212 protein-coding genes, 2 tRNA genes, 5 pseudogenes and 2 riboswitches (2 of these 221 running past the window's edge) are annotated in these 230686 nt (G+C 62.3%); of the genes and pseudogenes, 94 read left to right on the top strand and 125 right to left on the bottom strand.

Translation table 11 applies throughout. The annotated features are described in order from the left end of the window. The 5 genes in view from HQ843_RS11050 to HQ843_RS11030 are tightly spaced (at most 25 nt apart) and all read left to right on the top strand, a layout consistent with a single transcriptional unit that may run on beyond the window. Positions 1-335, top strand: partial view of a TRAP transporter permease gene (locus tag HQ843_RS11050; RefSeq protein ID WP_180898264.1) — the end only. 1609 nt of this gene lie to the left of the window's left edge; only the last 335 of its 1944 coding nucleotides appear in the window; its start codon lies off the left edge, out of view; it ends in the stop codon at positions 333-335. A gap of 25 nt (positions 336-360) precedes the next feature. Beyond that, the gene (gene fhmpcd1, locus HQ843_RS11045) at positions 361-1281 is read left to right on the top strand and encodes a 5-formyl-3-hydroxy-2-methylpyridine 4-carboxylate 5-dehydrogenase (protein WP_180898265.1); all 921 of its coding nucleotides are present in this window, start codon (positions 361-363) and stop codon (positions 1279-1281) included. Beyond that, complete coding sequence (locus HQ843_RS11040) at positions 1278-1811, top strand: TRAP transporter small permease (protein WP_180898266.1); 534 nt, start codon at positions 1278-1280, stop codon at positions 1809-1811. Before fhmpcd1 ends, HQ843_RS11040 begins: the two co-directional genes overlap by 4 nt. Then, positions 1808-3079, top strand: coding sequence for a TRAP transporter large permease (locus HQ843_RS11035; RefSeq protein ID WP_180898267.1), 1272 nt, complete (start codon positions 1808-1810; stop codon positions 3077-3079). Before HQ843_RS11040 ends, HQ843_RS11035 begins: the two co-directional genes overlap by 4 nt. 14 nt (positions 3080-3093) lie before the next feature. Next, entirely contained in the window at positions 3094-4101 is a 1008-nt protein-coding gene (locus tag HQ843_RS11030; RefSeq protein ID WP_180898268.1) for a TRAP transporter substrate-binding protein, read from the top strand. 253 nt (positions 4102-4354) lie between these two features. On the opposite strand, the gene HQ843_RS11025 is transcribed toward HQ843_RS11030, so the two are convergent. From HQ843_RS11025 to HQ843_RS11010, 4 genes are read right to left on the bottom strand one after another with little or no spacing between them, the layout of a single operon-like run. Continuing rightward, positions 4355-5308 (bottom strand): ABC transporter substrate-binding protein, encoded by a 954-nt coding sequence (locus HQ843_RS11025; protein WP_246710418.1) that lies wholly within the window; start codon positions 5306-5308, stop codon positions 4355-4357. Between the two features lie 60 nt (positions 5309-5368). Next, positions 5369-6142, bottom strand: a complete 774-nt coding sequence (locus HQ843_RS11020) for an ABC transporter ATP-binding protein (protein WP_180898270.1) — start codon at positions 6140-6142, stop codon at positions 5369-5371. Between the two features lie 32 nt (positions 6143-6174). Further along, complete coding sequence (locus HQ843_RS11015; RefSeq protein ID WP_180898271.1) at positions 6175-6951, bottom strand: ABC transporter permease; 777 nt, start codon at positions 6949-6951, stop codon at positions 6175-6177. After that, positions 6944-7741, bottom strand: coding sequence for an ABC transporter permease (locus HQ843_RS11010; protein WP_180898272.1), 798 nt, complete (start codon positions 7739-7741; stop codon positions 6944-6946). The genes HQ843_RS11015 and HQ843_RS11010 overlap by 8 nt, the downstream gene beginning before the upstream one ends. Positions 7742-7965: 224 nt before the next feature. Between HQ843_RS11010 and HQ843_RS11005 the strand changes: the two genes are divergently transcribed. Next, positions 7966-8259, top strand: a complete 294-nt coding sequence (locus tag HQ843_RS11005; RefSeq protein WP_180898273.1) for a hypothetical protein — start codon at positions 7966-7968, stop codon at positions 8257-8259. A 699-nt stretch (positions 8260-8958) separates the two neighbouring features. Continuing rightward, positions 8959-10089 carry an aromatic ring-hydroxylating oxygenase subunit alpha gene (locus HQ843_RS11000; protein ID WP_180898274.1) on the top strand — a complete coding sequence of 377 codons (1131 nt, stop codon included), beginning with the start codon at positions 8959-8961 and terminating at the stop codon, positions 10087-10089. Between the two features lie 279 nt (positions 10090-10368). Here the strand turns inward: HQ843_RS11000 and HQ843_RS10995 are convergent, their stop codons facing one another. From HQ843_RS10995 to HQ843_RS10955, 9 genes are all read right to left on the bottom strand, one after another. Further along, complete coding sequence (locus HQ843_RS10995; protein WP_180898275.1) at positions 10369-10830, bottom strand: sensor histidine kinase; 462 nt, start codon at positions 10828-10830, stop codon at positions 10369-10371. Between the two features lie 138 nt (positions 10831-10968). Further along, positions 10969-11268 (bottom strand): putative quinol monooxygenase, encoded by a 300-nt coding sequence (locus tag HQ843_RS10990; protein WP_180898276.1) that lies wholly within the window; start codon positions 11266-11268, stop codon positions 10969-10971. Next, the gene (locus HQ843_RS10985) at positions 11268-12782 is read right to left on the bottom strand and encodes an amidase (RefSeq protein WP_180898277.1); all 1515 of its coding nucleotides are present in this window, start codon (positions 12780-12782) and stop codon (positions 11268-11270) included. The genes HQ843_RS10990 and HQ843_RS10985 overlap by 1 nt, the downstream gene beginning before the upstream one ends. Before the next feature lie 97 nt (positions 12783-12879). Further along, positions 12880-13578: an ATP-binding cassette domain-containing protein gene (locus tag HQ843_RS10980; protein ID WP_180898278.1), complete on the bottom strand. Its 699-nt coding sequence runs from the start codon at positions 13576-13578 to the stop codon at positions 12880-12882. Further along, positions 13578-14306, bottom strand: a complete 729-nt coding sequence (locus HQ843_RS10975) for an ATP-binding cassette domain-containing protein (protein WP_180898279.1) — start codon at positions 14304-14306, stop codon at positions 13578-13580. The genes HQ843_RS10980 and HQ843_RS10975 overlap by 1 nt, the downstream gene beginning before the upstream one ends. Next, positions 14307-15359 carry an ABC transporter permease subunit gene (locus HQ843_RS10970; RefSeq protein WP_180898280.1) on the bottom strand — a complete coding sequence of 351 codons (1053 nt, stop codon included), beginning with the start codon at positions 15357-15359 and terminating at the stop codon, positions 14307-14309. After that, positions 15359-16225 carry a branched-chain amino acid ABC transporter permease gene (locus tag HQ843_RS10965; RefSeq protein ID WP_180898281.1) on the bottom strand — a complete coding sequence of 289 codons (867 nt, stop codon included), beginning with the start codon at positions 16223-16225 and terminating at the stop codon, positions 15359-15361. The genes HQ843_RS10970 and HQ843_RS10965 overlap by 1 nt, the downstream gene beginning before the upstream one ends. A gap of 66 nt (positions 16226-16291) precedes the next feature. After that, complete coding sequence (locus tag HQ843_RS10960) at positions 16292-17530, bottom strand: urea ABC transporter substrate-binding protein (RefSeq protein ID WP_180898282.1); 1239 nt, start codon at positions 17528-17530, stop codon at positions 16292-16294. A 72-nt stretch (positions 17531-17602) separates the two neighbouring features. Further along, positions 17603-18652 carry a substrate-binding domain-containing protein gene (locus HQ843_RS10955; RefSeq protein ID WP_180898283.1) on the bottom strand — a complete coding sequence of 350 codons (1050 nt, stop codon included), beginning with the start codon at positions 18650-18652 and terminating at the stop codon, positions 17603-17605. 138 nt (positions 18653-18790) lie between these two features. On the opposite strand from HQ843_RS10955, the gene HQ843_RS10950 reads away from it, so the two are divergent. Continuing rightward, positions 18791-19387, top strand: coding sequence for a MarR family winged helix-turn-helix transcriptional regulator (locus HQ843_RS10950; RefSeq protein ID WP_246710342.1), 597 nt, complete (start codon positions 18791-18793; stop codon positions 19385-19387). 332 nt (positions 19388-19719) lie between these two features. On the opposite strand, the gene dmpG is transcribed toward HQ843_RS10950, so the two are convergent. The 7 genes from dmpG to HQ843_RS10915 are packed head-to-tail and all read right to left on the bottom strand — an operon-like array spanning position 19720 to position 26323. Next, the gene (gene dmpG / locus HQ843_RS10945) at positions 19720-20757 is read right to left on the bottom strand and encodes a 4-hydroxy-2-oxovalerate aldolase (protein ID WP_180898284.1); all 1038 of its coding nucleotides are present in this window, start codon (positions 20755-20757) and stop codon (positions 19720-19722) included. Next, positions 20757-21701 (bottom strand): acetaldehyde dehydrogenase (acetylating), encoded by a 945-nt coding sequence (locus HQ843_RS10940; RefSeq protein WP_180898285.1) that lies wholly within the window; start codon positions 21699-21701, stop codon positions 20757-20759. Before HQ843_RS10940 ends, dmpG begins: the two co-directional genes overlap by 1 nt. 36 nt (positions 21702-21737) lie before the next feature. Continuing rightward, positions 21738-22442: an ABC transporter ATP-binding protein gene (locus tag HQ843_RS10935; RefSeq protein ID WP_180898286.1), complete on the bottom strand. Its 705-nt coding sequence runs from the start codon at positions 22440-22442 to the stop codon at positions 21738-21740. Beyond that, positions 22435-23220, bottom strand: a complete 786-nt coding sequence (locus tag HQ843_RS10930) for an ABC transporter ATP-binding protein (RefSeq protein WP_180898287.1) — start codon at positions 23218-23220, stop codon at positions 22435-22437. Before HQ843_RS10930 ends, HQ843_RS10935 begins: the two co-directional genes overlap by 8 nt. Next, a complete protein-coding gene (locus HQ843_RS10925) occupies positions 23217-24230 on the bottom strand; it encodes a branched-chain amino acid ABC transporter permease (protein WP_180898288.1) in 1014 nt (337 codons plus the stop codon). The genes HQ843_RS10930 and HQ843_RS10925 overlap by 4 nt, the downstream gene beginning before the upstream one ends. Continuing rightward, the gene (locus tag HQ843_RS10920; protein WP_180898289.1) at positions 24227-25093 is read right to left on the bottom strand and encodes a branched-chain amino acid ABC transporter permease; all 867 of its coding nucleotides are present in this window, start codon (positions 25091-25093) and stop codon (positions 24227-24229) included. The genes HQ843_RS10925 and HQ843_RS10920 overlap by 4 nt, the downstream gene beginning before the upstream one ends. Positions 25094-25144: 51 nt before the next feature. Further along, complete coding sequence (locus HQ843_RS10915) at positions 25145-26323, bottom strand: ABC transporter substrate-binding protein (RefSeq protein ID WP_180898290.1); 1179 nt, start codon at positions 26321-26323, stop codon at positions 25145-25147. A gap of 98 nt (positions 26324-26421) precedes the next feature. On the opposite strand from HQ843_RS10915, the gene HQ843_RS10910 reads away from it, so the two are divergent. Then, complete coding sequence (locus HQ843_RS10910; RefSeq protein WP_371824621.1) at positions 26422-26958, top strand: alpha/beta fold hydrolase; 537 nt, start codon at positions 26422-26424, stop codon at positions 26956-26958. 84 nt (positions 26959-27042) lie between these two features. Here HQ843_RS10910 and HQ843_RS10905 read toward each other — a convergent pair. After that, positions 27043-27159 (bottom strand): annotated as a pseudogene (locus HQ843_RS10905) (integrase core domain-containing protein); the annotation flags it as partial. A gap of 41 nt (positions 27160-27200) precedes the next feature. After that, a complete protein-coding gene (locus HQ843_RS10900; protein ID WP_180898291.1) occupies positions 27201-27980 on the bottom strand; it encodes a TerC family protein in 780 nt (259 codons plus the stop codon). Positions 27981-28247: 267 nt separating this feature from the next. On the opposite strand from HQ843_RS10900, the gene HQ843_RS10895 reads away from it, so the two are divergent. Both HQ843_RS10895 and HQ843_RS10890 read left to right on the top strand, forming a co-directional pair. Then, positions 28248-29375, top strand: coding sequence for an HlyD family secretion protein (locus HQ843_RS10895; protein ID WP_246710341.1), 1128 nt, complete (start codon positions 28248-28250; stop codon positions 29373-29375). 50 nt (positions 29376-29425) lie between these two features. Continuing rightward, positions 29426-31015: a DHA2 family efflux MFS transporter permease subunit gene (locus tag HQ843_RS10890; protein ID WP_180898292.1), complete on the top strand. Its 1590-nt coding sequence runs from the start codon at positions 29426-29428 to the stop codon at positions 31013-31015. A gap of 114 nt (positions 31016-31129) precedes the next feature. Here HQ843_RS10890 and HQ843_RS10885 read toward each other — a convergent pair whose 3' ends face one another. The 4 genes from HQ843_RS10885 to HQ843_RS10870 all read right to left on the bottom strand — a co-directional run bounded on the left by HQ843_RS10885 (position 31130) and on the right by HQ843_RS10870 (position 35203). Further along, positions 31130-31837, bottom strand: a complete 708-nt coding sequence (locus tag HQ843_RS10885) for a TetR/AcrR family transcriptional regulator (RefSeq protein ID WP_246710340.1) — start codon at positions 31835-31837, stop codon at positions 31130-31132. 168 nt (positions 31838-32005) lie between these two features. Then, positions 32006-32995 carry an Hsp33 family molecular chaperone gene (locus tag HQ843_RS10880; RefSeq protein ID WP_180898293.1) on the bottom strand — a complete coding sequence of 330 codons (990 nt, stop codon included), beginning with the start codon at positions 32993-32995 and terminating at the stop codon, positions 32006-32008. 31 nt (positions 32996-33026) lie between these two features. Next, complete coding sequence (gene argF, locus HQ843_RS10875) at positions 33027-33947, bottom strand: ornithine carbamoyltransferase (protein WP_180898294.1); 921 nt, start codon at positions 33945-33947, stop codon at positions 33027-33029. Positions 33948-34021: 74 nt separating this feature from the next. Then, entirely contained in the window at positions 34022-35203 is a 1182-nt protein-coding gene (locus tag HQ843_RS10870; RefSeq protein WP_180898295.1) for an aspartate aminotransferase family protein, read from the bottom strand. 383 nt (positions 35204-35586) lie between these two features. Here HQ843_RS10870 and HQ843_RS10865 point away from each other — a divergent pair, with 383 nt between their 5' ends. Further along, positions 35587-36150, top strand: a complete 564-nt coding sequence (locus tag HQ843_RS10865; RefSeq protein WP_180898296.1) for a GcrA family cell cycle regulator — start codon at positions 35587-35589, stop codon at positions 36148-36150. Between the two features lie 289 nt (positions 36151-36439). Here the strand turns inward: HQ843_RS10865 and HQ843_RS10860 are convergent, their stop codons facing one another. Genes HQ843_RS10860 through ehuR form a run of 3 tightly spaced genes read right to left on the bottom strand, consistent with a single transcriptional unit; the run spans position 36440 to position 39216 of the window. Continuing rightward, a complete protein-coding gene (locus HQ843_RS10860) occupies positions 36440-37015 on the bottom strand; it encodes a nucleotidyltransferase family protein (RefSeq protein ID WP_180898297.1) in 576 nt (191 codons plus the stop codon). Continuing rightward, complete coding sequence (gene fdhD, locus HQ843_RS10855) at positions 37005-37823, bottom strand: formate dehydrogenase accessory sulfurtransferase FdhD (protein ID WP_180898298.1); 819 nt, start codon at positions 37821-37823, stop codon at positions 37005-37007. The genes HQ843_RS10860 and fdhD overlap by 11 nt, the downstream gene beginning before the upstream one ends. A 4-nt stretch (positions 37824-37827) precedes the next feature. Beyond that, the gene (gene ehuR / locus HQ843_RS10850) at positions 37828-39216 is read right to left on the bottom strand and encodes a MocR-like ectoine utilization transcription factor EhuR (protein WP_180898299.1); all 1389 of its coding nucleotides are present in this window, start codon (positions 39214-39216) and stop codon (positions 37828-37830) included. Between the two features lie 212 nt (positions 39217-39428). Here ehuR and HQ843_RS10845 point away from each other — a divergent pair, with 212 nt between their 5' ends. Further along, positions 39429-40487 carry a lysine-2,3-aminomutase-like protein gene (locus tag HQ843_RS10845; protein WP_180898300.1) on the top strand — a complete coding sequence of 353 codons (1059 nt, stop codon included), beginning with the start codon at positions 39429-39431 and terminating at the stop codon, positions 40485-40487. On the opposite strand, the gene HQ843_RS10840 is transcribed toward HQ843_RS10845, so the two are convergent. Both HQ843_RS10840 and HQ843_RS10835 read right to left on the bottom strand, forming a co-directional pair. Then, complete coding sequence (locus HQ843_RS10840; RefSeq protein ID WP_180898301.1) at positions 40441-41361, bottom strand: BadF/BadG/BcrA/BcrD ATPase family protein; 921 nt, start codon at positions 41359-41361, stop codon at positions 40441-40443. The two genes, HQ843_RS10845 and HQ843_RS10840, sit on opposite strands and share 47 nt — an antisense overlap. A gap of 308 nt (positions 41362-41669) precedes the next feature. Then, entirely contained in the window at positions 41670-42998 is a 1329-nt protein-coding gene (locus HQ843_RS10835) for a sugar porter family MFS transporter (RefSeq protein WP_180898302.1), read from the bottom strand. 226 nt (positions 42999-43224) lie between these two features. Then, positions 43225-43328, top strand: a riboswitch (TPP riboswitch). 66 nt (positions 43329-43394) lie between these two features. On the opposite strand from HQ843_RS10835, the gene HQ843_RS10830 reads away from it, so the two are divergent. The 3 genes from HQ843_RS10830 to HQ843_RS10820 all read left to right on the top strand — a co-directional run bounded on the left by HQ843_RS10830 (position 43395) and on the right by HQ843_RS10820 (position 45492). Beyond that, a complete protein-coding gene (locus tag HQ843_RS10830) occupies positions 43395-44150 on the top strand; it encodes an ABC transporter permease (protein ID WP_180898303.1) in 756 nt (251 codons plus the stop codon). A gap of 33 nt (positions 44151-44183) precedes the next feature. Then, positions 44184-45137: an ABC transporter substrate-binding protein gene (locus HQ843_RS10825; protein WP_180902238.1), complete on the top strand. Its 954-nt coding sequence runs from the start codon at positions 44184-44186 to the stop codon at positions 45135-45137. A 151-nt stretch (positions 45138-45288) separates the two neighbouring features. Beyond that, positions 45289-45492 carry a hypothetical protein gene (locus tag HQ843_RS10820; protein ID WP_180898304.1) on the top strand — a complete coding sequence of 68 codons (204 nt, stop codon included), beginning with the start codon at positions 45289-45291 and terminating at the stop codon, positions 45490-45492. A 270-nt stretch (positions 45493-45762) separates the two neighbouring features. On the opposite strand, the gene HQ843_RS10815 is transcribed toward HQ843_RS10820, so the two are convergent. The 4 genes from HQ843_RS10815 to purE all read right to left on the bottom strand — a co-directional run bounded on the left by HQ843_RS10815 (position 45763) and on the right by purE (position 48263). Continuing rightward, a complete protein-coding gene (locus HQ843_RS10815) occupies positions 45763-46374 on the bottom strand; it encodes a tetratricopeptide repeat protein (protein WP_180898305.1) in 612 nt (203 codons plus the stop codon). Between the two features lie 56 nt (positions 46375-46430). Then, on the bottom strand, positions 46431-46556 hold the full coding sequence (ykgO, locus tag HQ843_RS10810; RefSeq protein ID WP_018064355.1) for a type B 50S ribosomal protein L36: 126 nt from the start codon (positions 46554-46556) through the stop codon (positions 46431-46433). 127 nt (positions 46557-46683) lie between these two features. Then, positions 46684-47748: a 5-(carboxyamino)imidazole ribonucleotide synthase gene (locus tag HQ843_RS10805; protein ID WP_180898306.1), complete on the bottom strand. Its 1065-nt coding sequence runs from the start codon at positions 47746-47748 to the stop codon at positions 46684-46686. 5 nt (positions 47749-47753) lie between these two features. Beyond that, the gene (gene purE, locus HQ843_RS10800) at positions 47754-48263 is read right to left on the bottom strand and encodes a 5-(carboxyamino)imidazole ribonucleotide mutase (RefSeq protein ID WP_180898307.1); all 510 of its coding nucleotides are present in this window, start codon (positions 48261-48263) and stop codon (positions 47754-47756) included. Positions 48264-48446: 183 nt separating this feature from the next. On the opposite strand from purE, the gene HQ843_RS10795 reads away from it, so the two are divergent. After that, positions 48447-48689 carry a YdcH family protein gene (locus HQ843_RS10795; protein ID WP_371822043.1) on the top strand — a complete coding sequence of 81 codons (243 nt, stop codon included), beginning with the start codon at positions 48447-48449 and terminating at the stop codon, positions 48687-48689. Positions 48690-48719: 30 nt separating this feature from the next. Here HQ843_RS10795 and HQ843_RS10790 read toward each other — a convergent pair whose 3' ends face one another. Together HQ843_RS10790 and HQ843_RS10785 are read right to left on the bottom strand one after the other, a co-directional pair. Further along, a complete protein-coding gene (locus HQ843_RS10790; RefSeq protein WP_180898308.1) occupies positions 48720-49634 on the bottom strand; it encodes a serine hydrolase domain-containing protein in 915 nt (304 codons plus the stop codon). Further along, positions 49631-49984 carry a DUF6665 family protein gene (locus tag HQ843_RS10785; RefSeq protein ID WP_180898309.1) on the bottom strand — a complete coding sequence of 118 codons (354 nt, stop codon included), beginning with the start codon at positions 49982-49984 and terminating at the stop codon, positions 49631-49633. The genes HQ843_RS10790 and HQ843_RS10785 overlap by 4 nt, the downstream gene beginning before the upstream one ends. Before the next feature lie 132 nt (positions 49985-50116). Between HQ843_RS10785 and HQ843_RS10780 the strand changes: the two genes are divergently transcribed. Beyond that, positions 50117-50545, top strand: coding sequence for an MbcA/ParS/Xre antitoxin family protein (locus HQ843_RS10780; RefSeq protein ID WP_371822044.1), 429 nt, complete (start codon positions 50117-50119; stop codon positions 50543-50545). Positions 50546-50553: 8 nt separating this feature from the next. Next, the gene (locus tag HQ843_RS10775) at positions 50554-51252 is read left to right on the top strand and encodes an RES family NAD+ phosphorylase (RefSeq protein ID WP_180898310.1); all 699 of its coding nucleotides are present in this window, start codon (positions 50554-50556) and stop codon (positions 51250-51252) included. 303 nt (positions 51253-51555) lie between these two features. On the opposite strand, the gene HQ843_RS10770 is transcribed toward HQ843_RS10775, so the two are convergent. From HQ843_RS10770 to HQ843_RS10760, 3 genes are all read right to left on the bottom strand, one after another. Further along, entirely contained in the window at positions 51556-52605 is a 1050-nt protein-coding gene (locus HQ843_RS10770) for a substrate-binding domain-containing protein (RefSeq protein ID WP_180898311.1), read from the bottom strand. A 122-nt stretch (positions 52606-52727) separates the two neighbouring features. Continuing rightward, the gene (locus tag HQ843_RS10765) at positions 52728-53789 is read right to left on the bottom strand and encodes an ABC transporter permease (RefSeq protein WP_180898312.1); all 1062 of its coding nucleotides are present in this window, start codon (positions 53787-53789) and stop codon (positions 52728-52730) included. After that, positions 53786-55297, bottom strand: coding sequence for a sugar ABC transporter ATP-binding protein (locus tag HQ843_RS10760; RefSeq protein WP_180902241.1), 1512 nt, complete (start codon positions 55295-55297; stop codon positions 53786-53788). Before HQ843_RS10760 ends, HQ843_RS10765 begins: the two co-directional genes overlap by 4 nt. Before the next feature lie 176 nt (positions 55298-55473). Between HQ843_RS10760 and mtnK the strand changes: the two genes are divergently transcribed. The 7 genes from mtnK to HQ843_RS10725 all read left to right on the top strand — a co-directional run bounded on the left by mtnK (position 55474) and on the right by HQ843_RS10725 (position 64064). After that, complete coding sequence (gene mtnK / locus HQ843_RS10755; protein ID WP_180898313.1) at positions 55474-56742, top strand: S-methyl-5-thioribose kinase; 1269 nt, start codon at positions 55474-55476, stop codon at positions 56740-56742. Continuing rightward, positions 56739-57833, top strand: a complete 1095-nt coding sequence (gene mtnA, locus HQ843_RS10750; protein ID WP_180898314.1) for an S-methyl-5-thioribose-1-phosphate isomerase — start codon at positions 56739-56741, stop codon at positions 57831-57833. The genes mtnK and mtnA overlap by 4 nt, the downstream gene beginning before the upstream one ends. Positions 57834-57836: 3 nt before the next feature. Further along, on the top strand, positions 57837-58772 hold the full coding sequence (locus HQ843_RS10745; protein ID WP_180898315.1) for a transketolase: 936 nt from the start codon (positions 57837-57839) through the stop codon (positions 58770-58772). Between the two features lie 2 nt (positions 58773-58774). After that, complete coding sequence (locus HQ843_RS10740; RefSeq protein WP_180898316.1) at positions 58775-59776, top strand: transketolase family protein; 1002 nt, start codon at positions 58775-58777, stop codon at positions 59774-59776. Beyond that, complete coding sequence (locus HQ843_RS10735; protein WP_180898317.1) at positions 59776-60891, top strand: RuBisCO large subunit C-terminal-like domain-containing protein; 1116 nt, start codon at positions 59776-59778, stop codon at positions 60889-60891. Before HQ843_RS10740 ends, HQ843_RS10735 begins: the two co-directional genes overlap by 1 nt. A 108-nt stretch (positions 60892-60999) precedes the next feature. Then, positions 61000-61947, top strand: a complete 948-nt coding sequence (locus tag HQ843_RS10730) for a sugar-binding transcriptional regulator (protein ID WP_180898318.1) — start codon at positions 61000-61002, stop codon at positions 61945-61947. 62 nt (positions 61948-62009) lie between these two features. After that, a complete protein-coding gene (locus HQ843_RS10725; protein ID WP_180898319.1) occupies positions 62010-64064 on the top strand; it encodes a bifunctional aldolase/short-chain dehydrogenase in 2055 nt (684 codons plus the stop codon). Between the two features lie 53 nt (positions 64065-64117). Here the strand turns inward: HQ843_RS10725 and HQ843_RS10720 are convergent, their stop codons facing one another. The 6 genes from HQ843_RS10720 to HQ843_RS10695 form a co-directional block, all read right to left on the bottom strand. Then, a complete protein-coding gene (locus HQ843_RS10720) occupies positions 64118-65521 on the bottom strand; it encodes a TolC family protein (protein WP_180898320.1) in 1404 nt (467 codons plus the stop codon). A gap of 203 nt (positions 65522-65724) precedes the next feature. After that, positions 65725-66135, bottom strand: a complete 411-nt coding sequence (bamE, locus tag HQ843_RS10715; protein WP_180898321.1) for an outer membrane protein assembly factor BamE domain-containing protein — start codon at positions 66133-66135, stop codon at positions 65725-65727. Between the two features lie 81 nt (positions 66136-66216). Next, on the bottom strand, positions 66217-67398 hold the full coding sequence (locus tag HQ843_RS10710; RefSeq protein WP_180898322.1) for an HlyD family type I secretion periplasmic adaptor subunit: 1182 nt from the start codon (positions 67396-67398) through the stop codon (positions 66217-66219). Continuing rightward, the gene (locus HQ843_RS10705) at positions 67398-69593 is read right to left on the bottom strand and encodes a type I secretion system permease/ATPase (RefSeq protein ID WP_180898323.1); all 2196 of its coding nucleotides are present in this window, start codon (positions 69591-69593) and stop codon (positions 67398-67400) included. The genes HQ843_RS10710 and HQ843_RS10705 overlap by 1 nt, the downstream gene beginning before the upstream one ends. Before the next feature lie 78 nt (positions 69594-69671). Beyond that, positions 69672-73751 (bottom strand): Ig-like domain-containing protein, encoded by a 4080-nt coding sequence (locus HQ843_RS10700; RefSeq protein ID WP_180898324.1) that lies wholly within the window; start codon positions 73749-73751, stop codon positions 69672-69674. Positions 73752-74298: 547 nt separating this feature from the next. Further along, a complete protein-coding gene (locus tag HQ843_RS10695) occupies positions 74299-75138 on the bottom strand; it encodes a M48 family metallopeptidase (protein ID WP_180898325.1) in 840 nt (279 codons plus the stop codon). Positions 75139-75505: 367 nt separating this feature from the next. Here HQ843_RS10695 and HQ843_RS10690 point away from each other — a divergent pair. After that, positions 75506-75933 (top strand): annotated as a pseudogene (locus tag HQ843_RS10690) (IS21 family transposase); the annotation flags it as partial. Between the two features lie 57 nt (positions 75934-75990). On the opposite strand, the pseudogene HQ843_RS30015 reads toward HQ843_RS10690, so the two are convergent. Both HQ843_RS30015 and HQ843_RS10680 read right to left on the bottom strand, forming a co-directional pair. Further along, positions 75991-76275, bottom strand: a pseudogene (locus HQ843_RS30015) (type IIL restriction-modification enzyme MmeI); the annotation flags it as partial. An 89-nt stretch (positions 76276-76364) separates the two neighbouring features. Further along, positions 76365-77363, bottom strand: a complete 999-nt coding sequence (locus tag HQ843_RS10680; protein WP_180898326.1) for a restriction endonuclease — start codon at positions 77361-77363, stop codon at positions 76365-76367. 209 nt (positions 77364-77572) lie between these two features. On the opposite strand from HQ843_RS10680, the gene HQ843_RS10675 reads away from it, so the two are divergent. Next, the gene (locus HQ843_RS10675) at positions 77573-78070 is read left to right on the top strand and encodes a hypothetical protein (RefSeq protein WP_180898327.1); all 498 of its coding nucleotides are present in this window, start codon (positions 77573-77575) and stop codon (positions 78068-78070) included. An 8-nt stretch (positions 78071-78078) separates the two neighbouring features. On the opposite strand, the gene HQ843_RS10670 is transcribed toward HQ843_RS10675, so the two are convergent. Next, complete coding sequence (locus HQ843_RS10670; RefSeq protein ID WP_180898328.1) at positions 78079-78513, bottom strand: hypothetical protein; 435 nt, start codon at positions 78511-78513, stop codon at positions 78079-78081. Positions 78514-78667: 154 nt separating this feature from the next. On the opposite strand from HQ843_RS10670, the gene HQ843_RS10665 reads away from it, so the two are divergent. Together HQ843_RS10665 and HQ843_RS10660 are read left to right on the top strand one after the other, a co-directional pair. Beyond that, complete coding sequence (locus HQ843_RS10665) at positions 78668-79276, top strand: recombinase family protein (protein WP_180898329.1); 609 nt, start codon at positions 78668-78670, stop codon at positions 79274-79276. Beyond that, positions 79269-79694 carry a hypothetical protein gene (locus HQ843_RS10660; RefSeq protein ID WP_180898330.1) on the top strand — a complete coding sequence of 142 codons (426 nt, stop codon included), beginning with the start codon at positions 79269-79271 and terminating at the stop codon, positions 79692-79694. The genes HQ843_RS10665 and HQ843_RS10660 overlap by 8 nt, the downstream gene beginning before the upstream one ends. A gap of 176 nt (positions 79695-79870) precedes the next feature. On the opposite strand, the gene HQ843_RS10655 is transcribed toward HQ843_RS10660, so the two are convergent. From HQ843_RS10655 to HQ843_RS10645, 3 genes and pseudogenes are all read right to left on the bottom strand, one after another. Next, entirely contained in the window at positions 79871-80866 is a 996-nt protein-coding gene (locus HQ843_RS10655) for a hypothetical protein (protein WP_180898331.1), read from the bottom strand. Between the two features lie 407 nt (positions 80867-81273). Then, a pseudogene (locus tag HQ843_RS10650) lies at positions 81274-81507 on the bottom strand (site-specific integrase); the annotation flags it as partial. A gap of 417 nt (positions 81508-81924) precedes the next feature. Further along, a tRNA-Ser gene (locus HQ843_RS10645) sits at positions 81925-82014 on the bottom strand. 530 nt (positions 82015-82544) lie between these two features. On the opposite strand from HQ843_RS10645, the gene rplU reads away from it, so the two are divergent. From rplU to HQ843_RS10570, 15 genes are all read left to right on the top strand, one after another. After that, complete coding sequence (gene rplU, locus HQ843_RS10640) at positions 82545-82859, top strand: 50S ribosomal protein L21 (RefSeq protein WP_180902242.1); 315 nt, start codon at positions 82545-82547, stop codon at positions 82857-82859. Between the two features lie 39 nt (positions 82860-82898). Further along, on the top strand, positions 82899-83171 hold the full coding sequence (rpmA, locus tag HQ843_RS10635) for a 50S ribosomal protein L27 (RefSeq protein ID WP_180898332.1): 273 nt from the start codon (positions 82899-82901) through the stop codon (positions 83169-83171). 147 nt (positions 83172-83318) lie between these two features. Beyond that, complete coding sequence (locus HQ843_RS10630) at positions 83319-83957, top strand: GNAT family N-acetyltransferase (RefSeq protein ID WP_180898333.1); 639 nt, start codon at positions 83319-83321, stop codon at positions 83955-83957. Beyond that, positions 83954-84511: a GNAT family N-acetyltransferase gene (locus HQ843_RS10625; protein WP_180898334.1), complete on the top strand. Its 558-nt coding sequence runs from the start codon at positions 83954-83956 to the stop codon at positions 84509-84511. Before HQ843_RS10630 ends, HQ843_RS10625 begins: the two co-directional genes overlap by 4 nt. A gap of 413 nt (positions 84512-84924) precedes the next feature. Beyond that, complete coding sequence (locus tag HQ843_RS10620) at positions 84925-85467, top strand: hypothetical protein (RefSeq protein ID WP_180898335.1); 543 nt, start codon at positions 84925-84927, stop codon at positions 85465-85467. A gap of 130 nt (positions 85468-85597) precedes the next feature. After that, on the top strand, positions 85598-86656 hold the full coding sequence (obgE, locus tag HQ843_RS10615) for a GTPase ObgE (RefSeq protein WP_180898336.1): 1059 nt from the start codon (positions 85598-85600) through the stop codon (positions 86654-86656). A 1-nt stretch (position 86657) separates the two neighbouring features. Then, positions 86658-87803: a glutamate 5-kinase gene (gene proB / locus HQ843_RS10610; RefSeq protein WP_180898337.1), complete on the top strand. Its 1146-nt coding sequence runs from the start codon at positions 86658-86660 to the stop codon at positions 87801-87803. Next, the gene (locus HQ843_RS10605) at positions 87796-89064 is read left to right on the top strand and encodes a glutamate-5-semialdehyde dehydrogenase (RefSeq protein WP_180898338.1); all 1269 of its coding nucleotides are present in this window, start codon (positions 87796-87798) and stop codon (positions 89062-89064) included. Before proB ends, HQ843_RS10605 begins: the two co-directional genes overlap by 8 nt. 34 nt (positions 89065-89098) lie before the next feature. Further along, positions 89099-89686 carry a nicotinate-nucleotide adenylyltransferase gene (locus tag HQ843_RS10600; protein WP_180902243.1) on the top strand — a complete coding sequence of 196 codons (588 nt, stop codon included), beginning with the start codon at positions 89099-89101 and terminating at the stop codon, positions 89684-89686. Next, on the top strand, positions 89683-90540 hold the full coding sequence (locus HQ843_RS10595; RefSeq protein WP_180898339.1) for a hypothetical protein: 858 nt from the start codon (positions 89683-89685) through the stop codon (positions 90538-90540). Before HQ843_RS10600 ends, HQ843_RS10595 begins: the two co-directional genes overlap by 4 nt. 124 nt (positions 90541-90664) lie before the next feature. After that, entirely contained in the window at positions 90665-91087 is a 423-nt protein-coding gene (rsfS, locus tag HQ843_RS10590) for a ribosome silencing factor (RefSeq protein ID WP_180898340.1), read from the top strand. A 76-nt stretch (positions 91088-91163) separates the two neighbouring features. After that, positions 91164-91646 (top strand): 23S rRNA (pseudouridine(1915)-N(3))-methyltransferase RlmH, encoded by a 483-nt coding sequence (rlmH, locus tag HQ843_RS10585; protein WP_180898341.1) that lies wholly within the window; start codon positions 91164-91166, stop codon positions 91644-91646. A gap of 89 nt (positions 91647-91735) precedes the next feature. After that, positions 91736-93112, top strand: a complete 1377-nt coding sequence (locus HQ843_RS10580; protein WP_180898342.1) for a murein hydrolase activator EnvC family protein — start codon at positions 91736-91738, stop codon at positions 93110-93112. After that, positions 93102-94481: a S41 family peptidase gene (locus tag HQ843_RS10575; protein WP_180898343.1), complete on the top strand. Its 1380-nt coding sequence runs from the start codon at positions 93102-93104 to the stop codon at positions 94479-94481. The genes HQ843_RS10580 and HQ843_RS10575 overlap by 11 nt, the downstream gene beginning before the upstream one ends. A 222-nt stretch (positions 94482-94703) precedes the next feature. After that, positions 94704-95455, top strand: a protein-coding gene (locus HQ843_RS10570; protein ID WP_180898344.1) for an IS5 family transposase whose coding sequence is annotated in 2 segments (ribosomal slippage) — positions 94704-95034 and positions 95034-95455 — 753 coding nt in all. Because the reading frame shifts where the segments join, the coding sequence is not laid out codon by codon here. 535 nt (positions 95456-95990) lie between these two features. Here HQ843_RS10570 and HQ843_RS10565 read toward each other — a convergent pair. Further along, the gene (locus tag HQ843_RS10565; protein WP_180898345.1) at positions 95991-96386 is read right to left on the bottom strand and encodes a DUF2794 domain-containing protein; all 396 of its coding nucleotides are present in this window, start codon (positions 96384-96386) and stop codon (positions 95991-95993) included. A 249-nt stretch (positions 96387-96635) separates the two neighbouring features. Between HQ843_RS10565 and HQ843_RS10560 the strand changes: the two genes are divergently transcribed. Beyond that, complete coding sequence (locus tag HQ843_RS10560; RefSeq protein WP_180903481.1) at positions 96636-97784, top strand: GNAT family N-acetyltransferase; 1149 nt, start codon at positions 96636-96638, stop codon at positions 97782-97784. A gap of 124 nt (positions 97785-97908) precedes the next feature. On the opposite strand, the gene HQ843_RS10555 is transcribed toward HQ843_RS10560, so the two are convergent. The 4 genes from HQ843_RS10555 to HQ843_RS10540 all read right to left on the bottom strand — a co-directional run bounded on the left by HQ843_RS10555 (position 97909) and on the right by HQ843_RS10540 (position 101010). Further along, on the bottom strand, positions 97909-98484 hold the full coding sequence (locus HQ843_RS10555) for a hypothetical protein (RefSeq protein WP_180898347.1): 576 nt from the start codon (positions 98482-98484) through the stop codon (positions 97909-97911). Positions 98485-98632: 148 nt separating this feature from the next. Continuing rightward, positions 98633-99538: an oxygen-dependent tRNA uridine(34) hydroxylase TrhO gene (gene trhO / locus HQ843_RS10550; RefSeq protein WP_180898348.1), complete on the bottom strand. Its 906-nt coding sequence runs from the start codon at positions 99536-99538 to the stop codon at positions 98633-98635. 79 nt (positions 99539-99617) lie between these two features. Next, entirely contained in the window at positions 99618-100532 is a 915-nt protein-coding gene (locus HQ843_RS10545; protein WP_180898349.1) for a CHAD domain-containing protein, read from the bottom strand. Position 100533: 1 nt separating this feature from the next. Beyond that, positions 100534-101010: a CYTH domain-containing protein gene (locus HQ843_RS10540; protein ID WP_180898350.1), complete on the bottom strand. Its 477-nt coding sequence runs from the start codon at positions 101008-101010 to the stop codon at positions 100534-100536. A gap of 184 nt (positions 101011-101194) precedes the next feature. On the opposite strand from HQ843_RS10540, the gene HQ843_RS10535 reads away from it, so the two are divergent. The 7 genes from HQ843_RS10535 to recF all read left to right on the top strand — a co-directional run bounded on the left by HQ843_RS10535 (position 101195) and on the right by recF (position 108863). Next, positions 101195-101836 (top strand): 2-dehydro-3-deoxy-phosphogluconate aldolase, encoded by a 642-nt coding sequence (locus tag HQ843_RS10535; RefSeq protein ID WP_180898351.1) that lies wholly within the window; start codon positions 101195-101197, stop codon positions 101834-101836. 71 nt (positions 101837-101907) lie between these two features. Further along, positions 101908-102600 (top strand): GNAT family N-acetyltransferase, encoded by a 693-nt coding sequence (locus tag HQ843_RS10530; protein ID WP_180898352.1) that lies wholly within the window; start codon positions 101908-101910, stop codon positions 102598-102600. Then, a complete protein-coding gene (locus tag HQ843_RS10525) occupies positions 102593-102808 on the top strand; it encodes a hypothetical protein (RefSeq protein ID WP_180898353.1) in 216 nt (71 codons plus the stop codon). The genes HQ843_RS10530 and HQ843_RS10525 overlap by 8 nt, the downstream gene beginning before the upstream one ends. Before the next feature lie 14 nt (positions 102809-102822). Beyond that, positions 102823-103938: an adenosylhomocysteinase gene (locus HQ843_RS10520; RefSeq protein ID WP_246710338.1), complete on the top strand. Its 1116-nt coding sequence runs from the start codon at positions 102823-102825 to the stop codon at positions 103936-103938. Between the two features lie 246 nt (positions 103939-104184). After that, positions 104185-106110, top strand: coding sequence for a molecular chaperone DnaK (gene dnaK, locus HQ843_RS10515; protein ID WP_180898354.1), 1926 nt, complete (start codon positions 104185-104187; stop codon positions 106108-106110). An 81-nt stretch (positions 106111-106191) separates the two neighbouring features. Beyond that, a complete protein-coding gene (gene dnaJ, locus HQ843_RS10510; RefSeq protein ID WP_180898355.1) occupies positions 106192-107337 on the top strand; it encodes a molecular chaperone DnaJ in 1146 nt (381 codons plus the stop codon). Positions 107338-107738: 401 nt separating this feature from the next. Next, the gene (gene recF, locus HQ843_RS10505) at positions 107739-108863 is read left to right on the top strand and encodes a DNA replication/repair protein RecF (RefSeq protein ID WP_180898356.1); all 1125 of its coding nucleotides are present in this window, start codon (positions 107739-107741) and stop codon (positions 108861-108863) included. On the opposite strand, the gene HQ843_RS10500 is transcribed toward recF, so the two are convergent. Then, positions 108857-109060 (bottom strand): SlyX family protein, encoded by a 204-nt coding sequence (locus HQ843_RS10500; protein WP_180898357.1) that lies wholly within the window; start codon positions 109058-109060, stop codon positions 108857-108859. The genes recF and HQ843_RS10500 overlap by 7 nt on opposite strands. A gap of 66 nt (positions 109061-109126) precedes the next feature. Here HQ843_RS10500 and HQ843_RS10495 point away from each other — a divergent pair, with 66 nt between their 5' ends. Further along, a complete protein-coding gene (locus HQ843_RS10495) occupies positions 109127-109894 on the top strand; it encodes a molybdopterin-synthase adenylyltransferase MoeB (protein ID WP_180898358.1) in 768 nt (255 codons plus the stop codon). A 9-nt stretch (positions 109895-109903) separates the two neighbouring features. Here HQ843_RS10495 and HQ843_RS10490 read toward each other — a convergent pair whose 3' ends face one another. Further along, positions 109904-110797: an MBL fold metallo-hydrolase gene (locus HQ843_RS10490; RefSeq protein ID WP_180898359.1), complete on the bottom strand. Its 894-nt coding sequence runs from the start codon at positions 110795-110797 to the stop codon at positions 109904-109906. A gap of 149 nt (positions 110798-110946) precedes the next feature. Continuing rightward, positions 110947-112725 (bottom strand): sugar phosphorylase, encoded by a 1779-nt coding sequence (locus HQ843_RS10485; protein ID WP_210275228.1) that lies wholly within the window; start codon positions 112723-112725, stop codon positions 110947-110949. 176 nt (positions 112726-112901) lie between these two features. Between HQ843_RS10485 and HQ843_RS10480 the strand changes: the two genes are divergently transcribed. From HQ843_RS10480 to HQ843_RS10465, 4 genes are all read left to right on the top strand, one after another. Then, positions 112902-113150 carry a hypothetical protein gene (locus HQ843_RS10480; protein ID WP_180898360.1) on the top strand — a complete coding sequence of 83 codons (249 nt, stop codon included), beginning with the start codon at positions 112902-112904 and terminating at the stop codon, positions 113148-113150. A 33-nt stretch (positions 113151-113183) separates the two neighbouring features. Continuing rightward, the gene (locus HQ843_RS10475) at positions 113184-113516 is read left to right on the top strand and encodes an ArsR/SmtB family transcription factor (RefSeq protein WP_180898361.1); all 333 of its coding nucleotides are present in this window, start codon (positions 113184-113186) and stop codon (positions 113514-113516) included. Between the two features lie 150 nt (positions 113517-113666). Further along, positions 113667-113742, top strand: a tRNA-Phe gene (locus tag HQ843_RS10470). Between the two features lie 830 nt (positions 113743-114572). After that, positions 114573-115256, top strand: coding sequence for a YoaK family protein (locus HQ843_RS10465; protein WP_180898362.1), 684 nt, complete (start codon positions 114573-114575; stop codon positions 115254-115256). A gap of 136 nt (positions 115257-115392) precedes the next feature. Here the strand turns inward: HQ843_RS10465 and rpsA are convergent, their stop codons facing one another. The 16 genes from rpsA to HQ843_RS10385 form a co-directional block, all read right to left on the bottom strand. Continuing rightward, positions 115393-117099: a 30S ribosomal protein S1 gene (gene rpsA, locus HQ843_RS10460; protein WP_180898363.1), complete on the bottom strand. Its 1707-nt coding sequence runs from the start codon at positions 117097-117099 to the stop codon at positions 115393-115395. A 169-nt stretch (positions 117100-117268) separates the two neighbouring features. Next, complete coding sequence (gene cmk, locus HQ843_RS10455; protein ID WP_180898364.1) at positions 117269-117907, bottom strand: (d)CMP kinase; 639 nt, start codon at positions 117905-117907, stop codon at positions 117269-117271. 398 nt (positions 117908-118305) lie between these two features. Next, positions 118306-119082, bottom strand: coding sequence for a DUF4167 domain-containing protein (locus tag HQ843_RS10450; RefSeq protein ID WP_180898365.1), 777 nt, complete (start codon positions 119080-119082; stop codon positions 118306-118308). Between the two features lie 414 nt (positions 119083-119496). Further along, positions 119497-120354 (bottom strand): peptide chain release factor N(5)-glutamine methyltransferase, encoded by an 858-nt coding sequence (gene prmC, locus HQ843_RS10445; RefSeq protein WP_246710337.1) that lies wholly within the window; start codon positions 120352-120354, stop codon positions 119497-119499. Between the two features lies 1 nt (position 120355). Then, positions 120356-121438, bottom strand: coding sequence for a peptide chain release factor 1 (gene prfA, locus HQ843_RS10440; protein ID WP_180898367.1), 1083 nt, complete (start codon positions 121436-121438; stop codon positions 120356-120358). Positions 121439-121514: 76 nt separating this feature from the next. Next, complete coding sequence (gene ptsP, locus HQ843_RS10435; RefSeq protein ID WP_180898368.1) at positions 121515-123782, bottom strand: phosphoenolpyruvate--protein phosphotransferase; 2268 nt, start codon at positions 123780-123782, stop codon at positions 121515-121517. A gap of 77 nt (positions 123783-123859) precedes the next feature. After that, entirely contained in the window at positions 123860-125110 is a 1251-nt protein-coding gene (locus HQ843_RS10430; RefSeq protein WP_180898369.1) for an aspartate kinase, read from the bottom strand. A 193-nt stretch (positions 125111-125303) separates the two neighbouring features. Further along, positions 125304-126080, bottom strand: coding sequence for an ABC transporter ATP-binding protein (locus HQ843_RS10425; protein ID WP_180902247.1), 777 nt, complete (start codon positions 126078-126080; stop codon positions 125304-125306). Further along, positions 126077-127078: a FecCD family ABC transporter permease gene (locus tag HQ843_RS10420; RefSeq protein WP_180898370.1), complete on the bottom strand. Its 1002-nt coding sequence runs from the start codon at positions 127076-127078 to the stop codon at positions 126077-126079. The genes HQ843_RS10425 and HQ843_RS10420 overlap by 4 nt, the downstream gene beginning before the upstream one ends. Beyond that, positions 127071-127826, bottom strand: a complete 756-nt coding sequence (locus tag HQ843_RS10415) for an ABC transporter substrate-binding protein (protein WP_180898371.1) — start codon at positions 127824-127826, stop codon at positions 127071-127073. Before HQ843_RS10415 ends, HQ843_RS10420 begins: the two co-directional genes overlap by 8 nt. 108 nt (positions 127827-127934) lie before the next feature. Continuing rightward, positions 127935-129860: a TonB-dependent receptor domain-containing protein gene (locus tag HQ843_RS10410; RefSeq protein ID WP_180898372.1), complete on the bottom strand. Its 1926-nt coding sequence runs from the start codon at positions 129858-129860 to the stop codon at positions 127935-127937. Between the two features lie 156 nt (positions 129861-130016). After that, a riboswitch (cobalamin riboswitch) is annotated at positions 130017-130205 on the bottom strand. 69 nt (positions 130206-130274) lie between these two features. Beyond that, the gene (locus HQ843_RS10405; RefSeq protein WP_180898373.1) at positions 130275-130883 is read right to left on the bottom strand and encodes a GNAT family N-acetyltransferase; all 609 of its coding nucleotides are present in this window, start codon (positions 130881-130883) and stop codon (positions 130275-130277) included. Next, entirely contained in the window at positions 130884-132188 is a 1305-nt protein-coding gene (gene pncB, locus HQ843_RS10400) for a nicotinate phosphoribosyltransferase (RefSeq protein ID WP_180898374.1), read from the bottom strand. It abuts the gene before it with no gap. A 135-nt stretch (positions 132189-132323) separates the two neighbouring features. Next, entirely contained in the window at positions 132324-132563 is a 240-nt protein-coding gene (locus HQ843_RS10395) for a hypothetical protein (protein WP_180898375.1), read from the bottom strand. 3 nt (positions 132564-132566) lie between these two features. Beyond that, entirely contained in the window at positions 132567-132788 is a 222-nt protein-coding gene (locus HQ843_RS10390; RefSeq protein ID WP_180898376.1) for a hypothetical protein, read from the bottom strand. A 73-nt stretch (positions 132789-132861) separates the two neighbouring features. Next, positions 132862-133821 (bottom strand): 2-hydroxyacid dehydrogenase, encoded by a 960-nt coding sequence (locus tag HQ843_RS10385; RefSeq protein ID WP_180898377.1) that lies wholly within the window; start codon positions 133819-133821, stop codon positions 132862-132864. A gap of 365 nt (positions 133822-134186) precedes the next feature. Between HQ843_RS10385 and HQ843_RS10380 the strand changes: the two genes are divergently transcribed. The 3 genes from HQ843_RS10380 to HQ843_RS10370 all read left to right on the top strand — a co-directional run bounded on the left by HQ843_RS10380 (position 134187) and on the right by HQ843_RS10370 (position 139776). Continuing rightward, positions 134187-135548: an NAD(P)-dependent oxidoreductase gene (locus HQ843_RS10380; protein WP_180898378.1), complete on the top strand. Its 1362-nt coding sequence runs from the start codon at positions 134187-134189 to the stop codon at positions 135546-135548. 12 nt (positions 135549-135560) lie between these two features. Continuing rightward, positions 135561-136868, top strand: coding sequence for an NAD-dependent dihydropyrimidine dehydrogenase subunit PreA (gene preA / locus HQ843_RS10375; RefSeq protein WP_180898379.1), 1308 nt, complete (start codon positions 135561-135563; stop codon positions 136866-136868). Between the two features lie 217 nt (positions 136869-137085). Then, a complete protein-coding gene (locus HQ843_RS10370) occupies positions 137086-139776 on the top strand; it encodes a bifunctional diguanylate cyclase/phosphodiesterase (protein ID WP_180903476.1) in 2691 nt (896 codons plus the stop codon). Between the two features lie 9 nt (positions 139777-139785). Here the strand turns inward: HQ843_RS10370 and HQ843_RS10365 are convergent, their stop codons facing one another. Beyond that, on the bottom strand, positions 139786-140421 hold the full coding sequence (locus tag HQ843_RS10365) for a TetR family transcriptional regulator C-terminal domain-containing protein (RefSeq protein WP_180898381.1): 636 nt from the start codon (positions 140419-140421) through the stop codon (positions 139786-139788). A 211-nt stretch (positions 140422-140632) separates the two neighbouring features. On the opposite strand from HQ843_RS10365, the gene HQ843_RS10360 reads away from it, so the two are divergent. The 13 genes from HQ843_RS10360 (at position 140633) to HQ843_RS10300 (ending at position 155136) form a co-directional block, all read left to right on the top strand. Further along, the gene (locus HQ843_RS10360; protein WP_180898382.1) at positions 140633-141880 is read left to right on the top strand and encodes a Zn-dependent hydrolase; all 1248 of its coding nucleotides are present in this window, start codon (positions 140633-140635) and stop codon (positions 141878-141880) included. 170 nt (positions 141881-142050) lie between these two features. After that, on the top strand, positions 142051-142443 hold the full coding sequence (locus HQ843_RS10355) for an endonuclease domain-containing protein (RefSeq protein ID WP_180898383.1): 393 nt from the start codon (positions 142051-142053) through the stop codon (positions 142441-142443). Next, a complete protein-coding gene (locus HQ843_RS10350) occupies positions 142440-142640 on the top strand; it encodes a hypothetical protein (protein WP_180898384.1) in 201 nt (66 codons plus the stop codon). The genes HQ843_RS10355 and HQ843_RS10350 overlap by 4 nt, the downstream gene beginning before the upstream one ends. A gap of 53 nt (positions 142641-142693) precedes the next feature. Then, positions 142694-144148 (top strand): dihydropyrimidinase, encoded by a 1455-nt coding sequence (gene hydA, locus HQ843_RS10345; RefSeq protein WP_180898385.1) that lies wholly within the window; start codon positions 142694-142696, stop codon positions 144146-144148. Positions 144149-144151: 3 nt separating this feature from the next. Continuing rightward, entirely contained in the window at positions 144152-144805 is a 654-nt protein-coding gene (locus HQ843_RS10340; protein ID WP_180898386.1) for a LysE family translocator, read from the top strand. Further along, a complete protein-coding gene (locus HQ843_RS10335) occupies positions 144802-145224 on the top strand; it encodes an NUDIX hydrolase (RefSeq protein ID WP_180898387.1) in 423 nt (140 codons plus the stop codon). The genes HQ843_RS10340 and HQ843_RS10335 overlap by 4 nt, the downstream gene beginning before the upstream one ends. Further along, positions 145221-146012 (top strand): ABC transporter ATP-binding protein, encoded by a 792-nt coding sequence (locus tag HQ843_RS10330; RefSeq protein WP_180898388.1) that lies wholly within the window; start codon positions 145221-145223, stop codon positions 146010-146012. The genes HQ843_RS10335 and HQ843_RS10330 overlap by 4 nt, the downstream gene beginning before the upstream one ends. 525 nt (positions 146013-146537) lie before the next feature. After that, positions 146538-147464 carry an ABC transporter permease gene (locus tag HQ843_RS10325; protein ID WP_371824616.1) on the top strand — a complete coding sequence of 309 codons (927 nt, stop codon included), beginning with the start codon at positions 146538-146540 and terminating at the stop codon, positions 147462-147464. After that, a complete protein-coding gene (locus tag HQ843_RS10320) occupies positions 147461-148327 on the top strand; it encodes an ABC transporter permease (RefSeq protein WP_180898390.1) in 867 nt (288 codons plus the stop codon). The genes HQ843_RS10325 and HQ843_RS10320 overlap by 4 nt, the downstream gene beginning before the upstream one ends. Before the next feature lie 30 nt (positions 148328-148357). Beyond that, complete coding sequence (locus HQ843_RS10315) at positions 148358-149353, top strand: ABC transporter substrate-binding protein (RefSeq protein WP_180898391.1); 996 nt, start codon at positions 148358-148360, stop codon at positions 149351-149353. Positions 149354-149693: 340 nt separating this feature from the next. Next, positions 149694-150881 (top strand): efflux RND transporter periplasmic adaptor subunit, encoded by a 1188-nt coding sequence (locus tag HQ843_RS10310; RefSeq protein ID WP_180898392.1) that lies wholly within the window; start codon positions 149694-149696, stop codon positions 150879-150881. Positions 150882-150892: 11 nt separating this feature from the next. Next, entirely contained in the window at positions 150893-154177 is a 3285-nt protein-coding gene (locus HQ843_RS10305) for an efflux RND transporter permease subunit (RefSeq protein WP_180902248.1), read from the top strand. Between the two features lie 272 nt (positions 154178-154449). Beyond that, entirely contained in the window at positions 154450-155136 is a 687-nt protein-coding gene (locus HQ843_RS10300) for a Crp/Fnr family transcriptional regulator (RefSeq protein ID WP_180898393.1), read from the top strand. 22 nt (positions 155137-155158) lie between these two features. Here HQ843_RS10300 and ureG read toward each other — a convergent pair whose 3' ends face one another. From ureG to HQ843_RS10205, 19 genes and pseudogenes are all read right to left on the bottom strand, one after another. Next, positions 155159-155770, bottom strand: coding sequence for an urease accessory protein UreG (gene ureG, locus HQ843_RS10295; RefSeq protein ID WP_180898394.1), 612 nt, complete (start codon positions 155768-155770; stop codon positions 155159-155161). 15 nt (positions 155771-155785) lie between these two features. Continuing rightward, the gene (locus tag HQ843_RS10290) at positions 155786-156556 is read right to left on the bottom strand and encodes an urease accessory protein UreF (RefSeq protein ID WP_180898395.1); all 771 of its coding nucleotides are present in this window, start codon (positions 156554-156556) and stop codon (positions 155786-155788) included. After that, entirely contained in the window at positions 156456-156932 is a 477-nt protein-coding gene (gene ureE, locus HQ843_RS10285) for an urease accessory protein UreE (RefSeq protein ID WP_180898396.1), read from the bottom strand. Before ureE ends, HQ843_RS10290 begins: the two co-directional genes overlap by 101 nt. Positions 156933-157086: 154 nt before the next feature. Continuing rightward, a complete protein-coding gene (locus HQ843_RS10280; RefSeq protein ID WP_180898397.1) occupies positions 157087-157626 on the bottom strand; it encodes a peroxiredoxin in 540 nt (179 codons plus the stop codon). Positions 157627-158049: 423 nt separating this feature from the next. After that, positions 158050-159762: an urease subunit alpha gene (gene ureC / locus HQ843_RS10275; RefSeq protein ID WP_180898398.1), complete on the bottom strand. Its 1713-nt coding sequence runs from the start codon at positions 159760-159762 to the stop codon at positions 158050-158052. A 25-nt stretch (positions 159763-159787) separates the two neighbouring features. Then, positions 159788-160144, bottom strand: coding sequence for a GFA family protein (locus HQ843_RS10270; RefSeq protein ID WP_180898399.1), 357 nt, complete (start codon positions 160142-160144; stop codon positions 159788-159790). Positions 160145-160146: 2 nt separating this feature from the next. Then, positions 160147-160452 (bottom strand): urease subunit beta, encoded by a 306-nt coding sequence (locus tag HQ843_RS10265; protein ID WP_180898400.1) that lies wholly within the window; start codon positions 160450-160452, stop codon positions 160147-160149. Between the two features lie 10 nt (positions 160453-160462). After that, the gene (locus tag HQ843_RS10260) at positions 160463-160717 is read right to left on the bottom strand and encodes a DUF1272 domain-containing protein (protein ID WP_180898401.1); all 255 of its coding nucleotides are present in this window, start codon (positions 160715-160717) and stop codon (positions 160463-160465) included. Between the two features lie 9 nt (positions 160718-160726). Beyond that, positions 160727-161029: an urease subunit gamma gene (locus HQ843_RS10255; protein WP_180898402.1), complete on the bottom strand. Its 303-nt coding sequence runs from the start codon at positions 161027-161029 to the stop codon at positions 160727-160729. 120 nt (positions 161030-161149) lie between these two features. Beyond that, positions 161150-161971 (bottom strand): urease accessory protein UreD, encoded by an 822-nt coding sequence (locus tag HQ843_RS10250; protein ID WP_371822184.1) that lies wholly within the window; start codon positions 161969-161971, stop codon positions 161150-161152. A gap of 315 nt (positions 161972-162286) precedes the next feature. After that, on the bottom strand, positions 162287-162982 hold the full coding sequence (urtE, locus tag HQ843_RS10245) for an urea ABC transporter ATP-binding subunit UrtE (protein ID WP_180898403.1): 696 nt from the start codon (positions 162980-162982) through the stop codon (positions 162287-162289). 257 nt (positions 162983-163239) lie between these two features. Continuing rightward, the gene (gene urtD, locus HQ843_RS10240; RefSeq protein WP_180898404.1) at positions 163240-163998 is read right to left on the bottom strand and encodes an urea ABC transporter ATP-binding protein UrtD; all 759 of its coding nucleotides are present in this window, start codon (positions 163996-163998) and stop codon (positions 163240-163242) included. Positions 163999-164081: 83 nt separating this feature from the next. After that, positions 164082-165170: pseudogene (gene urtC, locus HQ843_RS10235) on the bottom strand (urea ABC transporter permease subunit UrtC); the annotation flags it as partial. Next, complete coding sequence (urtB, locus tag HQ843_RS10230; RefSeq protein WP_371822045.1) at positions 165167-166807, bottom strand: urea ABC transporter permease subunit UrtB; 1641 nt, start codon at positions 166805-166807, stop codon at positions 165167-165169. The pseudogene urtC and the gene urtB, both read right to left, overlap by 4 nt. Before the next feature lie 99 nt (positions 166808-166906). Then, positions 166907-168202 (bottom strand): urea ABC transporter substrate-binding protein, encoded by a 1296-nt coding sequence (urtA, locus tag HQ843_RS10225; protein WP_180898406.1) that lies wholly within the window; start codon positions 168200-168202, stop codon positions 166907-166909. A 214-nt stretch (positions 168203-168416) separates the two neighbouring features. Beyond that, positions 168417-170036, bottom strand: coding sequence for an ABC transporter ATP-binding protein (locus tag HQ843_RS10220; protein WP_180898407.1), 1620 nt, complete (start codon positions 170034-170036; stop codon positions 168417-168419). Continuing rightward, positions 170033-171175 (bottom strand): ABC transporter permease, encoded by a 1143-nt coding sequence (locus HQ843_RS10215; protein WP_180898408.1) that lies wholly within the window; start codon positions 171173-171175, stop codon positions 170033-170035. Before HQ843_RS10215 ends, HQ843_RS10220 begins: the two co-directional genes overlap by 4 nt. Position 171176: 1 nt before the next feature. Next, positions 171177-172274 (bottom strand): microcin C ABC transporter permease YejB, encoded by a 1098-nt coding sequence (locus tag HQ843_RS10210; RefSeq protein ID WP_180898409.1) that lies wholly within the window; start codon positions 172272-172274, stop codon positions 171177-171179. Positions 172275-172542: 268 nt separating this feature from the next. Further along, positions 172543-174372, bottom strand: a complete 1830-nt coding sequence (locus tag HQ843_RS10205) for an extracellular solute-binding protein (protein ID WP_180898410.1) — start codon at positions 174370-174372, stop codon at positions 172543-172545. 158 nt (positions 174373-174530) lie between these two features. Between HQ843_RS10205 and mepA the strand changes: the two genes are divergently transcribed. From mepA to HQ843_RS10175, 6 genes are all read left to right on the top strand, one after another. Then, complete coding sequence (mepA, locus tag HQ843_RS10200; protein WP_180898411.1) at positions 174531-175547, top strand: penicillin-insensitive murein endopeptidase; 1017 nt, start codon at positions 174531-174533, stop codon at positions 175545-175547. Positions 175548-175632: 85 nt separating this feature from the next. Beyond that, positions 175633-176655 (top strand): glucokinase, encoded by a 1023-nt coding sequence (locus HQ843_RS10195; RefSeq protein WP_180898412.1) that lies wholly within the window; start codon positions 175633-175635, stop codon positions 176653-176655. Between the two features lie 115 nt (positions 176656-176770). After that, positions 176771-177352, top strand: a complete 582-nt coding sequence (locus tag HQ843_RS10190; protein WP_180898413.1) for a TetR/AcrR family transcriptional regulator — start codon at positions 176771-176773, stop codon at positions 177350-177352. A gap of 140 nt (positions 177353-177492) precedes the next feature. Beyond that, complete coding sequence (locus HQ843_RS10185) at positions 177493-178359, top strand: SDR family NAD(P)-dependent oxidoreductase (protein WP_180898414.1); 867 nt, start codon at positions 177493-177495, stop codon at positions 178357-178359. 151 nt (positions 178360-178510) lie between these two features. After that, positions 178511-179332: a 4-hydroxy-tetrahydrodipicolinate reductase gene (dapB, locus tag HQ843_RS10180; protein WP_180898415.1), complete on the top strand. Its 822-nt coding sequence runs from the start codon at positions 178511-178513 to the stop codon at positions 179330-179332. A 23-nt stretch (positions 179333-179355) separates the two neighbouring features. Then, positions 179356-179991: a 2,3-bisphosphoglycerate-dependent phosphoglycerate mutase gene (locus HQ843_RS10175; RefSeq protein WP_180898416.1), complete on the top strand. Its 636-nt coding sequence runs from the start codon at positions 179356-179358 to the stop codon at positions 179989-179991. Between the two features lie 67 nt (positions 179992-180058). On the opposite strand, the gene hutC is transcribed toward HQ843_RS10175, so the two are convergent. The 8 genes from hutC to hutI form a co-directional block, all read right to left on the bottom strand. Then, positions 180059-180796: a histidine utilization repressor gene (hutC, locus tag HQ843_RS10170; RefSeq protein WP_180898417.1), complete on the bottom strand. Its 738-nt coding sequence runs from the start codon at positions 180794-180796 to the stop codon at positions 180059-180061. A 2-nt stretch (positions 180797-180798) separates the two neighbouring features. Further along, the gene (locus HQ843_RS10165) at positions 180799-181590 is read right to left on the bottom strand and encodes an ABC transporter ATP-binding protein (RefSeq protein WP_180898418.1); all 792 of its coding nucleotides are present in this window, start codon (positions 181588-181590) and stop codon (positions 180799-180801) included. Beyond that, positions 181587-182360 (bottom strand): ABC transporter permease, encoded by a 774-nt coding sequence (locus HQ843_RS10160; protein WP_180898419.1) that lies wholly within the window; start codon positions 182358-182360, stop codon positions 181587-181589. The genes HQ843_RS10165 and HQ843_RS10160 overlap by 4 nt, the downstream gene beginning before the upstream one ends. A 290-nt stretch (positions 182361-182650) precedes the next feature. Continuing rightward, positions 182651-183595 (bottom strand): ABC transporter substrate-binding protein, encoded by a 945-nt coding sequence (locus HQ843_RS10155; RefSeq protein WP_180898420.1) that lies wholly within the window; start codon positions 183593-183595, stop codon positions 182651-182653. Positions 183596-183875: 280 nt separating this feature from the next. Next, positions 183876-185552 carry a urocanate hydratase gene (hutU, locus tag HQ843_RS10150; protein ID WP_180898421.1) on the bottom strand — a complete coding sequence of 559 codons (1677 nt, stop codon included), beginning with the start codon at positions 185550-185552 and terminating at the stop codon, positions 183876-183878. Between the two features lie 9 nt (positions 185553-185561). Beyond that, positions 185562-186365 (bottom strand): N-formylglutamate deformylase, encoded by an 804-nt coding sequence (gene hutG / locus HQ843_RS10145; protein ID WP_180898422.1) that lies wholly within the window; start codon positions 186363-186365, stop codon positions 185562-185564. A gap of 211 nt (positions 186366-186576) precedes the next feature. Then, the gene (gene hutH / locus HQ843_RS10140) at positions 186577-188112 is read right to left on the bottom strand and encodes a histidine ammonia-lyase (protein ID WP_180898423.1); all 1536 of its coding nucleotides are present in this window, start codon (positions 188110-188112) and stop codon (positions 186577-186579) included. Next, the gene (gene hutI / locus HQ843_RS10135) at positions 188109-189311 is read right to left on the bottom strand and encodes an imidazolonepropionase (RefSeq protein WP_180898424.1); all 1203 of its coding nucleotides are present in this window, start codon (positions 189309-189311) and stop codon (positions 188109-188111) included. Before hutI ends, hutH begins: the two co-directional genes overlap by 4 nt. Positions 189312-189393: 82 nt before the next feature. Here hutI and HQ843_RS10130 point away from each other — a divergent pair, with 82 nt between their 5' ends. Beyond that, the gene (locus HQ843_RS10130; protein ID WP_180898425.1) at positions 189394-190746 is read left to right on the top strand and encodes a formimidoylglutamate deiminase; all 1353 of its coding nucleotides are present in this window, start codon (positions 189394-189396) and stop codon (positions 190744-190746) included. A 277-nt stretch (positions 190747-191023) separates the two neighbouring features. Here HQ843_RS10130 and HQ843_RS10125 read toward each other — a convergent pair whose 3' ends face one another. The 5 genes from HQ843_RS10125 to HQ843_RS10105 form a co-directional block, all read right to left on the bottom strand. After that, complete coding sequence (locus HQ843_RS10125) at positions 191024-192445, bottom strand: alanine/glycine:cation symporter family protein (protein ID WP_180898426.1); 1422 nt, start codon at positions 192443-192445, stop codon at positions 191024-191026. A 208-nt stretch (positions 192446-192653) separates the two neighbouring features. Beyond that, on the bottom strand, positions 192654-193676 hold the full coding sequence (locus tag HQ843_RS10120; RefSeq protein ID WP_180898427.1) for an LLM class flavin-dependent oxidoreductase: 1023 nt from the start codon (positions 193674-193676) through the stop codon (positions 192654-192656). Positions 193677-193934: 258 nt separating this feature from the next. Further along, entirely contained in the window at positions 193935-194153 is a 219-nt protein-coding gene (locus HQ843_RS10115; protein WP_180898428.1) for a hypothetical protein, read from the bottom strand. A gap of 135 nt (positions 194154-194288) precedes the next feature. Continuing rightward, positions 194289-194516 (bottom strand): 30S ribosomal protein S21, encoded by a 228-nt coding sequence (rpsU, locus tag HQ843_RS10110; RefSeq protein WP_180898429.1) that lies wholly within the window; start codon positions 194514-194516, stop codon positions 194289-194291. Positions 194517-194759: 243 nt separating this feature from the next. Continuing rightward, the gene (locus HQ843_RS10105) at positions 194760-194969 is read right to left on the bottom strand and encodes a cold-shock protein (RefSeq protein WP_018065178.1); all 210 of its coding nucleotides are present in this window, start codon (positions 194967-194969) and stop codon (positions 194760-194762) included. Between the two features lie 545 nt (positions 194970-195514). Here HQ843_RS10105 and HQ843_RS10100 point away from each other — a divergent pair. Beyond that, positions 195515-197269: an AsmA family protein gene (locus HQ843_RS10100; protein WP_180898430.1), complete on the top strand. Its 1755-nt coding sequence runs from the start codon at positions 195515-195517 to the stop codon at positions 197267-197269. 34 nt (positions 197270-197303) lie between these two features. On the opposite strand, the gene HQ843_RS10095 is transcribed toward HQ843_RS10100, so the two are convergent. Together HQ843_RS10095 and HQ843_RS10090 are read right to left on the bottom strand one after the other, a co-directional pair. After that, positions 197304-198179 carry a LysR family transcriptional regulator gene (locus tag HQ843_RS10095; protein WP_180898431.1) on the bottom strand — a complete coding sequence of 292 codons (876 nt, stop codon included), beginning with the start codon at positions 198177-198179 and terminating at the stop codon, positions 197304-197306. Positions 198180-198415: 236 nt separating this feature from the next. Beyond that, complete coding sequence (locus HQ843_RS10090; protein WP_180898432.1) at positions 198416-199594, bottom strand: BaiN/RdsA family NAD(P)/FAD-dependent oxidoreductase; 1179 nt, start codon at positions 199592-199594, stop codon at positions 198416-198418. 117 nt (positions 199595-199711) lie between these two features. Here HQ843_RS10090 and HQ843_RS10085 point away from each other — a divergent pair, with 117 nt between their 5' ends. The 6 genes from HQ843_RS10085 (at position 199712) to HQ843_RS10060 (ending at position 207676) form a co-directional block, all read left to right on the top strand. Continuing rightward, the gene (locus tag HQ843_RS10085) at positions 199712-201169 is read left to right on the top strand and encodes a glutamine synthetase family protein (RefSeq protein ID WP_180898433.1); all 1458 of its coding nucleotides are present in this window, start codon (positions 199712-199714) and stop codon (positions 201167-201169) included. A gap of 35 nt (positions 201170-201204) precedes the next feature. Further along, a complete protein-coding gene (locus HQ843_RS10080; protein WP_180898434.1) occupies positions 201205-202494 on the top strand; it encodes an NAD(P)/FAD-dependent oxidoreductase in 1290 nt (429 codons plus the stop codon). Between the two features lie 190 nt (positions 202495-202684). Then, positions 202685-204157: a glucose-6-phosphate dehydrogenase gene (gene zwf / locus HQ843_RS10075; RefSeq protein ID WP_180898435.1), complete on the top strand. Its 1473-nt coding sequence runs from the start codon at positions 202685-202687 to the stop codon at positions 204155-204157. 11 nt (positions 204158-204168) lie between these two features. Beyond that, positions 204169-204867, top strand: a complete 699-nt coding sequence (gene pgl, locus HQ843_RS10070) for a 6-phosphogluconolactonase (protein ID WP_180898436.1) — start codon at positions 204169-204171, stop codon at positions 204865-204867. 42 nt (positions 204868-204909) lie between these two features. Next, entirely contained in the window at positions 204910-206733 is a 1824-nt protein-coding gene (edd, locus tag HQ843_RS10065; protein WP_180898437.1) for a phosphogluconate dehydratase, read from the top strand. A 271-nt stretch (positions 206734-207004) separates the two neighbouring features. Next, positions 207005-207676: an outer membrane protein gene (locus HQ843_RS10060; RefSeq protein WP_180898438.1), complete on the top strand. Its 672-nt coding sequence runs from the start codon at positions 207005-207007 to the stop codon at positions 207674-207676. A 129-nt stretch (positions 207677-207805) separates the two neighbouring features. On the opposite strand, the gene HQ843_RS10055 is transcribed toward HQ843_RS10060, so the two are convergent. The 5 genes from HQ843_RS10055 to HQ843_RS10035 all read right to left on the bottom strand — a co-directional run bounded on the left by HQ843_RS10055 (position 207806) and on the right by HQ843_RS10035 (position 214410). Beyond that, positions 207806-208903 carry an ABC transporter ATP-binding protein gene (locus tag HQ843_RS10055; protein WP_180898439.1) on the bottom strand — a complete coding sequence of 366 codons (1098 nt, stop codon included), beginning with the start codon at positions 208901-208903 and terminating at the stop codon, positions 207806-207808. Positions 208904-208917: 14 nt separating this feature from the next. Further along, complete coding sequence (gene bglA / locus HQ843_RS10050; protein ID WP_180903474.1) at positions 208918-210579, bottom strand: beta-galactosidase BglA; 1662 nt, start codon at positions 210577-210579, stop codon at positions 208918-208920. A 53-nt stretch (positions 210580-210632) separates the two neighbouring features. After that, complete coding sequence (locus HQ843_RS10045) at positions 210633-211775, bottom strand: carbohydrate ABC transporter permease (RefSeq protein ID WP_180898440.1); 1143 nt, start codon at positions 211773-211775, stop codon at positions 210633-210635. After that, the gene (locus HQ843_RS10040; protein WP_180898441.1) at positions 211776-212786 is read right to left on the bottom strand and encodes a carbohydrate ABC transporter permease; all 1011 of its coding nucleotides are present in this window, start codon (positions 212784-212786) and stop codon (positions 211776-211778) included. Positions 212787-213051: 265 nt separating this feature from the next. Beyond that, entirely contained in the window at positions 213052-214410 is a 1359-nt protein-coding gene (locus HQ843_RS10035) for an ABC transporter substrate-binding protein (protein WP_180898442.1), read from the bottom strand. Positions 214411-214846: 436 nt separating this feature from the next. On the opposite strand from HQ843_RS10035, the gene HQ843_RS10030 reads away from it, so the two are divergent. Beyond that, on the top strand, positions 214847-215869 hold the full coding sequence (locus HQ843_RS10030) for a LacI family DNA-binding transcriptional regulator (protein WP_180898443.1): 1023 nt from the start codon (positions 214847-214849) through the stop codon (positions 215867-215869). A 27-nt stretch (positions 215870-215896) separates the two neighbouring features. On the opposite strand, the gene HQ843_RS10025 is transcribed toward HQ843_RS10030, so the two are convergent. After that, positions 215897-216151, bottom strand: a complete 255-nt coding sequence (locus tag HQ843_RS10025; protein WP_180898444.1) for an ArsR/SmtB family transcription factor — start codon at positions 216149-216151, stop codon at positions 215897-215899. 61 nt (positions 216152-216212) lie between these two features. Continuing rightward, complete coding sequence (locus tag HQ843_RS10020) at positions 216213-217952, bottom strand: DUF882 domain-containing protein (RefSeq protein ID WP_371822046.1); 1740 nt, start codon at positions 217950-217952, stop codon at positions 216213-216215. Positions 217953-218328: 376 nt separating this feature from the next. Here HQ843_RS10020 and HQ843_RS10015 point away from each other — a divergent pair, with 376 nt between their 5' ends. The 5 genes from HQ843_RS10015 (at position 218329) to HQ843_RS09995 (ending at position 224162) form a co-directional block, all read left to right on the top strand. Next, entirely contained in the window at positions 218329-220170 is a 1842-nt protein-coding gene (locus tag HQ843_RS10015) for a M3 family oligoendopeptidase (protein ID WP_180898445.1), read from the top strand. Position 220171: 1 nt separating this feature from the next. Beyond that, complete coding sequence (locus HQ843_RS10010; protein ID WP_180898446.1) at positions 220172-221317, top strand: aminodeoxychorismate synthase component I; 1146 nt, start codon at positions 220172-220174, stop codon at positions 221315-221317. 10 nt (positions 221318-221327) lie between these two features. Then, on the top strand, positions 221328-221618 hold the full coding sequence (locus HQ843_RS10005; RefSeq protein WP_180898447.1) for a YciI family protein: 291 nt from the start codon (positions 221328-221330) through the stop codon (positions 221616-221618). Beyond that, positions 221608-222516 (top strand): heme-dependent oxidative N-demethylase family protein, encoded by a 909-nt coding sequence (locus HQ843_RS10000; protein ID WP_180898448.1) that lies wholly within the window; start codon positions 221608-221610, stop codon positions 222514-222516. The genes HQ843_RS10005 and HQ843_RS10000 overlap by 11 nt, the downstream gene beginning before the upstream one ends. A gap of 200 nt (positions 222517-222716) precedes the next feature. Then, on the top strand, positions 222717-224162 hold the full coding sequence (locus HQ843_RS09995) for a homospermidine synthase (protein ID WP_180898449.1): 1446 nt from the start codon (positions 222717-222719) through the stop codon (positions 224160-224162). 205 nt (positions 224163-224367) lie between these two features. Here HQ843_RS09995 and ppa read toward each other — a convergent pair whose 3' ends face one another. The 7 genes from ppa to HQ843_RS09960 all read right to left on the bottom strand — a co-directional run. After that, positions 224368-224904: an inorganic diphosphatase gene (ppa, locus tag HQ843_RS09990; protein ID WP_180898450.1), complete on the bottom strand. Its 537-nt coding sequence runs from the start codon at positions 224902-224904 to the stop codon at positions 224368-224370. A 112-nt stretch (positions 224905-225016) separates the two neighbouring features. Further along, positions 225017-225523: a GNAT family N-acetyltransferase gene (locus HQ843_RS09985; protein WP_180898451.1), complete on the bottom strand. Its 507-nt coding sequence runs from the start codon at positions 225521-225523 to the stop codon at positions 225017-225019. A 99-nt stretch (positions 225524-225622) separates the two neighbouring features. Continuing rightward, positions 225623-226663, bottom strand: coding sequence for a tetraacyldisaccharide 4'-kinase (lpxK, locus tag HQ843_RS09980; RefSeq protein ID WP_180898452.1), 1041 nt, complete (start codon positions 226661-226663; stop codon positions 225623-225625). Positions 226664-226846: 183 nt separating this feature from the next. Beyond that, positions 226847-228235: a lipid IV(A) 3-deoxy-D-manno-octulosonic acid transferase gene (waaA, locus tag HQ843_RS09975; protein WP_371822185.1), complete on the bottom strand. Its 1389-nt coding sequence runs from the start codon at positions 228233-228235 to the stop codon at positions 226847-226849. A 325-nt stretch (positions 228236-228560) separates the two neighbouring features. Next, positions 228561-228794, bottom strand: a complete 234-nt coding sequence (locus HQ843_RS09970; RefSeq protein WP_180898454.1) for a DUF4170 domain-containing protein — start codon at positions 228792-228794, stop codon at positions 228561-228563. Between the two features lie 73 nt (positions 228795-228867). Next, positions 228868-229686, bottom strand: coding sequence for a 3'(2'),5'-bisphosphate nucleotidase CysQ (locus HQ843_RS09965; RefSeq protein ID WP_246710334.1), 819 nt, complete (start codon positions 229684-229686; stop codon positions 228868-228870). 8 nt (positions 229687-229694) lie between these two features. After that, a protein-coding gene (locus HQ843_RS09960; protein WP_180898455.1) for a TldD/PmbA family protein crosses the window boundary here: on the bottom strand, positions 229695-230686 show its 3' portion. The gene runs 355 nt beyond the window's last position; only the last 992 of its 1347 coding nucleotides appear in the window; its start codon lies off the right edge, out of view — the gene reads right to left on this strand; it ends in the stop codon at positions 229695-229697.

The following is a 230686-nucleotide window of genomic DNA, read 5'->3' as shown; positions in this document are numbered from 1 at the left end:
TCGCCTATCTCGTGCCGTTCCTGTTCGCCTTTTCCCCGGAGCTTCTGCTCGGCGGCACATGGTATGGCGCGACGCTTGCCGCCATCACCGCCTTCGGCGGCATCGCGGCGGTGTCCATGGGGGTAGCCGGCTATGCCCGCGGCCTGCTGTCGCCGCCGATGCGGGTTGTCTACGTTCTTGCCGGCCTCTGCCTGATGCTGCCGCCTGCGCTCGGCCATATGGTCGCCATTGTCAACGTCGTCGCAGCCGTTGTGCTGATCGCGCTCCTCGCAAAATCCCCCTCTCGCCGGACCGCTTCCGACACCAGACAACAGGACCGGCGCTTCCGGTCCTGACCACTCAACCAGGAAAGAGAAAACCATGAAAAAAATTGCAATCATCGGGTTGGGAACCATGGGGCCGGGCATGGCGGCGCGGCTGGCGCGCGGCGGCGTCGAGGTCACTGCGTACGACATCGCGCCGGCGGCCCTCGAACGCGCCTCCGCCATGATCGCAACCGCCAACGCCGTCCTCGATACGCTCGGCATCACGGCCACGGCGGACAACCCCGTCAAGCTGACGAGTAACCTTGCCGAAGCGGTCGCCGACGCCGATCTGGTGATCGAGAACGTTCCCGAAAAGCCCGAAATCAAGGCCAGCGTCTATCGCCAGATCGACGCCCTTATCGGTCCTGACGTCATCGTTGCCTCCGACACGTCGGGCATTCCGATCACCAGCCTTCAGGAGCACATCTCCAATCCCGCCCGCATGGTCGGCATGCACTGGTCGAACCCGCCGCACATCATTCCGATGATCGAGGTGATCGCGGGCGCCCATACCGCGCCCGAGACGAGCGAGGCGATCAAGGATCTGATCCGCTCGCTGGGCCTCCTGCCCGTGACCGTCAAGAAGGATGTGCCGGGCTTTGTCGAAAACCGCGTCCTCTATGCGCTTTTGCGGGAGGTGATCGACCTTGTCGAACAGGGCGTGGTCGATCCCGAGGATATCGACACCTGCGTTTCCTGGGGGATCGGCTACAAGCTTGCGGTGATCGGCCCCATGGCGCTGCTGGATATGGCCGGGCTCGACATCTACCAGTCCGTTTCGAGCTTCCTCAACGCCGATCTGGCCGACCGCAAGGACGTGCCGGAACTGATCAGCAAGAAGATTGCCGCAGGCACGCTGGGCCTGAAATCGGGCAGCGGCGTCTATGACTACACGCCCGAGAAGATCGCCGAACTCCAGAAACGTCGCGCGGAAAAGCTGGTCGCGATCCGCCGCATCCTGGAGGACCGCGCATGAGCGAGGAAGACAAAACCGCCTCGAAACCGGCAAGCGCGGGCAACATCGTCACGCGCGCGCTCTACACCGGCCTCGGCATTGTGCTGCTTGTGGTGGTCGCCATCAATGTGCTCAACGCCGGCAGCCGCTATCTTTTCGGCATCTCCCCCGTCGGCGCCGACGAGTTGATGATCTACCTGATCATCTGGATCACGATGATTGCCGCGGTCCTGTCATTCTTCACCCGCACCCATATCAGCGTGGACCTGCTGCCGCTCTACTCCTCGAAGCGCGCCCGGCATTTCTGGTATATCCTTCACGATCTCGCGGCCATCTTCGCCTGCGCTTTCGCAACCCATGCATCCTGGCTTTTTATCGCCAAGATCAACCGGATCGGCGTGACCAGCATGGGGCTTGGCATTCCCATGACGATACCGCATGCAGCCCTGCTCTTCGGCTTCGCCGGATTGACCGTTGCCGGCGCCATCAAGCTCGTCTTCGACGTCATCGCCCTGTTGCGAAAGGCCCCGGCTTCGGAGATCCGCCCATGATCTTCGCCTATATCGTCCTGCCCGTTCTGCTTGTCGCCATCGGCACGCCGATCTTCCTCGTCTTCCTGACGGTGGTCGCCGTCGCCATGCTGTTCTTTCTGAAGATACCGCCCGTGGCGCTTCAGCAGGTCATGTTTGGCGGGCTGGACAATTTCGCCCTTCTGGCAATCCCGTTCTTCGTCTTTGCCGGACAGCTCATGAGTTCCAGCGGCATCGCCAACAGGCTGATCGCCTGGGCCATGGCAATGGTGGGACGGGTTCCGGGCAGCCTCGGCGTTTCCACCGTCGCGGCATCCACCGCTCTCGGCGCGATCTCGGGGTCCTCGGTCGCCGCCGTCGCGGCGCTCGGCAAAACGCTTTATCCCAAGCTTATTGCCGCAGGCTACGGCCAGCACCGCGCGGGTGGCCTTCTGGCCTCCTCCGGCGCAATTGACATCGTGATCCCGCCCAGCATCGCCATGATCCTCTACGGCATGGCCGCCGAGCAATCCATTCCCCGGCTCTTCATCGCCGGGATCCTGCCGGCCATCCTGATTGCAGCGCTTCTGTCGCTGTTCGTGATTGTGGATGCCGTCCGTCGCGACATCCCTTCAGAAACCTCGTTCTCCTTCAGGACCGCCGCCAAGGCAACCAAGGATGCGTTCTGGGCGATCCTGATGCCGGTTTTCGTGCTCGGCGGCATTTATCTTGGCGTGTTTTCCCCTTCCGAGGCGGGCGGCTTTGCCTGTTTCTATGCCATCGTGATCGGCCTCTTCGTCTACCGCTCCATGACGCTGCGCGATGTCATCAACGCTGCGGGCAGCGCGGCGATGCTTTCGGGCCAGATCCTGATCCTTGTCGCCGCGGCAAGCGTCATCACCTGGATCTTGACGACACAGGGCGTACCGCAGGCGATCATTGCCTGGATAAACGACATGCAGCTTTCCGCCGTCACCTTCCTGCTGGCCGTGAACCTGCTGCTCCTGGCCATCGGCGCTTTCCTCGATCCGACCTCCGCGATCCTCGTCCTGGCGCCGCTTCTGGCGCCGATTGCGATATCGCTCGGCATCGACCCTATCCATTTCGGGATCATCATGACCGTCAATCTCGCCATCGGCATGTTCACGCCGCCCTTCGGCCTGAACATCTTCGTGGCGCAGCAGGTGACCGGCCTGCCCGCTCACACGCTCTACCGAGGCGTCGCCCCCTTCGTCGTGGTCCTCGTCATCGCCCTCCTCGTGATCACCTATGTTCCCGCTCTATCCCTGTCGCTTGCCCAACCCCACTGAAAAAGGACACTCCGATGATCTCCAACCTTTTCAAGACCGCGGCCTTCGCCACCGCTCTTACGGTGAGTTCATTCCTCACCGCCCAGGCGCAAAGCACGATGAAGCTCGCGACCGCGACCATCAACGATGTGCAGGATGAATGGATCAAGGTCTTTGCCGACGAACTCGCCGAGCGCGCGCCCGGCGCCGTTACGACCGAGATTTATCCGGCCTCCCAACTCGGCGCGATCCCGCGCATGTCCGAAGGCGTGCTTCTGGGCACGATCGAGGCCTTCACCACGCCGACATCATTCATGTCCAACGTCGATCCGCGTTTTCAGGCCTTCGACGTTCCGGGTCTTTTCACCTCGCCCGAGGATGTGCATGCAGCGCTTCACAACCCGGAATACCGCGATCATCTCGAAACCATGTTCCTCGACAAGGGTCTGCGCGTGATCGGCGCGATCTACAATTCCCCGACCGTGCTCTTTACCATGCAGGACGCCAAGACGCTTGAGGACGTCAAGGGCCTCAAGATCCGCACCTTTGCCTCGCCACTCCAGATCAAGCCTATGGAACAGATCGGCGCTATACCCCTGCCGCTGGCCCTTTCCGAAGTGATCCCACAGCTCCAGTCCGGCGGCCTCGACGGCATGCTGGTGGGCGTGCCGATCCTCACCGCGTTCAAGTATTATGACGTCGGCAAATATATCCTCGACCTGCATTTCGCCGAAGTGGTCTCGGTCACCGTCGTGAACGAGGACTGGTTCCAGATGCAGAGCGAAGACACCAAGGCCGCCATCATCGCGGCCGGCCGCGCAGCCGAAGAAGCGGTCTACCCGTGGGGCGTCGAGAACGTCGGCCGGTCCTACGCCACCTGGACCGAAAATGGCGGGGTGATCACGCAGTTGCCCGCCGAAGAACAGGCGCAGATGGAGGAAGGCTTCGCCGAACTGGCATCCGAGCTGCTGGAAAGCCAGCCGGAAGTGAAGGCCGAATATGAAAGGCTCTTCGACCTGGTTCAGGCGTCCAAGGCCGAGTAAAAGTCTGCCTCGATAAACCGATCGTTCCCGCGCCCTGAGCACGCAAGCCGTGCTCAGGGCTTTTTGCCGCGCGTCTGCCCGATCAAGGGTCCTCGACCGCTATAATCTCGCTATTGCCCACCCAACACGTGCCGCCGATGCGCCAAATAAAAATGGCCGGGGGTTTTCACCACCCGGCCATTGCGGCACAGACCATTGTATCTTTTCAGATTTCATGTTCCGGGCGGTACGCCCACCCGGAAGCATCCATCGATCACTTGGAGGGCGTCCAGACCAGATCCTCCAGGTCCGTTTCCGCACCCAGCATGCCTTCGACAGAAGCGGCATCGACCCAGAACTGCATCTCGTTCGGGTCGACATCGGTATCCCAAACGCCAAGCTCCATGGTCTGCACGACCTCCGGCGGGATCTTGGTATTGGCGTCGATGGTATCACGCGCGATCTGCGGGTCGCCGTTGAAATCGGTGATCGCCTTGTCGATCGCCTCCACAAAGGCCACGGTCAGATCCTGGTTTTCCTCAATCCATGGCATCATCGCGACCACGCCCGACAGGACGACGGGCGATTTCACCTCGGTGAAGAAATGCCCGAGAACCGTGGCGCCACCGGCCTTGGCAAGCGTCACGAAGGGTTCCACCGCCCCCACGACCGTCACCGCTCCGGATCGTGCGGAGGCGAGCATTTCGGGGAAGGGAATTTCCTGGAACTGAACGGTATCGAGATCGACGCCCGCATTGCGCATCCACGCCCGCATCATGGTCCAGTCGGTGTTGAAGCTGAGATTGGTCGCCACCGACTTGCCCGCAAGATCGGCAGGCCCCGTAATCTCGGGATCGAAAGTCAGAGCGGCGTGGACCGGGCTTTCTTCGGTCTGCGCAAAGTTGAACGACACATAGGTCGCCGGGATGCCGGCATTGCGGGCATTGAGTACACCGAGCGCATCCGAAATGCCGAATTGCAGGCTGCCGGATTGAAGCGCGGGAATAATCTCGCCGCCGCCGGCCATGGTCACAAGCTCGACCTCAAGGCCGGCATCTTCAAAATAGCCGGCATCGCGGGCACGCCAGAGATAGGAATACACGCCGACGGGAATATAGCCGACGCGGATCTTGGTCAGGTCCTGTGCCGCGGCTGTCTGCGGCACGACCGACATCGCCGTCACCGCCATTGCGGCCGAAATGATCAGTGTTTTCAGGGTTTTGTACATCAATATGTTCTCTCTGTTGGTGAGGTTTTTCTGATCTTCTTTTTTGTTTTTGGGGGCGGCTCAGACAGCCGCCCCGGCTTGCCGACGCACCGATGTGTAGACATGGTGACGAAGTTCGAGGAAACGGGGGCTTTCCTTGGTAGCGAGCTGATCGCGCGGTTTGGGAAGATCGACGATCACCTCTTCCACCACCCGTGCGGGCCGGGTCGACAGAACCACGACGCGATCGCCCATGAAGACGGCTTCGTCGATGTCATGGGTTACCAGAAGCGCCGAGATGCCGCGCTCGGCCACCAGCCTCATCAGCAGGTCCTGAAGATCGATCCGGGTCTGGGCATCCACCGATGCAAAGGGCTCGTCGAGCAACAGGAGCCCCGGAGAGGACACCAGCGAACGCGCCAGCGCACAGCGTTGCTGCATCCCGCCCGAAATCTGCCAGGGGTGAAGGTCGGCGGCATGGGAAAGGGCCACCGCATCGATCGCGTCGTCCACCATCGCCGCTTTCTTCGCCCGGTCGCGTTCGCTGAGGCCGAAACCGACATTTCCGCGCACGGTAAGCCATGGGAACAGGCTGCGATTATAGTCCTGGAACACGATCGACAACCATTCCGGCGGCCGGGTGAAGCTCTCGCCCCGGTGCGAGACGCCGCCCGCATCCGGCCGCATCAAGCCCGACAGGCAGCGCAGCAGCGTCGTCTTTCCGCAGCCGGAGGGCCCGACCACCGAAAGGAATTCGCCCTCGGTCTGGGCAAAATCGATACCGCCCAGTACCGGGGTCGGGCTGCCGGCATAAGCCTTGGTCAGGTTATCGACCTTCAAAAGTTCAGTGCCCATCGTCGTTTCCGCCTCAATCCGTGTCACAGATGTCATTTCGCGCCCTCTCTCCATCCGATGTGCCAGCCCAGCACCCGGCGCTCCACGGCGAGAAGCGCCAATGTGAGAACAATGCTGATCGTGCCGATAGCCAGAACGCCGCCGTAGACTTTCGCGCTCTGGAACAGGCGTTGCGCCCGGAGCATCGCCACCCCGATCCCGTTGGTTGCGGCCATAAGCTCGGAAATGATCATCATGATCAGCGCCATGCCGAGCGCGATGCGCAGGCCCGCGAAGATCGCCGGCAAGGTCGCGGGCAGGATCACGCGGCACGAAACCATCACCGGTTTCAGCCCCTCAACCTTCGCCACATCGAGCAGAAGGGGCTCGATCCGCCTTGTGCCATCGAGCGTGGCGAGCAGGACGGGAAAGAAAGACCCGAAGGCGATGATGAAAATCCGCATGCCGTCGGTTGGCCCGAGTATCACAAGCGCGCCCGGAAGAATCGCGACCGCGGGAATGAAGCGCAGGAATTCAAGCGTCGGCCGCGTCCAGTCGATGAGGCCGCGCGCCTGCCCCAGCGCCAGCCCGAACACCACGCCAAGCCCCGCGCCGATCCCGAAGCCGGCAAGCAGCCGGTAAAGACTGGGCCAGGTCGCCTGACGCAGAAGCGGCGCCTGGAAATAGGAAAGCCATGCTTCAATGATCGGACCGATACGCGGCAGATAGGGCGCCGGATGCGCAATCGCTGCCCACTGCCACACGGCAACGAGGAGCGCAATGAACAGCCCCTGAAGGAACAGGATCGTCAGCTTTTCACGATCAAACAAGGTGCTCTCCACTCCACGGGAACAGGGCCCGTTCGATGCGCAGGAAGACCATGTTGATCCCCTGCCCCATCAGCCCCGCGCAAAACACCACCGCCCACATTTCAGCGGTCTGCCCCGACAGTCGGGCCGCCTGCAGCACCGCGCCCAACCCCGGACGCCCGGTCAGCATCTCCACCGTGATCGACAGCGCCAGCGCCACGGATGCGGCAATCCGGGTGCCGGTCGCAATCGACGGCAATGCGGCGGGAAGCACGATGCGCAGGATCCGCCCCGCCTGCCCGAGGCCCCAGACCCGGCCGACGTCGAAATAGCGCGGATCGATTGCCTCCACGCCCTGGCGCGCGGCAAACAGGATCGGCCAGATGCTGGCAAAGGTGATCAGCGAGACCTGCATCGTGACGCCGATCCCCAGTGCCATCAGGGCAACCGGGATGAGCGCGACCGAAGGGATCGGACGCAGGAACTCCAGTGTCGGCCGGCTGGTCCGTTCCAGCCAGGGAACCAGCGCCAGAAGAATGCCGAGCGCGGTCCCGAACACCAGAGCGACCGCCATGCCCATAACCCAGGACAACAGGGTCTGAAGCGCCGCGAGAACAAGATTACCGTTGGCGAGTTGCAGGGTAAAAGACCGGAGAATGGCAAAGACCGACGGCAGATCGCGCGGATCGACCATTCCGCTCAGCCTGAGCATTTCCCAGAAAGCCACCAGGACAAGCGCGCCGGTCAGCCCCTTGCCCGCTTTCCCGATCTGCCACCCCCGGCGGAAACCGGACACACCGACATCAGCCATGGGATCGCCACCTGTCCCAAGGGGGAGACGTTTTAAAAGCGGCCTGGATCAAAACAAAACTCCTTCAGACTTCGACCATTGATGATGCGCGCGAAGGGGTCGCCGTGTTCGCGACTCTTGATTGTTGCGGAAGGCTTTCCGAAAATCATAAGATATTCATATTATAAACTTGTATTACAATTTTGCTTCTGTCAACGACCAGCCATCGTCAACGACATGAGCACTTGGACCGCGATGGCGCCGTCCCGCTGCTCAAGGCGTCGCGCAAGCCCTTCCCTTTCGTCGAAATCGCCTTCGCCGACAGCGCCTATGGCGCCCAAATGGTTAAGGATGCAACCTGCATCGCTATCGAGGTGGTCAGGAAGATCGCCAATCGTCGTGATGCTCACAAGGCGCTTGGCGCGGTCAACGTGAGTTTCGAGCCGGACTCTGATCTGAGATCAGCGAGATCGTCCGGTCAGGACGAGAGCGCGGTCAAGACCGATCCCGGGAATGCGAACGCCGGCTCATGCAGGTAACCGCGAACACCACATTGGCCGACTGAGCCTATCCAACGCCATGAGGCGGCGGCCCAACGGTCGACCTCGAAAAGAACCATGAGCCTGACCTGCGATGTTCAACTACCCAGCTTGGAAACCGCCAATAGAAAACGCCCGGACACGATCAAAGCGCGTGGCTGAGTGTCTTGCACCATGGATCAACCAGACAGGCTGGCCAATGCCAGTCGTGGCATGCAGCATTGCCACCGCCCTGATTCCGGTTTTTCGAACATTCCTTTCGTACCCCACAAGCTGGCGTTACTGGGCAGGGGCGCTCGCTCTCGCAGATCCGCTCTGTTCCGCCGTCCAAGCCGGTGTCGCGTGACACGGCGTTACGCCGAATATCGCGGGATCATGCCGGAGTTACGCTTGGGATCTGCCACTGGACGACCGAAACGCCGTCGGCCGGACACTCTGCCGAAACTGACATGCCGACTGCCATATACGGGCCCGGGCACAATGAAAGAGGGCCACAAACCAGGCGAGCCGATCGTCTTTACGTCCTGGTCCGCGGCTTGGTCACCCTTTGACGGCTTCGCCTTTCCTTAATTGGTGCTAAGAGATTTCTTACTTTCTCTGTTTCGGTTCCCGCGCCATCTTGCATTCAGCGGCTTTAGACAAAATCACGCCAGGAACCGCCGGGGTCATGGATTCAGCCGCGGCGAAGAGGAGAGAGGAATGATGACCCATGTAGACGCCGCACGGGCGCTTGCCGAAAATGTTGCGGCGGCCTTCGACCACGCACGCGCGATGCCGGTCTCGGCCTATACCAATGAGGACTTTCTCGCGCTCGAACAGTCCCGGATCTTTGCCAGGAGCTGGCTTTGCGCCGGACGGGCGGATGCATTGAAAAATCCCGGCGACTACATGACGATGGAGATCGTTGACGAGCCCATTGTCATTCTGCGCGACAGAAACGGCGTTTTGCGTGCCATGTCGAATGTCTGTCGCCACCGCATGTCGGTGCTTCTGGAAGGCCGCGGCAATGTTCGCGTCATCACCTGTCCCTACCACGCCTGGACATATTCGCTCGACGGCAGCCTGCGCGGCGCGCCGGCGATGGAGAAAAACGGCAGCTTTTGCAAAGCGGATACCAAACTGCCCGCAATTCGCTGCGAGGAATGGCAGGGCTGGATCATGGTCACGCTCGATCCGGATCTGTCTTCCGTCGCCGAAAGCCTTTCCGACGTCGACGATCTGGTCGGTTATCTGAAGATGGACAATTATGTCGAGACATTCCGTGAGGAACACCGCTGGAACACCAACTGGAAAATCCTCGCCGAGAATTTCATGGAGAGCTATCACCTGCCCATGTGTCACGCCGGCACGATCGGCGGCGCATCGAAACTGGAAGACATGGTCTGCCCGGAAGGTTTTCCAGCCTTCAACTACCATCATATCCTGAAAGATGATTCCGTACCGCTTGCGCTGGCGCATTCTTCAAATACTGAGCTTGAGGGCGATCAGCGCCGCCGCACCTGGCTGCTGGCGATCTACCCCACCTTGATGATAACCCTTACGCCCGGTTACTTCTGGTATCTGTCATTGCTGCCCGATGGCCCGGGCGGCGTGAAGATCCTCTATGGCGGAGGCCTGTCGCCCGAATTCATGAACGACCCGAATGCGGAGGAGCATTTCGCGGCGCTGAAGGTCCTGCTCGATCACGTCAATGACGAAGACCGCGGCTGCACCGAACGCGTCTGGAAAGGCCTCCAGAGCAAATTCGCCGAACCGGGTCCCCTGTCTCACCTCGAACGACCCAACTTTGAGTTCGCCACCTGGATTTCGAAAAAGGTTTCGGCGGAGTAGAACGCGCGGGCTTCAGATGATGCGGTCTGACTGCGAAAAGTTCCGGCTCGGTCCCGCATCCGAGGGGTCGACCTTCCGCAAGGAAGGCTGTCATCCGGAACTTTCTCGCACAGAGAAAATCTGCTTCACGACCTTGCGAACCTTGGGCAGATTCCGGTCGGTTGACCGTGGCGCGAAAGGTGAGCGCCGTGATCGGCCCGACGCCGGACGCGCTCATCAGCCGCCGACAGACTTCTTCCTTCAGGGCGACCAGAGGAGCGCCGCGGCCCATTACGGTATCTAGAGAGGAAGAAAAAGGGCGACGGAAAGGCCGCCATCGGCGTTGCGGTCGGCGCGGATGTCGCCGCCGTGGACGTGAAGCGCGCGTTGGGCGATGGACAGGCCGAGGCCGAAGCCGAGCTGGCCTTCGCCTCCTGTGTCGACACGTTCGAAGGGACGGAAAATGCTCTTCAGGTGCTCGCGCGGTAAGCCCGGTCCGCAATCATGAACCCTGATCTCCAGAGCATCGGAACGACAGGTCGCGGCGACCATGACCCGGGTACCCGGCGGGGAATATTTGACCGCGTTGCGGATGACATTCTCGATCGCCCTGTAGATCAGCTCTCCGTTGACGGTGGCGATGACGGAGGACGGCCCCTCATAGCTGATCGACACAGTCTTCGCGAGGCTCTCGAACCGGCAGTCATCGATGATGTCGGCGACCAGATCGATGACATCGATGGTTTGCCGCTCCAGCGGCAACGAAACGCGCCGCGGCTTCCCCGAGCCGGTTGAGCGTAACCGGTTTAGTCATGATCGGATTTCTCTCTCTGGTGCATTTTCCATCCTTCGGCATGGTGGCAATCAATTGCCGCTGACGGAAACCGCCAGCGGCCAATTTCAGGCTTTGAAGGCAACTTCATCGGCCGTGATCAGTGTGACAGGACCGTCAAGGATCGGCTCGGCAACCGCGAAAAAGTCTGCGACGACATCACAACCATTGTGTCGATCCATCGCCGCCTTGTTCGCAAAGCGCTCATAGGTGGTGAACACAGATGGGTCCTCCATGCTCTGCGACACGAAGAAACCGACCGTCTCCGGTTCATTGTCGCGGACATGGTCTGCCACGACGAGCAAGGCATCACGCATTGTCGCTAAAGCATCGCTTTTCACCCGGATAATCGCCGTGATCGTGATCATCAGAAATTTTTCCAGTCGCCCTCGGCTTCAAAAGCGCTTGCGGCCTGATAGATCGTCGTTTCGGCATAGTCCTTGCCGATCAGCATCAGGCCAACAGGAAGACCATCGGAAAGACCACAGGGAATGGACATTGCGGGATGACCGGTTACATCGAACGGGCTGGTCGTTGCCGTCATTTCAAAAGCGCGGGTGACGATCTCTTCCAGCGACGCGTCCTTGCCAGGGATCGGCGTTGCCACGCAGGGAAGCGTCGGCATCAGCAGGAGATCATATTCGCCGAAGACACGGTCATAGGCAGCCTTGGCCGCGATTGCGATATTGCGCGCCTTCGCGTAATAGCGACCACGGTAGTGCGAAAGACCCCACTGACCGACGAGCATGGTCAGCTTCATCGTCTCCGAAAGGTCGTCCGCCTTGTTCCGCCATGCCGAATGTGCGTCCAGAAGCCCGACATCATAAAGCCCCTTCCAGTTGAAGCCCATGCCATTGCCATGCATCATCTGGGCGACAAAGCCTTCCAGCGTGATCGGGTTCCAGGCGGCCAGCGCAATATCATGCTCAGGGATCGAAACTTCGGAGATATCGGCACCAAGAGCGGCAAACCGATCAGCACCGGCGCGCACTTTCTCATTGACGCCGTCCTGAAGGTTCGGCACCGCAAAGCCTTCCTTCAACAAACCGATCTTCATGCCCTTCACGCCCTTGCCCAGCGCTTCAGTGTAAGCGGAAACCTGTGGAGCATACTGGCGCGGATCAAGCCCGTCGGCACCAGCCAGAACCTCCAGCAACAAAGCGTTATCGGCGACATTTCCGGTAATCGGACCGGTGTGATCGATCGTAGCTTCGATCGGCATGACACCGGTATAGGGCACCAGGCCATGGGTCGGCTTCATGCCGTAGGTACCGCAATAAGATGAGGGGATACGGATCGATCCGCCCTGATCTCCGCCGATTGCCATATCGACTTCGCCTGCAGAAACCAGCGCGGCGCTGCCAGATGACGAACCTCCGGCTGAATAGCCGTGACGGTAAGGGTTATGAACAGGGCCCGGATCGGATGTGTGGCTACCGCCCGAAAGGCAGAACTGTTCGCAAACGGCCTTGCCGGCAATGGTCGCACCGGCATCGAGCATGCGTGTCACAATCGTTGCATCGGCCACCGGGATAAATCCCTCAAGCGTCGTCGAGCCGTTCATCATCGGCACACCGGCAAGGGCCACATTATCTTTCAGCACAACCGTTTTTCCGGCAAGCTTTCCCTCTGCCGCGCCCTTCACCTCGCTCTTGATTGCCCAGGCGCCGTACTGGTTTTCTTCCGGTGAGGGCTTGGCTCCCGGCGTGCGGGGATAAAGAACCGGAGGTGTCGGGTTCGGCAGGGCGTCGATGACGTCGTATGCATCGAACATGCCGCCCATCAACGACTGGTATTCCGCGGCCTCCTCAAGTGACATCTTGATGTGAAGCTGCGATGCAAGCTCTACGACATCGGCTGGTGTTGGGCGGGTAATAGACATGAGTCATCCTTTCCTGTGAGAACAAGATTCAAGAAAAACGAAATTTTGGGTTTGATCTGCTTGCCGGAGACTTTCCGACAAGGCGTAAGACCGACGGCTAGATCAACATTTCATAGTCTCCGGCGTGTATCCGGTCCCTGTCGAGTTCACCGGTAATCCGGCCCTTCTGAATGTTAAGGACGCGATCCGACAACGAGGTGATGAATTCCAGATTCTGCTCCACGACGATCAGTGAAAGCCCCCAACGGCTCTTGAGCGCCAGCAGAGTCTCGATGATCTCCTCGATAATCGACGGCTGGATGCCTTCCGTCGGCTCATCCAGTAAAATCAGGCGCGGTTTGGTGCAAAGGCAGCGCGCCAGGGACAGAAGCTGCTGTTCGCCACCGGAAAGCGCGCCTCCACGGCGATCAAGCAATCGCTTCAGCCGGGGGAAGTCTTCAAGAACGGCATCAATAACGGTCTGATCTTCCCTGGGCGCGGCCGCGAGACCCATACGGAGATTTTCCAGCACACTGAGTGTCGGGAAGATTTCCCGTCCCTGAGGAACGAGGCCGAGGCCGTTTCTTGCCCGCTCATGGGGCTTGGCAGCGGTAATATCGCGCTCCAGGAAGGTCACCCGGCCGCCGGTCGTCGGAAGATGTCCCATCAGTGTGCGCATCAACGTCGTCTTGCCCATGCCGTTATGGCCGAGAATACCGAGATATTCGCCTTCCTGCATGCTGAGGCTGACGCCCGCCAGAATCGGAATTCGCCCATAACCGGAGCGCAAATCTGTAACGTCGAGAAAATCGCTCATCAGGCAACCTCCTTCTTGCCAAGATAGACATCGCGAACCCGCTGATCGGCCAGAACGCGATCAATCGTGTCTTCCATGAGCACGCGCCCCTGATGAAACACCGTCACTTTCTTCGCGATCTGTTTGATGAATTCCATATCGTGTTCGACGACGATGATGGCGCGAGACTGGTTGATGTCGCGAATGATCTTTGCCGTCAGCGCGGTTTCTTCATCCGTCATCCCTGCTGCCGGTTCATCCAGCAGGATGAGTTCCGGCTCTCCGGCCAGAACCATACCGATCTCGACCCACTGACGTTGCCCGTGAGACAGCGTATCGACTGTCTTGTCAGCCATGGTTTCGAGCCGGATGAGGCTCAAGACATCGTCAACAGCAAAGGAGAGCTTCGATGGCACGGCCTTGCGCCGGGCCGCTAGCCAGATATTCTCGCGCACGGAGAGCGCGTTGAATACATTGGGAACCTGGGTCTTGATGCCGATCCCCATTCGGGCGATTTCATGCGGCAGCCTGCCGGCAATGGCCTGACCGCGAAAAGCAATCGTCCCGGAGGTCGGTTTTTGCTGGCCGGTCAGTGACTTGAAGAATGTGCTCTTGCCAGCGCCATTCGGCCCGATCAGGCAACGCAGCTCCATTTCATCAAGGGTGAAGTTGATATCGTCATTGGCGACAACGCCGCCGAAACGCATGGTCAGGTGTTCAGTCTTCAGGAGTGGAACGAGTTCTGCCATCTACTCCGCTCCTACCGGCTGGGCTGCTGGCGCTTGCGGCTCAGCTTTTTCTTTCTTCGATCTCGCGCCCAAACCGCTGGCCAGATCCCGGACCGCCGGAACGATGCCCTTCGGCAGCAACAGGACGAAACCAACCAGGATCGCCCCTAGAACGAGGTTGGAATTCAACGCCTGCTGCGAACCGATTTTTGAGACCAGATATTCGATCAGCACACTGCCGATGATAGGGCCGAGCAGGGTTCCCATTCCGCCAACAGTGATCCAGATGATGATTTCCGCCGAAAGCGACAACGAGAATATCGTCGGAGAGACGAAAGCCCCCCAATTGACATAGAACGCGCCGGCAAGACCGGCAACGGCACTACCAATGACGAACGTCACCAGCTTGATCGCACGCGGATCGTAACCGAGCAGGGACGCACGGGTCTCATTTTCCCGAACCGCGACGACGATCCGCCCGAATGTGCTGGCCAGCAGCGCCCGCATCCCGAGATATGTCGCCAGAAGAGCGCCGCCGGTCACCCACCAGGACTGTTCCAGCGTCAGCGGCCGTGCGCCGGCGCCAAACCAGTTGAGCGTCGGAACGGCTGGAATCCCGTTGAAGCCGCCGATCAACGCGTTTCCGATCCTGTACTGCTCCCCCGAAGTGGAGTTGACGATATTAAACAGGATCAGCGTTACGGTAAGTGTGATTACCCCCAGATAGACATCCGAAATGCGGCCGTAAAACACGAAATATCCAAGGATCAGCGCGAAGAATGACGGCACGGCAAGGGCAAAGAACAGGCCAGGCGTCGAATTTTGAAAATTGATTGCAGCAATCGCATAGGCATAGGCGCCAAGGCCGAAAAACGAAGTCTGGCCAAAGCACAATATACCGCCAAAGCCCCAGATAAAGGCGAGGCTGAGGGAAAGGATAGCCATCGCGGCAAACAGAGTGAACTGCATCAGGGTGAAGATTTCAACCAGGATCGGCGCAATGGCAATCGCAGTGATTGCGAGTGCGACGGCAGTCGACTGGACGGCAAAACTCTTGCTGAAGCGTCTGGCCATCAAAGCCTCCCCCTGAAGAAGCGGCCCGAGATACCTTGTGGCAGAAGTCGAATGAGAATGATCGCAGCCGTAAACACGATCACCTCGCCATAAACAGGCGTCGTGAAATAGGCACCGATCTGGTTGATCGAGCCGAACAGGGCGGACGCAGACAGAGTTCCGGAAAGGATTGCCGCTCCGCCGCCGACGACAGTTATGAAGGCTTTTGCGATATAGGCGCCACCCATCACAGGCGTAATCCCGGAAACCGGAGCAAGGAGGCCGCCCGCGAGGCCGGAAATCGCCGAGCCGGCGGCAAATGTTCCCATGTAGACATAGGCCGGATTGACACCGAGCGTGCTGGCCATGGATGGGTTTTGCATGGTCGCACGCGCGATCAGGCCGAACCGGGTGTAGCGCATCACCGCATAGACGATGGCCATCAGCAACAACGCCATAAAAAATAGCAATAATGTGTAATAGCTGGACCGGTATTCACCAATCGTGAAGCCGCCAAGCGGCGTTGCGATACCCTTTTGGGTATTGCCGAAAATCGTCGTTACGACGCCGACGATCAGGAGGCTGAGCCCCCATGTGGCAAGCATTGAGTCGACAAGCCGGCCATAAAGAAACCGGATCAGGCACCGCTCGACGATCAGGCCGAAAATACCGACGAAGACTGGTGCGATCACCAGCATTGCGATCCAGACATTGACGCCGGCATTGGCCGAAATGACTGTTGCATAGGCGCCGAGCATGATGAATTCACCATGCGCCAGGTTGATGATCTTCATCATGCCGAAAATGACCGCCAGGCCGAGGCAAAGCAGAAACAGCGACGACGCACCGTTTACAACGTCAAGCAGCAGAATGACATAAATATCCATGACGAACCTTTTTGGGATGCGGGTACAGGAAGTGGCCGGCAGGTCAGCCCCGCCGGCGGCTGCGCATCAAAGGTTTATGACGTATTGCTTGTTGTCAGTGGGGTTGTCGATGAGATTGCAGACCTGGGCGGTATCGCTCGGAATCACATCGGGGAAAATTTCCAGCACATCCCAATTCCGATCCTCGACCTCGGCGAGATAAGTATTGCGGATCGTATGGTGGGTGGCGCGATCAATGGTCACCTTGCCGGTCGGACCATCGAAGCTGAGGCCGGTTTCAAGCGCTTCGATGACTTTCATCTGGTCGATTGCAGCCGCCTGCTTGACGGCTTCCGCCCAAAGATAGACCCCTTCATAAGTCGTCGCGGCCATCTCGCTGATATAAGGCGAACCCGGGTGCGCTTCGCGGATCTTGGAAACGAAACTCTTGCTGGCCGGCGTATCGAGTTCCTCGAAATAACCATAGCATCCCATGATGCCGTTGCTTTCCGCAGCATCGAGCGTTTCCGGCTCGTTGACGAGACCGAATGTGGTTGATGCAATCGGGATTTCATCCTTCATGCCCGCCGACGTCCATTGGCGATAGAACGCGGTGTGGTTGCCGCCAACGAGCGCCGAAAGGATCAGGTCAGGCTTGGCTGCCTGAATCTTGGAGATCGTCGGGCCGAAATTGGTCACATCGAGGGGGAAGAAGTCGGTCGCGACAATCTCACCGCCATAATCCTGGGCAAATTTTGTCATCCACTTCGCGGTAATCTGGCCGTAGTTGTAGTCGGCTGCCAGAATGTAAGCCTTTTTGCCGGTCTTGTTCATCGCGTAGGGCACCAGCTTTTCAACAGTCTGCGCCGGTGTCGTTCCCGTACAGAAGATATCCCGATCGCAAACCCCACCCTCGTAAAGCACATTATAGAAATAGAGCACCTTGAACCGGTCGAAAATCGGCCGGATGGCTTCGCGCGACGCCGATGTGATGCCGCCATGGACAACGGCAACCTTGTCCTTCAGCGCCAGCTGCTGAGCATATTGCGAATACATCTGAATGTTCGACTGAGTGTCATACTGAACGATTTCGAGCGGACGCCCCAGGAGCCCACCGGCAGCGTTGATCTCGTTCACAGCCAGATCCAGCGCATAGACCATCGGCTCGCCGGACGCAGCCAAGGGGCCTGAAAGGTCATGCAGACTCCCGACCTTGATCGGCTGATCCGCTGCAAATGCGCTTCTGTTGAGGATCGCCGGAGCGGCAAGGAGGGATGCGGATGCGATGGCCGATTGCTGAAGAAGGCGGCGTCGAGAGATTTTCATGCGTGTGTTCCCCTGATTTTGATTTCAGTGGATTTAGTTAAATATACAATATTTGAAAATTCAACTAAAAAATCAGCGCGTGTTCAGAATCCTGAAATCGTAACCGTCGACCTCAGCAAGATGGACAGGATGACGGCTCCCGACAGCAGGCCTGGCCTCCGCTCCGCGTGCAGTACGCGGCTGCGGTATGCGCCCGAAATAGCGTTTCAGTTCACGTATATCGAAACTACCGGCCTCCTGAGCCATCGCCGCCAGGGAATAAATTCCCTCATAACAGGATTGACCAAACGCATTGACCGGCGGCGGGCTTTCACCAAGCGCCATATGATAACGCTCGAGGAAGGCACCGTTGTTTGAAGAGCGGATTGAGGAGAAATAGCCAGATGAGACGAGCATATTCTCCGTCTCATCCTCATCCAGTCCGTATACAATCGTTTCATCAATCGCCGAAGAAAACCGCAGCACCTTGGAGGAGAGGCCCGCAGCGCAGAAGGCCCGGTTGAACGTGATACCGTCGGAACCAAGGAAATAAGGGAGAACCGCATCGGATTTCGTTGCCTTGATCTTTTCGATGATCCGGTCGTAATCGGGAACGCCGACCGGAACGAACATCTCCCCGGTGACGATGCCCCCCATTGACTGAATAAGTTTGCGGGCCACGCGCAGGCTGAAACGCGGCCATACATAGTCATTGCCACAAAGGAAGAACCGCTTTGCGCCGCGCTGAGCATGCAACCACTCCAATGCCGGCCGCATCAGTTCTTCGGCGGTCTCTCCCGTCGTCATAACATCCCGCTCGGCTGCGAAGCCCTCATACTGCGGCGTGTAGACAAATGGAACGCGGTTGTCGGTCAGTTGAGCGATCGGTGGCCTTGCATAGCTCGGAATCATGCCGACGATGCTATCGACCCCATGCTCGAAAATAGCATCTGCTGCGGCCTTGGCACCGGTTTGCGCATCCGGTCCGGCGTTGACCACCACAAGTTCGACGTCACGGTGGAGTATGCCGCTGTCTCGGTTTATCTCGTCAACGGCAAGGCGCGCGCAAGCCACACCCGACGGGGCCCACAAGCCAGCAGAGCCCTCCTGAGCGATGAGCAAACCGATCCTGATATTGCGCATCAACCGACCTCCGCCGCGGAAGAACACCGTCCGACGATATCCACATGCAATTCACATACCAATTTTCGGAATCTGTTCTACCGTTCGGTATTTCACGCCGCCTCTCACGACCGTGCTTATTTTGACGGCAGCTCCGTCATGCCAATGCATTTATATTTTGCACGGGAAGGTCGATATTGCTTGATTCCGGGCGGTATGAAATTATACATCAGAGAAAATATTGAAAAATCAAATTTGCCGGGGAGGCACACAGCTTTGCGCATACCTGATCTGATATGCTGCGTTAATCAGGCCCTCGAACGCAACGCCGAGGTACAGTTAAAGCAGCGCTCCCTGTCCATAGAGCAATTCCGCGTCCTGACGGCCTTAAACGATTCAAACGGCATATCCATGGGGACCCTGGCGACCCGCGTATTTATGGATTCCCCGACACTTACGAAACTGATCGACAGAATGGTCGCATCGGCGGATGTGTATCGCGGACCCGACCCACGCGATCGCCGCAAGGTTCTGGTGTTCATTTCGAACAAGGGGCTGACGACGTATGAAGCGCTCTCGGATATCCATGATCAGCTAAGCGACACGCTATCCGGAGCACTCGGCTCTCAAAAGCTGGAAATGCTGGAATCGCTTCTCACTCAAGCCCTTCAAGCCGCCAGTGGCGCTGATGCTCGGTATGCAACTCCTGTCCAGCCCGGGCCACAGGGTGCTTCGAAAACTCATCGCCTTTCCTGACCCGGTATGCGACATTTACACCAAGGACCTTTGACCGGCTGGCAGGAAACCTGGAACCTGACATCGCCCGGCACCGGTTTTACCGATTGTCGGGCTCGCCGTCATGTCGCCGCCGCACAGGCTCGGGGGCAGTGTCAACCTCGGTAATCTGATGACCTTCCGATACTACCGCAGCATCATTTTTGGCAGCGCTACGATGGTAAGCGTCGCCAAAAATGATAGTGTCATGCTCTCGTCCGAGCGAGACAAAATGGTGAATTTCCTCTCAAGATGCCGCGATCACCCTGAATGTGTGTTTCGGGTTTTCAGTGGGGCTTGTTGACAATAAGCTGTCAGGCCGGGCGTTTCCGGCGCGTTTCGAGCATATCCAGAGCGACATCGACGATCATGTCTTCCTGACCGCCGATCATCCGGCGTTCTCCGAGCTCGATCAGTATGTCGCGCGCATCGACGCCGTAGTTCTTGGAGGCGTTCTCGGCATGCCGCAGGAAGCTGGAATAGACGCCTGCATAGCCAAGCGACAGGCTTTCGCGATCGACGCGCACCGGGCGTTCCTGCAACGGGCGCACCAGATCGTCGGCGGCATCCATCAGCGCGAACAGATCGCAACCCGTGTCGACCTCCATGCGGTTCAAAACGGCGATCAGCACTTCAAGCGGCGCATTGCCGGCTCCTGCGCCCATGCCCGCAAGCGAGGCATCGACACGGACGGCGCCCGCCTCGATACCGGCGACGGCGTTGGCAATGCCCAGCGCCAGATTGTGATGGGTGTGGACGCCAACTTCGGTTTCAGGCTTCAGCGCTTCACGCAACGCCATAACCCGTTCGCGATACTGATCCGGCAGCAGCGCACCGGCGGAATCGGTCACATAGACGCATTCCGCACCATAGCTTTCCATCAGCCTTGCCTGCTCGGCAAGCTTTGCCGGGTCGGCCATATGCGCCATCATCAGGAAACCGACGGTATCCATGCCGAGCGCGCGCGCCGCCTCGATATGCTGGCGCGAGACATCCGCCTCGGTGCAATGGGTCGCGACACGCACCGAGCGCGCGCCGGCCTGATGGGCTTGCTCAAGCTCATGCACGGTTCCGATGCCGGGCAGCAGCAGGACGGTGACAGCGGCATGTTCGCACACTTCGGCGACCGCGGCGATCCATTCAACATCGTCGTGACGGCCAAAGCCGTAATTGAAGGTCGAGCCCGCCAGACCGTCGCCATGGGTGATTTCGATGGCGTCAACCCTGGCCCGGTCCAGAGCGCGGGCGATGTCACGGACATCGTCGAGGCTGTATTGATGGCGCATCGCGTGCATGCCGTCGCGCAGCGTCACGTCCTGAATATAGAGTTTGTCCTTGTTGGCACGGCTCATTACGCAGCCCTTTCGCGAATGTTCTTGGCGGCCCAGTGACTGGCGGTTCTGAGCGCAGCAGATGTCATGATGTCGAGATTTCCGGCATAGGCGGGCAGATAATGGGCGGCCCCTTCCACCTCCAGAAAGATCGTGGTCTTCAGCCCCGTGGCAAGGCCAATGCCTGGTATCCGCACCGGCTGGTTGTCGCCAATCTCCTCGAACTGGACGCGCTGCTTCAGCCGGTATCCCGGCACATAACCACGGACCGTCTCGGCCATGTCGGCAACCGAACGCTCGATATCGTCCCGCGACGCCCCCTGCGACAGTACGAAAACGGTATCGCGCATGATCAGCGGCGGTTCGGCGGGATTGAGAATGATGATCGCCTTGCCGCGTTCGGCCCCGCCCAGAAGCTCGATCGCCTTCGAGGTGGTTTCGGTGAATTCGTCGATATTCGCGCGAGTGCCCGGACCGGCGGATTTCGAGGAAATCGAGGCAACGATCTCGCCATAGACGGTGCGGCGCGAAACCCGCGACACGGCATGAACCATCGGGATCGTCGCCTGACCGCCGCAGGTGACCATGTTGACGTTGGGCTCGTCGATATTCGCGTCGCCATTGATCGCGGGAATGGTGAACGGGCCGATGGCGGCCGGCGTCAGATCGATGACCTTCTTGCCGTCCCTTTGCAGGATCGCGTTGTTGGAGACATGGGCGCGCGCCGACGTCGCGTCGAAAACGACCTGAATATCCCTGTATTCCGGCATTTTCAGAAGACCTTCAATGCCTTCATGGGTGGTCGCCACACCAAGCCGCTTTGCCCGCGCCAGACCGTCGGATTGCGGATCGATGCCGACCATGGCACCCATTTCAATCACATCGGAGGTTCGCATCACCTTGATCATCAGATCCGAGCCAATATTCCCGGACCCGATAATCGCGCATTTGATCTTTTCCGTCATGACCTGTCCTTTTCCGTCAATCCTTTGTCCGCCCGATCAGGCGGCGACCGCCACGAGGCGGCTCAGTTTTTCGTCATCACCAAGAAGCTCCGCGCTTGCCGATTGATGGACGATCCGCCCGCGATCAAGCACGATGGCGCGCGCTGTCATCGACAGCGCCAGACGCGCATGTTGTTCGACAACGATCACCGAAAGCCCTCTGTCGCGGATCAGTTCCCGCACGACATGGGCCAGTTCCTGAATGATGATCGGCGCAAGGCCTTCCATCGGCTCATCGAGCAGCAGCAGGCGCGGATTGGTCATCAGCGCGCGGGCAATCGCCAGCATCTGCTGTTCGCCGCCGGAAAGCTGGTTGCCCATATTGGCGCGCCGTTCCTTGAGCCGCGGAAAGACCTCATAGACCGCGGCGATATCCCAATCCCCCGGTCGCGCCACCGTCGTCAGATGTTCCTCGACGGTCAGTGAGGGAAACATGGCCCGCTCCTGCGGCACCCAGCCGAGGCCGGCACGGGCGCGTTTGTGCGTGGAAAGCGACGTGATATCAGCGCCGTTGAAACGGATCGTTCCCGCCTGATGGCGCGTCAGCCCCATCAGCGTGCGCATCAGCGTCGACTTGCCGACCCCGTTTCGCCCCAGAAGCGCGACACTGTCGCCGCCTGCCATGGAAAACGAGACCTTGTCGAGCACGCTGGCCTCGCCATAACCGGCGGAAACGCCCTCAAGGGTCAGAAGATCAGTCATGGCCGGCCTCCCCGAGATAGACTTCGCGGACGCGGCGATCGCTCATGATCTCGTCCGGGGTCCCTTCGGTCAGCACCTTGCCCGACACCAGAACGGTGATGCGTTCGGCAAAGCGGCGCACCAGCTCCATGTCGTGCTCGATGAAGAGAATACTGACATCGGCGGGCAGCCTGGCAATGACGTTGAAGACCTCGGTGCTTTCGCCTGCCGGAATGCCGGCCGCCGGCTCATCGAGCAGAAGAATGTGCGGCCGCGATGCCAGTGCCAATGCAATCTCGACCAGGCGTTGCTTGCCATAGGCAAGCGTCTCCACCGCACTGCCTGCCTGGTTTTCAAGCCCGAGATCCTGGATCAGATCGAGCGCCTCCTCGATTTCGATCGCATGGCTTTGCAGCGGGCGGAACCAGTGCCGCGCGAGACCCTTGCGCTCAAGTATGGCCAACAGCACGCTTTCGAGAACCGTGAGCCTGGGAAACAGCGTGTTGATCTGGAACGTGCGGGCCATGCCCTTGCGCACGCGCTCCTCCTGCGAGGTATGCGTCACGTCCTCGCCGCCGATGAACACCTTGCCGGAGGTCGGCGACAGCACGCCGGTCAGCATGTTGATGAAGGTGGTCTTTCCCGCGCCATTCGGCCCGATCAGCGCATGTCGCGCGCCTGTGGGCAGGGCAAAGCTGATATCGCTGTTGGCCTGAAAACCGCCCCAGCTTTTCGACAACCCCTCTGTTGCAAGCGCAAAGCCCGCGCTTCTGGAAAGGAAACTGGTATCGTGTTTCATTCCGCAGGCTCCCTCTTGCCCACGACCGTAAGGCCTTTGGACGCGATGAAGCGCACCAGATCGCTCGCACCGCCGGTCAGCCCGCCGCGCAGAAAAAAGACCACGGCCATCAGCAGAACGCCCATCCAGAACTCCCAGTAGACCGGATTGACGTCATTGAGAAAATCATGGGCGACCACGAACACGGCCGTGCCGATGACCGCGCCGTAAAGCCTGCCCGTGCCGCCCAGGACCAGCATCACCAGGAATTCGGCCGAACGGGTAACCGAGAGGGAATCGACGCCGACGAACTGCGTCGTCTGCGCCATCAGGCCACCGGCGATTCCGGCGATCCCGGCTGAAAGGGTGAAGGCGACCCGCAGCCGGTTGTTGACCGAAGCGCCGAGGGCGGGCATTCGGTCAACGCCCTCGCGGATGGCACGCAGGGACAGGCCGAGCGGCGAGGAGGCAAAAAACTTCAGCGCGACAAAAACGATGACGAGCACCGCATAGGCATACCAATAGGCGGTATTGCCGAAGAAATCGAACTCGAAAACCCCGAAAAGCGGCGCCATTTCGATGCCGGACAGCCCATCTACGCCGCCGGTCACACCGCTCATGCGATTGGCAATTTCATAGGTCACGAGGCAGATGCCGAGCGTCACCATCAATCGTGTCAGATCCTTGCCGCGCACCACAAGGAAGCTTGTCAGATACCCGATGGCGAGCGTCAGCGCGCCCGAGATCAGAAGCCCGGTCAGCGGCTCGCGCCAGCCATTGACGGATAGAAGCCCCGCCGTATAGGCGCCGATACCGAAGAAGGCGGCGTGGCCGAGCGAAACGATCCCGGCATAGCCGAGCACAAGGTCAAGGCCCAGAACCGCGATGGCATAGGTCATCAACGACAGAAGGAGCGCCCGGTCGTAGGGCAACAGGAAGTAGATGGCGGCCGGCAACAGCCAGAAGATGATTTCAACAAGACCCGGACGCGGCGACGCAAGCCTTTGGACTGCCTGAAAACGGATCGTCACGCGCGCTTCCCCCCAAGACCGGAGGGAAATGCGATCAGCAGCACGATCATCATGACATAGATGATGAAGGCGCCGACTTCCGGCACGAAATACTTGCCCGCGACATCGAAGACGCCAAGGAGCAATGCGGCGATCAACGGCCCCTTGATCGAACCGGCACCGCCGACAACCACGACCAGCAGGAAATAGACCATATATTTCAATGGAAAGGTCGGATCGAGCCCGAGCACTTCCACGCCCAGCGCGCCGCCGAGACCGGCAAGGCCGGTGCCCAGCGCAAAGCAGAGGGCAAACACCAGGTTGACATTGATGCCAAGGCCTGCCGCCGCATCCTGATTGTCGACGGCCGCGCGGATTTCCGCGCCGAAGCGGGTCTTCGACAGCATCAGGTGGAGCGCCAGCGTGACGGCCGCGACAAAAGCGATCAGAAGCAAACGGTATTTGCCGAAATCAACGCCCATGAAACGGACCTGCCCCTGAAGCAGGTCCGGCATTTCGACGAATTGCTGCGACGCACCGAAGAAATAATGCGCGGCTGCAATCGAGGAAAACACGAAACCGACAGTAAACAGCATCTGGTCGAGATGCGGCGCCTTGTAGAGCCTTTGAAACAGAAGTCGTTCGGCTATGATACCGCAGAGCCCGGCGGCCAGAAAGGCGAGCGGCAGCGTAGCCAGAAACGGAATACCCGCCCTGTTGGCCAGATAGACACTTGCATAGCCGCCGATCATGGCGAACGAGCCATGCGCCAGATTGATGAAATTCATCAGTCCCATGGTGATGGAAAGCCCGACGCCGACCAGAAACAGCAAGCTGCCATAGGCCAGTCCGTCGAAGAGAATGCCGACAATATTACCTGCCATTCAAAGCTCCGAAAAAGGAAGGCGGGGGGCAGAGCCGCCCCGCCATTGGCCTCAGGGCGTCATGTCCCGGCTTTCGGGAAATTCGAAAAACTCGACATTGGCGAGTTGTCCATCGAGCGCCTCGACCTTTCGGACATAGATGGTCTGAACGATGTCACGGTTTTCCGGGTCGATGGTGAGCGGTCCACGCGGGCTTTCAATGGTCGCCCCTTTCAGCGCCTCGGCAATGGCCGGACCCGAGGCATCGCCTCCGGTCTTTTCCAGCGCGTAGTAAAGCCCTGCCATGCCGTCATAGGCGGAAACCGAGAGGAAATTCGGCCACGGATCATCGGGGTAGTCGGCAAGATAGGCTTTCACGAATTCCCGATTGAGGTCGGTGTCATGCGCCATCGAATAATGGCCGGTGGTCACCACGCCAAGCCCTGCGTCGCCGGTCTGGCGAATGGTCAGTTCGTCGGTGAGATCGCCCGTGCCCAGCATGGTGATGCCCGCTTCCTTGAGGCCACGCTGGTCAAATTCCTTGATGAAGTTGATGGTCGCCTCGCCCGGCGGCAGCCAGACGAACACCGCATCCGGCCTGGCGTCCTTGATACGCTGTATGAACGGTGCGAAATCCGGGTTCTGCGCCGGAACGCGCAGGCTTCCCGCAACCGTGCCGCCATTCGTCGTCATGCCGCGATTGAAGGCCGTTTCCGCATCGTGACCGGCCGTGATGTCGGCCACCAGCGTATAGACATTTTTATAGCCGTGTTCGGCGGCGTAGCGGCCGGCAGGCTCGGTGATCTGAGGCAGGGTCTGGCCGACGCGGATCATATAGGGGCTGGCATCGGTGATATGCGACGATGATGCGTTCATGACGATCATTGCCGTTTTGGTTTTCTCGGCCAGCGGCGCGGAGGCCATGGCCGAAGCGGTGAAGGTGAACCCGGCCAGGACATCGACATGATCGCGCACGAGAAGATCCTGCACGGCGCGGCGGGCACGATCGGGGGCAATGCCGCCGTCGTCCTTGATGATCAGTTCGATCTTTTTGCCCGCGACTTCATCGCCATGCTGCTTCATGAACAGGTCGATACCGTTCTGCATCTGGGTGCCGTAAATGCTGAAGGGTCCGGAAAGCGACAGAACCACGCCAACCTTGACGGTGTCGCCCGCGGCAAAGGCAGGAAGTCCTGCCGTCAGTGCGGTTGCAGCCAGTGCCGCACCAAGAAAATATCTGCGTTTAATCATTTTGGTTTTCCTCCTCAAAGTATTCTGGCGGGAACCGGGTCTCCTCCATGAAAACCCGATCCGGTTTCCTGGTCAGTCCTGATTGTCACTGAAAAAAGATCCACATCATCGGCAATTTCATGGGCGGTCACAGCGCGGTTGCCTTTGCACTCGCCCATCCCGAAAAGGTCGGCAAGCTGATCCTGATGGGTGGTGGCACCGGCGGCGTCAGCCTATTCACGCCGCAACCCGCCGAAGGCATCAAGTTGATCGGCGCGCTTTACCGCAATCCCACCATCGAGAACCTGAAGAAGATGATGGATGTTTTCGTCTTCGACTCAAGCGATCTCACCGAAGAGCTGTTCGAGACCCGGTTGAAGAACATTCTGGCGCGCCGCGACCATCTGGAAAATTTCGTCAAGAGCCTGGCCGTCAATCCTCGCCAGTTCCCAAATGTCGATCACCGACTGCATGAAATCACCGCCGAAACGCTGATCGTGTGGGGTCGAAACGACCGTTTTGTGCCGATGGATACCGGCATCAGGCTCGTAGCGGGCATACAAAAGTCCGAACTGCACGTCTTCAATCAATGTGGCCACTGGGTTCAGTGGGAATATGCCGACAAGTTCAATCGGATGGTGCTCGACTTTCTGTGACCTGCTGCCCTTGATGTCCGCGATCATAAGATCGCTCTGTTCAGGTTTTGGTCCTTCTGGAGGGAGCTGGGGACTCGTAAGGGGCAAGCCATCGAGGCTCGTATGCGGGCGGTCGAGGTTGCAGTCGTTTCTCCATCTTTCGACGATTTGGCGGGCGTTTCGATGGTTGCTGAAGAGATGCTCACTAAGGCATTCGTCGCGCTAGGTGGTGGTGTTGCAACCCACCCTTCAGAACGACAGGTTCAGTGACGCGTTGGCGCGCTGGGTGCGGGCTCCCCGCGAGCGGCCCGGTCCCTCATCCGTTTGCGCCGCGCCAGCATGTTGAGCAGTTCGACGAGGCCCGAAAAAGTCATGGCCGCATAGATGTAGCCCTTCGGCACGTGGAAGCCGAGGCCATCGGCAATCAGCGTCATGCCGATCATCAGCAGGAAGGAAAGCGCCAGCATCACGATGGTCGGGTTGGCCTCGATGAAGCGGGCGAGCGGGCCCGAGGCAATCAGCATCAGCGTCACCGCGACGACAACGGCAATGACCATGATCGGCAGATGGTCGGTCATGCCGACGGCGGTGATGATGCTGTCGACGGAAAACACCAGATCGAGCAGCAGGATCTGGAAGATCGCGGCGGCAAAGCCGGTCTTCACCGCGCCGCCGACGATCCCGCCCGCATCTTCCTCCGGATCGACATTGTGGTGAATTTCCTTGGTTGCCTTCCAGACCAGGAACAGCCCGCCGGCGATCAGGATGATATCCTTCCAGGAAAACCCATGGTCAAAGGCCGTGAAAACCGGCTCTGTCAGCTGCACGATCCAGGCGACCGCGCCGAGCAGGACCAGACGCAGCACCAGCGCCAGGCCGAGGCCGATCCGCCGCGCGCGCTGACGATTGGCTTCCGGCAGCTTGTTGGTCAGGATCGAAATGAAGACGAGGTTGTCGATGCCGAGCACGACTTCCATCACGATCAGCGTCACGAGAGCGGCCCATGCCTCGGGCTGGGTGGCCAATACAAGAATGTCGTTCAAGTCAGTCTCCTCAAAAACCCGGCATGCAGCTGTGGCGAGGGTTTTCCCCGCTTTCGGAATCACGACGGAACAGCAGGCGTTCTATAACGCAAAATCCATCCCTTCACTATCAACGTAATTGACATTGACCAGTTCCCGCCGGTCTGCCGCTTGACAGTCCGCGCCGCGAGGAGCATTACCACACCAACCAATCGAACCCACGAGTTCGAATTCGCTATCTCCGCGCTGCCCCCTCCTCCCGTCAGCGCCAGAAAGGCTCTTTTCAACATGACGACTGAGACAGATGTGCACCCCGAACCGCGCCCGGCCGAGAAGAAGCGCGGCGGCGGGGTGCGTAAGATCATTTTTTCGCTGATCGGGATCGCGCTCATCGCCGGCGCCGGTTGGCTCGGCTATCACTGGTGGACCGACGGCCGCTTCATGGTTTCCACCGACGACGCCTATATCGAGGGCGACATCGCCATGATCTCCCCCAAGGTTTCCGGTTACGTCGAAAGCGTCGCGATTGAAAACAACCAGCGCGTCAGGAAGGGCGATCTTCTGGTCAAGATCGACGATGGCGATTACCAGAACGCGCTCGCCCAGGCTGAAGCGCAGCTCAACGCCCAGAATGTGGCGCTGAAGGCGACCGAGGCCCAGATCGCCGGCGCCAAGGCCTCGCTGGCGCAGGCCAAGGCCAACCGCGATGCGCTCGATCCGCAGATCGACAACGCCAAATCCGTGCTTCAGCGCGCCGATACCCTGCGCGAAAAGGGCGCGGCCACCGTCGCCGCCTTCGATGATGCAAGGTCGGCGCTCGATCAGTTGAAGGCCCAGGTCCAGGCCGCCGATGCAGCGGTTGAAGTCGCGAAATCCAATATCACGACGGCTGAGGCCGAACTTGCCCAGCAGCAGGCTGCCCTGCAGGAACGCAAGCTTGCGATCGACATGGCGAAGCGCAATCTCGGCTTTACCGAAATCCGCGCGCCCTTCGACGGCGTGTTCGGAAACAAGAATGTCCAGGTCGGCGATCTCGTTGCCTCCGGGACGCGGCTCGGCGCGCTGGTGCCGACCGACGACCTCTACGTCGTCGCCAATTTCAAGGAGACCGATCTCGACCGCCTCGGCGTCGGGGCGAAGGTCAAGGTCTCCGTTGACGCCTTCGAGAAAGACGACTTCACCGGTACGGTCGAGTCCTTCTCGCCGGCCTCCGGCGCCGTCTTCGCGCTGCTGCCGCCGCAAAACGCGACAGGCAATTTCACCAAGATCGTCCAGCGCCTGCCGGTGCGGATCTCGATCCCGAAGGACGTGCTGGACGGGCAGTATCTGAAGGCCGGGCTTTCGGTCACCGCCGAGGTCGACAGCCGCACCGCGCCCGATGGGACGATCGGCGAAACGATCGCCGCCAACCGCTGACATTCATCGCGGGCGCCTGACGCCCGCATATCCATCCCACGGATGCTTCAATGACAGATATAGCCGAAAACGCGCCGGCCACGGCGCAGGCGGGGGCAGTGCCCTCGGACCATGTTCCTATGCGCACATGGATCGCCTTCATCGTCATGGCGTTCGGCATGTTCATGGCGATCCTGGATATTCAGATCGTCGCCTCGGCGCTGTCGGATATCCAGGCCGGGATTTCGGCGAGCGCGGACGAAATCGCCTGGGTACAGACCTCCTACCTGATCGCCGAAGTGATCATGATCCCGCTGTCGGGCATTCTGGCGCGGATTTTTTCGACGCGGGTCGTGTTCAGCTTTTCAGCGGCGGCCTTTACCGCCTGCAGCGCGCTTTGCGCCACGGCCACCAGCATCGACCAGATGATCGTCTTCCGCGCGCTCCAGGGCTTCATGTCGGGCGGCATGGTGCCGGCGGTGTTTGCGGTTTCGTTCACCGCCTTTCCGCCGTCCAAGCGCTCGACCGTCATCCCCGTCGTCGGGCTTGTGGCGACGCTCGCGCCGACGATCGGCCCGACGGTCGGCGGCTATCTTGTCGCCGCCTTTTCGTGGCACTGGCTGTTCCTGATCAACGTCATCCCGGGCATTCTGGTGGCCGTCAGCGCTTGGCTGCTGATCGACTTCGACAAGCCCGACCTTTCACTGCTGAAGCGGTTCGACTGGCTGGGCCTTGCCGCCATGGCGACCTTCCTCGGCGCGCTCGAATATTTTCTGGAAGAGGGCAATATCAAGGGCTGGTTTACCGACGACGTCATCCGCTACGTGTTCGTCGCCATGCTCGTCGGCGGGGTCGTGTTCTTCTACCGCGCCTTCACAAGCCCCTCGCCGGTGGTCGATCTCAGGGCCTTCGGCAATTTCAACTTCGCGGTCGGCTCGGTCTTCTCGTTCTCGCTCGGCATCGGGCTTTACGGCCTCGTCTATCTGTTCCCGCTCTATATGGCGCGGATCCGCGGCTATGACGCGCTGATGATCGGGGAGACGATGTTCGTCACCGGCGCGTTCATGATGGCCACCGCCCCGGTTGCAGGCTTCCTGCAGAATAAGCTCGACCCGCGGCTGATGATGGGGGCGGGACTGGCGCTGTTTGCGCTGTGCACCTGGCAGATGACCCATATCACCGCCGACTGGGACTACTGGAACCTGTTCTGGCCGCAGGCGGGCCGCGGGGTGGCGCTGATGATCTCGATGATCCCGGTCTCCAACATCGCGCTCGGCACGCTGCCGCCGCAGGATATCAAGAACGCATCCGGCCTCTTCAACCTGACCCGCAATCTCGGCGGCGCCGTCGGGCTGGCCGTCATCAACACGCTGCTCAGCCGCCGCTCCGATTTTCATTTCGACCGGCTGGCGGAAACGGTAAACGCGGCGAGCGCCACGACACAGGAATGGGTCGACGCGCTGGCCGGGCTCTACAACAGCCACGGCATTGACGGCGAAAAGGCAGCGGTGCTGCAGCTCGACCAGATCGTCAGCCAGCAGGCGTGGCTGATGGCGTTCATCGATATCTTCACGATCCTGACGGTGCTGTTCGTCTGCCTGAGCTTCTGCATCATTCTCGTGCGCAAACCCAAGGCGGGGGCTGGCGGCGGCGGCCATTAGAGCGTCGGGCGAAAAAGGGAAATCCGGGTTTTCGTTAACCCGACGCGTCAGAATAAGGAATCTAGAGTCCCTCGGGTTGAAACGGGGAATGGTGCGCTTTCAACCTGAAGGCTTTTACGCCGGTCCCACCGCCTGCGGGCCGTAGCTTTTCATGAAGGTGCGGACGCCGCGCTCGGCCATCCGCTCGATATCAGCCCGCGGCGGCGGCCCGTCCATCAGCCCGAACAGCCGCATTTTCCAGAGATGACCGGTACACAGATCCAGCAATTGCTGGGCGGCGACGCGCGGCTCGGCGGCCGCCAGTTCTCCCGCCTCCGAGCGCGCGACTACGAACTCGGTCAGGGTATCGATCAGGTTGTCGGGATGGTCGCCGAAGAATGTGCGCACCAGTTCCGGGAAGCGCTCGGCAACGCCGATGGCGATCCGCATCGCCCTGATCGTTTCCTCGCAGGTCATGCCTGTCGCAAGCCGCTCGCCAAAGCGCGTCAGAACGTTTTCAACCGCATCATCCTCGGCCAGGGTCTGTCGCAGGTCCTCGAAGATACGCTGCTTGGCCTCCAGGATGATGGTCTGGAACAGTTCGCCCTTGTTTTCGAAATAGACGTAGATCGTGCCCTTGGAAACGCCGGCGGCCCGGGTTATGTCGTTCATGCTGGCGGCATCGAAACCGACATTCATGAACACCTGTCGCGCGCCCTCGAGTATCTGCGCACGCTTGGCCGGATCCTCGCCGGCCGCATGCCGGCCGATACGCCCGAAAACACAGCGGCCCGCTTCCTCATTCGGTCGACAGAAGCCGCCCTTGGCTTTTCCAAATCCCAAAATCGCCTCACTCGCCGGTGCGACCGAAAATCCCACCGTCAGCCTTGAATGTTCCCGCGGTCCGGCGAAACGCCGGACACATTTGTTGACTTATGCGGAACATATCTACGCATACGATGCGGGGCCGCTCAATTCAATGAATAATTGAACTGAGCGGTTCGACGGAATTCAGACCTTCCGCAACTCCTCGGGCGTATATTCATACGCCGTCGAGCAGAATTCGCAGGTCACCGTAATCTTGCCGTTTTCGGTGCTGTCCTCGATCTCCTCGGCCGTGAAGGCGCCGAGCACGTCGCGGATCTTCTCTCTCGAGCACGAACAGCGGTCGTAAACCCCGTGGGCGGGATAAACCGCCACGCCGCGTTCGTGAAACAGCCGGTAGAGCAGCCGTTCGGCGCCGATCTCGGGATCGGTGATCTCGTCGAGGTCGATGGTTTCGACCATGGCGCGGGCTTCCGACCAGGCATCGTCCGGATCGTGCGAAAGGAAGCCTTCGTCGCCATCGCCGCCCGGAAGGTCCGGCTGACGCATGCGCTCGGGCTCCTGCGGCAGGAACTGGGCCACCAGCCCGCCGGCCCGCCAGCTTTCGCGCGGCTGGCCGTCCTCGTCACGCGAAAACAGTTTCGCGACGCCAAGGCGCACCGCCGTCGGGATTTGCTCCGACTGGCGGAAATAGGCCATCGCGATTTCCTCAAGCGAGCGCCCGTCGAGTTCGACGATCCCCTGATAGGGTTGCATGAAGCCGCCCTGATCGATGGTGAAGGCAAGCACGCCCTTGCCGAGCAGCGCTTCCGGTTCGCTGCGCCCAGCGGCGATCGCGGCGTCGAGTGCGTCCTGATCGAACCGGGCGTAGCCGCGCAGCGCATCCGGGGTCGAGAAATCGGCGACCAGCAGATCGACCGGACCGTCGCCCTTGGTCTGCACGGTGAACTTGCCCTCGAATTTCAGCGACGTGCCGATCAGCGCCGTCAGCACCACGGCTTCGGCAAGCAGGCGGGCGACGGGCTCGGGATAAGCATGGCGCGCCAGCATTTTGTCGAGCAGCGGGCCGAGCTGGACCGTGCGGCCGCGCACATCGAGCGCATCCACCTGGAAGGGCACAACCATGTCATCACCGGCGAAACCGAGTTCGCCGAGTTGCGTTTCAAGATTTTCCATTGTTCAACTCCTTGCCCGGCAAGGCGGCGCTTCAATCGAACGCGCCGAGACACCAGGCCAGAACGGATTTCTGGGCATGAAGCCGGTTCTCGGCCTCGTCAAAGACGACCGATTGCGGGCCGTCCATCACCTCGTCAGTCACCTCCTCGCCGCGATGGGCGGGCAGGCAGTGCATGAATATGGCGTTGCCGTTCGCCTTTTTCATCAGGTCCGCATTCACCTGATAGGGCTGGAACACGTTGTGGCCGCGCGCCTTGTGCTCCTGGTTCATCGAAACCCAGGTGTCGGTGACGACGCAGTCTGCGCCGGCGACGGCTTCGGCCGCGGTATCGAAGAAATTGACCTCCGCCCCTTCCGCGCGCGCCCAGTCCACAAACCGCATTTCCGGCTCGGAGCCCTGCGGCACGGCAATGTTCATGCGATAGGAAAACCGCCCTGCCCCTTCAAGAAAGGAATGCAGTACATTGTTGCCGTCGCCGGTCCAGGCGATGGTCTTGCCTGCCACTGGGCCGTTATGCTCCTCGAAGGTCTGCAGGTCGGCCATGATCTGGCAGGGATGGGTCGCATCCGTCAGCCCGTTGATCACCGGCACGGTGGCGGTTTCGGCAAGTTCCAGCAGCCGGTCGTGATCGGTGGTGCGGATCATGATCGCATCGACATAGCGCGACAGCACCTTCGCGGTGTCGCCGATCGTCTCCGCCCGGCCGAGCTGCATGTCCTTGCCCGAAAGCACCAGCGTCTCGCCGCCGAGCTGACGCATGCCGACGTCGAAGGAGACCCGGGTGCGCGTCGAAGGCTTCTCGAAGATCATCGCCAGCACCTTGCCGGCAAGAGGCTTGTCCGCGGTGCCAGCCTTCTGGGCGGTCTTTCGGCTCGCCGCATCGTCGAGAATGCCGCGCAGCGCGGATTTCGAAACGGCGGAGAGATCGAGAAAATGCCTCGGATTGGACATGGAACTACTCTTTCACAGATAGAACTTCGTTTTGCGCGCGTCGCGACGGAAAGCCGGAAGCCACCGGTCGCGCACTAGGCGGCCGAGAGCTTTTCGGCGGCACGGCCCAGCCGGGCGATGCCTTCGCGCGCTTCCTCGGCCGAGACCGTCAGCGGCGGCAACAGCCGGATGACATTGTCGCCGGCAGGCACGGACAGCAGCTTTTCCTCGCGCATGGCGGCAGCGAGATCGCCGGCAGGCACATTGGCCTTGATGCCGAGCATCAGGCCTTCGCCGCGGATTTCGCCGATCACGCCCGGATAGCGGTCCTTCAACGCGGCAAGCCCCTGCTTGAAGACCAGACCCACGTCGCGGACATGCTCCAGGAAACCGTCTTCCAGCACCACGTCGAGCACCGCGTTGCCGACGGCCATCGCCAGCGGATTGCCGCCAAAAGTGGTGCCGTGCACGCCCGGTACCATGCCGGATGCGGCCTCCTCCGTCGCGAGGCAGGCGGCCACGGGAAACCCGCCGCCGATGCCCTTGGCAATCGCCATGATGTCCGGCGCCACCCCGGTCTGTTCATAGGCGAACAGCGTTCCGGTTCGCCCGACGCCGGTCTGGACCTCGTCGAAGATCAACAGCAGGCCGTGCTCGTCGCAAAGCACGCGCATGGCCTGGAGGAAAGCCTTGTCGACGATGCGTACGCCGCCCTCGCCCTGGATCGGCTCGATCATCAACGCCGCCGTTTCCGGCGTGATCGTGGCCTTCAGCAGATCGAGATCGCCGGCCGGGATCTGGATGAAGCCGGGCGCCTTGGGGCCGAAGCCCTCCATGTATTTCGCCTGCCCGCCGGCCGCGATCGTTCCCAGCGTACGGCCATGGAAGGCGCCCTCGAAGGTGATGATGTCGATCTTCTCCGGATGGCCCTTGGCATAATGATAGCGGCGCGCGGTCTTGATCGCCGTCTCAAGCGCCTCGGCGCCGGAGTTGGAGAAGAACACCTTGTCGGCAAACGTTGCCGCCGTCAGACGTTCGGCGAGCTTTTCCTGCCCCGCGACCTGATAGAGGTTGGAGACGTGCCAGAGCTTTTCGGCCTGGCCCTTCAGTGCCTCGACCAGATGCGGATGGGCATGGCCGAGCGAATTGACGGCAACGCCGGCGGCGAAGTCGAGATATCGCTCGCCCTTGTCCGTGATCAGCCATACGCCTTCGCCGCGCTCGAAATTGAGCGGTATTCTGGCGAACGTATTATAAAGAGGCGATGCTCCGGACATGGCGGTGAAACTCCGACAAGATGACAGGGGCGCTTTTTGACCGCCCGCAGAAATTAAAAATGCCGCCTCAAGGCGGCGGCAGGCCCTATATTGTCATGTCCGCCTCCAATGTCAACAAACGCGGTGGCGTCCGGGTGTTTCGGCGGTGCGGCCTCAGGTTTCAGGCGCGCCAGAACAAAAGTCACCAAGTTGGGGAAAACCATGGAAAACGATTCGCGCGATTCCCCTTCACCTTGCCACGCCCCGACCATAGGCCTACCTTACGAGCCAACAGAATACTGCAAGCGGCGGATCTGATTACCCGGATTGGCGACATTTTCCTGTTTCGGACGTGTTTCGGAGCATGACGCCGGATTCCGCCCGCAATAGCCGGAGACGATATTATGAGCTGGACAGATGATCGCGTCGAAAAACTCAAACAACTCTGGTCGGAGGGCCTGAGCGCGAGCCAGATCGCCAACCAGCTTGGGGGCGTCACCCGCAACGCCGTGATCGGCAAGGTGCACCGCCTGTCGCTGCCCGGTCGCGCCAAGAGCGGCGGCGCGCCGTCACAGTCGCCAACGCGGGTGACGGCGCGCAACACCACGCCGCCGAGGGCGCCGAATTTCGCCTCGCGCGCCGCTGGCCACCGCCCGACCGCCGCGCCGCAGCAGACCGCATCGGCGGCCCCGCGCACCGTGGGCGCCACGGCACTCAAGCACGATATCGAGGCCGATGCCGTTCCGGCCAGACGTCAGCAACCGACGCCCAACAATGTCGTCGTACCGATCATGAAGAAGGTCGCGCTCACCGAACTCACCGAGATGACCTGCAAATGGCCGGTCGGCGATCCGACCCAGGATGATTTCTATTTCTGCGGCTGCGAAGCGCCCGAGAATACGCCCTATTGCAGCTACCACGCCAAGCTCGCCTATCAACCGGTCAGCGAGCGCCGCCGCGCGGGCTGAAGCCGCTGCAGACCGTATCTGTGGAAAGCGCCTTCGGGCGCTCGGACCGCTGACAAACCATATTGCAGACACCTTGAGTTTCCCTACCCCTCCGCCCGTCACCCCGGACTTGATCCGGGGTCCAGGGCTATGGAACGCCATACGTGCAAGGGGGTTGTCGTTATAGCCCTCGAAATTTGGCCCTGGATGCCGGGTCAAGCCCGGCACGACGGAAATATCTGTCAGGGCCTTTGTCAACAAACCGGGCGCCTTCGGGCGCTTTTTGGACGGCCGTGAAGACAATCGCCTCTCATCCATCCCAGCCGATGACCGTCAGCCCCGGCCATAGCGTCTTCCAGCGTTCGGCCTTGTTCTCGTAGACCTCGCGCGACGCCTGGGTCTTGTTCGGCCGCGCCACGGCGTTGACGAGATCGGCGAGGCCGAACGGCGCATCGCATTCGAAACCGCCGGCTTTCGGCCTGATCCCGAGCGCAGTGGCCGTGGTCGGAAAGGTAGCGATCGCTTCGCCGACGCCTTCATAAGGGGCGATGTCAAAGCCGAAACGATCGCCGTACCAAAGATGAACCCTGGCCTCGTTCTTGACGTCGATCCAGGCGGGAACAGTGGAAAACGCCGCGCGAATGCGGGCGGCATGGCGGGCTTCCGCCCGTTCCGACAGGTCATTCGGATCGAAATAGACGATGTCGATGTCGGCAATTCCATGCGCCGGGTCCATGCCGAACCGGCGGTTCCAGACCGTCTGCGCGAGAGCGCCGGCAACCAGCCAGCAGTCCGGAAGATCGATCAGGCTCCAGTTTTCCAGAAACGGCCTCAGAAGCGGGCTTTGCGATGCCGCCTCAATCAGCTCTGCAAAATCATCCCTCATTCCGCCCCGCCATGACGATCCGGTCGCTATGGGTGTAGACGCTGAAGCCATCACCGCGCGCCGTGGCGATCAGCGTCAGGCCGGCGGCCTCGGCGGTCGTAACGGCAAGGGCTGTCGGCGCAGAGATCGCGATCAGCACCGGGCTACCGGCGATCGCCGCTTTCTGCACCATTTCCACCGAAAGCCGGCTGCTGACCACAATCGCGCCCTCGCCCGCATCGACGCCCTCGCGCGACAGCGCGCCGATCAGCTTGTCGAGCGCATTGTGGCGGCCGACATCCTCCCGGACAGCCATCATGCCATGGCCCGGACGATAGAAGCCCGCGCCATGCACCGCGCGGGTGGCGGCAAACAGCGGCTGGGCGCGCGAAAGCCCATCGACGGCGGCGTTCACCTCGTCGTCGCGCAGGCGGAAGTCCGGGGCTGCGACCTTCGGCACGTCCCGCACCGCAGCCTCGATGCTCTCGAGCCCGCAAAGCCCGCAACCGACGGGACCGGCCATCGAGCGGCGGCGGGCGGCAAGCGCCTCGGAGCGATCCGCCCGCAGCGTGATCTGCACATCGATCCCCTTGTCCAAAGGAACGACATCGACGTCCTCGATCTCCCCGCAATCCCTGATGATGCCTTCGGTCAGGCTGAAGCCACAGGCGAAATCGACGAGGTCGGCGGGCGTCGCCATCATCACGGCATGGGTCGAGCCGCCATAGCTCATCGCCACCGCCGTTTCGCCCGCAAGGGGGCGGTCAGTCGCATCTTCCCTGCTTCCATGCGTGAACAGTGGCGTCAGGGGCTTTACCTCTCCCGCCATCGCATCACACCATGATCGGTTTGGGAAGCTGACGCTCGCCCTTCAGAAGGGCCGCGATCAGCGTCAATGAGGAGGCGAGTTCCAGTTCGCTCGAGGCGGCCAGCGCCACCCGGATCGCGGGCGCTGCGGCATCGCGCCCGACATGGAAGCTCGAACCGGCCGCAACCGCGACGCCCCGGCTTTTCGCCCGCTCGATCGTCGTCGCCTCGGTGATGCCGTCGGGCAGCGGTATCCAGACATGGAGCGCGCCCGGCGTCATCCGGCAGGCGATACCGGTAAGCGATTTTTCGGCGATCGCGCGGCGGCGCGTCAGGGCCTGGCGCTGCCAGTTGACGAGTTCGATCGCGGTGCCATCGATAATCCAGCGGCTGGCGATCTCCGCCATGACCGGGGTCGCCACCCAGTTGGTTGCCAGATAGCGGTTGGAAACGGCGGCCGCAAAGCGATCGGGTGCTGCCAGAAACCCGCAGCGCAGCCCCGGGATCGTGTTCTTGGACAGGTCTGTCATGTAAAGCGTACGCTCCGGCGCAAACGCCGCGACCGGCGGCGGACGATTTTCGACGAGCGGTCCGAGCACATCGTTTTCGATGATGGCGAGGTCGAGCCTGCGGGCGATCGCCGCGATCGCGCGGCGGCGCGGCGCGCTCATGACAATCGCCTGCGGGCCGGCGGCGGACGGCTGAAGGAAGATCGCCCTGAGGCGCTTCCTGCCCGCAACCGCCTCGAGCGCGGCCGGCACGATGCCCTCCTCGTCCACCTCCACACCCTCGAGATCGATGCCGAGATAGCCGGCGAGCGGGCGCACCATCGGATGGGTAAGCGCCTCCACGGCGAGCGCCGAACCCGATGGAACGACGCTCATGAACGCCGCCGTCATCGCATCGCTGGAGCCGTTGGTCACCGTGATGCCGTGGGCATGGGCCTTCAGCCCGCAGGCGGCAAGCCAGTTGGTCCCGGCCATGCGATAGCGCCGGAACAGCGCGTTGGGCATCATCGAAAAGGCCAGTTCCGGCGGCATGGTGGCGCCGAGATCGGCGAAGGCCGCGCGGAATTTGGCGAGGCTGCGGCTTTCGCAGACCGGCTTCAGAACCGAAAGGTCGATGACGCCGCTACCGCCCTCGGTCAGGTAGGGCCGCTCGGGCGCCACCGGTTCGGCCTTGATATAGGAGCCGCGTCCGACCTCGCCGACCACCATGCCGCGGCGCGAAAGTTCCTCATAGGCCCGGCTGACGGTCTGCACCGAAACCTTGAGATCGGCCGCCATCTCGCGTTGCGGCGGCAGGCGCATGCCATCGATCAGCAGTCCGTTGCGCACGGCGGCGGCGATCTGCTCGGCGATGGAAAGATAGGCCGGCCGTTTGATCAGTCTGGGATTCGGGCGCCATTTTGTCATGACCGGATGGTGGGACAAATCCGGCGCAATGACAAGCGCCGGGGAGCGGGCAGGTGACTGAAAGGCAATGCCAAAGCCATGGAATGATTAACACTTCCAAAACCGAGGACGGGCTTGAGAAAAACGCTCGCAGCGCGTCCGTCCCCGGATGGCTTTGCTTGGCGGCATAAACCATCTAGAAGACCCGCATTGAAACCGGCGACAGGGCGGCCATGTCCGAAAGCAAAGTGAAAACCGCGATAACCGAGACCGAGGCGCTGGTGGCGCGCGGTCTCGTGCCCACTGATGCCGCCGAAGATATCGCAACCGTCGCCGAAAATTTCCGGATCCGCATCCCCGCCCATATTCTGTCGGCGATCGACACGGTGGCCGCCGATGATCCGCTGGCGCGCCAGTTCGTGCCGGATGTGCGCGAACTTGAGACCTATGACGGGGAGATGGACGACCCGATCGGCGATGGCGCGTTCGAGCGCGCAAAGGGCGTGACCCACCGCTATCCGGACCGGGTGCTGCTGAAGCCGACCCATGCCTGCCAGGTCTATTGCCGTTTCTGCTTCCGCCGCGAAACCGTGGGCGAGCCGGAGGCAGCTCTCGACCGGGAAGAGCTAGCCGCAGCGCTCGATTATATCCGGGCCCATGGCGAAATCTGGGAGGTGATCCTGTCGGGCGGCGATCCGCTGGTGCTGTCCGATCGCAGGCTTGCCGCGCTGATGCTGGCGCTGGGACAGATCGATCATGTCGCCGTGATCCGCATCCACACCCGCGCGCCGCTGGTCACGCCCGAGCGCATCATCGATGATCTCGTCGCCGCGCTGAAGCAGGCGGGCAAGACGGTCAACATCGTCATCCATGTCAACCATCCGCGCGAACTGACGGAGGCGGTGCGCGCGGGGCTGGCGCGTCTTGCCGATGGCGGCATTCCGCTGTTCGCCCAGACCGTGCTGCTGAAGGGCATCAATGACGAGGCCGAAACGCTGGCGACCCTGTTCAAAACGCTCGTCGTCAACCGGGTCAAGCCGTATTACCTGCACCATCTCGACAAGGCGAAGGGCGTTGCCCATTTCGCCGTGCCGATTTCGCGCGGCCAGGCCCTGATGCGGGCATTGCAGGGCACGATCTCGGGGCTCTGCCTGCCGACCTATGTGCTCGACATTCCGGGCGGCCAGGGCAAGGCCCCGATAGGCCCCTGCTATCTGGAGGCAACTGGCGACGGCGAATACCGGGTCACGGATTACCAGGGCGGAAAACATTCCTATTCCGACTGGCGGTAAGCGCCAGTTTAGCCGCGCCCGCCGCCGGATCGAGCGCCGGAAAACGCGCGCAGTCGCCGAGACTTCCGGCGATTGTCGCGCCGATCACCGGCGAAAGCCGCAATGCGCCGCCGGTAAAGGCAACCGGACGATCCCCGCCGCGCTTGCGCAGCAGATGGCCGAGACGCGCCAGCTCACGCCCCGCCTTGCGCAGCAAAGTAGCCGAAAAATCGTCGCCGGCTTCGGCCGCCTCCGCCACCGCCCGGGCCATCTCGCCGATGCGCCCTCTGTCGCCGGCATAGACCAGCGCCCTGATATCCGGCCAGCCGGAGCCGCCGGCGTGGCGATAGAGGGCTTCCGCAAGCCGCGCCATGTCGCCCGGCGCGCCGTCCTCGTCAAGCCTGCGGTAAAGCGCGCGGATCGCGGAAAGCGCGATCCATCCGGCCGATCCCCCGTCATCGATCAGCATGCCGCGCCCGCCGACCCGAAGCCTGCCGCCATCCACATCGATATGAAGACCGATCACGCCGGTGCCCGCGGCGACGATATGCCCTTCGCCGGGCGCAAACAGGCAGCGATAGGCCAGTTCGATATCGTCAAGGATGAACAGTTTGTCCGGCGGGAGGGCGCATGCGCGGCAGACAAGGTCCGCGACCTCGCTTCGTGTCTGCGGATCATAGCCGGTGAGGCCGAATACGGCGCTCGCCGCCGGCCCCGGCATCGCCCCGGCGATCCCGGCAAGCGCCGCCTCAAGGACTTTCCGGGCGGCGGGATCATGCACCAGTCCGCCCGCGCCGGGCACAGCGCCCCGGGCGACGATCGCGCCCGTCGCGTCGGCCACCGCATAGCGTGAGGCCGTGCCGCCGATATCGCAACCAAGATAACAAGCGCTCATGTTCAACCGCTCCCGGCTCCGTCTTACGCGGGATGAGCAGTCGTGTCATCTTCGCCCGGCTTGAAACCCCGGCTCACGGGTCGGTGTTGATAAAATTCACACCTCACATCCCCGCATCCCCGCATCCCCGCATCCGTCACCCCGGCCTTGAGCCGGGGTCCAGGGCCACTTGTGCGTCCTCATGAAAAAGAGTCTTTTGCGCGCAAAGACTTGCGCGCGCTGGATCCCGGCTCAAGGCCGGGATGACGGCAGAGTTTGTCAGCCGCCTCACCACGGCCGGGGGCCGGAAAAACCTTCCGGTGCGGCCCTCAGGCGGCGACGGTGCGCGCCTCGATCTCCTCGAGCGTGATGCCCTTGGTCTCCGGTGCTGCGGCGATCGCGTAGATGATGCCGACGACGCAGAAGAAGGTGAAGATCGCGAAGGTTCCGACAATCCCGATACCGGCAAGCAGTTCCGGAAACGTCAGCGCCACCAGAAAGTTGAAGAACCAGTTGGCAACCGAGGCAAGCGCCATCCCGCGCGGGCGCAACCGCAGCGGAAACAGTTCCGCCATGTAGAGCCAGGGCAACGGGCCGAGGCTGACGGCGAAGAAGGCGATGAAGGCGAAGATGCCGATCAGCGCGAGATAGGGGGTTGCCGCGACATCCGCCATCGTCGCCCCGGTGACAAGCGCCATCGACAGCGCGGTTCCGATGAAGCCGAGGATCAGCAGCTTGCGCCGCCCCATGCTTTCCACCAGAAACATCGCCACAATGGTGAGCGCGACGTTGACGACGCCGATGCCGACGGTTGCCAGAAGATCGGTGGTGGTGCCGGAAAAGCCGGCATTCTTGAAGATTTCCGGGGCGTAATAGATGATCGCGTTGATGCCGGAAAGCTGTTGCAGCACGAACACGATCATGGCGAAACTCGTCACCGGCAGGATGCCGCGCTTCAGGAAACTGCTCCAGGCGGGCGCGGCCTCCTGGTCTTTCGCGCTTTCCTGTATTTCGGTAATGATCTGGTCGACCTCGGCGGGCGATGATTCCGGCTGCAGCTTTGCAATAATCTCACGCGCCTTGTCGGCGTTGGAATTCAGCGTCAGCCAGCGCGGCGTTTCCGGCGACAGCAGGATGCCGACCAGCGCCACGATCGACGGGAACACGCCGACGCCGATCATCCAGCGCCAGTCGCCCGCCCCGCCGAAGGCCGCGTCCGACATGTAGGACACCATGATGCCGATGGTGATCATCAGTTGGAAGGCCGAGACGATGGTGCCGCGAATGCGCGCCGGCGCGACCTCGGCCAGAAACATCGGCGCGGTCATCGCCGAGGCGCCGATGCCGACGCCTATCACGAGGCGGGCAAGGGTCAGGACATACTGGTTGAAGGCAAGCGCGGAGATCAGCGAGCCGACCAGAAAGATGATCGCTCCCAGGATCAGCATCGGCTTGCGTCCGTACCGATCGGTGGTGATCATGGCAAGGATGGTGCCTGCGACCGCGCCGAGCGGTACGGCAGAGGTGATCACGCCTTCCATGAAGGCCGACACCGTGAAATCCTGCTTGATGAACGGCAACGCGCCGGAAATCACGCCCTGGTCGAAACCGAAGAGCATGCCGAACAGCGCTGCCACAATGACGATGGCGATTAACATCGAGTTTCCTCCGCTCTGACGGCAGATCCTGACTGTCGCCGCCCCTTACGCATATGGCCCTGTTTGTTAACCGCGGCTGAAAAACCGCGGCCGGCCTTGAACCACAAGTTGAAAATGGAAACCGCCCCCCTTGTCAAATCCTTTCGGGCTTTGGTCGGTATATTAGCGGGCACTTCCGTCTATGCCGCCGTGGCTCTTGACCTCCGCCCCCCGCGCGGCATAGATAGCCTCATCCGAGGGGTGTGTTTTTAAAACACTGAGATGGCCGATGGCCGAACCCTTGAACCTGATCCGGGTTATGCCGGCGTAGGAACGGAGTTTGGTCTTGAGCGACACGCCCAGAAAATCAGCCTCTATTGACGCCTCCGCTGCCCGGCCATGCCGGGGAGAGCGGGATTGAAGCGTACCCTTTCGGCTGTTCTCACCTTTTTGACGATCGTGATCGGGCTCCTTGCGCTTTGGCAGGCGATCATCGTTCTCGGCGACCTGCCGCGCTATATCCTGCCGCCGCCGCTCGCCGTGCTCGCAAAGATCGGCACCGCCCATGCCATGCTGCTTGAAGAGGCGCTGGTGACGCTCAGGGAAATCCTGGCGGGTTTTGCGATCGGCGCTGTCTTCGGCGCGGCGGCGGCCATTTTGATATCGGCCTTTCCCCGGATCGGCCGTTTCATCTGGCCCGTGCTGGTGGTGCTGCAATCCTTTCCCGTGTTCGTGATCGCGCCGATGCTGGTGCTCTGGTTCGGCTTCGGCATCGCTTCCAAGGTGGTGATGACGACGATCATCGTGTTCTTCCCCGTCGCCTCCAGTTTCGCCGACGGACTGCGGCGCACCGATCCGGAAGTGGTGGCAGCGGCAAGGCTCGATGGCGCCGGGCATTTCGAGATGCTGCGCTTCATCCGCCTGCCGCTGGCGCTGCCCCAGCTGTTTTCCGGCCTCAGGATCGCGGCCCCGCTGGCCCCGCTTGGCGCCGTCGTCGGCGAATGGGTGGGCTCTGCCGGCGGGCTCGGCTTTCTCATGGTCCAGGCCAATGCCCGCATGCAGACCGAAACCGTGTTCGCCGCCATGCTGATCCTGGCGCTCGAAGCCGTGCTGTTTCGAAAGGCGGTGGATCTCGCCGCTCCCTTCTTCACCCGCTGGTCGCATGAGGATTGAGCGGCCGGCTCGAACATATAGGAGAATGACATGCTGAAGAAATTCGCGCTCGCCGCAGCCCTTGCCGTTGCGCAGGGTCTTGCGCCGGGACTGGCAAGTGCCGCCGACAAACTCGACGTGATCCTGGAATGGTATGTGAACCCTGACCACGCGCCGCTGGTGATTGCCGCAGAGAACGGCTATTTCGCCGATCAGGGGCTCGACGTTGAACTGCTCCCGCCGTCCGACCCTTCCATGGTGCCGCGCATGGTGGCGGCCGGCAAGGTCGATATCGGCATTCACTACCAGCCCAACCTCTATCTCGATCATGAGGCCGGCATCGATATCGTCCGCTTCGGCACACTCGTCTCGACCCCGCTCAACACGCTGACGGTGCTTTCGGACGGGCCGATCAAGTCCGTTGCCGACCTGAAGGGCGGGAAGATCGGCTTTTCGGTCGCGGGCATCGAGGACGCGGTCGTGGCCACGATGCTTGAAAACGCCGGCCTTGCCAAAGACGACATCACCCTCATCAACGTCAATTTCGCGCTCACCCAGTCGCTGCTTTCCGGGCAGGTCGACGCGACCATCGGCTCATTCCGCAACATCGAACTGCCGCAAATGCGGATCGCGGGCCACGAAGGCAAAGCCTTTTTCCCGGAAGAGCATGGCGTACCGATCTATGACGAACTGATCTACGTGACCCGCAGCGAGCTTCTCGACGATGACCGGCTGCCGCGCTTCCTTGAAGCGGTGGAAAAGGCGACGGTCTTCATCGTCAACCACCCGGACGAGGCGTGGAAAAGCTTTGCCAGCGCCTATCCCGATCTCGACGACGAACTGAACCGGCAGGCCTTCGCCGCGTCCGTCGTCCGCTTCGCCAAGCGCCCCGCCGCCTTCGATACCAAGCGATACGAACGTTTCGGCGCATTCATGGCCGAAAACGGACTGATTTCCGAAGCTCCGGCGGTAGCTTCAATTTCGGTTTCGCTATCGCAGGAAAAGTGAACCGGCCTCAAATCGCCACAAAAGCACATTATAAAGAAATGAAAGAGGCGGCTTGCGGGCCGCCTCGCCATTTCGGTCTTTTGTTACAAAAATTGCGGCGATACCGCCCTGCAAAGACCGATCTCTACCCCTCGCGACAGGAGATCGGATCATGAAACTTGCCGGCCTCGTGCTGGTGGTGGTCGGGCTCGCGGGCCTTACCATTCGCATCATACTCTATAACTACCGCGACGTTGCCGGCACGATCGAGGGCAGCCTGCTGACCCCGCTTGCCCATCTGGCAATCGCCGCCGGCGCTGCCCTGCTCGCGCTTCACTTCGTCTACCGGGTGCTGCGCCACGTGTTGCATCACTGAACGGCTGGAAAAGACTGGAGCATTGGTCGATTGGAGCGTCTTTTGTGCCTCGTTCGGACGCACAAAGGATCAGGTTCATCCGTCATGCCGGCCTTGAGCCGGCATCCAGGGCCGCTTGTGGCGGCCGGTGAGAAAAGTCCTTGCGCGCAAAGGCTCGGCACTTTCTGGACCCCGGCTCAAGGCCGGGGTGACGGCGGAGAGAGAGGCATCGCCGCGATCGCAAACAGGGTTTGTCAAAAAGCGGCGGATTCCACTTTTTCGCCCGCCCCCCTATATCCGTTTGCCCGCACGGGCATTTTCGGTGCGCTCGACGAAGGACGCGACATCGCGATCGGCGGGATAGAGTTCGAGATAGCGCCGCCACACCTCAACCGCCGCCTGTTCCCGCCCGGTCCTGTCGAGGATTGTCGCCATCAGCCCGAGCGCGCCGAAATCGCGCGGCTCGAATGACAGCGAGGTGCGGATATCATCCATGGCCCGCTCGAGATCGCCATGGGTATAGTGCAGGACGGCGCGCTTGCGGTAGGGCGCGGCCTCATCGGGCCTCAGCGCAATCGCCTCCGACAGGAAATCGAGCGCTGACGCGGTGCGGCCGTTATTCTCCGAATCATCCGACCATTCGATCAGAAGGGAAACCGTGGGGCTCGGCGAGCGGTCGAGATATTCGTCGATCTGGCGGGCTAGATCGGCCGCCCTTCCGGCATCGCGGGTGCGTTTCAGCCGCTGGTAGAGCCTGTCCAGCGGATCGGCATCGGTCGCAACGGTCGTATCAGGGATCGTGGAAACCTGATCATCTGCGGCAGGCCCCTCGGCAAGCGCCGGCAACGGACCGGCAGCAGTCAGGGCAGCGACAATCAGAAAGGCAGGCGTAAAAAAGCGCATGACGGGAATGGTATCCCGTCATGGCAAAAGGTCAAACAGTTATTGCGCTGATGGTCTCAGCCCTGACGGGCCTTGAAGCGCGGATTCTGCTTGTTGATGATGTATACTCGGCCCTTGCGGCGCACCAGACGGTTTTCCCGGTGACGGGACTTGAGCGCCTTGAGCGAATTCTTGATCTTCATGTTTTCGATCCGCTGTTTGTGCCGCTCTCGACTGATCAGTAAAGGCGGTCAGTATTGATATTCAAAGGCGCGCCTTGAAAAAGCGCGCCCGACATTGGCCGCTACCTAGCGAATGATCGTCGCCAAGTCAACCGTCGCAACGCTTTTCGATGACGGTAACATGGCCCATTTTGCGCCCCGCCCGCGTTTCGGCCTTGCCGTAGAGATGGACCAGCGCGCCGGGGGTCGCCATCCACGCCGGAATCCGCTCCATATCGTCGCCGATGATATTGTGCATCACGCAATCGCTGTGGCGTACGGGATCGATCAGCGGCAGGCCACAGATGGCGCGGATGTGCTGCTCGAACTGCGAAATCACGCAGGCCGCTTCGCTCCAGTGGCCGGAATTGTGGACGCGCGGGGCGAATTCATTGGCAATCAGCCTGCCGTCGCGGGCAACGAACAGCTCCAGCCCCAGCACCCCGACATAATCGAGCCCGATCAGAAGCCGCTCCGCCGCCTCGCGGGCAGCCTCGCTGATGCCTGCGGAGACATTGGCGGGAACGCTGGATGTCCGCAAAATGCCGTCGCTGTGGACATTCTCGGCCGGATCGAAGCACACGATCGTTCCGTCGATGCCGCGCGCGGCGATGACCGAGATTTCCCGGTCGAAATCGATCCACTCCTCGAAGATCGCGGGCGCGCCCGCAAGGGCCGCAAAAGCGGCCTCCGGGTCATTGCCCGTCCCGGCAAACACCCACTGCCCCTTGCCGTCATAGCCCAAGCGACGGGTCTTCATCACGCCGCGTCCGCCGAATGTCTCAAGCGCGCCCGCAAGGTCATCGGCGGTATCGACGGCGCGGAAGCCGGCGGTCGCGATGCCGCTGTCGTTGAGGAACGTCTTTTCGGTCAGGCGATCCTGCGACACGGAAAGCGCGCGGGCCGGGGGATAGACGGGCCGTTCGGCGGACAGAAGCGCGGCGCTTTTTTCCGGCACGTTTTCGAATTCATAGGTGATCGTGTCGCAAGCGCGCGCAAGCTCGGCAAGCGCCGCCTCGTCATCATAGGCGGCCACGATATGGCGGCCCGCGACCTGGGCGGCCGGGCAATCCGCCTGCGGCTCCAGAATCACGGTGCGGATCGAGAGCCGGGCGGCGGCCATGGCCAGCATGCGGCCAAGCTGGCCGCCGCCGATGATACCGATGGTTTTCATGGAGCTCAGTCGTCCTTGTCGATGGGATATTCGGCAACGCTTGCCGCCTGACGAACACGATACTCGTCAAGCCTGCCCGCAAGTTCGGGATCGGCAAGCGCCAGAACCGCGGCGGCCAGCAGCGCGGCATTGACCGCGCCGGCCTTTCCGATGGCGAGCGTTCCGACGGGAATGCCCGCCGGCATCTGCACGATCGACAGCAGGCTGTCCTGGCCGGAGAGCGCGCGCGACTGCACCGGCACGCCGAACACCGGCAGCGGCGTCAGCGCCGCCATCATGCCCGGCAGATGGGCCGCCCCGCCAGCACCGGCGATGATGATCTGAAAGCCCTCGGCGCGGGCGCTGCGGGCGAATTCATACATCCGGTCCGGCGTGCGGTGGGCCGACACGATCCGGGCATCGTAATCGATGTCGAGAATATCGAGAATGTCGGCGGCGTTCTTCATCGTTTCCCAGTCGGACTGGGACCCCATGACGATGGCGACAGGCGGATTCTTGATCGGGCTCATCGGCATTCCATTGTTTCAACATATTCGACGAATGTGGCAGCGGCCGACCATGCGTCGTTTCGGGTGAAACCCGCTCTAGCATCAAACGTTTTCGGTGAAAAGCAAGGCGCCGGAGACATTGGATGAGGCGTGGCAAAATGCCCCCACAAAATCACATTTCCGCCTTCGACAAACGTCTTCGATCATGGCATGCTGATATTGCACTTTGATGACGAGACGCCGCATCCGGCGGCGCCAAACAAAGGAAGGACGTGTGCAATGACAGTTCAGACTCATCTTGCCGCTCTTGAGGAAAAGCATTCCGAACTCGAGAAGAAGCTTAACGACGTAATGGCTTCGCCGTCCAGCCGCGACCAGGAGATCGCATCGATCAAACGTAAAAAACTCCACCTGAAAGACGAGATGGAGCGCTTCCATCACCCCACCAGTTGAGACACCCCCCTGTCCTCAAGCGCCCCGGCATTAACCGGGGCGTTTTTGTTTGGGGCGACGCCCGGCCAGGGCTTTCGCTCTTGCGGCCACCTCGTTCTCGCAGGCGTCGGGATCTGGAACCGGCGCGAAGGCGGCAATCGTCACCGGCTCGGCGGCATCGGCAAGGTGGTAGACGGCGCAAGCGCTGAACGGCCCGCCGCCGGTGTGGCCGACAACTCTACCGACGCCCCGCATGGCTCCGGCCATCACCCCGAGCCCGTAGCCGGTCTTTGACCAAGGCCGCCCGGCAAGCAGACCACCCAGCGGAAAGGCCGCGACCATCGTCTCCACAAGCGCCGGCGAAAACAGACGCCCCGCGACAATGCCCGCAAGAAGCCGCACCGCTGCCTCCGCAGGGCCAACCAGACAGCCGTGATAGACCCAGTTCGGATCGTAGACTTCGCCATCGACACCTTCGGACCGGGCGAAATCTGCCCGGGTTTCGGCGAGAAAAACCCCATCGATCGCGAGCGGATGGAACAGCTTGCGATCGAGCAGGGCGCCAAGCGCCATGCCGGTGCGCTGCTCGAGAAAGGCGCGTATCACAAGATAACCGATATTGCTGTAGGACCAGCCCCGGTCCGGCGCAAACAGAACGCGGTCGGCGTCGGCTTCACGCAACAGCCAGTCGCGCGACCAGGCATCGCCGCCTTCGGCAACCGCATTTCTGTAGCTTTCAAGCCCTGTATAGTCGCCGAAGCCGCCGCGATGCTGAAGCAACTGCCGGACCGTTGCGGGACTTCCGGGCGGGACATCGTCAAGCGAAAGGGCTCCCTCCTCGACAAGGCAAAGGCAGGCGGCGGCGATCGCGGTTTTGGAAAAGCTCCACCAGGCATAAAGCCTGTCCGATGCGCCCGTCAGTTCCAGCGACCCGGAACCAGAGAGCAGCACGGCGGCGGCGCTCAAGCCTCGCCGTCCTTGGTTCGCCTTTTCATCACGCCGATCCTGAGCATCACCTCGCGCGGAATATCGTAAGTCGACTTCAGATGATGGTCGGTGCGAAGCCCCAGATAGTCGCGCTGGATGAACAGCGCGAAGGCGCAGTCAGCCGCCGCCTGCACCAGTTCGTCGCGGTCCTGATTGGAACCCGGCGTCTCGTCGTGACGCCTGAGCGCCGCCAGCGCCTCCTCCAGCCGCCGCCCGATCCGCCCCAGCGCCTGCGCCGTCTCCTGCATGATCTCGTATTGCAGGGCGTCCAGATCGGGATCCAGCGGCCTGCTGCTGGTGCCCGGCAATATCGGTTTCGTGTGGGCCATGACCTTTCCTCACATTGTTCCCGAAGATTGGAGGCTAAGCCTGCGAGATCAAGAGTTTTGACAATAAAAGCCGGAGAGTTCCCGGCAGGATTGCCATATGACATAGTAAGAACTATATTATGCCAAAAGGCAATGACGGGATTGACGATGCCGCACCTGCAGATGATCGAAAAAACCGCGTATCGGAGTGCTGCCCCCGAAATTACCGAGGCGGAAAGCCAGGCCATGGCCCGGGCGGCGGTCAATCTGTTCGCGCGCTGGCGCGTCAGCGACAGTCAGGCCTGCATCCTGCTCGGCGGCCTGTCGCCGCGCACCTGGGCGCGCTGGAAAGGCGGCGATATCGGGCGCATCCCGCGCGACCTCAAGGCCCGGCTTTCGAACCTGATGGGCATTCACAAGGCGCTCAGGATCATCTTCACGGATGCCGAACGGGCCTATGACTGGGTGCGGCGGGAGAACGAGGCCTTCGGCGGGGCATCGGCGCTGGACGTCATGCTCGCCGGAGAACTGACCGACATCATGCGGGTGAGACGCTATCTCGACAGCGTCAGGGGCGGTTGAGATTGGCCGTGCCCGATACCGTGCGCGTCAGGTGGGCGAAAACCCACCGGATCATCCGCTCGCGTTTCCCGCCGATCGATCTGTTCGAGGACATCGCCGATCCCGCCGACTGGGACGCGATCCTGTCGGCGGAGGCCAAGACCAATCCGCGCGTCAGCACAAGCGTCGGCATGCTCGATCTGGTGCCGCCCGCGCGCCGGGTTGCCGGAGAGGGCGCGTCTTGGGCGATGGCGCCCTTCGTCCACACCTCGACGGACCGCCCCAGCCGGTTCAGCGACGGCGCGTTCGGGGTCTATTATGCCGGCGACCGGATCGAGGTCGCGCTGTTTGAAACCATGCATCACCATGCCGTGTTCATGGCGGCCACCAGCCAGGCGCCGGGCTGGACCTCCGACTTCCGCGAACTCGTCGGCACGCTCGATGCCGATCTCCGCGATGCCAGCGACCGGGCGCGGTTTCCCGAACTTTACGATCCCGATGACTATCGCAGGCCGCAGGCGCTTGGCGCGGAGCTGCATGCGAAAAATGCGGATGGCATCCTTTATCGCAGCGTCCGATATCCCGAAGGATCGGCGGTCGCGCTGTTCTGGCCGGATATTGCCGGGATACCGATGCAGGGCCAGCATTTTTCATATTACTGGGATGGCGCAAAGGTCGGTCGGGTCAAGAATCTGAGCACCGGCGACGTGTTCTCCGTGGTGCGATAGAAGGCTAGCGCAAGGCGTTGATTTCCGGCCCAGAAAGGCGTCGCCCGGATAGGCGGTCACCGGAATGAAGGCTTCCGTGCCGACCGCCAGGATATCCTCCAGCCATTCAAGCCGCACTTAAAAACGCCGCCTAATATGCACAATATGCATTTTAATGCCCGGATTCGGCATTTGATCAATGAAAAGAAATGCACGACATTTGAAATCACGCAATATTCTCAAGGTTGATTTCCCGATATCCGGCGGCGGCAAACATCAGGCGGCGGCTTCGCACCGCCTGATGGTCTCGGGAGAACGGCGGGCCTACTGCTTGGAGGGCAGCGGCATCCAGTCCGGCGTGGCGACATCGGCATGGGCGAATGCCGGCAGCTTTTCGCTCAGTTCCTGCATGTTCTTGATGTCGTCATCGAGCAGGACCTGCTGGGTGATCAGCGTCGGCGGGACGATGACGTTATGGCCGGGATCTTCGCCGGCAAGCATCATCGCCAGCGCGCGGACGGAAACCTCGCCGACAACCGCCGGATTGGTGGCGGCGGTCGCTGCCCAGGCGCTGCCGGGCTCGCGCATGGCGGCGATATCGGATGTCGAGACGTCCGCCGAATAGATCTTGATCGCATCCGACATGCCGGCCTCATCGACGGCGATCTTCACGCCCTTGGCGAATTCGTCATAGGGCGCGAACATGACGGTGATGTTCGGGTTTGCCGACAGCACCGAACGCGCCTGGTTGGCAACGGAGTTGGCAATCGGGTTGTCGAGCGTGCCGAAGGTCGCCACTTCGTCGATGCCCGGATATTTTTCCTTGAATTCCTGCCAGACCTCGTCGCGGCGGTCCAGCGGCGCGATGCCGGGGACATAGACATAGCCGGCGGTAAAGCTGTCGCCATTGTCCGCGATCGCCTGCTCCAGCGCCAGACGGGCAAGGTCGTGGTCCGACTGCTCGATCTGCGGAATCGCATCGTTTTCGACGTTCACGTCGAAGGCGACGACATCGATGCCGGCATCGACGGCGCGCTGGGCGGCTTCGCGCATGCTTTCCGTCAGGCCGTGCTGGATGATGATGCCGTCGACGCCGAGCGCGATCGCCTGATCGACCATATCTGCCTGAAGGGCTGCATCCTGGCGGCTGTCGAGCACGCGAAGATTGAGGCCGAGCGCCTTCGACTGGGCTTCGACGCCTGCCAGATAGGACTGGAAGAAGTCGCCGGTGGAAAGGTAGCGCACCAGCGCGATGGTGACATCTTCCGGCTTGTCGAACGGCGCCGGCATGTCGGCGGCCATCGCCGGCAGTGCGGCGGCGGAAAGCATTGCGCCCGCCGCCATGGTGTTGAACAGTCTGCGTGTGATTTTCATTTCTTCATTCCTCCACGTCTGAGATCCAGATTTGAGATCGCTTGCGCCTCCTCCCGCAGTTCCCGATACCGGCGCCAGTATCGGTCCTGTCGACGGGCGGCAGGAAAACCGCCCGTTCATGTTCAGTGCTTGTGCCGCGTCGAAAGCGCGAAGGTGAACACCAGCGCGATGACCAGCACCACGCCCTTCACGAAATCCTGGGTGTAATAGGGCGCGTTCATCATGGTAAGGCCCTGCAGCAGAATGCCGACGAACAGCGCGCCGATGGCCGTGCCGAAGGCATTGGGCTTGGCAGCCCCCAGCACGGCGAAGCCGATCAGGGCCGCGGCCACGGCATCCAGCAGAAGATTGTTGCCCGAGGCGATATCGCCGCGGCCGAGACGGGCCGCCAGCAGAATGCCGCCGATCGAGGCAAACTCGGCCGAAATCACATAGGCCAGGATCTTGTAGCCGTTGACCGGCGCGCCGGCCAGCGCCGCGGCACGCTCATTGGAACCGACGGCATACATCATCCGGCCGAACCGGGTGAACTCCAGGAACAGCCAGATGGCAATCGCCAGAACGATCAGCACCACAACCGAAACCGGCACGAGATTGGGCAGAATGAAATCGAAGCGGTGGCGACCGAGCGCCAGAAAGGCCGCGCTGAACGCGCCATCGGCCTGCGAGCCGTCCGGCAGCGTCATGCCCGTCGCGATCGACCGGCCTTCGGTCGGAATGCGCTGCAGGCCAAGCAGAAGGAACATCATGCCGAGCGTCGCCAAGAGATCTGGGACGCGGCCATAGACGATCAGAATGCCGTTCACCAGACCGATCAGCCCGCCGATGACGAGGCAGGCGGCTACGGCTTCAAAGGCGTTTCCGCCCATCACCACCATGACATAGGACGACGCCATCAGCGCCGTGGTCGCGACCGACCCGATCGAAAGGTCGAAGCCGCCGACCACCAGCGTCGCCGTGACACCGAGTGCAAGAATACCGGTGATCGACACCGATTGCAGAATGAAAACGGCGCTTTGCGGCGAGGCGAACCCCGGGGCGGCAATCGAAAACACCAGAACCAGCGCAAGCAGCAGCGCCAGGAAGCCGTATCGGATCGCCAGCGCGCGGGCATTGCCCGACCGACGGCCGCCGGGCTTCTGCTCCGGCGAGGCGATGGCGGAGGAGTTTTCGTTATTGGTCATTGGCTCACCATTTCCAGACGCCCGGCGATCTGGGCGAGAAGTGTATCGAGGTCGATTTCGAGATTCCTGTGCTCGCCGACAATGGTGTGTTCGGACATCACGAGAATGCGGTCGGCGATTTCGAACGCCTCGTCGAGTTCGGTCAGGAAAACCAGCGTGGCCCTGCCGCCGGCCGACTGCCGCAGGGTCGACGCGATATCGCGGCGGGCGGCAATGTCGACGCCCTGAAACGGTTCGTCGAGGAGCAGCAGGCGCGCATCATGGCTGAGCCAGCGCCCGACCATCACCTTTTGCTGGTTGCCGCCGGACAGCGTCTGCATTGCATCCCGCTCCGTGCGGCAGACGACATTGAGGCCGGCGATCTGATCGCGGGCCTGCGCCTTTTCCCGCGACCGGCTCATGATCCCGAAGGATGACAAGCGCCTCAGAAACGGCAGGCTGATATTCTCGTAGATATTGAAATCGGGCACGATGCCGCTCACGGCGCGATCCTTCGCCACCAGAAAGACCCCGTTTGCGATGGCAGCGCCCGGATTTTTCGGCGCATAGCCTTTGCCCTCCAGCATCATCTGCCCGCCATGCGGCCGGCGCGCGCCGAAAAGCGTTTCCGCCAACGCGGTCTTGCCGACGCCGACAAGGCCGGTCACCGCCACGATCTCGCCTTCGCCGAGCGACAGCGAGAACGGCTTCTTGCCGGGCGCGATCCGGAGGTCCGTGGCGGAAAAAACCACGTTGCCGCCGTCGCGCACATCCACATGGCCATGGCCGATGGCGCGGCCGAGCATGGCATCGACGGCTCCCTTGTAGTCCAGTTCCGGGCCTTCGAACACGCCGGAGATACGGCCGTCGCGCAGCGTGACGATGGTATCGGCCAGCCGCCGGATATCGGACATGCGATGCGAGATATAGAGGATCGCCACGCCATCGGCGCGCAACCGGTCGAGCAGGGCGAACAGCCGGTCCGCCTCCGCGCTGGAAAGCGACGAGGTCGGCTCGTCGAGAATGAGAACGCGCGGCTTGTGGGCCATGGCGCGGGCGATGGCGACCATCTGGCGATCGGCCAGCGACAGGTCGGAGACCTGGGCCGAAAGGTCGAGCGAAAGCCCCATGGCCTCGGCTACGCCGCGTGCCTGCTTGCGTATCCTGTAGGGATTGAAGAACACGGACGCGCCGCGCCCGGTGAGCCGGTCGAGCACCAGATTGGTGGCGACATCGAGATCGGCGGCGACGCCGTCATTGATGTTCTGATGCACGGTGACCACGCCGGCGCGAATGGCTTCCGCAGGCGTTGCGGGCGTGAACGGCTTGCCGGCAAGCGAGATCGTGCCGCTGTCGGGCCGGTAGAGACCCGTGACGGTCCGCACAAGCGTGGACTTACCCGCGCCATTGGCGCCCATCAGCACGGTCACTTCTCCGGAACGCAAGCGCAGATCGACGCCATCCAGCACCTGGATCGGCCCGAACGCCTTGCGCAGCCCGTCTATGCGGAACACTGCGGTCATGGAAATCATTTCCTCCCGCCATCATCCTAGAGACCAAAATCATCAAATGTCAACAGCAATGACATTTGACAGAAAATAAAAATAGCAAATGTCATCGATGTTGACAAATGACAGATGGAGGCGTTACCGTGCAATAAAGCCCTGCGAATGCAAATCGTCGGGGCGCATTTGGGAGGATGTCCATGGCGCTGGAACAGGCCTTTGCGGCACTGGAGCCTGAAACCCTGCCGTCTCGGCTGGGAACGCTCGAAATCTTGACGGAGAAGCTCGGCCCGCCTTCAGGCTGGCAGGTGCGCGAGGTCGGCGACGGCAATCTGAACCTCGTTTTCATCGTCGAAGGCGGCGGCCGCAGCATGATCGTCAAGCAGGCGCTGCCTTATGTGCGGCTGGTCGGCGAAGGCTGGCCGCTACCGCTGACGCGGTCGTTTTTCGAATATAGCGCCCTCGTCCGGCAGGCCGAACGCGCGCCGGAAAGCGTTCCGGAAGTCTATTATTTCGACGAGCGCCAGGCGATCATCGTGCAGGAATTTCTGAGCCCGCACATTATCCTCAGAAAGGCGCTGATCGACGGGCAGATGCTGCCCCGTCTCGCGCAGGATATCGGCCTGTTCATGGCCCGCACCCTGTTCAGGGGATCCGACCTTTCCATGGAGGCGGCCGCGCGCAAGAAGGACATGGCCCTGTTTGCGGGCAATGACGCGCTTTGCGACATCACAGAGGCGCTGGTCTTTACCGACCCCTATTACGACGCCGAGATGAACAGCCACACAAGTCCCGAACTCGATGGCATCGTGGCAAAGCTCCGGGCCGATCGCGATCTCAAGGTGACGGCGCAGGAAATGAAGCAGGCCTTCGTCACCCGCGCCGAGACCATGCTGCACGGCGACCTGCACACCGGGTCGATCATGGTGACCGAAGACGAGACGCGGGTGATCGATCCCGAATTCGCCTATTACGGACCGATGGCATTCGATGTCGGGATGCTGCTCGCCAATTACTGGATGAGCTATTTTTCGCAGCGCGGTCACGAGCAGAACGGACCGCGCGACGACCAGCGCCGTTACCTGCTGGACACGATTACAGCCACCTGGAGCGTCTTTCGCGACGAGTTTTCCCGGCTCTGGCGCGACGAACGCACCGGCATCCTGTTCCAGCGCAGCCTTTACGAGGATCAGGGCGACGCACTCGGCGCGGAACAGGCGCTGGAGCGGTTCCTGCATGGGCTGTTCGAGGACATGCTCGGCTTTGCCGGTCTGGAGATCCACCGCCGCATTCTGGGCCTCGCGCACAATGCCGATTTCGAGACCATCGCGGACCGACCGCAAAAGGCGCGTTCAGAGACAGCAGCACTCGAATTCGGCCGCCACATCGCGGTCAATCGCCGCCATATCAGCAGCCTCGATGCATTGGAAAGACTGGCCAGCCGGTTGGAAGAGGAGAGCGCCCCATGAAGGTTGGCGAGAAACATTACCGCACCATCTGGCCGCATCAGGACGGCCGCTCCGTGGAAATCATCGATCAGCGCTGGCTGCCGCATGACTTCCGGATCGTCACCCTGTCCACGGTCGACGAAATCGCCACCGCGATCGCCGAGATGTGGGTGCGCGGCGCGCCGCTGATCGGCGTGACCGCTGCCTATGGCGTCGCCATCGCGATGGCGGATGATCCCTCTGACGCAAATCTCGATGCCACCTATCAAAAACTGCATGCGACGCGGCCGACGGCCATCAACCTGAAATGGGCGCTCGATGAAATGCGGCATGCGCTTTCATCGGTCGCACTGGCTGAACGCGCCGCGGCGGCCTATCGCCGCGCCGCGGAGATTGCCGATGAAGACGTGGCGCTCAACCGCGAAATCGGCCGCCACGGGCTGGAGATCATCAAGGAGATCGCAGCCAGAAAGAAACCGGGCGAACCGGTCAATATCCTCACCCACTGCAATGCCGGCTGGCTTGCCACCGTCGATTACGGCACGGCGACCGCGCCGATCTATCTGGCGATGGAGGCGGGAATCCCGGTTCACGTGTTCGTCGACGAAACCCGCCCGCGCAATCAGGGTGCACAGCTGACCGCATGGGAAATGGACGGTCATGGCGTGCCCCACGACCTGATTGTGGACAATGCCGGCGGCCACCTGATGCAGCATGGCGAGATCGACATGGTGATTGTCGGCACCGACCGCACCACCGCGTCCGGCGATGTCTGCAACAAGATCGGAACCTATCTCAAGGCGCTGGCGGCCAAGGACAACGGCGTGCCGTTTTACGTCGCCCTGCCCTCGCCCACGATCGACTGGACGGTCAATGACGGGGTCGCCGAAATACCGATCGAAGAGCGCAACAGCGACGAGGTGAGCTTCGTGCAGGGCGAAAATCTGGACGGCAAGATCGTCTCGGTCCGCATTTCGCCCAGAGGCACGCCGGCCCGCAACCCCGCCTTCGACGTCACCCCTGCCCGCCTCGTCACCGGCCTGATCACCGAGCGCGGCGTTGCCGAGGCGTCAGCCGCGGGCCTTGCCCGCCTCTTTGAAAAAGAGCACTGAACCATGTCCCTGACCAACGAAAAATCGACCGAGGATATCGCGCTTGGCATTCGCAGGCGGGTGTTCCTGCACACGATGCGCAATAATGGCGGCTATCTCAGTCAGGCCTGTTCGGCGGCCGAAAGCCTCGCCTTTCTCTATAATGAGGCGCTGCATCTGGGCGCCCCCACCCTGCCCCCGGTTCCCAGGCCGTTTGGCGGCGTGCCGTCGGCGCACAACCCGGATGCCTTTACCGGCGCGGGCTATCACGGGCCGTTTGCCCCCGAATATGACCGCTTCTTCGTCTCCCCGGCCCACTACGCGCTGGTGATCTATTCCGCGCTGATCGAGGTCGGCCGCATGGATGAAAACGCGCTCGACCATTTCAACAAGGATGGCGGTTCGGTGGAAATGATCGGCGCCGAGCACAGCCCCGGCATGGAGGTCACCACCGGGTCGCTGGCGCAGGGGCTTTCCATGGCCTCCGGCGTTGCCTTTGCCCGCAAGCGTGCAGGCGACAAGGGCAAGGTCTGGGTCTACATGTCCGACGGCGAGTTTCAGGAGGGCCAGACCTGGGAATGCCTTTCCGCCATGCGCCACCACGGGATCGACAACATCCGCGTGATCGTCGATGTCAACAGCCAGCAATGCGACGGCGCCATGTCCTCGGTTCAGGAGCTTTTCGACCTGCCGCAACGGGTGTCGGCCTTCGGCGCCACCTGCCGGTCGATCGACGGGCATGACCTTGAGGCGATGCGCGCGGCCGCCGACAGCGCCGAGGCCGGAAAGCCGCTGGTGATCCTCGCCAATACCTCGCCCTATCAAGGCATGGACTTCCTGAAGAAGCGCTTCCCGCGCCTGCATTATGTACGCTTCAAGAGCGAAGCCGAGCGCGCCGAAATGCGTGATGCGCTGGCTGGCGCGCTCGGCGTCGACCTGCACGAAATCGAGGAGGCCTGATCATGGCGGATATCGTCAACCGACCCTACGCCACGGCGTTTGAAACCTTCGCGACCGCGCGGCCCGAGGTGATGTGCCTGTCGGCCGACCTTACCTCTTCCTGCGAGGTCGATGGCTTTCGCGACCGCCATCCCGACCAGTTCCTGTCGATGGGTATGGCCGAGCAGAACATGCTGTCATTCGCCGGCGGCCTCGCGATGCAGGGCTATCGCCCCTTCATCCACACCTTCGCCGTGTTCCTCTATCGCCGCCCCTATGACCAGTTGATCAACTCGATCGCCTATTCCAACCGCAAGGTGCGGATGATGGGTTTCCTGCCCGGCATCACCACCCCCGGCGGGATCACCCATCAGGCGATCGAGGATATCGCGGTGATGCGCGCCATTCCCAACATGACGGTGCTGGAAACCGGCGACGCGACCGAGGTTGAAACCGTGCTCGAAGTTGCCGACAGTATCGACGGCCCGGTCTATGTCCGCGTGTTGCGCGGCCAGGTGCCGCGGCTGTTTTCGACCCCGTTCGAATTCAACAGGCTGCGCACCCTGAGCAAGGGCGACGATGTTCTGGTGCTGACATCGGGCGTGTGCACGGAAGAGGCGCTGCGGGCAACGGCAGCGCTTTCCGATCACGGCGTCGGCGTTCACCACCTGCATGCCTCGACGCTGAAGCCCTTCGACCGCGACACGTTCGTGGAGGCTGTCCGCGGCAAGAAGGGCGTGGTCACGCTTGAAAACCACATCATTACCGGCGGCCTTGGGACGATTGCGGCCGAAATCATCGCCGAAGAAGGCCTTGGGGTGAAACTCCGGCGTCTCGGCCTCAACGACACCTTCGCCCATGGCGCGTCCAAGCCCTATCTGATGAAAAAATACGGGCTCGACGCCGGCGCGCTGGTGGCCGCGATCGAGGACGTGCTCGGCCGCAAGCTGGCGATCACCGATGATGAGCTTCAATCCGTGCGCCTCGACGCTGTGCACTCGGCTGAAAAAGCGGAGGCGCTTTGATGGCGGAGCGGTTTTCGGCGGGCTACCTGATCTCCGACACCGATTTCGAGACCGCGAAACAGCGCGCGCTCAACATCACGGTCGAGCAGACGGTGGAAATCCCGCGCGATATCGTGCCCGCCGGCTATGTCGAGGATGAAATCCTCGGCAGGCTTGAAGCGCTGGAGGCGGCGGAAGGCGGCTATGTGGCCGAGATTTCCTACAGTCTCGATGATGCGGGCGGCGACTTCCTGCAGCTTCTGAACGTGCTTTTCGGCAATTCCTCGATCCTGCAAAAGACCAGGCTCGTTTGGATGAAGCCGTGCGCCGGGCTGGACGCGATCACGCCCGGCCCGCGCTTCGGGCGCGACGGTTTGTACGATCTGGCCGGGGTTTCCGGCGGTCCGCTGCTGATGTCGGCGATCAAGCCGGTCGGTCTTGCGACCGCCGATCTGGCTGCGCTTGCCCGTGATTTTGCGCTTGGCGGCATGGATTTCGTCAAGGACGATCACGGTCTTGTGGACCAGAAGACCGCGCCGTTTTCCGAAAGGCTTGCGGCCTGCGTCGAGGCGATCGGCGAGGCCAATGCGAAAACCGGGTTCAGAACCCGCTTCATTCCCAACATCACCGCACAGAACGGGCAAACGATCGAACGCGCCTATGAGGCGAAGGAAAAGGGCGCGGGCGGCGTCATGCTGGCGCCAGCGCTTGCCGGCTATGATGTCGCGCGGCAATTGGCGGCGGACAAGGATTTCGGCCTGCCGGTGATTTCGCACCCGGCCTTTTCCGGGGCCAATGTCGTTGGCGGCGACTGCGGTTTCTCCCATCGCTTCTATTTCGGTACGCTTCAGCGGCTGATGGGCATGGACGCCGCCGTTTATCCCAATTTCGGCGGGCGCTTCGGATTTTCGCGGGAGGAATGCCTGTCGATCGTCGATGGCTGTTCTGAGGCATTCTCATCCCTGAAGCCGATCCTGCCTGCACCCGGCGGCGGCATGACATTCGAGCGCGTGCCGGAAATGCGGGCGGCCTACGGCAATGACGTCATCTACCTGATCGGCGGCGCGCTGATCCGCGAGCGCGCAACGCTGGCGGATGCCTGCCGACGCCTTGCCGAAACGGTCAGGGCGACATAACCGGCAGGGCGACGGAGCATTCCCGGCCTGCTTGCGGTGTGGCGGCGAAACGGGCAAGTTCACTTATTTCACCGGACATGAACAATGTCCAAGTAGCGACGGGAACCCATGCTGATCCGACCGAGCGACCGCATTCTCCACAAAGCCGCCTGGCTCTATTACACCCATGGCCTGCGCCAGGACGAGGTGGCGAAACAGCTCGACATATCGCGGGCTTCGGTCGCCATGTATCTGCGCCGCGCCCGCGAGATGGGCATCGTCACCATCTCCACCTCGACCGAACTCTTCGCCGATGACGTACTGGCGCGTGAACTCGAGGATACGCTGGGGCTGGATGCGGTCTGGATCGTCCCGGAGGATCGCCAGGCGCTCGACCCGGAAACCGAAATGCCGGTCGTTGCGGCAGCGGTATTCCAGGGACTGATCAACAAGGGCGACAAGGTCGGCGTCGCCTGGGGTCGGACCGTCTATCATATCGCCGATGCCATGCCGTTTGCCGATCTGCAGGGCGTCACCGTTATCCAGCTCTGCGGCAATCTGGGCGCGCCCTACAATTACCGCCCCGACCAGTGCACCACCGAAATAGCGCGGCGGCTGAACGCGGAAGGGATCAACTTCTACGCCCCGCTGGTGCTGAGCACCGAGGCCCTTTGCGCCCAACTGCGCAATGAGGAGATCATTCACCAGCAGATGGCGATGATCGGCGAATGCGACCTGGTTCTGTATTCGGTCGGCGGCATTGCCGCAGACAGCCATCTGGTGAAATGCGGCGCTCTTTCCGCAGAAGCAATCGAGGCGCTTGGCGAAAACGGCGCGGCCGGCGTGATCGCCGGCCAGGTGATCGACCACGACGGCGCGATCATGGATTGCGAGCATAATCGCCGCTGCATCTCCGCCGATCTCGACACGGTGCGCAAGATCCCCAAGCGGCTGATGGTGGTGCAGGAACCCGAAAAATTCGAGGCGTTGAAGGCAGCGCTCAGGGGCGGTTTCGTGTCCCACCTCGTGGTGACGCGGTCCATGGCCGAACAGCTTATGGATGCTTGGAAGGCTTGAGCGCCAGAGACCGAACGGAAATGCAGGAAGACCGAAGCCGGCGGCTTCAGGGAGGATGATCGATGGAAAATTTGTGGCACGATGCCGAGGCGAAAGCGGCGGTCGAACGCTACGGCGCAGAAGGCGTCAATGAAGACCTCGCGCTTTGCGCCTATACCACCCGTCTTCTGGGCGGCGAGCGGCGGCTGGTGCTCCATGGCGGCGGTAACACCTCGGTCAAGACCGAGGCGTTCGACCTTGTCGGCGAGCGTTTCGAGGTGCTTTGCGTCAAGGGCAGCGGCTGGGATATGGCAACCATCGAGCCGGCCGGGTTGCCGGCGGTGAAGCTTCGCCCCTTGCTGAAGGCCCGCGCCTTCGAGAAGCTCTCGGACGAGGATATGGTCACCCTCCAGCGCGCCAATCTGATCGACCCCGCATCGCCCAATCCCTCCGTGGAAACGCTGCTGCATGCCTTCCTGCCGCAGAAATTCGTCAATCACACCCATTCGACGGCGGTGCTGGCGATCGTTGACCAGGCTGAAAGCGCGCGGCTGGCCGAGGCCGCGTTCGGCAGCCGGTTTGCGTTCGTGCCCTACATCATGCCGGGATTTGCGCTCGCCAAAGCCTCCGCGGAAGCCTTCGAGGCAAAACCGGAGGCTGACGCCCTGATCCTCGACAAGCATGGCATCTTCACCTTCGGCGAGACGGCGAAACACGCCTACGACCTGATGATCGACTATGTCTCGCGCGCTGAAGATTATGTCCGGCGCGAGGGCAAACCGGCGTTTCACGCCGTCAGCCTGCCCGACGGACTTGCCGGTCCGGACATGATTTCGCCGATCCTGCGCGGGGCCGTCGCCATCAAAGAGAAGGGCAAGCGCTTCGGCCGGATGGTCAATGACTTCCGAACCTCGCCGGAAATCATGGATTTCGTGAACGCGCGGGAAGTATCGGAAATGGCCGGGCGCGGCGTCTCGACGCCCGACCTGTCGATCCGGATCAAGACCGGCCCGATGGTGCTGCCCGCCCCGCGCACGGACGATCTCGCGGGCTTTGCCGCGGCAACGGCCGCGGCCGTGGAACGCTATGCCGAGGCCTATACCCGCTACTTCAACGACAACAATGACCGCGATGACGTCCACAGGGTCATGCTCGATGCCATGCCGCGCCTGAGCCTGGTGCCGGGCGTCGGGCTTTACGGCCACGGGCGGACCATGAAGGAGGCGAGGATCGCCGCCGACCTTGGCGAAATGTGGATCGAGGCGGCGCGCGACGCGGAAATGGTCGGCCGGTTCGAACCGGTCAGCCGCCCGGACCTTTTCGATCTGGAATACTGGTCGCTGGAACAGGCAAAGCTTGCCGGCAACAAACCGAAGCCACTGACGGGGCAGGCAGCACTTGTCACCGGCGGCGGCGGCGCGATCGGCGCGGCCGTCGCCCGGCTGTTTGCATCTCAGGGCGCGCATGTCGTGGTTGCCGATCTCGACGGCGCGCGCGCGGCTGAAGTGGCGCGCGAAGCCGGCAATGAAGCGATCGGCGTGGCCATGGATGTCACGGACCCGGCTTCCGTAAAGGCCGGATTTGCGGCGGCGGTGTCACGCTTCGGCGGTATCGATATCGTGGTATCAAACGCCGGCGCGGCCTTCCAGGGGCCGATTGCGACCATGGACGACGCGGTTCTGCGCAAAAGCTTCGAACTGAACTTCTTCGCTCATCAAAGCGTGGCGCAGGAGGCCGTCCGGATCATGATCGCGCAGGGCACCGGCGGCGCGCTGCTGTTCAATGCCAGCAAGCAGGCGGTCAATCCCGGCGCCAATTTCGGCGCCTACGGTCTGGCAAAGGCGGCGACGCTGTTCCTGTCGCGACAATATGCCCTGGAACACGGCAAGGACGGCATCCGCTCCAATGCCGTCAATGCCGACCGCATCCGATCCGGCCTGCTGGACGATGCCATGATCGAAAGCCGTGCCGCCGCGCGCGGCCTCTCGGTCGAAGCCTATATGGGCGGCAATCTGCTGGAGCGGGAAGTCACCGCCGAGGATGTGGCTCGCGCCTTCTTCGATCTCGCCTGCGCCGAAAGCACCACGGCCAGCGTCACCACCGTCGACGGCGGCAATATCGCGGCGGCGCTGCGCTAAACCGCGTCCAGGAAAAGAGGTTTCCGTCAGGACCTATGTGAAACGGAGAGCGGTCAGGGCTCCGGGGGCTCTTCCGCCTCTTCCAGCGCCGCCGTTTCCTCTCCGACATCGATACCGAAACTGTCGATGGGATATCCATAAAGCGTCATCTGCGAGAGGCCGAGCGCGGCGCGCAGCGTGCCGTTGGCCAGATGGCATTTCAAAAGCGCGACATCGAGATCGCGCTCGCTGTCGCTGCCGGCGATCAGCGCGTCATAATAGTCTTCCTCCGCATTCAGCAGATCGGTCAGGCTGCGGGTGCCCATGTCGAAATACTGGCTGCGGTAAAGCGTCCTGGTCTCATCGAGAAGCCGGGTCTGGGTCTCGGCGGAGGCAATCAGGGCGCGGGCGTTGGTCATCTCCGTTCCAGCGTCAAGCGAGGCAAGCGTCGCGGTTCTGCGCACCTTGTCCAGATTGGCCTTGGCGGCGGCAACCGCCTCTTCGGCGGCTTTCCGCGCGGCCTCGATCGCCCCGCCCTGGAACAGGGTCGGCAGCACGTTGAAATTGACGCCGACGCGGAACCCTTCCTCATAAAGCGGCTGGCGGCCATAGGCTTCGGCGGAGACGCCGGGCAGCCGCGCCTTGCGGGCGTCTTCATAGTCGAGCTCGGCCTGCGCGACCTGCAGACGCGCGACCGCGATTTCCGGCAAGACTTCGGAAACCATGGTCGTCGGCGTGCAGGCCTCGACGAAATCCTGAAGTTCAGCTTTCAGGCCGACGGCGGCCGGGCCCGAATATTCGCGGAGCTGATTGGCCGCCCTGTCGCGTTCCGATTTCATCTCAAGCAGGGCGTGTTTGGCCTTTTCCACGCTGTTGGCCGCCGCCAGCACATCGGGTTGGGTCGTTGCGCCAGCAGCCGCGCGCTGATTGATGAGGTCGGCGAGCTCGCTCAGACGGCTGACGCGCTCCTGGTCGATCCTGACATTGTTGCGGTAGCGGTCGAATTCGGCATAGGCGTCCAGCACCTCCATAAGGACCATGTCGGCATTGCTTTGAAAACTCAGCACCGCTTCCTGGGCCACGATATCGGCGCGCGCAACCTTCCGGTCGGTTCTGCCGAAGTCAAACAACAATTGATTGGCGGAAAGGACAAAGGACGGGCCGTCGGCATCGCCCAGGCCACCGGTGACGCCGCCGCTGACCATCGGCATGTAATCGCCCTTGGCGACATCGATATTGCCGGTCGCCTCGCGGATGATCGCGGCCTGTTCCATCATCTCGGGGCTCTGGTAAAGCGCGACCGTCACCAGTCCGTCGAGGCTCTCTCCGGCCTCGGCAAATCCCGCGGGCTTTTCAATCTCCGGTCGTTCTTCCTGGATGGAACCGGTTCTATCTTCGAAAGAAACCGAAGGACGGCCGTTCCCGCTCGTCGAGCAGCCAGCCAGGGTAAGGGGCAGGCCGGCAAAAAGAGTCAACAATAGAGGCTGTGCGGCCACGGCCGCACAGTGCATTTTCCAATTTGCCACTACGTTTCCATGCTATGCTGTCTTGAAGAAATGCCTCAAGACTGGATTTCCAGGGACTGTTTCGTTCCCGAGCGGAAAACGCAGGCACAGATTGCTGCGGGATGCTACCGAATCACTTATGTCAGAACATAAACAATAGATTCGGTCCGCACAACTCAGTTGTGACCGAGAACAAGTTCGCGGCACTGCGGCCGCCTCCAGACGGTTTCATCCACCTGACGCGCGCCGGCGAACAGAACCTTGTACTGGCAGACGATGTCGCCGTCCTCGGCTGTCTTGAACTGGAGGTTGTAGTCCCATACCTGGGCCCCACCCCTGTTCGTGACCCGCACCGGCTGTCCGAGCAGCGACGAGACCTGTTCCGGCGTCGCGCCGAGTTCGATCTGGCGGACGAGGCCGACGGACACCGATTTGCCGTTGCGCACGAAGCGCTCGTTGAGTTCGGGCAACGCCGGTGAGACGCTCTCGAAGCGCATGTTCGGGTTGTGCTCGTTGAGCATTCCGGCATAGGCGGATCCCACGGACAGGACGCTGGCCAGCACGGCGATGGATACGGTTTTCAGCATTTCAACTCTCCTTCAGTTTTACGATCACGTTGGGCCCGCCGAGCAGGCCGGGCATGTTGAGCCTGCGAGGCAGGCCGGGGATCACCGTTCGCGCAAGGCCTCCCGGCCACGGTTGAGCGGCTTGATGAGATAGTCCCAGATGGTTTTCTCGCCCGTCTTGATATCGACGGCGGCAACCATGCCGGGCGTGATGGGGAAGCGTTTTCCGGCCTCGTTCACAAGCGCGTCGGAGGCGGTGCGGATATAGACCCGGTAATAGAGGTTTTCCGGATTGATCTCGTCGCGGATCGTATCCGGCGAGATATTCTCGACCGAACCCTCAAGTCCGCCATAGATCGAATAGTCATAGGCCGTGATTTTCACCAGCGCCTCCTGACCGGGATGGATGAAGGCGATATCGCGCGGCGAAATCCTGGCCTCGATCCTGAGCTGGTCGCCGACCGGCACGATGGTCATAAGCGCGCCATTCGGCGAGACCACGCCGCCGATGGTGGTCACATTGATCTCCTTGACGATGCCATGGACCGGCGACCGGATAACCGTATGGGAAAGCGTATCCTCCAGACCGTTGAGCGAGGACAGAAGCGTGGCGACCTGTGCCTGGGCTTCGGCCAGTTTCTCGCCGTTCTCGATCATGTATTTCGAACGCATGTCGTCCATCTTCAGCTTGATGTCAGCCATGTCGCGCTGGAGCCTGATGAGTTCGACCTTGCTGGCCGCGCCTGTCTTGATGAGCGGCTCCGTCAGTTTGAGCTGCTGCTCGATCAGGTCCATGTCGGTGCGCATATCACCGAGGGATTCGCGGTAGCTACCCTGGCGCGCCTTGAACAAGGCCTCTTCAGAGGCGGTCAGCTCGGGATAGTCATCAAGGGCCGCGGGAAAGCTGACATGATCCGCGCCGACCACCTCGGCCTGAAGCCGCACCGCCTGGGCAAGGGCGGCACGATAGCGCGCGGCGGTTTCGTCATATTGCGATTGCGCGCGGGTTGGATCGAACTCGGCCAGAACCTCGTTCTTGTCAACCAGTTGGCCGGTACTGACATTCAATTCGGCCAGAATGCCGCCATCGAAGGACTGGATCACCTGTTCGTGCGACAGCGGCACGACAGTTCCCGGACCGGAGGAAACCTCCTCGACCGAGAAGAAATAGCTCCAGGCAAAGAAGGCCGCAAGGATCAGCGTCAGTGCAAACACCACCTTGTTCGCGCCGCTGGCGGTGACGTCGTCACCACCCGTCAGGCTGTCATAATCGCTGCTGACCATCAGACGGTCTCCTTGTCCGCAGCGGCGGCGGCGGCTTTTGCCTCGCCCTTGCGCAGCCGGGAGAGAATCCGGTCGCGCGGGCCGTCCATGATGATTTTGCCGCCGGAGATGACGAGCAACCGGTCGACCACGGCGAGCACCGAGGGCTTGTGCGTGGCGACGAACAGCGTCGTTTCCGGCGACAGGGCGCCAAGCGCGGCCAGAACCTTCTGTTCCGCCGTCTCGTCGAGGGACGTCGTCGGCTCATCCAGCAGAATGATCGACGGGTCGCGCAGCAACAGCCGCGACAGCAGAAGGCTCTGGTTCTGACCTCCGGAAAGACCGATGCCGCCCTCCTGAATCACATAGTCGAGCCCCTCCGGCAGATGGCTGACGAATTCCCATGCCCCGGTGGACTCCAGCGCCGCGATCAACTCCTCATCCCTGGCATGTGGCGCGCCGAGCGCGAGATTCTCGCGGATGGTGCCATGGAACAGGCGGGCATTCTGGCTGACCAGGCCGACCCGGCGGCGCAGATCGGCCGGGTCGATATGGGCGATGTTGACGGAATCGAGCAGAACGGTCCCGGCCTTTGCCTCGAGCAGGCCGGAAAGACCCTGAAGCAGCGTCGACTTTCCCGCGCCATTGCGACCGATGATCCCGATTTTGGAGCCCGGCGCGACCTTCAGGTCTGCAACGGTCAGGACGGGCTGTTCGCCATAGGCGAAAACCGCGTTCCTGAAATGATAGGCGCCTTCGATAACGGGCTTGTGGATACGCTTGGCATTTTCGGGACGGTCGACCGGCAGCATCATGATCTTGTCCAGGCTTTCGCTTGCGATCCGCGCCTGCTGCCAGCGATTGAGTATCTGCGTGACGCCGGCAAGCGGCGCCAGCATCCGGGTCGAGAGCATTGCCGCGGCGACCAGCGCGCCGGTCGTCATGTCGCCATACATCACGGCGGGAGCGCCAAAACCGACCACCGCGATATAGACCATGCCCTGCACCGTCTGGGTCCAGTTGGACAGCGAGCCGACAAGATCGCGCAGCTTCATGCCCGAATCGGCATTGATGGCGTTGTAATGGTTCCAGTGATTCTGGAACCGGTCCTCGGCCTGCAAAAGCTTGATGTCGTCGAGCCCCTGAACCGCTTCCACCAGCATGGCATTGCGCAGGGCGCTTTCGCGCATATTGGCCTGTGCCAGCGCCCGCAGTTTTCGTTGCGAAAGAATGCCGGGCAGGATCAGCAGCAGAACCGCGACGGCGGGCACCCAGATCAGATTGCCACCAACCCACCAGAAAATCAGGCAGAAGAGCAGGAAGAAAGGCAGGTCCGCAATCGCCGAAATCGCCGAGGAGGTCATCATCTCGCGGATATGCTCGACCTCGCGAAGCTGCGCGATGAAAGTGCCGGTCGCGCGCGGCCGCGCAATGTTCTTAACCCGCAGGGCATGACCGAATACCCTGTCGGAAATGCGCAGATCGGCGCGCTTGCCCAATACGTCCGTGATCTTCATGCGCATCTGCCGCATGAGGAAAGCGAAGGCCACCGCCATCAGCGCGCCGCCGCCGAGAACGAACAGCGTCGGATAGGATTGCGCCGGCACCACCCGGTCATAAACCTGCATGGAAAAGATGATGCTGGCCAGCCCCAGGACATTGGCGCTGAGCGATGCCAGCATGATGAAGACATAGGGCCTGAGATCGGACAATACGATCGCGCGCAGCCAGTGCTTCTTGAACGGCGCGATGTAATCGTCGATCCGGCTGTCGGGCATGCCGCTGGCCGGGCGCAGAACCGCGACGAGTTCGACCCGGTCACGCAGCGCGGTAAACTCAACCTCGGTGGTCAGGCCTTCATCGCCGGAAAATGCAATCGCAAGACCGGTTTCGTCCCGATGCGAGGCAACGCCGATCTGGCCGTCCTTCAAGACGATGACGACCGGAAAGCGCATCGGCGACAGCCGGGTTACATCCGTTGCGACGAACTTGACGGCCAGGCCTGCCTGTCGCGCCAGTTTCTCGAAGGATTTCCTCCGGTTTCCGCTCCTGTCCCAGGCGCTTGAGAGCCTGAGCTGTTCCGGCGAACAGTCGACCCGGTAGTGACCGGCAACCCGCAGCACGGCCTCGATCCAGCCGTCGACCCCTGCATGGCGATCGTCGGTCGTCTCGGTGATATCGCCGGAAATGGGGTTTAGGGTGACGTTCTCGTTCATGGCCCGACCAGTTCGATGGAAACGTGTTGCGGCCGGCGGCGGATTGCCGCCGCCGGCCCTTGTCGCTGATGCCGTCGATTAACCGACAAGCGCCGCATGGTTCTCGATCTCGTCGAGGCTGAGCGATGCCGTTGCGCCGCTGTCGGACGGAGAGGCCGCAGTCTCTGCGGACGATGCGATCGAGACGCTTTCCTCGGGCAGATAGGCATCCAGGCTTTCGCCGCTGTCCTCGTAGACGAGGTCATCGAGGGCAATGTCGGCTGCATCTTCCGGCTGCGAAGACGCGCTGTCGTCGTCGGCCGTGGCTTCGTCCACGGCGCTGAGGCCAAGGGTTGCGACCGAAAGGTCGGCCGCAGCCATCGTGAAGACGGAAGCGTCTTCGCCCGCACCGGATGTCTCCGCGTCGAACGACATGGTTGCCGCCTCCGGTGCAGCCTCGACATCGATCGTCAGCGTTGCGCTGCTCGTGTCGCCGCTGTCATCGGTCAGAACGTAATCGAAAGTCTCCGTTCCGGTCGCGGTATCGGGGTTGGCAGTGTAGGTCCAGTCGCCGGTTTCGAAGTCGAAGACAAGCCTACCGCCCTGATCGGTTTCCACGTTCAGGATGGACCCGTCGGCGACCGCTCCACCATTGCTGTCGGTGATACCGCTCAGATCATAGGTGTAGACCTCGCCATCAACCGCGATCGACAGGATGCGGCCGCCATCGACACCCAGAAGATCGTCATCCGCTGTGCCGGCGATGCCGTCATTGCCATTCAGCACATTGCCGGCAACATCCACTTCCCTGATCACATCAAGCAAGTCGTCCACGAGGTCGTCGAAGTTCGAAACCTGGATGACATGATTATCGCCATCGGCCTCATCGACATCCTGCAGCCGGGGAACCGTGACGCCCTGACCGATGCCGACCGTCTGCACGTCGATATTGTTGTTGGCAACGAATTCGTTCCATGCATTCTCGGTGTCGCTGTCCAGCGAGTGATCGACAACCCAGTTGGAACCGTTCCAGTGCTGCGTGGTCTGCTCGGTCGGCTCTCCGTCACTCATGAAGAAGACCCGATTGTTGTAGTCGTCCAAAGGCTGGAACGCCTCCATGGTCTTGTCGACGGCCGCCGTATAGTCCGTGCCGCCATTGTAGGGGCGCTGGTTCTCCCAAGCCGCGATCTGCGCAGCGAAGTCGGCATAGTTGGAGAAGGATACGGTCGATTGGGCATCCGAAGAAAACGCCACGAGTTGGATCTGGACGTCGCCCGTCGTCCCTTCAAAGAAAGCCTGACCGGCTGCCTTGACCGCCTGGAGCATCTGATCGGCTTCGCTGTTGTTCACGCTGCCGCTGAAATCGAGAACGAACGCGACATTGAAGTTCTCGTCGCTCTTGAAGTCGTCGCCGGCAAGCGTCAGGCTGCTGTGATCGCCCTCTGCCAGCGGCTCGTAACGATCGAAGGCTTCCGTATCCGTGCCGCTCGAGCCGAGGTTCCCGGCAAGGTCGGCATAGCTGTCTTCACCAACCGTGACGGAAACATCTCCGCCCGCCTTTTCAGGCGTCACCGTCGCCGTCCAGGTATGATCGTCAACCTGCGTCAGGCCCGACAGCGTGCCGTTGCCAACGCTGACATCGGAGGCCGCGAAACCGGTTACCGCTTCCGAGAAGGTGAAGGTCACCGTGCCGGACTGGCCGTTGTTCTCGATATCGACGACAACGGAGGGGCCGTCGACGTCGAAGACTTCCGTGTCGGAGCCTTCCTCGCCCGCATTGCCGGCGGTGTCGAGATACGAACCGTCGGTAACGGTTGCCGTCACCTCGCCAGTGCCGGTCGGCGTGATCGTCACGGTCCAGACCTGATTGCCGTCGCCATCTTCCGACCATGTGCCGTCCGTGCCGAGATCGGCATTGTCGAGCACCAGATCGGCGGACGGGTCGAAGCTGCCGCGGTCGGTATCCGGCGAGAAGGTCAGAACCAGTTCGCCGTCCTGGCCATTGTCGGTGATGACAACGCCAACCGTCGGCGCGGTGCGGTCGAAGCCTTCCGTGTCGGAACCCTTCGTGCCTGCATTGCCGGCAAGGTCGGTATAGGAACCCTCGGTCACTTCAACCGAGACATCGCCGGTGGCGGCAGGCGTCACCGTCGCCGTCCAGGTGTGATCGTCAACCTGCGTCAGGCCCGACAGCGTGCCGTTGCCAACGCTGACATCGGAGGCCGCGAAGCCGGTCACGGCTTCCGAGAAGGTGAAGGTCACCGTGCCGGACTGGCCGTTGTTCTCGATATCGACGATCACCGAGGGGCCGTCGACGTCGAAGACTTCCGTGTCGGAGCCTTCCTCGCCCGCATTGCCGTCGGTGTCGAGATACGAACCGTCGGTAACGGTGGCCGTCACCTCGCCAGTGCCGGTCGGCGTGATCGTCACGGTCCAGACCTGATTGCCGTCGCCATCTTCCGACCATGTGCCATCCGTGCCGAGATCGGCATTGTCGAGCACCAGATCGACGGACGGGTCGAAGCTGTCGCGGTCGGTATCCGGCGAGAAGGTCAGAACCAGTTCGCCGTCCTGGCCATTGTCGGTGATGACAACGTCAACCGTCGGCGCGGTGCGGTCGAAGCCTTCCGTGTCGGAACCCTTCGTGCCCGCATTGCCGGCAAGGTCGGTATAGGAACCCTCGGTCACTTCAACCGAGACGTCGCCGGTGGCGGCCGGCGTCACCGTCGCCGTCCAGGTATGATCGTCAACCTGCGTCAGGTTCGACAGCGTGCCGTTGCCAACGCTGACATCGGAGGCCGCGAAACCGGTCACGGCTTCGGAGAAGGTAAAGGTCACCGTGCCGGACTGGCCGTTGTTCTCGATATCGACGACAACGGAGGGGCCGGCGACGTCGAAGTTCTCCGTGTCGGAGCCTTCCTCGCCCGCATTGCCGGCGGTGTCGAGATACGAACCGTCGGTAACGGTTGCCGTCACCTCGCCGGTGCCGGTCGGCGTGATCGTCACGGTCCAGACCTGATTGCCGTCGCCATCTTCAGACCATGTGCCGTCCGTGCCAAGATCGGCATTGTCGAGCACCAGATCGACGGACGGGTCGAAGCTGTCGCGGTCGGTATCCGGCGAGAAGGTCAGAACCAGTTCGCCGTCCTGGCCATTGTCGGTGATGACAACGTCAACCGTCGGCGCGGTGCGGTCGAAGCCTTCCGTGTCGGAACCCTTCGTGCCCGCATTGCCGGCAAGGTCGGTATAGGACCCCTCGGTCACTTCAACCGAGACATCGCCGGTGGCCGCCGGCGTCACCGTCGCCGTCCAGGTATGATCGTCAACCTGCGTCAGGTTCGACAGCGTGCCGTTGTTAACGCTGACATCCGACATACCAAAACCGGTTACCGCTTCGGAGAAGGTGAAGGTCACCGTGCCGGATTGGCCATCGTTCTCGATATCGACAGCAACCGTGGGGCCTGTCAGATCCAGATTTGCCGTTTCCGAATCAGAGATCGGATTACCGTTTTCGTCCTGAACCGGGTTGCCATTCTCGTCAGTCACAGTCCCGATAACGTCGACATCACCCTCGGCAATGTTGTCGCGCGGAAGGTCGTAAGACCAGTTTCCGTCCTCGTCGACGGCAATGGGATCGGATGTAACAATGTTGCCGTTTTCGTCCGGGTAGGACACGACAACGTAGTCGCCCGTGCTGCTGCCGCGAACCGTCACGCGGTCGCCGGCCGGATCGTCAGCGATATCCTGCACATCCACCACCGGGAATACGCTCGCCGCGTCCTCGCTGCCTCCGCCGGCCCCAAAGGCCAGGCCGCCGGCCGCGGCGGCGCCAAGTCCGCCGAGCGCCGCAAACGGGAAAGGCGCCACGCCGTCAGCGCCGATCTCGGCGAAGGCGAAATCGCTCCACGGACCGGAATACTGTCCCCACCACGCGATGCCGTCATCGTCGACGAGGATCAGCTCATTGCGCTCGTCGTCGAAATCGATGAAGAAATCGCCGATGACGATCGTCTCTCCGGAGGCCATGACGATCAGGAGATCGTTGCCGTTCTGTTCGAAGGAAACAACGCTTTCCGGTGCGATGGGAAGTTTTACAACAGACGCTTCGTCAAGCTGAAGACCGGTTACGGACTGACGATGCTGGGAGCCGTCGCTCTTGTCGACAATGATTGCATCCACGGGAGTACTCCTTAAAAAAACTCGTCAAATGACAGCGCTACCACACTCTCACGGTGCAACTACGCTTGCTCTTCGGCGCACTGCTCATTTATGTTGGGGACCTGTGCAGTGGACTCTTACCTGCCACTTTGACGAAAGTCACTAACGCAAACTCGCGTCGACCGCAAGCCGTGTAGGTCATTTTTTCTGAACCGAAGATGAATTTAGGTAGTTTTGTAAAGCGATGTTTTTAAATATATAATCGCGCAATCTCAAGTTCCGAAACTGTGAAACACATTGAGGTGAGGCTGATTCTGGCAGCAGATTCAATCAGATGATTGAAGCTCATATGGCAGAAACATGACAAATATATGCCGATCAGGAAAGCTCGAACAGCTAGCGATTTTCAGTTGCGCATGATCATTTTCCACAAGTTATCCCCGTTCGTTAACTCGCCTTAAAGTTGCAATGGCTAGAAACGCCGAACCGCCAGGTACCCCCGCGTGGGCGGTACGCGTTATTGCGCCTGTTCGGCCGATCGGCCGACCGTCTAAAATTCAATGGAATATTAGCGTTTGCTTACGTCGAGACCACTGTCGGCGATGGCGGAACCGGTCATTTCGCCGGCCGGTTCCGTGGCTTCGGGCCGATAGTTTGCCGCCAGTTTCTCGGCCCGCTCTATACGATCGGAAGGTAGGGGATGGGAGCTATTGTAGGAACGCCTGGCACCCGGCGCCGCTTCTGTGGCCTGCATGGTTTTCAGGAAACGCACCAGGGCAGCGGGATCGTATCCGGCCTCAGCCAGCAGCAGGATGGCCATCGCGTCGGCTTCCAGTTCCTGTTGCCGGGACAAGGCGGCGACGCGGGCGCTGCCTTCGGCAAGAAGCGCGCGCACGCGGTCGCTGTCCGGCAGGGCGGCAGCGATATCCGCGCTGGAGATAGCCGCCTGCCGCCCCAAGCGAGACCGGGCCTCCGCATGACGGGACAGGATATGGGCCATTTCATGCGCGACGACGGCCGCGATCTCGCTGTCGTCGTCGGTCAGCGCGAGCAGCGCCCGCGTCAGATAGATATACTCGCCCGGCGCGATATAGGCATCAGGAATGGCCGAGTTCAGCACGAGGATGGTCACCGGCCTTGCGCCGGCAGCGGCGGATAGTCTTTTGCCGATTTCCGCCAGTTCCAGTGAAACTTCGGGGTTCTTGTACAGCCCGCCGGATTCCGCCACCAGGCGATGGCGAAAGGCGTCCGCGCTGCTTTGCTGCTGCGGTGCTGGTCCGGTCCCGCCGGCCTGACATCCGGCGAGACCGGACAAAACCACCAGGATGGTGATCCACCCGCCCGCGCGACATAGGAGAAGACCCGTGACGGGCCGGGACCGGTGCGGGATCTCATGTTTATTCTTCATTCCGATACGCGTTCTCCGCGAAAACACGTACTGTATTCGCGCAGGTCACGTTATGTATAGCGAAGTTTCAATCCGGTTTGTAACACAACGTGAACTTTTAAATTGCGGTTAGCGATTGACCGGAAGCCGGTTCTGAGGGCGTCTAAAGAAAGAGGCGGGTCCCGTGCCAGCCTGCGGCCTTGGCCAATCCCCCGACATCCGCGTGAGTGCGGCAAAATGGCGCGACACCGCCTGCCGGTGTCGCCTGAGATCGGCGGTGCAAAAGTCTGCCACGGAAGCGGCGGAATAGACCGACCGCGGGCGGAGTAAAATCCGGCCACCTCTGTTCCTCCTGCAATGAGCGCAGGAGGGACAGAGGATTTACACCGTGGGTCTTTATCTGAAGGTTCGTCTGGCCGTCTCGGAGGGGATGAGCCGACGTCAGGCAGCCAGGCATTTCAACATATCGCGCGACAGTGTTGCCAAGATGCTGACGTATTCGGTTCCGCCCAGCTATCAGCGCCGGTCACCTGTTCGGCGCCCGAAGCTGGACGCGTGTGTTTGACCGGCTTCGTGACGAGTGCGGGTTTACCGGCGGCTATACGATTATCAAGGACTATATCCGCGAGCGTGATCAGCGTCGCCAGGAGGTGTTCGCGCCGCTTTCTCATCCGCCCGGACATGCGCAGGCCGATTTCGGCGAGGCGATGGTTGTCATCGGCGGAGTGGAGCAGAAGGCCCATTTTTTCGTGTTGGATCTGTCGCACAGTGACGGTGGCTCATGTGCGGGCCTATCCGGCCGCCGTATCGGAGGCCTGCACGCCTTCCGCGCGGGGCGGAGGTGGCGATGCCGGGAAGCCGAGGAGCCTCATCCAGCTTCTTGTCGCCAGAAAGTCGGCTCTGCTTGGCCTCCAGGATGAAGCAATCGCGCTTGTAGAGATCGATCCGGCGCGATGAGAACGATCCATCACGCGCGGTCTCCCTGACCACGCGCTCGAAGACATAATCATTGGTCTCGTGCGCCGCCGAAGCGGGATCGGCATGCGGCAGTTCAAGCAGGTCGCAGAGCTCCGTCAGGAACAGCGCATAATTGGCCCGCTCCTGCCCGCCCTCCTGATTCTGCCAGCGCGCGATGAATGATTCTACGTTCGATTGCATGATATCCGGACGTCCCCTTGAGAGGCGAATTTAACCCGCTTGCAGCGACGTGCAAGCAGACATTGGTCTGGATCAGGATTTCCGGGCGCTCACGACCAGGCAGGAACGAATATCCGGCGAAGGGGCACGCGTTGCTGGGTTTCGAGGTCAAGCTTTTCGTATTGCTCCAGCAGCGTGCGCACCAACTCGTCCATATCCATCAGCGATAGCGGGATATTGGCCCGCTCGGCCTCATAGCGCGCCTCTCGCGTAAAACCGCCGGTGCTGACATAGAGCCCCTTGTCCTGCGGGTGACGGCCGCCGAGGAAGCTGCGGATTTCCGGCGCGCCCATCGCGCCCTTTCGGTGCTTGACCTCGACCACGATGCGCGGAGCTTCGAAGCCGAAGCCATCGGGCGAGGCGATGATATCCTTGCCGCGATCCGGACCTGCTTCAGAAACACGCGTCTTGTAGCCGAGCGATCGCAGAAGGCCGGCGACAAGCTCCTGCATGTCGTCCCAACTCAGCGCGCTCACCTTGTCCTTGATGAACTCGTGGGCGCGGTTCGCCATGGATTCGAAGACGTCCTCCTCGACGGCCTCTTCAACCGCCGCCGAAGCGAGCGCTTTGGTCGGCTCCCCGGTCGTCATCGCTTTCCGCATCTCCGCGACAACCTTATCGGCGATCAGAAAGAGCGTAGAGATCGAGCCGAGACTGTTTCGGCTCTCGACCGAGAGAAGGTCACGGCTGACCTCACCCTGCCAGCGAACCGGCCGAACATGAGGATAATCGTTGCCGATAAGTGCATCGAAGCGGTAGTCCCCGCCAACTTCTCCCATGAGATACATCCGCCGCGACGGGTCATAGGTCACGACCGTATCGCCGATGCTGATTTCAGTTGAGAACCGGAGCAGTATCCCCGCGACCATCGCGACGCCCTGGGGCTTCATCTCGCTCCAGCAACGCGCCACTTCTTCAGCGATTGCCTTGCGGTTTTTGAACGTCTGCAGGTTCCCGAGTTCGGCCCAGCCGATGGCGACAACTTCCTTTTCCTTGAACGCGTCGAACAAGACCCCACGTTCAGCGCGCACCATCCACGATTTTGTCATGCCCCACCTGCCCTTTCAGGCGAACATCCCGCATGGAATGGCCGAGCGCAAGTCCAAAGAGCATATCTAGACGAAAGCGTTACCATTGACTCACAGAAGCTCGCTGGCTGGCGCGGTCGTGCAGAATGTTGCAATACAGCAACCGCTATGCCAGACGCGCCAGTGACTCTCCTGCGCGATTTGGTGCGAACTATTCATCGGATTCCGGAATGGCGAAAAAGCAGGTGCGTGGCAGCGCTTATTATGAGGAACGCCTGAAGCGCGAATTTCCGGCGATCTACAGCGATTTCAAGGCTGGCAAATATCGCACGGTCACCGAAGCGTCCGTCGCTGCCGGCATCAAGCAGAAAAGGACGCGGCTTCACGAATTGAAGAATGCCTGGACCAAGGCTGACGGCGTAGAAAGACGCGCATTCTTGGACTGGTTGATCGCTGAAGGCGCGCTAACGAGACGCGCCACCCCGACGAAGAGGGTGCATAGCGGCCCCACCCTGGCCTCCAGCGACCGATATCTCACCGCATCAGCCATTAAGCGGATCAACGAAATCATGGCGAAGCGGCATCTCAAAATGGGCGACGTGATGTCCGAGATGGGCTTTTTAAAGCTAAACGCCTCCTTGGGCATGGCTCTTCAGCGCAACACACAGCTACAACCCGACTTGTTGGCCAAGCTCGAAAAGTGGCTGGTGGCAAACAGCTCCGCCTGAAGCCCGCGTCACTCATAGTCGCCCCTGGCCACTGACTGTTTCAGAGCGTCCAGTTCGGAAGTGTAGAGACGTTTCAACCGCTCGATCCGTTCGCCATCTTCAGGATAGCAGACGGAACCGGTGTAGTGGGCTGATTTTTCATATTCGTCGTCGATCAATGCCAGGACCGCTTCCATGTCGATGTTGGGCACGGAGATAAGCGCTTCGGCAATATGCACGCCGTTCAGCGAGTCGACGAAGACCCCGCAATTTTCTGAGAGCACCCTGAGATCGCCGGCAAAACCAGCCATCCTCTTCACGTCATTGTTGAGTTTATCGTTGGCAAAGGCCGGCGCTGCCAGGCAAAGGCTGAAGACGATTGGCAATAGTGATTTCATGAGATCAGTTCCGATGAGCGAGAGCGCACAAAAGGGAACCGTTTTGCGATCAAGGTCGCGCTTCAATCACCGCCTCGCTAACCTGTTGAATTTCTTCAATCGGTTTTCTCGGCTCACAGATAATCCATGAGTGCCCAAAAAGGTTCCTATAAATCAATCCCTTACCGGGTAAAATCGGCAAGGCACAACTAGTTTTCCGCAGATGGTCCTGAGGGTGGCGATGAGCGATTTCGGATATGCACGGGTCAGCACGACAGAGCAAAATCTCGATTTGCAGCGGACGGCCCTGGCAACGGCCGGATGCCGAACGGTATTCACCGACCAGGGTGTTTCCGGCGCTGATTTTGCTCGACCGGGACTGACCAGGTTGCTGAAGAAGCTGCAACCCGGCGACCGCCTGACCGTGTGGCGGCTGGATCGTCTCGGACGTTCGCTGTTCGAACTGATCCGGCTCGTGCGCGAGCTGGATGAGCGCGGCGTCGAATTCCGATCCCTCAGCGAGAGCATCGATACCAGCACGTCTGGCGGGCGGCTGCTCTTCCACCTGCTTGCCTCTATGGCTGAGTTCGAGCGGTCACTGGTGAGCGAGCGCACGAAGGCAGGGATGGACGCCGCCCGCGCCAGAGGCAGCCGCATCGGCAGAAGGCCCGCGCTGAGCACTGAACAGCTGAGAGAGGCCCGAGCAGCAGTTGCGGCCAACCGAACCATCACCGAGGTGGCGGGTGAATACCAGGTCCATCCTCGCACGCTCTCTCGATTACTGAGGCAGCCCACAGCCGGAACAGAGAGCCCCGCCCTTAGGTCAGGACGGGACACCACTAGTGGCTAAGCTCGCAAAGGTGCTATTCAGCCCCAACCGCGTGCTGGTGCCCAACGCCGCTCTTGCTGCCCTCGTTGAGCAACTTCCCAACCCAGCGACCGCTCAATGGCGGCAAAAGCTCATCCTCGACGGCGAACTTGAGCTGAAGAAGCCGGGCGACGTCTCCATAGCTTCTCTCTCCTCGCAACCATACCCGATGCTCTGGTTCGCAGAGAACGCGGAAATCCGCGCGATAAGCATGGCACGGAAATGGCTCCGGGTCATCGATCAGCTCCACGCAGAGGTCCCGAAGTGTCAGCCGGGAGCCATCACGGACGTAGCCGTCCCGGCTTTCTTTCGTATCCACGTAATAACCGAAACGGTTGCGGAAACTCCTCCGGAGGTCAACCTTGTTCATCATATGTATTCCAATTCCAGTAGGTGTTGAATTTCGTTGGGCCGGAGAGGTATCTCTATCTCCCGCAGCACCTGCTTTTTCTTCGAACACCGGGACACTGAATCCATTCTTGATGTAAGACGTCTCTATCTGTTTATATATTTTAAGAAGAAGAGAGCACTTAGTAGCGTCTTACACGTCCCGGTGAATCGAGAGACACGGACGGGTCAGAAAAGGGCCATCGCGGCCGCCTTCTTCTTGTTGTCGCGGAACCGAGCGACATAGGCACGCGAGCGCTTCCGGTCCAACTCCAGAATAGGAGAAGCCGAGCCTGCGGTTTTGACCGTCTGATCGATCGCCAACTGCGAGAAGCTCTGGCACTTGGCGAGAAGCGGACAATCACAGCAGGGCGCTTCGGACGGAGTAATTGTCTCTGCGATGCCGAAACAGCTCGGGAGGAGATCCGCACGTTCGAGAGATTTTCGCTCAGCTTCCGGCCAACCACCATCGTCAAACAATGACTTCGCCCTCTCGGCATAGTCGTCTCGCTCGTCTTCCGGAGCTGTCCGCAAAACAGCGTCCAGCTCAAGGTGCCGTTTGGCGTAGACGAATTCCGCGATCTGATCGTCGAGCCGACGATGACTGTGCTTCACCTCTTCAAGCATGATTTCCCGGAAACGCCGCTGGGCAGGAAGCCCGATGTCATTCTCAAGTCGATAGTGCGGCATGTTGCCGATACGGCGCATATGGAGAGGAAGTTGGTCTTCGACCACGTCATCAAATACGGCTGTCCAGGCTTTTGCGTTGCTCGGCGAAGGATGAAGCTGATGAGGCAGCATGTTCCAGCGGCGCTTGCGGCGCGAGGAGAAGTCGAAGCTGAAGTTCACGAGCAGATCATAGGGCACAAAGAGCGCGTCGGTCTGCTGCCTGGCATGCCAGAGCGCCGTAAACCACTTCTCTCTCGTCCGGGGCAATCCGTCACGGGTGCCGGTCACCATATGGGCGACGTCGGCGTCCTGATGTCTTCTGACGTGGTTGCGCAGATTCTGGGTATAAATTTCTCTGAACAGCAGGGTCAGTTCCAGAGGCGACGTGAACCGGTAGTCGAACCAGCGGCTCATCATAAGCCGGCTCTCGTTCTTCCAGTCCTTTGGATGCAGCACCGTTCGCATCCGGATGATATCAATCAAGCGCTTTGCGAGCTTTTTCTTGTCGCTAGACACAACTTCTCCTTCCGGCGGAAACCTCCGCCAGTTTGGTTGGGGTCAAGGTGCGTAATTTCTTACAGATTGCCCTATAGCGGTCTGAAGACTGAGATGCAGACGATTGTGAGCAGATTCCCGATTTGAGAGATGCGGCCTGCTCCAGGTTGCTTGTTGGCTGGTTCCGAGGCTACCTTTGAGCTTCGCTTCAGCGCCCCCAAGGAACGAGCCAGCGAGCGCCTGTGTCGATTTCTTGATATGGGAGGATTGAAGCTGCGTCTCTTGCCGGGACTGGAGGCATCCCCATCAGCACTCTTGAAAATCTCTAGGACTTCGCACACCGCCGAAGCCGTCGGAGCGCCACTCGTCGTAGATCAATCTATTCGAAGAAGGAGGAGACCCGGCTCCGGCCTGGAGACAGCAGAAGGACCGCGCTTGGTCGGAGACACTTCATTCTGATAGCGTTCAAGCAGATTGCCGAGTGTTGTCACCTCAAGAAGACGCGTATCGGGCGCGGCACCGAACTTGTCGACCTGAGCTTCCAGATCGCGCGCCCACTTCTCGGCGTCTGTCTTGCTGTCGAAGGATTTGCAGCGCGGCTTCAATCCACGACGGCGCACCTGTGCCTGCCAGCGCCCTCTGAGCTTGCGTATCGTCGCCATCGTGATCTCCGGGTTGTTTACCTGGGATCACGCGTAGGATGCCGGTGGTGGGGAGCCAAGGATTATCCCGGCGCGACTAGTCTTTGCATGTCGGCCGGGTCCAACCATGCGGATGGCAATATGTTGGCGCAATAAATCCGCAGATGGCAACGCGCATATAGAAGGGCGAGACCAGAGAGCTTAGATTTGCCCTCATCAGCCTCAACTAAGTGTCTGTCCAAGAATGGCAGGCGGGGATTCCCAAAACCGTGAAACGGCTCAAGCAATTCAAAATCCTGATGTCGTTCGCAGATGATGATCCGTAAGAGGAAGTGCCGGTAGCGTGGCCCTCGATCATTTGCCGACGCGCCGCGAACAGTTGCGCGAGTTATGCTGATCGCCGACGCTCAATTAAGTTATTGTTTAAAAAGAAAAATCTGGCGGAGAGGGAGGGATTCGAACCCTCGATACGGTTGCCCGTATGCCGCATTTCGAGTGCGGTGCATTCGACCACTCTGCCACCTCTCCATAAAGTGCCGTGGTCTGCGTTGGAACGCGCGGTGTCTATTAGCGGGCAAAGCCGGGTCTTGCAAGAGTAAAGATAACGGTTTTTTGGCCGACCGACCGCCCCGCGGACGGCCAGCCGTGACATGGAAAGCGCCGCACCCGGGGTCGACGGCCCGAAGTAATCGCGCGCGGGTACAATTCCCAAACAGAACGCTGGCCCCAAAACAGAACACCGGCCCCAAACAGAACGTCGGTCTCAAACAGAACGTCGGTCTCAAACAGAACGCGGACGAATGCGAAATTGCAGCGGCGAAAACACCTTGTTTGCGCCCTGGTTTATTGACTTCCGCACCGCCCTCGCGTATGCACGCTCCCGGACGCGTGTGTCCTCTTGACGCACGCATTTGCGCGGGCGTGTCCCGCGCTTCACTGGCAGACCGGGTTTTGAAAAGATTTTCTCTTTGAAATCCATGCTTTAACCAGACTGACAAAAAGACGGTCGCGCGCTTTTCGAGCGGGCAGAACCGGGCGAGAACATGAAAGGTCAAAATATGTTCGCAGTCATCAAGACCGGCGGTAAACAGTACCGCGTCAACGCCGAGGATGTGATCACCATCGAAAAGCTCGATGGCGATGCCGGCGCGAAGATTGAATTTGCTGAAGTGCTGATGGTCGGCGAAGGCGCTGACGCCACGATCGGCGCACCCTTCGTCAAGGGCGCCATGGTCAAGGCGGAAGTGGTCGAGCAGACCCGCGGCAGGAAGGTCATCGCCTTCAAGAAGCGTCGTCGCCAGAACTCCAAGCGTACGCGCGGCCATCGCCAGCATCACACGGTCGTCAAGATCACCGACATCGTCGCCGGTTGATCGACAGAGCAGATTTCGAAGGTTTAAAGGAGAACTCCAATGGCACACAAAAAAGCTGGCGGTTCCTCGCGCAACGGTCGCGATTCTGAATCCAAGCGCCTTGGCGTGAAGAAGTTCGGTGGCGAGAACGTCATTCCGGGCAACATCATCATTCGCCAGCGCGGCACCAAGTGGCATCCCGGCGACAATGTCGGCATGGGCAAGGACCACACCATTTTTGCGAAAATCGAAGGCAATGTGACATACCGCGCGCGCGCCAATGGCCGCATGTATGTGTCCGTGGCCCCGAAACACGCAGAAGCAGCGGAATAAAGCCGGTACCGCTCAAAAATCAGCCGGCGTCACATCGACCCGGCCATAAATTTCAGGTCACCGAACCTGGGTTTTGAAAAAGGAAGGGAAGATGGGACGCCACCATCTTCCCTTCTTTCGTTTTCAACCCAGGAAAGGACCTGAGACATGCAAAGGGATCTGCAAAGGGAGAGCCAATCCCGGCTTTCCAGAGAACGGCTGAGGCCGGATAGCCAAAGGCGGGATTGCCCCGTTCTTCTCTCGCAAAGGCTCGTTTTGAGAGCCCCGCACGAAGATGACATCGACGCCATTGCCCATCTCGCCAACAACGAAAAAATCGCGACCATGGTGTCGCGCATGCCGCATCCCTACACTGCAACAGATGCCGCCATTTTCGTGGAGCGAACAAAAGACGGCGCGATCGGCAATTGCGTCTATGCCATCACCAAAGCGGACAACGGCGAATTCCTCGGTTGCTGCGGCATCGAGAACACGCCGGATGACGAGCGGCTGGTGGAAATCGGCTACTGGATGGGCGAACCCTACTGGGGCAAGGGCTATACCACCGAAGCCGTTCAGGTTCTGATCGACATGATCTTCCGCACCCGGGGCGAGGTCGACCATATCGACGCCCGCTGCCGGGTCGTCAACGAGCGTTCGCGGCGGGTGCTGCACAAATGCGGCTTCCAGTTTCAGGGGCCCGGCATGGTGCAGTCGCTTGCGATCGGCGGCACGGTTTCGGTCGAATGGTATCGTCTCGACCGGCGCAACTGGATGTCGCTGAAGAGCTGGGGAGGCCAGCGATGAGCGCGGTGGCCGAGGCGCTCGGCCCCTGCCCCGTCGTTGAAACCCCGCGGCTGAGACTGCGGCCGGTTGGCCCGGCCGATGCCGAACAGGTCTCGGCCCTGCTTGCCGACCCCGGCATTGCCCGGATGCTTACCCGCGTGCCCTTCCCCTATACACTGGAAGACGCGCAGGAGTGGCTCGCCCATGCAGGCGGCGAAGACCGCTGGCCGGCGGCGATCACCCAGCCCGCCGACGGCGTTCCGATCGGGCTGGTCTCGATCGAGCGGCGCCAGGGCGGTCATCATCTCGGCTACTGGTTGAGCCGCTACTACTGGAACCGCGGCTTCATGAGCGAGGCGGTGTCGGGTCTGGCGGAGCGGTTTTTCGACCGCTCCGGCGGCGCAACGCTCCATTCCGGCGCGTTCACCGACAACCCGGCCTCGCTGAAGGTGCTGCAACGGCTGGGCTTTCAGGTCACGGGCCTGCGCGAAACCTGGTCGGTCAGCCGGGGCCGAATGGCACAGGAAGTCACGACGGCGCTGACGCCGGCGCTGTTCAGGCCGTACCGGTTCTGATCGAGGCCGGGCCGTTCATACGGCCCGGCCATCACCACACCATTTTCCTCCCCACACCGCGCTCGTCTTATCCTCATTGCCGTTGTTCAACCTGAAAGGACACCGGCATGGCCATGCGATATGCAAGACCGGCACTCCGAAACCACCGCGCCTACCGGCAAGCCTTCGAGCAGTACCTTCGCTACGGAACGCCGATCCGGCTTGAGGAAAAAGCGGACGAGCACCCATCCATGCATTATATCTGGCGCACGCAGAATGATCATTGCGGATTATAGATGTGGTTTCGGTCATATGGGCATTTCAGCAGTTTTCACGCAGCGAAGACCTTGCCAACGCATCACCTGAGCTTCCCTTCGGTACAGCCTATGATATAGTCGACACATGGAGCGCAACCTTCAGCGCGAAGGTCTACCTTGACGTGGAAAAGAGCAGATTCACCGAAGAATAAAACTGGCACTTCAGGCCTGTTCAAAGTGCTGATGAAATCCTCGGCCAAGTTGATCATGTATACGCTTGCGATAGTCGCATTTGTTATATGCTTGGGCAGCTACTTGTTGCGCTCGACATGCATCGTGTTACCCAACGGCTACATGATAGGGTATGCTTCGATCATACCGTTATACCGAAGGTTTTTCTTCGAGAACGCCATCTGGAACGCTGAAGCGGACCTTGTGGCCAGAACAAGCTACATGGCTCACTTCGAGCGCCACGCCTCGGATCCTGACCTCGTGGTCATGCTTTATCCGGGCGGCCGAGCCACCATGGATGGCAGGGTCATGATGCCCCTGATCTATGACCAGAGCTTCGACGGCAGATGGAATGACGAACGGCACCCTTTGGGGGCCAGCATCGCTTCCATCGGCCTGGAGCTCGTCTACGAAAGACTTGAGCGTGACCGCCGGTTCGAACACCGCTACTGCCATCCGCCGTTCATAAGCTTTCATCCGGTGGATTGACGGCGCTGCAACTTCGGCCTCGACACGAACAGCAACAGGCTTTTTCACGATAATCTTTGACCTTCGCCCGCGCGGCCTATATCGATGCGGCAGTTTCCCAAAATGCGCAAAAGCTTGAAGTGACGAACAGATGAAATTTCTCGACGAGGCAAAGGTCATTATCCGCTCCGGTGACGGTGGTGCCGGCTCGGTGTCGTTTCACCGCGAAAAATTCATCGAGTTCGGCGGTCCGGACGGCGGTGACGGCGGGCGCGGCGGCGATGTCTGGATCGAGGCCGTCAACGGCCTCAACACGCTGATCGATTTCCGCTTCCAGCAGCATTTCAAGGGCGCCACCGGCGGCCACGGCATGGGCCGCAACCGCACCGGCGCCAAGGGCGAAAGCGTCACCCTCAAAGTTCCGGTCGGGACCCAGGTGTTCGAGGATGACAAAGAGACGCTGATCTGCGACCTGACCCAGGAAGGCGAGCGCTACCGGCTGGCCGCCGGCGGCAATGGCGGTTTCGGCAATGCCCATTTCAAATCCGCCACCAACCAGGCCCCGCGCTGGGCCAATCCCGGCCTGGAGGGCGAGGAAAAGTCGATCTGGCTGCGGTTGAAGCTGATTGCCGATGCCGGGCTCGTCGGCCTGCCCAATGCCGGCAAGTCGACCTTTCTGGCGACCGTTACCCGGGCGCGACCGAAGATCGCCAATTATCCCTTCACCACGCTCCACCCCAATCTCGGCGTTGCCAGCATTGACGGGCGCGAGTTCATCCTTGCCGACATTCCCGGCCTGATCGAGGGCGCGCATGAGGGCATTGGCATTGGTGACCGGTTCCTCGGCCATGTCGAGCGCACCCGCGTGCTGCTGCATCTGGTCTCGAGCCTCGAGGAAGACGTCGCCGGCGCCTACACCACCGTGCGCAAGGAACTTGCGGCCTATGACGCGGCACTCGGCGAGAAGCAGGAAATCGTGGCGCTGTCGCAGGTCGACATCCTCGACCCCGAGACCCTGAAGGAAAAGAAGGCGGCGCTTGAAAAGGCCAGCGGCGGGCCCGTCCACGCGATTTCCGCCGTTGCCCAGACCGGCATGACCGAGGTTCAGCGCGAGCTTGCCGCCATCATCCGCGCCGAGGAGGCCCGCCTCGGCATCACCGCGCCCGATCCCGTCGAGGACAAGGGCCGCCACGACAGGTGGGAGCCGTAGGATGAGCGGGCGTTCGCTTGCCCATTATCGCCGCATCGTCATCAAGATCGGCTCGGCGCTGCTGGTGGATGGCCGGACAGGCCTGAAGCGCGGCTGGCTCGAAAATCTCTCCGCCGATATCGCGGGGCTCCGGGCCGCCGGCGTCGAGGTTCTGGTGGTCTCCTCCGGCGCGGTCGCGCTCGGACGCACCGTGCTCGGCACGCCTTCCGGCGCGCTCAAGCTGGAGGAGGCGCAGGCCGCCGCCGCCGTCGGCCAGATCGGCCTTGCCGGCGCCTGGACCGCGAGCCTGAAGGCGCATGACATCATCGCCGGGCAGATCCTGCTGACGCTTCAGAATACCGAGGAGCGCCGGCAATATCTCAACGCCCGCGCAACGCTCCGGCAATTGCTGAAACTCGGCGCCGTGCCGATCATCAACGAGAACGACACGATCGCCACCTCCGAGATCCGCTACGGCGACAATGACCGGCTGGCGGCTCGCGTGGCGACCATGATCGGCGCCGACCTGCTGGTGCTGCTGTCTGATATCGACGGGCTCTACACCGCGCCGCCGCATCTTGATCCCGATGCCCGCTTCCTTCCGGAAGTCGAGGTCATCACCCGGGAGCTCGAGGCGATGGCCGGGGGCGCCGCATCCGAACTGTCGCGCGGGGGTATGCGCACCAAGATCGAGGCGGGCAAGATCGCGACCGCCTCCGGCTGCGCCATGATCATCGCGTCGGGCAAGATCGACCACCCGCTGAAGGCGATCGCCGAGGGCGCGCGCCACTCGATGTTCCATGCCTCGCGCGCGCCCGTCAGCGCCCGCAAGACCTGGATCGCCGGCCAGCTTCTGCCCGCAGGCACGATCCATATCGATGACGGCGCGGTCGCGGCGCTGAAGCGCGGCAACAGCCTGCTTGCCGCCGGCGTCACCGCGGTTGACGGGCATTTCTCGCGCGGCGACACTGTCGCCATCGTCAATGCCACGGGCGGCGAGATCGCCCGCGGGCTCTCCGGCTATGACAGCGACGAGGCCCGGATGATCGCAGGACAGAAGAGCGCCGGCATCGAGGCGATCCTGGGCTATCCCGCCCGCGCCGCGATGGTGCATCGCGACGACCTCGTGATGTCGGCTACAAAACGGGAAGGATCGGCCCATGCCTGATCAGGATGTCAAAACCGTGATGGACGATCTCGGCCGCCGCGCCCGCAAGGCTGCTGGCAGCCTCGCTATTGCCCCGACGGCAACCAAGAACGCGGCGCTTGCCGCCATGGCGGATGCAATCGAGGAAAACAGCGCCGGGATTCTCGCCGCCAATGCCGAGGATGTCGCCCGCGCGAAGGAAAACGGCGTGACCGGCTCGTTCATCGACCGGCTGGAACTGAACGAGGACCGGATCAGGGCGATGGCCGACGGCATCCGCGCGATCGCCGGTCTCGGCGATCCGGTCGGCGACGTCATCGCCGCCTGGGAGCGGCCCAACGGGCTGAAAATCGAGCGGGTGCGCACGCCGCTCGGCGTCATCGGCGTGATCTATGAAAGCCGTCCGAATGTGACGGCCGATGCCGGCGCTTTGTGCCTGAAGGCCGGCAATGCCGTGATCCTGCGCGGCGGCTCGGATTCGGCAAAATCGGCGGCGGAGATCCATGCGGCACTCGTCTCCGGCCTTCTGAAAACCGGCCTGCCGGAAGACGCGATCCAGATCGTGCCGACTACAGACCGCGCCGCCGTCGGCGAAATGCTGGCAGGGCTTTCCGGCAATATCGACGTGATCGTGCCGCGCGGCGGCAAGAGCCTCGTCGCGCGCGTGCAATCGGAAGCGCGGGTGCCGGTCTTTGCCCATCTGGAAGGGCTTTGCCATATCTATGTCGACAAATCCGCCGACCTCGACATGGCGCGCGCGATCGTCGTCAACGCCAAGATGCGCCGCACCGGCATTTGCGGGGCCGCCGAGACGCTGCTGATCGACCGCGCCAGCGCCGACCGCTTCGCCGCGCCGCTGATCGAAGCGCTGGAGGCGAAAGGCTGCCTGGTGCGCGTCGATCACGACATGATCGATTATGCGAGAGGCCGCGAGGAGGCGAGCGAGGCCGACTGGACGACCGAATATCTCGACGCCATCATCGCGGTGAAGCTGGTCGACGGGATTTCCGGCGCGATCGCGCATATAGGAAAATATTCCTCTCACCACACCGAAGCGGTGATCGCCGAGGATCCGGACGTCGTCGCCCGCTTCTTCAACGAGATCGATTCCGCGATCCTGCTGCACAATGCCTCGACCCAGTTCGCCGATGGCGGCGAATTCGGCATGGGCGCCGAGATCGGCATTGCCACCGGCAAGATGCATGCCCGCGGGCCGGTCGGCGTCGAGCAGCTTACCTCGTTCAAATATCTGGTGCGCGGCAGCGGCCAGACCCGGGACTGAGGGCTTGGGCGGGCTCGCACGCCGCCATCTCGTCATGCCCGCGACAGCGCCGGGCATGAAGATCGGGCTGTTCGGCGGTTCGTTCAACCCGCCGCATGACGGACACGTGCTGGTGGCGAACCTCGCGATCCAGCGGCTCGGCCTCGACCAGCTCTGGTGGCTCGTCACCCCCGGCAATCCGCTGAAGAGCGGCGACGGTCTCGCGCCGCTCGCCGAGCGGCTGGCGCTTTGCGAAGCCATGGCGCGCGATCCGCGCATCCGGGTGAGCGCGCTCGAAAAGACCATTGGAACGGCCTTTACCGCCCGCACCATCCGCCACATCGTCCGCCGCCGCCCGGGCGTCGATTTCGTCTGGATCATGGGCGCCGACAATCTCGGCAGCTTCCACCGCTGGCAGGAATGGCGGCGGATTGCCGCGACCGTGCCGATCGCCGTGATCGACCGCCCCGGCGCGACGCTGACCTACCTCTCCTCCAAGGCGGCGCGCGCGCTCGACAAGGCCCGCATTCCCGAACGCGCGGCAAAAGCGCTGCCGCAGATGAAGCCGCCGGCCTGGACCTTCATCCACGGTCCGCGTTCCGCCGTCTCCTCGACCGCGCTCCGACAGGAGATCGACCGATGAAACTCGAAATCGTCGCCGACATCACCGATCCCGGCAAGCCCGGCGGAGCAAGCGACGACCGTTATGGCTGGAGCGAAAACGCGGTATTCGTCATCGACGGCGCGACCGGCATCGGCGACAGGGAGGTGATGGCGGAAGGCGATGCCGCGTGGCTTGCGGCCCATGCGGCGCGGATGTTTGCCGCGGCCGATGGCCGGCCCGTGGCCGAGACCGTCGCCGCCATCAACGCATCGGCGCGCGACCTCTATCGCGCCGCCGCGAAAACAGATGACCTGCCGCGCCACATGTGGCCCGCCGCCGCCTTCCAGATGCTGAGGATCGAGGCGGGCCGCCTGATCAGCTACGGGCTCGGCGATTGCCGGCTGTTTCTTCAGGACGGAGCCGGCACACTGTTTGCGACCACCGCGCTGAAGGGTAATCGCGACAAGGAAATCGCCGCCGCCCGCGCCCATCTCCAGCGCATCGGCGGCTTCCGGGGTGCCGCCGATATCGCCGGCGATGCCGAGACCATGGCGATGCTGCGCGCCGGCCGCGCGCGCCACAACACGCCGGATGGACAGGTGTTCACGCTCGGCCTGGTGCCGGAGGCCGCAAACCATATCGTCAGGGAAGACTGTGGTTTGAAAGCGCCCGTTCGCGGCCTGCTGTGCTCGGATGGTTTTGCCGCCCTTTGCGACAATTACGACGCCTGCTCGCCCGCCGGCCTGATCGACAGCGCCTTTCGCGACGGGCTCCGGCCGCTGGTCGAGGAATTGCGGCGGATCGAGCGGATCGACGACCCCGAGGGCGAGAAATTCCCGCGCTACAAGGTCAGCGATGATGCAGCGGCGGTCGCCTTCCGGATCAGCCCCTGATCACTGGTATGCGCGCCTGCCTGCAATTTTGCAGCGGAAAACCCTTGCAACGGGCAGGCTTTGGCATCACCTTTATGGATAGCGGCCCGCCGGAGTGACGAGTCGCAATTCGTGCTTGGTCCGGATGAAAGGAAGAACCCTGACAACATTGCACGCGAAGGGCGCGGCTCCCGCGCCACAGAGCAGAGGAAGCGGCGCCTATGCCGCCGATGAGGCTCTCGCCACCGTCCTCGCCAGCCTTGAGGATTCGAAGGCCGAAGATATCGTCACCATCGACATCAGAGGGAAATCGGCACTCGGCGACCACATGGTGGTTGCTTCCGGGCGCTCGAACCGTCACGTCATGGCGATCTGCGACCATCTGGTCAAGGACATCAAACACTCTGGGGCAGCCACCCCCAAGGTCGAGGGCCAGGAGACCGGAGACTGGGTGCTGATCGATACCGGCGATGTGATCGTCCATGTATTCCGGCCGGAAGTCCGCGAATTCTACAATATCGAGAAGATGTGGTCGGCGCCTGAAATGAACGAGACACGCCTGCACTAGCACTTGTTGCTGTGAGCGGCGTGACATGCCCGAACGGACCGCGCGGTGCGGTTGTTGCGGGCCGAGAGATGATGAGATGCAGATTGGCATTTTCGCGGTCGGCCGCCTGAAGACCGGCCCGGAGAAGGAGCTTGTCGCGCGCTATCTCGACCGGTTGAAGAAAACCGGCAAGGCGCAGGGGCTCGATTTTTCCAGGGTCGCCGAGGTCAATGAAAGCCGCGCCGGCAACGCCGCCACCCGCAAGCGCGAGGAGGCAGCCGCCCTTGAAAACGCGATCTCGACTGATACCGTGCTGGTGCTGCTCGATGAAACTGGAAAATCCCTCGACAGCGTCGGCTTTGCCGCCGAGATCGAAAAATACCGCGATGCCGGCAAGCGCGAGATGATATTCGCGATCGGCGGCGCCGACGGGCTTGATCCGGCACTTGCCGCCCGCGCCGACCTTTCGATCAATTTCGGCGCCATGACATGGCCGCACCAGATCGTGCGGATACTGCTCGCCGAGCAGCTTTACCGCGCCGTCACCCTGCTTTCGGGCCATCCCTACCATCGCGCCTGAACAATCAAACTTTTGTGTGTTCTTGTGGCGTTGTTATTCCGTTAACCTCTCCGCGATCTAAATCCCCTTTTCCTCGCGCGGAAACGGAAATGGCAGTGACCACGGCCCGACCAATGCGGATAATCCTCGCCTGCGGCATTGCCGTCTGGGCCGCCTGGGCGATTGCCGCGTCCGCCGCGGCGGAGGAGCCGACCGCCGGCTCCACCGGGCTCGTCGACAAGCTGGCGACCGAGCGCTCGAACAAGGAGATCGAGCTCGACCGGATCGAAAGCTCGATCGCGCTTTCCAACGACAAGATCACGGCGCTTACGGCCGAGATCGACGCCCTTGCCGGCGATACCGCGAGCCTGAAGGAAGCGCTGGTGGCATCGGCCGAGCGGCGACGGCGGCTGGAGGAGCAGATCGGCGCAGCCGAAACCCGGCTCTCCGAGCTCTCCGATGAGGAAGACCGGCTGAAGACCTCGCTCAACGCCGAGCGCGATGTGCTCGCCGATGTGCTCGCAGCACTCCAGCGCATGGGCCGCGACCCGCCGCCTGCGCTTCTGGTCGCCCCCGGCGACGCGCTAGATTCCGTCAGAAGCGCCATTCTGCTGAACGGTGTCGTTCCGGAGATGCGGGCCCGGATGGAAACCGTGCTGGCCGATCTGAAATCGCTGCAGGCGGTCAAGGCCGAGCAGCAGCAGGCGCGCGACGGGCTTGCCGGCGACCTCGACAGCCTTGCCGAGGAAAGCCGGCGCATGGACCTCCTGATCGCCGAAAACGAAAAGGCCGGCGAGACCAACGCGGAAGCGCTCGAAGCGGAACGCCGGCAGGCAGAGATGCTTGCAGCGCGTGCGACCGACCTCAACGGCCTGATCGCCAGCCTCGAAACCGAGATGACTTCCGCCCGCAACGCCGCCCTTCTGGCGCGGCAGGAAGCCGAAAAACGCCGGCAGATGACCGAGGCGCAGCAGATCGAGGCGCGCCAGCGCGCGCTGTCCTCAACGCCCGATAAAAACCGCATTGCGCCGGCATATCCATTCTCTGACCTGAAAGGCCGTCTGATCCTGCCGGTTTCAGGCGAAATTCTGCGCCGATACGGCGATCCGGATGGCACGGGACACCGGGCGACCGGAATGACCATCGCCGCGCGGCCGGGCGCGCTCGTCAGCGCCCCTGCCGACGCAACGGTGGTTTACGCCGGGCGTTTCAGAAGTTACGGAGAGATGGTCATCCTCAATGTCGGCGACGGCTACCATATCGTCATGACCGGCATGGATGATCTCAAGGTTCGCCAGGGCGATTTCATATTCTCCGGCGAGCCGCTGGCCGAGATGGGCACCAGACGGATCGCGAGCGCTGCGACAATGGCGCTGGAAACGGACAGGCCGACGCTCTACATTGAGTTCCGACACAATGGAAAGCCGGTCGATTCTCAACCCTGGTGGGTGGACAATACTGATGGAAAGGCACGCAATGATACGTAGGGCAACGCTTCTGCTGGCAGGCGCCGTGATCGGCGCTTCGGCGACCGGCATACTGGTTTCAGCCGATATTCCGGCACGCGCGGCCGGCGACGATTCAACCTACCGCGAGATGTCGCTGTTCGGCGATGTTTTCGAGCGGGTGCGCAGCCAGTATGTCTCGCCGCCGGACGAACAGCAGATGATCCAGGATGCGATCAACGGCATGCTGAGCGGGCTGGACCCGCATTCGAGCTATATGACGGCCGAGGAATCCGAGGAGATGCGCGACCAGTCGAAGGGCGAATTCGGCGGGCTCGGCATCGAGGTGACGATGGAGGATGACGTCGTCAAGGTCGTCGCCCCCATCGACGATACGCCCGCTTCCAATGCCGGGGTTCTCTCCGGCGACAAGATCGTGGAGATCGATGGCGAAAGCGTGCGCGGCATGTCGCTCAACGATGCGGTCGACCGCATGCGCGGCGAGGTCGGCGAGCCGATCGACGTCACCATCATCCGTGACGGCGTGACCAAGCCGATCGAGATGACGATCGTACGCGGCGTGATCCCGGTTCAGTCGGTCAAATGGCGTGTTGAAAACGACGATATCGGCTATATCCGCCTGACCACCTTCATGAACGAGAAGCTCGACGACAGCCTGCTGGAGGCCATAGCCGAGATCAAGAAGGAAGTGCCGGAAGACAAGCTCAAGGGCTACATTCTCGACCTTCGCCTCAACCCGGGCGGTTTCCTGAACCAGGCCGTGTCCGTCGCCGACACCTTCCTCGATGAGGGCGAGGTGGTTTCCACCCGCGGCCGCAATGCCAGCGAAACCCGCCGCTTCGATGCCGGTCCGGGCGATGTCACCGACGGCAAGCCGCTGGTCGTGCTCGTCAACGGCGGCTCGGCATCGGCGTCCGAAATCGTCGCCGGCGCGCTGCAGGACCTGAAGCGGGCGACGCTGGTCGGCACCCGCACCTTCGGCAAGGGCTCGGTCCAGACCATCGTACCGCTCGGCGGCGAAGGCTCGCTCCGGCTGACGACGGCGCTCTACTACACCCCGTCCGGCACCTCGATCCAGGGCACCGGCATCAGCCCCGACATCATCGTCGAACAGGTGTTGCCGGAGGACCTCGAAGGCCTGATCCGCCCTGAAGGCGAATCCGCGCTTCGCGGTCATATCCAGGGCGACAAGGAAACCGAAGAGGGCTCCGGCTCGGTTGCCTATGTACCGCGCGAAACCGAGGACGATGTGCAGCTGAAATACGCGATCGACCTTCTGGAAGGCAAGATCACCAACGCGGCCTTCCCGGCCGATCCGGAAAAGGCGGTCAAGGAGCTGCAGGCCGCCAAGACACCGGAGCCCGAGAAGGCAATGGAAGACGCCCACTGAGGACGTCGCCGGAGAAATATAACGTCAGGCAGGGTTCTGCCTGACGTTGTCAAATACGTCGCTCAACATTAGAGCGTCGGGCGAAAAAGTGGAATCCGGTTTTTCGTTAACCCGACGCGCAAAAATAGAGAATCTAGAGCGTCGGGCGATGCCAACTAATCGCCCGACGCTCTAGGGTCTGTGGGGATTCACAAATCAGCGCGAATGTGATTCACGCTTTGGATGGATCGTTTTGTACTGACAGATGCCCAATGGGCGAAGATAGAGCCGCATTGTCTGGGGAAGCCTCTGGATCCCGGTCGCAGCGGAAGAAACAACCGGCTGTTCATTGAGGCTGTGCTTTGGATTGTGCGCACGGGCAGCCCATGGCGTGACCTGCCCGCTGCGTTTGGCAACTGGAGCACGGCATTCCGCCGGTTTCGCGACTGGCGTGAAGCCGACATTTTCAAACGCATATTCGATGCCCTCTCTGATGAACCGGACATGGAATACGCCATGGTGGATGCCACCATCGTCAAGGTCCACCGACACGGTCAGGGCGCAAAAGGGGGACTCAGAGCCAGGCCATTGGTCGCTCAAAAGGTGGGATGACAACCAAAATCCTGGCACTGACCGATGCTTTAGGCAATCTGGTCCGGTTCGAATTGCTGCCGGGCCATCGCTTCGACACGGTCGGCGTCGCGCCGCTCATCGATGGCATCGAGTTCGGTGCGCTACTCGCCGACAAGGCTTTCGATAGCAACAACATTGTAGCCGATCTCAACGAGCGCGGCGCGAAAATAGTAATCTCGCAACATCCGCGTCGATCAGTGCCTCTCCAAATCGACACTGAGATTTACAAATGGCGACACCTGATCGAAAACTTCTTCTGCAAACTCAAAGAGTTCAAGCGCATCGCTATGAGAGCCTGTAAAACGGACCAGAGCTTTGAGGCCATGATCTATCTGGCAGCGGCTGTGATCAACTCACGATGAATCCCCACAGACCCTAGTTCGCGCATGAAGGGGCCGAAACCCGTCCCAGCCCGACATGTCGACAAACCTCACGCGTGAGCGCGGCAACGCCTACCTCTCCGCCGTCACCCCGGCCTTGAGCCGGGGTCCAGGGCGAAGAACGAGACAACGCCGTGATTGCTTGCTGTCTGCTGACAAAGCCTGCCTCCCTCTCCGCCGTCATGCTCGGGCCTGTCCCGAGCATCTAAGCACGCATCTACTCGACAGGCGTCTCGGACGAAAAGTCAGTTCAAATACAATCCCTTACGGGCCTTACGAAACGCCAACGCCGCTCGTGCGGGACCGTGGTTAGATCCTCGGCACAAGGCCGAGGATGACGTCCGTAAAAAGGATAGCTTTGTCAGCAGTCTGGGTCATTGAGAATGACTGTTGGTATTAAATCCTCGGGACAAGCCCAAGGATGACGCCCGTAAAAGGGGGCTGGTTTGTCAACAAACTGGGCCTTTCGTTCGCTCTCCCGCCGAAGACGCTGCGCTCGCGGCCCGGCGCGACGGAACTACTTCTCGACCAGCTTGAGGTTACGGTCGAACACCTTCAGCACCTGCTTCAGATCATGCCCGCGCTTGAGCACCATACCGGCGGTGTTGGTGACCGAGAAGGCGCCCTGTCTGGCGGCGAGTTTCGGGTTTTTCTCGATCCGGTAGAGCGGCAGTTCGCCGGCGCGCTTGAATACCGAGAACACCGCCCTGTCCTTCATGTGGTCCAGCGCATAATCGCGCCATTCACCCTCGCCGACCATGCGGCCGTAGATCCAGAGGATTGCATCCAGCTCGCGCCGGTGGAAGGTGACCGGCAGGGGCTCGGCCTTCCGGCCGGAGCGATATTGGGTCAGGTCCACCACATTGGCGTTGACAGCGGCCCGGCCGCGTTGCGTTTCCGGCTTCTCAGCCATGGCGTCTCCGCTTCGCAAACATGACACTTGCAAGACAGTCTGCCCGTATCGGCCAAAATTGCAAGGCCGGTTTCGGCCACCCCGGCCAACGCCCCGCAGCCAACGCTTTGTTAACTGAAACCGGTTATCCCTTGTTAAGTGTGTTTGTAAGAGTTCAGTATCCATGCGTTCAGGTCCCCCAGAGCTGCCCGTCTTGCCGGACATGCCGCGCGCATTGCGCGGTGGCGCCCGGGCAAAGAGGGCGCGGCCATGAGCATCATTCGCAAGGACCTCGGCCAGCGTCCGCCCGCCCGCCTCAAATCCAAACTCTCCGTCGTACAGCCCGGCAAGGCGGTACCCGATATCCGCCTCGAGGTCAGAAGCGGCGGCGAATTCTCGCTTTACTCGCAAGCGCCCGACCATATGGAAACGGCGATGGAGCGGCTGGCGGATACCGCGATCGAGAACAATATCTTCCAGACCCCGGCTTTCCTGCTGCCGGCGCTCGGCGAGCGCCACTCGCTGCTGCGGGTGGCGCTGATGGAAGATGGCGCAAGCGATGACAGCCTTACCGCGCTGATGACCTTTTCGGTGCGCGGCAATGGCTCGCATCTTCTGGCCCACGCGATCGGCGATATCGGCTATCATGCGCCGCTTGTGTCGCGCCATCGGCCGATGGCAACGCTCGATCAGCTTTTCGAGGCGCTGGCCGGCGCGCTCGTCAACCTGCCGGGCATTGCCGTGTTTCCACACCTGCTCGCCGATGGCGCGTTCATGCGCTTTGCCCGCGCGGTGGCCGCCGCCCGGGGTCTCGCCTTCCGCGTCACCCATGCCCGCCGCAGGCGCGCGCTGTCGGGGCCGATCGATCCCAACCCCGCGCTGACATCCGCCGAGCGCGAAGCCTGGCAGGCCAATCTTTCAAAGTGGGAAGCGCTGAAGGCGCGCGGCAGGATCGGCTATCATGTCGCCCGCAATCCGTCCGAAACGGCGTTGATGCTGGAAGAGCTCGCAGCGCTTGCGACCACGGTCGCCGAAGACCGGTCCCGGTTTTCAGCGCTGCTGCCAACGGCGAGGAAGCTTACCCGCAACGACCAGCTCAGGATCCATGCGCTCTATCTCGACGGCGAGATGATTGCGGCAGCGATCCAGCCCGTTACCGGCGGCGAGGCCTGGATCTGGCAGGTGTTCGTGCGGCCAGACATGGAAAAGGAAGCGGTCGACGAGCAGTTGATCATGCGTCTGACGGAATGGAACACCCGCGACGCCAATATCGCGGTTACCCGCGCCGCTCCCGGCGTCGGACCGTATCTCGCCGAACGCTTCTGGCCGGTCGAGGAAGGCTATGCCACGCTGATGGTGGCGATCCGCCCCGGCATGGAACGCGCCATCGACGCGCTGGCCCGCGACCGCCGCGACTGAGACTTTCAGAGCATTTCGCAGTCAGGTGGAATCACCTGACGTCCGCGAAAATGCGTCAAAAATGGATAGAGCATTTCCGGTGATCCCGTTGTCACCGGAAATGCTCTAGCAGAAATCCGACGCCTCAGCTGCATCTTTTCAGGCGCGAGTCTTCCGGCCGGTTCATCAGTTCGAAAATGTCGATATCAGACAGCAGCGGATGGAATTCCTCGTCGGAATCCGCCCTGATCAGCACATCGAGCGGCACGACAGGCGCCACCAGCGGACCGTTCCAGCAGGTGGAATCGAGATCGACCTCGAAGCCCGGCTTGGAGCCGGCGGCATTGCGGGCGACCGCCATCTGTTCCTGCTGGTCGCGCAGGCGCAGCGCATCGGCGGGCGAAAGCCTGAGCAGCGTCAACACCTGTCCCGGCTTGCGGAATTCGGCAACGGCGGCGGCGGCGCTTTCCGGCTCGGCATTCACCAGCATGTAATCCTGGCTGATATCGCCGCCAGCGCCGCGCTGATAGACAGTCAGCTCGATCTCGCCTTTCGGCAACCGGAATTCCTCCGGCGCCAGAACCGCGATCCGGAGCGATGCCGGATTGGCGGCGATCGGCGTGGGGATCGGATCGGACGCCCCCGGCAGGAACGAGAATGTCGAACAGGCCGAAAGCAGCGCCGCTGCCGAAATGACCAGTGATTTTGCCAGAAAACGCATGATGCCGACCGTCTTGCTTGATTGTTGACGCTTTACCTACCTGATCATGATTAAGGGCGGGTAAAGTCGAGTGCAGAACAGAACCCGGCGCATGTGTTCCCAGACCCGTCCGCACGGAAAACCGGTCTCCGCTTTTCCTGGACGCGCGCTATGCGCCGAGATGGCGCTCGCCGCGGGCTTTCGCCAGCGCGATCTGGTGCTGGCGTTCGCGGAAACGGACGCGGTCGGCGTCCGAATAGCTGTCGGCGCAATGCGGGCAGGAAACGCCTTCCTCGTAGGAGGCGGCAAGCCTGTCCTCGGGCGTCACCGGATGGCGGCAGGCGTGGCAGAGCTGGTGCTCGCCTTCCCTCAGGCCATGGGTGACGGAAACGCGCTCGTCGAACACGAAGCAGGCGCCATCCCACAGGCTCTGGTCTTCCGGCACGTCCTCGAGATATTTCAGGATGCCGCCCTTGAGGTGGTAGACCTCATCGAAGCCCTGCTCCTTCATGAAGGCCGACGCCTTTTCGCAGCGGATGCCGCCGGTGCAGTACATCGCGATCTTCGGCTTGTTGTGCAGACCCTGGTTTTCGGCGACCCAGCGGGGAAATTCACGGAAGGTCCTGGTCTTCGGGTCAACGGCGCCGCGAAACGTGCCGATCGCGGTCTCGTAGTCATTGCGGGTGTCGATCACGATCGTGTCGGGATCGGAAATCAGGTCGTTCCAGTCGCGGGCCTCGACATAGGTGCCGACCGTCTTCAGGGGATCGATATCGTCGACGCCCATGGTGACGATTTCCTTCTTCAGCCGCACCTTCATGCGGTTGAACGGCATCTTCGTGGCATGGCTTTCCTTGTGCTCCATGCCGGCAAGCTCGGGACGGGCGCGGATGAAGGCCAGCACATTGGCGATCCCCTCATCGGAACCGGCAATCGTGCCGTTGATGCCTTCATGGGCGAGCAGCAGCGTGCCCTTGACGCCGTTGTCGTCGGCAACAGCCTGAAGCGGCGCGCGGAACGCGGTGAAATCGGAAAAGCGGGCAAAATGATAAAGAGCTGCGACCAGATAGGACATGGTCTGTCTCCGCGTTACGTTTTCAATCGGCAAGGGCGCCGGGCTGGCAGATACACCCATTGCCGCGGCTTTGCAATTGTCAGCCTTGCCCCTGCCAGCCGCGCTTTCGCCAGAGCGTTTTGACGATCGCGCTCTCGATTTCGGCCTCGTCGTCGAACACCTTGCGGGCGGCCTTCACCGCCTGCCGGCGAAGCCGTGACCTCAGCGTCAGCGCCTGATCGCGGCAGATCCGCCGGGCTTCCTCGGGAAGCTCCGGGGCATCGGGACCGCCGAGCAGCACCAACATGACACTCAGGTCGTGCTCGTGGCCGATGAGGTCGGCAAGCGCCTTGGCGTCGGAGCGCTTGGCCTTGAGGGCTGTCGGCCAGACGGGGGCGACAAGCGAACAGAACATCCAGTAGGTCTGCGCCTCCTTGCGCAGTTCGTGGAAATTCTCGTCCGTCGCCTCGGCCCGCGCCGCCATGACGGCGACGTGCGCGGCGGCGAGCTGCTTGCGCCAGGCCTTGGCGATCGCCTTTTCCGGTTTTCGCTCGTCGAAATCCTGCTTTTCGACCGCCGCGATCGCCTCCCGGCAGGCGCCGACCGCCGCCTTCGCCTTTTTCTGCAGCGCGTCGTCGGATAGCGCCGTTGCATCACGCCGCGCGATCAGCACCGCCTCCAGCCGGGCCAGTGCCATATCGGCGTTTCCATCGGCCGCGTTCAGCCGGAGATAACGGGCGCACTCGATCAGCGCGGCCGCGTCCCGGTCGGCCGAAAGCGTTTTCGCCAGATCACGGATGCGGGCATTTTCCTCCCTCGCGAAATCCTTCGCGGCGGGACGGATCAGCCGGTAGAGGCCGCGCACCCGCTTGAACTTCTTGCGGGCGTCGTGGATCGCCTCATGGATGCCGGCCGGCTGCTTCTTCAGCATGCGGATCGCGTCCTCAAGCTGGGAGACGACAACTTTCCTGACCGCTGCGTCGAACGGACGGTCGGGGTCGAGCGTGAATGACATGTCAGTCTGCCTCCTTGGGGCGCATGCCGGTTTCGGCAAGCGTCTGGTTCAGGTAGCGCGGATCGCCGGTCACCTCACGGCCGAGCCATTCGGGAAGGCCGGGCCTGGCGGCTTCATCGGGCAGTTCCACCTCTGCCACCACCAGCCCGGCGAGGTCGTCGTGGTAGACGTCGATTTCCCAGACGAATGCGCCGTCGGCGAGGCGGTAGCGGGTCTTGTCGATAACGGAACCCAGGGCATGGGTCACAAGTTCCAGCGCATCGGCGAGCGGGATCTCATATTCATATTCGTCCCGGATCAGCCCGGCGCCGCCGAACTTCATCGTCAGCCGCGCATGACCGCCATCGAAGATGCGCACCCTGACGGCCCGCTCCGGCCCGCTCATCAGATAGGCCTGGGTCAGGCGGACGCCCTTTTCCGCGCCATCCTTCCAGCCGCCGCCATCGACCAGAAACTTGCGTTCGATTTCCTTGGCCATCATCGCTCTCCCGGACGGTTGCAGCCTTGCCTCCGGCGGTCACGCCGCCGTGACGAAAATACGTTATGAAGATGACGGCGGTCACAGGCAATGGGCCGCGATGATTAAGCCCGGTTCAGGGCTCGACTTGCCGGCTTCGCCGGGGTATCCCAAGGACAATATCAACCAAGACAGCGGTGCGAGAATGGAAGCGAAGACAGAAACCCTCCTCAAGGCGCTGACCGCGCAACCCGTCATCCCGGTGATGATCGTCGAATCCGTCGAACACGCCGTGCCGCTGGCGCGCGCGCTGGTGGAAGGCGGGCTCAAGACGCTGGAAATCACGCTGCGGACCGACGCCGCGCTGGATGCCATCAAGGCGATGACCGATGAGATCGAAGGGGCCGTGATCGGCGCCGGCACCATCCTTTCCGCGCGCGATTATGCCGCAGCCGAAAAGGCGGGCGCCCAGTTCATCGTCTCGCCGGGCATCAACGGCGATATTCTCGATGCCGCCGATGACAGCGACGTGCCGCTGCTGCCGGGCACGGCGACGGCCAGCGAAATGCTGTCGCTGCGCGAGGAAGGCTACCGGTTGATGAAATTCTTCCCCGCCGAACAGGCCGGCGGCGCGCCCTATCTGAAGGCGCTGTCCTCGCCGATTCCCGATATCAGGTTCTGCCCGACCGGCGGCATCACGCTCCAGAATGCGCCCGACTATCTGAAGCTTCCCAATGTCATCTGCGTCGGCGGCTCGTGGGTGGCGCCGAAGGGCATGGTCGCGCGCGGCGACTGGGACGGCATCCGCAAACTCGCCGAAGAGGCCTGTGCGACGCTGAGGGTCTAGGCCCTCGCCATTTCGATTTCTTGACGACCCCGGCCTGCCGTCGGGGTCTTTCCGATTGCAAAGGTATTGCGATGCAGGATCTGACCGGTTTCACACCCCGCGAACGCCCCCGGCCGGTTGTCGCGGAAGGCGTAAGCGTGATCGTCGAGCCCTATGACGGAGAACGCCACGCGGCTGAACTCTGGCAGGGGCTCGGCGGAACGGCGGACGCGATCAACGATCTTCTGAAGTATTTCCCGAACGCGCTTTTTACGGGGCCGGCCGATTTTCGCGCCTGGCTCGACCGCGAAAACGCCTCGGGAAGCTATGTCACCCGGGTCTTCCGCTCGCGCGAGAGCGGCAGGCTGGTCGGCACCGCAAGCTATATGCGGCTTGACGAAAAGAACGGCGTGATCGAGGTCGGTTCCGTGGCCCATGGTCCGGCGATGCAGCGCTCCACCATGGCAACCGAGGCGCATTATATGATGGCGCGCCACATTTTCGACGATCTCGGCTATCGTCGCTATGAATGGAAGCTCAACAACGAAAACGAAAAGAGCCATTCGAGCGCGCGGCGGCTCGGCTTTACCTATGAGGGCGTGTTCCGCAACCATATGGTCGCCAAGGGCAGGAACCGCGATACCGCATGGTATGCGATGATCGACAGCGAATGGCCGGAGCTGAAGGCCGCGTTCGAGGCGTTTCTCGCGCCGGAAAATTTCACCGCCGGCGGCATGCAGGTCCGCTCGCTTGCGGAAATCAGAGAGGATAGAGCGAATGGCTGATCAACCCGGCGGCAATCGTTCGGCGATCATCGCCGCGGCGCTGATCTTTTTCGGCCTCCTGGTCGGCGGCTATTTCCTGCCCGATGCGGTCAATTATCTGGCGCAGTTCTCGGTCCTGCTCGCGGTCGGCGTCGGCATCGCCTTCGTGCTGGCGGTATTTCTGGTGCTCTGGCTGCGCGGCCGCTATCAGCGCCGGCACGGACGCTGAACGGGGACAGGCTGATGATGAGCGAAATCACGCCGACATGGGCGAATGCCCATATGCCGCGCACCGCGCGCGCCGTTGAAAACCTGCCGGATATGACCGGCATCCGTCTGGCGATGAGCATGCATCTCGACATGAAGATGCAGCCTCTGGTGGAGGGGCTCGCAAAACGCGGGGCGGCGCTTTACGTGACCACCTGCAATCCGGCAACCGTGCGCAATGACGTGGCGGACGCGATGCGGGCCACAGGCGCGCGGGTCGAGGCCTATAAGGACATGCCGGAGGACGACTGGCGCGCGGCGATCCGCGCCGGGCTCGACTGGGGCCCGACCCATCTGTGCGAGATGGGCGCGGACTTTACCCATATGCTGCTCTCTGAAGGCGCGCCGATGCCCGCGATCAAAGCCGGGCTTGAGGCCACGGGCTCCGGCATCAACCGGCTTCAGGGCGCATTGCCGCCGTGGCCGATCTTCAACTGGGACGACCTGCCGGTGAAGGAAGGGCTGCATAACCGCCACATGGTGGGGCTCACCACCTGGAACGCGTTCTTTACCCGTACGCTGTTGAGCCTGCATGAGAAGACCGTGCTGGTGGTCGGCTATGGCTCTGTCGGCCAGGGCCTTGCGGCAAGCGCCCGGGCCTTTGGCGGCGCGGTGATGGTGGCCGAGATCGACCCCGCGCGATTGCTGCAGGCGCGCTATGACGGCTGGATCGCCGGCCCGGTGGCAGCGCTTGCGCCGCTGGCCGATGTGATCGTCACCGGAACCGGCGCCCATCATGTTCTTCCGTTCTCCGTGATCGAACGGCTGAAGGATGGATGCTTCCTGCTGAACGCCGGCCATCGCATCGACGAGATTGAACTCGCCCCTCTGGCAGACCTCCCGAAAATCAGGGCCTTGCCCTCTGTCACCACCTATCGCCTTGGCTCCGGCACAAGCGTGCATCTGTTCGTCGACGGCGCGATGGCGAACCTTGTCGGCGGCGAGGGCGACAGCCTCAACGCCTTCGACATGACGCTTGCGGTGATGGCCGAAGGCATCGGCCATATCGTCGGCGGAGGGGAGGCTGCGGAAAGCGGGGTGCACCTGCTTCCGCGCGCCGTCTGGGAACGGGCCTGCCCGGATGCGGCATGACCGGTCGCGAATCGGTATTGCAGGGCTGTGTGCACCGGCTGGGCCTTCCGCGATCATGCGTAAAATATAGTCATAAATGGCGTTTTAAGCCGCCTCCTTCGACTTGCAGAGCGTTTTGACGCTTATTATATACCGATCACAACGGCGTTATCGCGGCGCTGGAAATCAAATCAAGACCATGCTCAAGGGGCCATCAAGGAATGCCTGAAGGGTTCTGATGGCCTGCTTAAAAGGAGAGAAGTAAAAATGGCTAAAGTAATTGGTATCGACCTGGGAACCACCAACTCCTGCATCGCCATCATGGATGGCAAGGATGCGAAGGTGATCGAAAACGCCGAAGGCGCGCGCACCACGCCGTCGATGGTGGCCTTTTCCGAGGATGGCGAGCGCCTCGTCGGCCAGCCGGCCAAGCGCCAGGCGGTGACCAATCCCACCAACACGCTGTTCGCGGTGAAGCGCCTGATCGGCCGCCGCTACGAAGACCCGACCGTGACCAAGGACAAGGGCCTCGTCCCCTTCGAAATCGTCAAGGGCGACAATGGCGATGCCTGGGTCCAGGCCAACGGCAAGTCCTACTCTCCGTCGCAGGTCTCGGCGATGATCCTTCAGAAGATGAAGGAAACCGCGGAAGCCTATCTCGGCGAAAAGGTCGAGCAGGCCGTCATCACGGTTCCGGCCTACTTCAACGACGCCCAGCGTCAGGCCACCAAGGACGCCGGCAAGATCGCCGGCCTTGAAGTGCTGCGCATCATCAACGAGCCGACGGCAGCAGCGCTCGCCTATGGCCTCGACAAGAACGAAGGCAAGACCATCGCTGTCTACGACCTTGGCGGCGGCACCTTCGACGTGTCGATCCTCGAGATCGGCGACGGCGTCTTCGAAGTGAAGTCGACCAATGGCGACACCTTCCTCGGCGGCGAAGACTTCGACATGCGTCTCGTCGGTTATCTCGCTGACGAGTTCAAGAAGGAAAACGGCATCGACCTGCGCTCCGACAAGCTTGCGCTTCAGCGCCTGAAGGAAGCCGCCGAAAAGGCGAAGATCGAGCTGTCGTCCTCGCAGCAGACCGAAATCAACCTGCCGTTCATCACCGCCGATGCCTCCGGTCCGAAGCATCTGACGCTGAAGCTGACCCGCGCCAAGTTCGAAAGCCTTGTCGATGACCTCGTCAAGCGCACGGTCGGCCCCTGCAAGGCTGCACTCAAGGACGCCGGCGTCTCGGCGAGCGAGATCGACGAAGTCGTTCTCGTCGGCGGCATGAGCCGCATGCCGAAGGTGCAGGAAACCGTCAAGCAGCTGTTCGGCAAGGAACCGCACAAGGGCGTGAACCCGGATGAAGTCGTGGCGCTCGGCGCTGCGATCCAGGGCGGCGTGCTGCAGGGCGATGTCAAGGACGTTCTGCTGCTCGACGTGACCCCGCTGTCGCTCGGCATCGAAACGCTCGGCGGCGTGTTCACCCGCCTGATCGACCGCAACACCACGATCCCGACGAAGAAGAGCCAGACCTTCTCGACGGCCGAGGACAACCAGTCCGCCGTGACCATCCGCGTTGCCCAGGGCGAGCGTGAAATGGCGGCCGACAACAAGATGCTCGGTCAGTTCGACCTCGTCGGCATTCCGCCGGCGCCGCGCGGCGTGCCGCAGATCGAGGTGACCTTCGACATCGACGCCAACGGCATCGTCAACGTCTCGGCCAAGGACAAGGGCACCGGCAAGGAACACCAGATCCGCATCCAGGCTTCGGGTGGTCTCTCCGACGCCGACATCGAGCAGATGGTCAAGGACGCCGAAAGCCATGCCGACGAAGACAAGAAGCGCCGTGCCGCCGTCGAGGCCAGGAACCAGGCCGAAAGCCTGATCCACTCCTCCGAGCAGTCGCTCAAGGAGCATGGCGACAAGGTCTCCGAGGATGATCGCAACGCCATCCAGACCGCGATCGACGAGCTGAAGACCGCCGTTGCCGCCGAAGAGCCGAATGCCGAAGACATTCAGGCCAAGACCCAGACGCTGATGGAAACCTCCATGAAGCTCGGTCAGGCGATCTACGAGGCCCAGCAGACCGACGAGGAGGCCCAGGCTTCCGCCGATGCCGCCCGTGATGCCCAGTCGGATGTGGTCGACGCCGATTTCGAAGACGTCAGCGACGATGACGACAAGAAGAAATCGGCCTGATCCGACGATCGGGTAGGACTGATATGATTCCGGCCGTCCTCGGACGGCCGGTCACTCTTTTTCAAGAGGTATGGCATCTCCATGGCAAAAGCGGATTATTACGAGACACTCGGCGTCGGTCGCTCGGCTGACGAGAAGGAGATGAAGAGCGCTTTCCGCAAGCTTGCGATGAAGTATCACCCCGACCGCAACCCGGACAACGCTGACGCCGAGAAGAAATTCAAGGAAATCAACGAAGCCTATGAAACCCTGAAGGACCCGCAGAAGCGGGCCGCCTATGACCGCTTCGGCCATGCCGCATTCGAGAACGGCGGGCCGGGCGCTGCCGGATTTGGCGGCGGCGCGCAGGGTTTCGGCGGCGCGGGCGGTTTCTCGGACATCTTCGAGGACATTTTTGGCGAAATGATGGGCGGCGCGCGTGGCCGTCGCCAGCCGAACGGACGCGAACGCGGCGCGGATCTGCGCTATAATATGGAAATCAGCCTTGATGAGGCGTTTCACGGCAAGACGGCCCAGATCCGGGTGCCGAGCTCGGTCGTGTGCGACGAATGCTCCGGCTCGGGCGCAAAACCCGGCTCGACGCCGACGACCTGCGCCACCTGCCATGGCGCGGGGCGCGTACGCGCCGCCCAGGGCTTCTTTTCCGTCGAACGCACCTGCCCGACCTGCCACGGCCGCGGTGAGACGATCTCCGACCCCTGCCCCAAATGCCATGGCGAGGGCCGCAAGATCGAGGAGCGTTCGCTCTCGGTCAACATTCCGTCCGGCATCGAGGACGGCACTCGCATCCGCCTTCAGGGCGAGGGTGAGGCCGGGTTGCGCGGCGGACCGTCCGGCGACCTCTACATCTTCCTGTCGGTCAAGCCGCATCCGTTCTTCCAGCGCGATGGGGCGGACCTGCACTGCTCGGTGCCGATCTCAATGACCCAGGCAGCGCTCGGCGGCAAGTTCGAGGTCACCACGCTCGACGGCGCAAAGTCGCGGGTCGCGGTTCCCGAAGGCACCCAGGCCGGCAAGCAGTTCCGCCTGAAGGGCAAGGGCATGCCGGTGCTGCGCTCGTCCCACCGCGGCGACCTCTATATCCAGGTCCGCGTTGAAACCCCACAAAAGCTCACCAAACGCCAACGTGAGCTGCTGCAGGAATTCGAGGAACTGTCCTCCAACGAGAACAACCCGGAATCGAACGGGTTCTTCTCGAAGATGAAGGATTTCTTCGGCACCGAGTAAACGGACGAGAGAGTCAGACACATTTCAAGGCGTCGGGTTTTCCGGCGCCTTTTTGCTGGTGGCGCTCCCTTCCTGTCCGGCATGCCGGGCTCGACCCGGCGCTTGTGTCTCGCAGCCACCCATCCGTCACGCCGGGCTTGACCCGGCGTCCAGGGCAGTCTGGCAAGGCGTTTCCATCTGACATCCACAACCGAGGCGCAAGTCGCATGGCCCTGGATCCCGGTTCAGGGCCGGGATGACGGAAAACTGAGACGGTGACGCAAGACCGAAAGGCCGGTGTCGCGTGGCCGAACTTCGTGGATGCCGGCAAGTTGACAGCGGCGCAACTGCCTCAACAGCCTTTCGCCTTACCCGCTTTTGCCCCATAAGAAGCGGACTGATTTGAACCGAAAACCGGTACCATGCTGCCCTCGATCTTCCTTACCGCGCTGAAACTCACGGATTTCCGCAACTATGAAAAGGCGGCACTTGCCTTTGATGGGCGGCATGTTGTGCTGACCGGCGATAACGGGTCGGGCAAGACCAATCTGATGGAAGCGGTTTCGTTTCTGTCGCCGGGGCGCGGCATGCGGCGCGCGGCCTATGGGCAGGTGGTGCGCAAGGAGGCCGCGGCCGGGTTTTCCGTTTTTGCCGAGCTTGAGGGCATGGAAGGGGCGGTCGCCATCGGTACCGGCACGGATGGCGCGGAGGGCGCGGGCCGGAAGGTGCGCATCAACGGCACGCCGGCGGCATCCGGCGACGAGCTTCTCGACCATGCCCGCGTGATCTGGCTGACGCCGGCAATGGACGGGCTTTTCACCGGCGGGGCCTCCGACCGCCGCCGGTTCGTCGATCGCATGGTGCTGTCCATCGACCCCGCCCATGGCCGCCGCGTCGCCGATTTCGAGCGCGCGATGCGCTCGCGCAACCGCCTGCTTTCCGAACGGCGCATGGAACCGGCCTGGCTTTCCGGGCTGGAACAGCAGATGGCGAGCCTCGGCGTGGCGATGGCGCTTGCGCGGCGCGAACTGGTGACGCTGCTTGCCGCGCTGATCGCCGAGACGACGGGCGGCTCGCCGTTTCCGGCGCCCGAGATCGCCATTTCAGGCTTCTTCGCCGATCATGCCGAAGCGCCGGCGATCGACCTCGAGGACCGTTACCGCGCGGCTCTGGAAGAGGAGCGGTTTCGCGATGCCGGCGCAGGGCGCACGCTCGACGGCCCGCACCGCAGCGATCTGGAGGTGCGCCATGCGGCAAAGGCGATGGAGGCGGCGCTCTGTTCGACCGGAGAACAGAAGGCGCTGCTGATCGGGCTGGTGCTGGCGCATGCAAAGCTCACCCGTCGGATCAGCGGCCATCCGCCGATCATGCTGTTCGATGAGGTCGCCGCCCATCTCGATGCCGGCCGGCGCGCGGCGCTGTTTACGCGGATCGACGATATCGGCGGTCAGGCCTTCATGACCGGCACGGACCGGGCGCTGTTTGATGCGCTGGGCGATCGCGGCCAGTTCTTCGACGTTGCCGGCGGCAAGATTGCCGCTCAGTAATGCGGTGGTTTTGTGATCGCCGGGCGCTCGCCGGCGGTCTCCTCCAGCGTCAGAAACCGCTCGGTCAGAACCTCGAACCGTTTTTTCAGCCGGTCGATTTCCGTCCACTGCGCGGCAAGCTGTTCCGACAACTCGTCGATGGTCTTCGCCTGATAGGCGACAGTCTCTTCCAACTGCAAAATACGGTCGTCACTCATGGGATTTTCCATCACGTTTGCGGGATCGGCGCTATCCGTTCCTCCCGCCAATGCTATAGTGCGGCGATGAGCGACAGTGAACCCTTTTCTTCCGACGAGATCGAACGTTACGCCCGCCATATCGTGCTGCCGGAAATCGGCGGGGCGGGCCAGCAGGCGCTGAAGCGCGCCCGTGTGCTGGTGATCGGCGCGGGCGGTCTCGGCTCACCGGTGCTCGCCTATCTGGCCGCCGCCGGCGTCGGCACGCTCGGCATCGCCGATGATGACGGCGTCAGCCTCTCCAACCTGCAGCGCCAGGTCATTCACGACAGCGGCACGATCGGCGAGAAGAAAACAGACAGTGCCGCGCGCGCGATCGCCCGCATCAACCCGCATGTGATCAGCCGGCGCTATGACGAACGCCTCGGTGACGACAATATCGATGACGTTCTGAAGGGTTTCGACCTCCTGATCGACGGCTCCGACAATTTCGGCACCCGCTACCGCGCGGCCGATGCGGCGGAGCGGGCGAAAATCCCGCTGGTCACCGGCGCTGTCGGCCGCTTCGATGGTTCGCTGACGGTGCTGAAACCCTATGAAGCCGGCAAGGACGGCGCGGCCAACCCGCGCTACCGCGATCTCTATCCGAAGCCGCCGCCGGCAGGCCTCGTGCCCTCCTGCGCCGAGGCCGGGGTGATCGGGCCCGTTACCGGCGTCATCGGCACGCTGATGGCGATGGAGGCGATAAAGCTGATCACCGGAGCCGGCGAACCGCTGATCGGCCGGCTGCTGCTCTATGATGGCCTCGGGGCGCGCTTCGAGACGATTTTCTACGCGCGCAAACCGGCGCGGTAAACGGCGATATCAAAGGGCGTTGATCGGTAGTTTCAGCATCGGCCGGCCGTCGCTATCCTTCGGTATTTCGCCCGCGCGCATGTTGACCTGCAGCGAGGGCAGGATCAGCCTGGGCATGGAAAGCGTTGCATCACGCGTCTCCCGCATCTTCACGAATTCATCCTCGCTGACGCCGTCTTTGAGATGGATGTTGTGCTGGCGCTCCGAGCCGACCGTGGTTTCCCAGGCGATGTCGCGGCCGTTCGGCCCGTAATCATGGCAGATGAACAGCCGGGTTTCCTCGGGCAGTCGCAGCACCCGCTTACTGGAACGGTAGAGCACGCGCGCATCGCCGCCGGGGAAATCGGCCCGCGCCGAACCACCATCCGGCATGAACAGCGTATCGCCGACGAAAGCGGCATCGCCGATCACATGGGTCATGCAGGCCGGCGTATGGCCGGGCGTGTGCATGACATGGGCCGTCATCGTCCCGATCCGATAGCTGTCGCCATCTGCAAACAGCCGGTCGAACTGGGAGCCGTCGCGCTGGAATTCGGTTCCCTCGTTGAAAACCTTGCCGAACGTATCCTGCACGATGATGATGTTCTCGCCGATGCCGAGCTTGCCGCCGAGTTGCTGCTGGATATAGGGCGCGCCGGACAGATGGTCGGCGTGAACATGGGTCTCGATGATCCACTCCAGACGCCAGCCATTGTCGCGGATCGTCCCGATCAGCCGGTCTGCGCTTTCATAGGTGATACGGCCGGCCGCATGATCGAAATCCATGACGCTGTCGATGACCGCGCAGGCGTCGGAAGCCGGGTCCTTCACAATATAGGAAATCGTGTTGGTGGCCTTGTCGAAAAAGCCGAGAACCTCCGGTTTCAGACCGGGTTCGGGTTCGAAGGGCAAGGGCGGTATCATGAACGTGTCTCCTCGAAAAAACGACGCGTGATTTCAAGTTGATGATTGATGGGCCCAGACGCAAGAGGCAAATCTGTCGGCAGGCTGCGACATGAGCGCCCGGTCAGGCGCGCCGGCAACGGCGGGGCCGCCTTGAAACACGCGGGACCTTACTGAAACCTGTTCGAAATCCATCGGCACTGATAGGGCGCGAAGGAGATCTTGCTGCCGCCGGCGGTGATCTCATCGCCGGTGATCAGATCCACCCAGTTCTCGCCGCCGATGAGATTGAGCGACATGGGGGGGATCTCCAGCGCCTCGTCGGTGACGTTGTTGATCGCGAACACGCTTTGCGAACGGTCGACGCTCTGGCGCCAGAAGCCGAACAGTTTCTCTCCGAGATGCAGCGTGAACTGCGTCGCATTCGGATGGAAGGCCGGCTGCTGGGTGCGGATGCCGATCAGTCGGCACATCGCGTTGAAGACCTTGGCATGCTGCGTGGTCTCGTCGGCCAGCGCCTCCTGCAGTTTTTCGTAATTCCAGCGGTGGCGGTTGATGGCGCGGTTATGGCCGGATTTCTCGACGCCTTCATGATCGTTGCCGGTGGCCAGCAGCGAGTGGATGTAGAACGCCGGGATACCCTCCAGCGCCATGGCGATGGTCTGGCTGCAGAGGAAGCGGGCGATATTGTGCTCGTCCTCACCCCTGACCGTGCCCTTCAGCGCGTCGAACAGCGACACATTCATCTCATAGGGCCGCATCGTGCCGTCGGAGAGCTGGCGCATCGACACGCGCCCGCCGAACTGCTGGATGGTGTCCACCATGGAGGTAATCGCCTCTTCCGAGAGCAGGCTTTCGGCGGGGCGCAGGCCGATGCCATCATGGGAGGCGGTGAAATTGAAATAGGCGCAGCCCATCTGCGCCGGCGGCATCGCCATCTGCCAGGCGTTCAGAAACTGCGAGGTGCCGTTCAAAAGCGCATGCAGGATCAATGGCGGCGCCGAAAAGTTGTAGATCATATGTGCTTCGTTGCGATTGCCGAAATAGCTGAGGTTCTCGACATTCGGCACGTTGGTCTCGGTGATCAGGACAACGCTTTCCTCGCTGAAATCGGCAAGGACGCGCATCAGCCGGATGATCTCGTGGGTCTCAGGCAGATGGATGCACGAGGTGCCGACCTCCTTCCACATGAAGGCGCAGGCATCCAGCCTGATCGTGCGCACGCCGCGATTGATGTGGAACCGCATGATGCGCAGAAATTCGAGCAGCACTTCCGGGTTGGAGAAGTCGAAATCGACCTGATCGTGGCTGAACGTGCACCAGACATGCTTTTCGCCGTCGGCGGTCTCGACCTTGCGCAACAATGGATGAGCGCGCGGACGCACGACATCGGAGAGGTCGTCATCCGGCGAGGCGGTAAAGAAGAAATTCTTGTAGGGCTCATGGCCCATGCGGAATTCGTTGAACCAGTTGCTCTGGCTGGAGCAGTGGTTCAGCACCAGATCCGACATCAGGCGGAATTCGCGGCTGATGCGCTCGATATCCTCCCAGCCGCCCAGCCCGCTGTCCACCACCCGGTAGTCGGTGATCGCGAAGCCGTCATCGGAGGTATAGGGGAAATAGGGCAGGATATGCACGCCCTTGATCACGCCCTTGAGGTTTTCGGTCAGGAAATCCTGCAGCAGGGAAAGCGGCTTGTGCTCGCCGTCGATGATCGAGTTGCCGTAGGTGATGACATAGGTATTGTCCGCGCTCCACATATTGTTGCCGGCGGTGCGACCCCGTTTGCGCGGCACAACGCCGTCACTCCAGAAAGCCTCGAGGACCTGCCGCGTCAGCGCGCGGGAATCATGGTCGGGATAGATGTCTTCTAGATGGAGCCTGATGCTTTCCCGCAACCGGCGGGTGATAACCATGGGCTTTTGCGAAGTCTCTGAAATTGTCGTCATGCTTACCTGCTTTCCCCTGATGACAAGGTTAGCACGTCGCATTCGATTGGCAATTGTGAATTGCACTGCAACATAGGGATCGGCATTTGCTGCACCGCCGCATCACCGACAATCAAGCTGTCGATCCGCGGCCATGACCCGATTTGCTCCGCATTACTGTTATATTCGGCCACCCTGTGGAGATCGCCGACGCGTTTACGTTCTCGCGCCTGCATGTAACCATGTCGAAACCGGGAATTACAGGCGCCTCGGTCGAAAAATCAGGCAATGAAAATCCGCAGTTGACGACGTTCGAAATCGCACATAAAGCAACCCTCGATAGAAATCACAAAAATGCCCAGGCCCAACTAGATTTTTCTCAACAAAACGATACATTAGAAGACGGAAATGCAACATATATAGAGCAAAATAAGTCACTAAATTAGATTTTAATTAAAAATAAAATATGGGTCAATAACATGGGTAATACTGGCGTCGTTATCCGCCTTAATACGTCGAGCGAAGCGGATGCAAAGCTTCTCGGCGCAGCCGAACTCCTGTCCGCCCTCGCCTTCGATCACCGGTTGCTTATTGCCAGGGCGCTTCAATCCGGTTCCAGAACGCTGATCGAACTCAGCCACGCGACCGGCCTCGCTTTCAAACCGCTGATCTCCTCGATCGCAAAGCTGCTCCAGTCCGGTCTGGTTATCATGCGGCGGCAGAACAATGAAACGGTCTATGAACTCGGCAATCCCCGGCTTGGAGAGGTTGTCCGCCTCGCAGACCGCTTCGTCGAGCGAGATCCGTGCTGACGGCGCGCTCGGTCAATTCCGGCGCGCTGCTTTTACGTGTTAAAATTCTTGGAAATTCCACTTTTTGCCGCTGGACTTGAAAAAACAAGATGCTATAAACGCGCTCACTTAAGGGCGCTTGCCGCCCTGTCCTCGCCCTCCCGGGCGATGGCCCAGATAGCTCAGTTGGTAGAGCAGCGGATTGAAAATCCGCGTGTCCGTGGTTCGAATCCGCGTCTGGGCACCACTTTTTCATCAGTATAATGGTCTTTCCGTTAGCTAGATGGTGGTTTTGTCCCACCGCGTAGGACAGCGTTGGTTCAACGCGGCTCGCGTGATTTGCGGGGAATCGATGAGGGTTGCTCAGACAAGCTTTTGGGATTTGGATGAGCGCCAAGCGCGGCTGAGTGCCGTCGGCCCCCCTTGAAGAAGCTCAACAGCGTTATTCCTTGGTCTGTGTTCGAGAAGCCGCTGGCAAAGGCGCTTAACGTCCGGATGGCTCGAAGGGCGAGCGTCCGCCATTTCCAGCGGTGCTGATGCTCAAGATCCTGATAGTGTATCCATCTTCGACACCCCTCCCGTCATCTGCGACGTGAAGGAAGCAGAATGCCAACCCTCAATGAAGGGCGACTTTCACTGCGGGGTGACGGATCATATTTTGGGGTACGGTTTGAATTTGGCAGGGCATAAAATAAACTTGCCCGTAAACCCTGCAGGGTGGCGCCGGCATTGAGGGCATCTCGTTCCATTTGCGAAACCCACCGGACCTGGTCGGACGACGCGAAGGCCCATGGCTTTTCGACCATCGTAGTCACGCTGCTCCCGTCGAGCACATGGATGATCGCCTCGCCGACCATCCAGCGTCGTTGCATGATCTCCACGACACAGACGATCGTGGCGTGCCTGGCCTTTCTGCAGCCGGCATCAGCATAACCATCTATTTACGCTTCCCCGCTAACGTGTTTGCGTTCAAGCGCGCGGATTGGACGCGCATAGGCGCGGTTGCTGTTCGCCGCCGATGCGTCCGTTACGGATCGGCGCATCGTGAACAGGTCATGTTCCGGGCGGAGATGGTGTATGTCGCGTTCCCTGCTTGCCTCGGCTCTCAGCCTCAATGGGGGCTATGTCGATACGATGGGCTTCGTTGCCCTGCACGGGCTTTTCACCGCCCATGTCACCGGCAACTTCGTGACGCTGGGCGCTGCCATCGCGACGGGCACTGGCGGGCTCCTGGCAAAGGCGCTTGCCTTGCCGGTGTTCTGCGTTTCGGTAATGGCGGCGCGCTATTTCGCGCACTGGCTTGGAAAGCATGACCACCGGGTCGTTCCGGTGCTTCTGATCCTTCAGTTCACCCTGTTCCTGGCGGCTGCCATACTGGCATTCCTGCTGTCCCTGGCAGCAAGCAGTCCCGGCGAAATCATCATCGGTATGACCCTTGTCGTCGCGATGGCGATACAGAACGCCGTGCATCGGGTGCATCTTCCCGATCTTCCGCCGTCCACGCTGATGACGGGCACGACGACGCAGATCATGCTGGACCTTGCCGACCTGATTTTCGAACGCACGGCGGACAGGAAGCCGCTGAAACGCCGGCTGAAGCGGCTGGTGCCCGCGCTTTTCCTGTTCGCGCTCGGCTGCGCGCTCGCAGCCCTCGCATACCGCCTGTTCGGCCGGTTCTGCTTCCTTGCGCCGCCGGTCATCATCATGCTGGCGTTCTACGCATACTGGCTGGAGGACAAGGCCGAGAAACCGGCGACCTGACTGAGCCTGCGGATACCGGGCCGCGGCGGCGAATGGCCTGGTTGAAATCGGGAACGAAGGCCGGACGGGCGCAAACAAAAAAAACCGCCGGGCGCGCTGCACCCGGCGGTTTTTCTATTCGTGAGGCAAGAAAAGCCTACTGGTCGTCGCGGTTTTTCAGAGCCGCACCGAGAATATCGCCAAGCGAGGCGCCCGAGTCGGACGAACCGAACTGTGCCACGGCTTCCTTCTCCTCGGCGATTTCCAGCGCCTTGATGGAGAGCATGACCTTGCGGTCGCGCTTGGAGAAGTTGGTGACGCGGGCATCGAAGACCTGGCCGGCCGAAAAACGCTCGGGGCGCTGATCGTCACGGTCACGGGCGAGGTCCGCACGGCGGATGAAGGCGGTGATGTCGTCATGGTTGACGAGCTTCACTTCAACGCCGCCGTCATTGGTGCCGATGACTTCGCAGGAAACCACCGCACCCTTGCGCAGATCGCCGGAAGCGGCAGCTTCCGTCAGCGAGTCCTTGCCGAGCTGCTTGATACCGAGCGAGATACGCTCCTTTTCGATATCAACATCGAGAACCACAGCCTTGACGATATCGCCCTTGTTGTATTCCTCGATGACCTGCTCGCCCGGACGGTTCCAGTCGAGATCGGACAGGTGAACCATGCCGTCGACATCGCCTTCGAGACCGATGAACAGGCCGAATTCGGTCTTGTTCTTGATCTCGCCTTCAACTTCCGTGCCGGACGGATTGGAGAAGGAGAAGGCTTCCCACGGATTTTCAAGCGTCTGCTTGAGGCCGAGAGAAATACGACGCTTGGCCGGATCGACTTCGAGAACGACGACATCGACGTCCTGCGTGGTCGACAGGATCTTGCCGGGGTGTACGTTCTTCTTGGTCCAGGACATTTCCGAGATATGGATCAGGCCTTCGATGCCCGGCTCCAGCTCGACGAACGCGCCGTAATCGGTGATGTTCGTGACGGTACCAGAAATCTTCTTGCCTTCCGGATACTTGGCCGAAATGCCATCCCACGGGTCAGCTTCAAGCTGCTTCATGCCCAGCGAAATACGATGGGTTTCCTGGTTGATGCGGATGATCTGGACCTTGACGTTCTGGCCGATGGTCAGAAGCTCGGTCGGGTGGTTGACGCGACGCCATGCCATGTCGGTGACGTGCAGCAGGCCGTCGATGCCGCCGAGATCCACGAACGCGCCGTAATCGGTGATGTTCTTGACGACACCCTCGACAACCTGGCCCTCTTCGAGGTTCTGAACGATTTCCGAACGCTGTTCCGCACGGCTTTCTTCCAGAACGGTCCGGCGCGAAACGACGATGTTGCCGCGGCGCTTGTCCATCTTCAGGATTTCGAACGGCTGCGGCGTGTGCATCAGCGGCGACACGTCACGGATCGGACGGATATCGACCTGCGAACGCGGCAGGAAGGCAATCGCGCCGTCGAGGTCGACCGTGAAGCCGCCCTTGACCTGGTTGAAGATCAGGCCTTCAACGCGCTCACCGGCCTCGAACTTGGCTTCGAGCTTGATCCACGATTCCTCGCGGCGTGCCTTTTCGCGCGACAGAACGGCTTCGCCCAGCGCGTTTTCGATACGCTCGACATAGACTTCGACTTCATCGCCCGGCTTCAGTTCGCCGTCCTTGCCCTTGGCGCCGAATTCCTTCAGCGGCACGCGGCCTTCGACCTTAAGACCGACATCGATGATGGCCATGTCTTTTTCGATAGCCGTAACGATGCCCTTGGCAACATAGCCTTCGGCCAGATCATTGTTGGCGCCGAAGGATTCTTCGAGCATTGCGGCGAAATCGTCGCGCGTGGGGGTTTGTGCAGTCATTAAAACTCCTGGATCGTGCCGCTTCCGGTTCGGGAAGCCGGGCACGCATGCGCCGGTGGCTGGTGTTGATATCAGACTGCCAAAGCACCCCTCTTTCCCTTTCGGCAAAGAGCATTCCGGCGCGCGGATGCTTTGAAAACCTTTTAATATGCGGGATACCCCGCCCATTTCAGTTAATCCGGTCAAGCTGCGCGTCGATAATCGCGCGCGCGGCCTGAAACGCGGCCTCTATACCCATTTTGGACGTATCAAGCAAGTGCGCATCGTCAGCCGGTTTCAGCGGACTGTCCTTGCGGCCCATATCGCGCGCGTCGCGGCGCTTCACATCCTCGAAAATCTCGGCAAAATCGGCAGTCCCGCCTGAGGCGACGATCTCGTCATAGCGGCGCCTTGCCCGCAATTCGGCATCGGCGGCGACATAGAGCTTTACCGTCGCGTCCGGACAGACCACCGTGCCGATATCGCGTCCGTCCAGCACCGCGCCGCTGCCGGCCTCGGCGAACCGACGCTGGGCGGCCACGAGAGCCACGCGCACGGCAGGCATTGCAGCGATCTTCGAGGCCGCCTCGCCGATCGCGTGGGCGGAAAGCACCGCGCGGTCGAGCCCGCCAAGATCGATCCCGCCCGCCATTTCCGCGGCGATCGCCTCGTCGTCAAGCGGCTTGCCGGCATCGAGCAGGGCCTTGGCGGCGGCGCGATAGGTAAGGCCGGTATCGAGATGCGGCAGGCCGTAATGAGCGGCGAGCTTTCGTGCCAGCGTCCCCTTGCCGGCCGCAGCCGGCCCGTCGATTGCAATCACCAATGCCATGAAATCGCCCCGCAAAAACTTGAGAGCGTCATAAGACAAAGGCAAAGGATTGGCAAATCCGCAACAGCCGGTCGAGGGGTCGGCGCTTTCGATTCCACGATACGCGGCTCCGCTCCAGCCGGGCCGGTACGCAGCAAAAAGCCCGGCCGTTGCCAGCCGGGTGCAGGTTGTCGCCTCTGTCAGCCGCCCCCAAACGTGTCATGCTCGGACTTGACCCGAGCATCCATCCTGCTCAAGTCCTTGAGGAGGAAGACTCTTTAGCAAGCGAACATCGTGTGGCCCTGGATCCTCGGGTCAAGCCCGAGGATGACGCGGAGTGTGGGGACAGGTCTGTCAACAAACTGAGCCCGGCCGTTGCCAGCCGGGCTCTTTAACAAATACGAGAAAGCGTCGATCGCCTATTCCGCGGGGCTGTCGGCCATGACAGGGCCTTCCTGCTTGTTCCCGGCCCCGTCATCTGCGGCTTCGGCCTTGGGGGTGCGGCGGCGGCGTGCCGGTTTCTTCGGGCCATCACCCTCCCCGGCCGGTTCCGGTGCGACAGCGCTGTCGTCGCTGGTCGTCTCGGCGGCAGCGCGCTTGGTGCGGCGCGGGCGGGCGGGCGTTGCCGAGCGGCGGCGCGATTTTTCGACCGGCTGGCCATTGGCGTCCTCAGCCAGCACTTCGGCGGGCGTACCCTCTATCACCGGCTGCGGTCCATCGGCATCGACGGCCTGTTCGGGGCGGCGATTGCTGCGCCGGTCATTGCGGTCCCGGTCATTGCGATCGTTGCGATCGTTACGGTCGTTGCGATCGATGCGGTCATTGCTGTCGTCACGATCGTCGGCCTGGTTGCCGTTGGCCTGCGGGCCATTGTCGTCATTGTCGTCGTTTTCGGAGCGGTCGTCGCGCTGGAAGCGATCCTGCATCTGCACCTGGGCGGCGGAGATGATGCGGTTATAGTGCTCGGCATGCTGAAGATAGTTTTCGGCCATGACGCGATCGCCGGAACTATGGGCATCGCGCGCAAGCGCCATGTATTTTTCCGCAACATGCTGGGCGGTACCGCGGACCTTCACATCCGGACCGGTACTGTCATAGGTCCGGGTCAGCGGGTTGGCGCCCTTGCGGTTGAAATTGTTGTTATTATTATTGCCGCCGCGCCCGCGTCCGCGCTTATTCTGCTGTCCTGGCCTCATGAAAACTTCACCTGAATTTCTGTTTATGGTCGAGCTACGCCCTCTGCCGAGCGGGTGTCATAAACACACGGCGACACAGTCCATCCGGCAGGGCATCTCAGCACTGCCATTCGTGGAATTTAAGGACCTGAATCACGCAAAAGAAGGTAAGTCACAATGAAACAACACCGGACGAAAAACCAAGACCGCGACCAAGCGACGAATCGCTGTTTCCTTTGGTCGCCGTTTTTGCGTGGTTGCAACCTAGCCCGCTTGTGGAGAAATTCCAAGCCCTTTCTTTGGCTGTTTTCAAAAAAAACCGACGCACCGGTCGGAAAATCGCAATCCTCGCGCATTCGGAACGCCGCGCAGTTTCAAAGCTTTAGATCGGCGCTGCGCCGGCGCCGCGAAAACCCTCTGTGATCGTCTGCGACATCACCCGGACCTGACGAATATCAAGACGCGGTCGTTATTCCCGAGGTCCTTTTCTGCAACCAAGAGTTTGAACCCGGCCGCGACAAACACCGCGGTAACCGCCGCCTTCTGTTCGGCTCCGATTTCGAGCGCCACAATCCCGCCTTCGGCGAGATGATCCTCGGCGCCGGCGGCGATCGCCCGATAGGCATCCAGACCGCTTTCACCGCCATCGAGGGCTGCTCGCGGGTCGAAATCGCGCACTTCCGGCTGAAGCGCTGCAATCTCATCCGAGACGATATAAGGCGGATTTGACACGATCATGTCAAAACGCCCGGTAATTGCGTCGAACCAGGAGCCTTGTCGAAGGCGCAGCCGATCGGCAACGCCGTTTATCAAGGCATTCCCGCGCGCCGTTTCAAGAGCCCCTTCGGAAATATCCGTCGCCACGCCCTCGGCTTCGCGACATTGGCTGAGCAGCGTGATCGCGATCGCCCCGGTTCCGGTGCCGAGATCGACGAAGCTTGCCCGACCGGCCTCGGTGATCCGGCGTTTCAGAAACGGCAGGCACTGCTCGACCAGAATTTCCGTGTCCGGCCGGGGCTCCAGCGTGTCCGGCGACAGCAGGAAATCGAGGCCGTAGAATTCGCGCGCGCCGAGGATCCGATAGACCGGCTCACGGTTCTTGCGCCGGGCGACGGCCTCGGCCACCGCCGCCATCTCTTCGTCGTCGATGACGCGCGCGCCTTCAGTCACCATCTCGGTCAGCGACAGGCCGAGCACGCCGCTGACAAGGTGGCGGGCATCGTCCTGCGGGGTTTCGAGCCCGGCCGCCGCGAAGGCTTCGACGGTCTGGCGATAGAGTTCGGCAAGCGTCACCTCAGTGCGCCTCGCCGCCGAGGAGCGCAAGCTGTCCGGCCTGATAATCGGATACCAGCGCATCCACGACCTCATCGAGATCGCCGGCAATCACGGCATCGAGCTTGTAGAGTGTCAGGTTGATGCGGTGGTCGGTAACGCGCCCCTGCGGGAAATTGTAGGTGCGGATCCGCTCCGAACGGTCGCCGGAACCGACCTGGCTCTTGCGGTCGGCGGACCGCTCGCTGTCCTTCCGCTGGCGCTCCATGTCATAAAGCCTGGCGCGCAGCACCTGCATCGCCTTTGCCCGGTTCTGGTGCTGGGATTTTTCCGAGCTCGTGACCACGATCCCTGTCGGGATGTGGGTGATGCGCACCGCCGAGTCCGTGGTGTTGACGTGCTGGCCGCCCGCGCCCGACGCGCGCATCGTGTCGATGCGGATATCGTCCTGGCGCACCTCGATATCGATATCCTCGGCCTCGGGCAGCACGGCAACGGTAGCGGCGGAGGTATGGATGCGCCCGCCGGCCTCGGTCTCGGGCACGCGCTGGACGCGGTGGACGCCGGATTCGAACTTCAGCCGCGAAAACACGCCCTTGCCGGTGACCGAGGCGATGATTTCCTTGTAGCCGCCGGCATCGCCCTCGCTTGCGGAAAGCACCTCCACCTTCCAGCCATGGGCGCTGGCATAGCGCTCATACATGCGGAACAGGTCGCCGGCGAAAAGGGCGGCCTCCGATCCGCCGGTGCCCGCGCGGATTTCGAGCACCGCGCTCTTTTCATCGGCGGCGTCGCGCGGCAGCAGCAGCAGCTGGATTTCGCCCGACAGCGTCTCGATCCGCTCCTCGAGGTCGGGCATTTCCATTTCCGCGAGTTCGCGCATCTCGCGATCGGTCGCCTTGTCGGCGAGCAGGGCCTCAAGATCACCAAGTTCGCTCTCAGTGGCCTGATAGGCGCGGATCTTGGCCACCACCGGCTCGAGCTCGGCATATTCGGAGGCGAGCTTCACATAGGTTTCCGCGTCGGGTCCTGAGGACATCCGCGCCTCGACCTCGGAAAACCGCCGCTCCAGTTCGCGCATCTTGTCTTTGGGTAGCCTTGCCACGCCGGGATCACTCCGCTGGTTATGGACGTTTTCTTATGGAGCGCTCTCGCGCCGATCACTTATAATGGAATGCCGCTTATAGCGGAATATTGTGGTCGTTCGCAAAGCGTTCAAGCAATGCCCGCACAGGAGTCCCATTGGCGGGATCGTCAAGCGCGGTATTGATTTCCGCGCTGACGGCGCCGATATCGAGCCCGAGCAGCATCGCCTTCACCGGCCCGATCGCCGTCGGCGACATCGACACGGCGCGGTAGCCGATCGCAAACAGCGCCAGCGCGGAAATCGGCTTGCTGGCATATTCGCCGCACAGCGTCACGGGCACATTGTTGCGCTCGCCCGCGCGCACGATATCGCGCAGCATCCTCAGAAACGGCTTGCTGATCGTGTCGTAGCGGTCGGAAACGCGGGCATTGCCGCGGTCGATCGCCATGAAGAACTGATAGAGGTCGTTGGACCCGACCGAGATGAAATCGACCTCGGCCATCAGTTCGTCGATCTCGTAAAGCAGCGCCGGCACTTCCAGCATGGCGCCGAGCTCGATCTTTTTCGGTACCTGATGGCCGAATTTGACGAGATGCTGGACTTCCTTGGCCATCAGCGCCCGCGTCTCGCGCAGTTCGCCGACCTCGGAGACCATCGGCACCATGACCCTCAGGGTCTCGCCCGCCGTCGCCTTCATCAGCGCGCGCATCTGCATGCGCAGAAGATAGGGCCGGTCGAGCGCAAGCCGGATCGCGCGCCAGCCCATGGCCGGGTTTTCCTCTTCCTGGGCGCGGAAGAAGGAGACCATCTTGTCGGAGCCGATATCGAGCGTGCGGAATGTCACCGCGCGGTCGCCGGCATGATCGAGTACCTGGCGGTAGAACCTTTCCTGCTCGGCGGCCTTCGGCATGCGCGAGGCGATCATGAACTGCAATTCGGTGCGAAACAGCCCGATGCCCTCCGCGCCGCTGTCGTCGAGCTGCGGCAGGTCCACCAGCAGCCCGGCATTCATCATCAGCTTGAACCGCACCCCATCGGCCGAGACCGGCTCGACCGCGCGCAGCGCGCGGAACTGTTCCTGGCGCTTGGCGCGAAGGCGGACCTTTTCCTCATACGCCATGATCACCGCATCGAGCGGGCGGACATGGACCTCGCCATCATCGCCATCGACGATGATGGCGTCGCCGTTTTCGACCTGGGCGGCAACGCCGACGGCCTGGCCGATCACCGGGATACCCATGGCGCGCGCGACGATGATCACGTGGCTGGTCGCGGCCCCATCCTCCAGCACCAGGCCGCGCAGTTTTTCGCGCGGATAGTCCAGAAGTTCGGCAGCGCCCATGACCCGCGCCACGACGATCGCGTCATCGGGAAAGTCCTCGCCGTCGCGGTCGATACTGCCGCCGGTCAATTGCCTGAGCAGCCGGTTGGCAAGGTCGTCGAGATCGTGCATCCGGTCGCGCATGAACGGATCGGTCAGGCGGATCATCCGCGCCTTGGTGTCGCTCTGCACCTTCTCGACCGCGCCCTCGGCCGTCAGCCCCAGCGTGATCGCCTCTTCCAGACGGCGAACCCAGCCGCGGTCATGGGCAAACATGCGGTAGGTTTCCAGCACCTCGCGATGCTCGCCCTCCGAGGGCACGTCGTTTCGCTGCAACAGCTCGTCGATCGAGAAGCGCAATTTTTCGACAGCCGCGCGCAGCCGCGCGATCTCGGCATCGCTGTCCTCGTTGACGAGATTGCTGATGACGATGCGCGGCTCGTGCAGCACGGCGTGGCCAAGCGCGATGCCCTCGCCATAGGCATCGCCCGAAAGCGACACCGAACGGGTGAGGTCCAGCTCCATGCCGGGACGCGTGATCTTCTTCAGATCACCCGAGGCGATCAGCTCGGCAAGCAGCATCGCCGCCGTCTGCAGCGCCTCGACCTCTTCCTCGCTATAGGCATGCTCGTCGGTGTTCTGGACCACCAGAACGCCGAGCGTGCGGCCGGCGCGCAGGATCGGCACGCCCATGAACGAATGATAGATTTCCTCGCCGGTCTCCGGGAGATAGCGGAAGGCGGGGTGCGACTGGGCGTCGGAAAGGTTCAGCGGCCGGGCAGAAGCCGCGATCGTGCCGACGAGGCCCTGTCCCATGCGAAGGCTTGCAAGGTGGACCGCATCGCGCCTCAGGCCCTGCGTGGCGTAGAGTTCGAGCACGCTGTCGGCGCGCAGCACATAGACCGAGCAGACCGCCGCCACCATGTTGTCGGCGATCTGGCCGACGATGCGGTCGAGGCGATCCTGCGGCTCCAATGGTTCCGCCATCAGTTCCCTCAGCCGCTTAAGGAGAATGCGCGGGCTCGATGCTTGGTGGTTCATCGCAGTTCTGTCCCCGGTGGAGGAAGCGCGGTGCGTTTCCATGGGCGTCCGGGACTCACCGGACGCCTCTTTAGGGTCTATTTATCGAGACCGTAGCAGGAATGCAAAGTCCTGACCGCGAGTTCCGCATAAGCGCCGTCGATCAGGATCGAAATCTTGATCTCGGAGGTGGTGATCGCCTTGATGTTGATGCCCTTCTGCGACAGCGCCTTGAAGGCGGACGCGGCAACGCCGGAATGCGAGCGCATGCCGATACCGATGACCGAGATCTTGGCCAGTTCCGTCTCGCTCTGGATCACGTCATAGCCGATCTCGGATTGCTTGGCGGCAAGCGCCGCCTTGGCCTTCTCGACGTCCGATGCCGGCACGGTGAAGGTCATGTCGGTATGGGTGCCCGCTTCCGAGATGTTCTGCACGATCATATCGACATTGACATGGGCCTCGGCCAGCGGGCCGAAGATGGCGGCGGCGACGCCCGGGCGGTCTTCCACGCGGCGCAGCGAAATCTGCGCCTCATCCTTGGCATACGCGATGCCGGTTACGACTTCCTGTTCCAAAATCTCATCCTCGTCGCAAATCAGGGTGCCGGGCGGATTGTCGAAATCGCCCATGCCCGGCGCATCCGGCGCCTCGAAGCTGGAACGCACGAATGTGCGCACCTTGTGAACCATCGCAAGCTCAACCGAGCGAACCTGCAGAACCTTGGCCCCGAGCGACGCCATTTCCAGCATCTCCTCGAACGCCACCTTCTTCAAGCGCTTCGCCTTCGGCTCGACGCGCGGATCGGTGGTGTAGACGCCGTCGACATCGGTGTAGATGTCGCAGCGGTCGGCATGAACGGCGGCGGCGATGGCAACGGCAGAGGTATCCGAGCCGCCGCGACCGAGGGTCGCGACCCGATTGTCCGGGCCGATGCCCTGGAAGCCGGCGCAGACGGCGACCTGACCCTCGCCCATGCGCTTGATGATGTCCGAGCCGTCGATCTCGGCGATCCGGGCGGCGCCATGGGTGCCGTCGGTCCTGATCGGTATCTGCCAGCCCTGCCAGGAGCGGGCGTTGACGCCCATCGACTGCAACACGATCGAAAGCAGGCCGGACGTCACCTGCTCGCCGGAGGAAACGACGACGTCATATTCGCGGGCATCGTGCATCGGCGAGGCCTCGCGCGTCCACTCGACCAGTTCGTTGGTTTTGCCGGCCATGGCCGAAACCACGACGGCGACCTCGTGGCCGGCATCGACTTCCCGTTTCACATGGCGCGCCACATTGCGAATGCGCTCGATATTGGCGACAGACGTGCCGCCGAATTTCATGACGATGCGGGCCATTGAAGACTTTCCAAACTCAAAATTCCAAAGCGCTCGAAACCGAACGCCTTATCCATACAGCCTTTCGCCCAGGCCTCGCTCGTGACAGCGAGATGACGACGCAAGCCGGGAAAACTGCGGTTTCTTAGCGAAATCGCCGCCTTCGCGCAATGGCGCTTTCGCCACGAATGGGACGCCGGTCGCGCCGCCACCGCTATTTTTGCGAAAGCCGGGTCGGCATGATCACCGGACCGCCATCGGCTTTGCCGAAATAGGCCTCGATGCCATAGACCCGGCGCAGGTTTTCCGCCGTCAGCACCGCCGCGGGCGGTCCGTCTGCAACAACGACGCCGCCATCCATCATGATCAGCCGCGTGCACCAGCGCGCGGCAAGGCCGAGATCATGCAGCGACACGACCACCGAACGGCCCTCGCGCAGGAGCGAGGCGAACACCTCCATCAGCCCGATCTGGTGGGCGGGATCGAGACCGGCGACCGGCTCGTCGGCAATCAGCAGCGGGGTCGTCTGGGCAAGCGCGCGGGCGATCAGAACGCGGGCGCGCTCGCCGCCGGAAAGCGTATCGGCTGTGCGATCGGCAAGGCCTTCGACGCCCATGCGCGCCATCGCCGCGGCGATGATCTGGCCGCCGGCATAATCGCCGAAGCAACTGCTTTCCCTCCAGGGCTTGCGGCCGAGCGCCACCACTTCGCGCACCTTCACCGGCCAGGCGATCTCATGATCCTGCGGCAGGAAGGCGACCTTGCGGGCGCGTTCGGTCGCGCTCAGCCGTTCCAGCGGACTGTCCTGAAGAAAGACCGCGCCGGAGGCAGTCGTCACCCCGGTCAAGGCCTTCAGAAGCGTCGTCTTGCCAGCACCGTTGGGGCCGATCAGGCCGACGAACTCGCCGCCCTGAACCTCAAGATCGACGCTGTCGACAAGGGTGCGGCCGCCTCTCCTGACAGTGAGGTTTTCGGCGCTGAGCAACATCAGACAAGCTCCCTGCGTGTCTTGTAGATCAGCCACAGGAAGAACGGCGCGCCGATCAGCGCCGTCACCACGCCGATCTTCAGGTCGCGCTCCGGCGCCACCAGCCGCACCGCGACATCGGCCGCAAGCAACACCGCCGCCCCGCCCAGCGCACTCGCCGGCAACAGCCGCGAGGGCACCGATCCGACGAGCGGCCTCAGAATATGCGGCACCACCAGGCCGACGAAGCCGATCGCGCCCGAGACAGAAGTTGCCGCGCCCACGCTTGCCGCAACGCCCCAGATCACCATCCGCTCGGTGCGCTTGGGCGACATGCCGAGACTGGCCGCCGCCTCGTGGCCAAGCGTCAGCATATCGAGCGCCCTGCCGCACCGGAACAACAGCACCCAGCCGGCCAGCATGAACGGCGCCGACAGCCACACCTGCAGCATGGAGCGATCGGCAAGCGAGCCGAGCATCCAGAACATGATCTCCATCGCGGCAAAGGGATTGGGCGAGAGATTGAGCGCAAGCGAGGTCATGGCGCCGGCAAAGCTGGTGACGGCAACGCCGGCGAGAATGATCGTCAGGCTGCGCGCCCCGCCGCCGGCCAGAAACCGCACCAGCAGGACCGACGCGAAGGCAAAGGCGAGCGCCAGTAGCGGCAGCGCCAGCGAGAACACCGCCGATAATCCGGTATAGAGCGCGATGACCGCCCCGAGCGAGGCCGAAGCGGAGACGCCAAGGAGGCCGGGCTCGGCCAGCGGATTGCGCAGATAGCCCTGCAACACCGCCCCTGAAAGCCCGAGCGTGGCCCCGATCATCAGGCCGAGAATGGCGCGCGGCAGCCGGATCTCCTGCATGATCAGCCCGACGGATGCCGCGTCGCGGCCGAACAGGCCGGCAATGCTCCGGCCGAAGCCTATGCCGGCCGGCCCGACCAAGAGGGAGGCGGTAAAAAGCACGAGAACGAGAATGCCGAGGGCGATCATCAGTCGCCAATAGCACTGGCGTTCATTCATCCGCTCCGCCTCCGCCAAGCGCTTCGGCCAGCAGCGCAATCCCCGCGACATTGAAAGGTCCGCCGCAGATCGAATAGCGGCTCGGCAGATTGACATAGTCGCTGTGCCCGGTGGCGGCCACGAACGCGGGATGCGTAAAACCCGCTTGCGCGAGTGCCGGGGCGTCATAATCGACATCGCCGCCGACGATCACATCCGGCGCGGCCATGATCAGCCGTTCCAGCGGCAACCGGCCGAGCGTATCGACGCCGGCCTCCGACGCGATGTTGACGAGGCCGAGCCGGGCAAGCATGTCGCCGGCAAGACTGTCTTTGCCTGAAGTGTAGCCATTGGCGTAATAGAGCGCGGCCGTGCGCTTGCCGGGCGGCGTTTCGGCAAGCGCCGCAAGGCCGGCATCCATCCCGGCGATCAGTTCGTCCGCAGCCGGCTTTCTGTCGAGAAGCACGCCGAGGCGTTCCAGATTGTGACGGACATCATCGAGGGAGGCGGCGGGCTGGAACTCCGACACCGCGATCCCGAGGCGCTTCAAAAGATCGACCGTCGCCCTTGTCGAATAGCTGCCGGCAAGCACCAGATCGGGTCTCATCAGGAAAACCTGTTCGGCGAGCCCGTCATTCAGCCGGTAGCCGGCCGCCTCTTCCGCCATCATCGACACGGCGGGATCGGCCGCAAGCATCGAGACCGATATCAATTGCCCCTCGCCGGCGACCAGCATCGCCATCTGATCAGTGCACAGATTGATCGACACCACCCGTTGCGGCGCGGCGGAGGCGGTAGCGGAGAGAAGAACAAAGAACCCGGCGCATGCTGCGAAGCCACTGAGAGCATTCCGTTTGGCGTGCGCCGGGCATGACATCTAGAAGGTCCTTCGGTAGGCAAGCGTCACGGTTGTGCCGGGACCGACATAGCCGTTGATCGTCTGATAGTCCTCGTCAAAAAGATTTTCGACCGCGAATTTGACATTTGACAAGTCATCCACCGCATAATTCGCGGAAATATCAACCAGCGTATAGGCGCCGAGCCGCGGATTGTAACTGGACGCATTGGTCCAGCGGCTGCCGACATATTCGATATCGGCATTGAGATTGAGCCGTTCGGTCGCCTGCCAGCTTGCCGCCGCCGTCAGCTTCAGCCGGTTCTGGTCGGCGATATACTCGTCATCGGTCTCGTTTTTCGGCAGGCGATATTCGAAGCCGAAGTCGAGGCCGAGGCGGTCATCGAGCAGGGCCTGCGAATAGGTGGCGCGCACGCCGCTGACCTTGGCCTTCTCGATATTCTCCATGGTTCCGATATAGGTGACCGGGTCGGAGACGAAGACGATCATGTCGTCGATATAATTCTCGTAGTAGACGACGTCGACCACGCTTCCAACGCCGGAATCCCAGTTCAGGCCCACCTCCCAGTTCTTGGAGGTCTCCGGATCGAGATAGGGATTTCCGACATAGGAGCCGTCGAACGCCCAATAGAGGTCGTTGAAGGTCGGGGCGTTGAAGCCCGTGGAAAACGAGGCGCGCGCCGTCAGCCCTTCGACCAGTTCGTAGCCGAGGCCGACATTGTAGGTCAGCGCGCCGCCGAACTGCTCGTCGGCATCGTAGCGCAGCCCGGCATTGACCGTCAGGGCGGAAAGTTCGAGGCTGTACTGGCCGTAGAATGCGCCGACATTGCGCGCCGTCTCGGTGTAGTCGACGGAGGAATCCACCGTCTCGCGATAGGCATCGAAGCCGAGCGTGAAGATGTTCAGCGCCTCGCCCGCCAGGACTTCCTTGGTGGTCGAGCCGGAAACACCATAGCGATTGGTGTCGTAATGGGTATCGGCGTCCGGATAGTCGTCGCGGAAATTCTTCTGGTAGTCGAAGGCGGAATAGATTTCGAACACCGACGACCAGTCGTCCGCGTGATCGAACTCCGCGCCGAGCTTGAAGGCGGCATTGGTCTGGATCGACTCATTCGCGCCATAGACCATGTCGCCGGTCATCCAGTCGGCATAGGGCGCGCTGTCGAATTGCGGATTGGAGCGGGCGTAGAAGCCCTCCGAATAAAGCCGGCCCCAGGTGAAGTCCTTGCCGATCGAATAGTTGAAGCCGCCCTGCAGGAAGCCGTCGCGGCCCGGTTCGTGGACAGAGTTGGAAGGCGTGGTGAAATCATAGCCTTCTGTGCCGATGATCGACAGGCCGACGTTGAAATCGACCCCCGAACCGGTGACGCCGCGGGTCGACAGCGTGCCGAAACCGCCCCAGGGCCAGGTCACGCCGGTTTCCACGCTGGAGCAGATCGCCGCGCCGTTTTCGCAGAGACTGCCATCCTTGGTGATGATGTTGACGACGCCGCCGATCGCATCCGCGCCCCACTGGGCCGAATGCGCGCCTTCGACGATTTCGACGCGCGCCACGCTTGCAAGCGGAATATTGGCGATGGCGGTCGCCCCGCCGGTGGCGGATGCGACCCGCATGCCGTCGACCAGCACCAGCGTCTGTCCGGTATTCGTGCCGCGCAAGGTAATCCCGGCATTCGCGCCCATGCCGCCATTGGTGGTGACATTGACGCCCGGATAGCGCCTCAGAAGCGAAGGAAGATCAACGGCGGCGGAGCGCTCGATATCCTCTTCGGTGACCACCGTAACCGTTGACGTGGACTGCACGATCGTGGTCGGACGCCGCAGCGGCGTGGTCACATAGATGGGTTCCAGAATCGTTGTAACGTCCCCCACGACATCCTGCGCTATCCCTTGTCCAGCGGAAGCAAGCACCGCGGCGGCGACGCCGGCGGCAATGAAATCTCTCATATCAAATCCCCATTCGGGCCGGCCGCAGCCGGCGTAAAGCACCGTGGGGAAGGAATGGGAAAGTGGAAATTCACCTGACCATCCATCCACGGCAACATCGTTTTCGAATGTCACCGCGACGGACGACCGCGCCTGAACAAGAACCCCGTGTTCAAGCAAGGGTGACCGGATCGGGCAGGTCTCCTGGCTTCCGCGTCAACGCCTGAACTTCCGTCTTCCCGGGCTTTCGCCCAGTGACGTCATGGAAGCGGCTCAACGGTTACAGTTGCGGGGGCAGCCGCGGTTTTGAACCGCGTTCCCTTTTCATCCGTTCTTGCGAACGGAACCTGATCCGCAACCTTCTTAGCGAGGTCGGTTTTCCGGTGTCAATGGAATTGGCAGTGTTTGAACAGAGCTTCGCAGGCCGGGTGGCAATCAGGCCACAGCCCGGCCGAGATAGACGACGCGGCTATCGCCGTCGCTCAGCACCTCGAACCCGCAGGCCTGCCAGAACGCGGCGCCGCCGGCATCGCTCCATCCCGCCCCGACGTGGACGTGAGCGGCGCCGAGATCGGTGAGTTCACGCAACGCCGCGCCAAGCAGCCGGCGTCCGAGCCCATGGCCGCGGGCGCGCTCCAGCAAATTCATGTGCAGATGCGCCGGATAGCGCTCGACAACCGCGCGCGGCGGGATTTCGGGATGATGGAACAAATAGGCGCGCAGTTCATCCCGCGACCATTCCGCCCGTTTTGCCGTGTCCGGCTCGTGGTGGCGCTGGCGCAGCGCAGGCCACCATTGCGCCTCCAGCGCCCGGGCAAAGGCCTCGGTATCGGCGGTTCCCACGACATAGCCGCAAACGCCCTCGTCATCCTCCGCCACGAAACAGAAGCCGCCATCGACCACGAGATAGGGCGCGGAATAGATGTGGCCGACCATATGCCGATCGTCGTAAAGCGCGCTCGCGTCCCGGCCGTTGTCGGCGGTCGCAAGCGCGATGGCGTAAAGCGCGTCCAGATCCTCGTTTCTGCCTCTGCGGATATTCATTCAGACCATCACCGGCTGATCGACCATATCCTCGGAACCGAAGAATTTGAGATAGCGCTCGACTTCCGCCGGATCGCCGGTCGCCTTTTGCGGATTGTCGGAAAGTTTCACCGCCGGGCGGCCATTGGCGTCGGAGACCTTGCACACGATCGAGATCGGCTTCAACGCGCCGAGGCGATGCGGCGCGCATCCGATGAAGTCGTTGGTAAGGTTGGTGCCCCAGCCGAAGCTCATGCGCACCCTGCCCTCGAAATGCTTGTAGGTTTCGATAATGGCATCGACATCGAGCCCGTCGGAGAAGATCAGGATCTTCTCGCGCGGATCGCGGCCCATCTTCTTCCACCAGGCGATGATCTTCTCGCCGCCCTCGATCGGCGGCGCGCTGTCGGGGCGGAATCCGGTCCAGTCGGCGACCCATTCCGGCGCGTTGCGCAGGAAGGCGGCGGTGCCATAGGCATCCGGCAGCGCGATCAGCAGGTTGCCGCCATAGAGCTTGTTCCAGTCCTGCATCACCTTGTAGGGGGCCTGCGCCAGCGCCTCGTCGGTTTCGGCAAGGGCGGCGGCGACCATCGGCAGTTCATGGGCATTGGTGCCGACCGCCTCGAGATCGGTATCCATGGCGAGCAGCACGTTGGAGGTGCCGGTGAAGGCTGGTCCGATGCCCTCCTTCAACGCCTCGACGCACCAGCGCTGCCACAGGAAGGAGTGCCGCCGCCGGGTGCCGAAATCGGATATCCTGAGACCTTCGAGGGCGGCCAGCCGCTCCACCTTCGACCACATCTTGGCCTTGGCGCGGGCATAGGTCACGTCCAGGGTGAACAGGCCGATATCCTTCATCGCCGCCCGCGAACGCAGTTCGTTGATGATGCACAGCGCCGGTATCTCCCACATCGTGGTTTCCATCCAGCGGCCGTGGAACGTCAGGTGATACTGTCCGTCATGCCGCGTCAGTTCGTATTCAGGCAGGCGGAAATTGGCGAGCCAGGTCAGGAATTCGGGCTCGAATATCTGCGAGCGCCCGTAAAAGCTGTTGCCGGCGAGCCAGATGGTCTCTTTCTTCGTGAGCCTGATCTCCCGCGCATGGTCGAGCTGGGCGCGCAGCTCGGCCTCGTCGATCTCGTCGGCAAGGCGTACGGAGGCGGTCCGGTTGATCAGCGAGAATGTGGCATTGACGTCCGGATAGAGCTTCCAGATCATCTGCAGCATCAGCAATTTGTAGAAATCGGTGTCCAGAAGGCTGCGGATGATCGGGTCGAGCTTCCAGCTGTGATCATAGACCCGTGTGGCAATATCGGTCTTCGCCATCGCCTCCCGCTCCTTCAGGCGTCATTCGCGTGAAGGACGGCCATGCGCCCCTCAGGGCAGATGACTTAGCCGTAATATACGATAAAATCCAGAGCGCACCGCGGTTTTGCTCAAAACGAGTTTATCCGACCGCGCCTATTGTGCCGCCGGAGCGACTTGTTCGGCGTCCTCGGTGACGGTTTCGACATCCGGGCTGGCGCCCTTCGGCGCAAAGAGTTCCAGAACCGCCCAGACCGCGAAGGCAAGCACGAGACCGCCCGCGAGTACATAGATCAAGCCACGGCCTTTTTCCGATTGCCGCGCCTCGTTCGGAGAGAGTTCGGGGCTCCCGTGCTCGGTTCCGCCGGTCCGGTTGGTTTTGTTCGGGTCAATCATTGATCATTCCACCGACGGCGTGTCAAACTGCCATTCCGCGCCGCCCCATATCAGGACGACCCCCGCCATGATCGCGATCAGGATCATGATCACCGTCTGTCCGCGGTTCAGATGCGGGTTTTCGCTCTTCGGGATACCGCCATCGTCCTCGGATTTCTGCGGGTAATTTTCCTCACCCGGATATTTCACGGGGCGGACTTCCTTGGGATCGAAATGCGTTGCCATATCTTCCTCCTTGCCCGCCTGTGCGAGTTCAGTCGAAGTAAGAACGCCGACGCCTGGCAGATTGTTCCGTCTATCAATATCCCCGGTCGCGGCCGACGACATGCTGGAGAGGCTCGCCCGCCTCGAACCGCGCGATCTGCCGTTCGACATGGGCAAACAGGGCCGCGACATCGCTGTCGGCCGCCACATGCGGGGTGATCACGACGTTCTCTCGATCCCAGAGCGGGCTGTCGGCGGCAAGCGGCTCGGTCTCGAAGACGTCGAGGGAAGCGCCGCCGAGAATGCCGCGATCGAGCGCCGCGACGATATCGGCCTTGACCTGCGAGCCGCCGCGACCGGCATTGATCAGCACCGGCGCACCCAGCGGACCGCTGCGTTTGAGCTTTTCAAAAAGTGCGAAATTGAAAATGCCGGCGGTCTCCGCCGTCAGCGGCAGCAGACCGACAAGGATATCGGTCTTTGCCAGAAACGCATTGCGCCGGCCGGCATCGAAAGTCTCGAGGCCGTCGATTTCCTTGACGCCGCGCGACCAGCCGATAACGGCAAAGCCCATCGCCTTCAGCTTTGCAGCGGCATCAAGGCCGAGTTCGCCGAGCCCCATGATGCCGACCGTGACCTCGCCGGCTTCCGGTTGCGCCAGCGGCTCCCAGCGCCGGGCCTGCTGGCTTGCGCGATAGGAGGCAACCTGTCGCAGATGGTAAAGGCATTGCAGCACGACATATTCGCTCATCCGCCGGGTGAGCGAGGGATCGACGAAACGCACCAGCGGCACATCCGGCAGGCCTTCGAGCGCCAGAACCCTGTCGACGCCCGCCCCGCCGGAAAACAGCACATCGAGGTTTTGCGCGCGGCGGAACAGGTCGTCGTCAGGCTTCCACAGGACCGCGTAACGGCAATCGGACAGGTCGCGCCCGGCATTTTCCGCATCCCCCAGATCAATGACCTCGCGACCGGCGAAATGGCGTTGCAGCGCCGCAACCACCGCAGCGCGGTCGGAGAATTTGAGATCGATCAGCAGCGGGGATTTCAACATGACAGGCTTCCGGTGAGTCTTGCGAACCGACAGACACCATGTTTCCGGCGTCGGGGGCAACAGGAAAGGTGCAATGTGTGAATGGAGTGAGCAGCAAGCCTTTCGCCACTTCGCCGCTCGCGCTCAACCTCGCCAACGGTGTCATGCTCGTGCTCGACACGAGCATCCAGGCCATGCGGAGAACGTTTCATGGATCTCCGTGTCAAGCACGGGGATGACACGGAGAGGCCGGTGGCAAGACGGCCTGCGAAGCGCATTTCGTCCTCTCCGGGAAAGCGGGTTTCCGCCAAAAAATTTACCGTTTGATAAATATTTATTTTCGCGGTAGCATTTCGCCAACAACCAAAAATTGGGGAATATTTGCGATGCGAGATTTGAATCCTGCCCTTCAGGGCCGGCGGTTGGCGACCGATGCCTATCACCGCAATTTTTCCGACCTGCATCCCCCGCTCGACCGGCACGAGGCGGCGGTGGAGGCGGATCGCTGTTATTTCTGTTATGACGCGCCCTGCATGACGGCCTGTCCCACCGCGATCGATATCCCGCTGTTCATCCGCCAGATATCGACCGACAATCCGCTGGGCGCGGCGAAGACGATCCTCGACCAGAACATTTTCGGCGGCATGTGCGCCCGCGTCTGTCCCACCGAGACGCTGTGCGAGGAAGCCTGCGTGCGCAACACGGCGGAGGAGAAGCCGGTCGAGATCGGCCTGCTGCAGCGCTATGCAACCGACATCGCGATGGCCGAAAACAAGCAGTTCTACACCCGTGCCCATGAGACCGGGAAGCGCGTCGCCGTCGTCGGCGCGGGTCCGGCGGGCCTTGCCTGCGCCCATCGCCTCGCCATGGCCGGCCACGACGTGATCGTGCTCGAGGCGAAGGAAAAGGCCGGCGGGCTCAATGAATATGGTCTGGCCGCCTACAAGACCGTCGACGATTTCGCCCAGAAGGAAATCGCCTATCTGCTGGAGATCGGCGGCATCGAAATCCGCGGCGGCCAGATGCTCGGCCGCGACTTCACCCTCGACGAGTTGCGCCGCGACTATGACGCCGTGTTCCTCGGCATCGGCCTTGGCGGCGTCAATGAACTGGGCGTTGCCGGCGAGGACCTGACGGGTTGCGAAAACGCCGTCGATTTCATCGAGGCGATCCGCCAGGCCGACGACCTCGCCGAAATCACCGTCGGCAGCCATGTCGTGGTGCTCGGCGGCGGCATGACCGCGATCGACGCCGCCGTGCAGGCAAAGCTCCTCGGCGCGGACGAAGTGACGCTCTGTTACCGGCGCGGGCCGGAGGCCATGGGCGCCTCGAAATTCGAGCAGGAGCTGGCCGCCTCGCGCGGCGTGTTCATCCGCCACTATCTGGCGCCGAAGGAGATCCTCGGTGAGGACGGCAAGGTCGCCGGCGTGCTGTTCGAGCATACGCACGTGAAAGACGGGAAGCTCATCGCCACCGGCGAGACCGGGGTGATCGCCGCCGACCACGTGCTGAAGGCGATCGGCCAGACGTTTGTCGCCGACCACCTGGACGCGCTGAAGATCGTAGCCGGCCGGATCGCCATCGATGCCGGGGGCCGCACCTCTCTCCCCGATGTCTGGGCCGGCGGCGACTGCGTGAAGAAGGGCGAGGACCTGACGGTCACCTCGGTCGCGCAGGGCCGCGACGCCGCGATTTCCATCAATCATGTTCTGGCAGGCGAGATGCCGCTTGCAAGCGCCGTGGCGTGAGGAGACAAGACAATGGCTGATCTTTCCAACAATTTCGTCGGTATCAAGTCGCCCAACCCGTTCTGGCTCGCCTCCGCGCCGCCGACGGACAAGGCCTATAATGTCGAACGCGCCTTCCGCGAGGGCTGGGGCGGCGTGGTCTGGAAGACGCTGGGCGAGGAAGGCCCGCCGGTGGTCAATGTCAACGGCCCGCGCTATGGCGCGATCTGGGGCGCGGACCGCAGGCTGCTCGGCCTCAACAATATCGAGCTGATCACCGACCGCGACCTCTATCTGAACCTCCGCGAGATCAAGGAGGTCAAGATGCGCTGGCCGGATCGCGCCATCGTGGTGTCGATCATGGTGCCCTGCGAGGAGGAGGCTTGGAAGGCGATCCTGCCGCTGGTGGAGGAGACCGGAGCGGACGGGATCGAGCTCAATTTCGGCTGTCCGCACGGCATGTCCGAGCGCGGCATGGGTGCCGCCGTCGGCCAGGTGCCGGAATATGTCGAGATGGTGGTGCGCTGGTGCAAGCAGTATACCCGCATGCCGGTGATCACCAAGCTGACGCCGAACATCTCAGACATCCGCCAGTCGGCCCGCGCCGCCCACCGGGGCGGGACGGACGCGGTGTCGCTGATCAACACCATCAACTCGATCGTCTCCGTCGACCTCGACACTTTCGCGCCGAATCCGACGGTCGGCGGCAAGGGCACCCATGGCGGCTATTGCGGCCCGGCGGTCAAGCCGATCGCGCTCAACATGGTGGCCGAGATCGCCCGCGACCCGGAAACCACAGGCCTGCCGATCTCCGGCATCGGCGGCATCACCACCTGGCGGGATGCTGCCGAATTCATGGTGCTCGGCGCCGGCAATGTGCAGGTCTGCACCGCGGCGATGACCTACGGCTTCAAGATCGTCAAGGAAATGATCTCCGGGCTTTCGGCATGGATGGACGCCAAGGGTTTCCAGACGCTGGACGACATCACGGGCCGCGCCGTGCCGAATGTGACGGACTGGCAGTATCTGAACCTCAACGCCATCACCAAGGCCCGCATCGACCAGGACGCCTGCATCAAGTGCGGCCGCTGCCACATCGCCTGCGAGGACACCTCGCACCAGGCCATCACGGCGATGGTTGACGGCGAGCGTCATTTCATGGTGAAGGAGGAGGACTGCGTCGGCTGCAATCTGTGCGTCAATGTCTGTCCGGTCGAGAACTGCATCGACATGGTGGCGCTCGCCCCCGGCGAGAAGGACCAGCGCACCGGCGAGCGCGTATCGGCGGACTACGCCAACTGGACGACGCACCCCAACAACCCGATGGCAGCCGCGGAGTAAAAACCATCACAAGACATCATGAGTCGCGAAGAGATTTTTCGCGACTCTCTGTATATTAGTACAGATTAAATAAGTTCAGGAAAATACATAGATATAAACCATTAGAGTTCATCAGTATTTGAAGTGTATATTATTTTTTAAATTTTCAAATCTATAATCCCATTTTATCCGGATTGCATGGACGATATTTATCGCCGGATAAGATGGATAGGACGGCATGGTAGAACCGGCGAAAACCCCTGCGGCCAGACGATGGGGCATCATCCCGAGCGACATACTGGCCCTGGCGGCCACGGCGCTGGTGCTCGCCTCAATGTACTTCACCAACCGCGAGATGGATTCAAACTTCACCCGGAACCTTCGGCTGCAAACGGCGGAGAAAATTGCCCTTTCCAGCGCAAGGGTGACAGCCGGCATCCGGGAAAATCTCAAGCTGGTGGAGGGGGTTGGCCTTGCCATTTCGCTCGAGCCGGAGATTTCGTCGCCTCGGTTCGAACGGGTCGCCCGCAAAGCGCTGGACCAGGATTCGGCGCTGCAGAACCTGGCGATCGCGCGCGACATGACCATCGAAATGGTTTTTCCCTTTTCCGAAAACCGTGCGGCCATCGGCCTAGACTACGCCGACCGCCCCGATCAGATGGCCGCCATCAACAAGGCGCTCTTGACCCGCAAACCTGTGGTCGACGGTCCGATACCGCTGGTGCAGGGCGGCAGCGCGCTGGTGGTCTACTACCCGCTATACGACGGTTCCGAAAACGATGCCTGGGGCATCCTCACCTCGCTTGTCGATCTGGACCGCCTGCTATCCGGCGAAACCATCGAGGCAGCCCACCCGGCCCTCGCGATAGCCATCAGCAAGGACGGAGACGACGGCCGGCCGGAGCAGGTTCTTTTCGGCGATGAGACAATCTTCGCCGGCGATCCGGTAACCCAGTCTGTTCAACTCGCCAACACCGAATGGACGGTCGCCGCCATGCCGCGCGGCGGCTGGAAGGAGCCCCTGGGCGAGCGCCTTTCCCGTCATCTTCTGATCGATTCGATCGGCATTCTGATCATCGCCTTCGTGTTCGGCATCGCCAAGCTGATGCGCGAGCGCAACCGCAACATCACGGCGCTTCGAGCCCGCGAGGCGGAACTGCAACACCTGTCGCAGCGCATGCAGTTCGCGCTGGAGGCCTCGCGCATCGGCGTATGGGACATGGATGCCGAAACCGGCGAGGCGATCTGGGACGAGCGGATGTATGCGCTCTACGGCGAGCGCGCGGATTGCGACAGGAACGGCGTCGAGATCTGGTCCCGTCGCCTGCACCCCGAGGACCGGCAGCTCGAATTCGAGAGGCTGGAGCACTTCCTGGCTGCCGAGCAAAATTTCCGCAGCGATTTCCGCATCGTTCTCGACGATGGAACGGTCCGCCATCTCCAGGTCTTCGGCGGATTTTACCGGGATGTCGGCGGCCGGACGCATGTTGTCGGCGTCAACTGGGATATCACCGACGATATCCGGCTGCACGAGGATATCAAGCGCGCGAATGCGGAAGCGCTGGAGAAGAACCGGGAGCTGGAGCGCGCGCAGGCCGTTCTGCGCCACAACGCGCTTCACGACGGGCTGACCGAGCTTGCCAATCGCAGCTACCTCGAAGCCGCTTTTGTAAAGGGCGACGAGAAAGTGGCTGTCGAGCCGCCCTTCGCCGTGCTTCATATCGATCTCGACCGGTTCAAGGAAATCAACGACACGCTTGGCCACAGCGCGGGCGATGCAATGCTGCGCCATGCGGCAGGCATGCTTCGCTCCATTTCCGCGCCGAAGGATTTTCTGGCGCGTGTCGGCGGCGACGAATTCACGTTGGTGACGCACTGGAACGGCGACGGCGAAAGGCTTTCCCGCCTTGCGCAGGATATTATCCGAGCACTTGGAAAACCGCTGCAATATGGCGAGCATCAGGTCCGTGTTTCGGCAAGCGTCGGCATCGCCTGGATGGATGACGAGGCGAACGCGCTGCGCGACGTGCTGGTCAATGCCGGAATCGCGCTCTACGAGGCCAAGCGCATGGGCCGCAACCAGGCTGTGGTTTTCGACACCGCGCTGCGCAACATCGCGATCACCAACAAGAAGGTCGCCGACGAACTGCTCGTGGCGCTGGAGGATGACCAGTTCCAGGTTTTCTACCAGCCCCAGATTTCGGCCCATACGCTCGAGATCGAGGGGGTCGAGGCGCTTGTGCGCTGGCGTCACCCCGAGCGCGGCATGCTGGCCCCCAACCATTTCATCGGCACGGCGGAGACCACCGGCTCGATTGCGCGCATCGACGCGGTGGTGTTGAAGAAGGCCGCCGCCCAGCACAGGATCTGGTGCGACAACGGCATCGCCGTTCCGCATATTTCCGTCAACATCTCCGCCCAGCGCCTTGTCGATCCCGGCCTGCTGGAAAGCATTCGGGAGATCGCGCCGAAACCCGGCGCATTATGCCTCGAACTGCTTGAATCGATCTCCTTCGATGACCAGGGCACCAGCCTGGAAACGAGCGTCGCCGCCATAAAGGCCCTCGGGGTCGATGTCGAAATCGATGATTTCGGTACCGGCTATGCCTCGATCCTGAGCCTGCTCGCGCTCGAACCGAAGCGGCTGAAGATCGACCGCCAGCTCATATTCCCGATAACGACCGGCCAAAGTCAGCGCCGGCTGGTCGCCTCGATCGTCGAGATCGGCCGGGCGCTTGGCATCGAGGTGATCGCCGAGGGCGTGGAGACGCTGGAACATGCCCATATCCTCCGCGATCTCGGCGTCGACGCGTTTCAGGGCTTCTTCTTCGCCCCACCGCTCGACAACGAGGCGTTCGTGCGTTTCGCGCGGGAACGCAAGTGGGTCGAGCAATTCGACATCAACGCAGGCCCGCCCGAAGCAGATTGACGGCCGAATTCACCGCACAATCAGCCCGTTGACGAACAACGTTTCGAGATAGCGCGCCGCATCCTCGAACCGGCCTTCGCCCGCCAACCCCTCGCCCAGCACCGAGCGCACCTGGACGTCGAAATCGGCATAATGCTGCGTCGTTGCCCAGATCGAGAAGATCAAATGGTAGGGATCGACCTTGCGCAGCTTGCCGGCCTTCTGCCAGGCGCGGATGACCTTGGCCTTCTCATCGACCAGATCCTTGAGTTCGCCCTTCAGGAACGCCTCGGTATTGGGGGCGCCCTGGATCACCTCATTGGCGAACAGGCGGCTTTCGCGCGGAAAGTCTCGGGCCATTTCCAGCTTGCGGCGGATATAGGAGCGCAGTTCGGCCTCCGGATCCTTGTCCACGTCGAAAACCCTGAGCGGATCGAGCCAGATGTCCATGACGCTCGCGATCAGGGCTGAAAACATCGCTTCCTTGGAACGGAAATAGTAGAGCACGTTCGGCTTGGACATGCCGGCGGCTTCGGCGATCTGGTCCACCGTCGCGCCACGGAAGCCGTTCGCCGAGAACACGTCGAGCGCGGCTTCGAGAATCACCTCTTCCTTCGCCACCTGGATGCGTGTGCGCCGCTGCGTCTTCGCCGCCCGTGCCGTCATGTCCGCCCTCATCCGTGCTGTTATGCCCCGCATTCCATAGACTGTTTCTGCCCAAAATCAATTCACGCCAAAAACATGGGCAGTTTTGCTGAAAACGACGCCGATTTTCATTTTGATCACTTGAGCCTTGTGTTGGAAACTGTAAAGTTTACCAACCGGTCAAAAACATCATAATCGCCCTCAAGGCGCAAAAAACCAGGGGAGAACGGAAATGGCGGCAGGCGAGAACATGCGGATCAATGGCGACCGCCTTTGGGACGCGATCATGGAGATGGCGAAGATCGGCCCCGGTATCGCCGGCGGCAACAACCGCCAGACCCTGACGGATGCCGATGCCGAGGGCCGCGCGCTGTTCAAGGCATGGTGCGACGATGCCGGGCTTGTCATGGGCGTCGACAAAATGGGCACCATGTTCATGACCCGGCCCGGAACCGACCCGGACGCGCTGCCGGTCTATGTCGGCAGCCACCTCGACACCCAGCCGACCGGCGGCAAATATGACGGCGTGCTCGGCGTGCTGTCGGCGCTGGAACTGGTGCGCACCCTGAACGACCTCGATATCAGGACCAAGCACCCGATCGTGGTCACCAACTGGACCAATGAGGAAGGCGCGCGCTTTGCCCCCGCGATGATGGCCTCGGGCGTGTTCGCCGGCGTTCATACCCTCGACTACGCCTATGACCGCAAGGATCAGGACGGCAAGAGCTTCGGCGACGCGTTGAAGCGGATCGGCTGGGTCGGCGACGAGGAGGTCGGCGCGCGCAAGATGCACGCCTATTACGAATACCACATCGAACAGGGCCCGATTCTGGAGGCTGAGGAAAAGCAGATCGGCGTCGTCACCCACTGTCAGGGCCTGTGGTGGCTGGAATTCACGCTCACCGGCAAGGAGGCGCATACCGGCTCGACGCCGATGGCGATGCGGGTGAATGCCGGGCTTGCGATGGCCCGCATTCTGGAGATGGTGCAGGAGGTGGCGATGGATGCCCAGCCGAATGCCGTCGGCGGCGTCGGCCAGATGGTCTTCAAGCCCAATTCCCGCAACGTGCTGCCCGGCACTGTCACCTTCACCGTCGATATCCGCACCGTCGACCAGGACAAGCTCGACCGCATGCGGGCTTCGATCGAAAGCCAGGCAGCGGAAATCTGCGCGGCGCTCGGCGTCGGCTGTTCGGTGGAGGCTGTCGGCCATTTCGACCCCGTGACCTTCGATCCGGAACTGGTCGGCAATGTCCGGGAGGCCGCGGTCGAACTCGGTTACAGCCACATGGACATCGTCTCCGGCGCCGGCCACGACGCCTGCTGGGCCGCGAAGGTCGCGCCCGCCACCATGGTGATGTGCCCCTGCGTTGGCGGGCTGTCGCATAACGAGGCCGAGGAGATTTCCAGGGAATGGGCCGTGGCCGGCGCGGATGTGCTGCTCAGGGCGGTGTTGAAGACGGCGGAGATTGTGGCGTGACGGCGGGCGCTGCTCCCTCACCCGGCGCATGCGCGCCACCCTCTCCCCAAGGGGAGAGGGGAGCCGTGGGGCATACGCTGAGTATCCGAACAGCACAACCATCGAACGCGAAGCGCCGCCCCTTCTCCCCTGAGGGGAGAAGGTGGCCGAAGGCCGGATGAGGGGGGCTCATGCCAAACATCTCTACCCAATACGCCCGTGCGCTACGCCGCAACGAAACGGATGCGGAAAAGATGCTTTGGCGCGAGATCAGGAACCGCAATCTGAACGGCTTCAAATTCGTGCGGCAATATCCGATCGGCCCCTACATCACCGACTTCGCCTGTCGGGAAAAAGCGCTTGTTGTCGAGCTGGATGGCGCGCAACATGCCGAAAATATAAGAGACGTAGAAAGGACGCGTTATATCAACAGGACAGGCTTTTCGGTTATCCGGTTCTGGAATGAGGAGGTGCTGCGAGAACCAGACGACGTCCTCGAAACCATCGTCGCCATTCTTGAGGGCCGCTTGAAAGAAGCCTGCAACACCACGCGTTTCCATCCCGCCACGGAGCAAATCCAATGAAATCCATCCAAAAGCCCCCGCTCCGCTCCCGCGGCTTCATCGGCGGCAAGCCCGCCTCATCGGTCACCGCCGATACCGGACCGCTGAAAATGACCGGGCCGGGCAAAAGTCGCGGCGCGGTCAAACCAAATCCGACCGGCGCGCCGAAAGGCCTTGAACAGAACATTCCGCCACGGCCAAAATGGCGGATCAAATGAACACTTGAACGAGAAGCGGAAAACCGCCCGTTGAAAGCATGAAGGGAACAGTTATGAGCACAGTCATCAGGGGCGGCACGGTCGTGACCGCGGACCTCACCTACAAGGCCGATGTGAAGATCGAGGACGGGATCATCACCGCGATCGGCCCGGACCTTTCCGGCGACGAGACGCTGGATGCTTCCGGCTGCTACGTCATGCCGGGCGGGATCGATCCCCATGTCCATCTCGAAATGCCGTTCATGGGCACCTATTCCTCCGATGATTTCGAAAGCGGCACCCGCGCGGGCCTTGTCGGCGGCACCACGATGGTGGTCGATTTCTGTCTGCCCGATCCCGGCCAGTCGCTGCTGGACGCCCTGCAACGCTGGGACAACAAGTCGACGCGGGCGAACTGCGACTATTCCTTCCACATGGCGATCACCTGGTGGGACCAACAGGTGTTCGAGGAGATGGAAACCGTCGTCAGGGAAAAGGGCATCAACACCTTCAAGCATTTCATGGCCTACAAGGGCGCGCTGATGGTGAATGATGACGAGATGTATGCCTCGTTCCAGCGCTGCGCCGAGCTTGGCGCGCTGCCGCTGGTCCATGCCGAAAATGGCGATGTGGTGGCCAGCATGCAGGCGAAGCTGCTGGCTGCGGGCAATGACGGCCCGGAAGGCCACGCCTATTCAAGGCCCCCGGAAGTGGAAGGCGAGGCCACCAACCGCGCGATCATGATCGCCGATATGGCGGGCGTTCCGCTCTATGTCGTGCACACCTCCTGCGAGCAGAGCCATGAGGCCATCCGCCGCGCGCGGCAGAAGGGCATGCGGGTCTATGGCGAACCGCTGATCCAGCATCTGACGCTGGATGAGAGCGAATATTTCGACAAGGACTGGGACCATTCCGCCCGCCGGGTGATGTCGCCGCCGTTCCGCAACAAGCAGAACCAGGACTCACTCTGGGCCGGGCTGCAGGCGGGCTCGCTCTCCTGCGTTGCCACCGATCACTGCGCCTTCACCACCGAGCAGAAGCGCACCGGCCTCGGCGATTTCACCAAGATCCCGAACGGCACCGGCGGGCTGGAGGACCGGCTGCCGATGCTGTGGACCTATGGCGTTGCCACCGGCCGGCTGACGATGAACGAATTCGTCGCCGTCACCTCGACCAATATTGCAAAAATCCTCAACATCTACCCGAGGAAGGGCGCGATCCTGGTGGGCGCGGATGCCGATATCGTGGTCTGGGACCCGACCCGCGAAAAGACGATATCAGCAGGCAACCAGCAATCGGCCATCGACTACAACGTGTTCGAGGGCAAGCATGTGAAGGGCCTGCCGCGCTTTACGCTTTCGCGCGGCAAGGTCGTGGTCGAGGAGAGCAATGTGAAGACCGAGGAAGGCCACGGCAAATTCGTTTCCCGCGAGCCGTTCACCGCCGTCAACACCGCGCTTTCCACCTGGAAGGAACTGGTGGCGCCGCGCAAGGTCGAGCGCTCCGGCATTCCGCGTTCCGGGGTCTGAGCCATGGACTGGTCGAATGTGGCGGCGTTTGCCGCGACCGAATTTTTGCTATGCCTGTCGCCAGGGCCGGCTGTGCTGCTGGTCGTCGGCCTGTCGATGCGGCAGGGCTTCTGGCGCTCGCAATGCGCTGCCGCCGGGATTCTCACCACCAACGCCGTCTATTTCGCGCTGTCGGCGGCGGGCGTCGCCTCGCTGATCCTGGCGAGCGCCACGCTGTTTTACATCCTCAAGATCGTCGGCGCGGCCTATCTGGCGTGGCTCGGCATCGGCATGATCCTGCCGCTGTGGCGGGCATGGCGGAGCGGCGAGAAGGCCGATGTCCCGCTCGCGGCAGCGACCTTACCCCGGATCGCCGCCCCGCCGCTGAAGCTCTACTGGAAGGGCATCAGCATTCAGGCGGCAAACCCCAAGAACCTCGCCTTCTTCGTCGCCATCCTGCCGCAATTCATCGATCCGCACGGGCCGGTGGCGCTGCAGATGGTGGTGTTCGGCAGCATTTCGGTGCTGCTGGAGCTTCCGGTGCTGCTGATCTACGCGCTGTCCTTTTCGGCGCTTGCAAAGGTCATCACCGAGCGCGTGGTGCTGTGGCTCGAGGCCGTTGCCGGCGGCGTGCTGATCGCGCTGGCGGGTATTCTTGCATGGGAGCGGCGGGCATGAGCGCAGATATCCGCATCGCCGTCGCCCTGATCATCAACGACCGCGGCGAAATGCTGACCGTGCGCAAACGCGGCACCACCGCCTTCATGCAGCCGGGCGGCAAGATCGACGCCGGCGAGACGCCGATTGCCGCTCTGGTGCGCGAATTGCGCGAGGAACTGGCGCTCGACGCCAGGCCGGACGACTTCCGCTATGAGGGCTGCTACCGCGAACAGGCCGCCAACGAGCCGGACATGATCGTCGAGGCGGAAGCGTTTTCGTGGCTGGCCGCGCCCGCCGTCGCGCCTCAGGCGGAAATCGAGGAGCTGAAATGGCTGCCGGTAGAAGGCCCGGTCGCCGTCGAGCGCGCGCCGCTCACCCGCACACATCTTTTCCCCATCGCCGCCAGACGATTTGCCGAAGCCCGGAGCACAGCATGACCGAAGAAAACCCGCTCTCCGTCGTATCGGCCAAAGACCTCTGTCTCACCTTTCAGACCAATGACGGCCCGGTACACGCGCTGAAGGACGTCGATCTCGAGGTGAAAAAGGGCGATTTCGTCTCCTTCATCGGCCCGTCCGGCTGCGGCAAGACCACGTTCCTGCGGGTGATCGCTGATCTGGAGAAGAGCACCGCCGGAAAGATCACCGTCAACGGCACCACGCCGGAAAACGCCCGGCTCGACCGCGCCTATGGCTATGTGTTTCAGGCCGCCGGCCTCTATCCGTGGCGCACCATCGAGAAGAACATCGCCCTGCCGCTTGAAATCATGGGCTATACCAGGGCCGATCAACAGCGCCGGATCGAAAGGGTGCTGGACCTCGTCGATCTTGCAGGCTTTGGGAAAAAATTCCCATGGCAGCTTTCCGGCGGCATGCAGCAGCGCGCCTCGATCGCCCGCGCGCTCGCCTTCGACGCCGATCTGCTGTTGATGGACGAACCCTTCGGCGCGCTCGACGAGATCGTCCGCGATCACCTCAACGAACAGCTTCTGAAGCTTTGGGCGCGGACCGACAAGACCATCTGCTTCGTCACCCATTCGATCCCGGAAGCCGTCTACCTGTCGACCAGGATCGTGGTGATGAGCCCCCGCCCCGGCCGCGTCACCGACGTGATCGACAGCCCGCTGCCGAGGGAACGCCCGCTCGACATCCGCGAAAGCCCGGAATTCCTGAAGATCGCCCACCGCGTGCGCGAGGGGCTGAGGGCGGGGCATAGTTATGAGTGAGAGGATAGACTGATGACTATTAAGACTGATCTCGAAAGATGGATCGTTGAGGGGCTCAGAGCTCATGAAGGTCGGGCAAACATAGCCGACACATGCAAGCATATCTGGGACAATCATGAGCCCGAACTCAGAGGCTCTGGAAAATATTTCTATACTTGGCAGTACGATATGCGCTGGGCTGGTCAAGACCTTCAACGATCTGGAAAGTTGAAAAAACACGCCACATTTTGGGAGCTGATTTAGTGAGACCAATTCACGTTTCAGCCACCCACATCTCGCGTGCGGAAACGTGCTTGGGTCCTCGGGACAAGCCTGAAGATGACGCCGGAGTGTGGCGCCCGGTTGGGATGCGCGCCGATAGTCTCCCTACAATCTCCCCCCTTGAGGGGGAGATGCCCCGACAGGGGCAGAGGGGGGTGAACCGCCAGCCACGCACTCAGAGCGAAACGGATATGCTGCACCCCTCTCTGTCGCTTTCGCGACATCTCCCCCTCAAGGGGGGAGATTGGCGGGTGGGTTTGGCCCATGCCGGCGACGACAAACCGCGCTGTTGCGCGCAGCAATGGCAGAAGGGACCTCGCCATGCTGCGTGAGCGCGTCCTTCCCATTGCCACCGTGGTCCTCGCCATTCTGGCGATCTGGTGCGTGTTCGTGGTGGTCATGAACCGTCAGTTTGTTACCGATCAGGCCCGGCGGGCGGGTCAGGAAATATCCTTCGCGGAGGTGGTGAAGCAGAGCTACACGCTGGAGCGGCCGGTGCTGCCGTCGCCGCATCAGGTGGCGGCCGAGCTCTGGAATACGACCATCGACAAGAAGATCACGTCGAAACGCAGCCTCGTCTATCATGCGTGGATCACGCTGTCGTCGACGCTGCTGGGCTTTGCCATCGGCTCGGGTTTCGGCGTCGTGCTTGCCATCGCCATCGTCCACAACCGCACGATGGATCGCTCGATGATGCCGTGGATCATCGCCAGCCAGACCATACCGATCATCGCGATCGCGCCGATGCTGATCGTGGTTCTGAACGCGGTCGGCATTACCGGGCTGCTGCCGAAAGCGCTGATTTCGACCTATCTGTCGTTCTTCCCGGTCGCCGTCGGCATGGTCTCGGGGCTGCGCTCGCCGGACCAGCTGCAACTCGACCTGATGCGCACATACAATGCCAATGACCGCCAGGTGTTGTGGAAGCTGCGCCTGCCCTCGGCCATGCCCTATCTGTTCACCTCGCTGAAGATCGCGATCGCGATCTCGCTGGTCGGCGCGATCATCGCCGAACTGCCGACGGGGGCTGTGGCGGGGCTCGGCGCGCGGCTGCTTTCGGGCTCCTATTACGGCCAGACGGTGCAGATCTGGTCGGCGCTGTTCATGGCGGCCATTCTTGCCTCGATCCTGGTTGCGATCGTCGGCGTGGCGCAGGCCATGGTGCTGAAGCGCATGGGGGTCAGGCCATGAACGGTTTCGTCTGGTTTGCGCTGACCTTCTGGATCTGCGGCTGGGCCTTCAACGAATGGCTGGTGCGGCAGAATTTTTCCAATCGCACGCTGTCGCGGATCGCATGGTTCGCCGTGCCGGTGATTTTCGGAATATCGCTGCTGGTGCTGTGGGAAGGCGCGGTGATCGCCTTCGACATTCCGCCGATCCTGCTTCCGGCGCCCTCCGATGTCTGGGCAAGGCTCACCACGTCAGTGCCGATCCTGTGGGCCGATTTCCGCCAGACCTTCATGAAGGCGGTGCTGATCGGCTATGCGCTCGGCTGCGGCTCGGGCTTCATCGTGGCGATCCTGATCGACCGCTCGCCGTTCCTGAAACGCGGATTGCTGCCCTTCGGCAATTTCGTCTCGGCGCTGCCGATCGTCGGCATCGCGCCGATCATGGTGATGTGGTTCGGCTTCGACTGGCCGTCCAAGGCCGCCGTGGTGGTGGTCGCGACCTTCTTTCCGATGCTGGTCAACACCATCCAGGGCCTGTCCTCGGCAAGCGACATGGAGCGCGACCTGATGCGCACCTATGCCGCCTCGTGGTCGCAGACGTTGATCAAGCTGCGCCTGCCGGCGGCATGGCCGTTCATATTCAATGCACTGAAGATCAATTCCACGCTGGCGCTGATCGGGGCCATTGTGGCAGAATTTTTCGGCACACCCACCGTCGGCATGGGTTTCCGGATTTCCACGGAAGTGGGCCGGGCCAATATCGACATGGTCTGGGCCGAAATTGCGGTGGCGGCGGTTGCCGGCTCCGCGTTCTACGGGGTGGTGGCGCTCATTCAGCGCGCCGTCACCTTCTGGCATCCCTCCGTCCGTTCGGGGCGGTCGTGATGCAGCAAGCCAAAATAGGGGAACGTAACCATGAAATCGACTTTTATCGCGGCGCTTGCCGCGGGCGGCATGATGCTTGGGGCAGGCCAGGCCTTTTCCGCCGATGAAATCACGCTGCAGCTCAAATGGGTCACGCAGGCCCAGTTCGCGGGCTACTACGTCGCCCTCGAAAAGGGCTTCTACGAGGAAGAAGGCCTCGATGTCACGATCAAGCCGGGCGGCCCGGATATCGCGCCGGCACAGGTGCTGGCCGGCGGCGGCGCCGATGTGATCGTCGACTGGATGCCGTCCGCCCTTGCGACCCGCGAAAAGGGCGTGCCGCTCGTCAACATCGCCCAGCCCTACAAATCCTCGGGCATGATGCTGACCTGCCTGAAAGAAAACAACGTCATGAGCCCGGAGGATTTTCCCGGCAAGACGCTCGGCGTCTGGTTCTACGGCAATGAATATCCGTTCCTGTCGTGGATGGCCCATCTCGGCATTCCGACCGATGGCGGCGCAGACGGCGTGACGGTGCTGAAGCAGGGCTTCAACGTCGACCCGCTGCTGCAGAAGCAGGCGGCCTGCATCTCCACCATGACCTACAATGAATACTGGCAGGTCGTGGATGCCGGCATTTCGGAAGACCAGCTCAACACCTTCAAATACGAGGACGAAGGTGTGGCGACGCTAGAAGACGGCCTCTATGTTCTTGAAGACAACCTGAAGGATCCGAAATTCAAGGACGACATGATCAAGTTCGTCCGCGCCTCGATGAAGGGCTGGAAATGGGCCGAGGAAAACCCGGACGAAGCCGCCGAGATCGTGCTCGACTATGACGACACCGGCGCCCAGACCGAAAAGCACCAGAAGCGGATGATGGGCGAGGTCGCCAAGCTGACGGCCGGTTCCAACGGCGCGCTCGATCCGGCCGACTACCAGCGCACGGTAGACGTCCTGCTCGGCGGCGGCTCCGACCCGGTCATCACCAAGCAGCCGGAAGGCGCCTATACGCTGGAAATCACCGACGCGGCGCTTTCCAACTGATCCCATACAGGCAGCGAAACCGATACGCGCGGCATCCGATCGATGCCGCGCGTATTGCATTTTTGCACCAGATCGGGTTTAAATCGAACCACTCGGTTCAATTAATTCGACTTTCTGCCTGCGACGATCTTGAAAAAGGCTGATTTTATGACGAACTGCCGCAAAGCGAGACGTTGCATGCCCAACGGGCCGCTCTTGCGATTGCCAGATTGATTTTTTGCCATGGCGGAAATCCGTCCGCCGCGGCGAGATTAGCACAACGAGCCTCTTCGCGCGCCTTCGGGCCGGACGATCGCTCCTGATGGAACCGGCCTCCTCCCGGCCGATAGGGGAACTACACATGCCGAGACCGACCCGCCTTGTCACCGCGACCGCGATGCTGCTTGCGCTCGCCGCCGCGCCGGCCCTTGCCGCAGATGCCGCGGCGCCCGCCGAACAGGCGATCTCCCTGCCTGCGATCGTGGTAACCGATGCCGTCGTCAAGCCGCTCACCGAAGTGGTGCTGGCAACCGGCACCATCCGCCCGGTCGAGGAAGTGTTCGTCCAGCCGCTGCTTGAGGGCCTTTCGATCGAAACCATCACGGTCGATATCGGCGACCGGGTTACGGCCGGCGAGGTTCTGGCAACGCTGCGCACCGACATGCTGGCGCTCGAGCGCAGCAGTCTCGAGGCCAACAAGGCCAGAGCCGAGGCGAGCCTGGCGCAGTTCAAGGCGCAGCTGACCGCAAGCGAGGCCGCCCGAACCGATGCGCGCCGCCAGTTCGAACGCACCAAAAGGCTCGCCGATAACGGCTCGGTCTCGACCTCCGCGCTGGAACAGGCCGAAACCGAAGCGCTGCGCGCCGATGCCAGCGCTGCGGCCGCCGGCGAGGCCATCGCGGTCGCCAATGCCGAGATCGCGGTCACCGAGGCGCAGATCAACGACATCGCGCTCAGACTGGAGCGCACCAATATCAAGGCCCCGGTCGCAGGCGTCATCTCCGACAAGAATGCGCGTATCGGCGCCATCGCAAGCGGCTCCACCAGCCCGATGTTCACGATCATCGAGGACGGCGCGATCGAGCTTGTCGCCGAAGTCCCCGAGGATGCAGTGATGAAGGTCGCGGCCGGCCAGAAGGCGAAAATTTCGCTCGTCGGCGACAGCCAGCCGATCACGGGCACGGTGCGGCTGGTCTCGCCGATCGTCGACGACACCACCCGGCTCGCCGATGTCTTCATCACCATAGACAATCCGCAAACCGCGCGTTCGGGCATGTATGCCAGCGCCGAAATCATTACCAGGGAGGCAGAGGCTCTGGCCCTGCCGCTGACCGCGGTCAATATCAGCCAGGGCACCGCCACGGTTCGCCGCGTCACGGACGGTATCGTGGAAGTCGTGGAGGTGGAAACCGGCATCCAGGACGGTGAGACCGTTCAGATCGTAAGCGGGCTTTCCGAAGGCGACCAGGTGGTGGCCAAGGCCGGCGCCTATGTACGCGCCGGCGACCGCATCAACCCGGTTCCCGCTTCCGCGGCCGCGACCAACTGAGGGTCCGTATGATGAACTTTTCAGCCTGGGCGATCCGAAATCCCGTAGCCCCGCTTCTTGTGATGGGCCTGTTGCTGTTCCTGGGCCTTCAGGCCTTCAAGGGCATGCCGGTCACGCGTTTCCCGAACATCGACGTGCCGGTCGTCGCCGTCACCGTCGCCCAGTCGGGAGCCGCCCCCGCCGAGCTCGAAATGCAGGTCACCAAGAAGATCGAGGACGCGATCGCCAGCGTGACCGGCGTCGATGAGCTGAATTCGACGGTGACGGACGGCATATCGACAACCTCGGTGCTGTTCCGCATGGAAGTCAGTCCCGACGAGGCGCTGCGCGACGTCAAGGACGCGATCGACAATATCCGCTCCGACCTGCCGGCCAACGCCGAGGCGCCCGTGGTCCGCAAGATCGATGTCGAGGGTCAGGCAATCCAGACCTTCGCGGTCTCCTCTCCCAACATGTCGCTGGAGGAACTATCCTGGTTCGTGGACGACAAGGTGGAGCGCGCGCTGCAAGGCATCAAGGGCGTCGGCCGGGTCGATCGCTACGGCGGCGCGGACCGTGAAATTCAGGTCTCGCTCGACGCCAACAAGCTTGCCAGCTACGGCATCACCGCCTCGGAAGTGAACGCGCAGCTGCGCCAGACCAATGCCGATGTCGGCTCGGGCCGCGGCCAGGTCGGCGGCTCGGAGCAGGCGATCCGCACGCTCGGCGACAGCCGCAGCGTCTCCGATCTCGCCAGCACCACGATCGCGCTCGGCGGCGGCCGGTTCGCCCGCCTTTCCGATCTCGGAACCGTGACCGATACCTATGAGGAACCCCGCACCTTCGCCCGCCATGACGGCGAGCCGGTGGTCTCCTTCGGCGTGTTCCGCTCCAAGGGCGCGAGCGAGGTGACGGTTGCCGATGCGGTTGCCGTGGCGCTAGACGAGGTGCGCGCGGAAAATCCGGAGGTCTCGATCTCGCTGATCGACGACGCCGTCTATTTCACCAAGGGCAACTACACCGCCGCGATGGACACGCTTTACGAGGGCGCGCTGCTCGCCATCATCGTGGTGTTCCTGTTCCTGCATAACTGGCGGGCGACGCTGATCGCCGCGGTCGCCCTGCCGCTGTCGGTGATCCCGACCTTCTGGATCATGGACATGCTCGGCTTCTCGCTCAACCTGGTGAGCCTGATTTCTCTGACGCTTGCGACCGGCATCCTCGTCGACGACGCGATCGTCGAGGTCGAGAATATCGAGCGCCACATCAACATGGGCAAGACGCCCTATCGCGCGGCGCTCGAAGCCGCCGACGAAATCGGCCTCGCGGTAATCGCGACGAGCTTCACCATCATCGCCGTATTCGTGCCGGTCTCGTTCATGCCGGGCATTCCCGGACAATACTTCATCCAGTTCGGCCTGACGGTCGCCTTCGCCGTGTTCTTCTCGCTGGTGGTCGCCCGCCTGATCACCCCGGTGATGGCGGCCTACATGCTGAAGCCCTCCAAGCGCAAGCACAGCGAGGACAGCGAGCATAACGACAGCCGGATCATGCGCGGCTATACCGCTTCCGTGCGCTGGACCACGAAGTGGCGCTATGCGACGCTGCTTGCCGCGATCGGCGTTCTCGCCGTTTCGCTGTTCTTCATGGCGCGTATTCCCGGCAGTTTCCTGCCGCCGGAAGATGCCTCGCGCATCGTGCTGTCGATCGAACTGCCGCCGAATGCCCGATTGTCCGACACCGAGGAAATGACCGACCTGATCGCGGACCGGATCGCCGGCTATGACGGCGTCGAGGATGTCACCGTGCTTGGCGGCTCCTCGCCGCTTGGCGACCTCGAATATCGCCGCGCGACCATCACCGTCACGCTCGGCAAACTCGCCCATTCGCTACCGGAAGCGCTGGTCAACGACATGCTTGGCGGCCTGCCGGTGATCGGACAGTATCTGCCGAAAATCTCGCCATCGGGACGCGAAATCCCGCAATGGCAGATCGAGCAGGAGATCCTGGCCGGGCTTTCCGACATTCCCGACCTCCGGGTGACCAAGCTCAACGATCGCGGGCAGCGCGATATCGAATTCAACTTCCTCTCCGACAATGAAGAGGACCTGCAGCAGGCGGTCGCCATACTGGAGGCGAGGCTGCGCACCGAGCCGATGCTGGACAAGGTTTCCTCGGAAGGCGCGCTGCCGCGCCCGGAACTGAAAATCCGGCCGAAAAAGGAAATCGCCGCCCGTCTCGGCGTCACCCCGGCGCAGATTTCCGAGACGGTGCGGGTGGCAACGGTCGGCGATGTCGACGCCAATCTGGCGAAAATCTCGCTCGATGACCGTCTCATCCCGGTGCGGGTGCGCACCGATCTGGAATTGAGACGCGACCTTGCCGCCATCCGCGCGCTGAAGATCAAGACGGCGTCGGGCGAAATGGTGCCGCTTTCGGTGGTCGCCGATGTCGATTATTCCGAGGGCGTGAGCACCGTGCAGCGTTACGACCGCCACCGCGTGGTCTCGATCGGGGCCAACCTGCCGCCGGGCGTGGCGCTCGATCCGGCGACCGCACGCTTCCGCGAGATCGTCGAGAGCACCGATCTTCCCGCAAGCGTGACGCTTGCCGAAAGCGGCGATGCCAAGGTTCTCGCCGAAATGCAGCAGAGCTTCGTGAACGCCATGATGCTCGGCCTGTTCCTGGTATTGGCGGTGCTGATCCTGCTGTTCAAGGACGTCATCCAGCCGTTCACCATCCTGTTTTCGCTGCCGCTGGCGCTTGGCGGGGTCGCGATCGCGCTGATCATCACCGACAATCCGATCTCGATGCCGGTGCTGATCGGCCTGTTGATGCTGATGGGGATCGTGACCAAGAACGCGATCCTGCTGGTAGACTTCGCCAAGGAGGCAATCTGGCATGGCATGGAGCGCCGGCAGGCGCTGGTCGAAGCCGGCCGCAAACGCGCGCGGCCGATCATCATGACCTCGATCGCGATGTCGGCGGGCATGCTGCCGGCAGCACTCGGCGTCGGCGAGGGCTCGTCCTTCCGCGCGCCGATGGCGATCGCGGTGATCGGCGGCATTATCGTCTCGACCGCGCTGTCGCTGCTGGTGGTGCCGGCCTTCTTCATGATCATGGACGATCTGGCACGGCTGCTCAGATGGGCCTTCAGCCGGTTCATCGGCAAGGCGGACCCCAATGACGTGGTCTACACCGCCGAGACCGCCGGACGGATGAGCGAGGCCAACCGGGCAAAACTTTCCAGGCTCGAGGAGCGGATCGACAATCTGGAAAGCAACCGCGACAACATCTCCAAGCGCGGCATGGCGTAACGCGCCTGCGCAACAATTGCTCACGAAGGCCGGTGGATAACGCCGGCCTTTTTCTTTTGAGACGACGCCTCCAGTCTTTGACGCCCTGAGACCGGCCGACGAAACCGCCGTCGCTTGCCCATCGCTTGATTGAAATCAATCCTTTTGCGTTGGCTTCAGCATATTTTGGATGACACGGCCGCTTTCTTCCGGACCGGTATGCGGCGGGTGAGAAGAGAAGGAGCCGGTACGTGGATACACGCCATCATAGCCGCGCCATGGGAGGCGGGACAGTGAACACGACCATCAATGTGAGCGAACGCAGGAAAGCACAGTTCATCGAAACCGGCCTGACGGCGGCGACCGATATGACGACGGTCAACCGGCTGATGGAATGCGCCAGCTTCGTCAACGCCGCCCCGCCTGACCTCTTGTTTCTTGAGGGCGACACAGCGCGGTCTTTCTACAGCGTCGTGACCGGTTATATCCGGCTGTTCCGCCAGAACAGCGAAGGCCGCGAGGTGGATATCCGGATCTGCGGGCCGGGCGATACCTTCGGAGACGATCTGGTGTTCAGCGGCGAGACCTGCCGCTACAGTGCCCAGGCCGCCGAAAACGCCACGCTGGTCTGCTATGACCTCGCCAAGGTGCGCCAGATCGCGGCCAATGATGACGGCAGCATGGCGCGGGTTCTGGCGATTTCGCTGTCGACGCAGTTGCAGGAAGCCGTCGACTGCGTGGCCGACGACCGGCTCAACACCGCGCTGCAACGGGTGGCGCACTACCTGCTCGATCAATGTCCCGACGACGCATCGACGGCCACCTTCCGGCTTGCCTGCCGCAAGAGCCTGCTTGCCGGCAAGCTTGGCCTGGCCCCGGAAGCATTGTCACGCGCCTTCGGCTCCCTCAAGACCCTCGGCGTCAACGTCAATGGCCGCACGATCGAAATCACCGACATCGAGGCCCTGAAGCGGTTGTAACCGCTGATAGCGACGGGGCTTCCTACAGCCCGCCGGCCTCCCTGAGGAACGCAATGATGGCCTCAACCCCGTCGCCGCGCTTCAGGTCGGTAAACACCGTCGGGCCGCCATTGCGCATGCGCTCGGCATCGCGCGCCATGACGTCGAGATCGACCTCGACATAGGGGGCCAGATCCTTCTTGTTGATCACCAGCATGTCCGAACGGGTGATGCCGGGACCGCCCTTTCGCGGGATTTCCTCGCCCTGGCAGACCGAGATCACATAAATGGTGATATCGGCGAGATCCGGAGAGAAGGTGGCGGCAAGGTTGTCGCCGCCCGATTCGATGAAGATGATATCGAGATCGGGAATGCGGGCATTGAGCCCGGCAATCGCCTGGAGGTTGATCGTCGCGTCCTCGCGGATCGCGGTATGCGGGCAGCCGCCGGTCTCAACCCCGACGATCCTATCGGAGGAGAGCGCCTGCATGCGCACCAGCGCCTCGGCATCCTCGCGGGTGTAAATGTCATTGGTGACCACCGCCACCGAATGATCGCGGCTCAGCGCCTTGCAGAGCTTTTCGGTGAGCGCGGTCTTGCCGGAGCCGACCGGGCCGCCAATGCCGACGCGCAGGGGTCCGTTTTCGGATTTCATCATCTACCTCGTGGGTTACGACCGGAACAGCCGCGAATGCTGGGTCTCGTGACGCAGGGACGCGATATCGGCGCTGAAGGTGCAGCCGCCGAGATCGTCCGGCGTGGATGCCACCGCCCGCGCCGCCTGCGCGAGGAGCGGCTGCTCAAGCCCGGCAAGCACGGTGAGCCCCGCCACCTGGCCCGACAGCGACAACCGGATCGCGGCCGAAATATATTGCGAGACCTGGGCATGGAGATAGCCCTGACAGGCCGCTTCGAGGCCGATGCCGTGCGCTGCCGCGATCGCGCCGAAAGCGACCGGCAGCGGGGTTTCGGCCGGCAAGGCCTCATCGTCTGGCGTTGACCACGCACCGGCGGCCGCGACGAAGGCAGCCCCCAGCGCCAGCGTCTCGGCATGGCGCTCGCGTGAGCCGGCAAGGGCTGCGGCAAGGGCTGCTGCTGCCGCAAGCCTCTCCGGGTCGCCGGCGGCCCGGTGGGCCTCGCATAAAAGCACGGCATCGTTCCAGAGAAAGCCGTGGCCAAGCGACACGGTGAGCCACGCGGCCAGATCATCCGCATCCTCCAGCAGCCGGTCATGGACCGCGCGTTCAAGCCCGCCGGAATAGGAAAAGCCGCCCAGCGGGAACGCCGGCGACAGCCAGGATAACAGCCGTAACAGCGCGGCGCCCGAAACGGCGCCGCCGTCAATCGTGGTGATGGCCGTGATGGTGGTGGTCTCCGTGGGAGTTCTCGCTGTGATAGGCGCCGCGCACCGGCTGGAACGGCTCGACGACCTCGTGCACATGCGCGCCGAGACCTTCCAGCATCTGCCGGATCACATGGTCGCGCAGGATCAGGATCCGCCTCTCCTCGATCTGGGACGGCAAATGGCGGTTGCCGAGATGCCAGGCGAGCTGGATCAGGTGAAGCGCGTCATGGGCGTGGATCTCGTAAAGCTCTTCCGGGCGGGCGACGATCTCGATCTTCGTGCCGTCCTCCAGCACCAGCCGGTCGCCGGTGGCAAACAGCACCGCCTCCTTCAGGTCGAGCATAACGCTCTCGCCGCTGGAAAGCTTCAGGGCCTTGCGGCGCAGATGCCGGCCGTCATGCGTCAGTTCCACGCGGCCGGCCGGCGCACTGTCATCCTCGCCTGCCGGTATATAGCTGGTTACGCGCTGCATGCCTTCCCCTTCACGCCTTCGAAACGACGTGGTTGTTGTAGCATTCATAACCACATCGCCGCTGTTGGCAAGTATCGCCGAAACTGGCGGCAACCATGAAAAAGGCGGCCGGAAGGCCGGCCGCCGATGAATTGCGTCACGATGCGGCAGCCGTTCAGGCGGCCTTGGCTTCGCGCTTCAGGTTCTCCAGAATGTTCTGCGGCGAAGACACGCTGTAGGGGTCGGTTTCGCACAGGTCGGAAAAACCGTCTTCCTCGAACCACTGTTCGACGACGCCGTCATTGATGATGGCGGCGTAGCGCCAGGAGCGCATGCCGAAGCCGAGATTGTCCTTGTTGACCAGCATGCCCATCTTGCGGGTGAACTCGCCGGAGCCGTCCGGAATGACCTTGACGTTGTTGAGGTTCTGCCCCTTGGCCCAGGCATTCATGACGAAGGCGTCATTGACGGACATGCAGTAGATGTCGTCAATGCCCTCGGCCTGGAATTCCGGGAAAAGCTTCTCGAAATCGGGGAGCTGGTAGGTCGAGCAGGTCGGCGTGAACGCGCCCGGCAGCGAGAACAGCACGACGCGCTTGCCCTTGAAATAATCGTCCGAGGTCATGTCCTGCCAGCGGAACGGGTTCGGTCCCTCGATGCTCTCATCGCGGACGCGCGTGCGGAAGGTGACGTTCGGAACTTTACGGCCGATCATGGCGATCTCCTTGCTCTGTCTTGAGGGTTTTATCGTGGGCAGATTTTAACGGTTCCAGACTGTGGTTGAAAGGCCGGCGTGGTGGATCGCGGCAATATCATATCTGGTATGCGTCTGACGCAGGGCTACCACTGCAGCGCGGCGCTTGCCTTACCTGATACGATCAAATGCGGATTAGAGAACGCTCATTAGCAAGTATTGCCAGCATCTTACCTTCACCACTCGCGCAAGGCAGTTGCGTAATTTTTGTTACATACCCCGCGTTATCCTCAGGCTAGCCAGGAGGAATCCCGACGCGAGACCTGGGGCCTGCGACCATTTGCCGCCGCCAAACCAGCACGGATCAAGCCTTGCGCCGACACCAACCGGGATGCCGCGCGCATCATCGCGGCCGATCCGCATAGACAGGCAGCAGCCCAGCCCTCAGAACAAGAAATACCGCTGCGCCATCGGCAGCACATCCGCCGGCTCGCAGGTGAGCACCACGCCGTCGGCGCGGACCTCGTAGGTTTCCGGGTCGACCGAAATCTCCGGCGTCGCGGAATTGTGGACCATCGAGGCCTTGGAGATGCCACCGCGGGTGTTGTTCACCGGAATGAGTTGCTTGGAAACGCCGAGCTTGTGGGCGAGACCGGCGTCTAGCGAGGCTTCGGAGACGAAGGTGACCGAGGAATTGGTCCGGGCCTTGCCGTAGGCGCCGAACATGTAGCGGTAATGCATCGGCTGCGGCGTCGGGATCGAGGCGTTCGGGTCGCCCATGGGGGCAGCCGCGATCATGCCGCCGAGCAGCACGAGGTCCGGCTTGACCCCGAACATCGCCGGCGCCCACATCACCAGATCGGCGCGCTTTCCGACCTCGACCGAACCGATTTCGTGGGCAAGCCCGTGGGCGATCGCGGGGTTGATCGTGTATTTGGCGATATAGCGCTTGACCCGGAAATTGTCGTTTTCGCCCTGCTCCTCGGCAAGACGGCCGCGCTGGCGCTTCATCTTGTCGGCGGTCTGCCAGGTGCGGATCGCGACCTCGCCGACGCGGCCCATGGCCTGGCTGTCCGACGAGATGATCGAGAACGCGCCGAGATCGTGGAGAATGTCCTCGGCCGCGATCGTCTCCTTGCGGATCCGGCTTTCGGCAAAGGCGATATCCTCCGGGATCGACGGCGACAGGTGATGGCAGACCATCAGCATGTCGAGATGTTCGGCGATCGTGTTTTTCGTATAGGGCCGGGTCGGGTTGGTAGAGGAGGGAATGACATTCGGAAGGCCGCAGATCTTGATGATGTCCGGCGCGTGGCCGCCGCCCGCCCCTTCCGTGTGGAAGGCATGGATGGTGCGGCCCTTGAAGGCCTTCACCGTGTCCTCGACAAAGCCCGATTCATTCAGCGTGTCGGTGTGGATCATCACCTGGACATCGTATTTGTCGGCGACCGAGAGGCAGTTGTCGATCGCCGCCGGCGTCGTGCCCCAGTCCTCGTGCAGCTTCAGGGCGGCAGCGCCGCCGAGAACCATTTCCTCCAGCGCGCCGGGAAGCGAGGCATTGCCCTTGCCGGCGAAGGCGAGGTTCATCGGGAAGGCGTCGGCCGCCTGGATCATCCGCTCCAGATGCCACGGGCCGGGGGTGCAGGTGGTGGCGAGCGTGCCGTGCGCCGGGCCCGTGCCGCCGCCGAGCATGCAGGTCAGCCCGCTCATCAGCGCCTCCTCGATCTGCTGCGGGCAGATGAAGTGGATATGGGCGTCCATGCCGCCGGCGGTGATGATCTTGCCCTCCGACGCGATCACCTCCGTGCCGGGACCGACGATGATGTCGACGCCCTGTTGCGTATCCGGATTGCCGGCCTTGCCGATCCCCGAGATGCGGCCGTCCTTGATGCCGATATCCGCCTTGACGATGCCCCAGTGATCAACGATCAGCGCATTGGTGATCACGGTATCGACCGCGCCGTCGGCGCGCGTCACCTGCGACTGCCCCATGCCGTCGCGGATCACCTTGCCGCCGCCGAACTTCACCTCGTCGCCGTAATGGGTGAAATCCTTCTCGACCTCGACGAACAGTTCGGTATCGGCGAGCCGCACCTTGTCGCCCGTTGTCGGGCCGAACATCGAGGCATAGGCTGCGCGGGACATCTTGAAAGGCATGGAGTTCCTCCTGGGGCGGAAAGCGTTATACGGCGGCGCCGTCGTAATGCTGCGGGTTCAGGCTGCGGGGATCGACGCCGTCGAGGCAATTGGCATTGACCGCCACCATCGCCGTCCCGTCAGGACCCGTGGCATGGGAAAAGCTCTCGATGCCGCAGGTCCTGCAGAACAGGTGATGGATATGATGCTTGTTGAACAGGTATTCGGTGAGGCTGTCCTCGCCCTTGTTCAGGGTAAACTTGTCGCGCGGCGCAAACGCCAGCACCGAGCCGAGGCGCTGGCAGCGCGAGCAGTTGCAGGTGACGGCATGGTCGAGATCGACGTCGACATCGAAGTCGACCGCGCCGCACTGGCAGCTTCCGTGATAATGCTGGACGGCCATTGTCAGAGCTTCCCCATGATGTCCTGACGGAACCCGTAGACCGTACGCTCGCCCGCATAGGGCACGAGCGTGACATCGCGGGTTTGACCCGGCTCGAACCGCACCGCCGTGCCAGCCGGGATATCGAGCCGCATGCCGCGCGCCTTGTCCCGCTCGAACGAAAGGGCCGGATTGGCCTCGAAGAAATGATAGTGGCTGCCGACCTGCACCGGCCGGTCGCCGGTATTGGAGATGGTCAGCGTCACGGTCGCAAGACCGGCATTGATTTCGATCTCGCCGTCAGCGGCGATCAGTTCACCGGGGATCATGTCTTTCTCCTCAAGCTGCTTTCCGCGGGCCGCAGCCCTCGGCTTTCAGGACACGCACCGTCGAGGCAGGGTCCTTGGCAAGGTTGCGCGCGGGACGGATCGGGCGTGGGGCGAAATTGCCGCCGCAGTTCGGGCAGACACCTTTCAACACGCCGTCGGCGCAGTCCCGGCAGAAAGTGCATTCATAGGTGCAGATCATCGCCTCGGCGCTGTCCGGCGGCAGGTCCTTGTCGCAGCACTCGCAGTTCGGTCTGAGTTCAAGCATATCGGCTCCTCACCTTATCGGCTCATGCACGGTCACCAGCTTGGTGCCGTCGGGAAACGTCGCCTCCACCTGGATGTCGTGGATCATCTCGGGGATGCCGTCCATCACCTGGTCGCGGGTGATCACATGGGCGCCGGCCTCCATCAGTTCGGCCACCGGCCGGCCGTCGCGGGCGCCCTCGACGACGAAATCGGAAATCAGCGCGATCGCTTCCGGATGGTTGAGCTTGACGCCGCGCTCCAGCCGCCGTCTTGCGACCAGGGCGGCCATGGAAATCAGCAACTTGTCCTTTTCACGCGGCGTCAGGTTCATGCGTCACTCTCGTCCCGTTTGTTCCAGATCCGGTGAAAGCCGGACCACCAGAAATGCTCTATCCATTTGTTTTTCACGCGCGTCCGGACGGAAAACCGGTATCCGCTTTTCCTGGACGCTCTACAGATGCCAGACTTTCGGCAGATCCTGCCCGTCGCGCAAGACCTTAAGCGCGGGAATCAGGCTTTTTCGCAAACTATAACCGTCGGCGGCGACGATGCGGGCGACGAGCTTGCCGTTCCACTCGCTGGCGCCGGCGGAAGCCTCGCCCAAAGCCGCGCGAACCTTCGGCATCAACGCCTCGGCGCGGGGGCCGCAATAAAGCAGCGTTGCGAAGGCGACATCGCCACCGAGCACGGCCGTCTGCGCCACCAGATTTTCGATATCGCCGGTCATGCGCACATCCTCGGCATGGATCAACATGCCCGAGCGGCGCACCCGCCAGCGATCGCGGAAATTGCCGCAACGCACCGCCTCGCCCATCGCCTTGCGGCCGAGCAGCACGGCCTCGATCGCCAGGAACTCGGCGGTCTCGGCAAGATCGACGTCGAGCCTGCGGTTGAGCGAGGCGTCGTCGAACAGAATGGTCTCCTGCGGCAGCCAATCGAGACGGGCATTGTCGCCGACCCTGAGCTCGGTATCGATCACCGCCGGGCCGCTTTCGGAACGGTAGATCTTTTCGCAGGCCTGTGTGGTCGCCGTCAGCGCCGTATCGTTGCCCGCCTCCAGCGCCCAGTGAAGCCTGTCGCCGCCGGTAAGCCCGCCGGAGGTGTTGATCAGCACCGCCTCCATGGCGCCGTCGAAGCTTTCGGGAATGCGGATCTTGGCCGCGCCCTCCTGATAGAACGTATCGAGGCGCGACTTGCCGCCGGCCGCTTTCGCCGTAATCCTTCCGGTGCCCGATGTCCGCTGCGGCCCTGTGGTGAGGCCCGGCATCAACAGTTCCATCCCGCCACCCATGCCCCCTCGCGAAGACGCGCCGACCCAAGCGCCACAGCGTGCCGCCGCTGGCCGGCGCGCGCCCTCGCCGATCCTGCGGCCCGCCCGCGCAATTGATGGTTCCAGCCCATTGCTTTTCCTTTTTATCATGCTGCTGTCGAACGGCTCAACGCAAATTTCGTGCCGTGTCGACGGGCCGGGCGGGAGATTTCAGAATTCGATCTGTCCCGCCTCGCCCCGATAAAAAGTCAAATGCCTGAGACCGCCTGCCGCTCCCCCCAAAAAGCACAAATTCTCCTCATTATGCCCGCCGAAGCATCACACCGTCAGATGGCGGCGGGCCTCGGGCGTGTCGAGCGTCTCGGCCTCGCCCTCATGAACGATCACGCCGCGATCCATGATATAGACCTTGTCGGCCAGTTCGCGGCAGAAATCGAGATATTGCTCGACCAGAAGGATCGCCATGCCGGTACTGTCGCGTAAGTAACGGATGGCGCGGCCGATATCCTTGATGATCGAGGGCTGGATGCCTTCGGTCGGCTCGTCCAGCACCAGGATTTTCGGTCGCGTCACCATGGCGCGACCGATGGCGAGCTGCTGCTGCTGGCCGCCCGACAGATCGCCGCCGCGGCGCGACAGCATGGTCTGCAGCACCGGAAACAACGTGAAAATCTCGTCGGGAATACTGCGGTCTTCGCGCGACAGCGGCGCGAACCCGGTCTCCAGATTTTCCCGCACCGTCAACAGCGGAAAGATTTCCCGCCCCTGCGGCACATAGCCGACACCGCGCTTGGCGCGGCCATAGGGCGCAAGCCCGTCGAGCGTCTGCCCCTCGAAACCGATTGTACCGGCCGAGATCGGATGCTGGCCGGTGACGGCCCGGAGCAACGACGATTTGCCGACCCCGTTGCGGCCCAGCACGCAGGTGATCTTGCCCATGTCTGCGGCAAGCGAAACATTGCGGAGCGCCTGCGCCGCGCCGTAGTGGAGGTCGACGTTCTCAATGGTCAGCATGGGGGTGTGCCCTTTCGACGTACGTCAGGGCCAACAGCCCTTTCTTGAGCGCGGGGAAAAGCGAAGCCTGTCAGCCACAATCTCCCCCCTTGAGGGGGAGATGTCGCGAACGCGACAGAGAGGGGTATCGGGCGTAAGCCGCAAGCTCCGAACCTATCGAGAGGGTTCACCCCTCTCTGCCCCTGTCGGGGCATCTCCCCCTCAAGGGGGGAGATTGATGGGCGCAAGCGCTTCGTCAGTGCAACGTCCATCGCCCCTCACCTCCCGAGATAATTCTCGATCACCTTCGGGTCGTTCGAGACAAAGTCGATCGAGCCCTCGGCGAGGACGGAGCCTTCGGCAAGGCAGGTGACCTTGACGCCGAGGTCGCGGACGAAGCCCATGTCGTGTTCGACGACGACGACGGCCCGGGTCCTGGCGATCTCGCGCAGCAACCGGGCGGTCTCGACGGTCTCGGCGTCGGTCATGCCGGCGACGGGCTCGTCGACGAGCAGCAGTTTCGGCTCCTGCGCCAGCAGCATGCCGATCTCCAGCCATTGCTTCTGGCCGTGGGAGAGGTTTGCCGCAAGCTCGCCGCGGCGGGCGGTCATACGAATGATTTCGAGGATTTCCTCGATGCGGTCGCGATCGGGCCCCGACAGCCGGTAGAACAGCGTCGAGAACACGCCACGTTTCCGGTTCAGCGCCAGTTCCAGATTGTCCCACACCGTGTGGCTTTCGAACACGGTCGGCTTTTGAAACTTGCGACCGATGCCGAGCTGGGCGATATCGGCCTCGTCGCGGCGGGTGAGGTCGATCGTGTCGGAGAAGAACACCTCGCCCTCGTCCGGCCGGGTCTTGCCGGTGATGATGTCCATCATCGTGGTCTTGCCGGCCCCGTTCGGGCCGATGACGGCGCGAAGCTCGCCCGGATCGATGACGAAGGAGAGCCCGTTCAGCGCCTTGAAGCCGTCGAAGGAAACCGAGACATTGTCGAGGTAGAGCAGGCTCTTGGCGCGCTTTTCGGTCGGGCTCATCGGGCCGGCTCCTCTGCAATGCCGTCGATCCCGGCCTCGGCCTCTTCCGAATGGTCGCGCCGTTCTTTCGCGTCAGGGCCGGGCTTCTTCGAAAACCGCGCCGCGACCGCGCCGACGATGCCCTTCGGCAGGAACAGGGTGACGGCGACGAACAGGCCGCCGAGCGCGAACAGCCAGAAGGCGGGGAACAGTCCGGTGAAGATGGTCTTGCCGCCATTGACGAGGATCGCCCCGATGATCGGCCCGATCAGCGTCGCCCGCCCGCCGACCGCCGTCCAGATCACGATCTCGATCGAATTGGCGGGGGCGAATTCGCCTGGATTGATGATCCCGACCTGGGGAACGTAAAGCGCGCCGGCAACGCCCGCCATCATGGCGGAGGCGACGAAGGTGAAGAGCTTGTAGTTCTCGACCCGGTAGCCGAGAAACCGCACCCGGCTTTCACCATCGCGCACCCCGACCAGCACCTTGCCGGCCTTGGAACGCACGATCGCCGAGGCGATGAACAGGCCGAGCGCGAGAAACAGCGCGGAGGCGGCAAACAGCGCCGAGCGGGTGGTATCCGCCTGCACCGAGAAGCCGAGTATGTCCTTGAAATCGGTCAGGCCGTTATTGCCGCCGAACCCCATATCGTTGCGGAAGAAGGCCAAGAGCAGCGCATAGGTCATCGCCTGGGTGATGATCGAGAGGTAGACGCCGTTGACGCGCGAGCGGAAGGCGAACCAGCCGAACACGAAGGCAAGCGCGCCCGGCACCAGCAGCACCATCGCCATCGCGAACCAGAACATGTCGAAGCCATGCCAGAACCACGGCAGCGCCTTGTAATTCAGGAACACCATGAAATCCGGCAGCACCGGGTCGCCATAGACGCCGCGCGGCCCGATCTGGCGCATCAGATACATGCCCATCGCGTAGCCGCCGAGCGCGAAGAAGGCGCCGTGGCCGAGCGAGAGAATGCCGCAGAAGCCCCAGACCAGATCGAGGGACAGCGCCAAGAGCGCATAGCAGAGATATTTGCCGAACAGCGATACCAGATAGGTCGGCAGGTGAAAGGCGCTGCCGGCGGGAATGATCAGGTTCAGCACCGGAACCATGAGGGCTACCGCGAAAAGAACGATGATCGCGATCGAGACCTTGCGGTCGAGCGAGCGCAGCAGATAGGCCGTGATCATGCTTCCACCGCCCTTCCCTTGAGTGCGAACAGCCCGCGCGGCCGTTTCTGGATGAACAGGATGATGAACACCAGCACCAGGATCTTGCCGAGCACCGCGCCGGCATAGGGTTCCAGGAACTTGTTGAGAATGCCGAGCGAGAACGCGCCCACAAACGTGCCCCAGAGATTGCCGACGCCGCCGAACACCACGACCATGAAACTGTCGATGATGTAGGACTGGCCGAGATTGGGGGAGACATTGTCGATCTGCGACAGCGCCACGCCGGCAAGGCCGGCAACGCCGGAACCGAGCGCGAAGGTGAAGGCATCGACCCACGGCGTGCGGATGCCCATGGAGGCTGCCATGCGGCGGTTCTGGGTGACGGCGCGCATCTGCAACCCGAAGGCCGAGCGCTTCATCAGCAGCAGCAGCGCGGCGAATACCGCGAGCGAGAACAACACGATCCAGAGCCGCGACCAGGTGATCACCAGCCCGCCGAGATCGAAGGAACCGGACATCCACGTCGGATTGCCGACCTCGCGGTTGGTGGGGCCGAAAATGGTGCGCACCGCCTGCTGCAGGATCAGCGACACGCCCCAGGTGGCCAGCAGCGTTTCAAGCGGACGGCCGTAGAGAAAGCGGATGACACCGCGTTCGATCACAAGGCCAACGGCGGCGGTGACGGCAAAGGCGACCGGGAGCGCAATCGCCAGCGACCAGTCGAACATGTGCGGATAGGAGGTGCGGATCACCTGCTGCACCATATAGGTGGAATAGGCTCCCAGCATCACCATCTCGCCATGGGCCATGTTGATGACGCCCATGACGCCGAAGGTGATCGCAAGGCCGATGGCCGCCAGCAGCAGCACCGAACCGAGCGAAAGGCCGTACCAGACATTCTGGGCCACATCCCAGAAGGCAAGGCGCTTTTCGATCTTTGCCTGCGCCGCGTCGATCTCGTCCTGAAGCTCGGAGCCGACGCTGGACCGGGCCGACAGCAGGATCGAGATCGCCTCGCGCCCGCCGATTTCGGCGATATCGGAAATCGCCTCGGCCTTTTCATCCGGGCTGCGGTCGGAATTCAGCACCGAGACGGCCCGCGCCTGCGCCAGAACCGAGGCGATCTCGCCATCCTCTTCCTGTTCGAGCGCCTGCTCGATCAGGATCAGATTGTCCTCGCTCGGCGCCTTCAGCAGCGACTCTGCGGCGGAAAGCCTTGTGCCGCGATTGGGGCTCATCAGCGTCATGCCGGCAAGCGCCGCATCGATCGCGGAACGCAGGTTGTTGTTGATCTTGACCTTGTCGAGATCGCGCTTGGAGACCTCGCCTGCGTCCTCGCCGGTGACGGGATCGATCAGCAGAAGATCGCGGCTGGAGGACCCCTTGCGGGTGATGAAAACCCTGCCATCACTCTTGCGGGTGTAGAGATCGCCGGCGGCGAGCGCCTTCAGGGCGGGTACGACGGCGTCATCGCCGGTCGCGGCCAGGTCATTGACCAGTTCTTCGGTCTGGCCGAAGCCGCGCGAGGAACCGAACCGGTCGATCATACCGGCAGGATCGGTCTGAGCAAAAGAAGAAAGGGGCGCACATGTGAAAAACAAAATGGCTACTGAAACGAATACTCTGAAACAGCGCATGTGGAATAAATTGGACATGTACGCCCCCAAATCGACGGCCCTCGCAATATCCGGCCGCCCCCCTGTTAACCGGGCGCGATCGTGTTGGAACCGATCACGCCCGGCGTCGAGCCTGGATTATTCAGCCATGCCGCCGCATTTGCCGGTCTCGACATTGAAGTTGCCGCACGACATCGGAGCGCGCCAGTCGGCAATCAGGTTCTTGGAGTCCGGCAGGTAGTCGGACCATGCATCGCCGGCGACCAGACCGGGCGTCTCGTAGACGATGTCGAACTGACCGTCGTCCTGGATTTCACCGATCAGCACCGGCTTGGTGATGTGGTGGTTCGGCATCATCGCGGAATAGCCGCCCGAAAGGTTCGGCACGGAAATGCCGACCATGGCATCGATGACGGCATCGGGATCAGTGGTGCCGGCCTTTTCAACCGCCTTCACCCACATGTTGAAGCCAATGTAATGGGCTTCCATCGGGTCGTTGGTCACGCGGGCATCATCGCCGGTGAAGGCGCGCCATGCGTCGATGAAGTCGTAATTGACATCGGTATCGACGGACTGGAAGTAGTTCCAGGCGGCGAGATGACCGACCAGCGGCGCGGTATCGAGACCGGCCAGTTCTTCCTCGCCCACCGAGAAGGCGACCACAGGAATATCGGAAGCCGAAATGCCCTGATTGGCGAGTTCCTTGTAGAACGGCACATTGGCATCGCCGTTGATGGTCGAGACCACCGCGGTCTTCTTGCCCTCGGAGCCGAAATTCTTGATGTCGGAAACGATCGTCTGCCAATCCGAAAATCCGAATGGCGTGTAGTTGATCATGATGTCTTCTTCGGCAACGCCGTGATCCTTGAGATAGGCTTCGAGGATCTTGTTGGTCGTGCGCGGATAGACATAGTCGGTGCCAGCGAGCACCCAGCGCTCGACGCCGTCATTTTCCATCAGATAGTCAACGGCCGGGATCGCCTGCTGGTTCGGCGCAGCACCGGTGTAGAACACGTTGCGCTGGCTTTCCTCGCCCTCATACTGGACCGGGTAGAACAGGATGTTGTCGAGTTCCTCGAACACCGGCAGAACCGATTTGCGCGAAACCGAGGTCCAGCAGCCGAACACGGCGGCAACCTTGTCGCCCTCGATCAGTTCGCGCGCCTTTTCGGCAAACAGCGGCCAGTCCGAGGCCGGGTCGACGACGACCGCCTCGAGCTGCTTGCCGAGAAGTCCGCCCTTGGCATTCTGCTCTTCGATGAGCATCAGCATGGCGTCTTTAAGGGTGGTTTCCGAAATCGCCATCGTGCCGGACAGAGAGTGAAGGATGCCGACCTTGATCGTATCTTCCTGGGCATGGGCCATGCCGCCCATGCCGGCGGTGGTAAGCGCGGCCAGAAGGGCGGCGCTGGTCAATCCCTTAGTGAAATTCATATTTTCAGTTCCCCTCAACGAATATCGCCTGAATGGCTTCTGGAATTCGCGGCGCCGCGAGAACGGCGCCTCGACCAACTATCGTTGAGGGCGGGAAAACCCCACATACGTCATTTGACGTAGTTCAGGGGGAAAGGCGACGGAGCCGGCTCTTATGCCGCGTCGTGTTATCGAAAAACCGGGCTCCACTTTTTCGCCCGACGCTCTGGGACGTTCAGTCCGCCTCGACCGGCTCGATATCGAAGGCCGCGGCCAGCAGCGCCCTGGTATAGTCCGCCTGGGGATTTTCAAACACCTCGCTCGCCGGCCCCCGCTCCACCACCTCGCCGAGCCGCATCACGATGATCTCGTTGGCAAGCGCGCGCACCACCTTCAGGTCGTGGCTGATGAACAGATAGGCGAGGTTGTGTTTCTTCTGCAGCGCGGAGAGCAGGTCGACCACCTGCGCCTGCACGCTCATGTCGAGCGCCGAGGTCGGCTCGTCGAGCATCACGAAGCGGGGCTTGAGCACCATGGCGCGGGCGATCGCGACGCGCTGGCGCTGGCCGCCGGAAAATTCGTGCGGATAGCGCCAGCGGGTGGCCGCATCGAGGCCGACCTCTTCCAGCGCCGCGCCGACGCGGGCCTCCCGTTCGCTCGCGGAAAGCCCGCGCTCGTGGATTTTCAGGCCCTCGGCGACGATCTCGCCGATCGACATGCGTGGGCTAAGTGAGCCGTAGGGGTCCTGAAACACGATCTGCATCGCCTCGCGAAGCGGCTTCATCTCCTTGAAGCTATAGGCATTGATGTCCTTGCCGACAAAGGCGATGCGACCTTCGGACGAGATCATCCGCGTCAGCGCAAGCCCGAGCGTGGTCTTGCCGGACCCCGATTCGCCGACGACGCCGAGCGTCTCGCCGGCCCTCAGCTTCAGCGAAATGCCGTTAACGGCCTTGACGTGATCGACGGTCTTGCGCAGCAGGCCGACCTTGACCGGGAACCAGACCTTCACATTGTCCGCCTCCATCACAATCTCGCCGGACGGATCATGCGCCGGCGGCGTGCCCTTCGGCTCGGCGGCCAGAAGGTGTTTGGTATATTCATGCCGCGGGTCGGCGAAAATCCCGGCGACCGGGCCGTGCTCGACGATCTTGCCCTTGGTCATGACGCAGACCCGATCTGCGAATTTGCGGACAATGCCGAGATCGTGGGTGATGAACAGCATCGACATGCCATAGTCGCGCTGCAACGTCTTCAGAAGCTTCAGGATCTGCGCCTGCACCGTCACGTCGAGCGCGGTGGTCGGCTCGTCGGCGATCAGCAGTTTGGGGCGGTTGGCGAGCGCCATAGCGATCATCACCCGCTGGCGCTGGCCGCCGGAAAGCTCGTGCGGGAAGGCGCCGAGCCGCTTTTCCGCCTCGCGGATGCCGACCTCGTTCAAAAGCTCCAATACCCGTTTGCGCGCCGGCGCGCCCGTCAGCCCGGCATGCAGCGCCAGCGTTTCGCCGACCTGCCGTTCCACGGTGTGGAGCGGATTGAGCGAGGTCATCGGCTCCTGGAAGATCTGGGTGATATCGCCGCCACGAACGGCCCGGAGCGCCCGGTCGTCCGCCTTCAAGAGATCACGGCCCTCAAACAGGATTTCGCCGCTTGGATGGCTTGCCGCCGGATAGGGCAGCAGCTTCAGCACGGAGGCGGCGGTCACCGACTTACCGGAACCCGATTCGCCCACCAGCGCCACCACCTCGCCCGGCATGATATCGAAGGATATCCGGTCGACGGCAAGGTTCTCCGCCCCGCCATGACGGAAGGCGACGGAAAGGTCCTTCACGGAGAGGATCGGGGTCTTGCTCATTGGAACGTCTTCCTCGGATCGAAGGCATCCCGCACCGCCTCGCCGACGAACACCAGCAGCGACAGCATCAGCGAGAGCGTGACAAAAGCGGTAATGCCGAGCCAGGGGGCCTGAAGATTGCTCTTGCCCTGATTGACCAGTTCGCCGAGCGAGGGCGAGCCCGGCGGCATCCCGAAGCCCAGGAAATCGAGCGAGGTCAGCGTCACGATCGCCCCCGACAGGATGAACGGCACGAAGGTCAGCGTCGCCACCATCGCATTGGGCAGCAGATGGCGGAACATGATCGTGCCATTGCCGACGCCGAGCGCACGGGCGGCGCGGACATATTCGAAATTGCGGGCGCGCAGGAACTCCGCACGCACCACCGCGACGAAACTGACCCATGAAAACACCAGCATCACGCCCAGCAGCACCCAGAAGCCGGGCGGCAATATCGCGGCGATGATCAGCAGGATGTAAAGCGTCGGCAGCGACGACCAGATTTCGATGAAGCGCTGCATCAAAAGATCGACCCAGCCACCGAAATAGCCCTGTACGGCGCCGGCCGCGACGCCGACAACGGCGGAAAACCCGGTGAGCAGCAGCCCGAACAGCACCGAGACGCGAAAGCCGTAGATCACCCGGGCGAACACATCGCGGGCGAGATCGTCGGTCCCGAGCCAGTCCATATTGCCGAGCACGCAGCCGGGATCGTCAGCGCCCTCGGGGTAGCCCGCGCAACGCTCCTCTTTGCTCATCAGCCAGAATGGCGGTGTCGGCGCCGAATAGGGAACATTGGCGTTGATCGTACGATAGGAATAACGCACCGGCGGCCAGACCATCCAGCCATTGGCCTCGATCTCGTCGCGGATGAAGCCGGAGCGATAATCGGTAACAGCCAGAAAGCCGCCGAATTTCTCTTCCGGATAATCGACCAGTACCGGAAACAGGATCTCGCCCTTGTAGGAGGCGATCAGCGGCTTGTCATTGGCGACGAATTCGGCGCCGAGGCTCAGGATGAACAGAAACAGGAAAATCCACAGCGACCAGAAGCCGCGACGGTTCGCCTTGAAATTCTGCCAGCGCCTGACGTTCATCGGCGACAGCAGGCCGGATTTCGGCACGTTTGCCGCCACGTCGGGGGATGCGAGTTCGCTCATCTCACACATCCCTCTTTTCGAAATCGATGCGCGGATCGATCCAGGTATAGATCAGGTCGGAAACGAGACCGATCACGAGGCCCAAAAGCGAGAAGATGTAGAGCGTGGCAAACACCACCGGATAGTCGCGGTTGACCAGCGACAGATAGCCGAGCCGGCCGAGCCCATCGAGCGAGAACACGTTCTCGATCAGCAGCGAGCCGGTGAAGAAGGCCAGAATGAACGAGCCGGGAAAACCGGCGATCACGATCAGCATCGCATTGCGGAACACGTGGCCGTAGAGCACCTTGCGCTCGGAGAGGCCCTTGGCCCGGGCGGTGACGACATATTGCTTGCCGATCTCGTCGATGAAGGAATTCTTGGTCAAAAGCGTGGTGGTGGCAAAGGAAGACACCGACAGCGCGATCAGCGGCAGGGTCAGGTGCCAGAAATAGTCGAGCGGTTTCTGCCACCAGGGAAGCTGGGAGAAATTATCCGAGACCAGGCCGCGCAGCGGAAACCAGTCGAAGAACGAACCGCCCGCAAACAGGATGATCATCAATATGCCGAGCAGGAAGCCCGGAATGGCGTAGCCGATCACGATCACGCCCGAGGTCCAGACATCGAAACGCGACCCGTCCTTCACCGCCTTGCGGATGCCGAGCGGGACCGAGATGCCGTAGGACAGGATCAGCACCCAGATGCCGAGCGAGATCGACACCGGCAGCTTGTCGGCGATCAGGTCAATGACGGAGGAATTGCGGAAGAAGCTGTCGCCGAAATTGAAGGTCGCGAAATCCCGCATCATCAGCAGGTAGCGGGTCAGCGGCGGCTTGTCGAAACCGAACTGGCGCTCGAGATCGGCGATCAGCTCGGGATCGAGCCCCTGCGCGCCGCGATAATTCGACGAGGCCGCGCTGTCGAAACTGTCCATCGACATGCCGGCATCCGAACCGCCGGAAATCCGGCTTTCCGCGCCGCCGCCCTGCCCGTTGATCTCGGCGATCACCTGCTCGATCGGCCCGCCCGGCGCGAACTGCACGATGATGAAGGAAATCGTCATGATCCCGATCAGCGTCGGGATCATCAGGAGGATGCGGCGAAGGATGTAGGAGGCCATCAGAAGAGGCCTTTCGCCACGGAATCCACTGGAAGCCGCATAGCCCCCTTCAATCTCCCCCCTTGAGGGGGAGATGCCCCGACAGGGGCAGAGGGGGGTGAAACGCCGGCCGATGGACTCAGAATGAATTGGATGCGCTGCACCCCTCTCTGTCGCTTTCGCGACATCTCCCCCTCAAGGGGGGAGATTGACTGTCGGGCGGGACGATTTGTGGGCAACAAACCCAACGGACCTACGGAAGCGGCCATCATGCAATCGGCCATAGTGTTCATTCCCCCTCCGTCGACCACCAGCCGGCGGGGAAATCGAGGCCGTATTCGGGGAATTCGCCGTGGGTGATCGTGTTCCAGTAGGCGATGCGGTAGTCCCTCGAATAATAAAGCGGGATAATGTAGTCATTGGCGAGCAGCACCCGGTCGAGCGCCTTGGTGGCGGCGACCAGCGTGTCGCGGTCATCGGCGAACACGATCTTCTTGATCAGCGCGTCGACGCCCGGATCGGAAATGCCGGCATAGTTTTCCGAGCCCGGCTGATCGGCCGATTGCGAGCCCCAGTAATTGAACTGCTCGTTGCCCGGGCTCAGCGACTGGGCCCAGAGTTCCCAGATCATGTCGTAGTCGAAATCATTCACCCGGTTCTGGTATTGCGAGGTATCGACGACGCGGACCGAGGCATCGATGCCGAGCTTGCGCAGGTTTTCGACATAGGGCAGCACGACAACCTGAAGCGAGGGATTGTCGAGCAGGATTTCAAAGGCGAACGGCTTGCCGGTATCGGCGTTGATCAGCTTGCCGCCCTGCCGTTCATATCCGGCCTCCTTCAAAAGCTCGAAAGCCTTCTGCAGGTTGGAGCGCGCTTCCTCCTGCGTGCCCCCCACCGGCAGTTTGTTGGCCTTGTTGAACACGTCCGGCGGCACCAGATCGCGCACGGAATCGAGAATCTGCAACTCCTCGCCCTTGGGCAGGCCGGTGGAGGCGAGATCGGTCCCGAACCAGAAGGAATTGTCGCGCGCATAGGCGTCGCTCAACTGGTTCTTGTTGATGGTCTCGAAATCGAAGGCATAGATCAGCGCCTCGCGCACGCGCTTGTCGTTGAACGGCGCGCGACGGTTGTTGGGCACCAGCGCCTGCATGATGCCGGCGGTCCGCAACGGATTGGGCACCGCCTCGCGGGTGACCTCGCCATCCTTCACCGCCGCGAAATTATAGCCCGTCGCCCAGCGCTTCGCCCGCGTCTCGATCCAGAAATCGAACGTGCCGGCGCGGAACGCCTCGAAGGCAACGTCGAGATCGGCGAAATAGAGGTATTTCACCGTACCGAAATTGTTGCGGCCGACATTGACGTTGAGGTCCTTGCCCCAATAATCGTCATTGAGGCGATAGGTGATCGAGGAACCCGCATTGACCGTGTCGATCACGTAAGGGCCGGAGCCGACGATCTTTTCCAGCGTGCTTGCCGAGACATCATGCACGACATTGCCGTCTGCGTCCTCGAACCAGTGCTTGGGCAGGATCAGGAGCTGGCCGACGATCTGCGGCAGTTCCCGGTTTCCGGTCTGATCGAAGCGGAACGTCACCTCGCGCTCACCCGTCGCCTCGGCGCTGGTCACGTGGCTGTAATAATTGGCGTAGACCGCGTTCAGGCTCTTGAAGCTGTCGAACGAGAACACGACGTCCTCGGGCGTCACCGGCTCGCCGTCGGAGAATTTCGCCTCCGGGCGCAGCCTGTAGGTAACCGAGGAAATGTCTTCGGGGTAGCGGAAGGCCTCGGCCAGAAGGCCGTACATCGCATTGATCTCGTCTTCCGAAGAGGCCATCAGCGTTTCGAACACCAGTCCAAGCCCGATCGCCTTGTTGCCGCCATATGGAACGGGATTGAGCGAATCAAAGGTGCCGGTCGCCGAAAGCTTCAACTCGCCGCCCTTCGGGGCATCCGGATTGGCATAATCGAAATGGCTGAAATCCTGAGGGTATTGCGGGGTCCCGGTGAGTGCGGTGGCGTATTGCCAGTCGCCTGCGCCATTGTCGTCAGCCAGAACAGCGGGAGCCGAAAGCCCCGCAACAGCGATCACGATCGCCCGAGCAGCCTTTATCCACATGGTTTTTGCCTTCTGCGTGCTTGCTTTTCTCGTTTCCGGCACAAGAATAAGCAAATATCGGCATGGGTGCACAAGTGGCCATTTCGTGAAATCATGATGGCAGCGGGTTTTGCGTCTGCCGTTTCCGGCAGGATGCGCCGCATCGAGGGAGCAACATCATGCGCTGGATCAATGCCCTGTCCGCAGTCCTCGCCCTGGTGATGGCGGCATCCATGGCCATCGCCGAGGATTTTCCGCCGCCAGCCAAGGTGCTTTTCGCATCGGAGGCGGCGCCGACCGCAGGCCAGCCGCATTCGATAGGATTTTATTCCAAGGGCTGCCTTGCCGGCGCCGAGGCGCTGCCGATCGATGGTCCGACATGGCAGGCGATGCGGCTTTCGCGCAATCGCCGCTTCGGCCACCCCGATACCATCGCGCTGATCAGGAAACTGTCGCGCGAGGCCGCGCAATATGATGGCTGGCCGGGGCTTCTGGTCGGCGATATCTCCCAGCCGCGCGGCGGGCCGATGATCTCCGGCCACGCCTCCCATCAGGTCGGCCTCGACGCCGATATCTGGCTGACGCCGATGCCGGACCGCACGCTGACGCTGCGCGAGCGCGAGGATATCTCCGCAACGTCGATGCTGAAGGAAGACGGCACGCTGTTCGTCGACAGGCAGAAATTCACGCCTGCCCATGAGCGCTTGATCATGCGCGCGGCAAGCTATCCGGAGGTGCAGCGCATCTTCGTCCATCCCGGCATCAAGAAGGCGATCTGCGATGACTGGAAGGGCGACCGCTCCAACCTTGCCAAGGTGCGGCCCTATTACGGCCATTACTACCATTTCCATATCCGCCTGTTCTGCCGACCCGGTTCGCCCGACTGCAAACCGCAGAACAGGGTGGACATGGCCGATGACGGCTGCGGCGCGAACCTTGCCTGGTGGCTTTCCGACGAGCCCTGGGCGCCGGCAAAACCGGTGACGCCGCCCGAAAAACCGTCGAAGCCGCCGCCGAAACCGACGCGACCGAGCTATACCATACTCTCCGACCTGCCGGCCGCCTGCACCGCCGTGCTGGATGCGACGGCGCCCGCTCAACTGCCGCAGGCGGCGCTGACGCCCGCGATCCCGCTGCCGCCGCTTGCGCCATGGCCCGAAATCGGCCCCGTGCCGACGCAGAGACCAAGTGGGTGAGCCGGCTCTTTCAAAGCGATTTGAACTGATGTAGGAAACCCGAAACCGCATGAGAGGCGCAATGCCTGCGCAACGGGGAAACACAATGGCCAGAATACCGCTCGAACAACCGCTTGCCTTCCCCATTCTGATCGGCGACATCGGAGGCACCAATGCCCGGTTTTCGCTGCTGGTCGATCCCTATGCCGAACCGCGCGAGTTTCCGATCGTGCATACCGCCGATTTCGCCACGATCGGCGATGCGATCCAGGCGGCGGTGATGGACAAGTCATCGCTGCAGCCGAGAAGCGCGATCCTGGCTGTCGCCGGCCCGATCCGCAGCGATGAAATTCCGCTGACCAATTGCGACTGGGTGGTGAAGCCGCGCGACATGATCGCCCATCTCGGCCTCGTCGACGTGATCGTCATCAATGATTTCGAAGCCCAGGCGCTGGCGATCGCCAACATGGCCGACAAGTTCCGCGAGCCGATCGGCGATACGCCGGACAAGTTGCTCGCCTCACGGGTCGTGCTCGGTCCCGGCACGGGGCTCGGGGTCGCCGGCCTCGTCCATGCCGAGGAACGCTGGATCCCGGTCCCCGGCGAAGGCGGGCATATCGATGTCGGCCCGCGCACCGCGCGCGACTATCAGGTTTTCCCCCATATCAAGACGATCGAGGGCCGGGTGGCGGCCGAGCAGATCCTTTGCGGCCGCGGCATGGTGAACCTCTACAATGCCATCTGCGCCGCCGACGGCATAGAGCCGCAGCCCTATGAGCCCAAGGATGTCAGCCAGCACGGCCTCGACGGCACCGACCGCCAGGCGGTCGAAACCCTGTCGCTGTTTGCCACCTATCTCGGTCGCCTTGCCGGCGACATGGCGATGGTGTTCATGGCGCGCGGCGGGGTCTATCTCGCCGGCGGCATTTCCCAGAAGATCCTGCCGGCGCTGAAATCGCCGGAATTCCGTGCTGCCTTCGAGGACAAGGCGCCGCATACCAAGCTCCTGGAATCGATCCCGACCTATGTCGTGACCCATCCGCTGGCCGCCCTCGCAGGCCTTTCCAGCTTTGCCCGCACCCCCACCCGCTTCGGCCTCGCGCTCGACGGCCGCCGCTGGCGCGTCTGAGCCGGGGGACCGTGCGCCGGTTTCATCCCGCCGGCATGATTTCTGAAATTGCCACTTGCACCGGCTCCCCGCCTTTCTATATTGAGTGCCTACTCACTTATTAGGGAAAGACGGCATGGCGCGGCCGACCAGCGAGGAAAAGCGAAAGGCGATACTCGACGCCGCCGAAAGGCTGGTTGCGGAAACCGGCACCGGCGTCTCGACGGCGAAGATCGCGCGAGCGGCCGGCGTCGCCGAAGGAACCGTTTTCGTCTATTTCGAGACCAAATCCATGCTGATGAATGCATTGCTCGGCACGCTGGAAGCCGAGCTTGCCGCCGCCTTCTCGGTCGGGTCGCGGCCGGGCGACGGCGGGCGCGGGGATATCCGCCATGTCTGGGACCGGCTGATCGCCTGGGGCTCTGCCCATCCAGCGAAATGGCGGGCGTTGAAGCGCCTCAAGGTATCCGAATACATCACCGAGGCGAGCCGCAGGGAAATGGATGCGCTGTTTGGCGAACTGATCGCCATGCTAGCCGAGACGATCCGCCGTCACGCCGGCGACGCCATAGCGCCCGACTATGCCGGCGTCGTTCTCAATGCCCTTGCCGAAGTCACGTTCGAACGGATCGCCGCGGAGCCCGACCGGAGCCGGCACTATACCGATCTCGGGTTCAACTTCTTCTGGAACGGCATAACCGCAGGCAAATCCGGATAGCCACCCCGCGCGCGGGCGGAAACGCCCGGGGCCTGAATTCCGGTCGGCCACGACCGGCACCACCGGCAGCGGGATTTCCGCTGTCTCATTCAACCAAAAATTTGAGTGCCTACTCACTCAATATCGATAGGAAAATGAAAATGACATCTGTGAAAACATGGCTCATCACCGGCAGCGCCCGCGGTCTCGGGCTACACATCGCAAGGACCGCGCTGGAAGCGGGTGAGCGCGTTGTCGCCACTGCCCGCGATCTTGAACGGCTGGAGCCGCTCACCGCCGAATTCGGCGATCGCGTCGCGCCCTTCGCCCTCGACGTCTCCGACGCGGCGCAGGCGGAAAAGGCCGTCCGGTTCGCGGTAGACAGGTTCGGCCGCCTTGACGTGCTGGTCAACAATGCCGGCTTCGGGCATTTCACCCCGTTCGAGCAGTCCGACCCCGATCACTTCCGCGCCCAGATCGAAACCAATTTCTTCGGCGTCGTCCATATGGTGCGCGCCGCGCTTCCGCATATGAGGGCCCAAAGGTCCGGCCACATCATCAACGTCTCATCGGTCGGCGGGCGCATCGTCGGCCCCGGCATGGCCGCCTATCAATCCTCGAAATGGGCGGTCAGCGCGTTTTCCGAGATCATTGCCAAGGAAACCAGCCATCTCGGCATCAGGACGGTATCGCTGGAACCCGGTGGAATGCGCACCGACTGGGGCCGGATTGCCCGCAGCGATGTCCCCGACCTGATGCCCGACTATGAACCCGCGATGGGCGCGATGGCGGAAGCGTTGGACAAGGTGGTCGGCAACGAGGTCGGCGACCCCGACAAGGTCGCCGCCGTCGTTCTCGATCTCGCCAACAGCGATCATGTGCCGGAACACCTTCTGCTCGGCAGCGACGCCTGGGCGATGCTGCACAAGGCCGAAGAAACCCGCAGCAGAGAAGCCGCCGAATGGGAGGCCGTCACCCGGTCCACCGACAGCGAGAGCACCGATCTTTCATTTCTCCAGCACATCTGAGCAACGCGGCAAGGCCTGCCGGCCGGCAACAAACCGGAGCCGGCAGGCCAAGATCGACCTTTTCTTCCGTAAAGGCTTGCAATAAGGTCGGCCTGCCCCGCCCAGCCAGCTGCGGCGGGGCCGCCGTAAAACGCAAATACCAGGAAGACATATGAATTCTCCGGCAATGAAGCTCGTCGTTGTGGGCGCCAGCGGACGGATGGGCCAAAGCCTGATCCGCATCATCTGCGAAACCGAAGGCGCCGTGGTGCACGCCGCGATCGACCGGCCGGATAGCCCGGCGCTGGGCAAGGATGCGGGCGTGCTTGCCGGCGTCGGCGAACTCGGCGTCGCAATAACCGAGGACCCGCTGAAGGCCTTCGTCGATGCCGACGGCGTGCTCGATTTCACCGCGCCGGCCGCGACCCTCGAATATGCGGAACTGGCGGCGCAGGCGCGCATCGTCCACGTCATCGGCACCACCGGCATGTCGGAGGCTGACGACGCGAAGGTGATGGCGGCAAGCCGCCATGCCACCATCGTCAAATCCGGCAATATGAGCCTCGGCGTCAATCTCCTCGGCGTCCTGGTCAGGGAGGCGGCCGCAGCGCTTTCCGCCAGGGGCTGGGATATCGAGGTGCTGGAAATGCACCATCGCCACAAGGTCGACGCGCCGTCCGGCACCGCCCTGCTTCTGGGCGAGGCTGCCGCCGAGGGGCGCGGCATCGCGCTGAAGGACAAGGCCGTGAAGGTGCGCGACGGCCATACCGGCGCGCGCGAGGAGGGCACGATCGGCTTTGCCACGCTGCGCGGCGGTTCGGTGGTGGGCGAACACTCCGTGCTGTTTGCCGGCGAGGGCGAGACCGTGAGCCTTTCCCACAAGGCCACCGATCGCAGTATTTTCGCCCGTGGCGCGGTCGAGGCGGCCCTTTGGGCGCGCGGCCAGAAGCCCGGACTTTATTCCATGCTCGACGTGCTCGGGCTTTCCAAATAGCAACGTTTGAAGGAACTGATTTTATGAGCGGAACACTGGTTCTGGTCCGTCACGGCCAAAGCGAATGGAACCTGAAAAACCTTTTCACCGGCTGGAAGGATCCCGACCTCACCGATCAGGGCGTGGCCGAAGCCCATGCCGGCGGCAAGGCGCTGGCCGAGACCGGGATAAAGTTCGACGTCGCCTTCACATCCGACCTGATCCGCGCCCAGCGCACCTGCCAGATCATTCTCGATGAAATCGGACAGGGCGATCTCGAGACCATCAGGGACCAGGCGATCAACGAGCGCGACTATGGCGACCTCGCCGGTCTCAACAAGGATGACGCGCGCAAGAAGTGGGGCGAGGAACAGGTCCATATCTGGCGCCGTTCCTACGACGTGCCGCCGCCCGGCGGCGAAAGCCTGAAGGATACCGGCGCGCGGGTATGGCCCTATTATCTCACCGAAATCCTGCCGCGCGTGCTCAGCGGCCAAAAGGTGCTGGTCGCCGCCCACGGCAATTCGCTGCGCGCGCTCGTGATGATCCTCGACAGGATGAGCAAGGAGGAAATCCTGAAGCTCAACCTGGCGACCGGCGTTCCCATGGTCTACACGCTCAAGCCGGATTCAACGGTTGCCGACAAGACCGTGCTTGGCGACATGTCAGCCGCGCACTGAGGGCCAGCGAGGCCTTTTGCGCGCGCGTCCGGACGAAAAACCGGCATCCGCTTTTTCCGGACGCGCCCTATCCCGCCCTGCCCGTGGGCGAGAACTGGGCGACGAGCGTGTGCATGTCGCCGGGATAGGTGAGGTTGACCTGGGTGATCGAGCCGCCGGCGTTCCATGTGCGGCGGGCGATGACCAGGCAGGGCGTGCCCTCGCGCAGGTCGAGCAGTTCGACCTCGGCGCGGCCCGCGCCGACGGCATTGATGCGGTGTTCGGCTGCACTCCACGGCACCTGTTCCAGAAGCCAGGACCCCGGCGGATACCTCGAAAAATCCGCGTCTTCCGCCTGGGGCACTTCGGCAAGGCTGATCAGGCGGTCCTCGAGGCAGAAGGGACGACTTCCGGCGCTGTGAAGGCTGCGGAGATGAATGACCGGGTCGGGCTTTGCAAGCAGCAGCCGGCGGCGGTCCGCATCGTTCGCGCCCCGGCTGGCGCGCTCGACCAGCCGGAAATCATAGGCGAGGCCAAGCGCCCGTACCTCGCGTTCAAGTTGATGGATTTCCATGACGGCGGACAGCACTTCCGGCTGGCGGACATAGGAACCCGACTTGCGGCGGCGCTCGATCAGGCCCTTTTTCACGAGCTCGGACAGCGCCTTGTTGACCGTCATCCGCGAGCAGCCGTATTGCGTCGTCAGTTCGTGCTCGAAGGGTATGCGCGTGCCCGGCGGCCACTCACCGGAGAGAATCCGGTTTTCCACTTCCTGCTCGATGCGGGCATGAAGCGCGAGCGGACGGTCTTCGCCTTCCCTGGCCATCCTCAGCCCCGGCTCGCCGCCGCGATCACCTCGGCCCGGATCTCCTCGGTAAGCTGCATCCGGAGCCTGGCGAATTCCGGATCGGCCTTGAGGCGATAGTCGCGCGGATGCGGGAAATCGACCGGCGTCACCGAGGAAATCCGCCCCGGCCGCGCCGACATGGTGACCACCCGCGAGGCCATGAACACCGCTTCCTCGATATCATGGGTGACGAAGATCACCGTCTTCTTCTCCCGCTCCCAGATGCCGAGCAGCAATTCCTGCATCAGCCCGCGGGTCTGGTTGTCGAGCGCGCCGAAGGGCTCGTCGAGCAGCAGGATCTTGGGTTCGTTGGCGAGCGCGCGGGCGATCGCGGTGCGCTGCTGCATGCCGCCCGAGAGCTGCTTCGGCCAGTGCTCGGCAAAGGCCGAAAGGCCGACACGGGCGAGATAGAGATCGACTATCTCCTTGATGGCAGACGTTTTCATGCCCTTTTCACGCAGGCCGAAACCGACATTCTCGCGGATCGTCAGCCAGGGAAACAGCGTATAGGACTGGAACACCATGCCGCGATCGGCCCCTGGCCCGCGAATTTCCTTACCCTCCAGATAGACTGTGCCGGTGGTCGGCCGGTCAAGCCCCGCGACGATGCGCAGCAGGGTCGACTTGCCGCAGCCGGAAGGGCCGAGGATGGTGACGAAATCGTTCTTTTCCAGCGTCAGGTCGGTCGGCGACAGCGCCTGGACCGGCTTTGCCCCGCGCCGTCCGGGAAACACCCGCGAGACGCCCCTGACCTCAAGCTCGGGCGCGCTCATGCGAACCTCCAGGCGAACAGGTGGCGGTTCGCCAGCTTGAAGGCAAAGTCCGAGATCAGGCCGATCACGCCGATGACGATGATGCCGAAGATGATCTGCCCGGTCGCCATCAGCGCCTGCGAATTGATGATCATGTAGCCGATGCCGGACGATGCGCCGATCAGTTCGGCAACGATGACATAGGTCCAGGCCCAGCCGAGCACCAGCCGCAGCGTCTCGGCGATATCCGGCGCGGAGGCCGGCAGCAGCACCCTTCGAACGACACCCCTGTCGCTGGCCCCGAGCGTATAGGCGGCCTCGACGAGATCGCGCCTTGTATTGGCGACATAAACGGCGACCATCAGGATGATCTGGAACACCGCGCCGATGAAGATCACCAGCAGCTTCTGCATTTCCCCGATGCCAGCCCACAGGATCAGGAGCGGCACGAAGGCGGAGGCCGGAAGGTAGCGGGCAAACGAGACGAACGGCTCAAGCAGTGCCTCGATCGGCTTGTAGGCGCCCATCGCAATGCCGACAGGAACGGCAATGGCCGACGCAACCACAAACCCGCCGACAACGCGCCAGACCGTGATGCCGATATCGCCGAGGAAACCGCGCTTCGACAGCAGCCACCAGCCATCCTTCATCATGGTGATCGGATCGGCGAGAAACGTCTTCGACACGAACCCGCCAAAGGTCGCGAACGACCAGCCGGCAAAGAAGATCACGAAGAACAGGATACCGAGGGACAATCGGAGTCCCGGGCTGATAGGCTCAAGCGGTTTCATCGGGTCTCCGTGTTTTGGGATGACGATGCCATCGGTATTTCGTCACAGGCATATAATTCAATTTCAGACGGGGAAGACCTCGTTTGCGAAAAGCCCTCCCTCCCGTTCTGCGTCATCCTCGGGCTTGACCCGAGGATCCAATCACCTTCCCCCACGAGCGGAGGCCCGTTTGCACAGGGAGTCCCGACTTGAACAAACCCACGCAGCCCGCTCGGCAACGTGGTTAGATCCTCGGGTCAAGCCCGAGGATGACGGGCGTGTGGAAGAGACTGCGCGGAAAACGGCTCCGCTCACTCCTGAATAAACGACGGATCGGCGAGCGTCGTCAGGTCCGGCATTTCGCGGATCACGCCGGCTTCGAGCAGCAATTGCGCGGCATCGGCAGAGAAATCGTTGAACTCGCCGCCGAAGAAGGCGATCGCTGCATCGCGGTCCTGCCATTCGAGATACTGCGCCGAGCCGGCGAACGCCTCGCCGGTCTGGTTCACATCGGCCCCCATGATCTCATAGGATTTTTCCGGTTCCGCGGCGATCATGTCCAGCGCTTCATAATAGGACGTGGCAAGCGCCTTGGCGGCGTCCGGGTTGTCTTCGAGGAAGGCCGGCGTGCAGCCGAACGTGTCCATAACCGCCGGATAATCCAGCGTGGTGGCGATGATCTTGCCAGCATCGGGCGCTTCGCGGACGGAGGAAAGGTAGGGCTCATAGGTCATCGCGGCGTCGTTCTGGCCGGCAATGAAGGCCTGGGCGGCCGGACCCGGCTCGAGATTGACGACCTTGACGTCGTCCATCGTCATGCCGTTTTCCTTGAGGATCCAGGCGAGATAGAAATAGGGCGAGGTGCCGGGCGCGGAGGCGGCGACGGTCTTGCCCTTCAGGTCGGCGATGGTCTCGATATCGCCGCGCACCACCATGCCGTCGGCGCCGTGGGACTTGTCGAGCTGGAAGATCTGCGTTGTCGGCACGCCGGCGGCGGCCCAGACGATCCAGGTTTCAACGGTGGTCGCCGCGCACTGGATGTCTCCCGAAGCGAGCGCCAGATGGCGGCTTGCCTGCGGGATCTTGATGAGATCGACATCAAGTCCGTTCTTCTCGAAAATCCCGGCCTCCTTGGCCAGCGTCAGCGGTGCGAAGCCGGTCCAGCCGGATAGGCCGATGGCGACCTTGGTTTCCTGCGCATGCGCGGCGGATGCGACGGCGAGCGCTGCGATTGCGGTAGCTGCTAGCAATTTCATGTGAAGAACCCCTCTTATGCGGGCGTAACCGCCCTTGTTGCGAGGTCGCCAGTCTAGTCGCGTTTCGGTTTTGTTGTCTAGACATATTAAACCGGCTTGCCCTCATCCGGCCTTTGGCCACCTTCTCCCCCAAGGGGAGAAGGTGGAGAAGGGGAGGCCGGCACGGCATTGCCCGTCCGCTTGTCTCCGCGATAGCTGCTTGCTCCCCCTCGCCCCGCAGGGGAGAGGGTGGCGCGAACGCGCCGGGTGAGGGGCGGACCCCCAGCGCTTGCGTTCCGCCTCAGTTCCCGAGAATGCCCGGAAGCCTGAGCCCCATCTTCTGCGCATGGTCGACGGCGATGTCGTAGCCGGCATCGGCATGGCGCATGACGCCGGTGGCCGGATCGTTCCACAGCACGCGGCCGATGCGCCGCGCGGCGTCATCCGTACCGTCGCAGCAGATCACCATGCCGGCATGCTGGGAAAAGCCCATGCCGACGCCGCCGCCGTGATGCAGCGACACCCAGGTGGCGCCGGAGGCGGTGTTCAGAAGAGCGTTCAGCAACGGCCAGTCGGAAACGGCGTCGGAACCGTCCCGCATGGCCTCGGTCTCGCGGTTCGGCGAGGCGACGGAACCGCTGTCGAGATGATCGCGGCCGATGACAATCGGCGCCTTCAGCTCGCCATTCTTCACCATTTCGTTGAAGGCGAGGCCGAGGCGGTGGCGATCGCCAAGGCCGACCCAGCAGATCCGCGCCGGCAGGCCCTGGAAATGGATGCGCTCACGGGCCATGTCCAGCCAGTTGTGCAGGTGATGATTGTCCGGCAGCAGTTCCTTGACCTTCCGGTCGGTCCTGTAGATGTCCTCCGGATCGCCGGAAAGTGCCACCCAGCGGAACGGGCCGATGCCCCGGCAGAACAGCGGGCGGATATAGGCCGGCACGAAGCCGGGGAAATCGAAAGCCCGCTCGCAGCCCTCTTCCTTGGCCATCTGGCGGATATTGTTGCCATAATCGACGGTCGGAATGCCCCTGTCGTGGAAGGCCAGCATCGCCTCCACATGGGTGCGCATCGAGGCCCGTGCGGCCTTTTCGACCGCCTTCGGATCGCGCTCGGCCTTGTCGCGCCATTCGCCAAGGCTCCAGCCGGCGGGCAGGTAGCCGTTGATGGGGTCATGCGCCGAGGTCTGGTCCGTGACGATATCCGGACGCACACCGCGCTTCACCAGTTCCGGCAGGATCTCCGCCGTGTTGCCGAGGAGGCCGACCGACTTCGCCTCGCCCGCCTTGGTCCAGGCGTCGATCATGGCGAGCGCCTCATCGAGCGTATTGGCCTTTTCGTCGACATAGCCGGTGCGGATGCGGAAATCGATGCGGGAGGGGTCGCACTCGACGGCAAGGCAGGAGGCGCCGGCCATGACGGCGGCGAGCGGCTGCGCGCCGCCCATGCCGCCAAGCCCGCCGGTGAGGATCCATCTGCCCGAGAGGTCGCCGTCGTAATGCTGGCGTCCAGCCTCGACGAAGGTCTCGTAAGTGCCCTGCACGATGCCCTGCGCACCGATATAGATCCACGATCCGGCCGTCATCTGGCCGTACATCATCAGGCCCTTGCGATCGAGCTCGTGGAAATGGTCCCAGTTCGCCCAATGCGGCACGAGATTGGAATTGGCGATCAGCACGCGCGGCGCATCGGCATGGGTGCGGAACACGCCGACCGGCTTGCCGGACTGCACCAGCAGCGTCTCGTCATCTTCCAGCGTTTTCAGCGTCTCGACGATCCGGTCGAAATCGGCCCAGGTGCGCGCCGCGCGGCCGATGCCGCCATAGACCACCAGCTCGTGCGGTTTTTCGGCGACATCCGGATCGAGATTGTTCATCAGCATCCGGAGCGGCGCTTCGGTGAGCCAGCTCTTGGCGTTCAGCTCCGTGCCGGTCGGCGCATGGATTTCGCGGGCATTGTGTCGCGGATTGTCGGTCATGTTCGTCTCCTAAATGCGCGCGGAGAACGACAGCCGTTCGATCCGCTCCAGAATGTCCTGCAGGTGGCGGCGAAGCGCCTCCGCCTTGCGGTCGTCATAGGCAAAGGGCGGGGCCTCGCTTTCAAGATGGGTCGACTGCGCAAGCTCCATCTGGATGGCGTGAACGCCGGTCTCCGGCCTGCCGTAATGCCGGATGGTCCAGCCGCCCTTGAAGCGGCCGTTGACGGCGTGGTCGTGGCCGGGTGCCAGCGACACAACGCTTGCCGCAGCCGCCTCGAATTCGGGCGCGCAGGTAACGCCGAGATTGGTGCCGATGTTGAAATCCGGAAGCTTGCCTTCGAACAAGAAGGGAATATGCGAGCGGATCGAATGGCAGTCGTAGAGAATGGCGATGCCGTGCTCGGCCTTGACCCGCGCGATCTCGGCGGCAAGCGCTGCATGATAGGGCGCGTGAAACGCTTCAAGCCGCGCTGCGATATCGGTCGCGGTCGGCGCCTCGCCGTCCTTCCAGATCGGCTTGCTGTCGAAATCCGTCTCCGGCACCAGTCCGGTGGTGTTCTGGCCTGGATAGAGGCTGACGCCTTCCGGATCGCGGTTGGCGTCGATCACGTAGCGGTGGAAGGTGGCCTTCACCGTGGTCACGTCGGCAAGCAGCCCGTCATAGAGCCGGTCGACATGCCAGTCGGTATCGGCGAGCAGGCGGCCATTGTCGTTGAGCCGGGCCTCAATATCCGGCGGAACATGCGTACCCGTGTGCGGCAAGCCGAGGATGACGGGCGATATGCCCTTTTTGACGATGACGGGGTCGGTCATGGGAAAGTATTCCTCTGTCTGAATTTATGGCAATCGTCGCCTACCCTCATCCGGCCTTCGGCCACCTTCTCCCCAGGGGGAGAAGGGGAAAACTGAGTGGCATTGCCTGTCTGCATTCTCCAGCGCCGGTTGCTTGCTCCCCCTCGCCCCGCGGGGGAGAGGGTGGCGCGCATGCGCCGGGTGAGGGGCGGAGATGGAACAGGGAAAAGCCTCACGCCGCGATCTCCGGCAGCACCCCCGCCCCGACCGCGTCGATCAGCACGCCGTCATGCACCGCATTTGCCGCCTTTTCCAGATCGCCGGCCATATAGCGGTCTTCCTCAAGCGCGGGAACGAGCCTGCGCAACGCGGCGATCGCCCTTTGCAACGCGGGGCTGGTCGCGAGCGGCGCGCGCAGTTCCACGCCCTGCGCACCGCAGAGCGCCTCTATGCCGATGATATGGCTGAGGTTCTCGGTCATCGCCAGAAGCCGGCGCGCGCCATGGCAGGCCATCGACACATGGTCTTCCTGATTGGCGGATGTCGGGGTCGAATCGACCGAGGCTGGATGGGACATCTGCTTGTTCTCGCTCATCAGCGCCGCCGATGTCACCTCGGCGATCATCAGGCCGGAATTGAGCCCCGGCTTTCTCGACAGGAAGGCCGGCAGGCCGAAGGAGAGCGCCGGGTCCACCAGCAGCGCGATCCGCCGCTGCGCGATCGCGCCGATCTCGCAGACGGCGAGCGCGATCTGGTCGGCGGCAAACGCCACCGGCTCGGCATGGAAATTGCCGCCGGACACGACGCTGTCGTCGGACAGCACCAGCGGATTGTCGGTGGCGGCATTGGCCTCGATTTCAAGCGTGCGTCCGGCCTGGCGCAGGAGATCGAGGCAGGCGCCTTCGACCTGCGGCTGGCAGCGGATGCAGTAAGGGTCCTGCACCCGTTCGTCGCCCTCGATATGGGAGACGCGGATCTCGGAACCTTCGAGAAGCGCGCGGAGGCTTGCGGCCGCATCGATCTGGCCCTGATGGCCGCGCAGAGTATGGATATCGGGATGAAACGGCGCCGGTGAGCCCATCGCCGCGTCGGTGGACAGCGCGCCGGTGACCAGTGCCGTCTGGGCGCAACGGAAGGCGCGGAACAGGCCGGCGAGCGCCAACGCCGTGGAAACCTGCGTGCCATTGATCAGCGCCAATCCCTCCTTGGCGGCAAGCCGCACCGGCGCAAGACCGGCCTTTTCAAGCGCAGCACCTCCGGAAAGCCGCTCGCCCTCGAAAACCGCCTCGCCCTCGCCCATCATCACGGCTGCCATATGAGCAAGCGGCGCAAGGTCGCCGGAGGCGCCGACCGAGCCCTTTTCGGGAATGACCGGCGTGACGCGCTTTTCCAGCATCCCCTCGATCAGGCGCACGAGTTGCAGCCGCACGCCGGACGCGCCCCGGCCGAGCGAGATCAGCTTCAGCGCCATGATCAGCCGGACGATGCTGTCATCGAGCGGCGCGCCGACGCCGCAGCAATGTGACAGGATCAGGTTGCGCTGCAGGGTCGCGGTATCGGCGGCATCGATCTTGATCGAGGCGAGCTTTCCGAAGCCGGTATTGATGCCATAGACCGGCGCATTGCCGGCGGCGATCTGGGCAATACGAGCAGCGGCCTTTTCGATGGCGGCGTCGCATGACGGGTCCAGTCGCACGGGCGTATCACTGCGATAGATGCCTTCCAGCGTCGCGAGCGTGACGCTGCCGGGCTTCAGGACGATAGTCACAGGTTCACCTCCTGCCCCTGAATATAGAGCGATCTCAGCGGATTGAAGCCGATGCGATAGACCAGTTCGGCCGGATCGGACACGTCCCAGAGCGCCATGTCGGCGGACTTGCCAACCTCAAGCGTTCCGGTTTCCGCGAGAAGGCCGAGCGCGCGGGCAGCGTTCGCCGTGACGCCTGTGAGGCATTCGGCGACGGTGAGACCGAACAGGGTCGCGCCCATGTTCATGGTCAGAAGCAGCGATGTCAGCGGCGAGGTGCCGGGGTTGCAGTCGCTCGCAAGCGCGATGGCGACGCCATGCGCGCGTAGCGCGGCAACCGGCGGGACCTGCCTTTCCCGCAACGTGTAGTAAGCGCCGGGAAGCAGCACGCCGACCGTGCCGGCTTTCGCCATCGCCGCCACGCCGTCCTCGTCGAGATATTCGATGTGATCGGCAGAGAGCGCACCAAAGGCGGCGGCCATCTTCGCGCCGCCGAGATTGGAGAGCTGCTCGGCATGGAGCTTCACCGGCAGGCCGAGGCTCGCGGAGCGCGCAAACAGCGGCCGCAACTCGTCGGGTGAAAACGCAATGCCCTCGCTGAAGCCGTCTACCGCATCGACCAGACCCTCAGCATGGGCGACCTCGAGGCCCGCAATCGCGACCTCCGCGATATAGGCAGCGTTGCGACCCTTGTATTCGGGCGGCGTGGTGTGGGCGGCAAGCCAGGTGGTCACGATCCGCACTGGACGCCGTGCTGCAAGCCTGCGGGCGGCGCGCAGCATCTTCATTTCGGCATCGATGTTGAGGCCGTAGCCGGACTTGATCTCGATGGTCGCAACGCCTTCGGCGATCAGTGCATCCAGGCGCGGAAGTGCTGCCTCGACCAGTTCGTCCTCGGTGAGCGCATTGGTGGCCGTCACGGTCGAGACGATGCCGCCGCCGGCGCGCGCGATCTCCTCGTAGGACGCGCCTTCGAGCCGCATTCCGAATTCCTTCGCCCGGCTGCCGCCATAGACGATGTGGGTGTGGCAATCGATCAGTGCCGGAGTGATCAGGCGGCCGCCGCAATCGATCGCCTCAAGGCCGGAAAAGCGGGCGGGCAGGCCGGATGCCGGACCGACATAGGCGATCCGACCCTGATCAACAGCAAGCACGCCCTCGCTCGCCACGGCGTCCCCCGCCATGGTCGCGATCAGCGCATTGTTGAAAAGCGATGGCATTGCTTTCCCCCTTATTGTCTTGTTTGGTTATTATGTATATACATAATGAAGCAACGAGCAAGCATAAAAACGGGGCTGCTGCATGACTTCCCATATTTTCGCCGACCGTATCCTGACGCCCGCGGGCTGGCGCGCGAATGCGCGCATCGCGCTCGACGGCGGCCGCATCGCCGGCCTCGCCTTCGATGCGAGCCCCGAGGCCGGCGACGAGCGCCATGCCATCATCGTGCCGGCCGTCGCCAATGTGCACAGCCATGCGTTCCAGCGCGCGATGGCCGGCCTTGCAGAGCGGCGCGGCCCCGCGAGCGACAATTTCTGGAGCTGGCGCGAGGTGATGTACCGTTTCACCTTCGCGCTCGAGCCCGACGAGGCCGAGGCGATCGCGGCCCAGCTATACGTGGAAATGCTGGAGGCCGGCTTTGCCCGCGTCGGCGAATTCCACTATCTCCACAACGACAGGGACGGCAGCCACTACGCAAACATCGGCGAGATGGCGGAACGGATCGCGGCGGCGGCCAGCGAAACCGGAATCGGCCTGACGCTGTTGCCGGTATTCTACGCCCATTCCAATTTCGGCGGCCTTGCCCCGAATGATGGCCAGCGCCGCTTCATCCACAATCTCGACGGTTTCGCCCGGCTGATGGAGGCCTCGCGGGCGATCGTCAGCGGACTGGACCACGCCGTGCTCGGCGTCGCCCCCCATTCGCTGCGTGCCGTTACCCCCGAAGAACTTGCCGCCGTCAGCGCCCTGGCCGACGGCCCCGTCCACATGCATATCGCCGAGCAGGTGAAGGAAGTGGATGATTGCCGCGACTGGAGCGGCAGGCGGCCGGTCGAATGGCTCCTCGAAAACACCGGCGTCGACGCCCGCTGGTGCCTGATCCACGCCACCCACATGACCGACGCCGACGCCGACGGGCTTGCGAAATCCGGCGCGGTCGCGGGGCTCTGCCCGGTCACCGAGGCCAATCTCGGCGACGGTATCTTCCCGGCAAGCCGGTTCCTCGATGCCGGCGGCGCCTTCGGCGTCGGCTCGGATTCCAACGTACAGATCGGGCTTTCGGACGAATTGCGCCAGCTCGAATATGCCCAGCGCCTCGGGGAGCGGGCCCGCAACGTGATCGCAAGCCCCGGCGGCACCACCGGCCGTCGCCTGTTCGACGGCGCGCTCGCGGGCGGAGCGCAGGCGATGGGCATCAAGGCCGGCATTGCCGAGGGCCTGCCGGCGAGCTTCTTCTCGCTCGACGGTTCCACAGCGCCCTGGCTCGCCGAAGACCAGGCCCTCGACGGCTTCATCTTCGCCGGCCAGTTGAAACCCGACTGCGTCTGGGTCAACGGCATCAAACAGGTCGAAGGCGGCCGACACGTCAAGCGCACGGCGATCGAGACGCGGTTCCGCAAGACAATGACGGCGCTGATGGCGCGGAGCGGCTGAAGCGGTCAAGAAAAGCGTTCGGTGAACGGCCTTGCAGCCAGCTTCCACATGAGACTTGCGGGCAACCTACAATCTCTCCCCTTGAGGGAGAGATGCCCCGACAGGGGCAGAGAGGGGTGAACCCTTTCAGAGAGCACTGCACCTGCGGCTTATGCCCCTTACCCCTCTCTGTCGCTTTCGCGACATCTCCCCCTCAAGGGGGGAGATTAAAGCTGCATTGCACGGGACCCAACGACCTCCGCCGAAACAGGAAAGACCGCCGGCCCCGGCCACCATCTCACTTCGCGTCCGGCCAGGCCGTCGGATCGGTATCGAGATCCGGGAACTTCTTCGGATCGAAGATCGGCCGTTTGATCCCGGCGGCAAGCTGGTCGCGGAAATCGTTGATCAGCCGGAGCGCGATCGGGAACAGCATCATCAGCGCCAGAAGGTTGACGACCGCAAGAATGCCCATCATCGGGTCGGAGAAGTTGAACACCGATGTCGCGCCGGGGGCGACCGCGCCGATGAAGACAATTGCGATGATGACAATCCTGAGGATCTGCAGCGCGCTCGGCCTGTCGGTCATGAAATCGAGCGCGTTCTCGCCGAGATAGTAGTTGTAGATGATCGACGAGAACGAGAACAGGAAGATCGCCGCCGTCAGATAATACTGCGCCCAGTTGCCGAGGTGATCGACAATGCTCTGCTGCGTCAGGATCACGCCGTCGACGCCCTTCTGCCCCGGCTGATAGACATCGCCGAGCAGAATGATGAACGCCGTGCACGAGCAGATGATCATCGTGTCGATGAACACCGAAAAGCTCTGCGTGATGCCCTGGCTCACCGGATGGCGGACATAGGCGGTGGCGGCGACATTGGGTGCCGACCCGAGACCCGCCTCGTTGGAAAACAGCCCGCGCCTGAGCCCGTTGGAAACCGCAGCCCCGATGCCGCCGGCCACCGCTTCGCGGATGCCGACCGCATTGGCGACGATATCCCACAGCACGGCCGGAACGGCGGTGATATTGATGAGGATGATCACCAGCGCCATGCCGATATAGCCGAGGGCCATGATCGGAATGATGACATCGGACACCTTGGCGATCCGATGAATGCCGCCGAACACGATGAAGCCTGTCGCCGCCGCCAGCACGACGCCCGTGACATAGCGCGGTATGCCGAGACTGTCGGCCGCCGCGCCCGCCACGGTGTTGCCCTGGAATGCATTGAAGCCGATCGCGAAGGCCGCGATCAGGCAGACCGCGTAGATGATCGCCAGCCAGCGATAGTTCGCGCCAAGACCGTAGATGATGGCGGAGGCGGGGCCGCCGCGATAATCGCCATTCGGTTCGGTGCGCTTGTAGGCCTGGGCAAGCGTCGCCTCGACCAGGCTCGAACACATGCCGACAAGGGCAATCGCCCACATCCAGAACACCGCGCCCGGCCCGCCGGCCGTGATCGCCACCGCCACGCCGGCGATATTGCCGCCGCCGACGCGCCCGCCGACCGAAACGAACAGCGCCTCGCGGGCGCTGATCTTGGAGGGGTCGCCATCCTCATCGCCCCACAACACGCCGAACATGCGCTTGAAGAACCGGAACTGCACGAAGCCGCTCGCAACCGTGAAGAACACGCCGAGCACAACCAGGAACGGCACCAGTGCCCAGCCCCAGGTCAGATCGTTGATATAGTTGAAGATCGTATCGAAAAACTGCACTGCCAGTCCCCTTTTGTCGCAAATGCATGATTGCGCGCGAACGCATCGATGCTCCAGGGTCCCCACCCGAACGGACCTGCATGGCCCGCTGTTTTTGATTTGCTTGGAGGAAAGCGTATGCGCGAACGCGCCACGGGGCAAGCAGGTTCTGCCGCGTCATTGGCCGAAGCAACGCGGCGCGCAAAGCGCCGCGTCGCGACATAGCGGCTCAGCGCCAGCCAAGGCCCGGCGCGACATGTTTCAGGATCGCCTCGATGACATGCGCGTTGTAGGCGACGCCAAGCTGGTTCGGCACGGTGAGCAGCAGCGTATCGGCCTCGGCGATCGCCTCGTCGCCCTTCAATTGCTCGATCAGCCGGTCCGGCTCGGCGGCATAGGAACGGCCGAACACCGCGCGGGTCTGTTCATCGATATAGCCGATCGAATCCTGCTCGTTGCCGCCCCGGCCGAAATAGGCCCGGTCCATGTCGTTGGTGAGCGCGAAAATCGAACGGCTGACCGAAACGCGCGGCGTCCAGTCGTGGCCGGCCTCTTTCCAGGCGGCGCGGTAGGCGCGGATCTGATCGGCCTGCTGCTTGTGAAGCGGCTCGCCGGTCTCGTCGAATTTCAGCGTCGAACTCTGCAGGTTCATGCCGAGCGCGGCCGCCCATCGCGCGGTCGCATTGGTCGCCGAACCCCACCAGATGCGTTGTCGAAGCCCTTCGGAATGGGGTTCGAGCCGCAGCAGGCCGGGCGGGTTGGGAAACATCGGGCGCGGATTGGGTTCGGCAAAGCCCCTGCCTTCAAGCTGGTCGAGGAACACCTCGGTGTGACGGCGCGCCATGGCGGCATCGTCTTCCCCTTCGCCGGGCTGATAGCCGAAATGGCGCCAGCCCTCGATCACCTGTTCGGGCGAGCCGCGCGAAATGCCGAGTTGCAGCCTTCCGCCCGAAATCAGATCGGCAGAGCCCGCATCCTCCACCATGTAAAGCGGGTTTTCGTAGCGCATGTCGATGACGCCGGTCCCGATCTCGATCCGGTTCGTCCTGGCGCCGATGGCGGCCAGAAGCGGAAACGGCGAGGACAATTGCCGGGCGAAGTGATGCACCCGGAAATAGGCCCCGTCGGCCCCCAGTTCCTCGGCGGCGACCGCAAGGTCGATCGACTGCGACAGCACGTCGGCGGCGGAGCGGGTCGCCGATTGCGGCGACGGCGTCCAGTGTCCAAAGGACAAAAATCCTATTTTCTTCATGTTATGCATACCTCCGGCATAGTCATGCCTCTGTTTCCCGGGCTGGCCCTGTTTTCCGATAGATGCCGTTCGCGCCCCGCAAGGGCAATGGGTCGTTCGATGAACACAGCGTTTTCGGCAGACCCGGCCAAAACGCAAAACGACCCGCCATCGGGCGGGTCGTCGCATATCCAGAAAACATTCCGCCAGATCGCCCGGCCTGAAGCGCGCGGTCGCGGACAAGACCGGTCATGCCGGGACGGCAGTGGCCGGAGAGGCCTATTTCGCGGCGACCTTCCTGGCCCGGCTCTTCTTCGGCTTTTCTTCCGGAGCGGACGCTTCGCGCTCAATGCGCAGGCGGCGCAAACGCTCCGTCTTGGTGAGAATCCGCGTTGCCTCTTCGGCAATGATCTCGCGCGCCACCTTGTCGGTGGTCGCCAGCTTGTCCGTGGCCGAAACCCGGCCAGGCTTGAAAAACTGATCTTTTGTCGCAGTCATGGCAGTCTCCCTGATCGGACGCCGTGCCGGCCCTGAAGGGGGTCCGCCTTTCACGGAAAAGCGGTCCCACTCTGTCTCTTTGGTTTTCATGCGCGTCCGGGCGGAAAACCGGTATCCACATTTCGTGGACGCGCCTTAGCTCTTCTTGCGCGCGGCAGGAAGAAGACCTTCGCGCTGCATCTGCTTTCTTTTCAGCTTGCGCAGACGACGAACCGCCTCGCCTGCCTCGCGATTGCGCTTTTCCGAAGGCTTCTCGTAAGATCGCCGCGCCCGCATCTCGCGAAAGATGCCCTCACGCTGCATTTTCTTCTTCAGGACGCGAAGCGCCTGATCGACATTATTATCTCTTACCAGTACCTGCAAGAAAACCTCCTTGATTGCGTTACGTTTCTTCCACGTTCCCGGCCATGCAGCGCCGGAGCGCGCACGAGCGGCAACGTGAAAACAAAAAGGCCGGGATTACCCCGACCTCTTCCCAGTCACTGCCAGTACATCCGTGGTCAGCGACAGCGAATGACAATTATCTGCAACTTGAAATAAGGTGGTGTCCACCGTTGCCCCGCACCGGTTGCCAGTACATCCGTGGTCAACCGGGAAGCAGTAAGATCAAGCAGCCTGAAGATTGTCGGCCGCGCTCTTTCCAGAGCGGTTGTCGCGAACGACTTCATAGCTCAATTTCTGACCGTCATTGAGCGACTGCATACCCGCACGCTCAACAGCAGAAATATGAACGAAAACGTCCGTGCTGCCATCATCGGGCTGGATAAAGCCAAAACCCTTGGCGGCATTGAACCATTTCACTGTTCCGGTCGACATGATGATATCCTTTCAATTGGTTTTTATTTCGCGATGATTCGCGAATGAGATCGATTTTGAAAGGATATCGGTGGGAGCTTGCCGCCCCCGGACAACGTCACAAGCAATGGTCGATGACCACTCATATAGGCCGCTGCACCGCCGATTGCAACGGTCGGGGGCAAATTAAACCAGCCGTCGCAGCCAGAGCGGGATACCGATAACGTGCTTCGCGAGGGAGCATACCACACGAAACGGACGCCTGACAGTCGCCCGGAGGCTCTCAAGAAGCAGCGAGACAGGCGCTGCCGCCCTTACGTCTTCAGGGCGTCGATGTCAGCAAAATAGAGTCCAGCGCCTGCGGGTATTGCTTCGAAAGGCGGGAAAAGTTCAATCATTCGAGCCACCTTTGCCAAGATGTAAAAAACAACCGATTATTGTGCCTGCACCGATTTTCGGTTATCGCCGGGGCGGGAGTGCGCAGATACAGGCCTTATTACATGAGAATTCCATCTCCAGCCGCGTTTTTATCGGAACGGCCCCGTCGACTGGGCCGCAGCCGATGGGTGCGCTACGGGCTGGCGGGCGGTATTCTGCTGGCCGTGGCCGTCTATCACCTCGTGCCCACAATCGTCTCGCCCGTATCCATGCGCGGTGCGCTGGAAGAAGCGCTTTCGGGATGGCTCGGAGCACAGGCGTCGATTGCGGGCGCACCGGAAATTTCCTACTGGCCCCGCCCCCGGGTCACCGCGCATGGCGCCGCAGTCGCCCGCCCGGACGGCGGCGGTCTGCTGGTGTACGGAAACGCGGCGGAACTCACAGCCGATTTCGGCATTTTCGGCGCGCTTTCGGGCAATCCCGCGTTCTCCGATCTGACGCTCGACAAGGCCGTTGTCGTACTGGAAGATGCCGGCGCTCCGGGCGCTGCGCCGGCGAACAGGCTGGCCACGGCGGTCGCGGCCATTCAGGATGGCCAGGCCGACGCGATTAATGGCAAGGGCCCGGGAGAGCTGCGGCTTTCAAACAGCACCATCGCCATTGCCGGCGACGGCGATCCGCGGATCGTGAAAGCCGTCACCGGAAAGCTGGACTGGGAAGAATTGGATGGCGCCGCCCGTTTCACAGGATCGGCCGAGATCGGAGGCGAGCCAACCGAGATCTCGCTCAGGACCGCCAAGCCGGCCACACTGCTTGCCGGCGGTTCCTCGACGGTCGACCTCACTCTCGCCAATGCCCTTGCCTCGGTGAGCTATCAGGGCTCCGCATCGGGCAGAATGCCCTACGTCCTGAACGGAAGCTTTTCCCTTTCGACCGCCGACCTGCAGAATTTGCTGACGACGCTCGGCGTCGAGACCCGGTTCCTGAGCACGGTCGGTCAGGCATCGCTGAAAGGCCAGGTCGCGCGCAGCGGGTCATCGCTGCGGTTCTCGCCTGTGGAACTGGCAATCGGCGACGCCAGGGGCAGCGGCGCTCTCGATATCGAGTTGCAGACGCCCGAGGAGCCGGCCAGGATTTCCGCGACCATGGCGTTCACGGATATCGCGCTGTTCGATGCCCAGTCCTCGCTGCCCTCATGGATCGACACCATGGCGGATGGTTCGGATGACGAGACCGGCCAGCCGCTCTCCGATCTCGATCTGCGGGTCTCGGCCGGCACCGTGCGGCTTGCCGACATCACCTTGTCGGACGTGGCCGCCAGCATCATCCGCACCAGCGAGCAGACCAGTTTCGATATCGCCGACAGCAGGCTCGATAATGGCACATTGTACGGCCATGTCGCCGTTCGCAACGAAGGCACCGCCAAGGTCCGGCTGAATGCGGAGAATGTCAGGTCTGGCCCGCTTTTCCGTCAGCTCGGCTTTGCCGTGCCGCTGGAAAGCAACGCGCTCGACCTCGAATTGATCTACCAGGCGGCATTGCCGCTGCAACGAGACGCCAAGGACGGCCTTTCGGGCAGTTTCCGCTTTTCCGCCGGCCAGGGCCAGTTGACCTGGCTTGATCTCAACGCGATCCTGGAAACCGCCGCCAACAGCAACGCCTTCGCGTTCTCGCCGCTGAAACAGGCGCCCTATGCGTTCCGGTCGATCAAAGGTCGCGGCACGCTCGATGGCACGATGCTGACCCTTGAGGGCGTCACCATCGAATCCGAGAACAGGCAGGTCACGATCGACGGCCGGATCGACACAGCCTCCGGACAGCTGGAGGCCAACCTGACGGCGATCCCGAAGAACGGCACGTCGCTGTCGCTCGATATCAGCGGAAATGCGCTGGCCGCCTTTGCCCGGGTCACGGAAATGCCGCCAAAGCCTGTTTCCGAGTAGACCGACAGCCCTTGCCCTGCAACGGCACGCGATCTCACGCGTCCGATTCCGAGCGCCTGCCGGCGTAAAGCTGCGCCCGCGCCTTCATGAACCTGTAAAGCCGGTCGGCGACCTGGCGGATTTCGCGCTGGCGGCGATCATCGTCATGCAACACGAGCCACTGATCATGGGCGAGCGCATCGATCACCGGCCCGGCGCGCACCAGGCGCGGGTTGGTATCGCCGATGAAACACGGCAGAACGGCAATGCCGGCGCCCGCCTCGACCAGATCGAGCATGGAGCGCGGCCGGCTTACCGACATGATGATGGCGTTGGCGTGATGCGTATGGGGCCAGAGCAGATAGCCGGAAATCGCCTCCTCGCGGGTGACCGCGATCCATTGCTCGGCGACCGCGGCCGGCGCGTTCTTGGCCCTGAAAGCCGCGTAGGCGACCGGGCAGACGCGCCGGGCGGCAAGATTGGTCTCTTCCGGCCTGAACGAGCGGATACCGATATGGTTTTCACGGTGGGCAAGGCTCGCGCGTTGTTCGCCGACGAGGAACTGGAGGCGAACGGGATCGCCGGGCGACCGGATTTCACTGATGTGCTGGCTGACCAGAAAGGCATTCCAGGTGCCGATCGCCAGGCGCACCAGCGTCGGGGCCGCCGTCTCGCCGCGCCAGTCCTCGACCCGGCGCAGCCTGCCTTCCGCGTCCTTCAGCATCGCATGCAGGGTTTCGCCGTCCGGCGTCAGGCTGTAGCCGCGCGGGCTGCGCCGGAACAGGGTCCTGCCGAGCCGTTGCTCGAGATCGAGCATGTGCCTGCCGACGGTGGCCGGACTGAGCGCGCTTTCTTCCGCAGCACCCGACAGCCCGCCATGACGGACGACCAGCAGGAACAACTGATAATGAGACCATGGAGCATTTTTCATGCATGAAAAATAGGCCTCATTTCACGCGATATCAAACGATAATTTTTGCGCTTAATAGAGGTGATGGCTCACGACAAAGGAGACATCGCCAATGCCCCGACCGCCCAAAATCATCGACGTCGTCAACTGGCGCGACATGCCCGAGGACGACTATTACCGCGCCCACGCCAATCCGCTCCCGAGACCCTGGTATTGGCTGGTTGCGTTCGCGCAGCGGTGCGCTGCCGCCTTTCGCCTCATAAAGCGTCGCCGGCAGCGACGCCCGAGGCCCATGCCCACTGGAAATTGTAACCGCCAAGCCAGCCGGTAACGTCGACGCATTCGCCGATGAAATAAAGCCCCGGCACGGCGCGCGCTTCCATTGTGGCCGAAGACAGCGCGCTGGTGTCGATGCCGCCGAGCGTCACCTCGGCGGTGCGGTAGCCCTCGGTGCCCGCGGGCTTGACCCGCCAGTCCTGAACGGCCCGGGCAAGGGCTTCGAGCGCCTTGTCCGCCGTGTCGGCCAAAGGTCCGGCGGGGCCGCGTTTCTCCGCAAGATACTGCGCCAGCCGCTTGGGCAGATGAGCGGAAAGCGCGGTGGCAGCGCTTTGCCGGCCATTGTCGCGCTTGGCCTTGATGAGTTCGGCCGCAAGGTCGATGGCGGGCAGCATGCGCACCGCGATTTCCTGTCCCGGTTTCCAGAAGGATGAAATCTGCAGGATTGCGGGCCCGGACAGCCCGCGATGGGTGATCAGCATCGCCTCGCGAAACGCGGTCTTGCCGCAGCCGATCTCGGTTTCGACCCCGATGCCCGACAGTGGCTGCAATTCCGCCTGCAACTGCGGATCCAGCGTGAACGGCACCAGGCCGGGCCGCGGCTCGACCATCGCAATGGCGAAGCTTGCGGCGACATCATAGGCAAACCCGGTGGCGCCCATTTTCGGGATCGACTTGCCGCCGGTGGCGATCACCAGAGCGGCGGATGACGCCTTTTCGCCATTCAGCCGCATCACGAACCGGTCTCCGATGCGGGAGATCTCGCTGGCAGCGGTTTCAAGCGCGACCGTGACGCCGCCGCGCGCGCATTCCGCCATCAGCATGGCGATGATCTCGCGCGCCGAGCCGTCGCAGAACAGTTGGCCCAGCGTCTTTTCGTGCCAGGCGATGCCGTGGCTCTCGACGAGATCGATAAAATCGCGCGGGGTGTAGCGCGCCAGTGCGGATTTGGCGAAATGCGGGTTTTCGGAGATGTAGTTGCGCGGGCCGGCATGGATATTGGTGAAATTGCAGCGGCCGCCGCCGGAGATGCGGATCTTCTCGCCGGGCTTGGCCGCATGGTCGATCAGCAGCACCCTGCGGCCGCGTTTGCCGGCGCGCGCGGCGCACATCAGCCCGGCAGCTCCGGCCCCCACGATAATGACATCATATTCTTTCATTCGCCTGTTATCCCCAAGGCGGCGTCCGGTTCCGGCGCAGAAACTCAACTTGCCCCCTCGCCAACGCGTCACGGGTGTTTATGATACAGAAAACCGCAATGACAACCGGCGAGAAAAATGTCAGCCAAGAAAATGTCCATGAAAGCCGCAAGCAGATCCCCAGGCAACAGAGCCAAACGGGCGAAGAAGCCGACCGTGCTGTCTTCGCCTGCATCCGCGCGCGGCGTCGCCGACTGGAAGGATGCCGCCCGCTGGCTGAAGGCGCGCGGCATCGAGGATATCGAATGCATCACGCCCGATATTGCCGGCGTGCCGCGCGGCAAGATGATGCCGACATCGAAGTTTACGTCCAACACCTCGCTTGCCCTTCCCTCCGCGCTCTACCGCCACACGATTTCGGGCGACTATCCGGATGAAAGCGGCAGCTTCCGCTATGAGCCGCGCGACAATGACCTCAAGCTCGTGCCCGATCTGTCGACGCTGACGACGGTTCCCTGGGAAAGCGACCCGACCGCGCAGGTGATCTGCGACGTCGTCGGCTCCGATGGCGCGGAGGTGCCCTACGCCCCGCGCAACGTACTGAAACGGGTCATCGAGCTCTACGAAAAAAAGGGATGGCGCCCGGTGGTCGCGCCCGAGATCGAATTCTATCTCGTGGCCAAGAATGACGATCCCGACCTGCCGCTGACGCCGCCCGTCGGCCGTTCCGGACGCCCGATCGTGGCCGGCCAGGCCTATTCGATCGCCGGCATCAACGAGTTCGACGAGCTGATCGACGATATCTATCACTTCTGCGAGGCGCAGGGCCTTGAGATCGACACCCTGATCCACGAGGAGGGGCCGGCCCAGCTCGAGATCAATCTCCGCCATGGCGATCCGCTGGAGCTTGCCGACCAGGTGTTCTATTTCAAGCGCACAATCCGAGAAGCGGCCACCAAGCACGGCACGTTTGCGACCTTCATGGCCAAGCCGATGCAGGGCCAGCCGGGCTCGGCCATGCATATCCATCAGTCGCTGATCGATATCGAGACCGGCCGCAACGTGTTTTCGCTGGAAAACGGCGAGCCCTCGCCCGAATTCTTCCACTTCATCGGCGGCATGCAGAAATACGTGCCGTCAACGCTGGTGATGATGGCGCCCTATGTGAATTCCTACCGCCGGCTGACGCCGGACATGGCCTGCCCGGTCAACACCGCCTGGGGCTACGACAACCGCACCACCGCGTTCCGCATCCCGGTTTCCGACCCGGATTCGCGGCGGGTCGAAAACCGGCTGCCGAGCTCCGACGCCAATCCCTACCTCGCGCTTGCGGCCTCGCTCGCCTGCGGCTATCTCGGCATCGAGAACCTTGCCGATCCCTCCGCGCCGACGGCCGATACCGCCAATGAGGGCATTGTCGATCTACCGCGGGGCCTGTTGGAGGCGCTGGCGCTGCTCGAGGCCGAAACGGCGCTCGTCCCGGTGCTTTCCCACGAATTCATCGACCTTTACGCCGGGATCAAGCGCGGCGAATTCGAAACCTTCATGGAGGTGATCAGCCCCTGGGAACGGGAATACCTGCTCCTGCACGTGTAACAGTAAACGATTTTTGATGACGGAGACGATGGCGAATGAAATGGCAAAGCCCGATTGCGCCGGGGATGTCCTGGTATCAGGCAACGCTCGCCGAGCGGCCGACCTATCCCCAGCTTGACGGCTCGACGAGCGCGGATGTCATCGTCGTCGGCGGCGGCTTTACCGGCCTTCAGGCGGCCTATCAACTGGCGGCCGACGGCGTCGACGTGGTGCTGATCGACGCCGCCCGGTTCGGCGACGGCGCATCGGGGCGCAATGGCGGCCAGCTCGGAACCGGCCAGCACTGGTGGCCGGAGGACATGGAACACAAGCTCGGCAAGGCCCGATCGCTGGCCTTTTTCCGCATGGCCGAGGATGCCAAGTCCCACCTGCTGGATTTCGCCCGCGCCCAGAAGATCAATATCGATTTCACCCCCGGCCAGCTCTCCGTCGCGCATAAACGCGGCAAGGAGTACGCCTACCGCAGCCACGCCGAGGTGCTGGCGGAACGCTACGACTACCCGCATCTGTCCTTCATGGGCCGGCAGGAGACGGCGGAGCGGCTTGGCTCCAGCCATTATCACTGCGGCCTGCGCGATATCGGCACCGGCCATATCCATCCGCTGAAACTTCTGGTCGGCACCGCGAGCGCTGCGGCAAAGGCCGGCGCGCGCCTGTTCGAAATGACCAAGGCCCTCAATATCGACCGCGCCGACGGCAGGATCGCGGTGGAGACCGACCGCGGAACGATTACCGCCGATCGCGCCCTGATCGCCTGCAACGGCTACATCAAGGAGCACCTGGAACCGAAAACGGCGGCGAAGATCATGCCGATCCGCTCCTTCATCGCCGCAACCACCCGGATCCCGAAGGCGCTAAAGATTTTGCCCGGCGGCGAATCGGTCGATGACAGCCGGTTTGTGGTGCGCTACTTTCGCAAGGCACCGACCGGAGAATTGCTGTTCGGCGGGCGCGAGGTCTATTCCGCCGATGATCCGAAAAACGTTGCCAGACATCTCCACCGCCAGATCATGCAGGTCTATCCGCAACTGGCCAGCGTCGACATCACTCATGCCTGGGGCGGGTCGGTGGGCATTACCCTGCCGCGCCGGCCGCTGGTGCACGACATCATGCCGGGCGTCACCTCGATCGGCGGGTTCTCGGGCCACGGCGTCATGCTGTCGAATTACTGCGGCAAGCTTTATGCCGACGAGATCGCGGGACGCTCGCAGGATCTCGGGCTTTACCGCGACCTCGAAATCCCCTCATTCCCGGGCGGCGAGCGGCTGCGCAGGCCACTGCTGTTCCTGGCGCTCACATGGTTCGCGCTGCGCGACCTGATCTAGTTGATTTGTTTTTCCGCGCTTGCGGACCGGTAACCACCTTTGCTCTGAAAGCGCTCCAGTACCGAGACCACCCCGATGAAAGACGATCGCACCCTTCCGCCTTCCTCCGTTTTTTTTCGAAATCGGACTGGCATTTTTAAATCGATTTGATAAAACACCGCCAACCAGCTGACGATTGAGAGGACTGACAATGAGCAGTCAAATGATCCCCGTTGAACCCTTCGACTATGTTGTCTTCGGCGCAACCGGAGACCTGACGGAACGCAAGCTCCTCCCCGCGCTCTACCACCGCCAGATTGCGGGTCAGTTCACCGACCCGACGCGCATCATCGGCGCCTCGCGCTCCGAACTGACCTCCGAACAGTTCCGCGAGCACGCCGCCAAGGCGCTGAAGGAACACCTGAAGGAAGGCGAGTACGACAAGGACGAGGTCGCGAAGTTCCTCTCCCGGATCGAATACGTGCCCGTCGACGCGACCACCAACAAGGGCTGGGACGCGCTGAAGAAATTGCTGGAGCCGGGCAAGGACCGTGTGCGCGCGTTCTACATGGCGGTCGCCCCCTCGATCTTCGGTCCGATCTGCGACGGCATTCGCGACCACAAGCTGATCACCAAACAGACCCGCATCGTCGTTGAAAAACCGCTCGGGCGCGACCTCGCCTCCGCGCTGGAACTCAACAACATGATTGCCAAGACCTTCCACGAGGAACAGGTCTTCCGCATCGACCACTATCTCGGCAAGGAGACGGTGCAGAACCTGATGGCGCTGCGCTTCGCGAATGCGCTCTACGCGCCGCTCTGGAACGCCAACCATATCGACCATGTGCAGATTACCGTCGGCGAAGAGGTCGGGCTTGAGGGCCGGGCCGGCTATTACGACAAGTCCGGGGCGCTGCGCGACATGGTGCAGAACCACATCCTCAACGTGCTCTGCATGGTGGCGATGGAGACGCCCTATTCGATGGAGGCGGAAGCCGTCCGCGACGAGAAGCTCAAGGTGCTGCGCTCGCTGAAGCCGATCACCGAGGAAAACGCCAGCGCATTGACCGTTCGCGGGCAATATCGCGCCGGCGCGTCCAAGGGCGGGGCCGTCAGGGGCTATCTCGAAGAACTCGAAGGCGAGTCGGACACCGAGACCTTCGTCGCCATCAAGGCCGAGGTTGAAAACTGGCGCTGGGCCGGCGTGCCGTTCTACATCCGCACCGGCAAGCGGCTCGCCACCCGGCTTTCGGAAATCGTCATCACCTTCAAGGAAATCCCGCATTCGATCTTCGGCGACCATGCCGGCCGGATCGCGGCCAACCAGCTCGTGCTGCGCCTGCAGCCGGACGAGGGCGTGAAGCAGTGGCTGATGATCAAGGATCCCGGTCCCGGCGGCATGCGGCTGCGCCAGGTCGCACTCGACATGAGCTTCGCCCAGGCCTTCGACGTGCGCAACCCGGATGCCTATGAGCGCCTCCTGCTCGACGTCGTGCGCGCCAACCAGACGCTGTTCATGCGCCGCGACGAGGTCGAGGCGGCATGGCGCTGGTGCGACCCGATCCTCAAGGCCTGGGAGGAGACCAACCAGCCGGTTCACGGCTATACCGCCGGCACCTGGGGCCCGAGCAAGGCGATCGCGCTGATCGAGCGCGATGGCCGCACCTGGCACGAGCCGCTGTGAGGGCGAGCGACATGACGCAGACAATGCACACATTCGAAAACGGCGCCGATCTGGCCGTGGCCCTGTCCGCGGCCGTTGCCGGCAAGCTTGCGGCGGCGATCGCCGACAAGGGCATGGCCGCGCTCGCCGTTTCCGGCGGTTCGACGCCCAAGGCCTTCTTCCGCGCGCTGTCATCGGCGCCGATCGACTGGGAGAAGGTGACCATTACCCTGGTCGACGAGCGGTTCGTGCCGGAGGACAATCCGCGCTCGAACCATCTTCTGGTGAAGGAAAACCTGTTGATCGGCCCCGCCGCCAGCGCCCGGTTCATTCCGCTCTACCAGAAGGTGGAAACCGCCGAGGAGGCGGCCGATATCGTGACCAACAAGGTGTCGGCGGCAAGCCTGCCCTTCGATGTCGCGGTGCTGGGCATGGGAACCGATGGCCATACGGCCTCGTTCTTCCCCGGAGGCGACACGCTTGAAAAGGCGCTCGACAAGGCAACGCCCGCAGGCGTGATGGCAATTCATGCCGAAGGCGCCGGCGAAGCGCGGCTGACCTTCACCTTCTCCAGCCTCGAAAATGCGGGCCTGCTGGTGCTCCATATCGAAGGCGAGGCCAAGAAGGACGTTCTGAACAAGGCGCTGGACGGCGACGACGAAGCGGAAATGCCCATCCGCGCCGTTCTGACCCGCGCCTCATCACAAGTGGAAATATACTGGGCGCCCTGACACATTCTGCCGGGCGCCTTCCGCCAAGCACAGGAAAAGCCCATGACCGCCGATCCCCGTATTGCAGAAATCACCGCCCGCATCGTCGAGCGGTCCAGACCGACCCGTGAAGCCTATCTCGATCGCGTCTCCCAGGCGATCGCGAAGGGCGTCCATCGCTCCGTGCTGTCCTGCGGCAATCTCGCCCATGGCTTCGCGGTCTGTTCCCCCGCCGAGAAGGTCGCGCTTTCGGGCGATACCGTACCCAATCTCGGCATCATCACCTCCTATAACGACATGCTGTCGGCCCATCAGCCGTTCGAAACCTTTCCGGCGCTGATCCGCGAGGCCGCGCATGAGGTCGGCGGCGTGGCGCAGGTTGCCGGCGGCGTGCCGGCGATGTGCGACGGCGTCACCCAGGGCCAGCCCGGCATGGAATTGTCGCTGTTTTCGCGCGACCTGATCGCGATGGCGGCCGCTGTCGGCCTGTCGCACAACATGTTCGACGCCGCCGTCTATCTCGGCGTCTGCGACAAGATCGTGCCCGGCCTGACGATTGCGGCACTCACCTTCGGCCATCTGCCGACGATCTTCATTCCGGCCGGACCGATGACCACCGGCCAGGGCAATGACGAGAAATCGCATATCCGCCAGCTCTATGCCGAGGGCAAGGTCGGGCGCAAGGAACTGCTGGAATCTGAATCGAAATCCTATCACGGGCCCGGCACCTGCACCTTCTACGGCACCGCCAACTCCAACCAGATGCTGATGGAGATGATGGGCCTGCACATGCCCGGCGCCTCGTTCATCAACCCCAACACGCCGCTGCGCGACGCGCTGACCAAGGAGGCGGTGAAACGCGCCTTTGCGATCACCGTCGAGGGCAACGAATTCACGCCCGTCGGCCAGATGATCGACGAGCGCTCGATCGTCAACGGCGTCGTCGGCCTGCATGCGACCGGCGGCTCCACCAACCATACCATGCACCTGGTGGCGATGGCGCGGGCCGGCGGCATCCATCTTACGTGGCAGGATATTTCCGACCTCTCCGATATCGTGCCGCTGCTTGCCCGCGTCTATCCGAACGGGCTTGCCGACGTGAATCATTTCCACGCCGCCGGCGGCATGGGCTATCTGATCCGCCAATTGCTGAATGCCGGCTATCTGCACGACGATGTCCGCACCGTGTTCGGCGAAGGCATGGAAGCCTATGCGATCGACATCCGGCTCAACGACGACGGCACCGTTTACCGCGAGCCGATCGGCGACGGGCCGAGCGCCGACCCCAAGGTGCTGACCACCCATGACAAGCCGTTCCAGCCCAATGGCGGCCTGAAAATGCTTGCCGGCAATGTCGGCAAGGCCGTCATCAAGATTTCCGCCGTCAAGCCCGAACGCCGGGTCATCGAAGCCCCGGCGATCGTGTTCCACGATCAGCAGGCGCTTCAGGACGCCTTCAAGGCCGGCGACCTCAACCGCGATTTCATCGCGGTGGTCCCCTTCCAGGGCCCGAAATCGAACGGCATGCCGGAACTTCACCGCCTCACCCCGCCGCTCGGCGTGCTGCAGGACCGCGGCTACAAGGTGGCGCTTGTCACCGATGGGCGCATGTCCGGCGCATCCGGCAAGGTGCCGGCCGCCATTCACGTGACCCCGGAAGCAAAGGACGGCGGCCCGATCGCGAAAATCCGCACCGGAGACCGGATGCGGCTCGATGCGGAGGCCGGGACGCTGGAAGTGCTGGTGCCCGCCGAGGAATTCGATGCCCGGCCGGCCGTCGAGGCCGATCTCTCCGGCAATGATTTCGGCATGGGCCGCGAGTTGTTCGCCCCGTTCCGCCATCATGTCGGCACCGCCGATCACGGCGCCAGCGTGTTTTTCGGGTAATCGTTAAGGCTGTTCTCAATACGTGAATGGCTGCCTCAATTCGTGCGCCTTGCTGCCACGAAATAAACATATGCCACCAATAATCGTCAGGCCGGGAAACAAATCCGGGGCCTTATTCGTTTGTAGGTCAAGGGGTCAATCGGACAGGGGAAACTGTCACATTCCAGCAACAGCTCCCAACGAAGTTTGCGGAATGTGCAAAGTTCATTTGATCGATTGATTATATTGCCTATCTGAACGCTAGGTGAAACACATTGAAGGAGTACAAGTAATGAAAAAGATTCTTCTCGCTTCGGCCGCTCTGATCGCCATGGGCGTATCCGCAAAGGCAGCTGACGTGGTCATGACCCCGGCGGCTGAGCCTTATGTCGCCCCGCAGGTCATTCCGCAGACCTTCAGCTGGACCGGCTTCTATCTCGGTGGCACCGCTGGCTACGACTGGGCGAGCGCCAACCTGCACTACAACGGCGTTGCAGGCAGCGGCGACGACTTCAACGGCGGCAAGCTCGGCGGCTTCGCCGGCTACAACTACCAGTTCGACAACAACGTCGTTGTCGGTGTTGAAGGTGAGCTCGACTATAACTGGAACGAGCAGAGCTATAATGTAGGCCTGCCCTACACCGTCAAGGCCGGTTCCGATTGGGAAGGCTCCGTTCGCGCACGTCTGGGTTATGCATTCGACAACGCCCTGATCTACGCAACCGGCGGCTGGGCGATTGCCAACGGCTATCTTAAGGCCGACGGCCTCGAGCAGGACCAGGCCTTCAACGGCTGGACCGTTGGCGCAGGTATCGATTATGCCCTCAGCCACAACGTCTTCGCCGGTCTGGAATACCGCTACACCGACTTCGGCAAGAAGGACTTTGACGGCGCTCTGACCGGCTTTGAAGCCAAGGACTACACGTCCAACCGCGTCATGGCCCGCGTCGGCTACAAGTTCTGATCTTTCGAACGGCGGTTCTCCCCCTCCGCCGTTCGTTCTCCGCTGCTCCCCCCCTCCCGCGGCGGAGAACATGGAAAAGCCCGCCGGCAATTGCCAGGCGGGCTTTTTTTGCGTCAATGCGACCGGAAATCAGCGATAGAGGTAGCTGTGGCCGCTTTCGTCGAACAGGTGCAGTTTTCCCGGATCGGCGACAAAGCGCATCACGTCGCCGGCCTTGCCCTTGTGGATGCCGGGTAGCTTCACGATGATCGGGTCCTCGTCGATCAGATCGCCCTCGATATAGATCAGCGTCACTTCGCCCAGCGCCTCGATGATCGCGATCTTGCCTTCGAACAGGAAGTCCTCACCCTCCGCCGCTTCATTCACATCCTCGGGGCGCACCCCGAAACTTGCCTTCTTGCCGAGATCCTTCTCGGGCGTCTTGATCGGTACTTCGAAACGCTTGCCGTCGTTGAGTTCGACCTCCGTGGTCTCGCCCGCGCGGGTGATCTTCACCGGCATGATGTTCATCGCCGGCGAGCCGATGAACTGGGCGACGAACAGGTTCGACGGCCGTTCGTAAAGATCGAGCGGCGCGCCAACCTGCTCGATATACCCGCCCGAAAGCACAACGATACGGTCCGCCAGCGTCATCGCCTCGACCTGGTCGTGGGTCACGTAGATCATCGTGGTATCGGGCATCTTTTCGTTGAGCTTGGCGATCTCGATACGGGTCGCGACGCGAAGGGCTGCATCGAGGTTCGACAGCGGTTCGTCGAACAGGAATACCTTCGGATCGCGGCAGATGGCGCGGCCGATCGCCACGCGCTGACGCTGTCCGCCCGAAAGCGCCTTCGGCAGGCGATCGAGATAGGGCGTGATCTGCAGCATGTCGGCCGCGGCCCGCACGCGCCGATCGATCTCTTCCTTGCTCTCCTTGGCGATGCGCATGCCGAACGCCATGTTGTCGTATACCGACATGTGCGGATAGAGCGCATAGGTCTGGAACACCATGGCGATGCCGCGCTTGGACGGCGGGACCTGGTTGACCACCTGGCCGTCAATGGAGATATCTCCGCCGGAAATTTCCTCCAGCCCGGCGATCATCCTGAGCAGCGTGGACTTGCCGCATCCGGAAGGACCGACGAACACGACGAATTCGCCCGGCTCGATTTCCAGGTCGATCTTGTGAAGTACCCGGACGTTGCCATAGGATTTCTTGACGTCCTTGAGTGTAACACCAGTCATTACCGCCCCTTTCCCTAAGCGCCGTTGCGGGCGAAATAGCCGCCCCAGGCAGGAAGTTTTATTGTATTGCCCTCAGCCTCGAACGAGAAGCCGGTTCGTTCGGCCCCGAGCGTCTGCCATGCGCCATCCGGCAGTCGCGTCGTCACCGGCGCGTCCGAGATATTGAAAACGCAAAGCACGCTCGCGCCGTCAAGGTGACGCGTGAAAATCAGCAAGCCATCGCTGTCGGCCTCGTGAAACGCGATCCCGCCTCTTGCCAGCGCCGGCAGGCCTTTGCGCAGCGCGAGGAAGCGCCGGTAATGCTCAAGCACCGATCCGTCCTCGCCCTGCTGGACATCGACCGCCTTCATCACATGATCGGGCGAGACCGGCAGCCAGGTTTTTTCGGCCGTCGAGAATCCGGCATTGGCCGCGCCCGCCTGCCAGACCATCGGCGTACGGCAGCCGTCGCGGCCCTTGAATTCCGGCCAGAACTCGATGCCGTAAGGATCCTGAAGGTCCTCGAACGCGATATCGGCCTCGCTCAGGCCCAGTTCCTCGCCCTCATAGAGGCAGATCGAGCCCTTGAGCGTCATCAGCAGCGAGGCCAGCATTTTTGCATAGGCCTCTCTGTCCTCGATACCGGCGCCCCAGCGGCTGATATGGCGCACCACGTCATGGTTGGAAAACGCCCAGCAGGCCCAGCCCTCGGGCGCGGCGGCATCGAACGCATTGATCGAGTTCACGACATGGCGCGGCGTCACCGGCTGCGGCGCCAGGAATTCGAAGGCGTAGCACATCTGCATCTTGTCGCCGCCGGAGGTGTATTCGCCGACGATTTCGAGCCCGCGCTGGCTGTCGCCAACCTCGCCGACGGCGGCAACGGCCGGATATTCCTCCATCACCGCCCTGAGCCGCTTCAGGAAGGCCAGATTTTCCGGGCGGCTCTTGTCGTAGAGATGTTCCTGATAGTTGTAGGGGTTGACCGCCGGCGCCGTCTGGTCGTTGCGAAGCGCGGGCGCGAGCGCCGGATTATCGCGTAGGTCCTGATCATGGAAGTAGAAATTGATGGTGTCGAGGCGGAAGCCGTCAACCCCGCGATCGAGCCAGAACCGGGCGACGTCGAGCAGCGCGTCCTGCACATCCATGTTGTGGAAGTTGAGGTCCGGCTGCGACACCAGAAAATTGTGCATGTAATATTGCAGGCGGCGGGAATCCCACTGCCACGATGAGCCGCCAAAGATCGACAGCCAGTTGTTGGGCGGCGAGCCGTCCGGCCTGGCATCAGCCCAGACATACCAGTCGGCCCTCTGATTGTCGCGGCTCGACCGGCTCTCCACGAACCAGGGATGCTGATCCGAGGTATGGGACAGCACCAGATCGATCATGATCTTCAGGCCGAGGTCGTGGGCCTTTTCGATCATCGCATCGAAATCGGCCAGCGTGCCGAACATCGGATCGATGTCCTTGTAGTTCGACACGTCATAGCCGAAATCCTTCATCGGCGAGGTGAAGAATGGCGAGATCCAGACCGCGTCGGCGCCCAGGCCGGCGATGTAATCCAGCCGGTCGGCAATGCCGCGGATATCGCCGATGCCATCGCCGTTGGAATCCTGAAACGAGCGCGGATAGACCTGGTAGATGACGGCGCCGCGCCACCAGTCCTTGTCGATGACTTTGATATTGGTATCGTTCATTTTCTTGTCTTTTCTTGTCATTTTAGCAGTCCGGGTTCGCAGCCCGGGCGGCCTCAACCGCCCTTGACCGAGCCCGCCAGCAGGCCGCGCACCAGATAGCGCTGCAATGTGAAGAACACGGCGAGCGGAACCAGTATCGAGATGAAGGCCGAGGCGGTCAGGATTTCCCAGTTGCCGCCGCGCGAGCCGAGCAGTTCGCGCAACCGTGCGGTCAGCACGATGGTCTGTTCGCTGTTGCCGAGGAACACGGTCGCCACCAGCAGATCGTTCCAGGTCCACAGGAACTGGAAGATCGCGAACGAGGCCAGCGCCGGATAGGACAGCGGCAGGATGATCTTGTTGAAGATCATGAAGTCGTTGGCGCCGTCGACGCGGGCAGACTCCATGATTTCCCGTGGCAGGCCGGCAATGTAATTGCGGAGCAGATAGATCGCCAGCGGCAGGCCGAAGCCCATATGCGCCAGCCATATCCCGACATAGGTTTTTGAGGGCACACCGAATATATCGCCGATCCAGTTATACATCTTCAGAAGCGGGATCAGCGACATCTGCAGCGGCACCACCAGCAGCCCGACAATGACGGCGAGCAGCAGGTTTCGGAACGGGAACTTCATCCACGACAGCGCATAGGCCGCATAGGCCGCCACCAGCACGGGGATGATCGTCGAGGGGATCGCGACCGTCAGCGAGTTCAGGAACGAGCGTCCGATGCCTTCGGAGGTCAAGACGTTGCGATAGTTTTCGAGCGTGAAACGCGGCGGAATTTCGGCGGTGACGAAGACGCGCTCGCCGCGCCTGCCGAAGGGCTCCTCGGAGGTCATCCGGAATTCGCCGTCGGCCTCCACCGTGATTTCCTTGCCGTCGCCCATGTCGACGGTCTGTCCGGCCTCGAACTCCTCGGGTCTCAGCGAGGTCGTGCCGAAGCGGGAAACCTCGCCGCCCGCCCCGTCCAGCGCGTTGCCGGTGATCACATAGAGGCCGTCCTCCTCGGTCTGCCCCTCCGCGCCCGACGCGCGATAAATCAGGTTCTGCGTGGAGGTCGACAGCGAGGTCCACCAGCCGGAGGCGACGATCTGGTCCTTGTCGCGCAGCGATGTGATCAGCAGACCGAAGGTCGGGATGGTCCACAGGATCACCAGCAGCAGCACGGTGATGTGGGAGAACCAGACCAGCGGGGATTTCTTGTGCGAGTGCATCTACCGGCCCTCCATCTCTTTGCGCGAATTCCGGATGTTCCAGACCATGATCGGGATCACCAGAACCATGATCACGATGGCGATCGTGGCGCCGCGGCCGAAATCGCCGCCGCCCCTGAACATCCAGTCGAACATGAGATTGGCGAGCACCTGGGTATCCCACTGCCCGTTGGTCATCGCCAGCACGATATCGAAAATCTTCAATACGATGATGGTGATCGTGGTCCAGACCACGGCAATGGTGTTGTATATCTGCGGAACCATGATCTTGAAAAATATCTGCAACCCGTTGGCGCCGTCGATCACGGCGGCCTCGATGGTTTCCTCGGGAATGCCGCGCAGCGCCGCCGACAGCAGCACCATGGCAAACCCGGTCTGGATCCACAGAAGGATGATCATCAGGAAGAAGTTGTTCCAGAACGGCATGGCGATCCACACATGCGGCTCGCCGCCCATCGAAACGATGATCGCGTTGAGGATGCCGATCTGGTCGGCGCCGTCGCCGCGATAATCATAGACGAATTTCCAGATCACCGAGGCGCCGACAAACGAGATCGCCATCGGCATGAAGATCATCATCTTGGCAAACGAGCCCCACCAGATGCGGTCGGTCAGCCAGGCGATGACGAGCCCGAAGAAGGTCGAAAGCGCCGGCACGAACAGCAGCCAGAGCATGTTGTTGAACATCGATTCGCGAAACTCGGAATCGTTGAACATCCAGACATAGTTGGCGGCCCCGACATAGGTGTCGCCCGAAGGGCCGTGCACCGAATACCAGAGCGAGGCGAAAACCGGATAGACCAGATAGATCCCGAGCGACAACAGCGCCGGCAGCAGGAACAGCCAGGGGCGGATCATGCCGGAGATGCGCAGATTGCGCACCCCGTCCGCCGGGTCCTTCGTCTGGGACGGAAAGATGATGTCGAGCAACTTGTTGGTGCCGTAGAAATAGATCACGGCGGCGGCCACGCCGATGACGACGGCCAGCAAGGCTTTGATGATTTGTTCCACGCCTCTCACTCCCCGTAGCGGTTCTGCAACGGCTTGTCGCCGCGCCGCTCAGCTTATTGTCGGGTCAGCCCGGCGCCGCGGCGCCGCGTTCCCTCTTGTTTTGCCGCGCGCAGCGGGCGGAAACCGTTGACCGCTCTTACTCGACGCGCATTGGCAGAAGTCTGACGTATCGGCCGCCATCTGACAACCACGCAGGCTTCAGACAGGGCGACCGGGCCGTAAACGGCCCGGTCAATTATTGCAGATCCGTCTGGACTGGCGACCGTTACTTGATCGAGTCCCAGGTGTTCTGGATGTTGGTGGCCGCTGCTTCCGCAGACTGGCCGCCGACAAAGTCGACCATGCCGGTCCAGAAAGCGCCCGCGCCGATCTTGCCCGGCATCAGGTCGGAACCGTCGAAGCGGAAGGTTGTCGCTTCCGTCAGGATTTCGCCCTGGCCGCGCAGCGCGTCATTGGCATAGGCTTCCGGATTGACGCCCGTGAACGGGGTCAGGAAGCCGGACTGGGCCATCCACACTTCATGCGCGATCGGGGTTTCCAGGAACTCGATGAAGGCCTGTGCCGCGGGGCTGTCCTTGGTGATGCCGAACAGCGTGCCGGCGCCGAGAACCGGCTTGCCGAGGTCTTCGCCTTCATAGGCCGGGAAGTAGAAGAAGTCCGCATCCAGCCCAAGCTCGGTGCCTTCCGGGAAGAAGGACGGAATGAACGAGGCCATGTGGTGCATGTAGCACTTCGGCGGCGACGAGAACAGACCCTTGGGGCTGTCGCGGAAGTCGGTGGACGCCACAGCGGCGGCCCCGCCATCGACGAACTTGTCGTTCTTGGCGAACCAGCCGAATTCGTCGATCGCATTGACGATGCGCGGATCGTTGAACGGAATTTCGTTGGTCACCCACTGGTCGTATATTTCCGGCGGTTGCGTGCGCAGAACCATATCCTCGACCCAGTCGGTCGCCGGCCAGCCGGTGGCGCCGCCGGAACCAAGACCGATGCACCAAGGCGTGCCGCCATCGGCGACGATCTGCTCGGTCAGCGCCTTCAGCTCTTCCATGGTCTGCGGAACTTCATAGCCGGCATCGTCGAAATTGTCCGGCACATACCAGACCAGGGACTTAAGGTCGGCCTTGTAGGGGAATACGTAGAGCGCCTTCTCGCCGTCCTTGCCGGTATAGCTCGACAGGTCGACCCAGGAGCCGCCCGCCGCGTAGTTTTCGGAGAGGAACTCGCCGACAGATGCCGGAAGCTTGGTCAGCAGGCCCTTGGCGGCGAGATCGGCGGCGAGACCCGGCTGCGGAAATACCGCGATGTTCGGCGGGCTGCCGGCCTGGGTGTCGATCACGATCTGCTGTTCGAAAGAATCGGAGCCGGAATATTCGACATTGGCGCCGGTCGCCTCTTCGAAATAGGCAAGCACGCTTTCGACAAGGTCTTTGTCCGGGCCGAGCCAGGGGCCGAAGATCGTCAGCGTCTGGCCCGAAATGTCACCGTGGCTTTCGGAAAACTGGTTGTAGCTGTCCCAGTTGAAGCGGGAATCCTCGCCAACGGGGAATTTAAGGTCGGCGGCATTGGCAGCGCCGGCAAAAAGCGCCAGCGTGGCGACGCCGGTGAGAAGAGCTCTGTTCATGTGATTTACCTCCCATCACATACGGCCCTGTCACGGGCCTTGGTTGTCATTCGGCACTTTATCCAAAGCGCTTTGACACCTTCGAACATTTCTCGCGCAGGGGTCAGGAGTCAACCCCCCGCATCGAAAACAGGCGATTTTTTGGAGAATTTGTCGCATAATAAATAAATTTTGTGACGACGGCTTGAAAATTGTCAGGCTAGGCGCTTTGATGAAATCCAAGTTTTACCCAAAACGCTTTGAGGAGAGCGGAAGGGAAAGTGGAGGTGAGAAGTTGCAACTGCATCAAGCATTTGCAATGAAGCTCGGCGCCGTCGGACCGTACCTGGTCAAGAGAGGATTGAAAAAACCCTCAAACGACGCGCCTCGCGCCCAGGCACGGGGATTTCATCTGGGCTCATCGCGAAAACGGCCCTGAGCATGCGGGAGGATGAATGTGAACCTGAAGCAATTGTCGGCCCGGCTCGGCCTTTCCCCGACCACGGTCAGCCGGGCCCTGAACGGCTATCCGGAGGTCAATGCGGTGACGCGGGAGCGTGTCCTGAAGGCCGCGCGCGAAACCGGATACCGCCCGAACCGGACCGCCCAGCGGCTGGCGACCGGCAAGGCCGGCTCGATCGGCCTGTTGATGCCGATCGGCGACCAGGTGATTTCCGATCTGCATTTCGGCGAATTCCTCAACGGGCTGGGTGAAAAGGCCCAGACCGAGGATTTTCACCTCGTGGTCATGCCATCCGACCCGGCCGACGAAGTGACCGCGCTCAGAAGCCTTGCCACCAGCGGCTATGTCGACGGGCTGTGCCTCGCCTATATCCGCGAGAACGACCAGCGCATCGACCTGATGGAGTCCTTCGGCCTGCCTTTCATCGTCCATGGCCGCTTCTTCGACGCGCCGCATGCCTATCCCTCGCTCGACGTCGACAACGAGGCCGCGTTCTACGATGCGACCCGGCTCCTGCTGCAGCTTGGTCACCGCCGCATAGGCCTGATCAATGGCGACGAGAATTTCGGCTTTGCGATAAGGCGACGCGAAGGCGTCGCAAAGGCCTGCCGCGAAGCCGGGCTCTCGCTGGAGCCACGCTTTCACGTCTCCACCCAGATGACGGAGGCCGACGGCCAGCGGGCCGCCGAGCGGTTTCTCGCGCTCCCCGAAACGCCGAGCGCGATCGTGTGCTCCAGCATGATCCAGGCGCTCGGCATCGTCCGCGCGATCGCGGCAGCCGGCCTGACGCTCGGAGACGACATCTCGCTGATTTCCTATGACGATGTCTTGCCGCTGCTGCGGCCCGAACTCTTCAGCGTGCCGCTGACGACCACGCGCTCATCGCTGCGCACCGCCGGCAAGCGGGTCGCCGAACGGCTGATCAACCGCATAAACGGCACGGAGACGGACAATTTCGCCGAGTTGTGGCGACCGGAACTGGTGGTGCGGTCCTCGACCGGACGGGCGCCGGATTGAGGCAAAAGGCTTGCGCGAAGGAGCGGCTCAGAACTGGCGCAACCAGGCATTCAGGCTGGAAAACCCCTCAGGGTTGATTGCATAGAACCGCTTTGTGCCGACAGGCGTCACCCGCACCAGCTTGCTGTCGAGCAGAGCCTTCAGATGCTGCGAAACCGCAGGCCTGCTTATGGGAAGGCCCTCCGACAGTTCGGTAACCGTTTTGGGCTCGCGACGAAGCGCCATCAGAAGATGGCGCCGGTTGGGATCCGCGATTGCGACGAAGGGGTCAAACGTGCTCATCGCGGCACATTACGTCAAAGTCAGCTAACCGACAAGTCGTTCATTGCGCAAAACAGCCGAATTAAAACCGGGCGGCGTCAAAATACTCGACAACCGTCTGGGTATTTTTTGTATTTTTATTAGACCCAACTAAAACGCTCGGCGATTCTGACAAAACCTGACTGTTATCACCCGGTTTATTCGCTGTAATGCTACCGGTAACTTGCTGAAGCGCTACGTTTACCTCCCCGGGACGCTCGCCTTTTTGCGGAGAGTCCGGAGCGCTGGCATTGATGCGGGCAGCCGTCGGTTTGAAAAGCGTACGGAAATCATTGTCGTCATTATAGGCGAGTTCGGTGGTCTCGCCCATCTCCGCAAGCTTGCGGGCAAGCTCGCTGCGGGCCTGGCTTCTCGGCGGCTCATCAACCACCACGGCAGGCGCAGGGGGTTCGGCGGCAGCAAGCGCGGGCCGGGGCACAGGAACATCGTTCACGCCGATCGCCGCCCCGCCGGTTTCGGCGTAGGCAAGACGCGGACTTGGCACCGGCACCGCGCCATCGAACAGGCCAAAGCGATCGTCGTTGAATGTCCTATCATCCGATTGGAGGGCGGCGACCTCCATCGCGGGCTCGGCCGTTACAGGATCGGCGGCCTCCGACACCAGGATATCGGCAACGGACACGCCCTCTTCGGTCCCGAGGGCGGACGGCCGCGTTTGCGGCAGCGGAATATTGGCGGCAAGAGCCATCGCCGGATCGGCAGCGGTTTCGGCCCCGGTGACCGCGGTAGCTGTCGGTGTCGGCGTCGGATCGACCAGCGCTGTCGCGAGCGGGGTACCAAGTCCGGCCTCACCGACACTCGGTCTGCTGAGCGGCAGAGGAATATCGAGATTGTCGAAGGTCACCGCCGCCGTCAGGATATCGACAGGGCGCTGCGCGGGTTCGGCATCACGCTGCTGTGGTGCGGCCTGCTGTGGTGCGGCCTGCTGTGGTGCGGCCTGCTGCGGCGCTGCCTGCTGTCTTGCCGGTCGGCTCGGCGTCGGCGCGCTGTCGCCCTTCTTGCCGAACAGCATGGACAGGAGGTTCGGACGTTCGTCCTCATCCCCGTCATCCGCGCTTGCGACCTGGATCGGCTCGGAGCCGGCGACGGCGCCCTTGGCCTTGTATTCGGCCAGCGCCTCGTTATAGCCCGGCAGCGGCTTGCCATCGGCGGGCAGATGCAGGGTGTGGCCTTCCGGGAACAGCGCCACGAGCTGGCTGCGGTTCATGCGCGGCCATGCGCGCACGCTCGCCACATCGAGATGCACGAAGGGCGAACCGGATTTCGGATAATAGCCGACCCCGCCGCGCTGCAATTTCATGGCGGTCGCGCGCAATTTGGCAAGCGGTACGCCGGGAATGAAGAAATCCATCGCCTTGCCCAGCATATGCTGGGATTTCTGGGCGACACCGGAACTGTTCGCGCGCAGCATCGCATTGGTTTCGGGCGATCGGTATGCGGAAACAACATTGATGTAGTCGGTCGCGCCGACCCGCTGATAGACTTCCCAGACCAGGTCGAACAGGCGGGGATCCATGTTGGTCGGCTCCTTGCGGCGCCAGTCGCGCAGGAACCAGTTGAGCTGCTCGAGCCCCTTCTTGTCGTAGCGGCCATTGCGCTTGAAGGTGATCTCGGCTTTTTCGCCGGTATGGATGTAATAGATCTTGAGCGTCCGGGTTTCCGCGCGCGCTTCCTCGCCGCCGAAGAAGCACAACGCCGCCGCCAGTACGGCCAGTACCGCAAATGTCCGCCGCAAAAACGCGCGATATGGACGGATTGTCAAACCGGACTCTCCCTGGATTCTTCTGAACGTCGCGAAGGGCTCCCCCGAGCGCTATTCACATGCCGACATAAGAGATTAAGCCCTCTTTTCTGAAGGCGCAATGCGGCGCAAACGAGGCGATATTCCGACACAAATTCAGGTCGCCATCTTATAGGCAACATTCCGTTAATTTCCAAGTACCGTCATATCCGGTTAAGCTTTCATAAGGGTTAACCCATTGCGGCAGATCAATTACACCGAACGCTTCAGGCCGTTTTCCACCTCTCCCGACTGACCCGCGCGCGCTATCAAGACCCGGGCGGAAATTCCGGCGTTGCGGGCGGCGGGCGCGATCCATATGTTGTTGCGGCATACACGTCATGAAAGGCAGACCCCGATGTTCAATCCCCGTTTCTCCTCTCTTCCCGTCGATGGCGCCCCCGGCCGGGCGGAAGAACCGGAACTTGGCGCACTGCCCGAATGGGAGCTGTCGCATCTCTATCCAAGCGCGACCTCATCCGAATTTGCCGGCGATTTCGATGACGCCGCCAGAAAGGCGCGCGTTTTCTGTGAACGCTGGAAGGGGAAACTGGCAGACGCCGCAACCAAGTCCGGCGATGACGGGCTTGGCGCTGCGACCGAGGCCTATGAGGCAATCGGCGAAACGCTCGGCAGGCTCGGCTCGTTTGCCGGCCTTTCCTATTATGCCAATGCCGCCGATCCGGCGCTGCGCAAGCTCTACGGCGACACCTCGACCCGCATCACCGAAATCTATGCCGATCTGCTGTTCTTCGAACTCGAACTGAACCGGCTTTCCGAGGAGGCCATCGAAAAGGCGCTTGCGGGCGATCCGCGCTTTGCCCGCTACCAGCCCTGGGTGCTGGATCTCCGAAAGGAAAAGCCGCACCAGCTCGACGACCGGCTCGAACAGCTCTTCATGGAAAAGTCGACCACCGGCAGCCAGGCCTTCAACCGGCTGTTCGACCAGACCATGGACAAGATGCGCTTTACCGTCGATGGCGAGGAGATGCCGCTTGAAAAAGCGCTCAACCTGCTCTCCGACGCCAGGGAACCGGTGCGCCGCAAGGCAGCCGAGGCGCTTGCCGCCACCTTCAAGGACAATCTGGCGACCTTCTCGCTGATCATGAACACGGTTGCCAAGGATACCGAGATCAACAGCCGCTGGCACGCCTTCGAGGACATCGCCGACAGCCGCCACCTTTCCAACCGCGTCGAACGTGAGGTGGTGGATGCGCTGAGCGAGGCGGTGCGCGATGCCTATCCGCGGCTTTCCCATCGCTATTACGCGATGAAGGCGAAATGGCTCGGCATGGACCAGATGAATTACTGGGACCGCAACGCGCCGCTGCCCGATACCGCCGAACGCGTGATCGCGTGGGAGGAGGCGCGCGATACCGTGCTTTCGGCCTATGGCGCGTTCTCGCCGGAAATGGGCGGCATCGCCCGCCGGTTCTTCGATGAAAACTGGATCGACGCGCCGATCCGGCCCGGCAAGCGCACCGGTGCCTTCGCGCACCCGACCGTGCCCTCCGCCCACCCTTACGTGCTGGTCAACTATCTCGGCAAGCCGCGCGACGTGATGACGCTCGCCCACGAACTGGGCCACGGCGTTCATCAGGTGCTGGCCGCCAAGCAGGGCGCGCTGATGTGCTCGACGCCGCTGACGCTCGCGGAGACCGCCTCCGTGTTCGGCGAAATGCTGACCTTCCGCGCCCTGCTTGCAAACACCGAGGACAAGGCGACGCGCAAGGCGATGCTGGCGCAGAAGGTCGAGGACATGATCAACACGGTGGTGCGCCAGATCGCCTTCTACCAGTTCGAGCGCAAGGTCCACACCGCGCGCCGCGAGGGCGAATTGACCGAGGACCAGATCTCCGGGATGTGGATGTCGGTTCAGGGCGAAAGCCTCGGCCCGGCGATCAAGCTCGCCGATGGCTACGAGACCTATTGGAGCTATGTGCCCCACTTCATCCACTCGCCGTTCTATGTCTATGCCTATGCCTTCGGCGACTGCCTGGTGAACTCGCTCTACGCCGTCTACCAGAATGCCGAGAGCGGCTTCCAGGACAAGTATTTCGACATGCTGACCGCCGGCGGCACCAAGCATCACTCCGAACTGCTGAAGCCGTTCGGGCTCGATGCCGCAGACCCCGCCTTCTGGGGCAAGGGCCTGTCGATGATCGAAGGGCTGATCGACGAGCTTGAAGCGCTCGACTGAGATGACGCGCGAACCGCGAGCCATCTTTTCCGACGATCTTTCGGGCCGGATGCTCACGTTTCGCGCGCCCGGGGACGTCATCATCGCCGAAACCGCAGGGGAAGTCATTCCCGCCCTGCGGCGGATGGAGGCACTCCGGGCATCCGGCCACTTTCTGGCGGGCTACATGTCCTACGAGGCGGGCTTTCTGCTCGACCCCGCGCTTGCGGGCTTTGCGCCGGAAAGGCCGGACCTGCCGTTTCTCTGCTTCGGCGTCTTCGACGCGCCGGAGCAGGCCGCTCCGCCGGCGTGCCACCCCGAAGCCGAGTTCCTGACGGATATCCGGCCCGCCTGGGGCTTTGACCACTATCGCCCGCGCTTTGACCGTCTGCATGCCCATCTGATGGCCGGCGATTGTTATCAGGGCAATCTGACCTTTCCGGTCCATGCCCGTTGGAGCGGCGATCCGCTCAAAGCCTTTCACGGGCTCGCCCGGCGACAGCCGGTGCGCTATGCCGCCTATATCGATCTTGCCGGCCCGCGCATCCTGTCGCGCTCGCCGGAACTGTTCTTCCAGACCGACGCTGGCGGCATGATCGAGACCCACCCGATGAAAGGCACCGCCCCGCGCGGCAAAACCACGAACGAGGATGAAGCTATCGTCGCGGCGATGCGCGAGGACGACAAGATGCTGGCCGAAAACTGCATGATCGTCGACCTGCTTCGAAACGATATGTCCAGGATCGCCGAGCCGGGCTCCGTCCATGTTCCGGGACTGTTCGAGATCGAGACCTATCCGACGCTGCATCAGATGGTCAGCAGGGTGCGCGCCAGGCTGCGCCCGGATGCCACGCTCGAGGCGATTTTCAGCGCGCTGTTTCCCTGCGGGTCGATAACCGGCGCGCCGAAGATTTCCGCGATGAAGATCCTGCACGGGCTGGAAAGCGGCCAGCGCGGCGCCTATTGCGGGGCGATCGGCCATATCGCGCCGGACGGCGCGATGCAGTTCAATGTGGCAATCCGTACGCTGACGCTCTACGATGACGGGCGGGCGACTTTCAATGTCGGCGGCGGCATCGTGCTGGATTCGACGGCCGCCGACGAATATGAAGAGGCCCTGCTGAAAGCCCGTTTCGCCGCCTCAACACCCCTTATTGCAGCCGTCTAGTGAGTTTGCCATGATCCTGATTTCCCTCACCTATATCCAGCCGCTCGAAGAGGTGGACAAGCACTTCGACGGTCATATCGCCTGGCTGAGCCGCTATTATGAAACCGGGGTTTTCGTCGCCTCGGGCCGCAAGGTGCCGCGCACCGGCGGCGTGATCATGGCGCGCGGAACGATGGAGGCGGTCGAAGAGATCTGCCGCGAAGACCCGTTCGTCTCGGAAGGCGTCGCCAGCTTCGAATTGACCGAAGTGAATTTCACGCGCACCCTTCCCTCCCTTGAAGGCCTGAAGGATGGCGGCTGAACGGCAAGCCCTGCGGCTGATGCCCTATGGCCGCGCCTACAAGCCGTTCTCGATCGGCCTCTCCGCGCTCGACCCTGACAAATGGCTGGAGCCCGGCGACGATCTCGGACGCTATCTTGCCGAAAAGCAGCGCCTGCTGGCGACCCGTCGCGACGAAATCTTCCGCGCCGACGACGACAGCCTCGATGCCGCCCGCGAGGCGCTGGCGCTGATCGCCGGCCACCTCGAGGCGCGCCATGCCGACATCTACCGCCGTGATGGCAACAACCTGCATTTTCTCGATCATACCGTTGCACTTGACGACCCGTCGGTCCCGCCGCTTTTGACCGCGGGCATGCTGATCGAGGATGATCTGGCGATCCTGATCAATCGCGACGGAAGCTGGCATCTTTCGGCGGGCTTTGTCGCCTTTCCCTCGTCCTGGTCGCTTGCCGAAAAGGCCGGCCGGCCGATGGAGGAAGTGCATGCCGATGTGCCCGGTTTCAATGCGGGCACCCGCAACGCCGCGCTGGTTGCCCGGATTTTCGACAATCTGAAGCCGGGCCTGCCCGCCGAGCGCTTCAACTGGTCGTTCAAGGGCTCCGACGCGCTCGCCATGCCGGTTTCCAAACACCTGCCGGAGGATCCGTTCCGCCCCGTCCGTCCGATCGCGGCCAATTTCATGCGGGTCGAACGCCAGACGCTGACGCGGCTTTCCGGAACGGGCGCTATCCTGTTCACCATCCGCATCTACACCGACCCGGTCGAGGCCATTCAGCGCCGTCCCGAACGCAGGGCGATGGCCGCCGCCATGACCGGGCAACTCGCCGGGCTGAGCGCCGAGGAACGCGCCTACAAGGGCATGCAGGACGCCGATATCGCGGCGCTGATCGCCTGGCTCGACACTCTTTTGCGCTGACGGTCGGCATTGACGGCTGGAACTTGAGCCACAAATCCGCTTTACTTGAGCGCGTTGGTGTGATCTCGCTTCGCGCGGGGGAACAATTATCGCCGCGTCACAATTCCACTTTATAGCGCGTCAGGAAACCTGGTTTCCGTCAGCGCAAAGTCTGGAGATGACGGTCGGGCGCCCGCCAGGCAAACAAGAAGGAAATGGAAATGCAGCAGGAATTCCCGATCCACGCCGAAATCACCGGCCCCATCGTCATGATCGGCTTCGGGTCCATCGGTCGCGGCGCATTGCCGCTGATCGAACGGCATTTCCGTTTCGACAAGTCGCGCATGGTCATCATCGACCCGAACGACGCCCACGCAAATCTCGCCGCCAATCACGGTGTGCGCTTCATCCACGCGGCGGTGACCAGGGACAATTACGAGGAATTGCTGGAGCCCCTGCTCACCGAGGGCGAAGGCCAGGGCTTCTGCGTCAACCTTTCGGTCGACACTTCCTCGCTCGACCTGATGAAGCTCTGCCGTTCGCTCGGCGTGCTCTATATCGACACCGTGATCGAACCCTGGCTCGGCTTCTATTTCGACGAGAGCCACGGCAATGCCGAGCGCACCAATTATGCGCTGCGTGAGACCGTGCGCAAGGAAAAGCACAGGAACCCCGGCGGCACCACCGCCGTTTCCTGCTGCGGCGCCAATCCCGGCATGGTGTCCTGGTTCGTCAAGCAGGCGCTTGTCAATGTCGCCCGCGAGACCGGCGCGAGCTTCGCCGAACCCGCCGCCGATGACCGCGAGGGCTGGGCGGCGCTGATGCAGGAAACCGGCGTCAAGGGCATTCACATTGCCGAACGCGACACCCAGCGCTCGAAATTCCTGCGCCCGCCGAACGTGTTCTGGAACACCTGGTCGGTGGAAGGTTTCGTTGCCGAAGGCATGCAGCCGGCCGAACTCGGCTGGGGCACCCACGAAAAATGGATGCCGAAAAACGCCAGGGAACACAAGAAGGGCTGCAAGGCCGCGATCTATCTGGAACAGCCCGGCGCCAATACCAGGGTCAGAAGCTGGTGCCCGACGCCGGGCCCGCAATACGGCTTCCTCGTCACCCACAACGAGTCGATCTCGATCGCCGATTATTTCACGGTGACCAACGACAAGGACAAGGTGGTCTACCGCCCGACCTGCCATTACGCCTACCACCCCGCCGATGTCGCCGTGCTCTCGCTGGACGAGATGTTCGGCAATGGCGGCACGCCCCAGAAGGAAATGCTCGTTCTCGAGGAAGCCGATATCCTGACCGGTATCGATGAACTCGGCGTGCTGCTCTACGGCCACGACAAGAATGCCTACTGGTACGGTTCGCGGCTTTCGATGGAGGAGACCCGCAATCTGGTGCCCTACCAGAACGCGACCGCGCTGCAGGTGACTTCCGCTGTCATGGCCGGCATGGTCTGGGCGCTCGAAAACCCCGAGGCCGGCATCGTCGAGGCCGACGAGATGGATTACCGCCGCTGCCTCGAAATCCAGATGCCCTATCTCGGCCCGGTCGAGGGTCACTACACCGACTGGACCCCGCTCACCGGCCGCCAGACCTTCTTCGAGGAAAAGAAGGACGAAAAGGACCCGTGGCAGTTCAAGAATATTCTGGTTCAGTTCTGAGAACGCCCCCGCTCACAATCTCCCCCCTTGAGGGGGAGATTGTGAGCGGGGGCGACAGAGAGGGGTATGGGTATAAGCCGCATACGCCGTGCTGCCGGAGAGGGTTCACCCCTCTCTCCCCCTGTCGGGGTATCTCCCCCTCAAGGGGGGAGATCGGTGGCTGCCGGCCCAGCAGGATCAACCAGCGCATCACCCAGACTTCGCCTCAGCCCTTCTGGGACTTCGCGCGTTCGATCGCCTCGACGATCAGCTTCTTGGCCTCGTCGACGCCGTGCCAGCCGAAGATCTTGACCCATTTTCCGGGCTCGAGATCCTTGTAGTGCTCGAAGAAGTGCTCGATCTGCTTGAGCTGGATCTCCGGAATGTCGGTGTAATCCTCGACCTTGTCGAAACGGGCGCTGAGATCGCGCGACGGCACGGCGATGATCTTCTCGTCCTTGCCGGAATTGTCTTCCATCATCATCACGCCGATCGGGCGGACATTGATGACGCAGCCGGGCATCAGCGGGCGGAAATTGCAGATCAGCACGTCGATCGGGTCGCCATCGTCGGAGAGCGTATGCGGAACGAAGCCGTAATTGCCGGGATACATCATCGGCGTATAGAGAAAGCGGTCAACGACGAGAACGCCGGCTTCCTTGTCCATCTCGTATTTGATCGGCTGGCCGCCGATCGGGACTTCGACGATAACATTGATATCGTCGGGCGGGTTCTTGCCGATCGCAATCGCTTCAATACGCATCAGGGTCTCCAGAAAAGGGGAAGAATTTCGCGCCTTGGATAGCCAAATTACCCCGACAAAGCAACCGCGCGAAGACAGTTGCGGCCGTCCGGATGAATCCGCGAAAGAACGGTCATTCCCAGATATAGGAAACCTTGCCGAGCACCTTGCCGCCATGCTCTTCCTCGGCGAAGGCGAAGGGCTTGCCGCCGAGCGCTGTAAAGAAGATGCCGGCGTGATCGAGCGCGTCGAAACACCAGCAGATCGTGCCCTTGCAGCCGAGCGAGGCGAGCAGCCGGCGGGCTTCGGCAAACAGCACCCGGCCGAAGCCAAGCCCCTGATATTCCGGCAGAAGATAGATCTCGTAGATCTCGCCTTCCTGGGGCAGCGCCTTGACGCGATTGAGGCCGACGCTGGCATAGCCGACCGGCTGGCCCTGAACCTCCAGCACCAGCAGCGTCTCCTCGCTGGCGATCGCGCTCTTCCACCAGGCGATATTGCGGCGTGAAATCATATCATGAAGCGCACGGTGAGGAAGGATGCCGGCATAGACCTGATGCCATGCCAGCCAGTGCACCCTTGCGATTTTCTCGGCGTCGGCCGTCTCTGCGGGCCGCACGTCGCTGGATAATATCCTCATCGTCTCCAACCGGCATGTCATTGCGGTTAAGACCCAAGGATAGGACAAACTGAGCCGATTGCCCATCAAAATTAATTTACCACGGACAAACAGCGCGGTTCACCGCCTGGCGGCGTCGGGCTCCGGACGGTGACGAAACGCATCGAGCGTGGCCATGACCATTGTGGCGGGCATGCTCCGTTTCTCGAAAACCGCGGCGATCTCGACCACGCGGCTCTTTTCGCGCAACGTCGATACGGCCGACCCGCTGACGCCCTGAAGCCGGGCCATGTCCTTTGCGGTCGTCACCGGCAGCAAGGCCCCGGCATCGGCAAGCAGAGAACGCGCCAACGCCTCGGAGATCGGCTGGTGATCGGCCAGGGCGACGGCCCGGCGCACCTTGGCTCCAAGGCCTTCGAGCGTTGCGAAAAACTTCTCCGGGTCACCGATGCCGGCATAGGCGAGCACATCCTTGCCGCTGAGGTCATCGCCGCCGGCCACCGGCTTCTGATGCAGCACCTCGACCGGCCGATAGGCGTGGCGGGCAGCACTGCGCACCGCCGCCTCCTCGCCGCCGACGCCGTTCAGGAGCACCGCGTTAACCTTCGAAAGCTGGATCGCCAGCACGGCCCGCAGCGGACCCGCCGGCAGGCACCGGCCATTGCCGAAGCCGCGCCTGGCATCGACCACCGCGACCGCGAAATCGGGCTTCAGCCGCCCGCTCTGCAACCCGTCATCCATGATGATGAAATCGACGCCTGCCTGCTCCAGAAGCGCCGCCGCATCCGCCCGTGCTGGCGAGACCGCGACCGGCGCCAGCCGCGACAGCATCAGCGCCTCGTCGCCGACATCGCGGAAGCTGTGACGCGCCGGATCGACCAGCACCGCCCCATCGACCTTGCCGCCATAGCCGCGCAGCAGAAAGCCCGGCCGCCTGCCGGTTTCGCGCGCTGCCCGCGCCAGCGCCTCGGCCACGGGGGTCTTGCCGGTCCCGCCGACGGTGAAATTGCCAACGCACAGGACCGGCACCCCGGCCCGCGCGCCATCCGCCCGCGCCATCCGGCGACCGGCGATCGCGGCGTAGATCCAGGAGACGGGAAGCAGAAGCAGGCTCAAGGGATGGCCGCGCTTCCACCAGAAGGCCCGTGTCGTTTTCTTCATATCGGGCACAACTCTCTGTCAGACCCCGGAGCATTGCGCTGCGTCAGACGATCTCAGCTGACAGCGCATTACGGCAAAACAAACAGATAGAACGGGCAAGCATGTCCGTAAAGCGCGGATCAACGCCCGACAGCTTAGCTGCGCGCCATGAGACTGGCTAGCCTCCGCACCGCTTCCACGCCTTCAATTCAGCGCCTTGCGCAAATTCTGGTCGGGCAGCCGCTCCGGAACAATCGGCAGGCGTTTCTTTTCGGCCACGGTCTTCGGACGCGCGGAGAACCGGGCTTCGAGAATAAGCGGCGCAAGATAGCGCTCGAGCCCCTTCATGGTGCGGATCAGCGCGCCGCGCATGTCGCGCACCCCGGCATAGCCGGCGGCGATCATGTGCTCGCGCGCGGCCTCGTCACGCAAAAGAAGATCGACCGATTGCAGCAGCGCTTGCGGATCGTCGACGGCGCGCACCGCGCCGCGTTGACGCAACTGACGATAGGTATCGCGGAAATTGTCGACATGCTGACCCGTCAGGATCGCGGTTCCAAGCATGGCGGGTTCCAGCGGGTTCTGGCCGCCGCGTGCCGTCATCGAGCGGCCGACGAAGGCAATATCGGTGAGGCGGAGATAAAGCCCCATATCGCCGATCGTGTCGCCGAGATAGATGTCGGTCGCCTCGTCCGGGCGTTCGCCGAGCGAGCGGCGCTTGACCGAAAGCCCGTCGGCCGAAAACAGCGCGGCCAGCGCATCGCCGCGATCGGGATGACGGGGAACGATGATGGTCAGGAGACCGGGATGGCTTTCCTTGAGCGCGGCATGCACGTCGGCGGCATTTTTTTCCTCGCCGTCAAAGGTCGAGATCGCCGCCCAGACCGGACGCGCGCCGATTTCGGTCTTCAGGGTCTCCAGGACATCATCATCGACGGGCGGCGCGCTGCGGTCAACCTTGAGATTGCCGGTAACCGAGACATGCAGCGCCCCGAGATCGGCAAAGCGCTCGGCATCGAGCTCCGTCTGCGCCATGACCAGCGAGAACCGCGAGAACATCGTGCGGGCAAGCTCACGGCGCTGCATCCAGCGCTCGAACGAGCGATCCGAAATCCGTCCATTGACGACAATCTGCGCGATCTTGCGCTTGGCAAGTTCCGCGATCGTGACCGGCCAGACCTCGGTTTCGACGTTGATCGCAAGGTCCGGACGCCAGTGATCGAGAAAGCGTGTTACCGCTGGCAATGCATCAAGCGGGACATATTGATGGATGATCGTGTCCCCGAAACGTTCCGAGGCCAGTCGCGCGGATGTAACGGTGCCGGTGGTCAGTAGAACGGTGATGCCGAATTCGTGGATATTCTGGACGAGCGACGTGACGGCGAGCGTTTCGCCCACACTTGCCGCGTGTATCCAGACGAGCGGACCTTCCGGTCTTTGCCGGTCGGCGCGGCCGAAGCGCTCACCCAGGCGGCTTCGCTCCTCCTTGCCGCGCCTGACGCGATGATAGAGGATCGGCCGTAACAGCGGATAGCCGAGAATCCCGCCAAGTCGGTAGGTGTTGCGGGCCAACCAAATAGAAATGCCTGATATCATTCCCTTGTCCGTATACCCCGTTCTCGTGCATCGGATCAGCGGCCGCACCCACCACCATTGCGCGAATCATCCTACTTCAGAAAATAACATTTAGGAACAGGAAGAACCATATCCTAAATATTCCACCAAAAGTCTTCAGGCAGACCCGGAACGAAGTTCTTTTCTTTATTCTTATAAAGACTTCGACTGCATGCTTTTAAAGCAACTGCTTAATTTTATACCGTAGAGCAGTTGCAGGAACGCCCAATACGCTTTCGAGGCAAAATCAGTTCCCTATTCTGCGTCCGGATGCGCAAAAAAGACAGTGTTCATGATTCCGTGTTCATGATTCCGGATCGAGAAGCCGGTGCAGATGAACGATGAAATACCGCATATGAGCATTGTCGACTGTCTGCTGCGCCCTGGATTTCCAGGCCGCGTGGGCGCTGGCGTAGTTGGGGTAGATGCCGACAATGTCGAGCGCGTTCAGGTCGGTGAACTTGACGCCCTTCAGGCTTTCGAGTTCCCCACCGAAAACCAGATGCAGGAGTTGCTTGTTTTCAACCGTATCAGCCATTTCAGATCTCTCTTTACTCTGTTCCTCCCGCCACAGCGTGTCCCGGGTTTGGACGCTTTTGTCAAGTCACGGGTCAGATCACGGCCGGCGGCGCGAATTCGGCCATCAGCCTTCCGACCAGCGCCTGATTTCCCGCAAACAGCGTACCGTGACGAAGCGCGCGGCGATTATAGGTCAGCTGCCGTCCCGCGTCATCCACCAGCGCCGCTCCGGCCGAGGCAAGGATGATATCGGCGGCGGCCAGATCCCAGTCATGTGAGTTAGGCCTTACAAGTGTGGCATCAAGACGGCCATCGGCAACCAAAGCCAGCCTGTAGGCAAGCGAGGGAATATGGGCGGCCTTGTTGACCCGCGCGCGAAATGGCGGACTGAAGCCATCGAGCATGGTCGCCGGCAGGCAGAGTTCCAGATTTCCGGCCTCGCCATGGCGCGATGACGCCGCAATCGGCATGCCGTTCTTCAGCGCCGGTCCGCCGAGGCCGGCGGTAAACACCTCGTCGAGCGCCGGGGCGACCAGAACACCCGCGACCGGGCGGCCGCCGCGCACCACCGCGACGCTGACCATCCAGTTCTTCTTGCCCTTGAGGAAACCGCGCGTTCCGTCGATCGGGTCGACGACGAATGTGGCATCCGCATCCAATCTCGCAAAATCATCGCCGCTTTCCTCCGAGAGCCAGCCATAATCCGGCCGCGCCTTGCGCAGCAGGTCCTCCAGGCACTCATTGGCGGCAAAATCGGCGGCGCTGACCGGCGACTGTCCGGAGTTCTTCCACCAGACTTCCGGGTTCTGGCCAAAATGAGAGAGCGCGACCGCGCCTGCTTCCCGCGCGGCATCCGTGATCAGCGCGAGATCGGCGGCTATATCTGCATCCGGTCCGGATAACTCCGCCACGCCGGCCCTCACGATCCGGCGAGGGTAACGCCCTCGACAAGAATACTGGGGGTTGCGATCGAGAACCGGCGGTCGATGTCGTTTGCCGGGGTCATCGCCATGAACATGTCCTTCAGATTGCCCGCTATCGTCATCTGCGACACCGGATAGGCGATCTCGCCATCTTCGATCCAGAACCCGCTCGCTCCGCGCGAATATTCGCCGGTCACCATGTTGACGCCATGGCCGATCAGTTCGGTGACGTAAAGCCCGGTTCCGATTTCGGCCATCAGTTCCGCCGGCGACTTGCCGCCGGGCTCCAGCACCAGATTTGTCGGCGCCGCGGAGAGCGAATTGCCGGATCGGGTGCCGCGACCATTGGTCTCAAGGCCAAGCTCCCGGCCAAGCGCGGTCGACAGGAACCATTGCTGCAACACGCCGTCCTCGACCATGACGAGCGGTTCGCTTGCGACTCCTTCGCCATCGAAGGGCTGGGAGCCGGCGCCGCGACGTATGGCAGGATCGTCGATCACATTGAGCCCGGCCTTCAGCACCGGCTTGCCGAGCCGATCCCGCAGAAAGCTGGTCTTGCGCGCGACCGACGAGCCCGAGATGGCGCTCGCGAGACTGCCGATCATGCTTGCGGCAAGACGCGGCTCGAAGATCACGGCGGCGTTGCGCAGCGTCGGCACCTGACGGGGCGAGAGCCGCGCCGCGGCCCGCTCCCCGGCCTTGCGGCCGATTTCGTCCGGCCGGTCGAGATCGCCGTCATGGGCGCGCGCGTCATAATCGTGATCGCGCTGCATGCCGGCGCCCTCGCCCGCCACGACCGAGACCGAAACGGAGGAATATGAGCGCCGGTATCCGCCGGAGAAACCGTCGGAGGTCACCAGCACGAAGCCGACCTCGCCGCGCGAGGCCCCCGCGCCCGAGCTTTTGGTGACGCCCTTGACCTGAAGTGCGGCCTGTTCGGCCGAAAGCGCGCGTTCGGCAAGCGCCTCCGGCGAAACCTCTGTTTCGT

Origin of the sequence: Martelella sp. NC20, from assembly GCF_013459645.1 — a bacterium.
Classification (GTDB): Bacteria; Pseudomonadota; Alphaproteobacteria; order Rhizobiales; family Rhizobiaceae; genus Martelella.
This window is presented reverse-complemented; position numbering and strand designations above follow the sequence as displayed.

What these genes read in the sequence shown, in the direction of transcription:
- fhmpcd1 (WP_180898265.1), top strand. Translation starts at nt 361, where the DNA reads ATGAAAAAAATTGCAATCATCGGGTTGGGAACCATGGGGCCGGGCATG.
- HQ843_RS11040 (WP_180898266.1), top strand. Translation starts at nt 1,278, where the DNA reads ATGAGCGAGGAAGACAAAACCGCCTCGAAACCGGCAAGCGCGGGCAAC.
- HQ843_RS11035 (WP_180898267.1), top strand. Translation starts at nt 1,808, where the DNA reads ATGATCTTCGCCTATATCGTCCTGCCCGTTCTGCTTGTCGCCATCGGC.
- HQ843_RS11030 (WP_180898268.1), top strand. Translation starts at nt 3,094, where the DNA reads ATGATCTCCAACCTTTTCAAGACCGCGGCCTTCGCCACCGCTCTTACG.
- HQ843_RS11025 (WP_246710418.1), bottom strand. Translation starts at nt 5,308, where the DNA reads ATGTACAAAACCCTGAAAACACTGATCATTTCGGCCGCAATGGCGGTG.
- HQ843_RS11020 (WP_180898270.1), bottom strand. Translation starts at nt 6,142, where the DNA reads ATGGGCACTGAACTTTTGAAGGTCGATAACCTGACCAAGGCTTATGCC.
- HQ843_RS11010 (WP_180898272.1), bottom strand. Translation starts at nt 7,741, where the DNA reads ATGGCTGATGTCGGTGTGTCCGGTTTCCGCCGGGGGTGGCAGATCGGG.
- HQ843_RS11000 (WP_180898274.1), top strand. Translation starts at nt 8,959, where the DNA reads ATGATGACCCATGTAGACGCCGCACGGGCGCTTGCCGAAAATGTTGCG.
- HQ843_RS10990 (WP_180898276.1), bottom strand. Translation starts at nt 11,268, where the DNA reads ATGATCACGATCACGGCGATTATCCGGGTGAAAAGCGATGCTTTAGCG.
- HQ843_RS10985 (WP_180898277.1), bottom strand. Translation starts at nt 12,782, where the DNA reads ATGTCTATTACCCGCCCAACACCAGCCGATGTCGTAGAGCTTGCATCG.
- HQ843_RS10980 (WP_180898278.1), bottom strand. Translation starts at nt 13,578, where the DNA reads ATGAGCGATTTTCTCGACGTTACAGATTTGCGCTCCGGTTATGGGCGA.
- HQ843_RS10975 (WP_180898279.1), bottom strand. Translation starts at nt 14,306, where the DNA reads ATGGCAGAACTCGTTCCACTCCTGAAGACTGAACACCTGACCATGCGT.
- HQ843_RS10970 (WP_180898280.1), bottom strand. Translation starts at nt 15,359, where the DNA reads ATGGCCAGACGCTTCAGCAAGAGTTTTGCCGTCCAGTCGACTGCCGTC.
- HQ843_RS10965 (WP_180898281.1), bottom strand. Translation starts at nt 16,225, where the DNA reads ATGGATATTTATGTCATTCTGCTGCTTGACGTTGTAAACGGTGCGTCG.
- HQ843_RS10960 (WP_180898282.1), bottom strand. Translation starts at nt 17,530, where the DNA reads ATGAAAATCTCTCGACGCCGCCTTCTTCAGCAATCGGCCATCGCATCC.
- HQ843_RS10955 (WP_180898283.1), bottom strand. Translation starts at nt 18,652, where the DNA reads ATGCGCAATATCAGGATCGGTTTGCTCATCGCTCAGGAGGGCTCTGCT.
- HQ843_RS10950 (WP_246710342.1), top strand. Translation starts at nt 18,791, where the DNA reads ATGCCAATGCATTTATATTTTGCACGGGAAGGTCGATATTGCTTGATT.
- dmpG (WP_180898284.1), bottom strand. Translation starts at nt 20,757, where the DNA reads ATGAGCCGTGCCAACAAGGACAAACTCTATATTCAGGACGTGACGCTG.
- HQ843_RS10940 (WP_180898285.1), bottom strand. Translation starts at nt 21,701, where the DNA reads ATGACGGAAAAGATCAAATGCGCGATTATCGGGTCCGGGAATATTGGC.
- HQ843_RS10935 (WP_180898286.1), bottom strand. Translation starts at nt 22,442, where the DNA reads ATGACTGATCTTCTGACCCTTGAGGGCGTTTCCGCCGGTTATGGCGAG.
- HQ843_RS10930 (WP_180898287.1), bottom strand. Translation starts at nt 23,220, where the DNA reads ATGAAACACGATACCAGTTTCCTTTCCAGAAGCGCGGGCTTTGCGCTT.
- HQ843_RS10920 (WP_180898289.1), bottom strand. Translation starts at nt 25,093, where the DNA reads ATGGCAGGTAATATTGTCGGCATTCTCTTCGACGGACTGGCCTATGGC.
- HQ843_RS10915 (WP_180898290.1), bottom strand. Translation starts at nt 26,323, where the DNA reads ATGATTAAACGCAGATATTTTCTTGGTGCGGCACTGGCTGCAACCGCA.
- HQ843_RS10895 (WP_246710341.1), top strand. Translation starts at nt 28,248, where the DNA reads ATGACGACTGAGACAGATGTGCACCCCGAACCGCGCCCGGCCGAGAAG.
- HQ843_RS10890 (WP_180898292.1), top strand. Translation starts at nt 29,426, where the DNA reads ATGACAGATATAGCCGAAAACGCGCCGGCCACGGCGCAGGCGGGGGCA.
- HQ843_RS10880 (WP_180898293.1), bottom strand. Translation starts at nt 32,995, where the DNA reads ATGGAAAATCTTGAAACGCAACTCGGCGAACTCGGTTTCGCCGGTGAT.
- argF (WP_180898294.1), bottom strand. Translation starts at nt 33,947, where the DNA reads ATGTCCAATCCGAGGCATTTTCTCGATCTCTCCGCCGTTTCGAAATCC.
- HQ843_RS10870 (WP_180898295.1), bottom strand. Translation starts at nt 35,203, where the DNA reads ATGTCCGGAGCATCGCCTCTTTATAATACGTTCGCCAGAATACCGCTC.
- HQ843_RS10865 (WP_180898296.1), top strand. Translation starts at nt 35,587, where the DNA reads ATGAGCTGGACAGATGATCGCGTCGAAAAACTCAAACAACTCTGGTCG.
- HQ843_RS10860 (WP_180898297.1), bottom strand. Translation starts at nt 37,015, where the DNA reads ATGAGGGATGATTTTGCAGAGCTGATTGAGGCGGCATCGCAAAGCCCG.
- fdhD (WP_180898298.1), bottom strand. Translation starts at nt 37,823, where the DNA reads ATGGCGGGAGAGGTAAAGCCCCTGACGCCACTGTTCACGCATGGAAGC.
- ehuR (WP_180898299.1), bottom strand. Translation starts at nt 39,216, where the DNA reads ATGACAAAATGGCGCCCGAATCCCAGACTGATCAAACGGCCGGCCTAT.
- HQ843_RS10845 (WP_180898300.1), top strand. Translation starts at nt 39,429, where the DNA reads ATGTCCGAAAGCAAAGTGAAAACCGCGATAACCGAGACCGAGGCGCTG.
- HQ843_RS10840 (WP_180898301.1), bottom strand. Translation starts at nt 41,361, where the DNA reads ATGAGCGCTTGTTATCTTGGTTGCGATATCGGCGGCACGGCCTCACGC.
- HQ843_RS10835 (WP_180898302.1), bottom strand. Translation starts at nt 42,998, where the DNA reads ATGTTAATCGCCATCGTCATTGTGGCAGCGCTGTTCGGCATGCTCTTC.
- HQ843_RS10820 (WP_180898304.1), top strand. Translation starts at nt 45,289, where the DNA reads ATGAAACTTGCCGGCCTCGTGCTGGTGGTGGTCGGGCTCGCGGGCCTT.
- HQ843_RS10815 (WP_180898305.1), bottom strand. Translation starts at nt 46,374, where the DNA reads ATGCGCTTTTTTACGCCTGCCTTTCTGATTGTCGCTGCCCTGACTGCT.
- ykgO (WP_018064355.1), bottom strand. Translation starts at nt 46,556, where the DNA reads ATGAAGATCAAGAATTCGCTCAAGGCGCTCAAGTCCCGTCACCGGGAA.
- HQ843_RS10805 (WP_180898306.1), bottom strand. Translation starts at nt 47,748, where the DNA reads ATGAAAACCATCGGTATCATCGGCGGCGGCCAGCTTGGCCGCATGCTG.
- purE (WP_180898307.1), bottom strand. Translation starts at nt 48,263, where the DNA reads ATGCCGATGAGCCCGATCAAGAATCCGCCTGTCGCCATCGTCATGGGG.
- HQ843_RS10795 (WP_371822043.1), top strand. Translation starts at nt 48,447, where the DNA reads ATGCTGATATTGCACTTTGATGACGAGACGCCGCATCCGGCGGCGCCA.
- HQ843_RS10785 (WP_180898309.1), bottom strand. Translation starts at nt 49,984, where the DNA reads ATGGCCCACACGAAACCGATATTGCCGGGCACCAGCAGCAGGCCGCTG.
- HQ843_RS10780 (WP_371822044.1), top strand. Translation starts at nt 50,117, where the DNA reads ATGACGGGATTGACGATGCCGCACCTGCAGATGATCGAAAAAACCGCG.
- HQ843_RS10770 (WP_180898311.1), bottom strand. Translation starts at nt 52,605, where the DNA reads ATGAAAATCACACGCAGACTGTTCAACACCATGGCGGCGGGCGCAATG.
- HQ843_RS10765 (WP_180898312.1), bottom strand. Translation starts at nt 53,789, where the DNA reads ATGACCAATAACGAAAACTCCTCCGCCATCGCCTCGCCGGAGCAGAAG.
- mtnK (WP_180898313.1), top strand. Translation starts at nt 55,474, where the DNA reads ATGGCGCTGGAACAGGCCTTTGCGGCACTGGAGCCTGAAACCCTGCCG.
- mtnA (WP_180898314.1), top strand. Translation starts at nt 56,739, where the DNA reads ATGAAGGTTGGCGAGAAACATTACCGCACCATCTGGCCGCATCAGGAC.
- HQ843_RS10745 (WP_180898315.1), top strand. Translation starts at nt 57,837, where the DNA reads ATGTCCCTGACCAACGAAAAATCGACCGAGGATATCGCGCTTGGCATT.
- HQ843_RS10740 (WP_180898316.1), top strand. Translation starts at nt 58,775, where the DNA reads ATGGCGGATATCGTCAACCGACCCTACGCCACGGCGTTTGAAACCTTC.
- HQ843_RS10735 (WP_180898317.1), top strand. Translation starts at nt 59,776, where the DNA reads ATGGCGGAGCGGTTTTCGGCGGGCTACCTGATCTCCGACACCGATTTC.
- HQ843_RS10730 (WP_180898318.1), top strand. Translation starts at nt 61,000, where the DNA reads ATGCTGATCCGACCGAGCGACCGCATTCTCCACAAAGCCGCCTGGCTC.
- HQ843_RS10725 (WP_180898319.1), top strand. Translation starts at nt 62,010, where the DNA reads ATGGAAAATTTGTGGCACGATGCCGAGGCGAAAGCGGCGGTCGAACGC.
- bamE (WP_180898321.1), bottom strand. Translation starts at nt 66,135, where the DNA reads ATGCTGAAAACCGTATCCATCGCCGTGCTGGCCAGCGTCCTGTCCGTG.
- HQ843_RS10710 (WP_180898322.1), bottom strand. Translation starts at nt 67,398, where the DNA reads ATGGTCAGCAGCGATTATGACAGCCTGACGGGTGGTGACGACGTCACC.
- HQ843_RS10705 (WP_180898323.1), bottom strand. Translation starts at nt 69,593, where the DNA reads ATGAACGAGAACGTCACCCTAAACCCCATTTCCGGCGATATCACCGAG.
- HQ843_RS10695 (WP_180898325.1), bottom strand. Translation starts at nt 75,138, where the DNA reads ATGAAGAATAAACATGAGATCCCGCACCGGTCCCGGCCCGTCACGGGT.
- HQ843_RS10680 (WP_180898326.1), bottom strand. Translation starts at nt 77,363, where the DNA reads ATGACAAAATCGTGGATGGTGCGCGCTGAACGTGGGGTCTTGTTCGAC.
- HQ843_RS10675 (WP_180898327.1), top strand. Translation starts at nt 77,573, where the DNA reads ATGGCGAAAAAGCAGGTGCGTGGCAGCGCTTATTATGAGGAACGCCTG.
- HQ843_RS10665 (WP_180898329.1), top strand. Translation starts at nt 78,668, where the DNA reads ATGAGCGATTTCGGATATGCACGGGTCAGCACGACAGAGCAAAATCTC.
- rplU (WP_180902242.1), top strand. Translation starts at nt 82,545, where the DNA reads ATGTTCGCAGTCATCAAGACCGGCGGTAAACAGTACCGCGTCAACGCC.
- rpmA (WP_180898332.1), top strand. Translation starts at nt 82,899, where the DNA reads ATGGCACACAAAAAAGCTGGCGGTTCCTCGCGCAACGGTCGCGATTCT.
- HQ843_RS10630 (WP_180898333.1), top strand. Translation starts at nt 83,319, where the DNA reads ATGCAAAGGGATCTGCAAAGGGAGAGCCAATCCCGGCTTTCCAGAGAA.
- HQ843_RS10625 (WP_180898334.1), top strand. Translation starts at nt 83,954, where the DNA reads ATGAGCGCGGTGGCCGAGGCGCTCGGCCCCTGCCCCGTCGTTGAAACC.
- obgE (WP_180898336.1), top strand. Translation starts at nt 85,598, where the DNA reads ATGAAATTTCTCGACGAGGCAAAGGTCATTATCCGCTCCGGTGACGGT.
- proB (WP_180898337.1), top strand. Translation starts at nt 86,658, where the DNA reads ATGAGCGGGCGTTCGCTTGCCCATTATCGCCGCATCGTCATCAAGATC.
- HQ843_RS10605 (WP_180898338.1), top strand. Translation starts at nt 87,796, where the DNA reads ATGCCTGATCAGGATGTCAAAACCGTGATGGACGATCTCGGCCGCCGC.
- HQ843_RS10600 (WP_180902243.1), top strand. Translation starts at nt 89,099, where the DNA reads ATGCCCGCGACAGCGCCGGGCATGAAGATCGGGCTGTTCGGCGGTTCG.
- HQ843_RS10595 (WP_180898339.1), top strand. Translation starts at nt 89,683, where the DNA reads ATGAAACTCGAAATCGTCGCCGACATCACCGATCCCGGCAAGCCCGGC.
- rsfS (WP_180898340.1), top strand. Translation starts at nt 90,665, where the DNA reads ATGAAAGGAAGAACCCTGACAACATTGCACGCGAAGGGCGCGGCTCCC.
- rlmH (WP_180898341.1), top strand. Translation starts at nt 91,164, where the DNA reads ATGCAGATTGGCATTTTCGCGGTCGGCCGCCTGAAGACCGGCCCGGAG.
- HQ843_RS10580 (WP_180898342.1), top strand. Translation starts at nt 91,736, where the DNA reads ATGGCAGTGACCACGGCCCGACCAATGCGGATAATCCTCGCCTGCGGC.
- HQ843_RS10575 (WP_180898343.1), top strand. Translation starts at nt 93,102, where the DNA reads ATGATACGTAGGGCAACGCTTCTGCTGGCAGGCGCCGTGATCGGCGCT.
- HQ843_RS10565 (WP_180898345.1), bottom strand. Translation starts at nt 96,386, where the DNA reads ATGGCTGAGAAGCCGGAAACGCAACGCGGCCGGGCCGCTGTCAACGCC.
- HQ843_RS10560 (WP_180903481.1), top strand. Translation starts at nt 96,636, where the DNA reads ATGAGCATCATTCGCAAGGACCTCGGCCAGCGTCCGCCCGCCCGCCTC.
- HQ843_RS10555 (WP_180898347.1), bottom strand. Translation starts at nt 98,484, where the DNA reads ATGCGTTTTCTGGCAAAATCACTGGTCATTTCGGCAGCGGCGCTGCTT.
- trhO (WP_180898348.1), bottom strand. Translation starts at nt 99,538, where the DNA reads ATGTCCTATCTGGTCGCAGCTCTTTATCATTTTGCCCGCTTTTCCGAT.
- HQ843_RS10545 (WP_180898349.1), bottom strand. Translation starts at nt 100,532, where the DNA reads ATGTCATTCACGCTCGACCCCGACCGTCCGTTCGACGCAGCGGTCAGG.
- HQ843_RS10540 (WP_180898350.1), bottom strand. Translation starts at nt 101,010, where the DNA reads ATGGCCAAGGAAATCGAACGCAAGTTTCTGGTCGATGGCGGCGGCTGG.
- HQ843_RS10535 (WP_180898351.1), top strand. Translation starts at nt 101,195, where the DNA reads ATGGAAGCGAAGACAGAAACCCTCCTCAAGGCGCTGACCGCGCAACCC.
- HQ843_RS10530 (WP_180898352.1), top strand. Translation starts at nt 101,908, where the DNA reads ATGCAGGATCTGACCGGTTTCACACCCCGCGAACGCCCCCGGCCGGTT.
- HQ843_RS10525 (WP_180898353.1), top strand. Translation starts at nt 102,593, where the DNA reads ATGGCTGATCAACCCGGCGGCAATCGTTCGGCGATCATCGCCGCGGCG.
- HQ843_RS10520 (WP_246710338.1), top strand. Translation starts at nt 102,823, where the DNA reads ATGATGAGCGAAATCACGCCGACATGGGCGAATGCCCATATGCCGCGC.
- dnaK (WP_180898354.1), top strand. Translation starts at nt 104,185, where the DNA reads ATGGCTAAAGTAATTGGTATCGACCTGGGAACCACCAACTCCTGCATC.
- dnaJ (WP_180898355.1), top strand. Translation starts at nt 106,192, where the DNA reads ATGGCAAAAGCGGATTATTACGAGACACTCGGCGTCGGTCGCTCGGCT.
- recF (WP_180898356.1), top strand. Translation starts at nt 107,739, where the DNA reads ATGCTGCCCTCGATCTTCCTTACCGCGCTGAAACTCACGGATTTCCGC.
- HQ843_RS10500 (WP_180898357.1), bottom strand. Translation starts at nt 109,060, where the DNA reads ATGAGTGACGACCGTATTTTGCAGTTGGAAGAGACTGTCGCCTATCAG.
- HQ843_RS10495 (WP_180898358.1), top strand. Translation starts at nt 109,127, where the DNA reads ATGAGCGACAGTGAACCCTTTTCTTCCGACGAGATCGAACGTTACGCC.
- HQ843_RS10490 (WP_180898359.1), bottom strand. Translation starts at nt 110,797, where the DNA reads ATGATACCGCCCTTGCCCTTCGAACCCGAACCCGGTCTGAAACCGGAG.
- HQ843_RS10485 (WP_210275228.1), bottom strand. Translation starts at nt 112,725, where the DNA reads ATGACGACAATTTCAGAGACTTCGCAAAAGCCCATGGTTATCACCCGC.
- HQ843_RS10475 (WP_180898361.1), top strand. Translation starts at nt 113,184, where the DNA reads ATGGGTAATACTGGCGTCGTTATCCGCCTTAATACGTCGAGCGAAGCG.
- HQ843_RS10465 (WP_180898362.1), top strand. Translation starts at nt 114,573, where the DNA reads ATGTCGCGTTCCCTGCTTGCCTCGGCTCTCAGCCTCAATGGGGGCTAT.
- rpsA (WP_180898363.1), bottom strand. Translation starts at nt 117,099, where the DNA reads ATGACTGCACAAACCCCCACGCGCGACGATTTCGCCGCAATGCTCGAA.
- cmk (WP_180898364.1), bottom strand. Translation starts at nt 117,907, where the DNA reads ATGGCATTGGTGATTGCAATCGACGGGCCGGCTGCGGCCGGCAAGGGG.
- HQ843_RS10450 (WP_180898365.1), bottom strand. Translation starts at nt 119,082, where the DNA reads ATGAGGCCAGGACAGCAGAATAAGCGCGGACGCGGGCGCGGCGGCAAT.
- ptsP (WP_180898368.1), bottom strand. Translation starts at nt 123,782, where the DNA reads ATGAACCACCAAGCATCGAGCCCGCGCATTCTCCTTAAGCGGCTGAGG.
- HQ843_RS10430 (WP_180898369.1), bottom strand. Translation starts at nt 125,110, where the DNA reads ATGGCCCGCATCGTCATGAAATTCGGCGGCACGTCTGTCGCCAATATC.
- HQ843_RS10420 (WP_180898370.1), bottom strand. Translation starts at nt 127,078, where the DNA reads ATGAATGAACGCCAGTGCTATTGGCGACTGATGATCGCCCTCGGCATT.
- HQ843_RS10410 (WP_180898372.1), bottom strand. Translation starts at nt 129,860, where the DNA reads ATGAGAGATTTCATTGCCGCCGGCGTCGCCGCCGCGGTGCTTGCTTCC.
- HQ843_RS10405 (WP_180898373.1), bottom strand. Translation starts at nt 130,883, where the DNA reads ATGAATATCCGCAGAGGCAGAAACGAGGATCTGGACGCGCTTTACGCC.
- pncB (WP_180898374.1), bottom strand. Translation starts at nt 132,188, where the DNA reads ATGGCGAAGACCGATATTGCCACACGGGTCTATGATCACAGCTGGAAG.
- HQ843_RS10395 (WP_180898375.1), bottom strand. Translation starts at nt 132,563, where the DNA reads ATGATTGACCCGAACAAAACCAACCGGACCGGCGGAACCGAGCACGGG.
- HQ843_RS10390 (WP_180898376.1), bottom strand. Translation starts at nt 132,788, where the DNA reads ATGGCAACGCATTTCGATCCCAAGGAAGTCCGCCCCGTGAAATATCCG.
- HQ843_RS10385 (WP_180898377.1), bottom strand. Translation starts at nt 133,821, where the DNA reads ATGTTGAAATCCCCGCTGCTGATCGATCTCAAATTCTCCGACCGCGCT.
- HQ843_RS10380 (WP_180898378.1), top strand. Translation starts at nt 134,187, where the DNA reads ATGCGAGATTTGAATCCTGCCCTTCAGGGCCGGCGGTTGGCGACCGAT.
- preA (WP_180898379.1), top strand. Translation starts at nt 135,561, where the DNA reads ATGGCTGATCTTTCCAACAATTTCGTCGGTATCAAGTCGCCCAACCCG.
- HQ843_RS10370 (WP_180903476.1), top strand. Translation starts at nt 137,086, where the DNA reads ATGGTAGAACCGGCGAAAACCCCTGCGGCCAGACGATGGGGCATCATC.
- HQ843_RS10365 (WP_180898381.1), bottom strand. Translation starts at nt 140,421, where the DNA reads ATGACGGCACGGGCGGCGAAGACGCAGCGGCGCACACGCATCCAGGTG.
- HQ843_RS10360 (WP_180898382.1), top strand. Translation starts at nt 140,633, where the DNA reads ATGGCGGCAGGCGAGAACATGCGGATCAATGGCGACCGCCTTTGGGAC.
- HQ843_RS10355 (WP_180898383.1), top strand. Translation starts at nt 142,051, where the DNA reads ATGCCAAACATCTCTACCCAATACGCCCGTGCGCTACGCCGCAACGAA.
- HQ843_RS10350 (WP_180898384.1), top strand. Translation starts at nt 142,440, where the DNA reads ATGAAATCCATCCAAAAGCCCCCGCTCCGCTCCCGCGGCTTCATCGGC.
- hydA (WP_180898385.1), top strand. Translation starts at nt 142,694, where the DNA reads ATGAGCACAGTCATCAGGGGCGGCACGGTCGTGACCGCGGACCTCACC.
- HQ843_RS10340 (WP_180898386.1), top strand. Translation starts at nt 144,152, where the DNA reads ATGGACTGGTCGAATGTGGCGGCGTTTGCCGCGACCGAATTTTTGCTA.
- HQ843_RS10335 (WP_180898387.1), top strand. Translation starts at nt 144,802, where the DNA reads ATGAGCGCAGATATCCGCATCGCCGTCGCCCTGATCATCAACGACCGC.
- HQ843_RS10330 (WP_180898388.1), top strand. Translation starts at nt 145,221, where the DNA reads ATGACCGAAGAAAACCCGCTCTCCGTCGTATCGGCCAAAGACCTCTGT.
- HQ843_RS10325 (WP_371824616.1), top strand. Translation starts at nt 146,538, where the DNA reads ATGCCGGCGACGACAAACCGCGCTGTTGCGCGCAGCAATGGCAGAAGG.
- HQ843_RS10320 (WP_180898390.1), top strand. Translation starts at nt 147,461, where the DNA reads ATGAACGGTTTCGTCTGGTTTGCGCTGACCTTCTGGATCTGCGGCTGG.
- HQ843_RS10315 (WP_180898391.1), top strand. Translation starts at nt 148,358, where the DNA reads ATGAAATCGACTTTTATCGCGGCGCTTGCCGCGGGCGGCATGATGCTT.
- HQ843_RS10310 (WP_180898392.1), top strand. Translation starts at nt 149,694, where the DNA reads ATGCCGAGACCGACCCGCCTTGTCACCGCGACCGCGATGCTGCTTGCG.
- HQ843_RS10305 (WP_180902248.1), top strand. Translation starts at nt 150,893, where the DNA reads ATGAACTTTTCAGCCTGGGCGATCCGAAATCCCGTAGCCCCGCTTCTT.
- ureG (WP_180898394.1), bottom strand. Translation starts at nt 155,770, where the DNA reads ATGAAATCCGAAAACGGACCCCTGCGCGTCGGCATTGGCGGCCCGGTC.
- HQ843_RS10290 (WP_180898395.1), bottom strand. Translation starts at nt 156,556, where the DNA reads ATGTGCACGAGGTCGTCGAGCCGTTCCAGCCGGTGCGCGGCGCCTATC.
- ureE (WP_180898396.1), bottom strand. Translation starts at nt 156,932, where the DNA reads ATGCAGCGCGTAACCAGCTATATACCGGCAGGCGAGGATGACAGTGCG.
- HQ843_RS10280 (WP_180898397.1), bottom strand. Translation starts at nt 157,626, where the DNA reads ATGATCGGCCGTAAAGTTCCGAACGTCACCTTCCGCACGCGCGTCCGC.
- ureC (WP_180898398.1), bottom strand. Translation starts at nt 159,762, where the DNA reads ATGCCTTTCAAGATGTCCCGCGCAGCCTATGCCTCGATGTTCGGCCCG.
- HQ843_RS10270 (WP_180898399.1), bottom strand. Translation starts at nt 160,144, where the DNA reads ATGGCCGTCCAGCATTATCACGGAAGCTGCCAGTGCGGCGCGGTCGAC.
- HQ843_RS10265 (WP_180898400.1), bottom strand. Translation starts at nt 160,452, where the DNA reads ATGATCCCCGGTGAACTGATCGCCGCTGACGGCGAGATCGAAATCAAT.
- HQ843_RS10260 (WP_180898401.1), bottom strand. Translation starts at nt 160,717, where the DNA reads ATGCTTGAACTCAGACCGAACTGCGAGTGCTGCGACAAGGACCTGCCG.
- HQ843_RS10255 (WP_180898402.1), bottom strand. Translation starts at nt 161,029, where the DNA reads ATGAACCTGACGCCGCGTGAAAAGGACAAGTTGCTGATTTCCATGGCC.
- urtE (WP_180898403.1), bottom strand. Translation starts at nt 162,982, where the DNA reads ATGCTGACCATTGAGAACGTCGACCTCCACTACGGCGCGGCGCAGGCG.
- urtD (WP_180898404.1), bottom strand. Translation starts at nt 163,998, where the DNA reads ATGAGCCCGACCGAAAAGCGCGCCAAGAGCCTGCTCTACCTCGACAAT.
- urtB (WP_371822045.1), bottom strand. Translation starts at nt 166,807, where the DNA reads ATGTCCAATTTATTCCACATGCGCTGTTTCAGAGTATTCGTTTCAGTA.
- urtA (WP_180898406.1), bottom strand. Translation starts at nt 168,202, where the DNA reads ATGAATTTCACTAAGGGATTGACCAGCGCCGCCCTTCTGGCCGCGCTT.
- HQ843_RS10220 (WP_180898407.1), bottom strand. Translation starts at nt 170,036, where the DNA reads ATGAGCAAGACCCCGATCCTCTCCGTGAAGGACCTTTCCGTCGCCTTC.
- HQ843_RS10215 (WP_180898408.1), bottom strand. Translation starts at nt 171,175, where the DNA reads ATGAGCGAACTCGCATCCCCCGACGTGGCGGCAAACGTGCCGAAATCC.
- HQ843_RS10210 (WP_180898409.1), bottom strand. Translation starts at nt 172,274, where the DNA reads ATGGCCTCCTACATCCTTCGCCGCATCCTCCTGATGATCCCGACGCTG.
- HQ843_RS10205 (WP_180898410.1), bottom strand. Translation starts at nt 174,372, where the DNA reads ATGTGGATAAAGGCTGCTCGGGCGATCGTGATCGCTGTTGCGGGGCTT.
- mepA (WP_180898411.1), top strand. Translation starts at nt 174,531, where the DNA reads ATGCGCTGGATCAATGCCCTGTCCGCAGTCCTCGCCCTGGTGATGGCG.
- HQ843_RS10195 (WP_180898412.1), top strand. Translation starts at nt 175,633, where the DNA reads ATGGCCAGAATACCGCTCGAACAACCGCTTGCCTTCCCCATTCTGATC.
- HQ843_RS10190 (WP_180898413.1), top strand. Translation starts at nt 176,771, where the DNA reads ATGGCGCGGCCGACCAGCGAGGAAAAGCGAAAGGCGATACTCGACGCC.
- HQ843_RS10185 (WP_180898414.1), top strand. Translation starts at nt 177,493, where the DNA reads ATGACATCTGTGAAAACATGGCTCATCACCGGCAGCGCCCGCGGTCTC.
- dapB (WP_180898415.1), top strand. Translation starts at nt 178,511, where the DNA reads ATGAATTCTCCGGCAATGAAGCTCGTCGTTGTGGGCGCCAGCGGACGG.
- HQ843_RS10175 (WP_180898416.1), top strand. Translation starts at nt 179,356, where the DNA reads ATGAGCGGAACACTGGTTCTGGTCCGTCACGGCCAAAGCGAATGGAAC.
- hutC (WP_180898417.1), bottom strand. Translation starts at nt 180,796, where the DNA reads ATGGCCAGGGAAGGCGAAGACCGTCCGCTCGCGCTTCATGCCCGCATC.
- HQ843_RS10165 (WP_180898418.1), bottom strand. Translation starts at nt 181,590, where the DNA reads ATGAGCGCGCCCGAGCTTGAGGTCAGGGGCGTCTCGCGGGTGTTTCCC.
- HQ843_RS10160 (WP_180898419.1), bottom strand. Translation starts at nt 182,360, where the DNA reads ATGAAACCGCTTGAGCCTATCAGCCCGGGACTCCGATTGTCCCTCGGT.
- HQ843_RS10155 (WP_180898420.1), bottom strand. Translation starts at nt 183,595, where the DNA reads ATGAAATTGCTAGCAGCTACCGCAATCGCAGCGCTCGCCGTCGCATCC.
- hutU (WP_180898421.1), bottom strand. Translation starts at nt 185,552, where the DNA reads ATGACCGACAATCCGCGACACAATGCCCGCGAAATCCATGCGCCGACC.
- hutG (WP_180898422.1), bottom strand. Translation starts at nt 186,365, where the DNA reads ATGACCGACCCCGTCATCGTCAAAAAGGGCATATCGCCCGTCATCCTC.
- hutI (WP_180898424.1), bottom strand. Translation starts at nt 189,311, where the DNA reads ATGCCATCGCTTTTCAACAATGCGCTGATCGCGACCATGGCGGGGGAC.
- HQ843_RS10130 (WP_180898425.1), top strand. Translation starts at nt 189,394, where the DNA reads ATGACTTCCCATATTTTCGCCGACCGTATCCTGACGCCCGCGGGCTGG.
- HQ843_RS10120 (WP_180898427.1), bottom strand. Translation starts at nt 193,676, where the DNA reads ATGAAGAAAATAGGATTTTTGTCCTTTGGACACTGGACGCCGTCGCCG.
- HQ843_RS10115 (WP_180898428.1), bottom strand. Translation starts at nt 194,153, where the DNA reads ATGACTGCGACAAAAGATCAGTTTTTCAAGCCTGGCCGGGTTTCGGCC.
- HQ843_RS10105 (WP_018065178.1), bottom strand. Translation starts at nt 194,969, where the DNA reads ATGTCGACCGGAACAGTGAAATGGTTCAATGCCGCCAAGGGTTTTGGC.
- HQ843_RS10095 (WP_180898431.1), bottom strand. Translation starts at nt 198,179, where the DNA reads ATGAAAAATGCTCCATGGTCTCATTATCAGTTGTTCCTGCTGGTCGTC.
- HQ843_RS10090 (WP_180898432.1), bottom strand. Translation starts at nt 199,594, where the DNA reads ATGAAAGAATATGATGTCATTATCGTGGGGGCCGGAGCTGCCGGGCTG.
- HQ843_RS10085 (WP_180898433.1), top strand. Translation starts at nt 199,712, where the DNA reads ATGTCAGCCAAGAAAATGTCCATGAAAGCCGCAAGCAGATCCCCAGGC.
- HQ843_RS10080 (WP_180898434.1), top strand. Translation starts at nt 201,205, where the DNA reads ATGAAATGGCAAAGCCCGATTGCGCCGGGGATGTCCTGGTATCAGGCA.
- zwf (WP_180898435.1), top strand. Translation starts at nt 202,685, where the DNA reads ATGAGCAGTCAAATGATCCCCGTTGAACCCTTCGACTATGTTGTCTTC.
- pgl (WP_180898436.1), top strand. Translation starts at nt 204,169, where the DNA reads ATGACGCAGACAATGCACACATTCGAAAACGGCGCCGATCTGGCCGTG.
- edd (WP_180898437.1), top strand. Translation starts at nt 204,910, where the DNA reads ATGACCGCCGATCCCCGTATTGCAGAAATCACCGCCCGCATCGTCGAG.
- HQ843_RS10060 (WP_180898438.1), top strand. Translation starts at nt 207,005, where the DNA reads ATGAAAAAGATTCTTCTCGCTTCGGCCGCTCTGATCGCCATGGGCGTA.
- HQ843_RS10055 (WP_180898439.1), bottom strand. Translation starts at nt 208,903, where the DNA reads ATGACTGGTGTTACACTCAAGGACGTCAAGAAATCCTATGGCAACGTC.
- bglA (WP_180903474.1), bottom strand. Translation starts at nt 210,579, where the DNA reads ATGAACGATACCAATATCAAAGTCATCGACAAGGACTGGTGGCGCGGC.
- HQ843_RS10045 (WP_180898440.1), bottom strand. Translation starts at nt 211,775, where the DNA reads ATGCACTCGCACAAGAAATCCCCGCTGGTCTGGTTCTCCCACATCACC.
- HQ843_RS10035 (WP_180898442.1), bottom strand. Translation starts at nt 214,410, where the DNA reads ATGAACAGAGCTCTTCTCACCGGCGTCGCCACGCTGGCGCTTTTTGCC.
- HQ843_RS10025 (WP_180898444.1), bottom strand. Translation starts at nt 216,151, where the DNA reads ATGAGCACGTTTGACCCCTTCGTCGCAATCGCGGATCCCAACCGGCGC.
- HQ843_RS10015 (WP_180898445.1), top strand. Translation starts at nt 218,329, where the DNA reads ATGTTCAATCCCCGTTTCTCCTCTCTTCCCGTCGATGGCGCCCCCGGC.
- HQ843_RS10010 (WP_180898446.1), top strand. Translation starts at nt 220,172, where the DNA reads ATGACGCGCGAACCGCGAGCCATCTTTTCCGACGATCTTTCGGGCCGG.
- HQ843_RS10005 (WP_180898447.1), top strand. Translation starts at nt 221,328, where the DNA reads ATGATCCTGATTTCCCTCACCTATATCCAGCCGCTCGAAGAGGTGGAC.
- HQ843_RS10000 (WP_180898448.1), top strand. Translation starts at nt 221,608, where the DNA reads ATGGCGGCTGAACGGCAAGCCCTGCGGCTGATGCCCTATGGCCGCGCC.
- HQ843_RS09995 (WP_180898449.1), top strand. Translation starts at nt 222,717, where the DNA reads ATGCAGCAGGAATTCCCGATCCACGCCGAAATCACCGGCCCCATCGTC.
- ppa (WP_180898450.1), bottom strand. Translation starts at nt 224,904, where the DNA reads ATGCGTATTGAAGCGATTGCGATCGGCAAGAACCCGCCCGACGATATC.
- HQ843_RS09985 (WP_180898451.1), bottom strand. Translation starts at nt 225,523, where the DNA reads ATGAGGATATTATCCAGCGACGTGCGGCCCGCAGAGACGGCCGACGCC.
- lpxK (WP_180898452.1), bottom strand. Translation starts at nt 226,663, where the DNA reads ATGAAGAAAACGACACGGGCCTTCTGGTGGAAGCGCGGCCATCCCTTG.
- HQ843_RS09970 (WP_180898454.1), bottom strand. Translation starts at nt 228,794, where the DNA reads ATGGCTGATACGGTTGAAAACAAGCAACTCCTGCATCTGGTTTTCGGT.